This window comes from Streptomyces ziwulingensis (assembly GCF_039542605.1).
Classification (GTDB): Bacteria; Actinomycetota; Actinomycetes; order Streptomycetales; family Streptomycetaceae; genus Streptomyces; species Streptomyces ziwulingensis.
The window spans coordinates 1-230,686 of sequence record NZ_BAABIG010000007.1 but is presented as its reverse complement, the minus strand read 5'-3'; the positions used below and the strand labels follow the sequence as shown (position 1 = coordinate 230,686).

Sequence of the window (230,686 nt, the reverse complement as noted above, 5' to 3'; positions counted from 1 at the left end):
GGCGAGGATCGCGGCGATCGGGTCGATGTACTGCGTCTTGTACTTGTCGATCTCCGTCGGGCCCAGTTCGCCGTTGGAGGCGAGGGCGGCGCAGTCACGGCCGGGCAGGTTGTAGATGACGAGCTGGATCGCCAGCTCGCCGGAGCCCTTCTGCTCCAGTGCCTCGTCGAGGTGGTCGCGCAGCCCCATGCCGCCGTTCACCCCCGCGATGGCGGCGGTGCGGTCCAGCCAGACACCGGTGGGCTGGTTGGCGATCCGGCTGCCACCGGGCTCGGCCGCGGCCTTCTGCGACCACTCCGGGTTCACGTACACCTTGGCGCCCTCGTAGGGGTTGTTCACCCGGGTGGACGGATCGGTGGGGTCGGTCGGATCGGTCGGGTCGGTGGGGTCCGTCGGATCGGTCGGGTCACCGTCGTCGACGTTGCAGGTCACACCGTCGAGGGTGAAGGTGGCCGGGATCGCGTTGGTACCGCTGTAGCTGCCCTGGAAGCCGAAGCTCACCGAGGAGCCGGTCGCCAGGGCGGCGTTGTAGGACTCGTTCGCCGCGGTGACGGCCGTCCCGCTCTGACTGAGCTTGGCGTTCCAGCCGCTGGTCACCTTCTGGGTGCCGGCGTAGGACCACTTCACGGTCCAGTTCGACTTGGCGGCGCTGTGGTTGGTGACGGTGACGGCGGCAGTGAAGCCGGTGCTCCACTGGTTCTGCACCTGGTAGTTCACGGTGCACGGGACGGCCGCGGTGCCGACGTCCCCGGGGAGGGCGGCGACCGCCGTGCCGGAGGCCCCGGCGACGAGCGCGAGGGCGGCGAGTAACGCGGTTCTGCTACGGCTCATGGGGTGCGGGTTTCCTCTTCGATCGAGACGCCGAAAGACGTCGTCAGCCGACTCGGACAGGTCCGTGACGGACGAGCCCGTTGATGGAACCGCTCCCACTGGTGTCAACGAAGCTAGCGCCAAGTGCGGGCAAAGAACAGAGTCGTTCGCAACATTCCCGAAACTCTGCACGTCGAATTTTTTCGACTCTTCAAGCACCTTGACCGCTCACAGCCGTCTCCTCAACATGGGAGCGCTCCCACTGGTTCAAGGCTTGTTGCTCCTCCCCCCTCGCTCCCGAGCCGCAAGGAGGAACCAGCACCATGCATCCCGCTCGAAGACGCCGCGCCGCGCGGCGGCTGTGGACGGCCGCGCTGGCGGCGTTCGCGCTCCCGCTCACCCTGGTGGGCACCGGCACGACCACCGCCCAGGCGGCGGTGGTCCAGTGCAGCGTGGACTACAAGACGAACGACTGGGGTTCCGGTTTCACCGCCGAGCTGACCCTCACCAACCGCGGTACCGAGGCGCTGGACGGCTGGGCGCTGACGTACAGCTACGCGGGCGACCAGAAGCTCACCAACGGCTGGAACGGCACCTGGACCCAGTCCGGGAAGTCGGTGAGCGTCACCAACGCCGCGTACAACGCCCGAATCGGCGCCGGCGCCGCCGTCACCACCGGCGCGCAGTTCACCTACAGCGGCGCCAACGCCGCGCCGACCGGCTTCGCGGTCAACGGCACCTCGTGCACCGGCGCCCACCAGCCACCGCTCACCGTGCTGACCAGCCCCGCTCCGGGCGCCGTCTACAGCCAGGGCGCGGCGGTACCGCTGGCGGCCACGGCCGCGGCGGCGGACAACGCCACCGTCACCAAGGTGGAGTTCTACGACGACAGCACCCTGCTGGGCACCGACACCAGCGCGCCCTACACGTACTCGGCCTCCGGGCTGACCGTGGGCAGTCATTCACTGCTGGCGAAGGCGTACGACAGCCTGGGCGCCTCCGGCGACTCCACGCCGGTCGGCGTCACGGTCGCCGCCGGACCGGTGGTCGTCGCCACGCCCGCTCAACTGGGCGTACGACAGGGCGAGTCGGGCTCGTTCGAAGTGAAGCTCTCCCAGCAGCCGGCCGCGAACACGACGGTCAGCACCACGCGGGCGAGCGGCAGCACGGGCCTGTCCGTGACCGGTGGCGGGTCGCTCACCTTCACCCCGGCGAACTGGAACACCGCGCAGAAGGTGACCGTCGGCGCCAACGCCTCCGGCACCGGTTCGGCCGTCTTCGAGTCCACCGCACCCGGCCACGGCAAGGCCGCGGTCACGGTGACGCAGCTCGGGGCGTCCAAGGAGTACGACGCCCGTTTCCTGGAGCTGTACGGCAAGATCACCGACCCCGCGAACGGCTACTTCTCCCCCGAGGGCATCCCGTACCACTCGGTGGAGACGCTGATCGTGGAGGCGCCGGACCACGGCCACGAGACCACCTCGGAGGCGTACAGCTACCTGCTGTGGCTCCAGGCCATGTACGGCAAGGTGACCGGCGACTGGACCCGGTTCAACAACGCCTGGGAGATCATGGAGAAGTACATGATCCCCACCCACGCCGACCAGCCGACCAACTCCGCGTACAACGCCTCCAAACCGGCGACGTACGCCCCTGAGCTGGACACTCCGCAGGAGTACCCGGCGAAGCTGGACGGCTCGGTGCCGGTCGGCGCGGACCCGATCGCCGGTGAACTGAAGTCGGCGTACGGCACGGACGACGTGTACGGCATGCACTGGCTCCAGGACGTCGACAACGTGTACGGCTACGGCAACTCGCCCGGCAAGTGCGAGGCGGGGCCGTCGGACACCGGCCCGTCGTACATCAACACCTTCCAGCGCGGTGTGCAGGAGTCGGTGTGGGAGACGGTGCCGCAGCCCACCTGCGACGCCTTCAAGTACGGCGGCACCAACGGCTACCTGGACCTGTTCACCGGGGACGCCTCCTACGCCAAGCAGTGGAAGTTCACCAACGCCCCGGACGCCGACGCGCGGGCCGTGCAGGCCGCGTACTGGGCGGACCTCTGGGCGAAGGACCAGGGCAAGGGCGGCGAGGTCTCCGGGACCGTCGCCAAGGCCGCCAAGATGGGCGACTACCTGCGCTACGCGATGTTCGACAAGTACTTCAAGAAGGTCGGCAACTGCGTGGGGCCGGCGAGCTGCCCGGCCGGCACCGGCAAGGACTCCTCGCACTACCTGCTCTCCTGGTACTACGCCTGGGGCGGCGCGGTGGACACCTCGGCCGGATGGGCCTGGCGCATCGGTTCCAGCCACACCCACGGCGGCTACCAGAACCCGCTGGCCGCCTACGCCCTGAGCACCTACCCCGACCTGAAGCCGAAGTCGGCGACGGGCGCGGCGGACTGGGCCAAGTCCCTCGACCGGCAACTGGAGTTCTACCGCTGGCTGCAGTCGGAGGAGGGCGGCATCGCGGGCGGTGCCACCAACAGTTGGCAGGGCCGGTACGCCACCCCGCCGGCCGGGACACCGACCTTCTACGGCATGTACTACGACGAGAAGCCCGTCTACCACGACCCGCCGTCCAACCAGTGGTTCGGCTTCCAGGCGTGGTCGATGGAGCGGGTCGCCGAGTACTACCAGCAGAGCGGTGACGCCGAGGCCAAGGCGGTCCTCGACAAGTGGGTCGACTGGGCGCTGTCGGAGACCACGGTCAACCCGGACGGCTCCTTCCGGATCCCCTCCACGCTCCAGTGGTCGGGCAAGCCGGACACCTGGAACGCCTCCTCCCCGGGCGCCAACGCGGGCCTGCACGTCACGGTCGCGGACTACACCAACGACGTCGGCGTGGCCGCGTCGTACGCCAAGACCTTGACGTACTACGCCGACCGCTCGGGCGACACCGAGGCGGCCGGCACCGCCAAGGCGCTCCTCGACGGCATGTGGGAGAACAACCAGGACGCGCTCGGCATCGCCGTCCCGGAGACCCGCGCCGACTACCACCGCTTCGACGACCCGGTGTACGTCCCCGGCGGCTGGACCGGCACCATGCCGAACGGCGACGCGATCGACTCGTCGTCCACGTTCGACTCGATCCGTTCCTTCTACGAGGACGACCCGGCCTGGTCGAAGATCGAGAGCTATCTCGCGGGCGGTGCCGCGCCCACCTTCACCTATCACCGGTTCTGGGCACAGGCGGACATCGCCCTCGCCCTGGGTTCGTACGCGGAGCTACTCGAATAAGCCCCCGCTGAATGCTCCGCGTGCACGGGCCGGGCGGCCCCCTCCCGACGGGGGCCGCCCGGTCGCCGCACGTCCTCCGCTCGCCCTGCCCCGACCTCACGAAGGACGGTCCCCCACCGTGCGAAGAACCCGCATCCTGACCGCCGCGCTGGCGCTCGCGGCCGGCCTGCTGACCGGCGGCCCGCCCGCCGCCCTGGCCGCCGACCCGCCGCCCGCGACGGCGGCCGCGGCCGACACCTACACCTGGAAGAACGCCCGGATCGACGGGGGCGGCTTCGTCCCCGGCATCGTCTTCAACCGGTCCGAGAAGGACCTGGCCTACGCCCGCACCGACATCGGCGGCGCCTACCGCTGGCAGGAGGCGTCCCAGAGCTGGACGCCGCTGCTGGACTCGGTCGGCTGGGACGACTGGGGGCACACCGGCGTGGCGAGCGTCGCCACCGACGCCGTCGACCCGGACCGGGTGTACGCGGCGGTCGGCACGTACACCAACGACTGGGACCCGGGCGCCGGGGCGGTGCTGCGCTCCGCCGACCGGGGCGCGAGCTGGGCCAGGACCGACCTGCCGTTCAAGCTGGGCGGCAACATGCCCGGCCGCGGCATGGGGGAGCGCCTCGCGATCGACCCGCACGACAACGACGTGCTGTACCTGGGCGCGCCCAGCGGCGAGGGCCTGTGGCGGTCGACCGACGCGGGCGTCACCTGGTCGGAGGTGACGGCCTTCCCCAACCCCGGGAACTACGCCCAGGACCCGAGCGACACCAGCGGCTACGCCTCCGACAACCAGGGCGTCGTCTGGGTCACCTTCGACGAGTCGACCGGCGGCGCGGGGACGCCGACGAAGACGATCTACGTCGGGGTGGCCGACAAGGAGAACGCCGTCTACCGCTCGACGGACGCCGGCGTGAGCTGGCAGCGGGTGCCGGGCCAGCCGACCGGGTACCTCGCGCACAAGGGTGTGCTGGACGCCGAGAACGGCCACCTGTACCTCGCCTACAGCGACACCGGCGGCCCGTACGACGGCGGCAAGGGCCGGCTGCTGCGGTACGCGACGGCCACCGGCACCTGGACCGACGTCAGCCCGGTGGCGGAGGCCGACACCTTCTACGGCTTCAGCGGCCTGAGCGTCGACCGGCAGCGCCCGGGGACGCTGATGGCGACGGCGTACAGCTCCTGGTGGCCGGACACGCAGATCTTCCGCTCCACGGACAGCGGCGCGACCTGGACCCGGGCCTGGGACTACACCTCGTACCCGGACCGCGAGAACCGCTACACGATGGACGTCTCGTCGTCGCCGTGGCTGAGCTGGGGCGCGAACCCCGCGCCGCCCGAACAGGCGCCGAAGCTGGGCTGGATGACGGAGTCGCTGGAGATCGACCCGTTCGACTCCGACCGGATGATGTACGGGACGGGCGCGACCGTCTACGGCACGCGTGACCTGACGGCCTGGGACGAGGGCGGCAGAATCAGCATCGAGCCGATGGTCCGGGGCCTGGAGGAGACGGCCGTCAACGACCTCGCCGCTCCCCCGTCGGGCGCCCCGCTGCTCAGCGCGCTCGGCGACATCGGCGGCTTCCGCCACACGGACCTGACGAAGGTCCCGTCGATGATGTACACCTCCCCGAACTTCTCCTCGACCACCAGCCTCGACTACGCGGAGAGCGACCCGAACACGGTCGTACGCGTCGGCAACCTCGACTCCGGTCCGCATGTCGCCTTCTCCACGGACAACGGCGCCAACTGGTTCGCGGGGACCGACCCGTCGGGGGTGAGCGGCGGCGGCACGGTCGCCGCGGGCGCGGACGGCGGGCGGTTCGTGTGGAGCCCGCAGGGCGCGGGGGTGCACTACACGACCGGGTTCGGCACCTCGTGGTCGGCGTCCGCCGGCCTTCCGGCGGGCGCGGTCGTCGAATCCGACCGGGTGGACCCGAAGACCTTCTACGGCTTCAAGTCCGGCACCTTCTACGTCAGCACGGACGGCGGCGCCACCTTCACCGCGTCGGCGGCGAGCGGTCTGCCGGCCGGTGACAGCGTCCGCTTCAAGGCGCTGCCGGGCGGCAAGGGCGACATCTGGCTGGCCGGCGGCGCCGCGGACGGCGCGTACGGCCTGTGGCACTCCGCGGACGGCGGCGCGAGCTTCACCAAGCTGTCCGGCGTCGAGCAGGCCGACACCATCGGCTTCGGCAAGGCGGCCCCGGACGCCTCGTACCAGACGCTGTACACCAGCGCGAAGATCGGCGGGGTGCGCGGCATCTTCCGCTCCACCGACAAGGGCGCGAGCTGGACCCGCGTCAACGACGACGCCCACCAGTGGGGCTGGACCGGCGCCGCGATCACCGGCGACCCGCGGGTGTACGGGCGGGTGTACGTCTCCACCAACGGGCGGGGTGTCGTCTACGGCGACTCCGCCGACCCGGGCGGCGGCACCGGCCCGGGGCCGGCCGGCGCCTGCGCGGTGACCTACGCGGTCACCCACGAGTGGCCGGGCGGTTTCCAGGCGGACGTCACCCTCACCAACACCGGCACCACCGCCTGGACCGGCTGGTCGCTCGGGTTCGCCTTCCCCGGCGGGCAGCGGGTGTCGCAGATGTGGAACGCCGAGCACACCCAGTCGGGCCCGGCGGTGACGGCGCGGAACGTCGGCTGGAACGCGAGGGTGGCAGCCGGTTCGTCGGTGGGCTTCGGCTTCACGGGGAGCCGGTCGGACGGCAACGCCGAACCGGCCGCGTTCACCCTGGGCGGCGAGCGCTGCGCGGTGAGCTAAAGGAGGTGACGGGCCCGCTCGTCGGTGCCGGTGGTGGGGCGGGCCCGCCACAGGTCGCGCAGGAGCGCGATCTCCGCCATGTGATGGATGAACTCGACGTTGGCGCCCCACAGCACGGAGATGAAGGGCTCGTCGGCGTCGGAGCCGTAGGGGTACCGGGAGAGGCCGACGGTGTCGAGCTGCTCCTCGGTCAGCGCGCCGACGTCGGCGCGCCAGCGGTCGATCACCGGCCAGAACCGGTCGAGGGCCGCGGCGGCGGAGGGCGTGAAGTCGACCATCCGCCTCGGATCCTGCCGCCGCTCGCCGAAGGTCCACTCCCAGCGGCCCCGGAACTCGACGTGCAGGTGCGCCAGCCGCCAGGCGAGGGTCGTCACCGGCGTGACGTCGGGCTCGGGCTCACCGGTGTGGGCGAGGACCTCCTCGACCCGTTCGACGGTGACGCTCCAGTCCTCGGCGATCCTCGCGACGCTCATGCCGTCCGCCGCCTGCCGGGCGACCTCGGCGTACTCGCTCGCCGGGATGTCGGGGGCGCCGAGGTCGAGCACCCACTCCCCCGGCCCGAACGCCCGTGGCGTCACCGCCTCGCCGCGGCGCCGCAGCGACCAGCAGCCGGGCACCGGCTCCCACAGGTACTCCTCGTCGCCGAGCCCGGTCAGCCGGACCCGGGCCGCCTCCCATGCCTTGTCGAACTGGTCCAGCAGCAGCCCCAGTCGGTCGGTCCGTACCCCCGCGCTCTCCATACCCGCTCCCCTCACCCTCGCCCGGGACGCCACAGCGCGCCCAGCCGGAAGGTAGCGGGTCGTCCGGCGGGGCCGCGACCCGTTATCGAGCCGGGCGACGCCCAGGGGGGTGAGCGTCGCCCGGCCCAGCCGTTCTCGCCGGTGGTGGGGTCTACGGCGTGTACACCGTCGGCCTCGGGGCCGTGGCCATGCCGCTGCCGAGGTAGAAGCTCGGGTGCGGGGGCTGGTTGTAGGCGGTGTTCTGCCAGGCGAGGCCGGTGCGGTACATCGTGTCGTGGAGGAGGGTGGTGATCTTCGTGGTGGTTTCGACGGGGGTCGAGTAGATGCGCAGCGCGGTGTTGTTGGTGGTGGGCCAGACGACCTCCTCGCGCCAGTCGCCGAGGAGGTCGCCGGACAGGGCCGGCGTCGCCTTGGTGCCGTTGTTGGAGTGGACGCCCGAGGCGGTCAGCAGGCGGGTGTCGGAGGAGGTGCCGTACTTGTCGATGCGGGTGGCGTCGAGGAGTTCGCGGACGGTGTCGCCGTCCCACCAGGACAGGAAATTGACGGAGGACGGCTCCCGGCCCTTGGCCGCGCCGGCCTCGTCGCGCACCGAGGTGTCGGAGGCCGACCAGACCTCCGCGCCGTCGTTGCCCGCCCAGATGTCCCCGGCGACGCCCCGGCCGTTGTCGCAGCAGGCGGCGAGCTTCCAGCGGACGGACCCGTCGGCCGGGTTCAGGTAGACCTCGGCGGGCTGGGAGGTGGACTCGGAGACCTTGAAGTACTCAAGGCCCGAAGTGGACGGGTCGAGGTCACCGAGGTGCTGGGCGTCGCCGTGCCCGGTCCTCGCGGTCCACAGGCCGGCTCCGTTGTCGTCCACGGCCATCGAGCCGTACACGATCTCGTCCTTGCCGTCGTTGTCGACGTCCCCGACGGAGAGGCTGTGCGAGCCCTGACCGTCGTACCCCCTGCCGCTGTTGGAGGAGGAGTTGGTGTCGAAGGTCCAGCGGCGGGTGAAGGCGCCGCCCCGCCAGTCCCAGGCGGCGATCACACTGCGGGTGTAGTAGCCGCGGGCCATGATCAGGGACGGGCGGGCGCCGTCGAGGTAGGCGGTGCCGGCCAGGAAGCGGTCGACGCGGTTGCCGTAGGAGTCGCCCCAGGAGGAGACGGTGCCGCGGGCGGGGACGTGGTCGACGGTGCCCATCGCCTTGCCGGTCCGGCCGTCGAACATGGTCAGGTACTCGGGGCCGGACAGGACGTAGCCGGAGGAGTTGCGGTGGTCGGCGGAGGAGCTGCCGATGACCGTGCCGGTGCCGTCGACCGTGCCGTCGGCGGTCTTCATGGCGACCTCGGCCCTGCCGTCGCCGTCGTAGTCGTACGCCTGGAACTGGGTGTAGTGGGCGCCGGAGCGGATGTTGCGGCCCAGGTCGATCCGCCACAGGCGGGTGCCGTCGAGCTTGACGCCGTCGACGATCGTGTTGCCGGTGTAGCCGGACTGCGAGTTGTCCTTGGCGTTGGTCGGCTGCCACTTGAGGACGAAGTCCAGGGCGCCGTCACCGTCGAGGTCGGCCACGGAGGCGTCGTTGGCCTCGTAGGTGTAGGCGACGCCGTCGGGTGTGGTGCCGCCGGACGGCGGGCTGATCGGCACGTCCTTGTAGCCCGTGCGGAACTGCACGGCGTGCACGGAGTCGGCCTGTTCGACGCCGCCGACCACCGCGCGGACGGTGTAGTCGGCCTGCTCGGGCCCGCCGGAGTGGAAGTAGTTGGTGGAGCCGGTGACCGGGCTGGAGTTGACCTTGGTGCCGGCCCGGTAGACGTTGAAGGAGACGTCGTTCGGGTCGGTGCCGAGCCAGCGCCAGCTCACCAGGTTCCCGGCGGCGGTGTGGACGCTGACGACACCCCGGTCCAGTTTCTCGACCTGCCGGGCGGTCGCCGCCTCGGCGGTGTCGGCGCCGAGCGCGGTCAGGCCGGTGCCGACCAGGGCCGTGACGGCCGCCAGCGGCAGCAGGACGCGCAGCGGACGGTGTCTGCGCGGATGTGCGTGCGGGTGCGGGTGCTTCATGGGGGTTGGCCTCCTGGGAGGGCGGGGGGGGTTCCGCCTCTCAGTCGCCGCTGTGCGCACGGGAGTTGCCGCCCCCGGGGACGGTTTCCGGCTTGCGGAAGGCCCGCAGGGTGAAGACGGGCTCGGGGCGGGGACGGTCCTGGTCGGGCAGGGCGCTGAGCCGGGCCGCGAACTCCTCGGCCCGCGGGTCGCCGGGCGGCAGTGTCATGAACCAGCCGCGGCGCAGGTCGGCGATGGCCCGGCGGGGGCTGCGGCCCTGGCCCCGGCCGGGGAACCGGGCCTCGCCCGCCGGGACCAGGCCGGCCGCGCGGGCCCGGGACTCGACCGCCGCGGAGCTGTCGTGGACCTCGGTCGGCGGGCGGGTGGCGAGGACGGCGTCGATGTCACTGCCCACGTTGTGGGCGGCCCCCTTGTCGACCGTCGTGACGTACACCCCGCCGGGCGCGAGCACCCGCGCGCACTCGCCGACGATGGTCCGCACGCCGTCGGCGGAGCCGGCCAGGTGCAGCAGCCAGACGCTGGTGACGGCGACGAACGGATGTGCCCGGAAGGGCAGCCGGCGGCTGTCCGCCAGCGCGACCGCGCCGGGCAGGCGGGCGGCGGCGTGCCGGGCCATGGCGGCGGTGAGGTCGACGCCGGTCACCCGCAGGTCGGCGCGCGCGGCGGCGAGGCGGCGGGTGACGATGCCGGTCCCGCAGCCCACGTCGAGCAGGCGGCCGGCGGACGGGGGAACGAGGCTCAGTACGGCTTCGGCGGCCGCGGCGGCCCGGGGTTCGCCGCCGCGCAGGGCGTCGTACCGGTCCGCTTCCTTCTCGTAGTCCAGCACACGGTTCAGTGTGCCCCGTGCCGCGCGGACAGATCCTCCACCCGGTGGGCCAGCTCGAAGTCCTTCTCGGTGACGGCGCCGCCCGCGCTGTGGGTGTGCACGCTCAGCGACACCGTGTCGTGTCCGAGGGTCAGGTCCGAGTGGTGGTCGAGCCGTTCCTGGACCTGGGCGATGTGCACGACCATCGCCGTCGCCGCGAAGTGCGAGTCGAGGCGGTAGGAACGGGTGAGGCGGTCGCCGTCGAGCGACCAGGCCGGCAGGGCGGCCAGCCGGGCCTCGATCTCGCGCGGTGACAGCGGCGCTAACGGCACGGGGCATCCTCCGGTCGTACGGCCGTACGACCCTGCGGTCGTGCGGCGGCGGGCGGGCGGGCGGGTTCCGCGTTCAGCCTGCCACAGCGGCGCGGGACCGTCCGTCGGTCACCACTCCCGGCATGACGCTCCCGGCGCGGGACGTGACACACTGCGGGTCCTGATCGGTGTGTCGGAAGGGCGTGGCGTGAGTGACCGGCGGGCCGCACCCACGGTGGGCCAGGTGGTGCTGGGCAAGCGGCTGCAAGAGCTGCGCGAGGCGTCCGGCCTCGGCCGCGAGGACGCCGCGAAGGTGCTGCGGGTCGCCCCGGCCACCGTCCGGCGCATGGAGACGGCCGAGGTCGCGCTGAAGATCCCGTACGTGCAGGTGCTGCTCGGCGCCTACGGGGTGCCCGAGGACGAGGTGACGGCGTTCGTCACCCTCGCGGAGGAGGCGAACCGGCCCGGCTGGTGGCAGCGGTACAGCGACGTGCTGCCGGACTGGTTCAGCCTGTACGTGAGCCTGGAGGGCGCCGCCCGGATCATCCGCTCCTACGAGCCGCACTTCGTGCCGGGGCTGCTCCAGACGGAGGCGTACGCGCGAGCCGTGCTGGCGGCCGGGACGGTCGGCGTCGCCGGCCGGGAGCCGGTCGACCGGCATGTGGCGCTGCGGATGGAGCGGCAGCGGCTGCTGGACCGTCCGCAGCCGCCGCACCTGTGGGTGGTGATGGACGAGACGGTGCTGCGGCGCCCGGTGAGCGAGGACGGCGGCGTGATGCGCGAGCAGATCGACAAGCTGCTGGAGTTCGGCGCGCGGGAGCGGGTCACGCTCCAGGTCGCCGAGTTCGCGACCGGTCCGCACCCGGGGACGTACGCGCCGTTCACGCTGTTCCGCTTCGCCGAGCGGGAGCTGCCGGACCTGGTGTTCACCGAGTATCTGACCGGCGCCCTGTATCTCGACTCCCGCGCCGAGGTCTCCGCCCACCTGGAGGTCCTCGACCACATGACGGCGCTGGCCGCCTCCGCGCAGCGCACCGAGCACATCCTGCGCGAGTGCCGCGAAGGCTACTGACCCGCTCCCGCTCCTGTTCCGTTCCGCTCCTGACCCGTCCCGCTCCTGACCTGTGGGGCCGTCGGCGCACCCGTACGGCCGTCGCGGAACCCGTACGGCCGTCGTGGGCGGGTGCGCCCCCTTGCCCGCCCCTAGGTTCGAGGGGACCAGGCCAGCGAGGGAGCACATGTGACGGAGACTCGGACACCGCCCGCCGAGCCGGGAGCGGCACTGCTGCGCGCGGGGCGGTTCTTCCGGCCCGGGACGGCCGCGCCCGACCTGCACAGCATCGGGCTGGCCGGCGGCCGGGAGGCGGACGCCTTCTACCGGGACCGCTGGAGCCACGACAAGGTCGTCACCTCCACGCACGGCGTGAACTGCACGGGGTCCTGCCGCTGGAACGTGTTCGTCAAGGACGGCATCATCACCTGGGAGACCCAGGCGACGGACTATCCGTCGGTCGGCCCGGACCGCCCCGAGTACGAGCCGCGCGGCTGCCCCCGGGGCGCCGCCTTCTCCTGGTACACGTACTCCCCCACCCGGGTGCGCCACCCGTATGTGCGCGGCGTGCTCCTGGAGATGTACCGGGAGGCCAAGGCGCGGCTGACGGACCCGGTGCTGGCCTGGGCGGACATCCAGGGCGATCCGGAGCGGCGGCGCCGCTACCAGCGGGCCCGGGGCAAGGGCGGGCTGGTGCGGGCGGACTGGGACGAGATGCTGGAGCTGGTCGCCGCCGCCCATGTGCACACCATCGCGACGCGGGGGCCGGACCGGATCGCCGGGTTCTCCCCGATCCCGGCGATGTCGATCGTGTCGCACGCGGCGGGCGCCCGCTTCCACTCGCTCATCGGCGCCCCGATGCTGTCGTTCTACGACTGGTACGCCGACCTGCCGGTGGCCTCCCCGCAGGTGTTCGGCGACCAGACGGACGTGCCCGAGTCGGGCGACTGGTGGGACGCCGCCTATCTGATCATGTGGGGCACGAACATCCCGGTGACCCGCACCCCGGACGCGCACTGGATGGCGGAGGCCCGCTACCGGGGCCAGAAGGTCGTCGTCGTGGCGCCCGACTACGCCGACAACGCCAAGTTCGCCGACCAGTGGCTGCATCCGCACCCGGGGACGGACGCCGCGCTGGCGCTGGCCATGGGGCATGTGGTCCTCAAGGAGTTCTTCGTCGACCGGGAGACCCCGTTCTTCTCGGACTACGTGCGGCGCTTCACCGACCTGCCGTTCCTGGTGACGCTGACCGAGCGGGACGGCGCCCACGTCCCGGCGAAGTTCCTGCGCGCCGCCGACCTCGGACAGCAGGGCGAGGACGCGCGCTGGAAGACGGTCGTGCTGGACGGGGCGACCGGGCGCGCGGTGGTCCCGAACGGCTCGCTCGGCTTCCGCTGGAACGAGGCCGGCCAGGGTCACTGGAACCTCGACCTGGGTGACGTGCGCCCGGTCCTGACCCTGCACGGGCACGAGTCGGCGACCGGCGTGCCGGTGCTGCTGCCGCGCTTCGACACCGAGGGCGGGGAGCACGGGCAGGGGCGCGGCGAGGTGCTGCGGCGCGGGGTGCCCGCCACCCGGCTGGGCGGCCCGGACGGCCCGCTGGTGACGACCGTCTTCGACCTGCTGCTCGCCCAGTACGGCGTCGCCCGCCCCGGCGTCCCGGGCGACTGGCCCGCCTCCTACGAGGACGCGGCCGCCCCCGGCACCCCGGCCTGGCAGGAGACGCACACCTCCGTTCCGGCGGCGGCCTGTGTGAAGATCGCCCGCGAGTTCGCGCGGACCGCCGAGCGGTCCGAGGGCCGCTGCATGATCCTGATGGGCGCCGGCACCAACCACTGGTTCCACTCCGAGACGATCTACCGCACCTTCCTCGCGCTGCTCCAGCTCACCGGCTGCCAGGGCCGCAACGGCGGCGGCTGGGCGCACTACGTCGGCCAGGAGAAGTGCCGCCCGCTGACCGGCTGGGCCTCGCTGGCCGGCGCCCTGGACTGGTCGCGGCCGCCCCGGCAGATGATCGGTACCGCGTTCTGGTTCCTCCACACCGACCAGTGGCGCTACGACCGGTTCGGCGCCGACGTGCTGGCCTCGCCGCTGGGCGAGGGCCGGTTCGAGGGGATGACCGCCGCGGACTGCCTGGCCCAGTCGGCGCGCGCGGGGTGGATGCCGTCGTACCCGACGTTCGACCGCAACCCCCTGGAGCTGGGCGAGGCGTTCGGCGACCCGGTCGCCCGGGCGGTGGCCGAACTGCGCGCCGGAACGCTGAGGTTCGCGTGCGAGGACCCGGACGCGCCGGAGAACTGGCCGCGGATCGTGACGCTGTGGCGGGCCAACCTGCTGGGGTCGTCGGCGAAGGGCGCCGAGTACTTCACCAAGCACCTGCTCGGCACCCACTCCTCGCTGCGCGCCGAGGAGGCCGCGCCCGGGCAGCGCCCCAGGGACGTGGTCTGGCACGACGAGGCGCCCGAGGGCAAGCTCGACCTGCTGCTGTCGCTGGACTTCCGGCACACCTCCTCCACCCTCCTCTCCGACGTCGTGCTGCCGGCCGCGACCTGGTACGAGAAGCACGACCTGTCCAGCACGGACATGCACCCCTACGTGCACGCCTTCTCCCCGGCGGTGGACCCGCCCTGGCAGGCGCGCACCGACTTCGACACCTTCAAGGCGCTGGCGGAGAAGCTGAGCGAGCTGGCCGTCGGCCACCTGGGCGTCCGCAAGGACCTGGTGGCCTCCGCGCTCCAGCACGACACCCCGGGCGAGCTGGCCCAGCCCGGCGGGGTGGTACGGGACTGGCGGCGCGGTGAGTGCGAGCCGGAGCCCGGCCGGACGATGCCCGCGCTGACCGTGGTCGAGCGGGACTACCCGGCACTCGGCGCGAAGTTCGCGGCGCTCGGACCGCTCGTCGAGGCCAAGGGGCTGCCCGCCAAGGGCATCGCGCTGCGGCCCGACGAGGAGGTGGAGGTGTTGCGGGAGCGGAACGGCACCGTACGCGGCGGCCCGGCCGACGGGCGCCCCGCGCTGGACACCGCGGTGAAGGCGGCCGACACGGTCCTCGCGCTGTCCGGCACCACCAACGGCCGCCTCGCCGTGCAGGGTTTCCGCACCCTGGAGGCGAGGACCGGGCAGGCGATGGCCCACCTGGCCACCGAGCACGAGGGCAGGCGCGTCACCTACGCGGACACCCAGTCGGCGCCGGTGCCGGTGATCACCTCGCCGGAGTGGTCGGGCAGCGAGACCGGCGGGCGCCGCTACACGGCGTTCACGCAGAACACCGAGCACCTCAAGCCCTGGCACACCCTCACCGGGCGGCAGCACTTCTTCCTCGACCACGACTGGATCCACGAGGTGGGCGAGGCGCTGCCGGTGTACCGGCCGCCGCTCGACATGCACCGGCTCTTCGGCGAACCGCAGCTCGGACCGGACGGCACCCGCGAGGTGACGGTCCGGTACCTCACCCCGCACAACAAGTGGTCCATCCACTCCGAGTACCAGGACAACCTGTTCATGCTCTCCCTCTCCCGGGGCGGGCAGAGCATCTGGATGTCCCCGCGGGACGCCGACGCGATCGGGGTGGCGGACGACGACTGGATCGAGGCGGTCAACCGCAACGGCGTGGTGGTGGCCCGCGCGATCGTCTCGCACCGCATGCCGCCGGGCACGGTGTACATGCACCATGCCCAGGAACGCACGGTCAACGTGCCGCTCACCGAGACCACCGGCAGGCGCGGCGGCACCCACAACTCGCTGACCCGCCTGCTGCTCAAACCCAGCCATCTGATCGGCGGTTACGCCCAGCTCTCCTGGGCGTTCAACTACCTCGGTCCGACGGGCAACCAGCGCGACGAGGTGACGGTCGTCCGCCGCCGCGGCCAGGAGGTCGAGTACTGATGCGCCCGATGGCCCAGATCGCGATGGTCATGAACCTCGACAAGTGCATCGGCTGCCACACCTGCTCGGTGACCTGCAAGCAGGCGTGGACCAACCGCCGGGGCATGGAGTACGTCTGGTTCAACAACGTGGAGACCCGCCCCGGCCAGGGCTATCCCCGGCGCTACGAGGACCAGGAGAGGTGGCGGGGCGGCTGGGAGCTGAACCGGCGCGGCGCGCTGAAGCTGAAGGCGGGCGGCCGGCTCAAGAAGCTCGCCGGGATCTTCTCCAACCCGAAGCTTCCGGAGATCAAGGACTACTACGAGCCCTGGACGTACGACTACAAGAACCTGACCGACGCCCCGCTCGGCACCGACTATCCGGTGGCGCGGCCGATCTCGCAGCTCGACGGCAAGCCGATGAAGATCGCCTGGTCGTCGAACTGGGACGACAACCTGGGCGGCGCCCCCGCGTACGGCGACCTCGACCCGATGGTGGAGCGCACCCGGCGGGTGGCGAGCGAGAAGGTGAGGTTCGCCTACGAGCAGACGTTCATGTTCTACCTGCCGCGCATCTGCGAGCACTGCCTCAACCCCTCGTGCGTGGCGTCCTGCCCGTCGGGGGCGATGTACAAGCGCTCCGAGGACGGCATCGTCCTGGTCGACCAGGACCGCTGCCGGGGCTGGCGGATGTGCGTGACCGGGTGCCCGTACAAGAAGGTGTACTTCAACCACCGCACCGGCAAGGCGGAGAAGTGCACCTTCTGCTATCCGCGCATCGAGGCGGGCCAGCCCACGGTCTGCTCGGAGACCTGCGTGGGGCGGCTGCGCTACCTCGGGGTGGTGCTGTACGACGCCGACAAGGTGACGGCCGCCGCCGAGACGCCGGACGAACACGACCTCTACGAGGCCCAGTTGGGCGTGTTCCTCGACCCGGAGGATGCCGGGGTGCGGCGGGCCGCGGCGGCGGCCGGCATCCCGCACGACTGGCTGGAGGCGGCCCGCCGCTCCCCCGTGCACGCGCTGGTGAGCAGGTACCGGGTGGCGCTGCCGCTGCATCCGGAGTACCGGACGATGCCGATGGTCTGGTACATCCCGCCGCTGTCGCCGGTGGTGGACGCGCTCGCGGAGACCGGGCACGACGGCGAGGACGCGGGGAACCTGTTCGGCGCGATCGACACGCTGCGCATTCCGCTGGAGTACCTGGCGGAGCTGTTCACCGCCGGTGACACCGGTCCGGTGCGGGCGTCCCTGGAGAAGCTGGCCGCGATGCGCTCGCACATGCGGGCGGTCAACCTCGGTGAGGAGCCCGGCCCCGAGGTCGCGGCCGCCGCGGGCATGACGGCCGGCGAGATCGAGGAGATGTACCGGCTGCTGGCGATCGCCAAGTACGAGGAGCGGTACGTGATCCCGACGGCGGCCGTCGGTGACGCGCACCGGCTGGAGGCCTCGGCGCTGCCGGACACCTGCAGCCTGGACACCGACGGCGGGCCCGGCATGGGCGGCGACGGGCCGTTCGGCCAGGACTCGGGACGCCGACGGCTGCCGCTGGTGCCGGTGGAGAACTTCCACATCCTTCGCCGCCGGCAGACCGCCGACGACGAGGCCGACACGGCCGACGAGAGGGAGGTCTGATGCCCGGCTTCGAGGTGCTCTACCAGGCGGCGGCGCTCTGCCTGACCTATCCGGACGAGGAGTTCCGGGCCCGGCTGCCGCTGCTGCGCGAGGCGGCCCCGCAACTGCGCGTCTTCACCGACCACGCGGCCTCCACCGGGCAGGCCGAACTGGAGGCGCACTATGTGGAGGTCTTCGACTTCAAGAACCGGCACAGTCTCTACCTGAGCTGGTGGAGCGACGGCGACACCCGGCGGCGCGGCATGTCCCTGGTCCGGTTCAAGGAGCTGTACCGCGTCCACGGCCTGGAGTTCACCGGCGAGGAACTGCCCGACTTCCTGCCCGCGGTGCTGGAGTTCACCTCCCGCACCGGCGACCTGGGGCTGCTCGTCGAGCACCGCGACGCCCTGGACCAGCTCCGCGCCCGGCTCGGGACCGCCGGGACGCCGTACGCGTGCGTCCTGGACGCGGTCTGCGCCACCCTGCCGCCCGCACCCGCCGGAGCCCGCCGGTGACCCTTCTCCTGTGGGGCGTGCTGCCCTACGCCGCCTTCGTCTCCCTCGTCGCCGGGCTGGTCTGGCGCCACCGCTACGACCGGTTCGGCTGGACCACCCGCTCCTCGCAGATCTACGAGTCGAAGCTGCTGAACATCGCCTCGCCCGTCTTCCACTACGGCATCCTCTTCGTCCTGATCGGCCACCTGATCGGGCTGTTCGTGCCGGAGTCGTGGACCGACGCGGTCGGCGTCGACGAACGCGCCTACCACCTCTTCTCGCTGTTCGGCGGCACGGCCGCCGGGGTGCTCACGGTCGCCGGGATCGGCCTGCTGGTCTACCGGCGGCGCACCAACGCCCCCGTCTTCCGCGCGACGACCGGCAACGACAAGTTCATGTACGTCTTCCTGCTCGCCTCGATCGTCCTGGGCATGGCCGCCAAGCTCACCCACTCCTCCGGCACCGGCTTCGACTACCGGCACAGCATCGCGCCCTGGTCGCGGAGCCTGTTCCGGCTCGACCCGGAGGTGGGGCTGATGGGGGGCGTGCCGGTGCTGTACCAGGTGCACGCGGTGGTCGGCATGGTGCTGATCGCGCTGGTGCCGTACACCCGGCTGGTGCACATGTTCAGCGCGCCGGTGCAGTACCTGTTCCGGCCGTACGTCGTCTACCGCTCGCGCGACCCCCGGCAGCTCGGGCCGCGCGCGGACCGGCCGGGGTGGGAGCGGGCCGAACCGTAGGGCGCGGGCCGCGGCCGCCGCGCGGGTGTCCGCCGGGGCGGTCCGCGCGGCGCCCGCGGCGGGTCAGGCGAGCTTCGCCGACAGCGTGATGGTCGTGCCGGTCAGGGCCTGGCTGACCGGGCAGTTCTTCTTGGCGTCCTCGGCGGCGGCGGTGAAGCCGTCGGCGTCCAGGCCCGCGACGGTGCCCTCCACGGTGAGGTGGATGCCGGTGATGCCCTCACCCGGCTGGAAGGTGACGTCGGCGGAGGTCACGAGTTTGGTGGGCGGGGTGCCGGCCTTCGCCAGGCCGTTGGAGAGCGCCATGGAGAAGCAACTGGAGTGGGCGGCGGCGATCAGCTCCTCGGGGCTGGTCTTCCCGTTCGCCTGCTCGGCGCGGGACGGCCAGGACACCGGCTGCTCGCCGATGCCCGACGAGTCGAAGGTGACGACGCCGTTGCCTTGGAGCAGGTCGCCTTCCCAGACGGTGTGTGCGGAGCGCGTGGTTGCCACGACGATTCCTTTCGGGTGCCGGGGTTGGTGCCCCGGCTTGCTCGGTGTGAGTCGTGCGGGTCGGTTCGGGTTTCCCGGACCCATCCGATCACACTCCGGGGCAGCCCACGCGGAACAGCGGCCAGCGGCCACCCGTTCCGGCGGCGACGGTGGACGGGACCCGGCGCCGCGGTGCTCCGCCTCAGGCGCTTTTGTCCGGTACGACCTCGTCGGCGACCGTGAACGGCACGCCCTCGTACACCTCGTGGCGGGGGTTCTCCAGCGGTACCTGGGGGCCGTTGGACTCCTGCAGCCAGCGGCGCAGCACCCGGTGGATCTGTTCGGCGCCGACGAGTTCCGCTCCTTCCGCGACCGGCGCGGACAGGGCGGCCGGGGAGAGCAGGAACGCCTTCGACTGGGCGCCGCCGAGGCCGCCGTGCGAGCCGATCTGCTCCTCGAAGGCGAGGACCTCGCCGTCGGCCGGGTCGAGGGAGGAGTTGACCATGATGTCGGCGGTGTGCGGGAAGGAGTGGGTGCGGCGCACGGCGTCGGCGGCGCCGGGCCCGAAGACGGCGAGCGGGCCGGGGTTCTCGGCCAGGCGGTCCAGGGGTATCTCCGCGCCGCGCGCGCCCAGCACCAGCCCGTCGTGCTCGTCGTCGGCGTGCTTCTCGCTGCGCACCAGCAGGAAGCCGACGCCGGGGTGGTTGGCGAGGGTGGTGAGCAGCGCGGGGTGGCGGGCGTCGATCTCCTCGCGGCTCATCCGGTGGCCGACGTCGGGGAAGGAGATCAGGCCGAGGTTGCCGGAGGCCAGCACGATCGGTTCGGCGCCGGGCTCGGGGCGGTACTGCCCGGCGCTCTCCTCGACCGGGCGGCGCAGGGCCGCGCGGACGGTGTTGCGGGCCTCGGCGCCGCTGTGGGTGCGCTGCGCGCGGCGCGGCACGGCCAGTCCGCAGCCGGCCCGGACCAGGTCGGCGAGGGTGAGGCCGTAGCGGGCGCGGAAGGTTTCACCGGGGCTCTGGCCGTGGTCGGAGAGCACGACGATCCGGTACTGGCGGGGGGCGTGCTCGGCGGCCTTCTCGATCAGGGCGAGGGAGCGGTCCAGGCGCTGGAGGACCTTGCCCGCGTCCCGGCCGAGCGGCCCGGAGTGGTGTGCGACCTCGTCGTAGGCCACGAGGTCGGCGTAGACGGCGGTGCGTCCGGCGAGCATGTCGCCCACCACGGCGGCGACCACGACGTCCCGTTCCACGACGGTGGCGAAGGCCCGCACCAGCGGGTAGAGGCCGCCGCGGGAGACGCGGGGGCGGTGCTTGCGGGAGCGGGCGGACTGGCCGATCTCCCGGCCGACCTCGGCGACGAAGGACAGGGCGGTGCGGACCGCGTTGGCCGGGTCGCAGAAGTAGGCGAAGTACCCGGAGCGGGACCGGGTCTCCCGGCTGCGCCGGCGGGCGGCGATGGACAGGACCAGGGCCTGTTCGTCGGCGCCGCCGCCGAACAGATTGCCGCGGCTGGCCCCGTCCGCGGTGAGCAGCCCGCCGTCGCCGGTGTACTCCACCGCCCGGCGCTCCAGTTCGGCGGCGCTGGTCGGCCGGTTGCAGACCATGACCTCCCCGCGCTCCTTCTCGTACCAGCGGAAGGCGGGGATGTCGTAGTTGCTGCCGTGCAGGATGCCGAGCTGGCTGGCGCCGGTCTGGCTGGACCAGTCGGTGCGCCAGGGGGTCAGCCGGTGGGTGCCGGGCCGGCCGGCGGCGCCGTCCAGCCAGCGGGCGACGGTGGGCATCAGGCCCTGGGCGACGGCGGCGGTGAGCACGTCGTGGCCGACGCCGTCCAACTGCAGGAAGACGGTGCCGGGTCCGGACGGGCAGGCCGGTCCCGATCTGCGGCGGCGGTCGGCGAGGCGGTAGAGGCGGCGCCGGTAGGCGTCGTCGTCGCGTACCGCGAGGGCGGCGCCGGTGGCGGAGGCCACGGCGGACATCACGGCGGCGACCACGACCGCGGTCTCGGGGGCGGCGGCGCCGTGCGGCTCGGGGTTGAGCCGGAGGGCGACGAGCAGCAGTCCGCCGTTGAGGAAGAACACGAGCAGTCCGAGGACGAGCGCGGGCACCAGCAGCAGCAGGCGGACCAGCAGCGGCCAGACCAGCGCGGACAGCAGGCCGAAGACGCCGGCGCCGAAGGCTGCGGTGGCGGCGATGTCGGTGGCGCTGTCCCCGTCGGTCGACTGGAGCTGGAAGTCCGGCAGGAGGCCGGCGAGCACGAGCATGGTGACGGTGGACACCGCCCACACCGCGACGCTCCGGCCGATCTGACTGGCGATCCGCCGCCAGCGCCCTGCGTCCACTTCGCCCACACCTCACGTTCCGGCCCGCCCTGTGCGCGGGTCCCCTCACCCTGCCACAACGCCCGGGGAGCACTTCCCCGGGCCCTTGAGCAGCGGGAGGCCGCTCCGGGCGCGGCCGCGCTCAGCGGCCGTCGTAGCCCGCCGTGGGCATCGAGAGGCGGCGGTGCACGCACGCCTTCATCTCGGCGTCGTAGGCCGGCTCCGCGTGGCCGGCCGTCTCGACCCGGACCCCGCGCCGCGCGCACTCCGCGGTGAACTCCTCCACGGAGGCGAGCGCGCTCAGCAGCACCCGGTGGCTGGGGGCCACGAACACGTCGCTGCCCGGCCGGACGCCGTCCCACAGCACGTCGTGGTCCGGCCGTAATCCGCTGACCAGCAGTTCCCGGGTCACCACATAGCCGTGTTCGGCGGCCCACCGCGCGCACATCGCGTGCTGGCTGCGGGAGTCCACCAGGAAGGGATCGGAGTCCAGCTCCTCCAGCGGCGTCAGACTCGCGATCGCCGTCACCCGTACCGGTCCCATGGCGTCCCCCTCACCTCCGGTTTTCGTCGCCGACCCTACTCCTGCACGTAGTCTTCGGGGAGTCGCGCGAAGGAGGCGAAGAGGTGCCGGCGGAGGTCACCTGGTGGGGTCATGCCACCTGCACGGTCGAGGATTCGAACATACGTGTGCTCACCGATCCCTTGTTCGCGCGTCGGTTCGCGCATCTGCGCCGCCGACGCGGCGCCCCGCCGCCGCCCGACGCCTGGCGGGCGGACGTGGCGCTCGTCTCCCATCTGCACGCCGACCACCTGCACCTGCCGTCCCTGGCGCGACTCGCGCCGGGCACGCCCCTGTTCGTGCCCCGGGGCGCACCACGGGCGGTACCGGGGCTGCGCCGGCTGGCGCACCTGGACCTGACCGAGGTGGCGGCCGGCGACGAACGGCAGGTCGGGGCGGTGCGGATCCGGGTGGTGCCGGCCCTGCACGACGGGCGGCGGCTGCCGCTCGGCCCGCAGCGCTGCCCCGCCCTCGGCTATGTGATCGAGGGCGAGGCCCGGACGTACTTCGCCGGGGACACCGCGCTCTTCGACGACATGGCGAAGGAGGTCGGGCCGGTCGACGCGGCGCTGCTGCCGGTCGGCGGCTGGGGGCCGCACCTCGGTGAGGGGCACATGGACCCGGGCCGGGCGGCCCGGGCCCTGGCCCTGCTGGCGCCGCGCACCGCCGTACCGGTGCACTACGGCACGTACTGGCCGTACGGGATGGACGCCGTGCGCCCCCACGAATTCCACGCCCCCGGTGAGGAGTTCGCGCGCCTTGCCGCGCTGCACGCGCCGGAGGTGACGGTGCACGCGCTCCGGCACGGGGAGAGCGCGCGTCTGGAGGCCGCCCGGTGACGTGGCTCGCATCCGCCCCCGCGACCTGGCTCGCGGCCGTCCCCACGGTCCTCCCGGCCGCGGCGACCCAGCAGGCGCTGGGCTATCCGTCGCTGTTCCTGCTGGTGCTGATCGGGGCACTGGTCCCGGTGGTGCCGACCGGGGTGCTGGTCAGTTCGGCCGCCGTGGTGGCCTTCCACCAGACGGCGATGTCGCTGGGGTTCGTGTTCCTGACGGCGTCGCTCGCGGCCTTCCTCGGGGACGTCGCCCTGTACTGGCTGGGGCGGCGCGGGATGACGTCGAAGAACGGGTCGCGCTGGCTGGAGGCGATCCGCTCGCGCGCCCCCGAGGACCGGCTGGAGCAGGCGCAGGGGAAGCTGGCCGAGCACGGTGTCGCGGTGCTGGTGCTGTCCCGGCTGGTGCCGGCGGGCCGGATACCGGTGATGCTGGCCTGTCTGCTGGCCGAGTGGCCGCTGCGCCGCTTCGTCCGCGGCAACCTGCCGGCCTGCCTGGCCTGGACGCTGACGTACCAGCTCATCGGGATCATGGGCGGCTCGCTCTTCCCGGAGCCGTGGCAGGGCGTGGCCGCGGCGATCGCGCTGACGGTGCTGGTCAGCGCGGCGCCGAGCGTGTGGAAGCGGGTGTGGCGGCCGCAGAAGGCGTGAACCGTACGGGGTCCGCCGGTCAGTCCAGGGTCCGTGAGGCCCCCACCGGCAGGTCCCACAGGTCCTCGCGGGGCAGGCCCGCCCGCCGCCAGGCGGCGCGGACCCGGGTGAGGGGTTCGAGGACCGGTTCGGCGGACAGCACGAAGGTGCCCCAGTGCATGGGCGCCATCCGGCGCGCCCCGAGGTCCTGGCAGGCGCGGACCGCCTCCTCCGGGTCGCAGTGGACGTCGCTCAGCCACCAGCGCGGGTCGTAGGCGCCGATGGGGAGCAGCGCGAGGTCGATGCCGGGGTAGCGGCGGCCTATCCGGGCGAACCAGTGGCCGTAGCCGGTGTCGCCGGCGAAGTAGACCCGCTGCCCGTCGGGGTCGGTGAGGACCCAGCCGCCCCACAGGGTGCGGCAGGTGTCGGTGAGGCTGCGCTTGGACCAGTGGTGCGCCGGTACGAAGTCGAAGCGGACGCCTTCCAGCCGCGCCGCCTCCCACCAGTCCAGCTCGGTGACCCGGGTGAACTTGCGGCGGCGAAACCAGCGGCCGAGCCCGGCCGGCACGAACACCGGGGTGTCGCGGGGCAGTCGGCGCAGCGTCGGCGCGTCCAGGTGGTCGTAGTGGTTGTGGCTGATGACGACCGCGTCGACGGGCGGCAGTTCGTCCCAGGGGACGCCGACGGGGGTGACGCGGGCCGGGGTGCCGATGATGCGGCGGGACCACACCGGGTCGGTGAGCACGGTGAGGCCGCCGACGCGCACCACCCAACTGGCGTGCCCGGCCCAGGTGACGGCGACCGTGCGGGTGTCCACGCGGGGCGGCGGGCCCGGCGCGAACGGCAGCCGGGGGATGTCGGCGAGCCCTTCGGGGCCGGGCCTGATCGCGCCCTCCCGGGCGAACCGGGCGGTGGCCTTCAGACCGGGCAGCGGCGCGGTCAGCCGGTCGTGGAAGGTGCGCGGCCACACCCGGCGCTCGGCCAGCGGGCGGGGCTCGGCGAGCGGCGGGAAGGGCGCCCCGGGGGACGGAGCCGCCGGGACCCGCGCGTTCTCGGCGGGCGCGCCGGTGGCCGGCTCGGACTGCTGCGTCATCGGGGAGACTCCCCTCGCTGGGCATCACGGAGTTCGTCGAGCACCGACTGCAGGGCGTCGGCCGCGGCGGTCAGCAGGGAGCCGGTGGACAGGCGCACGCGCGGTGCCGCGAGGTCGTCGCCGAAGCGGTGGCCGCCGGGGGCGGGCAGGCCCAGGCGCGCGGTCAGGTACTCCTCCAGTTCCTGGGCGTCGCCGACGCCCCGCGCGGCGAGCGCGTCGCGCAGCGGACCGAGGTCGGCGTACAGGTGGCGGCCCGCGCGCGGGGGCAGGGCCAGCGCGCCCGCGCCGACGACGGCGGCGTGCACCTCGGCGGCCACCCGCGCGTGGAGGCGTACGACGGCCGCGCGGTGGGCCAGGAGCGGGGCGGGTTCGGTCAGGGCGTACGCGGCGGCGGCCGTCACCGGGGCGGCGACGCGGGCGCCGAGCGCGGTGAGCACGTCGAGCACGCGCGCGTGGAGGGTGTCCGCGGCGGCCGTCGCGGGGAAGCGGGCGACGGCGGCCGGCCAGCAGGCCGGGAGGTGCGCGCCGGCCAGGTCGGTGACGACGCTGACGTGCTCGGGCAGCATCTCGGCGGGGCCGATCAGCACGCTCTCGCGCGGGTCGTGGACGGTGTCCCGCCAGGTCTCGTCGCTGACGAGGTGCAGGCCCACGCGGGCGGCGGCCTCCACGGTCTCGTAGAGAAGTTCGGGCGGGGCGACGGTGGCGGTGGGGTCGTCGGCGACCGAGAGCACCAGCAGGCGCGGGTCACCGCCCTCGGCGCGGACCCGGCGGACGGTCTCCAGGAGGGCGTACGGATCGGGCACGCCGCCGCAGTCGGCGGGGGTGGGCACGTGGAAGACGCGTCTGCCCAGCAGCCGCGCGTACGGCGCCCACCAGGCGACGCAGGGGCGCGGGACGAGGACGTCACCGCCGAGCGCGGCGGTCAGCGCGAGCAGCAGCGGGGGCGTGCCGGGGGCGGCGGCCACCCGGCTGGGCTCGGTGGGCAGGCCGCGCCGCTCCCAGTAGCCGCAGGCCGCGTCGAGCAGGGCGGGGGCGCCGCCGACGGGGTCCTCGTCGGCGCGGTCCGCGGCGGCGGCGAGCACGGCGCTGAGTTCCGGGGGGACGGGTAGGCCGTCACCGGGGAGCCCGGGCCCGTAGCGGACCGGTCCGTGGCCTTCGAGGGGCGTCCGCCGCATCCGTACCTCCGCGCTGTCCGTGGTCCCGTGCCGCCCGCCCGGCTTCACCGGTCGTGCTCTGCGTACCCAGCGCACGGCCCCGTCATGGCCCCCGCGGGGGATCACGTCGGTCACGGCGGCCGGGACGGGGACGGCGGGCATCGGGCGGGGCGCCGCGCCTCAGCGGTCCCCGGCGCCGTCGCGCAGGCGCAGCCGCAGGCGGTGGCCCGCCGCGCCGAACGAGCCCGCGATCAGGAGACCGCCGGCGACCAGGGCGGGCACGGAGTCGGTGAAGGTGCCGCCCTGGCCCGCGTGCACCCCGTGGGCGGCCGGCGGCCGCTCGCAGGGCTCGCCGTGCGGCACCGGTTCGGGGCAGGGCGGCCGGCTGGTGCAGGGGCCGGCCGGGCGGTCCGGCTCCGGGCAGGGCGGCTCAGGGGTGCAGTGGCCGCCCGGCCGCGCGGGTTCGGGGCAGCGTTTGCCGCCACCCGCCTCGGTCACCGTGATCGTCGCGCTCCAGGGCCGGCCCTCGCCGCCGGGCGCACCGGGGCAGTCGCCGTCGACGGTCCAGGCGGCGTCGGGGCCCACGGCGTCCGGGTCCTCCTCGAAGCTCTCCGCCGAGGCGATCCGGGCGGTGCCGCGATAGGCGGGGCCGGCCGCCCGGTCGTCGCCGCCGGGGACCTTGCGCAGTTCGACGGCGCCGTCCTCGAACGCCTGCGAGACGGCTTCGAGGGCGCCCGGCGCGGGACGGCCCCCGGCCGGGCAGGAGACGGAGACGGTGACGGTGGCCCCCGGGGCGACGGTGGCGGGACTCACCTCGGCGGCCGGCTGCCCGTGGGCGGGGCGCTCCCGGGGGCCGGGCAACTTCCCGGGGGCGGGGAACTCGTCGGCGCCGGAGAACTCCTCGGGAGCGGGCCGTTCCCCGGCGTCGGAGAACTCCTCGGGAGCGGGCCGCTCTCCGCCGTCGGGGAACTCCTCGGGGACGGCCGGCCCGGGTGGTTCCGGGGGTACGCCCGGTTCCGCGAAGCCGGGTGCGGCGCCCAGGCCCAGAACGGCACCGGCGAGCGCTACGGCGGACAGGGCACGGGTGGCACGGCGCACGGAACGGACGGGGCGGGCGGTGCGGCGCATGGGGCGGGCTCCTTCGGCCGGCGGCTGGGGCCGGGCACTCGCGGCCCCTCGGCCATCACAGCCCGCCCGGCGCCGCCGCGCGCGCGGCCCTGAGCCGTTCGGGGGACCGGCGCGCCCGGCCGGGTGACACGCCAGGTTTCGGCCCGCCGTCCCCCGGGTGCCTCAGCCCGCCGGGTCCCGCATGACCTGGGTGCGGACCCGGTCGCAGCTCCGGCTGATCAGGCGGGAGACGTGCATCTGGGAGATGCCGAGCCGCTCGGCGATGCGGCTCTGCGTCATGTCGTCGAAGAAGCGCATGTAGAGGATGGCGCGTTCGCGTTCCGGGAGGGCGGCCAGCCGGTCCCTGACGGCCTCCCGGTCCACGACGGTGTCCAGGGCCGGGTCGGGCGCGCCGAGCGCGTCGCCGAGCGAGTAACTGTCCTCGCTGCCGGGAAGCTCGGCGTCCAGGGAGAGGGCGGTGAAGCTCTCCAGTGCCTCCATGCCCGCCCGGACCTCCTCCTCGCTGAGGTCGGCGTGGGCGGCGATCTCGGCGACGCCGGGGCGGCCGGAGGTGGTCCGGGACAGTTCCTGTCCGGCCCGGCGGACCCGGTTGCGCAGTTCCTGGACCCGGCGCGGCACGTGCAGGGTCCACATGTGGTCGCGGAAGTGCCGCTTGATCTCCCCGGTGATGGTCGGCACGGCGTAGCTCTCGAAGGCGTGGCCGCGCGCGGGGTCGTACCGGTCGACGGCCTTGACCAGGCCGAGGGCGGCGACCTGGCGCAGGTCCTCGTAGCTCTCGCCGCGGCTGCGGAAACGTCCCGCGAGCCGTTCGGCCATGGGCAGCCACGCCTCGACGACCCGGTCCCGCAGGGCGTCGCGCCGCGGCCCGGGGGGCAGGGCGGCGAGTTCCCGGAAGGCGTCGGTGGTGTCGGGGGCGTCGTGGTGGACGTGGTTCGCGCTGACTGTGGTCGGCATGGGAGGCGCCACTCCTCGGAGTGCGGGGTCCTGCCGTCAGGCCGGCACGGCGGCTCGTCCGGGCGGCCGTGAACACGGCCGATGACCGGTGCGAGGCAGCCGGGGCCCGCGCCGCCTGGGAGACGGCGGGCCTCGGGGTGCGGCCGAAGGCGCTGGGCGGGCGCCGGTGTGACGGCACGGCCCGTGGGGGGTCGGGCGGTCACCGTGGGAGCGTGTCCGGGGTGCCGGACGGACGCGCCGCGTGCGGCCCGCCGCCGCTCCCACGGACAGTGCCTCCGGTCCGAAGCACTGTCTTACCGCCTGCCCCGCGAGGACCTCCGCAAACATCCGGGCGGGTTCTCCGGCGGGGCGCGGGGCACTCGTACCGCTGCCGCCGCCGGCACCACGCCGCACGACGCCCTTCGAGGCCCGGGAGGTCCGTACATGAGCGCCACCGTTTCCGACCACGTCCTGCAGCGACTGCGCGAGTGGGGGGTGGACCAGGTCTTCGGCTACCCCGGGGACGGCATCAACGGACTGCTCGCCGCCTGGGGCCGCGCCGACGACCAGCCGCGTTTCGTGCAGTCCCGGCACGAGGAGATGTCGGCCCTCCAGGCGGTCGGCTACGCCAAGTTCAGCGGCCGGCTCGGCGTCTGCGCGGCCACCTCGGGGCCCGGCGCGATCCATCTGCTCAACGGGCTCTACGACGCCAAGCTCGACCATGTGCCGGTGCTGGCGATCATCGGACAGACGCACCGCAGCGCGATGGGCGGCTCCTACCAGCAGGAGGTGGACCTGCACAGCCTGTTCAAGGACGTGGCCTCGGAGTTCCTGGAGACGGTGAACGTCCCCGAACAGCTCCCGAACGTGCTGGACCGCGCGATCCGCACCGCCTGTGCCCGCCGCTGCCCGACCGCGGTGATCATCCCGGGCGATGTGCAGGAGCTGGAGTACTCGGCGCCGACCCACGAGTTCAAGATGGTGCCCTCCAGCCTGGGCCGCGGTTCCTGGACGACCGTGCCGTCCGAGGAGTCGGTGCGGCGGGCCGCGGAGATCCTGAACTCCGGCGACAAGGTGGCGATCCTGGTCGGGCAGGGCGCGGCCGGCGCCCGCCCCGAGGTGGAGCGGCTCGCCGGGCTGCTCGGCGCGGGTGTGGCCAAGGCGCTGCTCGGCAAGGACGTCCTCAGCGACGAGCTGCCGTACGTCACCGGCTCCATCGGCCTGCTCGGCACCCGCCCCTCCTACGAGCTGATGCGGGACTGCGACACCCTGCTGACCATCGGTTCCTCCTTCCCGTACTCCCAGTTCCTGCCGGAGTACGGGAAGGCGCGGGCCGTGCAGATCGACGTCGACCCGCACATGGTGGGGCTGCGCTACCCGTACGAGGTGAATCTCGTCGGCGACGCGAAGGCCACCCTGGAGCGGCTGATCCCGCTGATCGAGGCGGGCCGCGGCCGCGAGTGGTACGACACGGTGTGCGACAACGTCCGGCACTGGCGGGACGTGCTGGAGCGGCGGGCGGCCGTGCCGGCCGACCCGGTCAACCCCGAGTACGTGACCCGGACGCTGGACGCGCTGCTGCCGGACAACGCCGTCGTGACCTCCGACTCGGGTTCCACGGCGAACTGGTACGCCCGGCACCTGACCATGCGGGACGGCATGCGCGGGTCGCTCTCCGGCACGCTGGCCACGATGGGCTGCGCGGTGCCGTACGCGATCGGCGCGAAGTTCGCCCACCCGGACCGGCCCGTCGTCGCCCTGGTCGGGGACGGCGCGATGCAGATGAACGGGTTGTCGGAGCTGATCACGGCGGCGAAGTACCGCGACCGGTGGGAGGACCCGCGGCTGGTGGTGGCGGTCTTCAACAACCAGGACCTCAACCAGGTCACCTGGGAGATGCGGGCCATGGAGGGTGCCCCGTCCTTCCTGCCCTCCCAGGAGCTGCCCGACGTCCGCTACGCCGACTTCGCCCGGTCGCTGGGGCTGACCGGGGTGCGGGTGGAGCAGCCGGAGGAGGTGGAGGCGGCCTGGCGGACCGCGCTGGCGGCCGACGGCCCCGCGGTGCTCGACTTCCGCACCGACCCGGCCGTGCCGCCGGTCCCGCCGCACGCCACCTGGGACCAGATCGAGGCGACGGCGACCGCGGTCCTGAAGGGCGACGCGGACCGGGCGGCGATGGTCCGGCAGGGCTTCAAGGCGAAGGTGCAGGAGTTCCTGCCGGGGCGGGAGAAGAAGTGACCCCGGATTCGGGCAGCACACGCCGGGTACGCGGTGGCCACCCCCGAAGGATGTGGAGGGGGAACACGCCGCGAGGAGGACACGACCCATGCGCATCGCATTTCTGACCGCCCCCGAAGGCGTCGAACAGGTCGAGCTGACCGAGCCCTGGCAGGCCGCGAAGGACGCGGGCCACGAGCCCGTGCTCGTGTCGACGCGGTCCGGCGAGATCCAGGCGTTCGACCACCTGGACAAGGCGGACACATTTCCCGTGGACGAGGTGGTCGGTGAGGTCTCGGCCGACTCGTTCGGCGGCCTGGTGCTGCCGGGCGGCGTCGCCAACCCGGACTTCCTGCGCACCGACGAGAAGGCGGTCGCCTTCGTACGGGAGTTCTTCACCCAGGGGCGCCCGGTGGCGGCGATCTGCCACGCCCCGTGGACGCTGATCGAGGCGGACGTCGTCCGGGGCCGGACGCTGACCTCGTGGCCGAGTCTGCGCACCGACATCCGCAACGCGGGCGGCACCTGGGTCGACGAGCGGGTGCAGGTCTGCGACCACGGCGCGAGCACGCTGGTCACCAGCCGTGAGCCGGACGACCTGAAGGCGTTCTGCGAGACCTTCCTCGCGAAGTTCGCGGAGTACGACAAGGCCGCGGGCTGAAACCCGGCCCGCACGACCGGTCGGCCCGTGCCGCGCCCAGGGGCCGGTCAGCCGCGGGCCCGTCAGGCGCGGGCCGGTCAGCCGCGGGCCCGTCAGGCGCGGGCCGGTCAGCCGCGGGCCCCTCAGGCGTCGGGCGTCGCCGGCTCTCCGCTGCGGCGTTCCCTGGCGCCCTCGCGGGTGCGGCCGGCGGCCACGGGGCGGCTGGGGTTGCGGCGCAGCCACTCGCCCTCCAGGCCCGCCATGCGGTCGTTGTGGGCGCGCAGCGCGTCGTTCGAGCCGTACAGCAGGGTGTCGTGGCGCGTGCGGTGGATGGTCTCCAGCTCTTTCATGAGCTGCTGGTCGTCCAGGCGACCCGGGTCCACTCCGGTCATGGCGCCGTCCCGTGTGTCGTGAGGGTTCATGCCGTCCGGGTACCCGCCCCGGGGCAACCGCCACAGGGTCAGCGGGCGCGCTCGACCCGCCGCTCGTCCCACACCGGCTCCGGCGTCTCACGGACGCGTCCGTCGCTGCCGAAGACCAGGTAGCGGTCGAAGGAGCGGGAGAACCAGCGGTCGTGGGTGACCGCCAGTACGGTGCCGTCGAAGGACTCCAGGCCCTCCTGCAGCGCCTCGGCGGACTCCAGGTCGAGGTTGTCGGTGGGCTCGTCGAGGAGCAGGGCGGTGACGCCCTGCAGTTCGAGCAGGAGGATCTGGAAACGGGCCTGCTGGCCGCCGGAGAGCCGGTCGAAGGTCTGTTCGGCCTGGCCGGTCAGTTCGTAGCGGCGCAGTCGGGACATGGCGGCGCCCCGGTCCTGGGAGTGCTCCTGCCAGAGGATGTCCAGGAGGGTGCGGCCGAGCAGCTCGGGGTGGGCGTGGGTCTGGGCGAAGTGCCCCGGCACGACCCGCGCCCCGAGCTTCCACCGTCCGGTGTGGGCGACGTCGTCGCCGGCCAGCAGGCGCAGGAAGTGCGACTTGCCCGAGCCGTTGGAGCCGAGGACGGCGACCCGTTCGCCGTAGAAGACCTCCAGGTCGAAGGGTCGCATCAGGCCGGTCAGTTCGAGTTTCTCGCAGGTGACGGCGCGCACGCCGGTGCGGCCGCCCTTGAGCCGCATCCGGATGTCCTGCTCGCGGGGCGGCTCGGGCGGCGGCCCGGCCTCCTCGAACTTGCGCAGCCGGGTCTGCGCGGCATGGTAGCGGGAGGCCATCTCATGGCTGACGGAGGCGGCCTGACGCAGCGACAGCACCAGCTTCTTGAGCTGGGCGTGCTTCTCGTCCCAGCGGCGGCGCAGTTCCTCGAAGCGGGCGAAGCGCTCGCGCCGGGCCTCGTGGTAGGTGCCGAAACCGCCGCCGTGCACCCAGGCGTCGGCGCCGGCCGGGCCCGGTTCCAGGGAGACGATCTTCTCGGCGGCGCGGGCGAGCAGTTCCCGGTCGTGGGAGACGAAGAGGACGGTCTTGCGGGTGTCGGCGAGCCGCGCCTCCAGCCAGCGCTTGCCGGGCACGTCGAGATAGTTGTCGGGTTCGTCGAGGAGCAGCACCTCGTCGGTGCCGCGCAGCAGCGCCTCCAGCACCAGCCGCTTCTGCTCACCGCCGGACAGGGTGCGCACCAGCCGCCACTGCGCCTTCTCGTACGGCATCCCCAGCGCGGCCGTGGTGCACATGTCCCACAGCGTCTCGGCCTCGTACCCGCGGGCCTCCGCCCAGTCGGCGAGCGCCTGCGCGTACCCGAGCTGGGCGGCCTCGTCGTCCACGGTCAGCAGGGCGTGCTCGGCGGTGTCCACCGCGCGGGCGGCCTCCCGGATGCGGGGCGGGGCGACGGAGACCAGCAGGTCCCGGACGGTCGTCTCGTCGCGCACCGCGCCGACGAACTGCCGCATCACCCCGAGGCCGCCGCTGACGGTGACACCGCCCTCGTGCGGCTTCAGCTCGCCGGAGAGGATGCGCAGCAGGGTGGTCTTGCCGGCTCCGTTCGGTCCGACGAGGGCGACGACGGCGCCCTCCCCCACCCGGAAGGAGACGTCGCCGAGGAGCGTCCTCCCGTCGGGCAGGTGGTACTCCAGGTGCGCTGCTTCGAGGTGGCCCATGGAGCCGATTGTGCGGGCGGCCGTCAGCCGCGGGCAAACCCATTCACCCGGCGACCGGCGCGGCGGGCCGGTCGTGGCGCGGCACCGGGCAGGAAAGGGCGTGCGCAGGGTAATGGGGAGGCATGAGTCCCGACGTTGACTTCACCGCCCTTCCGGTCCCCGGCCCGCACTCCTTCCGCGACGGTTTCCTGCGGCTGGACCACCGCCTGTTCGAGGCGGTCGCCACCCGGCACTGGCCCGGCGGCGACCGGGTCCTGCCCCGGCTGAGCCGCAGCGCCAACCACGGCGTGCTCTGGTTCGCCGCGGCCACCGCGGTGGCCGCCTCCCGCACGCCGCGGGCCCGCCGGGCCGCCGCCCGGGGCATCGCCTCGCTCGGCCTGGCCTCGCTGGCCATCAACACCCTCGGCAAGCGCTCGGTGCGCCGGCCCCGGCCCGTCCTGGACCCGGTGCCGCTGGTGCGGCAGCTCAAGCGGCAGCCGATCACCACCTCCTTCCCGTCCGGGCACGCCGCCTCGGCCGCCGCCTTCGCCACCGGGGTCGCCCTGGAGTCCCCCGGCTGGGGCGCGGCCGTGGCCCCGGTGGCCGCCGCGGTCGTCCTCTCCCGGGTCTACACCGGTGTCCACTTCCCGAGCGACGTGGTGGCCGGCGCGGCCCTCGGGGCGGGGGCCGCCTTCGCCGTACGGGGGCTGGTGCCCACCCGCGCCCAGGCGACCCCGCCGCCGCGGCCGGTCGCCGAGGTCCCGGCGCTCGACGGGGGCGAGGGGCTGGTCATGGTGGCCAACATCGCCTCGGGCACCTCCGACCGGGTGCGGGCGCTGTGCGACGCGCTGCCCCGGGCCGAGGTCGTCGAGTGCGAGCCGGCGGACGTGCGCGAGGAGCTGGAGAAGGCGGCGGGCCGGGCCCGGGTGCTGGGGGTGTGCGGCGGGGACGGCACGGTGAACGCGGGGGCCGAGATCGCCCTGCGCCACGGGCTGCCGCTCGCGGTGCTGCCGGGCGGCACCCTCAACCACTTCGCCTACGACCTGGGCGTGGAGGACGTCCGGGCGCTGTGCCGGGCGCTGGAGCAGGGCGAGGGGGTCCGGGTGGACGTGGGCCGGTTCACCTCCGGAGCGCGCGGCGGGATCTTCCTCAACACCTTCAGCCTCGGCGTCTACCCGGAGCTGGTGCGGGAGCGGGAGCGCTGGTCGCCCCGGATCGGCGGCTGGCCGGCCGGGCTGCTCGCGGTCGTGCGGGTGCTGCGGGCCGACCGGCACCCCCTCCAGGCGGAGGTGGGCGGCCGCAACCGCCCGCTGTGGCTGCTGTTCGCGGGCAACGGGATGTACCACCGCATGGGGCTGACGCCGGGCCGCCGGCAGGACATGGCGGACGGCCGGCTGGACGTGCGGGTGGTGCACGGGGGACGGCGGCCGGCGCTGCGGCTGCTGTCCGCCGCGTTCGCCGGGCCGCTGACCCGCTCCCCCGCCCACGCGGCCGTGCAGGTGAGCCGGCTGCGCCTGACCGGGGTCGCGCCCGGCACGCTGCTGGCCTTCGACGGCGAGATCGCGGAGACCGACGGTGACCTGACCCTGGAGAAGCTGCCCGAGGCGCTCACGGTGTACCGGCCGCTGCCGGCCGCCCGCACCCACGACTGACGGGCCGTCATACCGCATGGTGATATGGGGGTCTCAGCATTCGGCACGCGCGCGTACGGTGATCCCAGCCTTCGGAGAGGGGATCAGCGATGTCGAGGTCGCAGGAGACCGCCGTCTACACGCACGGGCACCACGAGTCCGTGCTCCGCTCGCACACCTGGCGCACGGCCGCCAACTCGGCCGGGTATCTGCTCGGCTCGCTCAAGCCCCACATGAGGATCCTGGACATCGGCTGCGGTCCGGGCACCATCACCGCCGATCTGGCGGCGCTGGTCCCGGACGGGCACGTCACCGGCGTCGACCGGGCCCCGGAGATCCTCGACCGGGCCCGCGCGACGGCCGCCGGGCGCGGTGTCACCAACATCGACTTCGCCGTCGCGGACGTCCACGCCCTGGAGTACCCGGACGACACCTTCTGCGTGGTCCACGCCCACCAGGTGCTCCAGCACGTGGGCGACCCGGTGCGGGCGCTGCGTGAGATGCGGCGGGTGACGAGACCGAACGGGTTCGTCGCCGTCCGGGACTCCGACTACGGCGCCATGACCTGGTTCCCGGCGAGCGCGGGCATGACCGACTGGCTGGAGCTGTACGGCAGGGTGGCCCGCGGCAACGGCGGCGAACCGGACGCCGGGCGCCGGCTGAAGGCGTGGGCCCTGGAAGCGGGCTTCGCGGACGTCACCGCGACATCGAGCACCTGGACGTTCAGCACCGGCGAGGAACGGGCGTGGTGGAGCGGCCTGTGGGCGGAGCGCACGGTGGCGTCCGAGTACGCCGCACGGGCCGTGGCGGGCGGCCACGCCACCGAGGCGGAGCTGCGGGCCGTCGCCGCGGCCTGGCGGGAATGGGGAGAGCGCCCGGAGGGCTGGTTCAGTGTGCTGCACGGAGAGATCCTGTGCCGCAAGGAAGTCTGAACCCCGGCTTCGGGGGCTCCAGTGGGGGACACACCGCAGCACGGGGGTTTCATGAGACCCGCGGGTCTCATGAAACCCCCGTGCTGCGAGGCCGGTGGGTGTGCGCGGGTCAGTCCCTGGGCAGCAGGGGGCCGAGCGGTCCGAGGTCCAGGTTGAGGTCCTCGGGCTTCAGGCCGTAGCGCTCGCGCAGTTCGGTCATGCGCTCCTCCAGCAGCATCAGGGTGAGCCCGACGCGCTCCTCCTGCTCCTCGCTGAGGTCGCCCTGGTCGAAGCGGCGCAGCGCCTGGCGCTCCATGAGCTGGCGGAGCAGCTCCACCACGGTCAGGACCAGCTTGATCAGGTCCCGCTCGACGGTGTCGGGCTCGAACTCGATACGTCCTCGGCGTTCGCTCACGTCAGTCCCCCCACGGCGACGGGACGTTCTCGTTGACCGAGCTGATCAGCGCGTTGAGGTCGATGCGGACCAGGTCCACGTCCGCGATGCGCAGCGTGATGTCCCCGGTGATGACGACCCCGCCGGCCAGCAGCCGGTCGAGCAGGTCCACCAGGGCGATCTCCCGGCGTTCGACGACGGTCACGACCCCTCCCCCGCGCCGCGCTCGTCCGCGCCGCCGCCGTCCGCGAAGGAATAGGCCGCCCAGGGTCCGGTGAGTTCCACGCGGATTCCCGGCACGTCGTCCTTCGTACGGTCCACCGATTCGACGAATTCCTCGGAGAGGTGCCGCGGCACCAGATAGGCCGCGTTGAGGACGTTGCGCCCCGAGGCGCCGGAGAGCGCGGGGTTCTGCGGCTGGTGCAGCCGGGAGTCGTCGGCGTGCGCGGACAGCGTCCCGTGCAGTCGGCCGGCGAAGTCCTCGGCCCGCCGCCAGACGTCCTCGCTCGCCCGCGTCCGCATGCTCCTGCGGCGCAGGTAGTCCCGGCCCGAGGCGGGCCGGTCGGCCGGCGCCGCCGCGGCCCCGCCGGTCCCGTTCCCGGTTCCCTCCCCGGCGGCGGGGTCGGTCTCGACGTAGACCTTGACCCCCCACTCCACCCGGTCGTGCAGCCGGTCGAGCGTGCGCAGGAACGCCTCCTCGCGCTCCTCCATCATCACGCGGACGCCGCTGTCGTCCCGGAAGACCGTGGCCATCCGGAGCGGCAACGGCGTGGTGACCGCGGTGAGCGCGTCGATCACCTGCTGGTGGGCGCGGGCGGTCGCCGACAGCCAGTCCAGGTCCTCCAGATGGGACCGCAGCGGCTCCTCGGCGAAGTCCGCCTCGGGCACATGACTGACGACGGCGACCAGCCCGCGGTGGCGCAGCACCCGGGGCGGATCGCCCGCCACACCGGTGAGCTGGGACTGCAGGGCCGCGTCGAAGGGGCGGCAGACGGCGTACACGTACCGCAGACCGGTCATGTCGCCTCCCGCCCGCGCTCGCGGCCCCGCTCCAGCGGTGCCCGGCCCTCTTCCAGCGGCTCGCGGCCCCGCTCCAGCTCGGCGAGGCGCTCGCGCAGTTCCTCGTTCTCCCGCGCGAGCTCCTTGTGCCGGGCGTTCGAGGAGAGCGCGGGGTCGCTCTCCCACCAGTCGATGCCCATTTCCTTGGCCTTGTCGACAGAGGCGACGATGAGCCGCAGCTTGATGGTCAGCAGCTCGATGTCGAGCAGGTTGATGCGGATGTCACCGGCGATGACGACACCCTTGTCGAGCACCCGCTCCAGAATGTCGGCGAGATTGGCGCTCTGTCCCTGGCCATAGGGGTCGGGCAGTCGGCTGGGAGTGGTCATCGACGGCTCCCCTGCTCCGCGTACTCGTCGTCCTTGTCGTCCGCGCGGTGCGCGTCGGCGTCCTCGCCCGGCTTGCCCTCCTCCTCTGCCTCCTCGTCGTACTCCTCGTACTCGGCCTCGGGCTCCTCGTCCGGCTCGGCGTCCTCGTCCGGCTCGGCCTCCTCGTACTCCTCGTCCTCGGCGTACGGGGCGTCCTCGTCCTCCTCGGCCTCGTACTCCGCGTCGTCCGCGTCGTCTTCGAGGTTCTCGGCGTCCTCGGCGTCCTCGTGCAGGTCGTCCGGCTCGCCGGAGTCCTCGCCGTCGCCGTCGCGGCCCTCCCGCTCCTCCAGCTCCGCCTGCTCGCGCTCCTCCTCCTCGATCGCGTCCTCGTGGGTGCGCACCACCTCGCCGTCGCGGATCTCACCGCGCCAACTGTCGGAGGCCTCGCCCTTGAGCGTGATGAAGCGGACGTAGTTCTTCAGGTCGAGCCGGGCCCGGCGGCCCTGGGCGCGCCAGATGTTGCCGGTCTTCTCGAACAGGCCCTTGGGGTAGTACTCGATCACCAGCAGGACGCGGGTGAGCCGGGGGGCCAGCTCGTGGAAGGAGACGACGCCCTTGGTGGTGCCCTTGGCGCCCTCGGAGCTCCAGGAGATCCGGTCGTCGGGGAGCTGCTCGGTGGTCTTCGCCTTCCAGCTCCGGTTGGACCAGAAGACCTTGAGCTGCCAGTCGGAGGTGGTGTCGTCGGCGCGGTTCGCGCTCTTGACGCCCTTGGCGAAGGTGCTGAAGTCCTGGTACTGCGTCCACTGGTCGTAGGCCGTGCGCAGCGGCACGCCGACGTCGACGTACTCCAGGATGACGGTCGGCTTCTTCCCGCCGCCCTTGCCCTTGCCCTTTCCGCCGAGCCCCTTGAACGCGCCGACCACCTTGTCCTTCATGCGGCCGGCGCCCAGTTCCAGCGCGGTGCGCATCGGGCCCTTGCCCTCGGCGATCTTGCGGCCGCCCTCCAGGGCGAGCTTGGCGAAGCCGGGGCTGTTGCCGTCCGCGATGTCGTTCAGTTTGCCGGTGGTCTCGCCGAGCTTGTGCCCGACCCCGACCAGCATGCGCTGGGCCTGGGCGGCGAGGTACGTCTGCACCTCGGCCTTGAGACGGTCGGCGGCCTCACTGCGTGCCAGGTCGGAGAGGGGGTTGCTCTTCGCCGCCCCGCCGGCCGCCTTGGCCGCTGACCCCACGGTCTCGGTCATCGTTCACCGCCGCCCTTCGGCAGTCCGCGAGCGGCGCCCTGGGCGGTCTTCCGCGCCGACTGCGTCCTCTTGGCCGCCGTCTTCTTGACGGGGGCCTTGCGTTCGGCGGTCTTCTTGACCGCCGCCTTCCTCACGGGCGCCTTCCTGGCGGGCTCCCGCTCCCCGGAGTCCTCGGAGTCGTCGGCCTCGGCCGGCCGGCGGCCACGCGGGCGGGGCCGCCGTTCGGGCTCCTCGTCCTCCCGGTCGTCGCGCGCGTCGCGCTCGTCGTACTCCTCGTCGTCGTGGTCGTCGTACTCCTCGTCGTCCTTCCGCCCCCGGCCGGCGCCCGGGACCTTGGAGACCACACCCGAGAGCTGGTCCTGGACCTGGGCGGTACGGCCGTGGAGGCGGTCGGCGAACGCGTTGATCTGGCGCTCGACCAGGGCGCCGGTCGCCGCCTTGCCGACTCCGCTCATGTCCTGACGGAGCTGGTCGCCTATCTCCTTGAACTGCGGGTTGTTCTGCAGTTGGCCGGAGACCATTTTCGCGATCCCCTGCGGGGTCAGGTTCAGCTTCTTGCCCGCCACCATGGTGCCCACGGCGACCGCGAATTTCAGTTTCTTCGTGCGTCCGAGCAAATAGCCGGCCCCTACCGCGAGGCCCAGTCCCACTCGATTCATGGTGTCGTCCCGTTGCCCGTTCCCGCGCCGTTGCGCGAAGCGACTTCCAGCCGGTCCAGGAGTTCGTCCTCCTGGACGTCGAATTCCTCCTCCGTGATCTCTCCGGCCTCCAACTGCTGCTCCAAGCGGGCCAGTTCGGCCCGCACGGTGGCCGGGTCGTAGTAGATCCGCTCGGCCTCCTGGAGTACCTGTCGGATGGCCCAGGCGCCGCCGCGCACCGGTGCGAGCGGCAGCAGCAGCACCTCCGAGATCAGGCCCATCTCTCTCACCCCACTCCGGTGTCGGCCCCTTGCGCGAGGGCGCCCGCGGGCTCGGCGGGGCCGGGCTCGACGAAGCTGTACGGCGGCAACGGGCCGTTGACCCGCACCTCCAGGTGCGGCAGCTCGCGGCGGGCCTGTTCCACCGCGGCCAGGAAGTCCTCGGCCGTGTCGCGGGCGACCAGGAAGGACACATTGGCGAGCCAGCCCGTCGAGTCGGGTCCGACGCTGATGGCGTCGGCCGCCGGCTCCAGGATCTGCTGGACGGCGGTGGCGTCCTCGGCCTCACGGGCCTGGACCGCCGCGGCGACCAGCTCACCGAGCTGGATCTTGCTTTCGTAACTCCCGCCGCCGGACTGCCGGTTGGACTCCGCGAGGGCGCGGATCTCCGGGCTCTCGGCCATGACGTGGTGCAGCACGGCCTCCTCGACGTGGGTGGCCTTGATGTTGTACTCGACCCGGCCGTCCAGCGCCCGCAGCCGCTCCTTGTAGTGCGCGGCGCGCTCGGCGAGCACCCCGGTGACCGACTTCTCGTCGGGGGCGACGCTGCCGAACCGCATCGGCAGCACACAGCCCTCCGCGCCGGCCTCGCTCAGCACGTTCTGGTGCGCGAGCAGGTCCTTGCGCTTGGGCCGCAGGTTCTCGGGGGCGTCGCTGACGACGGCCGCCAGGTCGCCCTCGGTGAGCACCCGCACCGGGCGCGGCGGGTCGCCGACACCGGCCAGGTCCTCGGGGAGCGCGGGGTGTGCGCTCGAGGTGATGCCGTAGACGTACGTGCTCACTCCTGCTCCTCCTTACGGCGCGAGGTGGTGGTCCTGCGGGCCCGCGGGCGGGACTCGGTCTCGCCGTCGCCCTCGCGGGCCTGCTTGAAGGCGTCGGAGATGGTCTCGGCGGCGCCGGACAGGGCCCCCTTGGACTTGCCGCGGGCGCCGGACTCGGTCATCTTGCCGACCAGGTCGGGCAGGCCCGGGTCCTTGCGCGGCCCGGCCTCCAGGTCGAGGCGGTTGCACGCCTCGGCGAAACGCAGGTAGGTGTCGACACTCGCGACGACGACACGTACGTCGATCTTCAGAATCTCGATGCCGACCAGGGACACGCGCACGAATGCGTCGATGACGAGCCCCCTGTCCAGAACAAGCTCAAGCACGTCGTAGAGGCCGCTGCTGCCGCCTCCGCCGCCGGACTGCTGTGCCGGTACGACACTCATGCCGGACGTCCCTCCTTCTGTTCGGGTGCGATGTACTGACGGCGGCTAACGGCCGCCGGGCCTGCGCGAGTCGGACCGACCGCGTTCGTAGCGGCGGACCCGGCGGTAACCGGTGAGCTGGCCCTCGGAGTCGAGTTCCACCTGGTAGGTCGCCATCAGGCTCATCGTGTCGGGCACGCGCTCGAGTTCGAGGACCTCGACCTCCAGCGCCCAGCCCTCCTCCGTCTTCTCGAAGGACGACACGGACTCGGCGACCATCCCGGTCAGCTCCGCGAGCTGGCCACGCGCCTCGCGCAGTACCTCCATCGGCCGCGGCCGACGGTCTGCCTTGCTGTTGTCATCGGTGCTGCTGTCACCGCTGTTGCTACTGCTCTTGTTGCTCGTGCTGCGGCTGTTACTCGTGCTGCGCCTGTTTTTTGTGGTGCTGTCGGTGTTCTCGTTGTCGTCCGCAGGCTCGTGAGCATCCTGCGACCTACGTGAACTCTGTTGTCCAGGTTGCGAGTCAGATGTGTTTTTCGTGTTCGTCATGGCCACCTCTCCCTCCGTGTGGCCGCAAGTGTGTTCGCCAAACCTCCACGAGCGCATGCATCTGTCCGGGGCGGTTCATGATCCCGGCCGAGCGGCCGGGACCGTCGCTCACGCCACGATGACCTGCTCCACCAGCAGCCGCGCGGCCGTCGCGATCGAGTCGGCGTCGATGCCGGCGGCGTGCAGTTGCTCGTCCGGGTCGGCCGATCCCGGCATGGTGCGCACCGCGAGCCGCACCAGCCGGGGCACGGGGCCGCCGTCGGTGAACGCGTCCAGGACCGCGTCCCCGAGCCCGCCCTCGGGGTGGTGGTCCTCCACGGTGAGCAGGCAGCCGGTCTCCTCGGCGGCCCGGCGCAGGGTCTCGCGGTCGACGGGCTTGACCGAGTACAGGTCGATCACCCGGATCCGGATGCCCTCCGGCTCCAGGGCGTCGGCGGCGGCCAGTGCCTCGGGCACGGTGACACCGGCCGCGACGACCGTGAGCCGGTCGGCGTCACTGGAGCGCAGTACCTTGCTGCCGCCGACGGGGAACTCCTCGTCGGGCCCGTAGATCACCTCGCTGCCGCCGCGCGAGGTGCGCAGGTAGCGGACGCCCGCCAGGCCCACCGTCGCGGCGAGCAGCTTCGCGGTCTGGTTGGCGTCGCACGGGTAGAGCACGGTCGAGCCGTGCACGGCCCGCATCATCGCCAGGTCTTCCAGACCCATCTGGCTGGGCCCGTCCTGGCCGATGGCGACACCCGCGTGGGAGCCGACCAGGTTGATGCCGGCGCCGCTGACGGCGGCCATCCGCACGAAGTCGTACGCGCGGGTCAGGAAGGCGGCGAAGGTGGTGGCGTAGGGCACCCGGCCGCGCGCGGCCATGCCGACGGCGGCGGCGACCATCTGCTGCTCGGCGATGTAGCACTCGAAGTAGCGCTCGGGGTGCTCCTTGGCGAAGTACTCGGCGCGGGTGGAGTCGCCCACCTCGCCGTCGAGGGCGACGACGTCGCTGCGGGCGGTGCCGAGCGCGGTCAGCGCCCGGCCGAAGGCGTCACGGGTGGGGACCCGCTCGCCCTTCTCCCACCGGGGCAGTTCGAGCTGCCCGGAGCCCGCGGAGTGCAGCGAGCGGGTGGTGGGCGGTTCCTGGACGCGGACCCGGATCGCGCGGGTGCCGCCGAGTTCGGCGATCGCCTCGTCGGCGTCCTTCAGCGGCTTGCCGTGCAGTCCTTCCCGGTCCTCGGCGTCCGCCACGCCCTTGCCCTTGAGGGTGCGGGCCAGGACGGCGATGGGCCGGCCCTCGGTGGCGAGCGCTTCGGCGTAGGCGCGGTCGACGGCGTCGACGTCGTGGCCGTCGACCTCGACGGTGTGCCAGTCGAAGGCGCGGAAGCGGCGGGCGTAGGCGTCGAGGTCGTGCCCGTGCCGGGTCTCGCCGCGCTGGCCGAGCCGGTTGACGTCGACGATCACGATCAGGTTGTCGAGGTGCTCGTGTCCGGCGTGCTCGGCGGCCTCCCAGACCGACCCTTCCGCCAGCTCGCTGTCCCCGCACATCACCCATACGCGGTATCCGGTGCGGTCCAGCCGCTGCCCGGCCAGCGCGATGCCGACGCCGACCGGCAGTCCCTGCCCGAGCGAGCCGGTGGCGGTCTCCACCCAGGGCAGCCGCCGCGGTGTGGGGTGGCCCTCCAGCCGGCTGCCGAGCCTGCGGAAGGTGAGCAGTTCCTCGTCGTCGATGACGCCGGCCGCCTTGTAGGCGGAGTACAGCAGCGGCGAGGCGTGTCCCTTGGAGAGGATGAAGCGGTCGTTGCCCGGGTGGGCGGGGCGCTCGAAGTCGTAGCGGAGGTGGTGGGCCAGGAGTACGGCCATCAGGTCGGCGGCGGACATCGACGACGTGGGATGCCCGGAGGCCGCCGCGGCGGCGGCGCGCACGCTGTCCACGCGGAGCTGCTGTCCCAGTTCGACGAGTTCCTCGGTGTTCATGGGTCTCCTTCTGCGGGGTCGCTGTCGTGCACGGTCTGCCCGTCGGGGACGACGCGGCCCGCCCTCGCCGGAGACACCCCTCCTGTCCGGGGCCGCGGTCCGAGGCGCCGGTCCGAGGCCATCTGTCCGAGGCCACCCGTCCGAGGCCGTCGCCCACCTCGTGAGCCTTTCGCGTCCCCCCGGCGGGGGCGGCCAAACGTGGGCAACCGGTCCGTACCACCGGTTTCCGGCCGCCCGCCCGGGTACCTGGACCTGACCACGGACCCGTCCCCTCCCGGACCCGTCCCCTCCCGGAAGGCAACCCCCCATGCCCGAGTACGGCTATTTCCTCTCGTGCGAGCAGTACGGCCCGGCGGAGCTGATCGAACAGGCCCGGATGGCCGAGCAGGCCGGGTTCCAGGCGCTGTGGATCTCGGACCACTACCACCCCTGGAACGACGAGCAGGGCCAGAGCCCCTTCGTGTGGTCGGTGATCGGCGCGCTGGCCGAGGCCGTGTCCCTGCCGATCGAGACGGCGGTGACCTGTCCGACCGTGCGGATGCATCCGGCGGTGGTGGCGCAGGCCGCGGCGACCAGCGCGGTACTGACCGGGGGCCGCTTCCGGCTCGGGGTCGGCTCCGGCGAGGCGCTCAACGAGCACGTCGTCGGCGGTCCCTGGCCGCCCGCGCCCGTGCGCCTGGAGATGCTGGAGGAGGCGATCCAGGTGATCCGCCGGCTTCTCACCGGCGAGGAGGTCAACCACCGCGGCGCCCACTACACGGTGGAGAACGCCCGCCTCTACACCGTCCCGGACCAGCCCGTTCCGATCGACGTCTCCGGCTTCGGCCCGAAGGCGACCGAGCTGGCCGCCCGGGTGGGCGACGGGTACATCACGATGATGCCGGACGCCTCGATGGTGGAGCGGTACCGCGCGGGCGGCGGCGCCGGAAAGCTCGTCAGCGGCGGTACGAAGGTCTGTTACGACACCGACGCCGACCGGGCGGTCGCCACCGTGCACCGGCTGTGGGCCAACGAGCTGCTGCCCGGTGAGCTGGGCCAGGTGCTGCCCTCCCCGAAACACTTCGAGCAGGCGCAGACGCTGGTCACCGAGGACATGGTCCGGGAGAACCGGGTCTGCGGCGCCGACACCGACGCGCACGTCGCCGAGCTGAGGAAGTTCGCCGACGCGGGCTTCGACCGGGTCTACGTCAACCAGATCGGCCCCGACCTGCGCGGCTTCTTCGACCTCTACCGCACGAAGGTGCTGCCGCAGCTTCAGCGGGCGGCCTGATCCGGCACCCGGAAGGCGGGGGACGCGACCGGTGTCGTGTCCCCCGCCTTCTCGTACGGGTGTGCCGGTGTCAGGCGCGGTCGTGCGGGGTCTCCTCGGGGCCGAGGCCGTCCGGCCGGGGGCCGGCGGCCCGTCCGGCGGCGCCGGGCACGGTGGGCGTGCCGGGGGCGGTGGGCGTGCCGGGGGCGGTGGGCGTGCTCGGCGGGTACGGCAGGCCGGCGCCGCCGCCCGGTGCGCCGGGCGCGGTCCCGCCGGCCGCGGTGCCGTGGCCGGCGGCGGGCGCGTGCCCGGTGCCCGGACCGGACGGCCGGGCCGCGCCGCGCAGCAGATAGGCCGCGACGGCCAGCAGCGCGGCCGTGATCAGCGCGGCGGCCCAGCCGGGCAGCACGAGGGCGAGCGCCAGCCCCACGGCGAGTGCGACGGCCGCGCCCGCGTACAGCGCGGTGGCGCCGGACGCGGCGTACAGCGCGGCCTTGCGGCGCTGCTTGCGGGTCTGCTCGCGCAGTTCGTCGCGGATGGTCTCGCGCGCCACCTGGGTCAACTCGTCGACTAGGTGCCTGTCCAGATGCTCCAAGTGTTCCAAGCGGTCCATGGCTGCCGGATACCCGCTGCCCGGCCTTCCATGGGCGGCCGGTCCGGGTCACCAACTAGGCTCGCCCGTATGAGCATTCTGGGAGCCACACTGCGCATCTGTGTCGACGACCTGGACAAGGCGATCCCCTTCTACGAGGGACTCGCCGGCGGCCCGGCCCAGCGTTTCGAGCGGGCCGGCGTCCAAGCCGCGGCCATCGGCTGCTTCTTGCTGATGAGCGGGCCCGAGACCGAGCTGGAGGTGCTCCGCAAGATCGTCGCGACGATCGCCGTGACCGACGTCGAGGAGACCGCGCGGAGCCTGGCGGCGCTGGGCGCCGACATCATCGCGGGACCCGTCCCGACGCCGGTGGGACGCAATCTGATTGCCCGTCACCCCGACGGCTCGGTGTACGAGTACGCCGACCGCCGGGCCTGAGGCGAGGGACCGCCAGCCCGCCGGTCCCTCGGTCCCTCGGTCCCGTCGGTCCCGTCGGATCGGTCCGTGGCCGGTGCCGGGTGGCCCCGGGTCAGCCGGGCGTGGCGTGCTCGGCGGTGAGCGCCCAGCGCTGGTGATCGCGCCAGGCTCCGTCGACGTGCAGCATCTTCGGGGAGAAGCCCTCCAGTTGGAAGCCGCAGGCGCGGGCCAGGGCGATGGAGGCGGCGTTGCCCGGCTGGACGTTGATCTCCAGCCGGTGCAGCCTCATCGGCCCGAAGGCGTGGCCGACGACGAGGCCGAGCGCCTCGCGCATCAGGCCGCGGCCCGCCGCGTGGGCGAAGGCGCCGTAGCCGAGCGCCCCGCTGAGGAAGCCGCCCCCGACGATGTTGTTGATGTTGATGAACCCGGCGAGGGAGTCGTCGTCCGTCTCGCAGACCAGGAACCCGGCCTTGGTCGGGTCCTCGATCAGCCGGCCCGCGTAACCCGCGTAGGCCGTGACACCGTCCGGCGGGAAGAGCCACGGATGGTGCAGGTCCTTGCTCTCCCGGGCCCGGGCGGTGAACTCGGGCCCGTCCGCCCGCGTGAAGTGGCGCAACCCCACGCGGGGGCCGGTGGCGAGATAACGGGACGCGCTCACTCGGTCAGCTCCAGGACCGGCACGTCCCGCACGTCGAGCCCGAACACCTGGGCGTAGAGGGAGAGTTCCGCCTCCAGGCCGCGGACCATGGTGGCCGCCCGCCGGAAACCGTGCCCCTCGCCCTCGAAGGCGAGGTAGGCGTGCGGCACGCCGCGCCCGGCGATCAGGGCGAGGAACCGCTCGCACTGCACGGGCGGGCAGATCACGTCGTCCAAACCCTGGAGCAGCAGGAACGGGGCGGTGATCCGGTCGGCGTGGGTGGCGGGCGAGCGCTCCGCGTACCGGGCGGGCACCTCGGCGTACGGGCCGATCAGCGACTCCAGGTACCGCGACTCGAAGTCGTGGGTCTCCCCCGTGCCCCAGCCGGTCAGGTCGAGGACGGGGTAGAGGATCGTGCCGCAGGCGAAGACGTCGGTCGAGGCGAGCGAGGCGGCGGTGGTCCAGCCGCCCGCGCTGCCGCCGCGCACCGCGAGCCGCGCCCGGTCGGCGGTGCCCTCGTCGGCGAGGGCCAGGGCGACGGCCGCGCAGTCCTCCACGTCGACCACACCCCACTGCTCGCGCAGCCGCTCCCGATAGGCGCGGCCGTACCCGGTGGACCCGCCGTAGTCGACCTCGGCGACGCCGATGCCCCGGGAGGTGAAGTAGGCGATCTCCAGGTCGAGGACGAGCGGGGACCGGCTGGTGGGCCCGCCGTGGACCCGGACGACGTACGGCGGCAGCTCGTCGCCGAGGGCGGCGCAGTCGGGGTGGTGCGGCGGGTAGACGTGCGCGTGGATCTCCCGCCCCTCGGGCCCGGTGAAGGTGCGGATCTGCGGTTCCGGGTAGTGGGCGGGGTCCACCGCGTCGTGGTGGGCGGCGCCGATCACCCGGGCGCGGCCGGTGCGGGAGTCCAGTTCCACCACCTCGTAGGCGCTGCGCGGGCTGGCGCCCACGGCGGCGATCCGCTCGCCGTCCGCGGCGAGACCGGGCGCGAACTCGGTCCAGGGCCCGGCCGCGTCGACGACCTCGCCGGTCTCGGGGTCGAGGACGCCGAGGGCGGTGGCGCCCCGGCCGTGCACGACGGCGATGAGACCGCTGGCCAGCGGGGCGAACCAGCGCAGGCCGAGTTTCCACAGCGGCCCGCCGAACTCCTCCTCGCGCGGGCACAGCGGCCGGCCGTCGCGGTACAGGTTCCACCAGCCGGTGCGGTCGGAGGCGTACAGCAGGGCGCCGTCGTACGCCCAGTCGACCTGGGCGATGGACTCCCCGGGTCCGCCGGCGACCGTCCGCGGCTCCCCGAGGACGCCTGCGTCCCCGACCTCGGCGACGAGGAGTTCGGTGCCGTCCCAGGGCATGCGCGGATGGTCCCAGGCGAGCCAGGCCGCGCGCCGCCGGTCCGGGGAGAGCCGGGGCCCGGTGACGAACCGGTGCCGCTCGGGCGTCAGTTCGCGGATCGCGGCGCGGTCCCCGGCGGCCGAACCGTCCAGCGGCACCGACGCGAGGACCCGGCGTACGTCGGTGGGGCCCTCGCCGGTGAACTCCTCCAGCACGCACCACACCTCGCCACGTTCCGGCAGCGGCTGCGGCTCCGCCCAGCGCAGCCCGCCGCCCACCGGCGACACGGGGGTGAGCGGGCGCGGTACGCCGTCCCCGTCGAGGCGGTAGAGCCGCTGGTCGGCGAAGTTCACGAAGACCACCAGCGGGCCGGCGGCCGTCACGGCCGCGCCCCAGGGCCGGCCGCCGTACTCGATGACGCGGCTGCGCACGTTCCACGGGGCGGGCAGCACCGGCACCGGGGTGCCGTCCGCGGTCCGCCGCACCAGCGCCCGCCGCCCGCCCTCCGCGGGCCTCGGCTCGGTCCACCACACCTCCTCGCCGACGAAGCCCACGTCGTCGGGGCGCCCGTCGTGCGCGGCGGCGAGCGCCGCGTCGATGGGCGAGGGCCACGATCCGTACGCCAGGGTCCGCACTTTCTCCCCCACTCTCCTAAGCCGTGCGCAGGAACCGGTCGAGGACCCGGACACCGAAGTGCAGCGCCTCCACCGGGACCCGTTCGTTCACCCCGTGGAACAGGGCCTGGTAGTCGTACCCCGCGGGCAGCTTCAGCGGCGTGAAGCCGTAGCCGGTGATGCCGAGCCGGGAGAACTGCTTGGCGTCGGTACCGCCCGACATGCAGTACGGCACCACCTGCCCCTCCGGCGCGAACTCCTCGACGGCCGCCCGCATCCGCGCGTACGTCGGTGTGTCCAGCGGCGCCTGGAGGGCGACCTCGCGGTGGACGAACTCCCAGTCCACGTCGGGCCCGGTGAGCAGGTCGAGGGTCTCGCGGAACTCGTCCTCGGCGCCCGCCAGGAAACGTCCGTCGATGTGGGCGGATGCCTCGCCGGGCACGACGTTGACCTTGTAACCGGCGTCCAGCATGGTCGGGTTGGCGCTGTTGCGGACGGTGGACTCCACCAGCTTGGCGGCCGGGCCGAGCTTCTCCAGCAGCACCTCGACGTCATCGGGGCCGGTGTCGGCGCCGGTGTCGATGCCGTACAGGGCGGCGAGTGCGGCGAGCGCCGCGTCCACCGTCGGGGTGGGCCGCGGCGGCCACCGGTGCTCACCGATACGGGTGACGGCCGCGGCGAGCCGGGTGACCGCGTTCTCCCGGTTCACCTTGGAGCCGTGGCCGGCCCGGCCGCGGGCGGTGAGCCGCAGCCAGCCGGTGCCGCGCTCGCCGGCCGCGATGGGGTAGAGCTGCCGTCCGGTGCCGTCGTGGAAGGTGAACGCCCCGGACTCGCCGACGCCCTCGGTACAGCCCTCGAACAACCCCGGGTGCCGGTCGGCGAGGAAACCGGACCCGTCCTCCGCGCTGGCCTCCTCGTCCGCGGTGAACGCGAGCACGATGTCCCGCCGGGGCCGTACCCCCTGCCGGGCCCAGCCGCGCACGACGGCCAGGATCATCGCGTCCATGTTCTTCATGTCGACCGCGCCGCGCCCCCAGACGACACCGTCGCGGACCTCCCCGGAGAAGGGGTGCACGCTCCAGTCCGCGGCCTCGGCGGGGACCACGTCGAGGTGGCCGTGGAGCAGCAGGGCGGCCGCGCCCGGATCGGTGCCCTCGACGCGGGCGACCACGTTGGTGCGGCCCTCGGTGCGCTCCAGCAGGGCCGGTTCGAGGCCGGCCTCGGCGAGCCGCGCGGCGGCGTACTCGGCGGCCGGGCGTTCCCGGCAGTCGCCGCCGCCCCGGTTGGTGGTGTCGATCCGGATCAGGTCGGAGGTGAAGCGGACGACCTCCTCCAGCGCCTGCCCGTCCGGGTCCCCGACGCGCTCAGCCATACTGCTCCTCCACCGCCGCCGAGGCGATCGTGGTGACCGCCTTGAAGGTCCGGATGGCCTCGTACATGGTGTCGTGGGTGTAGCCGACCTTGCGCTCGCCGGTCCGCGCCACGCCGGGCACCACCGTCGAGGCCGCCGCGAGGTGCTCGGCGTCGAACTCCACGGCCACGCTGAACGGCCCGCCGCGCACCGGCTCGTGCCGCACCGCGAGCGAGGCGGCCTGCTCGGCCGCGGCCCGGATGTCGGCGGCGGTACGGGACGGGGTCCGGCAGACCGCCGCGTACCGCGAGACATGGTCCTTGACCGCGACCTTCGGTGCCCCGGGCGCGTACCCGAGCGCGTCCTCGCAGGCCACGTCGTCGCCGGTGACCAGCACGACGGGCACCCCGTACTCGGCGACGACGTACGCGTTGAGGAGTCCCTCGCTGGCGCGTACGTCGTTCAGCCAGACGCCGGTGATCTGGTTGGGGAGGTAGGTATGGGCGAGCACACCCTCCATACCGGCGCCCGCGTGGTAGCCGAGGAAGGCAATTCCGTCCACGTCGCCGTGTTGCACGCCCTCCACCATGGACAGCGGCTTGTGCCGGCCGGTGAGCATCTGGACCCGGTCGTCGAGCTGTTCGAGGAGCAGGTTGCGCATGGTCGCGTGCGCCTCGTTGACGAGCACCTCGTCGGCGCCGCCGGCGAAGAAACCCAGCGCGGCGGCGTTGACGTCCGACGTGAACATCGACCGGCACCGCTCCCACTGCACCGCACCCGGCCGCACGTCGTCCGGCCACGTCACGCCGGTGGCCCCCTCCATGTCGGCACTGATCAGGATCTTCATGTGGAGGACGCTACAGGCCGCCGAATGGGCTGGCCAGAGACCACACCCCGGCCATGGCCCGGTACCGCTGCCGTCGTGCGGCCCGGCACCGGTGTCAGCCAGGAGACCTGCTCACCGGGCCGAGGTCTCGGCGGGCCGGTGGTGGCGTCTCGGCCACAGGGGCAGGAACGGCGTCCGCCGAGCCACCCCCGTCCACGCAGGTCTCACGAAAACGCCGCCTGCAGCCCGTCCGACGACATCGCGATCGTGCCGGCCGGTGCGCGAACTGCGCCGGTGTCACCCGGTGGCGCCTCTTGAACGCCCGGATGAAGAGGCGTCACGGCGACGGGTGCGCACGAGGTCGTCGACCACCCGGCCGGTGCACGGCCTCACCGGTGTCGTAGAACTCGCGCGTGCGAGGTGTGAGGTGCGGGATCGGCGAGAGGTGGCATCGGGACGCCGAACGTGTCAGGCACGGATCGCGTCGAACAGCAGATCGCGCACCTCCTGCCATCGGTTGACGATGTCGGCGCGGTGTTCGAGCACGTCGGAGATGTGCTGCATCCCGAAGAACCCGGCCACCAGGGCTCGGGCCGCAGCCGCCGGATCGACGCACTCCTTGATCTGGCCGTCGCGCTGCGCGTCGGCCAGGAGATCGGTGAGCAGCAAGGTCCAGTCGACGTAGGGGGGCGGGAGTTCCGCTTCGATGTGCGGGCGTTCCAACTGGAGCCGGGCGCCGGCCTGCACGACGATGTCGTCCCGGAAGGCGAGAGCAGCCTGGTCTAGCATGGCCGCCGCGGTGTCCAGGGCGGTCAGGCCCCGCGCCCTGATGTCCGCCAGGAGCGTCGGCCACTTCGCGTAGAGGTGTTCGACGACGGCGACCGCGAGCGCTTCTTTGCTGGGGTAATGGAAGTAGACGGCTCCCTTGGTCATTTCGACCCGTTCGGCCACGTCCTTCACGGAGGTGTGGCGAAAGCCGTTGGCCGCGAACAGCTCGGCGGCGGCGGTGAGAACCTGTGACTTGGTACGGGCCGCGCGGTCCTGCTGGGGCGTCGGTCCACGGCGTCCGGCAAATTGCTTCACCGCGAAAAGGGGCGTGCTGTCTGGGGTCGCAGCCGGACTGTTCGTCATCGGTTTCTACCCTTTCTGGATGTTCTGTTCCTTGCGTCGCGGCGGGCACGGAGCGGCTTCGGGCGACCATTGCAATATACCTTCCGGCGGGTATATTTTCGTGCGGCAGACCGTCGATCAAGGGAAGCCGACGCGCCTGTGCGCTCGGTTCCGTCCTGCGGAGGGGAATCACATGCACGATACGGTCGCGCCCGCCACTGCGCGCTGCCAGAGGGGCACCGCTCCCCGGTCCGTACCGGAGGCCCGGCTGTCCTTCACCGGCCCTCTGCCGCGAACCGCCGTGCACAAGGCCGCCGATGCGGAAGTGCTCCTGACGGATGCGAGACGGACCGGTGAAGACCGCTTCATGATCGCGGCCTTATGGCGGCGTGACCACTTCCTGCGCCACCGCGGCGCGGACGCCCCCAGCGACCCGTTCCTCCTGGTCGAATCGGTGCGCCAATCCTCGATCCTCCTGTCGCACCGTTTCTACGGCATCCCCGAGGACCATCACTTCGTCCTGTGCGGCCTCGACTTCGACCTCGAACACCCCTTACCGCCCCAGGGCGGCTCCCCGCTCCCCGTCCTGCTCGACGCCGTCTGCGTCCCGACCACCGGCAACCCGCGCCGGTTCGGCAGGCGTCTGGAGACGACGGTCCATGTGGCCGGCCTGCGCGTCGGGCGGGCCGGCCTCCACTGGGAGGCGATGGCACCCAAGAGTTATCAGCGGGTGCGCTTCCGCGGCGTCCCGACGGGAAGCGAAGGCTCCACGAGCGAGGTGCCGCAGGTGACACCGCTTCCTCCGACGTGGGTGGGTCACTGCCACGACCGGGACGTGCTGCTGGGCCGGGAACCGGACGGTGTCCAGGGCCCCGACACGTCCTGGCGACTGCGGATGAACCGCGATCATCCCGTCCTCTTCGACCACCAGTCGGATCACATACCCGGCATGCTCCTCCTCGAGGCGTTCCGCCAGGCGGCGCTCACCGGTGCGCCCCGAGTGACCGGTCCCTTCCTGCGACTGAGTGCCACCTTCACGTCCTTCGGCGAACTGGACCGCCCCGTGACGCTCCACGCACGTGCGGCGGCGGGGGAAGCGGGCGACGAGTGTCGCGGTGTCGACGTCATGGCGCTTCAGGAGGGCAGGGTTCTGGCATCCGCCGTTGTGCGCGGCGCGGGACGTGGTGCGACATGCTGAGTGCCGGTACCCGCGCCTCCCCGGACCTTAACGACGGGCTGACAGCGCTCCTCCAGAGCGCGCGGCGCGACGCGGCGCTCGTCGAGGAGCGCCGCGAACTGACCGACGATCTATCCGAAGGCATCACGCGAGCGGGCTTCACCCGTCACTTCGTCCCCCGTCGATGGGGCGGTGCCGCCGGCGACTTCACCTCGCTGCTCCGCTCGACGGCGAGCGTCGCGGAGGCGTGCGCCTCGACCGCCTGGTGCGCCGCCCTGTACGCGGCCCATGCGCGCCTTGCCGCCTACCTGCCCGAGGAAGCGCAGCGAGACCTCTGGGCCCACACCCCCGACGTGCGCATAGCCGCGTCGGTCGTGCCGCCGCAGGGCACCGCGACCGCCGTACCGGGCGGCTGGTCGCTCTCGGGGAGGTGGTCCTTCGCGAGCGGGGTCGCCCACGCCGACTGGGTGCTCCTCGCCAGTTGGACGCGGAGCGCCCCCTGCGGTGCGCACCCCGACGGACAGCGCGAACACCGGATCTTCGCTGTGCCGCGCGCGCACCTCACCATTGTGGACACCTGGCACACCCTCGGACTGCGGGGCACCGGCAGCAACGCGGTCCAGGCGGACGGGGCCCACGTGCCCGCCCACCGCTCCCTGCTCCTGACGGACCTCATCCCCGCGTCGGCCGGCGGCGCCCGCTGTCACGCGGTGCCCTTTCCCATGGTCGCCGGGCTGCAGTTCGCGGCCCCGATTCTGGGTGCGGCCCGCGGGGCGCTGCAGGCCTGGGTCCGCGGCAGCAGGGAACGCGAAGGCTCCGGCAGCCAGGAGGTGCCGGCATCCGCGAAGTTCCAGCGGGCGCTGGCCCGTAGCTCCGGCGAGATACAGGCGGCGCAACTGCTCCTGGAACAGGCGGCCCACCGCGCGGACCACGAGACGCCCACGGCGCTGAACATCGCGGAGAACCAGCGAAACGCGGCGATGGCGGCTGAATGGTGCGCCCGGGCCGTCGACAGACTTTTTCGCGTACAGGGAGTACGCGGCCAGGCCGAAGGTGATCCCGTGCAACGCCACTGGCGTGATGTCACCGCGGCGGCGGGGCACGCCACGCTGGGGTTCGAGATGGCGGCGACAGCGTACGCCCAGGCGGTGTTCGACCGGACGGCGCCGCCTGGGGCGTGATGCTCCCCGCTTCCGCGCGCCGGTGGCCGGCCCGGCGCCTAAGGAGCGGGCCCTCGCGACCCCCCGCTCACCCCGGCCCGCGCTCCGTGCGCGTGGGTCGGTGCCGCGCCGACCACGGTCCGCCGGCGCGGCGAGCCGCCCGGAGTCTGCCCCGCGGTGACTGCCGCGCGCCTGAGCAGCCGCCTCATGGCTCGCCAGGCATCCGTCAGGTGCTCTCGCCGAGCCCCAGTGATTCCATCACGAGCTGCCAGACCTGGTCGCCCGCGTCGAGGGGCCGATCCTGGAGGCCCTGCCCCCGTTGCGGCGCGAAGGCCAGCCCGTAGACGACCGTCAGAAGCAGGTGCGCGACGATCTGCGGTGACTGAGCGGCCAAGGGCGAAGTCCGGGGAGCCTCGCTGCGGGCCCGGTCCGCCGCAGCCGTGATGGTACCGCGCATGTGAGCCAGCAGTTCGGGGGCGCCGCCCGTGGCCCGGGAACAGTCGGCGGCGAGCCGGACCGTGGCACGGAAGCGGGTGTCGATCCGCATCTGGCGGCCGACGGCCACAGCGAGGTCCTTCAGCGACAGTTCGTCCGCCGACTCGGAGCGGTGCAGGGTGGCCCAGGTCCTGGCCGACTCGCTGACCAGGGCATCGGCGAGTGCCCTTTTGGAGGGGAAGTGCCCGTAGAGGGCCCCCTTGGTCATCCCGGTGCGGGTGGCGACGATGGCGAGATTGGTCGCGGCGTACCCGTGCAGCGCGAACTCTTCGGCGGCCGCGTTCATGATCTGGTCTCGGGTTCGGATGGCTCTCGCTTGTTTGATCAATGCCGGATTCCTTCCGTGCCGGAAGCTGCGTCTCCAGGTAACATGCCTGAAGGAATGTTATCTGGGTGAGGCCTCGTCCACGCACCGGCCCCGCTACCCCTGATGCTCAGCCGCCCCGCCCGAGCGCCCGCCCGGGTGGGGCATGCGGGCTGCACGGAAGGCCGTCGCACGCCCGCCCCCTCGCGGCCCGGTTCCGGGCCGGGCGGCGACCTCCCGCCGCCCGGCCCGGCCCGACCCGCTCAGGCCGGCGGGTTCCCTCCCGATGCCGCCACGCCGACATGCTCCTCGCGGCGGTCGCCGGCGACGGGACGGACCATCCGGCGCCCGTCCCCGAAGCTGTCCGAAAGCACTGGCCACCCCCCTTGCCGGGCATGGTGGAGCAGCACGGGGTCCTCACCCACGACCGCCGCGTTGCCCACCGCTTGCAGCATGGCCAGGTCGCTGGCGTGATCCCCGTAGGCGAAGCAGTCCTCCGCCGCCACACCGAGGCGCTCCCTCAGCTCTGTGACAGCCCGGCCCTTGTCCGCGCCAATCATCGTGCGGGTCACGCCGCCCGTGAGCAGGCCGTCGTCGTCCACCTCCAGTTCTGTGCACAGCACCCGCCCGACGCCCAGGGCCTCCGCCACCGGATCCACGAACGGGTGGGCCGACCCGGAGACGAGCACCACGGTGTGCCCGGCGCGGCGGTGCCCGGCCAGTGCCTCGACCCCGGCGGTGACGTAGGGGGCGGGCCGGGAGGCGAAGTCCGTGTACCAAGCGCGCCCGGCTGCCCGCAGAGCGGTGAGCGAGACGCCCGCGTAGAGCCGGTAGTACGCGCGGTTCATCTCGGCCCGGCCGGCTCCCCGCCGGTCCAGCTCGGCCAGTTCCTCGACGCCGGCCCGGCCGCGCGTCCACCCCGCGGGGGCGCCGGTGTGCGCGCGGGGCGACGGCCAGAGGCCGTCCGGAGCGTGACGGAGGAAGTCGATCATGCTTTTGCCTGATATGAGCGTCTCGTCCACGTCGAAAAAGGCCAGCCGGCGTGGAATGGCGGGCCGGGCCGGGGCCGGGTCCCGTAGTCGCTTCTGATACATCGAGCCTCTCGCGTTCGGATGCGGATTCACTGGCGGCGGCAGGACGCCCCCGAGGCCGAAGGAGCCCTCGGGCCACCGAAGCCGACCCGCCCAATTCCCGTGAAACTGGTGGTGTTACTACTAGGAGAAGCTGACTCTTTTGCCGTGAGCGCCATGAGCATATGTTCGGTGCATGGTATCGACCAGCCTCACGGAGGCCGTCGCGCGAGCCGCGAAGAGCTCTGGTGAACCGCTGCGCCTTTTCTGTTTCCACCATGCGGGCGGCCACGAGAAGACTTCCTTTATGGGGTGGCAGCGAACGCTGGGGGACCTGGCTGAGATAGTGCCCGTCAGGTTGCCGCGCGACGACGTCCTGGTACCCGCAGGCCGCGGCGCCGACTCTCCGGACGTGGCACGGATGATCGAGCGCATCAACGCGGAGATGAGCCCCGGCGCCGGCACACCCCATGTCTTCTACGGGCACAGCATGGGAGCGCTGATCGCCTACTGGCTGACGCGTCTGCGTCAGAAGCTGGCCCTGCCGCTGCCCGAGCGGCTGCTGGTCGGAGCCTATCCCGGGCCGCATCTTCCCCACCGGCTGGCGGGGGCGACCCGCCTGCCGGACAAGGAGTTGCGCGCACTCCTGCCGACGCAGCCCGCACACCGCTCCCGGGCGGTGCGCGAGGCGCTGGAGCGAAGCACGGTGGCGCGGCTCCGTTCACATCTGGGAATCTGTGACGGCGCCGCATCCGTACCGGGTGGCGGGACAGTGGCGTCCCCACCGGCCGCAAGCCGCCCGCTGGCCTGCCCCATCGAGGTCTTCACGGGAAAGACCGACACGATGGTCACGGCGGCCGAGGCCGCCGCGTGGCGGCTGCACACCCGGGCAGGCTGCCGCGTTCACCAGATGCCTGGCGGTCATTTCTTCACGCGCGACTCCGCAGAATCGAAGAACGCGTTCTTCACGCGTCTCGCGACCATACTCGCGGAGTGTGCACCCGTGGCGTCCGAGGATGCCCGAAATCGGCAGCACCGTATGGCGTCCTGATATTCATCTCCCTTTGGAGGGATTCGTGTACCCCGAAAACCTTGAGTTCGGCGCATTCCTTTCCCCGATGCACCCCATGGGGGAAGATCCGACCCTCCAGTTCGAGCGGGACCTCGAACTGGCCGAACACCTCGACCGGCTGGGTTACAAGGAATTCTGGGTCGGCGAGCATCACTCGATGGGCTGGAACACGATCGGCAGCCCCGAACTGATGGTGGCGGCGGCGGCGAGCCGCACCAGCCGTATCACCCTGGCGACCGGGGTGACCACCCTTCCGTATCACCACCCCTTCATGGTGGCCAGCCGCGCGGTGCACCTCGACCACCTGACCCGGGGCCGGTTCGTCCTGGGCGTGGGCGCAGGCGGCATCCCCACGGACGCCCGCATGATCGGCCGTGAGATGAGCGAGTTGCGCGGCGCCTTCGGCGAGGCACTGGAGGTGGTCGTCGCACTCGTCAACGGCGAGGAGCGGGTGACGAGGAAGACCTCGTGGTTCACCTTGCGGGACGCCAAGCTGCAATTGTCGCCCTATGGGCCGGAAGGACTGGAGATCGCCGCCGCCAGCGTCGCGTCCGGCAACAGCATGCGGCTGGCCGGGCGCCACGGGATCAGCACCGTCTCGTTCGGCGCACCGAGGCCCGGCCACCCCCGCCCCGACATGCACACCCAGTGGGCTTACGCGGAGGAGTCCGCGGCCGAACACGGGAAGAGCGTCGACCGCAAGAACTGGCGCATCACGCTGCCCGTCTACGTCGCCGAGAGTCGCGAACAGGCGCTGCGCGACGTCCGCGCGGGCTACGACCGCTGGGCTTACGGATACTGGGGCGGCATCCGCGGTCTGGACGTGAGCGTGGCGGGGGTCGACCGGGCACAGGCACTGGAGGGCGCCATCGAGGCCGGCAGTGTCCTGGTGGGTTCCGTGGACGACGTGATCGGCGGGATCCAGCGGCTGCGCGAGGAGGTCGGGGGCTTCGGCACCCTGCTGGTCTATGCCCAGGACTGGGCCGACTGGGACAAGACCAAGCGCAGTTACGACTTGCTGGCCCGCCATGTGGCTCCCCACTTCAGCGGCTCGACCAAGCGACTGTACGAAGCGGTCAGTTGGTACCAGGACAACCGCGACCTCTTCCCGCAGCTCATCCCGTAGTCCGCCCCGGTCCGCCCCGGCGCCCACCGGGGCGGACCCTGCTGCCCGGATGGCGAGCACATGACCCACCACCCCCTTGGCGTCGGAGTGATCGGCGCCTCACCCGACCGCGGCTGGGCGGCGGCGGCGCACCTGCCCGCGCTGCTGACGCTGCCCCAGTACGAGGTGGTGGCCGTCGCCACCACGCGTGCGGACAGCGCGCGAGAAGCCGCGCGCAGATACGGTGCCGCCCACGCCTTCACCGATGCGAGCCGTCTCGCGCGGCATCCCGATGTCGACGTGGTGGCGGTCGTCGTCAAGGTTCCTCACCATCTGGAGCTGGTCGCCACGGTTCTCGAGGCGGGCAAGCACGTCTTCTGCGAGTGGCCCCTGACGGCGACCTCGGATGAAGCCGCGCGGCTCACGTCGCTCGCGGCGTTCGCCGGCGTGCGCGCGGCCGTCGGTTTCCAGGGCAGATGGGCACCGGTGGTGGTGCGGGCGCGCGAGTTGCTGGCCTGCGGGCACATAGGGCGACCGGTGTCCGTGACCGCCTACGCGGCCCGTTCGGTGGCCGCCGGTGCCCGGCTGCCCCGCGAGCTGGCCTACACGGTGGACGCGGCCGGTGCGGCCGGGGCCCTGGAGGTGGCCGGCGGCCACCTGCTCGACACCCTCCAGTTCCTGCTGGGCGAACTGGTGTCGGTGTCGGCGAGACTGGCCACGCAGCACCGGCGGATCCTGCTGGACGACGGGCACACGGTGGAGGCCACCAGCCCGGACCACCTCGGCCTGCACGCGTCGTTCGCCAACGGGGCGATGTGTGTGGCGCATGTGCACGACGCCAAGGCGTCGGGCGCCCGCACATGGATCGAGGTTTCCGGGACGGAAGGCGAACTCGTCATCGAATCGGCGGGCGCCGACGCCGATCGGGGCCCGCAGATCGGCGCTCTGACCCTGCGCGCGGCCCGCGGCACGGCCGCGCGCCTCGAACCCCGAACGCCCGAGGAGGCGAACTGGCCGGGGCCGCACGCCGCCGCCCGGTACAACATCGCCGCCCAGTACGCGGCCTTCGCCGAGGACATCCATCAGGGCGGGAGCCGGGCGGCGAGCTTCGCCGACGGACTGGCCGTGCACCATCTGCTCGACGCGCTGCGTCTCTCCGACCGGTCGGGACGCCGGATCGACCGCCTGACGGGCCCGCGGGCCCCCCTCAGCTCTCCGTGGCCGACGACGCGCTGACGACGGCCTCGAGCAGTCCGGGGAAGCGCTGTGCGAGATCGTCGGCGCGCAGCTCGTTCATGCGCGAGGTGCCGACGTAGTACTGGCGGATGACACCGGCGTGGCGCAGAACCTTGAAGTGGTGGGTGCCGGTGGAGCGCGACACCGAGATGTCGAAGGTGCCGCATGCCATCTCGCCGCTCTTCTGGGCGAGTTGACGCACAATGCTGCGGCGCACCGGGTCCACTAGTGCTTCCAGCACACCTTGCAGGGTGATGGCGCTCGCGTCGGGATGGTCCGTGATGCGTTCTGTGGCGGTCCGTGCGGTCACGGCTGCGCACCTCCTACCTCGGCTCCGCCCATCCTACTACGGCCTCCGTAATACGTTGACATATATCAAAGGTTGACAGTCGTCAACGTATGGAGTTCAGTGGTCGAGGTACGCGCCGGAAGGCCCAAGTCTGCCCACGCGTCGTGCAGTTGAGCGGTTGCGCCGCTCCCCCACGGCCCCTACGCGGGCACACCCCGCCCCGACCTCCGCAGGAGAAGACAGATGCCCTCAGCTCACCCCGCAGTGACCCACGCTCCGGTGCCGGAGAAACGCGAGACACCAAGCGGCCTGAAGATCACGGCACTGGCCACGGGATTCGTCATGGCGACCCTGGACGTCACCGTGGTCAACGTGGCCGGCGCCACCATCCAGGAGAAGCTGCAGACCACCCTGACGCAGCTCACCTGGATCGTCGACGGCTACGTGCTGACCTTCGCCTCGCTCCTGATGCTCGCCGGCGGCCTGGCCAACCGGGTCGGCGCGAAAAAGATCTACCTGTGGGGGATGGCGGTCTTCTTCGTCGCCTCGCTCACCTGCGCCCTGGCGCCCAACCCCGAAACCCTGATCGCGGCCCGCCTGGTCCAGGGCGCCGGCGCGGCCCTCTTCATGCCCAGCTCCCTGTCGCTGCTGGTCTTCTCCTTCCCGGAGAAGCGGCAGCGCACGAAGATGCTGGGCCTGTGGTCGGCGATCGTGGCCACCTCGTCCGGACTGGGCCCCACCGTCGGCGGACTGATGGTGAGCGCGTTCGGCTGGGAGTCCATCTTCCTGCTGAACCTGCCGATCGGTGTGATCGGTATGTACATGACCTACCGCTACATCGCACCCGTCGAGACCCGCGCCACGCGACTGGCCGTCCCCGGTCACCTCACCTGGATCGTGCTCCTCGCCGCCGTCAGCTTCGCCCTCATCGAAGGCCCTCAACTGGGCTGGACCGCAGGGGCGCTGGCCGCCGCCTACGTGGTCGCCGCGGCGGCCGCCGCCACCCTCCTGGTCCGCGAACGCCGTGCGACCCACCTCGTGATGCCGTGGCTGCTCTTTCGCCATCCCGGTTTCGCGGGCGCCAACATCGTCGGCTTCCTCTTCAACTTCGCCCTGTTCGGGTCGACGTTCATGCTCGGGCTCTACCTCCAGCACGCCCGCGGGGCGTCCCCGTTCGAGGCCGGACTGGAACTGCTCCCGATGACGATCTTCTTCCCGGTGGCGAACATCGTCTACTCGCGCATCTCCGCCCGATTCTCCAACGGCGCTCTCCTGACGGCGTTCCTGCTGCTCGCGGGCTTCGCCTCGCTGACGATGGTCACCATCTCCCCGGACACTCCCTACTGGGTGCTGGCCGTCGCCGTGGGCGTCGCGAACATCGGCGCGGGCATCATCTCGCCCGGGATGACAGCGGCGCTGGTCGACGCCGCCGGCCCGGAACACGCCAATGTGGCCGGCTCGGTGCTCAACGCCAACCGCCAGATCGGCTCGCTGGTCGGGATCGCCGTCATGGGCGTCGTCCTCAACTCCCTCTCCGACTGGAACCAGGGCGCCGCGCTCTGTTTCCTCGCCGTGGCCATCGCTTACCTTCTGGGCGGCCTCGGCGCCTGGCGGCTCATCGCGCGCCCCGAGCGGCGGTCGGCCGCGACCGCCGTCTGAGCCGCTCCGCCCGGGGCGCGCTCCCGCCCGACACGGGTGGGGCCCGGTCCGCGACAGCGGACCGGGCCTCACCACGCGGACCGTGCCCGCCTTCGACGCCGCAAGGTGGCCCGCCCGGCGGCCGGGGGAAGCGGCCTCGTCGAACCGGCCCGCAGCCACCGAGGCCGAGGTCAGCGCAGTCCGCGTTCCGGAGGTACGCAGGCGGCGATCAGACGGCGGCACTCCTGTAGCCGCTCCTCATGGCCGCCCGCGACGACATGGACCGGAATGTCCGCCCGGCTCAGCTCGTCGAGGAGCAACCGGTCGGAGATCTCGCGGAAGGCTTCACTGATCGGGCTCGGCCTGTCGGCCAACGGCACCTCCACCGGGAGGTGCACCACCAGATCGTAGTTCTCCTGGGCATGGCACAGGGCCAGTTGTCCGAGCTGGTGGGCGACCTCCTCGAACGCGGTCCTCGTCCCGGACCGGCGGACGGCCGCAAGACACGCGTGCCCGTCGGGAAAACGCCCGAGTGCCAGCCGCACCGTCGCGTAGACCCACTCGTGAAGAACGGAGCCGTCCGAGAGGAACCCTCGCGGCAGGAGGGCCTCACCCACCCGGCGTTCGGTGAACCGGCGCACCGTCAATTGGAGCAACTCCGCTTCACCGCAGTCCTCCAGCGACTTCCCTGACGCCCCGAGAGGATCACGCATGGCACTGCCATGGGTCCGAGGCAGACCCGTGGTCTGCGCGAGGCGGGTCGTCAGGGTGGTCTTGCCATTGCCGTAGGCGCCGACGAAGGCGACCCGCGGGCCCTTGTACCGCACCGTTGTCACGGTCGAATCCTGTCTGTGAGGGTAGCGGGCCGCCGGCCGCCCGGCAGCCGGCGCCACCCGTGTCGTGCCGCATGGCCCGCCAGCTCGCTGTCGTCACCCACGACGACCGGATGCCCGACCAGTTCCATGTAGGGCACGTCGGAGATGTGGTCGCCGTAGGCATGGCTCCGCTCCAGGTCCAGGCCGCGCCGGCCGGCCAGGCGGCGTACGGCGTCGGCCTTGGCCGCGCCGATCATCGGTGTGCCGATCGCACCGGTGAGCAGCCCCGCCCTCACCTCGGGCCGGGAGCAGAGCAGCACATCGGCCCCGAGATGCTCCGCGACGGGGTCCAGACATGCGGGGAACGACCCCGAGACCAGCACCACCAGATCTCCGGCGGCGGCATGGGAACGGCATGCGGCGAGAGCCGGTTGCACGAAGAAACCAGGACGGCCGGTCCGGCGCGCGAACCACTCGGCCCCTTCCTCGGCGAGAGCGGAAACCGGGACACCGGCATACATCTCGTAATAGGCAGTACACCGCCGGGCCCGGTCCGCGCCGCTCCGCGCCATGTCACCGAGCCGGCTCCGGAAGACCGGGTACTCCTCGGAGCGCCCGCGAACGTCCAGATGATGGGCGAGAAAATCAAACATCGTTGTGGTGTCGACCAGGGTGCCGTCGACATCGAAGAAGGCCGCGGCGCGAGTGGCGCGCCTCGTGAGGTTCATCAGTGCTCCCCCTCGCGATCGGGCGGGAGAGGTATGCCGCCCTCCCGCCCGGACAGGTGCCGGCTCTGTTGTGTCTGTCAGACCGCGAGCGCCCGTGTCTTGCTGTTCACCAGAGCCGCGGTCGCCTCGATGGTCTCCGCTTCGGCCAGTTCCTCGTCGGTGACCTCCACGCCGTAGTCGCGTGTGAGGATCACGGCGAGTTCGACCAGGACGAGCGAGTCGAACTCCAGGGACTCGAAGTCGGTCGCTCCGGAGATCTCCTTGCCCTCCACGTCGAAATACGTTCCGATCAGCGCGCTGATCTGCTGCGTAGTAATCATCTCGCCTCACAAATGGATGTCATTCCGTCGTTTATTTCCCTGCGGTCTACAGAGCCGGAACGTCGGGCCACACCAGTGCGGACGACCCCCAGGTGACACCGCCGCCGAAAGCGCTCAGGAGTACGCGGTCCCCGGGGACCAGATTGCCGTCCGTGACGGCACGGGCCAGGGCGAGCGGTATGGAGGCTGCCGACGTGTTGCCGACGCGGTCCATGTCGATGATCACCCGGTCGCTCTTCACCCCGAGACCGTCAGCCACCGCGCGCAGGATCCGGGCATTGGCCTGATGGCCCACGAACCAGTCGACGGTTCCCGCGGTCCATCCCGCTTTCTCCAACAGGGCTTCGGCCGATTCGGTCATCCGGTCGACCGCGTGCCGGAACACCGGCTTTCCCTGCATCGTGAAGTAGGAACCCGCCGGGTCGCCTTTCGAGGTCCGCTGCCGAGAGCCGCCGTCGGGGATGATGATGAGGTCCTTCAGTGAACCGTCACTGCCCAGATCGAAACCGAGGAAGCCGCCCGGCGCACCGGGTCCCGCCGCCCGGAGTACCGCGGCACCGGCACCGTCGCCGAAGATGACGGAGGTGCTCCGGTCGCCGGGGTCGAGGATCGTCGAGTACGTCTCGGCGCCGATCACCAGGACACGCGCCGCCAGATCGGCGGCGATGTGGGCGGCGGCGCAGGCCAGCCCGTACACGAAACCGCTGCACACGGCAGCGACGTCGAAGGCCGGAACGGTACCGAGCCCCAGCCGGCTTGCCACGTCCGGTGCTGTGGCGGGACACGCGTGATCGGGCGTGGTCGTTGCCACGATCACCATGTCGACGGCGTCGCTCCCCGCCGACCTCAGGGCGTTGCGCCCCGCCTCGACGGCGAGATCGCTGGTGGCGACGCCCGCACTCCAGAAGCGCTGCGCTATACCCGTGCGCGACCGGATCCACTGGTCGTCGGTGTCCAGCGTGCGGGACAGCTCCTCGTTGGTGACCCGCCGGGAGGGCAGCGCCGTGCCCAGACCGGCCAGGGCCGCGATCGCGGTCATGCCACCGCGACCGGCGCGCGGTCGGTCTCGCTGGTCGTGTCGATTTTCGCGTAGTCCGCCTTGGCACGCGAAATGGCCTCCTCGATCGACATCTGCGGAGTGAAACCGTAGATGTCGACGATCTTCTTCAGGCGCTCGGGAACCGTGCCCCCGACGATGTGCACCGGTATCCCTAGCTCGTTGATGTTCTTCAGCAGCATCTCGTCGGCCAGCAGGCGGAACCGCTCGCTGACCGGCCGGTGCCCGTCCTCGACGATGGGGAACTCCACGGGCAGGTGCACGAACGAGTCGTAGGACGCCTTGGCGTGCTGCCGGGCCGGGATGCCCATCTTCTCCATGACCTGTGCGTAGAAGCGGATCTCGTCGGTCATCTCGACGTTCTCGAGGTTCACCGACTCGTTGGGGTTGATGCCCACCAGCACCCGCACGGTTCCGTAGGACCACTCGTGCAGGGAGGAGCCGTCCGAGACGAACCCGTGGCGCAAGTGACTCTCGTTGACGGCGCGTTCCTGGTTGCGGCGCATGATCAGCATGATGATCTCCGCCGCGGTGCACTCCTCCAGCGTCTTGCCCGGCACGGAGATCGGCAGCAGCTCACGCATGGTCTTGGCGGAGCTGCGCGCCAGGCCGGTGAGATGGGACACGGCCATGGTCGTCAGGGTCTTGCCGACCGAATAGGTGCCGGAAATGGCCAGATTCATATCGTTTCCCTCTTCTTGGATTCCGGGATTCGTGGATTTGTGGGATGTGTGGATCTGTGGGATGTGTGTATTCGCGAAGGGGCTACGGAAGACGGTGTGCGACAGAGCAGCGCATCCCGATACCACGCAAGTCGCCGACAATGTCCGCGGAGCGCCAGACCTCGCCCCGGCTGTTGGTCAGCCGCCGGCTGCGCTCCAGCCGGACGGCGGTGTCGTCGGACGCGGACAGCGCGGCACGCGCCGGATCCAGGTCCAGAACGGTCTCGCGCATCCAGAGCGTGTTCGAGCGGGACCGGGGCACCTGGTCCAGCGCGTAGAGCAGCACCTGCCCGAGCTGCAGCCCGACAACGAACGCGTCGATGGGGGACGCGCAGTTTCGAAGACCCGCCTCCAGCCCCGCCGCAGGGGCGTGCACCGCCTCGTCGATGCGGACCGCGGCGCTCGCGCTGCCCGCTGCCAGATCGAGTTCCACGTCTTCGACGAACTGCCGGCGCGTGGTGAAACCCGTACCGAACAGGCGGGTGTGCGGAGCACCGAGCGTGGTCCGTTCCGATGAGCAGCGCACCGGAAGCGAAGCAGGCCGTGCAGCGCGCCCGTGCCGAACAGCGCAGGTCATGCGGAGAGTTCCCACCCGGCACTCCATCGTGCTGACGAACCGGCCGCTCTCGCCGGCGGCGGGTGCGGTGCCGGCCAGTCGGGCACTCGCGGGGAATCCCGCCAGGTCCTCCTCCACCGGAGTGGTGCCCGCCTTGATCCTGACCCGGAGCAGGACCGCCTCCGACTGCTCCCGCGCGGTGAGTCCCACCGCGTCCGCGAGGAGGATCTCGCACAGTTGCGCGCCGATGACGAGGACGTCCACGGTCGAGAGGTGCGGCCGCTGGTCCGTATCGCCTTTGCGTGACCAGTTGGAGGGGTAGCGCACCCGCACGGCCGCATCGGCCCGGGCCGGCTGGCCCTTTTCCTGCGTAACGGTAATGTCGCGGAGTTTATGCTCGGCGCGTTTGTAACCTTCACCGAAGAATCGTTTGCTCCGTGGCCCGAGTACATCGTCCACGGACCGGTGGAATACCTTTGATGGCGCAGTCGTACTCTTTGGCATGCACCCTCCAGTAGATCTCCCGCTGGTGTAACCGGTGTGTGCATCGATGACTATCCGGGAGGCGCGGAGGGATGTCCAGAGCGTAATTCTGATGTCATCGCGCATACTGGTGGTGGGAAAAATAGGAATGCCTGGAGTGCGGAATGCCTGGCGACAAGGCACAGGGGGTTCGCGCCCTCTGTGGCGGCGGCGTTCCCCTTGGCCGGCCCGACCCGGGTCCCAGGCGTGCGCGCGGACACAGAAAGCCTGGGCCGCTCCCCCGGGAGCGGCCCAGACGTGTTCCGTCAGTACAAGGTGGCGAGCATGTCCGCGGCGAAGGGAACCAGGTCACGGGCCTGCCCCGCTCGCATCTTGCTCGGCCAGGCGGGGTCCGCGATCAGCGCCCTGCCCAGTGCGACCAGATCGAACTCGCCCTGCGCCAGCCGTGCGGTCACCTCGGTGACGTCACCGACCCCGGCGCCCTTGCCGTCCAGGTAGGTGAGGAAGTCACTGTCCTTCAGGCCCACTGAGCCCACCGTGATGGCCGGCTTGCCGGTGACCCTCTTGGACCACCCGGCCAGATTCACCTCGCTTCCCGCGAACGCCGGCTCCCAGAACCGGCGGGTGGAGGCATGGAACATGTCCACTCCCGCCTCGACGAACGGCAGCAGCAGCGCCTCCAGTTCCGCCGGTGTGTCGGCGAGCCGCGCGCTGTAGTGACCGACCTTCCACTGAGAGAAACGCAGGATGATCGGGAAGGAGGGGCCCACCGCCTCCCGGCAGGCCCGCACCACTTCCACGCCGAAGCGCACGCGGGCCTGGGCGCTGCCTCCGTAGGCGTCGGTGCGCCGATTGGTCACCGGCCACAGGAACTGGTCGATGAGGTATCCGTGCGCGGCGTGCAGTTCGATGGCGTCGAACCCCGCTCTGCGCGCGTCGGCGGCCGTCCGGGCGTACGCGGCGACGGTGCCGTCGATGTCGTCCCGCGTCATGACCCGGCCCAGCGGCGGCGCCTCGGGCCGGGAGGGGTCCGCACCGGAAGGGCTCTCCAGCTCGAATCCCCGGGGAAGGATCGTGCCGACCCGCTCGGCGCCCATGCCCCACAGCAGTGGGTCGAGCCCGGCGTGCATGAGCTGCGCCGCGATCCGGCCGCCCTCCGCGTGCACCGCCTCCACCACGGCTGACCAGCCGGCCAGCGCGTCCCGGCCATGGAGGCGGGGAACCGACTCACGCCGCTCGGCGGCGACGTGCCCGATGGCGGCGCCCTCGGTGATGATCAGCCCCACCCCGTTGCGCGCCCGGCGCGCGTAGTACGCCGCCACCTCCGGTCCCGGGACGCCGCCCGAGGACAGCTCGCGGGTCATGGGCGCCATGACAATGCGGTTGTCCAGCGTCAGGGAACCCACGGTGAGCGGCTCGAAGAGAGCTTCGGCCGAACCCGGTATGTTCTCGTCCGTGCTCATACGCTGAGGCCTGCGGCCGTCCGCAGGTCCGCAGGCGTGAACATGTGCGGGAAGAGCGGGCCGCCCGGGTCGAGCGGGGCGGAATCGTCGAGCCCCCCGAGATCCACGGGAGTGAACCCGGCGTCGAGTATCAGGCCGCGCACGGTGTCCTTGGCATCGGTGTCGTCGCCGGCGTAAGCCATGCCCCAGAAGTGCCTCTGCTGTGTGCCGCGGGACCAGAGCAGTTCGTCCATGACGTGCGTGAAGGCACGGACGATCGTCGTGTCGGGAAGCGACTTGGAGGCGTGCCTGCCCTGGGTGAGCCCCGGGCCCAGGGTGGAGATGATGTGACCGTCGTCGGAGAGACCCATGGGGTTCGTGGCATCGATGACCAGCTTGCCGGCCAGGGAGTTCCCGACACTCTCCAGGAGCTCCGGCCACGCCGGGTGGGGAACGGACAGCAACAGAACGTCGTTCGTCTCCGCGGTCTCGAAGAGCCCGGCCGTCCGGGCCTCGGGGCAGGAACCGGCGACGAACTCGGAAAGACGCTCCGGGTTGCGGGATCCGAAGGTCATCCGATGCCCCGCCGCCGACCAGTGACGCCCGATGGGGCGGCCGATACTGCCCGCTCCGAGGATCCCGATGCGCAGGGGGGTGGTGGCTGTCGACATGCTGAGTGCTCCTTCAGTAAGTGAGTGCCGGGAATACGGTGTACGCGCAAGCCCGGTCGTGAGGTGAGGGGCAGCGGGAGCGGCCGGATGTCAGCTCGCCACCAGCTCCAGACCCGCCTCCTGGGCGTGCGGCATGGGCGTGTAGAGCATCAGACGCAGGTCGGGGTTCTCGAGCAGCCACAGGATCAGGTGCTCGTAGCGGGCGCCCTGCTGACCCTTCACGCGTACTCGTACGCGCGTCCTGGCCGCGTTGCACGTCTCGTGGCGCGCCCAGAGATCGGCGAACGCCTCGTCGGCACGGCAGAGTTCCTGCGCCAGCATGTCGAAGCGGGCGTCCCCGGGGAAGCGCGCCCCCTGGACGCGGAACTGGCCCACCAGCCGGGCGGCCATGTTGTCCCAGTCCGGAAAACGGACGCGCGCCGACGGTTCCGTGAAGAAGGCGGTGAGGTAGTTCTGACCGTGACCCGGAACGCCGAGCAGCGACCGCGCTTTGCTGTTGGCGACCAGGACGTTCCAGTAGCGGTCGATGACGAAGGCCGGAGCGGGAAGCCAGCCGTCGACGACCGGCTGCAGTCGCTGTGTCTCCTTCGGGGCGGCGCTCCGCGACGCGGGCTGTGGCGGGTTGGTGCCCGCCAGCCGGTACAGGTGCACTCGTTCGGTGTCGTCGAGCCGCAGGGCGTGACTGATCGCATCCAGCACGCTGTCCGAGACCTTGATATCCCTCCCCTGTTCAAGCCACGTGTACCAAGAGGCGCTTACGCCGGCGAGGACCGCGACCTCTTCGCGCCGCAGCCCGGGGGTGTGCCGCCGGCCGGTGGCCAGCAACCCGACATCGTCGGGTGAAAGCCGTGCTCGGCGGGACCGCAGGAAGTGCCGAAGCGCCTCGCGCTGCCTTCCGGAACTGTCAACCACTGATTCTTTCACCACTCGAATGACGCTAGACAGGTGCCTCATCCAGTGTCAAACCTTTGGGAAGGTTTTTTACGTTCAGTCACGCTGCGTGAGATCCACACCCGGTCGGCACCCCCGTGACCGCCCGCCAGACCTGGTGTCACCACCACCACCCTCCCCGCCCACAGGAGAAGTTCGCTCTGGCAGGGGAGCCGCGGATCCGCGAATACTCCACCCACAACAGCCGCCGAGAAGGAGATCTCCGCCGTGACCGATCAGCATCTGCGCGACCGCCACGACATCGTCGAACTGTGCACCCGCATGGGATGGCACCTCGACCACTGCCAGTGGGACCGGCTGACAGACCTGTTCACCGACGACATCCGCCTCGACTACACCAGCCTCAACGGTGGCGAGCCGGTCGTCCTGTCGCGCAAGGACGTCATCGCGAAGTGGCGCGGCAACCGGGAGGGCCTCGCCGCCACTCAGCACCTGATCTCCAACCAGTTGGTCGAAGTCGACGGCGACAGGGCGGCGGCCACCGCCATGTTCCAGGCGACCCACCTGCTGCCGAACCAGCTCGGCGGCCCGCTGTGGACACTGGCGGGCGAGTACCGCTACGGCCTGCTGCGCACGCCCGACGGCTGGCGCATCGAGGCCCTGACCATGTCCGTCATCTGGGCCGAGGGGAATCGCAACATCAGGGACCTCGCCGTACAAGCAGACTGACCACCCGGATCAGCGAAGGGAGTCCCATGGCCAACCTGACGGCTGCCACCGCGCAGCACGCCGCGGACAGCCACCCCCTGAGGCGACCGCCGCCGCCGCGGGCCGATCCATTCGTCTTCCGCCGCGTCCTGGGTCACTTCCCCACCGGGGTCGTCGTGGTCACCGCCCTACACGAGGACACCCCCGTCGGATTCGCGGTCGGATCGTTCGCATCGGTGTCGCTCGACCCTCCCATGGTCGGCTTCTTCCCCGCCAAGGCCTCGACCACATGGCCACGTATCCAGCAGGCCGGCGCCTTCGTGGTCAACGTCCTCGGCGACCACCAGCGCGAGATATGTCAGGCCTTCGCCACCAGCGGAGGCGACAAGTTCCGTGCCGTGCCCTGGCACCGGGCCGGAAACGGGGCACCGGTCATTCACGGCGCCAGCGCCTGGATCGAGTGCGACATCGGCACGGTCACCGAAGCGGGCGACCACTGGTTCGTTCTCGGGCGGGTACGCGACCTCGCCGTCGGCAACGACTGCGGCCCCCTGCTCTTCTTCCAGGGCCGGTACGCCAGCCTGGCCGGCCGGCCGGGCCACGAGGGACGTCCGGGTGGCGAGACCGGTGGGACACCGGGCCCCTGAAAGCGTCGCTGACTCCCGCACCCCGTCAGTCCTCGTGCCCGAGTTGCAGGTCGCGCTCGGTGCGGCCGCCGCCGGCGACCTGGAGCACGGTGGCGACCGGCGGGTAGCCCGCGGCGATCACGGTGTACTCGCCGGAGGACAGGTCGATGAACCGGAAGGTGCCGTCGGCGCCGGTGGTGAGGGTGTCGACCACGTTGCCGGCGGCGTCCAGCAGGGTCACGCGCGCGTCCTCGACGGGCCGTCCGCCGCCGGCCCGCACGGTGCCCTTGAGCACGGCCCCGCCGGCCAGCTCGATGTCCTGCCGGGTCTCCCGGGACGCCTGGACGGTGACCGGGAGCGCGGCCGGGCGGAACGCGGGCGCGCTGCCGGCCAGGGTGTACTCGCCGGCCACCAGCTCGGCGATGACGTACCCGCCCTCCCGGCCGCTGCGGGTGGCGGCCACCACCTCGCCGTGGACGTTGGTGAGGGTGACGACGGCGTCCCGGACGGGGCTGCCGTCGGCGGTGAGCACGCTGCCGGCGAGGCGGCCGGCGCCGCCGAGGACGACGTCCAGTTCGACGGGCCGCTCGCCCACCGTGACGGAGACGGCCTGCGGCTGGTGACCGCCCGCGGCGGCGATCAGGACGTAGGCTCCCACGCCCGGCGTGGCCAGCGCGTAGCGGCCGTCGTCGCCGCTGGCGCCGCGGCCGATCTGCTGTCCGGCGGCGTCGATGAGGGTGAGCGCGGCGCGGGGTACGACCGTGCCGTCGTGGTGCTGGACCGTGCCGCAGACGGGGACGCCGCCGTGGAAGGCCGTGCGGGCGTGCGGGATCGGGGTGGTGCCCGGGTCGGTCCCGGGCGCGGGCGCGTGGGGCGGGGCTGCGTGGTTCAACAGCGGAGTCTCCTTGAGGAAGAGGGCGAGCACGAGGCCGAGGACGAGCACCGGCACCAGGTACAGGAAGATCCGCGGCATGGCGTCGGCGTACGCCTGGACGTAGGCGTCGCGCAGCGCCGGCGGCAGGGCGTGGACGAGTTGCGGGGTGACGGCCTCCGGGTCGGGCAGCCCGGCGCCGGCGGGCAGGCGCTCGGCGAGGGCGTCGGTGAGCCGCCCGGCGAAGAGGGTGCCGAAGACCGCGGCGCCGACGCTGCCGCCGATCTGCCGGAAGTAGGTGTTGGCGCTGGTGGCGGTGCCCAGGTCGGCGGGGCGTACGGAGTTCTGCACGGCGAGGACGAGGACGGGCATCACCATGCCGATACCGGCGCCGAGGAGCGCCATCCAGAGGCTGTAGTGCAGGCGGGGCGTGTCGGCGTCGAGGTGGGAGAGCAGCCACATGCCGACCACCGAGAACACCCCGCCGAGGAGGGGGTGGAGGCGGTAGCGCCCGGTGCGGCTGATGAGCTGCCCGGCGATGATCGAGGCGCCGACGATGCCGCCCATCATCGGCAGCATCAGCAGGCCGGACTCGGTGGCGGAGGCGCCGTCGACCATCTGCAGGAAGGTGGGCAGGTAGCTGGCGGCGCCGAACAGGGCGACGCCGACCACGAGGCCGATCAGGCCGGTGACGTTGAAGACGGAGTCGCGGAACAGCCGTAGCGGGATGAGGGGTTCGGCGGCGAAGCGTTCGGCGATGAGGAAGAGCACGGTGGCCGCCAGCGCGCCGGCGCCGAGCCCGAGGACGACCCGTGAGTCCCAGGCGTACTCGGTGCCGCCCCAGCTCGTCAGCAGCACCGCGCAGGTGGAGGCGGTGGCCAGCAGCAGCGCGCCGGGCAGGTCGAGGCGGGCCTTGGCGCGCGGCCTGGGCAGCTTGAGGACGACGGCGACGACGGCCATGGTCAGCAGGCCGAAGGGCACGTTGAAGTAGAAGCACCAGCGCCAGGAGAGGTGGTCGGTGAAGTAGCCGCCGAGCAGCGGGCCGGCGACGGAGGCGAGGCCGAACGCGCCGCCGATCAGGCCCATGAACCGGGCGCGCTGCCGGGGCGGCACGATGTCGGCGATGATCGCCTGGACGCCGATCATGAGGCCGCCCGCGCCGACGCCCTGCACGGCCCGGTAGGCGATGAGCTGGTCCATGGTCTGCGCCCGGCCGGCCAGTGCCGAGCCGATGACGAAGACGAGGATCGCGAACTGGAAGACGCCCTTGCGGCCGTAGAGGTCGCCGAGCTTGCCGTAGATCGGCAGTCCGACGGTGGAGGTGAGCAGGTAGGCGGTCACCGCCCAGGACATCCGGTCCAGGCCGTGCAGCTCACCGACGATTCTCGGCAGCGCGGTGGCGACGATCATCTGTTCCAGGGCGGCGAGCAGCAGCGCCAGCATCAGTCCGCAGAAGACCAGCCGGACCCGGCGGGGGCTCAGCGCGGCGGCCGGCTCCGGGCCGGGCGCCGGGACGTCCGGGGGCGCGGCCGCGGCCGGCTCGTCCTTCACCAGGGTGACTCCGCCCACGTACCGCTCCGCTCGTCGCACTGCCTGACAACCCGCGCCAAGCGACAACTGCGAACGCGTACGCCGGGTTACGGCGTCCCGCGCGGACGTGTGGAGATCACCCGAACCGGTGAGGGCGGCCAACAGCCGCCCCCGGTACGGGCGTTGGCTACTTCTCGACCTCGGCGGCGAGCCGGGTGAGCACGGCGTCGTAGATCCGGGCGAGGCCCTTGGGCGCGAAGGTCCGCTCGAAGAAGCCGCCGATGCCGCCGGCGCCGTTCCACACCGTGGTCACGACGGCGCGGGACCTGCCCTCGCCCGCCGGGGTGACCCGCCAGGTGGTGACCATGGAGGAGTCGCGGTCCTTCTCGACCAGCTCGCCGTCGGAGGGCTCGGTCACCTCCAGCAGGCAGTCGCGGACACGCTTGCTGGTGGCCTGGAGCTTCCAGTGGACGAGGGTGCCCTCGCCGTCGCCGCCCTCGCGGACCTCGTACTCGCTGAACTGCTCGGGCAGCAGCTTCGCGCGGGTGCCGCTGTAGTCGGCGAGCGCGTCGAACACCGTCTCCGCGTCCGCGGCGACGATCCGCTCGGTCGTGGCCTCGACCTGCGCCATCGGTTTCCTCCAGGGCTGGTTCCTCGGGGTCGGGGCAAGCCAACCACCCCGCCGCCCGGCCACCAAATCCAGGGTCGCGCGCCGGGCGCGAGGAGTGGTCAGCGCCGACGTTCCGGAGCGCGCCCGCACGATCAAGGGAACGTGTGTTCTATTCTGTGGTCCGGTACTACCGAGGAGGCGTCATGCGCTGGGACAACCTCACCGACCCGGACACCGGCACCGGGCCCGGCCGGGCGGCGGACGCCGCGCTGTTCGGCGCGGACGCGGTGACGACCCGCACCTTCGACACCCCCGAGTTCCGCGGGATCACCTTCCACGAGGTGCGGGCCCGTTCGATCGTGAACCGGGTGCCGGGCGCCTCGCGCATGCCGTTCGAGTGGACGGTGAACCCCTACCGGGGCTGTTCGCACGCGTGTGTGTACTGCTTCGCCCGCAAGACCCACAGTTATCTGGACCTCGACACGGGCCTCGGTTTCGACAGCCAGATCGTGGTGAAGGTGAACGCGGCCGAACTGCTGCGCCGCCGGCTGGCCGCGCCGGGCTGGCGGGGCGAGCACCTCGCGATGGGCACCAACGTGGACTGCTATCAGCGGGCCGAAGGACGGTACCGCCTGATGCCGGGCATCATCGACGCCCTCACGGAGTACGCCAACCCCTTCTCGATCCTCACCAAGGGGACGCTGATCCTGCGCGACCTCGACCTGCTGACGCGGGCGGCGCGGGTGACGGAGGTCGGCATCTCCGTCTCGGTCGGCTTCACCGATCCCGCCCTGTGGCGGACCGTCGAGCCGGGCACCCCCGCGCCGGAGCGCCGCCTGGACGTCGTACGGACCCTGGCCGGACAGGGCATCGGGTGCGGGGTGCTGATGGCCCCGGTGATCCCGTTCCTGAGCGACGAGCCGGCCCGGCTGCGCGACACGGTCCGGGCGATCGCCGCCGCCGGGGCCACCTCCGTCACGCCGCTGGTGCTCCATCTTCGGCCCGGCGCGCGGGAGTGGTTCATGGCCTGGCTGGGGCAGCACCATCCGCACCTGGTGCGCCGCTACGAGCGGCTGTACGCCGAGGGCGCCTACGCCCCGAAGTGGTACCAGCGCCGGATCACCCGCCAGGTGCACGACCTGGCCCGGGAGTACGGGATCGGGCCGGAGCGGGCGGGCGCCGCCCGGAACGTCCCGCGGCCGGTCCGGGCCCCGGAGGAGGCGGGACCGACTCAGCTCTCGCTCCTCTGAGAGAGGGGGACCGAGAGACCGGGAGCGACAGTCCGGGAGCGGCGGACCGGGAGCGGGCGCCCGGCGGCCTCCAGGGGCCGGCCCAGCGGCCGGCGCGAGTGCGTCGGCGGGCGTGCACCGGTGGGCGTGCATCGGTGCGCGTGCGTCGGCGGGCGTTCGAGGGCAACGAGCGGCCCAACCGGGTCACATTCCGGCGGAGCGTGTTCCTCCCCGGGTGTTCGCCGGGACGATCCCGCCGGGACCCCGACCGCGCGGTCCGCAGCCCGCAGCCCCGGGAGGGCCCCATGAGACCACGCGCAGCGGTGCTGTGCGGCGCCGCCGCCGTCCTGGCGGGGGCGTTCACCGCCGTCCCGGCCGACGCGAGCGCGCCGCGTGCGGGGGGCGGGGCGCCCGCCGCGCTCCTGGAGTGGCGGAAGTGCGCCACGGCCGAGCATCCGACGCTCCAGTGCGCGTCCCTGCCGGTGCCGCTCGACCACGACCGTCCCGGGGGCCGACGGATCACGCTGGCGCTCTCCCGAATCCCGCACACCGCCCGGACCTTCCAGGGGCCGCTGCTGGTCAACCCCGGCGGGCCCGGCGGCAGCGGGCTGCGGCTGGCCGGTTTCGTGGCGTCGTCGCTGCCGAAGAAGGTGGCCACGCAGTACGACGTCGTCGGCTTCGACCCGCGCGGCGTGGGCGCGAGCAGGCCCGCCCTGAACTGCCGGCCGGGCCACTTCGCGCCGGTGCGCCCCGACTCCCTGCCGCACACACCCGCCGTCGAGCGGGCCAACCTCACGCGGGCGAGGTCCTTCGCCGCCGCCTGCGGCAGGAAGTACGCCGGTGTGCTGCCGCATCTCGACACGGTGAGCGCCGCGCGGGACATCGACGCGATCCGCGCGGCGCTGGGCGCGGAACGGATCAACTACTTCGGCTACTCGTACGGCACCTATCTCGGCGCGGTCTACGCGCGGCTCCACCCGGAGCGGGTACGCCGCCTGGTGCTGGACTCCGTGGTCGATCCGACCGAGGTCTGGTACGGGGCCAACCTCCGCCAGGACCTCGCCTTCAACGACCGCCACCGCGCCTTCCTCGCCTGGGTCGCGAAGCACGACGGGGCCTACCGGCTGGGCCGGGACCCGGAGCGGGTCGAGGCCGCCTGGTACGCGATGCGGGCGGCGCTGGCGAAGCGGCCGGCGGGCGGGGCGGTGGGCGCCGCCGAGCTGGAGGACACCTTCGTGCCGGGCGGCTACTACCACGGCTACTGGCCCTACCTCGCCGCGGCGTTCGCCGCGTACGTCGCCGACCGGGACGCCGGGCCGCTGGTCGAGGCGTACCGGAACTTCGGGGCCGTCGACGCGGCGGACGAGAACGGCTACAGCGTCTACGCGGCGGTGCAGTGCCGGGACGCGAGGTGGCCGCGCGACGGGGACGACTGGCGCGAGGACAACTGGGACGCGTACGAGAAGGCGCCCTTCATGACGTGGAACAACGCCTGGTACAACGCGCCGTGCGCGTTCTGGCCGGCGCGGCCGCGCCGTCCGGTGGACGTGACCAACCGCGTGCTGCCGCCCGCGCTGCTCTTCCAGGCCACGGACGACGCCGCCACCCCCTACGAGGGCGGTGCCACGCTCCACCGCGCGCTGCGCGGCTCCCGCCTGGTGGTGGAGGAGGGCGGCGGCAACCACGGCATCACGCTGAGCGGGAACGCCTGTCTGGACGGGCATCTGACCGCCTACCTGGCCGACGGCACCCTGCCGCCCGCCGGGCCCGCGGCCGACGCGGTCTGCCCGGCCCTGCCCGCCCCCGGCCCCCTCCGCGCCAAGGCCGCCGCCACCACGTCCCGCGGCGCGGTCCTGCACGGTCTGCTGGGCTTCCGCGGCTGACGACCGGCCCCGGCGGCGGGCGTGGTCGGCCCCGTCGTCCACGAGGGGCGCGTGAGCGGGCGGTGGCTCACTTCGGGCGGGGCAGGCGGGACAGGGCCCGTACCGCCGCCTGTGCCAGGGCCGGGTGGGCGAGGGCCTCGTCGAGGACGGGTCGGGCCCGGGCGTCGCCGAGGGCGCCCAGGCCCTCCACGCAGGCCAGTGCCACCCGGCGGTAGGGGTCGTGCGGGGTGAGGCGGCGGCGGAGCGTGGTGATCAGCGCGGGGACGGATTCCGGGGCGCGCAGTTCGGTCAGGAGCCGGACCGGGTGCAGGGCGTAGGCGACGCGGAGTTCGTTGGTGGCGAGGGCGGCGGCGGCGCGGGCGGTGCGGGGGTCGCCGAGGCGGGCCAGGGCGCGGGCGGCGGTGGCGCAGCGCGGCGGGTCACGGTGGTTGAGCAGCAGCACGAGCGCCTCGAAGGCGCGCCGGTCCCCCGCCGTCCCCAGCTTGAACGCGGCCAGTTCCCGGGCCCACAGCGGCTGTCCGGGCTCGATGAGGACCGCGGCCAGTTCCTCGGCGTCCTTGGTGGCCACGAGACGCTCGTGCGCCACGGAGCCCCCCGCCTCCGCCCGTGAACGCTCCGTGAGCGACCGCAACTCTTCGTCCATGACACGAGGTTAGAGGCGTTGCCGGCCATCGGGGGCGTACCTGGTCAAGACAAGGGGCTGGCGCGCTCGTTACCCGCGGGTTAAGCTCAATCGAGCGAGTCACCCACTCGTGTTCTCCCGCGGCGGTCTGGTGACGCGGCCGCCTCGGGAGCAGATGATCCGGTACGCGAGTACCGCAGTGCGATCCGGTCCCGGGACAGGGCCGGCCGGTTCTCCGCCGCCGTGCGGGCGTGTGCGCGCCCCGGTCACGACGGCATCGCCACCGGGCGTGTGCGCGAGTCAGCCCGGCGACAACACCCGCACCTCTTTTCCTCCTTCACGCCCCCGGTGCGCCGCTCGGCGCACCGGGGCGCCTGTCCCGTCGTCACCCTCATTCCTGGAGTCCCTCGATGGCCGCTCCCCGCTCCGAAACCCCTCTCTCCGCCCTGCGGACCGTCGCCGTGGTCGGCCTCGGCACCATGGGCGCCGGTATCGCCGAAGTGCTGGCCCGGGCCGGCCGCACGGTCGTCGGCGTCGACATCGACGCGGCCCAGGCCGCTCGGGCCGTCGCCGCGCTGGAGACCTCCACCGCCCGTGCCGTCGAGCGCGGGCGCCTGACCGAACCGGAGCGCGCGGAGGTCCTCGCGAGGCTGAGCACCTCCACCGATCTGCGGGCCGCGGCCGACGCCGACCTGGTGATCGAGGTGGCGCCGGAGACGTACGAGGTCAAGCAGCGCATCTTCCGCGAGCTGGACGGGATCGTGCGCCCGGAGACGATCCTGGCGACCGGCACCAACGCGCTCTCCGTGACCCGGCTGGCCGCCGACTCCGCCCGCCCGGAACGGGTGCTGGGCCTGCACTTCTTCAATCCGGCGCCGGCGATGAAGCTGGTGGAGGTGGTCTCCTCGGTGCTGACCGCGCCCGCCGCCGTCGGCGCCGTCACCGACCTCGCCCTCGACCTCGGCAAGGAGCCCGTCGCGGTCGGCGACCGGCCCGGATTCGTCGCCGACGGCCTGCTGTTCGGCTACCTCAACCAGGCCGCGGCGATGTACGAGGCGCGCTATGCCTCCCGTGAGGACATCGACGCGGCGATGCGTCTCGGCTGCGGGCTGCCGATGGGCCCGCTGGCCCTGCTCGACCTGATCGGCGTGGACACCGCGCGCACCGTCCTGGAGGCCATGTACACCGAGTCCCGGGACCGGCTGCACGCCCCGGCGCCGATCCTCAAGCAGCTCAGCGAGGCGGGCCTGACCGGCCGCAAGGCGGGGCGCGGCTTCTACACCTACGAGGCACCGGACAGCGCGGTCGTGGTGCCGGACGCGCTGACCCCGCGGCGGAGCGACTCCCCGGTGCCCGGCCGCCCGGTCCGCTCGGTGGGGGTGGCCGGTTCGGGCACCATGGCCTCCGGGATCGCCGAGGTCTTCGCCAAGGCCGGGTACGAGGTGGTCCTCGCCGCCCGCAGCGAGGAGAAGGCCGAGACGGCCAAGGCCCGGATCGGCAAGTCCCTGGCGCGCTCGGTGGACAAGGGGCGGCTGACCGCCGAGGCGGCCGCGCAGACCCTGGACCGGATCACGGCGACCGGGAGCTACGAGGACTTCGCCGACGTGGACCTGGCGGTGGAGGCGGTCGCCGAGGACCTGGAGGTCAAGCGGCAGCTCTTCGCCGCCCTGGACAAGGTCTGCAAGTCCGGCGCGGTGCTCGCCACCACCACCTCCTCGCTGCCGGTCGTCGCCTGCGCCCGCGCCACCTCGCGTCCGCAGGACGTGATCGGCATGCACTTCTTCAACCCCGCGCCGGCCATGAAGCTGGTCGAGGTGGTGCGTACGGTGCTGACCGCCGACGACGTCCACGCCACCGTCCGCGAGGTCTGCGCCAAGGTCCGCAAGCACGCCGTGGACTGCGGTGACCGGGCCGGGTTCATCGTGAACGCGCTGCTGTTCCCGTACCTGAACAACGCGGTGAAGATGGTGCAGGAGCACTACGCGACGCTCGACGACATCGACGCGGCGATGAAGCTCGGCGGCGGCTATCCGATGGGCCCCTTCGAACTGCTCGACGTGGTCGGCCTCGATGTGTCGCTGGCCATCGAGAAGGTGCTGCACCGTGAGTTCCGCGACCCGGGGCTGGCCCCGGCGCCGCTCCTGGAGCACCTGGTGGCCGCGGGCTGCCTCGGCCGCAAGACGGGCCGCGGCTTCCGCGAATATGCCCGGCGCTGATCCCCGCCCCGGCGACTGGTTCCGGCCCGGTGCGGACTGGGGCGGACTGCTCGACCCGGCGGACCCTCCCCCGCCCTCCCGGGGCGGGGGAACCCCAGGTCGCGCGCACCGAGCCGCCCGAATGCAGTACGTTCGAGTCATGCCCCAGCCCGCCAGGTCCCCACGTACCCCAGCCGCGTCCGACGCGCCGGAGAGCGCCGCCGGCGGCCGTGCCGCCGCCCAGCGGCTGAAAATGCGCCGGGAGCTGGCGGCGGCCGCGATGGAGCTGTTCGCGACCAAGGGGTACGAGGCGACCACCGTGGACGAGATCGCGGCCGCCGCCGGGGTGGCGCGCCGCACCTTCTTCCGCCACTTCCGTTCCAAGGAAGAGGCGATCTTCCCCGACCACGACGACACCCTGGTGCGCGCGGAGGCGGTGCTCAACGCCGCGCCCGCGCACGAGCACCCGCTGGACACGGTGTGCCGGGGCATCAAGGAGGTCATGAAGATGTACGCGGCCCACCCGGACATCTCGGTGGCCCGCTACAAGCTCACGCGTGAGGTGCCCACCCTGCGCGAGGCGGAGATCGCGTCGGTGGCCCGCTACGAGCGCCTGTTCACCCGCTACCTCCTCGGCCACTTCGACGAGCACGCGCACGACGACGACGCCAACGACGACCCGCTGCTGGCCGAGGTCGCCGCCTCCGCGGTGGTCACCGCCCACAACCACGTCCTGCGGCGCTGGCTGCGGGCCGGTGGCCAGGGCGACGTGGAGGCCCAGCTCGACCACGCCTTCGCCATCGTGCGCAGGACCTTCGGTTCGGGCATCGGCGCCGGGCGCAGCGGTACGGCAGCGCAGCGGGCCTCGGCGACGGCCACCGCCCAGGGCGAGGTGCTGGTGACCGTCGCCCGCACCGACGCCCCGCTGCACGAGGTGATGCGCACCATCGAGCAGGCGCTCAAGGAGCGCTGAGGCACTCCACCCACCTCCCCGCACCTCCCCCGGGCGCCTTCGGCCGCCTGCCTCTCCTGTGACGACGGCCACCCACCGGGTGGCCGTTTTTGCATGCCTACGTTCCTTTTCGACCGGACCTGGAGAGGCGTTCGATCGATCATCGCTCATCTGTTACGTAAAGATTTCATCTGAGCCCAGTTTCTGGCACCCAGTGCCTTGCGGGGTGACACGCAGTGTCATACGTTGAACGTGTCCGGGCTGTCCCCGCAGGCCACACCCCGCGCGTCCGGACGCCTGCGTCACAGGCAACCTCCCGCGCCACCCGCGCAGCCGCACCCGCCTCAGCCGCCGAACCGGCGGCGACCCACCCGACCCTCAGCACCGACGTAGCCCTCAGCGCCCCTCCCTCAGGGCGCTCACCGCCGGAGGCAATACCGTGACCGTGAAGGACATCCTGGACGCGATCCAGTCGCCCGACGCAAGCCCGGCCGACATCGCCGCCCTGCCGCTCCCCGAGTCGTACCGCGCGATCACCGTGCACAAGGACGAGACGGAGATGTTCGCGGGCCTCGAAACCCGCGACAAGGACCCCCGCAAGTCGATCCACCTGGACGACGTCCCGGTGCCCGAACTGGGCCCGGGCGAGGCCCTGGTGGCCGTGATGGCCTCCTCGGTCAACTACAACTCGGTCTGGACGTCGATCTTCGAGCCGCTGTCCACCTTCGGCTTCCTGGAGCGCTACGGCCGGGTCAGCGAACTGACCAGGCGGCACGACCTCCCGTACCACGTCATCGGCTCCGACCTGGCGGGCGTGGTGCTGCGCACCGGCCCCGGCGTCAACTCCTGGCAGCCGGGCGACGAGGTCGTCGCGCACTGCCTGAGCGTGGAACTGGAGTCGTCCGACGGCCACAACGACACGATGCTCGACCCGGAGCAGCGCATCTGGGGGTTCGAGACGAACTTCGGCGGCCTCGCCGAGATCGCGCTGGTCAAGTCCAACCAGCTCATGCCGAAGCCCGGCCACCTGAGCTGGGAGGAGGCCGCCGCCCCGGGGCTGGTCAACTCCACCGCCTACCGGCAGCTCGTCTCCCGCAACGGCGCCCAGATGAAGCAGGGCGACAACGTCCTGATCTGGGGCGCGAGCGGCGGACTCGGCTCCTACGCCACGCAGTTCGCGCTGGCCGGCGGCGCCACCCCGATCTGCGTGGTCTCCAGCGAGCGGAAGGCCGAGATCTGCCGCCGAATGGGCGCCGAGCTGATCATCGACCGCTCCGCCGAGGACTTCCGGTTCTGGAAGGACGAACACACCCAGGACCCCAGGGAGTGGAAGCGGCTGGGCAAGCGCATCCGCGAACTGACCGGCGGCGAGGACGTCGACATCGTCTTCGAGCACCCGGGCCGCGAGACCTTCGGCGCCTCCGTCTACGTCACCCGCAAGGGCGGCACCATCGTCACCTGCGCCTCCACCTCCGGCTACGACCACGCCTACGACAACCGCTACCTGTGGATGTCGCTGAAGCGGATCATCGGCTCCCACTTCGCCAACTACCGGGAGGCGTGGGAGGCCAACCGGCTGATCGCCAAGGGCAAGATCCACCCGACCCTGTCCCGGGTGTACTCCCTGGAGGAGACCGGACAGGCCGCGTACGACGTTCACCGCAACCGCCATCAGGGCAAGGTGGGAGTGCTCTGCCTCGCTCCCGAGGAGGGCCTGGGCGTGCGCGACGAGGAGCTGCGCGCCCAGCACGTCGACGCCATCAACCGCTTCCGGAACGTCTGAAAACGTCTGAGGTCGAAGAGATGAGCGAACGTCAGAAAGACCGGCCGTGGCTGATGCGCACGTATGCCGGTCACTCCACGGCCGAGGCCTCCAACGAGTTGTACCGGCGCAATCTCGCCAAGGGGCAGACGGGTCTGTCGGTGGCGTTCGACCTGCCGACGCAGACCGGTTACGACTCCGACCACATCCTCGCCCGCGGCGAGGTCGGCCGGGTCGGGGTGCCGGTCGCGCACCTCGGTGACATGCGCCGGCTGTTCCAGGACATTCCGCTGGAGCAGATGAACACCTCGATGACCATCAACGCCACGGCCATGTGGCTGCTGGCGCTCTACCAGGTGGTCGCCGAGGAGCAGGGCGCCGACCTCACCCGGCTCAGCGGCACCACCCAGAACGACATCGTCAAGGAGTACCTGTCCCGCGGGACGCACGTCTTCCCGCCGGGGCCCTCCCTCCGGCTGACCACCGACATGATCGCGTACACGGTCTCCCACCTGCCGAGGTGGAACCCGATCAACATCTGCAGCTACCACCTCCAGGAGGCGGGCGCCACGCCGGTCCAGGAGATCGCGTACGCGATGTCCACGGCGATCGCGGTGCTGGACGCCGTCCGCGACTCCGGCCAGGTGCCGGCCGAGCGCATGGGCGACGTGGTCGGCCGTATCTCCTTCTTCGTGAACGCGGGCGTCCGCTTCGTCGAGGAGATGTGCAAGATGCGGGCGTTCGGCCGCATCTGGGACCGCGTCACCCGGGAGCGGTACGGCATCGAGGACCCCAAGCACCGCCGCTTCCGCTACGGCGTCCAGGTCAACTCGCTCGGCCTGACCGAGGCGCAGCCGGAGAACAATGTCCAGCGGATCGTCCTGGAGATGCTCGCCGTCACCCTCTCCAAGGACGCCCGCGCCCGGGCCGTACAGCTCCCGGCCTGGAACGAGGCGCTGGGCCTGCCCCGCCCCTGGGACCAGCAGTGGTCGCTGCGCATCCAGCAGGTGCTGGCGTACGAGAGCGACCTGCTGGAGTACGACGACCTCTTCGAGGGCTCGAAGGTGGTCGAGGCGAAGGTGGCGCAGCTCGTCGCGGACTCCTTCGCCGAGATGGACCGGATCGAGGAGATGGGCGGCGCGCTGGCGGCCGTCGAGTCCGGCTACCTCAAGGCGCGGCTGGTCTCCTCGCACGCCGAGCGGCGGGCCCGGATCGAGTCCGGCGAGGAGAAGATCGTCGGCGTCAACGCCTTCGAGGGCAGCGAGCCCAGTCCGCTCACCGCCGACCTGGACACCGCCGTGCAGACGGTGGACCCGGAGGTGGAGGCGCGGGTCGTCGGCGCGCTCCAGCACTGGCGCGACACCCGCTACCAGCCGCCGTTCAACCACCCGCGCCCCTGCAAGGCGCTGGAGCGGCTGAAGGAGGCCGCCAAGGGCACCGGGAACCTGATGGAGGCCACCCTGGAGTGCGCCCGGGCCGGCGCCACCACCGGCGAGTGGGCCGGGGCCCTGCGCGAGGTGTTCGGCGAGTTCCGGGCGCCCACGGGGGTGTCGTCGGCGCCGGTCGCGGTCGCCGCCGAGCAGGGCTCGGCGCTGGCGGAGATCCGGCGCGCGGTGGAGCTGACGGCGCGCGACCTCGGCGTCGGCAGACTGCGCTTCCTGGTCGGCAAGCCGGGCCTGGACGGGCACTCCAACGGCGCCGAGCAGATCGCGGTGCGCGCCCGGGACGCCGGCTTCGAGGTGGTGTACCAGGGCATCCGGCTCACCCCCGAGCAGATCGTGGACGCCGCCCTGGCCGAGGACGTGCACGCGGTGGGCCTGTCCATCCTGTCCGGTTCGCACGCGCGGCTCGTCCCGGACGTGCTGGACCGGCTGCGTGTGGCCGGTGCCACAGAGGTACCGGTGATCGTCGGTGGCATCATCCCAAGCGGTGACGCCGAACGGCTGCGGGCCGCCGGAGTGGCCGCGGTCTTCACCCCGAAGGACTTCGACATCACCGGCATCATCGGCCGGATCGTGGACGAGATCCGGAAAGCGAACAAGCTCGACCCCCTGGAGGTTCCCGCATGACGAAGCCCGTCGACCGACTGCGCCCCCGCCGTTCCTGTCTGGCCGTGCCCGGCTCGAACCCCCGCTTCCTGGAGAAGGCCCAGGGCCTCGCCGCCGACCAGGTCTTCCTCGACCTGGAGGACGCCTGCGCGCCGCTGGCCAAACCGGAGGCCCGGCACACCGTCGTCAAGTTCCTGAACGAGGGCGACTGGACGGGCAAGACCCGGGTGGTGCGCGTGAACGACTGGACGACCGAGTGGACGTACCGGGACGTCGTCACGGTCGTGGAGGGCGCCGGCCCGAACCTGGACTGCATCATGCTGCCCAAGGTCCAGGACGCCCAGCAGGTCGTCGCCCTGGACCTGCTGCTCACCCAGATCGAGAAGACGATGGGCTTCGAGGTCGGCCGGATCGGCATCGAGGCGCAGATCGAGAACGCGCGGGGCCTGAACAACGTCAACGCGATCGCCGAGGCGTCCCCGCGCACCGAGACCATCATCTTCGGCCCGGCCGACTTCATGGCCTCCATCAACATGAAGTCCCTGGTCGTCGGCGAGCAGCCGCCCGGCTACTCGGCCGACGCCTACCACTACATCCTGATGAAGATCCTGATGGCGGCCCGCGCCAACGACCTCCAGGCGATCGACGGCCCCTACCTCCAGATCAGGAACGTGGACGGCTTCCGCGAGGTGGCCGGCCGCGCCGCGGCCCTCGGCTTCGACGGCAAGTGGGTGCTGCACCCCGGCCAGGTGGAGGCGGCCAACGAGGTCTTCTCGCCCTCCCAGGAGGACTACGACCACGCCGAGCTGATCCTGGACGCCTACGAGTACTGCACCTCCGAGGCGGGCGGCCGGAAGGGCTCGGCGATGCTCGGCGACGAGATGATCGACGAGGCCAGCCGCAAGATGGCGCTGGTCGTCTCCGGCAAGGGGCGCGCGGCCGGCCTGCGGCGCACCAGCAAGTTCGAGATCCCGGAGGGCTGAGCGCCATGCAGTTCGGACGCACCTACGAGGAGTTCGAGGTCGGCGCGGTCTACAAGCACTGGCCCGGGAAGACGGTCACGGAGTACGACGACCACCTCTTCTGCCTCCTCACCATGAACCACCACCCGCTCCACCTGGACGCCAACTACGCCGAGTCCACGACCGACTTCGGCAAGAACGTGGTGGTGGGGAACTACATCTACTCGCTGCTGCTCGGCATGTCCGTCCCGGACGTCTCCGGCAAGGCGATCGCCAACCTGGAGATCGAGTCGCTCAAGCACGTGGCGCCGACCTTCCACGGCGACACGCTCTACGGCGAGACGACCGTGCTCGACAAGTGGCCCTCCAGGTCGAAGGACGACCGCGGGATCGTGCAGGTGGAGACCAAGGGCTACAAGCAGGACGGCACGCTGGTGTGCGTCTTCCGCCGCAAGGTGATGGTGCCCACCGGGACGTACATCAAGGAGCGCGGTGGCGAACAGCCCGGCCGCCCCCACCTGAGGGAACAGGGGAAGAAGTGATGGCGCGACTCGCCCAGACCGCCGGTCTCACCGACGTCCAGCGGGAGATCCTTGCCACCGTCCGGGACTTCGTCGACAAGGAGATCCTCCCGGTCGCGACCGAACTGGAGCACCGCGACGAGTACCCGCAGGCCATCGTGGACGGACTCCGGGAACTGGGCCTGTTCGGCCTGATGATCCCGGAGGAGTACGGGGGTCTGGGCGAGTCGCTGCTGACCTACGCGCTGTGCGTGGAGGAGATCGCCCGCGGCTGGATGTCGGTGTCCGGCATCATCAACACGCACTTCATCGTGGCGTACATGCTCAAGCAGCACGGCACCCAGGAGCAGCGGGACCACTTCCTGCCGCGGATGGCCACCGGTGACGTCCGGGGCGCGTTCTCGATGTCGGAACCGGGGCTCGGCTCCGACGTGTCGGCGATCACGTCGAAGGCGGTGCGGGTCGACGGGGACGGCTCGGGCGCGGCCGGGAGCGGCGGGGAGTACGCCCTGACCGGCCAGAAGATGTGGCTGACCAACGGCGGCACCTCGTCCCTGGTGGCCGTGCTGGTGCGCAGTGACGAGGGTCACCCGGAGGGCACCGCCCCGCACAAGTCGATGACGACCTTCCTGGTGGAGAAGGAACCCGGGTTCGGCGAGGTCCGCCCCGGCCTGACCATCCCCGGGAAGATCGACAAGATGGGGTACAAGGGCGTCGACACCACCGAGATGATCATGGATGGACTGCGCATTCCGGCCGACCGGGTGCTCGGCGGCACCACCGGCCGGGGTTTTTACCAAATGATGGACGGTGTGGAGGTCGGCCGGGTGAATGTCGCCGCCCGGGGCTGCGGTGTCGCCCAGCGCGCCTTCGAACTCGGCGTGCGATACGCGCAGCAGCGCCACACGTTCGGAAAGCCGATTGCGGGGCACCAGGCTATTGCGTTCAAGCTGGCCGAGATGGCTACCAAGGTGGAGGCGGCGCATGCGATGATGGTGAACGCTGCACGCAAAAAGGACTCAGGGGAACGAAACGACCTGGAAGCGGGGATGGCCAAGTACCTCGCCTCCGAGTACTGCAAAGAGGTCGTGGAGGACGCCTTCCGGATCCACGGCGGCTACGGCTTCTCCAAGGAGTACGAGATCGAGCGCCTCTACCGCGAGGCACCCATGCTGCTGATCGGTGAAGGGACCGCCGAGATCCAGAAAATGATCATCGGTCGCAGGCTGCTCGAAGAGTATCGATTCCAAGGCTAGATGTCCGGATAAGGGGTGTTTTCATGGAGAAGAAGATCACACCCCGTAGGCGTGCTCCGGCCGTCGACTCGGCTTTCTGGCTTACCCAGTTGCGGCCCGGAGCCGCTACGATCGCGAGAAAGCCGCCGTCCCCCGTTTCCGAAGCGCGGCATCATCCGCTACGAAGGTCATCCATGCCCCACAGCCAGACCTCTGCACACCGCGACAGCCTTGCCGGCGTACGCCTCGCGCGCGGAGCATCGCCGTGGCTCCTCCCGACCGTCGCCACCGCGGCCGTCAGCCTGCTGCGTGCCCGTCGCTCCGGTGCCGCCAAGGCCGTCGCCGTTCCCGTCACCGCGCTCGCGGCGGGGATGCTGTGGTTCTTCCGCGACCCGGAGCGCGAGATCACCCAGGGCCGGTTCATCTCGCCGGCCGACGGTGTGGTGCAGAGCATCATGCCGTGGAAGGACGGGCGCACCCGCGTGGCGATCTTCATGAGCCCGCTCAACGTCCACGTGAACCGCGCGCCGCTGGCCGGCACGGTGACCTCGGTCGAGCACCTCCCCGGTGGCTTCGTTCCCGCTTTCAACAAGGAGAGCGAGAACAACGAGCGGGTGGTGTGGCACTTCGACACCGAGCTGGGTGACATCGAGATGATCCAGATCGCCGGTGCGGTGGCTCGCCGCATCGTCCCGTACGTGCCGCAGGGCACCAAGGTCGAGCAGGGTGAGCGAGTCGGACTCATCCGCTTCGGCTCCCGTGTCGACCTCTACCTGCCCGAGGGCGTGGAGGTGGCGGTCGAGGTCGGTCAGAAGACCGTGGCTGGGGTGACTCGAATTGACCGTGGTTGATCCGGATACCAAGACCGGCTGGGTGCCGGAGGCCGACGAGGACGAGGAGGAGATGCCGCTCTCGCTCCGTCTGTCGATAGCGGACACCCTCACTCTCGGCAACGCGACCTGCGGCTTCATGGCGGTGTACTTCACCACCACCGGCATTCTGATCCCGCACCTCCAGGGCAGCCAGGAGTCCGGCATGGCCCGCCACAGCGCGGCCACGACGGTCATCCTGATGCTCTGCGCGGCGGTCTTCGACCTCTTCGACGGCCTGGTGGCACGCAAGCTGCGCAGCTCCCCGATGGGTGCGGAGCTGGACAACCTCTCCGACCTGATCAGCTTCGGCCTGGCGCCGGCGTACTTCGTCCTCGTCTACGGGATGGTCGCCGACGACGCGCACCAGCGGCTGGCGGCGGTCGGGGCGATCGTCGTCCTGCTCGCGGTGGTGCTCAGGCTGGCCAGATTCTCGTGCGTCACCGTCAAGGACGGCACCTTCCAGGGCATGCCGTCGCCGTTCGGCGCGCTGACGATCGTCTCGATCGTGCTGCTGGAGCTGCCCTTCGTGGCGACGGTGCTGGCCATTCTGGGGACGGCGTGGCTGATGGTCAGCCGCGTGGAGTACCCGAAGCCGCGGGGCCGCCTCGCGGTGGCGATGCTCGTCTGGATCGTGCTGTCGATGGGGCTGCTGGCCGGCTGGGCGTTCGAGGCGCCGAGCGGGCAACTGCTGCTCCAGACGGGGTGCGCGCTGCAGCTCGTCATGGGCGCGGTGATCCCCCTGTTCGCCACGGCCCGCCGGGTGAACAACTTCCGTGACAACCGTCGCGAGGCGCGCACGGCGCAGTCGCCGTAACGCCGCCCAGACGTGAGTGAAGGGCCCCGGACCGCAACGGTCCGGGGCCCTTCGCGTGGCCCGGGGGCGGCTCCCCCGCGACGGCAATCGCACCGGCCCGGATCGCTCCCGGTCGGGCAGCGGCCCGGTCCCGAAGTGCACGGACCGAGGAGCGCGGAGACCGCCTCGCACACCACCGACCATGCTGGAAGTGCCCCCGCTCCCCCGGTCCGGACATCCGGGCCGGGGGCTTCTTCACGGGCGGCGGCATGAGCCGCCCCGTGCTCGGGTCCGAAGGAGAGCAAGACGGCATGAAGGTGCAAGCGATCCTGTTCGACAACGACGGCACCCTGGTCGACTCCACCCCCGCCGTCCTGCGCTGCTGGGCGCGGTGGGCCGCGGAGCACGGCGTACCGGCCGGTTCCTTCGACCCGGTCGCGATGTTCGGCCGGCCGGTCGCCGAGGTGGTCGCCCAGGTACTGCCTCCGCACCGGGTGGCGGCCGCGGTCCGGCGGTACGACGACCTGGAGGCCGAGGACGCCGAATGCGTACTGGTGCCCGGGGCGGCCGGGCTGCTGCGGGCGCTGCCGCGCGAGCGCTGGGCGGTGGTGACGTCCGCGAGCCGCCGCACGGCCGACGCCCGGCTGCGCCGGGTCGGCATCGATCCGCCGGTCCTCGTCACCGCCGACGACATCACCCGGGGCAAGCCGGACCCCGAGCCCTTCCTCCGCGCGGCCGCACGGCTGGGGGTCGCCCCGCGCGACTGCCTGGTCGTCGAGGACACGCCCGCCGGCCTGGAGTCGGCGCGGGCCGCCGGGATGCGCCGCATCGCGGTGACCACCACCCATCCGGCCGCCCGGCTCCGGGCCGACCTGGTCGTCCCCGGTGTGGCGGCGCTGCGCGTCCGGCGGGCCCCGGACGGACTGACGGTCGAGACCGCTCCGGACCTGGACCCGAACCCGGCCCCGGAGCCGCCGGCCGAGGGCTCCTCCGCGTCCGGCGCCCTCTCCGGCACTCCCTGACCCCCGGCCGGACCAACCGGACGACCGCATCACCGCATCACCGCATCACCCACTACCGCACTACCGCACTACCGCACTACCGGACGGAACTCCCCCGAGGATGGTCATGCCTTCCACCACCGGCAGCTCGCCGGCCGTAGCCTTCGTGATCCCGTACTACGACGACGGTTCGGCCTGGCGCCGCGACTGCCTGCGTCTGACCCTGGACAGCCTGGAGCGGCAGACCGACCCGGACTGGTGCGCCTACCTGGTGGACGACGCCTCGCCCGCGCCCGGCACCGCCGAGTTCCTGGCCGGCCTCGCCGCTTCCCCGGCGGGCCGGGTGACGGTGCTGCGCGCCCCGCGCAACGCCGGCGCCGGGCAGGCCCGGAACCTCGGGATCGAGGCCGCGCACCGGGACGGGCACCCCCTGCTGGCCTATCTGGACGCCGACGACCTGGCACACCCCGGGCGGGTGGCCGCGGTCCGCGCCGCCTTCGCCGCCGACCCGGAGCTGGACTTCGCGTACAACGACGTCGAGTTCATCGACGAACACGGCGCCGCGTGGGACCCGGACGGGCTGCTGCCCGGCCTGCGCATGCTCGACGAGCAGCAGAAGCTGCCCAAGCTGCGCGGGCGTGAGCGGTGGTTCGAGCAGGCGGTCGAACGCGACAACATCGCCATTCCCTCCGCCATGAACCTGCGCACCGACCTGGCACGGCGGGTACCCTTCCCCGCGTCGCCGTTCTGCGAGGACGTGGCGACCCTCTTCCGCTATCTGGGCAGTGGCGCGGCGATCGACCACGTGCCCGGTGTCCCGACCCGCTACCGGGTGCCGAAGGAGGGCGGCAGCGCCTCGCGCAGGCAGTCCGGCGGGGTGGACGCGTTCAACCGGATGCGCTGCGTCAACGAGCGCGCGGGACTTCAGGAGGCGATCGCCTCGGCCGTGGCGCGCGGCGCCGCCGACGCGCGGACCGGCCGGGCGGCACTGTGCCGTTACCTCCTGCGCATCGGCCGTACCGTGACCGCCGACGGCAGCCCGGACCTGGGCCGCTCCCAGTTGCGCGAGGCCCGCGAACTCGACCCGGAGACCTTCGCCGCGCACGCCACCGCGGCCGAGCTGGCCGACGCCGCGGCCCCGCCGACGGTCCGGTGAACGACACGGGCACCACCGACGCGGCGGCCCGGCCCGCCGGCACACTGGCCGCCGGTCCGGCACCGGCGGCCGAGGGCTCCCCCGCCACGGACTCCCCCGCCTCCGGCGGCCACGCCCTGACCGTCGTCCACCTCTTCGTGGTCCATGGCGTCGTGGCCCTCGGCATGGGGCTGGTCCCCGCCCTGGTCACCACCTTCCGCGAGGAGTACGGCCTGAGCGGGGGCCAGATCGCCAACGTCCAGAACCTCAAGGACGTGGGGCTGATCGCGGCGATGTTCGCCGGGCCGGTCGTGCTGCGGCGGGCCGGGATCGCGCGGACGACGATGCTGGCGTTGCTGGTGGGGCTGGCGGGGTGCGCGGTACTGATCGGGGTGCGGAGCTACCCGGGCGTGCTGACCGGGGCGTTCCTGCACGGCGCGGCCTTCTCGCTGGGCAGCCTCGCCACCGTCTCGCACCTCTACCGGCTGCCGGCCCGCCATCACCGGATCTCCGCCCTGTACGCGACCTTCAGTGTGGGCAATTTCGTCGCGCCCTTCCTGGTGGGTGTGCTGGTGCCGGGCGACGGCGACTACCGCGCGGTGTACGGGGTGTTCACGGCGGCGCTGGTGGTGTCGGCCGTCGCGGGGGCGCTGCTGAACCGGTCGCGGGCCGGGGGCGGACCGGGCCGGGCGGATCGCGCGGGCACGGGCGGCGCGCGGGAGCCGGGGCGGGCGCCGGAGGCCCGGCTGACCGCGGCGCTGGTACGGACCTGGCTGCCGCACCTCGTGGTGTACGCGACGCTGATGGCCGCGGAGACCGTCGTGGTCTCCTGGGTGACCACGCTCGGCCGGTACCGGTACGGGCTGTCGCTCTCCGACGCGTCGTTCCTGCTGGCGCTGCTCTGGATCACGTACACCCCCGCCCGGCTGTTCGGTGACGCGCTGGTCAGACGCACCTCCGTGACCACCGTCCTGCTGTCCGGGGTGCTGCTCACCGTCGTCGGCGATGTGCTGCTCTGTGCGGGCCCCGCGGGTGTGGCCCGGGTGGGCGTGGTGGTCTTCGCCCTCGGTGCCGCGCCCCTGATCCCCGTGTACCAGGGCTGGCTGCTCGGCCGGACCCCGGTCGAGCGGCACGGCCCGCTCAACGCCTCGCTGGGTGTCGGCGCCGCCGCCCTGACCACCGCGATGGTGTGGCTGACGGGTATCGGCGTGGACGTCGACACCCGTGTCCCGTTCGCCGTGTCGGCCGTCTGCTCGGCCGGTCTCGCTCTGTGGGTCCTGCGCGATCACCGGACGAAGACGTCCTGATCCGCTCGGCCCGACCCACCACGTTCTCGTAAAGGAACCGCTCCATGCGCGCTTACCTGCTGTCCGGCCCCGGACGTCTGCGGCCGGCGACCGTTCCCGATCCGGTGTGCGGCCCCGACGAGGTCATCCTGCGGACGGAGGCCGTGTCGATCTGCTCGACCGACATCTCCTACTACCGCGGCCATCTGTTCCCCGACGCCTGGCCGGTCGTCCCCGGGCACGAGTACGTGGGCCAGGCCGTGCAGGTCGGGGCGGAGCTGCGCGGTACGGTGCGCGAGGGCGACCGGATCTGCTACTGGGGCCAGACCGACTTCGGCGGGATGGCCGACTACCGGGCCATCCGCCCGCTCTTCGCGGACGCGGGCGCGGTCCGGGAGACCGACTGGTACACCAGCAGGCACTTCCACGACTCGCACCAGGCGGCGGCGGTCGTGGTCCCGCCGGAACTGCCCGGGCACCTGGCCACCGTCATCGAACCGCTGACCTCCGTGCTGCGTTCGCTGCTGGTCAACCCCCCGCGGCCGGGTGACGACTGTGTGCTGCTGGGCTCGGGGCCGAGCGGGATGCTCGCCCTCCAGGTGATGCTGCGGTACTTCGGCGTGCGTTCGGTGACCGTCTTCGACCTGGACGGCGCCCGGCTGGCCCGCGCCACGGCGGCCGGCGCGACGACCGTCTTCGACCTCACCCGGCAGGTGCCGGAGGTGGAGGCGCTGATCGCCGAGTACCAGGACCACTACGCGGACTTCGTCTTCGACGCCCTGCCGCATCTGGACGCCCACGTCGGCCCGGACGCCCGGGAACTCGCCATGGGTCTGCTGCGGCCGGGCGGCGACTACGTCGTCTACGGCGCCACCGGGCTGCCCCAGTCCCTCAACACCTGGGCGATCCTCGCCAAGGGGCTGCGGCTGAGGGCGACCCCGTTCGACGTCCGGGCGTTCTCGATGACCCGCTCCGCCCACGTCGCCCGGGTCGCGCTCCACCTCGTCCTGCACGGTGTGGTGGACGCGGAGGCGGTGGTGACCTCTCGGATCGACTTCGACGACGCGGACGCGGTGCGCGACGCGTTCGAGAACTACGGCGCGGGGGGCGCCATGAAACCCTCCCTCACCACCGCGGGCCCGCCCGGCGCGCCGGCCGGGGCCGCGGCCCTCCCGGCGGAGCTGGACGTCCGGCAGAAGAGCGGGTCGCTGCTGTGACCGCCGCCCGCCCGACGGCCACCCGGGTCCGCGAGGCCCCCGCGGACACGTCCGACGCCGCCGCCCACGCGCTGCGCACCCTGGTGGCCAACCGCCGTACGGGCACCGATCACGGGGTGGCGTACGACTTCACCTGCCCCTCGCCGGACAGCTATCCCTTCCAGTGGGCCTGGGACAGCGCCTACCACGCGATCGCCCTGGCCCGGGTCGACCCGGCCCGGGCCGCCGCCGAGATCGACACCCTGCTGCACGGCGTCGCGCCGGACGGCTTCCTGCCGCACATGCTGCTGTGGCAGAGGCATCTGCGGGCCCGGGCGACCGAGGACTTCCGGATCGCCCTGTGGGACGGCTGGACCTCCATCACCCTCGCCCCGCCGGTCCTGGCCAGAGCCGTCGAGCGGGTCCACGAGGCGGGCGGGGACCGGGAGTGGCTGGCCTCGGTACTGCCCCGGGTGGCGTCCGTCTTCGACTGGCTGCACCACCGGCGCACCCTGCCCAACGGGCTGCCGGTCATCCACCAGCCGGACGAGTCCGGCCTCGACTCCAGCAGCAAGTACGACGCGGCGCTGGGGATCGCGGGGGTGCCCGCCACCGAGGTCTCGCCCCGCTGGCATCAGGCCATGCGCGAGCTGCTCGGGCATTACTCGGCCGGACGCCGGCCCCACTCCGCTCCGGCGGGGGCCGGCGGGTTCCGCTGGGTCGACGTCCTCTTCGCCACCGTGTACGCCGACGGGCTGGCCGCGCTGTCCCGGCTGCTGGCCGACTGCCCGCAGCCGGACCACCCGGCGGACCGCTACGCCCGGCGCTCCCGCCGGGTGGCGCGGGCGCTGGTGACGGAGTGCTGGGACGAGGCGGCGGGCGCGTTCTGGGACCTGGACCTGCGCACCGGCGAGCAGCAGAAGGTGCTCACCGTCTCCTCGCTCTTCCCGCTGCTGCTGCCCGACATCCCCGGCCGGCTCGCCGGGCGCGTCATCGACGAGCACCTGCTGAACCCGGAGCGGTTCTGGCTCCCCCACCCGCTGCCCAGCGTCGCGGCCGACGAGCCGACGTTCGATCCGCACTTCGAGACCGGTGCCCTCTTCCGCGGTTCGAGCTGGATCAACCTCAACTGGTACCTGTACTGGGGCCTGCGCGCCCGCGGCCGTACCGGCCCGGCCCGCGAACTGGCCCGCCGCACCGTGCGCATGGCGGCGCTGTCCGGCATGCGGGAGTGCTACGACCCGGTGACCGGGGCGGGCCAGGGCGCCACCTCCTTCGGCTGGAGCTCACTCGTGCTGGACCTGATGGACGCGGAGGACATGACGTGAGGCGACCGGACGAAGGGGACACGCGGGTGGCGCCGGCGACCGGGGCTTCCGTCGGCTGGGGCTTTCTGGGCGCCGGTCACATCGCCACGGCCAATGTGGGACCGGCCGTGCGCGGCCTGGACGGGGCCGTCCTGCGCGCCGCCGCCGGACGGGAGCCGCGGCGCACCGGCGCCCTGGGCGCGGAGCGGACCTTCACCGACTACGCGGACCTGGTGGCGGACCCGTCCGTGGACGTGGTCTACATCGCCCTGCACAACAGCGCCCACGCCGAGTGGGCGGTGCGGGCGCTCCGGGCCGGCAAGCACGTGCTGTGCGAGAAGCCGCTCGGTCTGCGCGCCGCCGAGGTGGAGACCATGATCCACGCCGCGGACGCCGCGGGCCGGCTGCTGGTGGAGGCCACCTGGAACCGCTGGCATCCGCGCACCCGGGACCTCGCGCGGCTGCTGGCCGAGGGTGTCGTCGGCGAGGTCCGGCACGTCGAGGCGGTCTTCGACGGGGCCGACCCGGACCCGCACAACTACCGGCGGGACGCCGCGCTGGGCGGCGGCGCCCTCCTCGACGTGGGCTGCTACGCGGTCGGCGCGGTCCTCGCCGCCCACGGGTGGGCGGCCCCCGTGGTCACCGGGGTGCGCCGCGACACCTGGCCGGGCGGCTCGGCGGACCTTCGGACCCGCGCGGAGCTGCGCTTTCCCGGCGGCACCGGCTGCGTGCTGGCCTCCCTCACCGGCACCGGGCAGGAGTCGCTGACGATCACCGGAACCGGCGGGACGCTCTGCCTGGACCGGCCGTTCACCGCGGGCCGTGAACCGGCCGGACTGCGGGTGCGGACGGCCGAGGGCGTCGACGTACGCCCTTACCCGCCCGTCGACCCGTACGCGCTCATGGCGGCCGAGATGACCCGCGCCGCCGCCGGAGACCGCTCGGCGTTCCTCGTACCGCTGGACCAGTCCCTGGCGGTGGCGAAGACGCTGGACGCGATCCGGCAGGCGGCACCCGGGTGACCCGGACGCGCTCCCTCGCACCTCTTCCTGTCATCCCGCACCACCCGCACTCCCCCGCACTCCCCCTTGTTCAGCCCCCGACGCACCCCCTCTGGAGGATTCGATGCTGGTAGTGGCGTTCAAGCCCGGGCACGACGGATGCATGGCGGCCATCCAGGACGGTGAACTGCTGTACTCCCTGGAGTCCGAGAAGGACTCCTTCGCCCGGTACTCCTTCCTCACCCCGACCACGATGCTCGACCTGGCCGAGCGGCTCGGTGAGATCCCCGACGTGGTCGCCGTCGGGGGCTGGCAGGAGAAGGGGATCAACATCCGGGGGACGGTGGGCGCCGGGTACGGCGGCACCGACTCCGTGATCATGCGGGAGAGCCGGTTCTTCGGCAAGAACGTGCGGTACTTCTCCTCCTCCCACGACCGCTCCCACATCCTGGGCGCCATCGGCATGGCGCCGCCGGCCCCGCACCCGCTCCAGGCGGTGCTCGTGTGGGAGGGCATGACGGGCAAGTTCTACCTGGTCGACGACAGGTTCCAGGTGGTGCGGACCATCGAGGTGATGGAGCAGCCCGGCGCCAAGTACGCGGCGCTGTTCGCCCTCTGCGACCCCACCTTCGCCGCGAGGGGCAGCATTCCCCGGCTCAGCGACGCCGGAAAGCTGATGGCGCTCGCGGCCCACGCCGACCACCGCGACGCCGATCCCGGGATCACCGCGGCGATCGACCGGCTGCTGAAGATCGAGACCGCGTACCCGGTGCCGAAGGAGGAGTTCCGCGACACCCCGCTGTTCGACTGCGGTGTCACCTCCGACGTCGGCACCACCGCCGCCGCACTGCTCACCGAGCGGATGTTCCGGACCTTCGCCGAGACCGCGGTCCGCGAGCTGCCGCCGGGGCTGCCGCTGCGGATCTCCGGCGGCTGCGGCCTCAACTGCGACTGGAACGCGCAGTGGGCCGAGCTCGACCACTTCTCGGAGGTCTTCGTACCCCCGTGCCCCAACGACTCCGGCTCGGCGATCGGCACCGCCGTCGACGCGCTCACGGCCCTGACCGGCAGCCCGTACATCAAGTGGAACGTCTACAGCGGCCTGGAGTTCGTGACCGACCAGGCGCCCGACCCCGCCCGGTGGACCCGGCGCCCGCTGGACCACGCGGCGCTCTCCGGGGCGCTGGCCGCCGGGCGGGTGGTGGCCTGGGTGCAGGGCCGCTGGGAGATTGGCCCGCGCGCGCTCGGCAACCGCTCCCTGCTCGCCGAACCGTTCTCCGCCGCGAGCAAGGACCGGCTGAACCACATCAAGCAGCGTGAGGACTACCGGCCGATCGCCCCCGTGGCGCGGGTGGAGGACCTGGCGAGCGCGTTCGACAAGGACTTCGAGGACCCCTACATGCTCTACTTCCGCAAGGTCCGGGACGCCCGGCTGCGGGCCGTGACCCATGTGGACGGTTCGGCCCGCGTCCAGACGGTCTCCGCGCGCTCGAACGCGGAGCTGCACCGGCTGCTGGGGGCCTTCTCCGCCCACACGGGCTTGGGGGTGCTCTGCAACACCAGCCTGAACTTCAACGGGCACGGCTTCATCAACCGCATGTCCGACCTCGTCGCCTACTGCGAGGCACGCGGGGTGAACGACATGGTGGTCGGCGAGGACTGGTACCGGCGGGCCGGGGTCTGAGCGGTTCCGGTGCACCGCGCCGGGGCGGGGCCGGTGCGGCCCCGCCCCGGCGCGACCGCCGGGAGAGCGGGGCCTCAGACCAGGAAGTCCCGGGCGATGCCCGCCGCGACCCGTTCCAGGAGCGGGCCCGCCTGCGCGACGCACTTCGCCACGTCCGGCTCCTCGTCGGTCAGCGGGTAGGCCCGCCGGATGCCGGCCCGGCCCAGGGCCGCCGGCGGCAGGGCGAGCCGGCCGCAGACCGCGACGACCTCCTTGTCCGCGGCGCGCGCCGCCGCGGCGACGCCCGCCGGGGCCTTGCCGTGCAGGGTCTGCTCGTCCAGCGACCCCTCCCCGGTGATCACCAGGTCGGCCCGGGCCAGCGCCGGCCCGAAGCCGAGCACGTCGAGCATCACCTCGATGCCGGGGCGGAACCGCGCGCCGATCAGCAGCGCCCCGTATCCGATGCCGCCCGCGGCGCCCGCGCCCGGCGCGGCCGCGTACTCGGCGGCCCGCGCGCCCGCGGCGCCTTCCAGCACCTCGGCGAAGTGGGCGAGGGCCGCGTCCAGCGTCGCCACGTCGTCCGGCGAGGCGCCCTTCTGCGGTCCGTAGACGGCCGGGGCGCCCTTCGGGCCGGTCAGCGGGTTGTCGACGTCACTGGCGAGGACCAGTTCCACCCCGGCGAGCCGCTCGTCCAGGCCGGTCAGGTCGGCGGTGGCCAGCGCGGCGAGCCCGCCGCCGCCCGGCGCCACCGGCTCACCGTCCCGGTCCAGGAACCGGGCGCCCAGCGCCGACAGCATGCCCGCGCCGCCGTCCGTGGTGGCGCTGCCGCCGACCCCGAACACGATCGTCCGGGCGCCCGCGTCCAGCGCGGCCCGCAGCAGTTCCCCGGAGCCGTACGTGGACGCGGCCAGCGGGGCGAACACCCCGGCCGGCAGCCTCTGCAACCCGCTCGCCTCGGCCATCTCCACCACCGCGGTGTCCCCGCGCAGCGCGTACGCCGCCGTCACCTCGGCACCGAGGGGTCCGGCGACCCGTACCTCCCGGCGTTCGAAGCCGGCCGCGACCGCGGCGGCCACCGTGCCGTCGCCGCCGTCGGCGACCGGCAGGGCCTCGACCCGCACGTCGGGCACGACGCGGCGCAGCCCGGCCGTCACCCGTTCGGCGACCTCGACGGCCGTCAGTGACCCCTTGAACTTGTCCGCGGCGACGAGCACCCGCCGGGTCCCGTGCACTGCAGCGTCAGCCACCTTGTTCTCCCCTTGTTTCTCGGGCCTTGCGCACGTCAAGGCAGTCGCGCCGCTGCGACCATAACCGGAGCACACCCCCGCCGTCATGCCCCTGCCCGGTCCCTGGAACGCGGCCGGGCGGGGCGGGAGTACACCCCGCCGGCCTGGTTAGGCTTCCGGGGTGACCTCTGCTGACTACGCCGCGTACATCGCCGGACTCCCCCGCGTCCTGTCCGGAGCCGCCGCTCTCTTCCGGGACGCCGAGGGCCGGGTCCTGCTGGTCGAGCCCAACTACCGGGAGGGCTGGGCGCTGCCCGGCGGCACCATCGAGTCCGACGCGGGCGAGACCCCGCGCCAGGGGGCCCGCCGGGAGACGGCCGAGGAGATCGGCCTCGACCTCGCGCCGGGCCGGCTGCTCGCGGTGGACTGGGTGCCGGGGACGGCCCGGCCACCGATCGTGGCGTACCTGTACGACGGCGGAATCCTCACCGCCGACCAGCTCAAGGCCATCCGGCTCCAGGAGGAGGAGCTGCTGTCCTGGCGGCTGGTGGAGCCCGCGGAGCTGTCCCGCCATCTGCTCGGCGCCCTGCACGGCCGGGTGCTGGCGGCGCTGGACGTCCTGGCGACGGGCGCGGGCACGGTGGAACTGGAGAACGGCGTCCCGGTCGACGGCGGACGCTGACCCCCGCGTGTCGTGCCGGTTCTCCCACTCGAAGGGCGTGTGCGCAGGGGTCACCGGAACGCCTCGGTGCTCCGGCCGGCCGTGAGGGCGGTGCGGAGGGGGAACGCGATGAGCAGCGCGACCGCGACGAGGAGTCCGCTTGCCCAGAGCGGCCCGAGGTCCCCGGCCCCGGTGCCGAGGGTGGCCGCGGCGATGACGGGGCCGACGGCGGCGCCCGCGTTGAGCGCCGCCGTCGCGTACGAGCCGGCCATGGTGGGGGCTCCCGCGGCCTCGTAGAGGACCCGCGTGATCAGCGTGCTGCCCAGCGCGAACGACAGTGCGCCCTGCACGAACACCAGGAGGAACAGGGCGACCGGCTCGTCGGCGAGCATCGCCAGGGCCGGCCAGCCGATGAGCAGCAGCGGGCCGCCGACAGCGACGACCGCGCCGGGACGCCGGTCGGACAGCCGGCCGGCGACGGTGACGCCCACGAAGGAGCCGGCGCCGAAGAGCACCAGAGCGACAGAGATCCACAGCTCGCCCAGCCGGGCGCTGCCGGTCACCACGGGGGCGAGGAAGGTGAGGCTCGCGAAGGTCGCCGAGTTCACCAGCGCGCCGAGCAGCATCACCAGAAGCAACCGCTCCCGGGTGAGCTGGGCGAGTTCCGCTCGCAACGCCGGCCTGCCGGTCGCCTCCCTCTCCTCACGTCCTGCTGGGATTCCCTTCAGGACGCCGAGAGCCGCGGGCAGGCAGAGAGCGGCGACGGCCCAGAACGCGGCCCGCCAGCCGAGCAGCGTGCCGAGCACCGAGCCGCCGGGGACACCGGCGATCGTGGCCACCGTCGTGCCGGACAGCAGCACGGCCAGCGCACGTCCCTTCTCGACGGGTGAGACCAGCGCGGCGGCGGCCGTCAGAGCGACGGCGAGGAACCCCGCGTTCGCGAGCGCGGCGACGACCCGGGTGCCGAACAGGACCGGGAAGCTGGTGGTGATCGCGCCCACGGCGTGAGCTGCCGCGAAAGTGAGGACGAACCCGAGCAGGCTGGAACGCCTGGGCCAGTCGCGGGCGAGCGCGGACACGAGCGGGGCACCGACGAGCATGCCGACCGCGAAGGCCGAGGTGAGCGTTCCGGCGGTGCCGACGGTGACATCGAGGTCCGAGGCGATGTCCGGCAGCAGGCCGGCGAGCATGAACTCCGAGGTGCCCATGGCGAAAACCGCCATGGCGAGCAGATACAGCGGGAGAGGCATCGAGTGGCTCCGAGGTGAGGAGAAGCACGAGAGGGTCATCTCGTCACCGCGGCCAGCCCCCAGGGCACCTCGCCCGGCCGCGGAACGCGGCGCGACGACAGGGCTACGAACTCAGGGGTTCAGGGGGCTGACGGCGTGACCGAAAGCCCCCACCTCGTCCGACTCAGGACTCGACATGGCCCGCACGGTACCCGACCGCTGCCCGTCGCGGCATCTGGGATCTTCCGGGCTCCGGCCGGAAACCGCCGGCCGGCGGACGGGACCTTCGACACACGCCCTAGAAGAGTGCCGGGCCGCGCTCGAAGTCCAGGAGGCGGCGTTTGCGGTCCAGGCCGCCGCCGTAACCGGTCAGGCCGCCGCTCGCGCCGATGACGCGGTGGCAGGGCACGATGATGCCGACCGGGTTGCGGCCGTTGGCGAGGCCGACGGCGCGGGAGGCGGCCGGGGTGCCGAGGGCGGCGGCGAGCTGGCCGTAGGTGCGGGTCTCGCCGTAGGGGATGCGGCGCAGTTGCTCCCAGACGGTGCGCTGGAAGGGGGTGCCGATGAGGCGCAGGTCGAGGGTGAACTCCCGCGACGCGCCGGTGAACCAGGACCCGAGCTGCTCGGTGGCCGCCGCGAAGGCCGGGAGGGTGTCGTCGCGGTCGCCGAAGGTCTCCTCGGCCGGGCGGTGGCGCTGGCCGGTCATGTAGAGCCCGCACAGGACGCCGTCGGCGGCGACCAGGGTGAGCGGGCCGTAGGGGCTGTCGGTCACGGTGTGCCGCTTCACGGGCGGGCTTCCTCTCGGCCGGGCAGGACGTTGATGGGGTGGTCGTCGGTCGCCCACAGGTACTGGACGGCGTAGGCCCGCCAGGGCCGCCAGTCGGCGGCGCGGGCGGTCAGCGCCGCCGGGGTGGCGGGCAGCCCCAGTCCGCGGGCGGCGCGGCGGACACCGAGGTCGGTGGGGAGGAAGGCGTCGGGGTCGCCGAGGGCGCGCATGGCGATGACGTCGGCCGTCCAGGGGCCGAAGCCGGGCAGAGCGAGGAGCTGGGCGCGGGTCCGCGGCCAGTCGCTCTCCACGCCGAGGCGGAGCGAGCCGTCGGCGAGCCGGCCGACGAGGGTGGTGAAGGTGGCCCGGCGGGTGCGGGGCAGGGCGAGGGTGCCGGGGTCCACGGCCGCCAGTGCCCGGGGCGTCGGGAAGAGGTGGGTGAGGCCGCCCTCCGGGTCCTCGACGGGGTCGCCGTGCGCGGTGACCAGCCGGGCGGCGTGGGTGCGGGCGGCGGCGGTGGAGACCTGCTGGCCGAGAACGGCCCGGACGGCGAACTCGTCTGCGTCGACGGTCCGGGGCACGCGCCGGCCCGGCGCCTTGTCGACCAGCGGCGCGAGCAGCGGGTCGGTGCGCAGTTGTCCGTCGATCGCCACCGGGTCGGCGTCGAGGTCGAGCAGGCGGCGGCAGCGGCTGATGGCGACGGGCAGGTCGCGCGGGTCGGTGAGGGTGAGGCGGCAGGCGATGTGGCCGGGGGCCGGGGCCAGGGCCGCGATGCCGTGGCCGTGCGGCAGGCGCAGGGTGCGGCGGTAGGCGCCGTCCCGCCATTCCTCCACGCCGGGTACGGCGGTGGCGGCGAGGTGGCCGAAGAGGTTGTCCGGGTTGAGGGGGGTGCGGAAGGGGAGGCGGAGGGCGAGGGTGCCGGGGGTGCCGCCGCTCCCGTGGTTCTTCGGGGCGCGGGTGCGCAGTTCGCCGGGGCTGAGGGCGAAGACCTCGCGGACGGTGTCGTTGAAGGTGCGCACGGAGGCGAAGCCGGCCGCGAAGGCGAGGTCGGCCATCGGCAGTGCGGTCGTCTCGATCAGCAGCCGGGCGGTCTGGGCGCGCTGGGCGCGGGCCAGGGCGAGCGGTCCCGCGCCGAGTTCGGCGCGGAGTTGGCGTTCGATCTGCCGGGTGCTGTAGCCGAGGCGGGCGGCGAGGCCGGGGACGCCGTCCCGGTCGACCACGCCGTCGGCGATCAGGCGCATGGCGCGGGCGGTGAGGTCGGCGCGCCGGTTCCACTCCGGGGAGCCGGGGCTGGTGTCGGGGCGGCAGCGCTTGCAGGCCCGGAACCCGGCCTGCTGGCAGGCGGCCGCACTCGGGTGGAAGACCATGTTCCGGGCCTTGGGCGGTACCACCGGGCAGCTCGGCCGGCAGTAGATGCCGGTGGTCAGGACGGCGGTGAAGAACCAGCCGTCGAACCGGGCGTCCTTGGACCGGACGGCGCGCACGCAGCGCTCGGTGTCGGTGTGCATCCCTTTCCGCATGGTTCCAGGATGGTCCACCGGGGCCCGCTGGGCTGGCGGAAATCCGACCTCGGCCTCCGGCCCGCCCGCCGAGGCCCGCCGCGCGGCCGGATCACCGGATCACCGGCCGGATCAGCGGCTCCGCTCCGGTGCGGCGAGCAGGGCCCGCATCTCCTCGGCGGCCCGTACGGCGGCGTCGGCGCAGCAGTTGTTGAAGAGGACGTGGAGTTCACCGGTCTGCCGGGCGGCGCGCCGCAGCCGGGGTACCCAGGCGGCGAGTTCGGCGGTGTCGTAGTGGTGGCGGAACCGGTCCTCCTTGCTGCCCCGGCCCCAGGACCTGCTGCGGCCGTGGAACCGCACGACGGCGAGGTCCGGCCGGGTGACCGGCGCGAGGGGCGGCAGGGACGCGGTCAGCCCCTGGGCCATGTCGGTGCCGACGGCCGTCGCGCCGAGGGCGGCGAGCAGTGCCCGGGTGGTGTCGGCCCGCTCCGCCTGCCACCACCCGGGATGCCGGAACTCCACGGCGAGCGGCCAGCCCGCCGTCCGCGTGGCGCACGCCTGGAGCGTCTCCTCCGCCTGGGGGCCGGGCGCGAGCCAGGGCGGGAACTGGAAGAGCACGGTGCCCAGGCGGCCCGCCGTCCGCAGCGGTTCGACCGCCGCGGCGAACCGTCCCCACACCTCGTCCAGGAGCGCCGGGCTCGCCGGGCCCCGCGCCGGGGAGCCGCCCGGGGGCCGCAGGTCGGCGGGGAGCGCCTCGGCGCGGGTGGGGTGTCCGGTGAGCAGCGAGAACGCCTTGACGTCGAAGCGGAATCCCTCGGGCGTGCGCTCCACCCACAGTTCGCTGTTGCGGCGGCTGGGCAGCGCGTAGTACCCGGAGTCCACCTCGACGACCGGCAGCCGGGAGGCGTAGTGCCGCAGCCGCCCCTCGGCGTCCTTGTGTCCGCGTGGATACCAGCCGCTCGCGACCAGTTGCCGGTCCGTCCAGGAACACGCTCCGACCAGTACGTCACCCATGGGAGCCCGGTTACCCCGGGCTCCCGGGGAGTTATTCCACCGCGGTGGGGCGCCGCGAGAGGCTCATCGCCTCGCCCAGGTCGGTGAGCGGGCGCAGCCGGTAGGTGTACGCGTAGTCCCGGTCGGCGAAGAGTTTGAACTCGTCGTGGGTGTGCGCGCCCCAACTGTTGTCGCCGCCCACGCCCATCTGCCGGTGGTTCAGGCGCAGGACGACCGCGTCGCGCGGGGTGAGCTGGTAGTCGTGCCGTACCCCGGCCGAGAGGTCCTCCGGGGTGAAGTGCGAGGCGTTGACCTCCAGCAGGGGTTCGCCGCAGGCGAGCAGTCCGACGCCGCCCCGGTCGGTGAGCGCGGCCCAGCGGACGTCGGTCTTGTTGCCGTTCTCCTGCGGGCGGATGTACGGCGTCCACTGCTCGGCGACGGTCCCGGAGTACCGGCCGACGTCGGTGCCGGTGCGGCGGTCCCAGTGGTTCTCCTCGGGGCCGCGGCCGTACCAGTGCAGGCGGTCCAGGCGGCGCGGGAGGAAGAGCAGGGTGCCGATCTCGGGGATGTAGGGCAGGCTCGCGGCGCCCGGACGCAGGGTGTTGTCGACCTTGATCTCGCCGTTGCCGAACACGGTGTAGGTGGTGGTGTACGCCGACTCGACGGTGGTCGGCAGGGTGCCGGTCACCTTGATCTCGACGGCCCGGTCCGCGCGGAGGCTCCGCACGGCGACGCCGGTCACCCGGCGGCGGCTGCCCGCGTCGCGCCAGGTCTGGTTGCGGGTGTGCTGGCCGTTGCCCTTGTCGTTGTCGGTGGGCGCCCGCCAGAAGTTGGGCACCGGCCCGGAGGTGAGCAGCCGGACGCCGTGCGCCCGGTAGTCGGTGAGCGTCCCGGTGCGCCTGTCGACCGTGACGGAGAAGTCCCGGCCGTCGACGGTGATCTCGCCGTCGCGGTCGCGGTGGCGCAGGGCGGGGACCCGGCCAAGCGGCACCGGGGCCGCGGCGGAAATGTCCGCGTCCAGGGGGAGCTGGACCCGGGCGACCTCGTGGCCGGCCTTCGCCCAGGGGGTGGCCTCCCTGGTGGTGAAGGAGAGCTGGAGGAAGAGTTCCGTGCCGGGCGCCGGGTCGTCGGGCAGTCGTACGGGCAGGGTGATGTCCTTGGCCGACAGCGGCCGGACGTCGAGCTGTTCGCGGGTCAGCCGTCCCTGTCGTACGGTCCGGCCGTCGGCGACGAGTTCCCAGTGGCCGTCGAACTCGCGCAGGCCGGTGAAGAGGTACTCGTTGGTGAGGGTGACCGCGCCGGGGCCGCCGCCGGGCCGGCCGGTGGCCCAGATCGCCTGGTAGACGCGCTTGACCTCGGTGGTCTTGCCGGTGAGGCGGCGGTCGGCGGTGATGATGCCGTCGGCGACGAAAGCGCCGTCGTTGGGGTTGTCGCCCCAGTCGCCGCCGTAGGCGAGGAACGTCTTCTGCTTCGGGCGCGCTTCGCGGACTCCGGCGGTCGCGGCGTCGAACCAGAAGCGGACGCCGTCGTCGTCGGGGCCGCGGCCGTCGTCGGCCAGTTCGGCGGCGCGCAGGGCGCGGGCGTAGACGTGTGCCCGGCGGATGGTGCCGCTGAACTCGCGGACCTGGTTGTCGGCGTCGGTGGCCAGGGAGAGCGGCGCGGTGTTCACGGAGGGGCGGCGGGTGGTGGCGCGGGTGGCCCGCGCGACGCCGTCGACGTACAGGGTGAGCGATCCGGCGTCCGCGTCGAAGACGCCCGCGACGTGGTGCTCACGGCCGGTCCAGTCGTCCGGCGTCGGCCAGGTCGCGGTGATCCACTGGCCGTCGGAGTGGAGGAAGAACTGCAGGTCGCGGCCGTCCTGCTTGAGCGCGTACTGGGTGTCGCCCTTGGTGAGGATCGGCTGGTGGTAGCCGGTCACGTGCGGGGTGACCCAGGCTTCCAGGGTCAGCGAGCCGGTGAGGTCCAGGCTGTCGTCGCGGGCGAAGACCGTACCGCCGTGCAGGCCCTCGGCGGGGTCGATGCCCCCGCTGGGGTTGACGATCTCGCCGCGCAGCGAGCGGGGACCGGTCTCGGTGAGCAGGATGCGGGGCGGGACCGGCCAGAACAGGGACTGGTCGACGAAGTCCCAGATCCAGCCGCCCTGGAGCACGTCGTACCGGCGGACGACGTCCCAGTACTTCTTGAAGTTGCCGGTGGAGTTCCCCATCGAGTGGGCGTACTCGATCATCACGTACGGCCGGGTGTCGGCGGTGTCCTTCGCCCGCTGCTCGACCCGCTGCGGGGTGTCGTACATCTCCGAGCGGATGTCGCTGACGCCGGGGCGGTCGTCGCCCTCGTACTGGATGACGCGAGTGGTGTCGTAGGAGCGGATCCAGTCGTGCATGGCGGTGAAGGTGGAGCCGGTGCCGGCCTCGTTGCCGAGGGACCAGATGACGACCGAGGCGTGGTTCTTGTCGCGGTGGACCATGTTCTGGGCGCGGGCGACGCACGCCTCGGTCCACTGGGGGTGGCTGCCCGGGTACTCGTCGCGGATGGCGTGGGTCTCCAGGTTGGTCTCGTCGACGAGGTACAGGCCGTACTCGTCGGCGAGTTCGTACCACAGCGGGTTGTTCGGGTAGTGCGAGGTGCGGACGCTGTTGATGTTCGCCCGCTTCATGATCCCGATGTCCTGGACCAGGTCGGCGCGGGTGAGCGCGGTGCCGCGGGCGGGGTGCATCTCGTGGCGGTTGGTGCCGCGCAGGGAGACCGGCTTGCCGTTGACGCGCATCAGGCCGTCCCGGAGCGCGAACTCGCGGAAGCCGACCCGGTGCGAGAGGGTCTCGGTCACCCTGCCCGCCGGGTCGCGCAGCCGCAGGACGGCCGTGTACAGGTGCGGGTGCTCCGCCGACCACAGCTTCGGCGCGGTGACGGCCTTGCCGGCCCGTACGGTGGCGTCCTGGCCGGCCCGTGCCGGGTCCACCTCGACGGTGGCCGTCAGCGGCCGGGCCCAGACGGCGTGGCCGCGGGCGTCGTGGAGCTGGGTCTCGACCGTGTACCGCCCGGCGTCGCCGCCGCCGTAGGCCCGCACGCTCGCGGTGACGAGCAGTTCGGCGTCGGTGTACGTGTCGTCGAGCGGGGTGTCGAGGCGGAAGTCGCGCAGGTGGACGGCCGGGGTGGAGTAGAGGTGGACCGAGCGGAAGATGCCGCTCAGCCGGATCATGTCCTGGTCCTCCAGCCAGTCGCCGTCGCCGTAGCGGTAGACCTCGACGGCGATCTGGTTGGTGCCGGATTTCAGGTGGTCGGTGATGTCGTACTCGGACGGGGTGTAGGAGTCCTCGTCGTAGCCGACCAGTTCGCCGTTGATCCACACGTAGTGCGCGGACTTCACGCCCTCGAAGTGGAGGAAGGTGCGGCGGCCCGACCAGTCGCGGGGGACGGTGAAGGTGCGCCGGTACTGGCCGACCGGGTGGTAGCGGGTCGGCGCGGTGGGCGGCTGCGGTTCCTCGCCCAGGCCGTTGGGGCCCCAGTACGGGTAGGTCACGTTGAGGTAGATCGGGAAGTCGTGGCCGTGGAGCTGCCAGACGGAGGGGACCGGGATGGTCTCCCAGTCGCCGTCGTCGAGGTCGGTGCGGTGGAAGTCGGCGTCCCGGTCCTCGGGGCGGTCCGCGTAGGCGAACTTCCAGGTGCCGTCGAGGCTCAGGCGGTACGGCGAGCGGGTGCGGTCGGCGGCGAGGGCCTGTTCGACGTCGGCGTACGGCATGAGCGTGGTGTGCGGCGGCTCGGTGCCGACCCGGAAGACGCCGAAGTCGTTCCACTCCGGGGGGCCGTCGGGGGCGGGGGTGGCCGCCGGGGTGGCGGCGCCGGCCCCGGTGGCGGTCGCGGACAGGGCCAGCGCGCCGAGGACGGCGGTGCCGCCCTCCAGGAGGCGGCGGCGGCTGACGACCGGGGGCGCGGCGGGCGAGTGGGGCGGGTGCGGCATGACCGTGGCCTTCCGTGGGGGGCGGGTGGCGGCTCAACGCACGGTGCGCGGACGGCGGTTGCGGTGGCGGGCGTCGCGACTGCCGGTGAGGGGACGACTACGGAAACACGGTCACCCTAGGACCCGGACACAACCGAATCAATTACCCCGTCGGAGTTTGTCGGTTCCTGGGGAGCGGGTGGGCGGGGGTGCTCGCCGGTGAGGGCCGCCCAGTGGACGGTGCGGTCGCACCAGCGGTCCAGCAGGACGCGGTCGTGGCCGACCGCGAGCAGTCCGGCGCCGGTGCCGGCGCGGTACTCCTCGACGGCGGCGACCAGGGCGGCGGTGGTCGAGGCGTCGAGCATCGCGGTCATCTCGTCGCAGACCAGCCAGCGCGGGCGGAGCACCAGGGCGCGGGCGAGGCAGGCCCGCTGGAGCTGGCCGTCGCTGACCTCGTGCGGGCGCCTGCCGAGCAGATCGGCGGTGAGGCCGACGGTGGCGGCGAGTTCGGCGACCCGGGCGGCGAGGTGCGCGCGGCGGCCGGTGGCGCGCAGCGGTTCGGCGATCAGGTCGGTGAGCGGGAGCCGGGGGTCGGCGGAGAGCCGGGCCTGCTGGAAGACGACCCCGAAGGCGGTGCGGGTGGCGCGCGGCGCGCGGTGCCGCCAGCGGCGTACGGTCTCGCCGTCGACGGTGAGGGTCCCGGCGTCGGGGCGGTGCAGCAGCGCGGCGACCCGGGCCAGGGTGGACTTGCCGCAGCCGCTGGGGCCGAGCAGCCCGACCGCCTCGCCCGGCGCGACGGTCAGGGAGACGTCCCGGAAGACCGGGGTGTCCCGGGCGTACCCGGCGGTGACGGAACGCAGTTCAAGCACGGTCGGCGGCCTCCGGTGCGGGGACGTGCGGGTGGTGGCAGGCGACGGTGACGGCCGGCGGGGGTGGGACGGTGGCCGGCCGGGGCGGCGTGGCGCAGAGGTCCGTCGACCGGTCGCAGCGCGGGGCGAAGGCGCAGCCCGCCGGGAGGGCGCCGAGCTCGGGAGGCAGGCCGGGAACGGGGGTGAAGGCGCGGTCGGGCAGGGCCTGGAGCAGGCCGCGGCTGTAGGGGTGGCGGGGGCCGGGTGCGCCGAAGAAGGCGGCCGCGTCGCCGAGTTCGACGATGCGGCCCGCGTACATCACGGCGACCCGGTCGGCGATGCGTTCGGCCGCCGCCAGGTCGTGCGTGATCATCAGCAGCGCGCGGTCCCCCGCGTCGGTGTCGTCGACATGTCGTCGCAGTTCGTCGACGGTACGGTCCACCAGGTCGCGGTCGAGGCCGGTGGTGGGCTCGTCGGCGAGGAGCAGTGGGGCGTCGCCGACGAGGGCGAGGGCGGTGGCGGCGCGCTGGGCGAGGCCGCCGGAGAGCTGGTGCGGGTGGTGGTCGAGGTGGCCGGCGGGGAAGGCGGCGCGGGCGGCGGCGGTCTCGGCGGCGGTACGCAGCGCCGCCCGGCCCCGGACCGGGGTCAGGGCCGCGACCGTCTCCCGCAGTTGGGAGCGGACGGTGCGCACCGGGGTGAGGTGGGCGGCCGGGCTCTGCGGTACGAGGCCGATCCGGCGGCCCCGTACGGTGCGGGCGAGGGTGCGCTCGTCGGCGGTGAGCAGGTCGAGGTCGCCGAGCAGGGCCTGTCCGGCGGTCTGCGCGTTGCCGGGGAGCAGGCCCAGCAGGGCGGAGGCGAGGACGGACTTGCCGCAGCCGCTCTCGCCGATCAGGGCCAGGCACTCGCCGGACCGCACGTCGAAGCGGGCGCCGGTGACGGCGGCGATCCGCCGCCCGCCCGGCATCAGGAAGCGCACCGACAGTCCGCGGACCGACAGGACCGGGGCGCGCTCGGTCACCGCGCCCGTCTCGGCGCTCCCGGCATCGGCGCTCCCGGCATCGGCTCGGGCGGTCACAGCATCAGCTCCGATCGGCGCCGGGGGTTGATCCGCTCCCGCCAGGCACCGGCGAGGCCGGCCAGGGCGAGGGTGGGGACGATGATGAACAGGCCCGGGAAGAGGGTGGGCCACCACTGCCCGGCCAGCAGCGAACCCCGGGCCTGCTGGATGAGGTTGCCGAGGCTCGCCAGGTGAGTGGGCAGGCCGAGGCCGAGGAAGGAGAGCGCCGACTCGTGCCACATGGCGTGCGGCACCATCAGGACGGCGGCGAGCGCGGCCTGCGGCAGCACCCCGGGCAGCAGGTGCCGTACGGTCACCCGCCACCGGGAGGCGCCCCCGGAGACGGCGGCGTCGATGTACGGGCGGGAGCGCAGGGAGAGCACCTCGGCGCGGACGATCCGGGCGGTGGAGAGCCAGTGGGTGAGGGCGACCGAGACGACCACGGGCCACACCCCCGGCCGGAACATCGCCACGATGAACACGCCGAGCAGCAGGTGCGGTACGGCGGAGAAGGCGTCCACGAGCCGCATCAGACCCCGGTCGAACCAGCCGCCCAGGGCCCCGGCGGCGGCGCCCACGGCGGTGCCGACGACGGTCGCGGTGAGGGCGGCGGCGACCCCGACCAGCAGGGAGACCCGCAGCCCGTAGACGCAGCGCAGCAGCAGGTCGCGGCCGACGTCGTCGGTGCCGAAGGGGTGCGACGGGCTCGGGGGCCGCAGTTCGGCGGCGAGGTCGACGGCCTGCTGGTCGAGCTGGGCCAGCGGCGGCACGAGCAGGACGGCGAGGACGGTCACGGCGACCAGCGCGGCGGAGCCGCGCAGCCGCAGCGTGTGGGTGGAGCGGCCCTGGCGGCCCCGGGACCGCCAGGCGGCCGGGGCCGGTCCGGACGCCGGGGGCGGCGGGGGCGGCCCGGACGCCGGGGAGGGCGGGGTCGGTCCGGACGCCGGGGAGGGCGGGGCCGGTTCGGCCGCGGGCGGCCGTGGGGTGTCACATGTCACTGAGTCTCACCCTCGGGTCGAACAGTCCGTAGAGCAGGTCGGCGAGCAGGTTCCCGGCGAGGACCGCGGCGGTGGCGAGGGTGGTCAGCGCCGCCAGCAGCGGGAAGTCGACGGCGGTGGCCGCCTCGACGGTGGCGGCGGCGATGCCCGGCCAACTGAAGACGGTCTCCACCAGCAGGGCGCCGGTGATGAGTTCGGGGACCCGGGAGCCGATCAGCGTGAGCACCGGCAGGAGTCCGGAGCGCAGGGCGTGGTTCAGCAGCACGGTGGATTCGCCGAGGCCGCGGGCGCGGGCGCCGCGCACCGGGTCCTCCGCGAGGGCGTCGCCGACGCCCTGCCGGACGTACAGGGTGAACCAGGGGAGCTGGGAGACGGCGAGGACGCCCGCGGGGAGGACGAGGTGGGTGGCGACCTGGCCCGGGGTGATCTGTTCGCTGGCGGTGTCGGTCAGGCCGCCGGCCGGGAGGAGGTCCAGCCGGAGGGCGAAGAGCCAGACGGCGAGCAGCGCGGTCCAGAAGACGGGGGCCGCCTCCAGGGTGTAGGCGAGGGAGGTGACGGCCCGGTCCAGGAGCGAACCGGGGCGGCGGGCGGCCAGCACGCCGAGCACCGTGCCGGTGAGCACGGCGGCGGCGAAGGCGACCGCGCACAGCAGCGCGGACCACACCAGGCGTTCGCCGATCACCTCGGTCACCGGCTGGCGCAGCAGGCTGGAGTGGCCGAGGTCGCCGCCGAGCGCGGCGGTCAGCCAGTTCCACCAGCGGCTGACGAAGGGTTCGTCGGCGCCGAGGTTGGTCCGCAGCCGGTCCAGGGTCTCCTGGTCGGCGCCGAGCGCGGCGGTGCCGGCGTAGCCCTTGACGGGGTCGAAGGGTGAGGCCGCGGCGATGGCGAAGACGCCGAAGGTGACGACGGCCAGGACGGGGACGGCGAACAGGGCCCGCCGCGCGGCCAGGCGTGCCATCGGCCCCCAGGGCAGGCGGCGGTGGGTACGGGTCACGTCTTCGGCTGCCAGTCCTCGATGTTCCACCACGGGCCGCTGGCGAAGCCGTGCTCGTGCGGTTCGAGCTGGGTGCTCAGCCCGGCCCAGCGGTCGGCGAGGACGTAGAGGTGGTCGATGTGGGTGAGGAAGGTGTAGCCGGGGTCGGCCACGAGGGCCCGCTGGACGGTGTCGTAGGCCCGGCCGCGCCGCTTCGGGTCCTGGCTGCGGCGGCCCGCGTCGAGCGCCTCGTCGACGGCCGGGTCGGCGTAGCGGGCCATGTTGTTGAAGCCGTCGCCGGCCAGGGAGGAGTGCAGGAGGGTGTAGAGGCCGAAGTCGGGGTCACCGACGCTGCCGAAGCCCGCGAGGACCGCGTCGCGTCCCATGCGCGGCTCGATCACCTCCCAGGTGGCGCCCTCCACCTCGACGTCGACACCGGCCCGCTTGGCGTCGGAGGCGTAGGCGAGGGCGTGGTCCTGGCGGACCTTGTCGCCGGCGGGGTAGTACAGGGTGAACGCGGCCCGTTCGCCGTTCTTGGCGCGGACGCCGTCCCCGCCGGGCCGCCAGCCCGCCTCGTCCAGGATCTCGCGGGCCCGGTCCAGGTCCTGGGCGCGTTCGACACGCTTGTCGTACCAGGGGTCGTCGGAGGGCAGCGGCCCGTAGGCGGGCCGGCCCGCGCCGTCCAGGATCCTGTCGGCCATGGCCTGCCGGTCCACGGCGGCGTCCAGGGCGCGGCGCACGGCCGGGTCGCCGGTGACCTTCCCCGCCGTGGGCAGGGTGACGGCCCGGAAGTCGTACGACTTCGCCTGGTACGTCCGCCTGGAGCGGTCCTTCTCGAAGGTGGCGGCCAGGTTGGGCGGGAGGACCGCGCCGTCGAGGTCGCCGGAGCGCAGGCGGGTGGCGCGGACGTTGTCGTCGGCGATGACCGCCATGGTGAACGTCTTCACCTTCGGCGCGCCGCCCCAGTACCCGGGGTTGGCCTTGAAGGTGAGCTTCTCGCCCTTGCTCCAGTCGGCGAGGGTGTAGGGGCCGGTGCCGACCGGCTCGGTGTTGAAGGCGCCGGTGTTGGGGTCCTGCCCGCCCGCGAGGTGCTCGGGGACGATGGGCAGCACCGTGCGCGCGGCGAACGGCGCGTAGGGGTACTTCAGCGTGAAGACGACCGTGTCCTCGCCCTCGGCCCGTACGCCGCGCACGGCGTCCAGTTCGCTGCGGGCGGTGTTGTTGGTCCTCTCGTCGAGGACGGTGCGGTACGTGTACACCACGTCGTCGGCGGTGAGCGGTTCGCCGTCGCTGAACCTCACGCCCGCGCGCAGGGTGAAGGTGTACGTGCGGCCGCCGTCGCCGATCTCGGGCAGGGCGGCCGCCAGGGCGGGCTTCAGCCGCAGGTCGGTGTCGCGGGCCAGCAGTCCGTCGAAGATCTTGGAGTTGCCGTCCTTGCCGTAGCCGAGGAGCGGGCTGAGGGTGTCCGGTTCGGAGGCCACCCCGATCACGACGGACTCGGCCGCCCCGCCGTCCCCGCCGCCGCCCTGGGGCGCCGAGCAGGCGCCGGCGCCCACCGTCAGCGCCGCCGCCGCGGCGGCGGCTTCTCGTATCCGACGGGTCCGACGGGTCCGACAGGTCCGACGGGTGCTCATGGGTCCCCCACGCTCGGTGCCACTGGTGCCGTTGCTGCCATTGCTGGGTTATTGCACACCAGTTGCAATTACGGCGTCAACCAGGGGCGTCGGGGACCGGTGTCGCTAGGCCGGGCAGGTGGGCTCGTCCTCGGGTGCCGTGGGGTCGCCGGCGGTCGGCGCGTCGGTGTCCTGGGCGGGGGTCTCCGGGTCGGAGGGGCACTCCTGCGAGGGTGTCGGTTCGGCGGTCGGCGAGCCGGTGGGGGTCGTGGGGGTGGGGTCCGGCGTCGTGGGGTCGGACGGGGACGGTTCGGGGCTCTGCGTCGGGTCGGGCTCCGTGGTGGACGGGGAGGCCGACGGGGAGGTGGACGGAGACGTGGACGTGGACGGCTGGGGGGACGGTGAGGTCGGCGCCGACCCGGAGGGGGTGGGGCTGGGCTTTCCGGGGTCGGGGCCGATGATGATGCCGCCGCCGTCTCCGCCGCTGTCGCCCTTCCCGCCGTTCCCGTGCGGGCCGCCCCGGTCCTCGCCGTCGGCCGGCCTCGTCGCCGGGGTGTCGCCGCCGGCCCCGGGAGTGAGCGGGATGACGCCCTTGCCGTCGGGCACGGTGTGCACGCCCCGGCGGTAGAAGTCCAGCCAGTAGCGGACCAGCTCGACGTAGGCGCGCGAGTTGTTGTAGCTGAGGATCGCCCGGTCCAGGTCGGCCGCCCGGCTCAGGTCGCGGTCCCCGGCGCACAGGTAGTGCCCGGCCGCCAGCGCCGCGTCGAAGATGTTGTTGGGGTCGACGCGGCCGTCGCCGTTGCCGTCCGCGCCCCACCGGGCCCACGTCGACGGCAGGAACTGCATCGGCCCCACCGCCCGGTCGTACACCGGGTCGCCGTCGTGGACGCCGCCGTCGCTGTCCAGGATCAGGGCGAAGTCGCCCCCGTCGAGCGCCGGGCCCGTGATGCGGCCCAGGGTGGTGCCGTCGCGGTCGACCGCGCCGCCGCGCGCCTGTCCGGACTCCACCTTGCCGATCCCGGCCAGCAGTTCCCAGGGCAGTCGGCAGCCGGGGTCCGTCCTGGCGACGGCACTCTCCGCGGCGCGGTAGGCGCGCAGCACGGTGCCCGGGATACCGGACTCGGTGCGGGCCCGGGTGACCTGCCCGGCGCGCAGCGGGGCCTCCGGGGAGACCAGGGGCGGGAGTTCGGTGTGGTAGGAGCCGTCGCCGGGCGGGGCGAGTTCGGCGTAGGGGAGGTCCGCTGCCGGGGCCAGGCGGTCGCCGTCCGCGGCCGGCCGGCTGTTCCCCCGCTGCTGCGGGGACCCGGGGGCCTGGGAGGCGGTGAGCGCCGCCACCGCGGTCACGGCGATGGCGGTGGCCCGCAGACCCTGCCGGGTCCGGGCGGGTACGCGTCGGGCGCGGTGTTTGGGCATGGTCTCTCACTCCCTGGTGGTGCGAGGTGCTCTACGGGCAGGGTGGGCGGCCTCTTTCGGCGGCCGCGGGGGGCGGTGGGCGGCGGCCGGGGTGCCGGTCGTCAGCGGCCGAAGGTGTCGATGCCGGAGACCAGCCAGTGGCCGTCGCGGTGCACGACGTCGAGGGCGAGCATCGCGCCGGCGTAGGTGCCGTCGTCCTCGGCCTTCTTGTCCCCGGCGGTGCTGACGCTGCTCTGGTCGGCGTAGACCAGCACGCGGGCGCGGTCGCCGTCGATGCGCTCGACCGCGCTGTCGGTGACCGTGGTGGTGATCACCGCCTTCTCCTTGTCGGCCTGGGTGCGCACGGCGCCGAACAGGTCCCGGTGCTGGGCGACCGCGCGTCCCGTCAGCCACTCCTTCGCCGCCTGGTCGAAGGCGGCGGGGTCGGCGTGGTCGTACGAGAAGAGCGCGGCGACCGCCTTGGTCGTCCGGCCCTTGATCTCGCTGGTGCGGGCGGTGTCGGACAGGGCGGTGTTGCGTGCGGCGGGGTCGTCGCGGAGGTTCTCCGCGCGGGCGTGCGCCCAGCCGGCGAAGGCGCCGAGGAGAAGGGTGAGGAGGCAGAGGGCGACGAGGGGGCGCCCCGAACGCGGGGTGCGGGTGCGCGCCGTTCCGGTGGGTGCGGGGCGCCGGGTGCGGGTGCGCTGTGGCCGGTCGCGCGGTTCCTCGCGCCCCCCGGGGGCGCTGTCCTCGGCTGTGGTGCGCGGGCCCGCGGGCTCCGGGCGAGCCTTGTCCGCGGGCTCGTGCGGGGGGCGCAGGGCCTCTCGGGCCTGGCGGCGGCGGAGGGTGTTGAGGCTGTGACGGGTCGTCGGCATCGGGTGTCGTCCTCTTCTGCGGCCGGGTCAGCCGGCCGACGTGGCGCCGACCGGGGCCTGGCCCAGGGCGCTGAGCTTCCAGTGGCCGCCGGTGCGGGTCAGTTCGCCGAGCATGCGGCTGTCCTTGTCGGTGCTCGCGTCGCCGGGCGCCTTCACCGTCACCCGCAGGGCGACCAGCACCCGGGCGCGGCCGGCCCGGTCGTCGAGTTCGGTGAGGGCACCGGAGAGCACCCGGGCCGTGGTGACCGTCTTGGCCGCCTTCACCTGGTCGGCGAACTCGGCCCGGCCGGAGGCCAGTTGCTCGTGCAGGTCTCCGGTGGTCGAGGACTCCCAGAGGTCGAGGCCGGTGTCGATCTTCCGGTGGTCGAGGGTGTTGAGGTTCTGCACGGCCTGCTCACCGGCCGCGAGCGCCTGGTCGCGCTGCTCGGCGTACGACACGGTGTCGTCGTGGGCCGCGTCGTACCAGTCCCAGCCCGTCCACGCGGCGAACCCGCCCGCGATCAGGACCAGCGCGAGGGCGAGGGCCGTGACCGGCAGCGCCCGGGGTCCGGCCGGCCCGCCGATGCCGCGTCTCATGCGTGTGCCCCTCTCCTGCTGCTCCTCGTGCTCGTCGTGCTCCTCGCGCCCGCTCACCGGGTCCTGATGTCGACGATCCGCCACTGGTCCTTCTCCCATCGGGCGGTGACCGTGAGCTGGGCCGCCGCGGAGGTGGTGCCGTCCTTGCCGCGGTGCGAGATCTGGTCGAGGAAGACCAGCAACCGCGCGCTGTCGCCGTCGAGTTCGATCACTCCGGTACGTACGGCCTGGGTGCTCAGGGTGACGCGCTGCTCGGCGAGGTCCGCGCGGATCCGGTCGATCAGCTCCGCGTACTGGCGCGAGGCCCGCCCCGCGAGGACGGCACGCGCCGAACGCTCGGTGGCCGCCAGCCCGTCCGGCGTGTACGAGAAGACCCGGGCGAGGGCGTTGCCGACGTCCCCGGCGACCCGGGTGGTCGCGTCGGCGTCGGTCAGCGCGTGGTTCTCGGCGGACGGGGTGGAGCGCAGTTCGCGGGCGCCGTAGAAGAACCCGCAGCCGGCCAGGACCAGCACGGCCGCGGTGACGGCCGGCAGGAGCCGCCGCAGACCGGCGCCGCGGGAGGAACGGGCACTCGGCCTCGGCCGCTCCCCCGCCCGCCCCGGCACCTCTTCGCCCTCGCCGGGGGCGGGGGTGGCTTCCGGCGCGAGGGCGGCTTCCGATGCGGGGGCGGCTTCCGATGCGGGGGTGGCGTCCGGGGCGGGGCCGGGCGGCGGGGTCGCGTCGTCGGTCGGGGCGGGGCCGGGCACGGAGGGGCCGTCGGGCCGGGCGGGGGTGTCCCGTTGCCGCCCGAGGTGCAGCAGGCGTGTCATCGGTCGCCGTCCTCCTCCGCCGTCCGCGCGAGCGGTACCGCGCTCAGTGCCTTGACCTTCCACTCGCCCTCGCCCGTGCGGGCCAGGACCGCTTCCAGGCGTTTGCGGTCGGTGGTCGCCGTCTTCGTCCCGGCGGGGGTGACCTCGACGCGCACGGTCGCGATGAGCTTCGCGGTGCCCGCGCGCGGGTCGAGGGCGGTGAGCGCGGCCTCGGTGACCGTGCCCCGCGCCGAGGCGCCCGCCTCGGGCCGGGTCGCTCCCAGTTCCTCCCGCAGCGGGCCGGTCGAGGCGGCGCGCCAGGCGCGGATGCCCGCCCGCGCACGGTCCTGGGAGGAGGCGTCCAGGGTGTTCAGCACGGAGAGACGCTCGCGCCCGTCGGCGAGCGCCTCGTCGCGTTCACGGCCGTACGAGAGCGAGTCGTCGCCCCGTGCCTGCGCGTACGTCCACGCCCCGGCCGAGCAGAACGCCAGCGCCAGCGCGAGTCCCGTCCCGGCGAGGACGCGGGCCCGCCTCATCGGCCGTCCTCCGGCTCCGCGCCGAGCAGTCCCGCCAGGCCCGGTGCCGTACCGCTGCCCGTGTCCGGCAGCGCGAGCGCGCCCGGCAGGGCCGGGGCGGACTTCGGTGTGGCCGCCGCGGTGCTGCCCGAGGGCAGCGAGCCGGGCTTGGCCGGGTCGGGCACCGCGCCGCCCCGGGGGGCGTGGGCCGAGCCGCGTACGCCGACCCCGCTCGCGGCGGAGGCCGTGCAGGAGGCGCCGGTGTTCAGGGCCGGGGCGGTGCCGAGGTCCAGGCCGCCGCGGTAGCGGGTGGCGCCGTAGCCGTCGGTGCAGGGCAGCGGCTTGAAGAAGGTGACGGCCAGGCCGAGCTTCATCGTTCCCCCCTCGACGGCGGTGGCGCCGGCCGCGATGGCCGCCGGGTATTTCACCAGGAGTTCCTCGATGCCGCGCTGCCGGGTGACGGCGACCTCGGAGGTGGTGAGCAGGTTGGCGAGGACGACGCCCAGACTGGGGTCGAGGTCCCGGAGCAACCCGCTGACCTGGGTGGCGGCGTCCGGTGTGACGTCGAGGAGCCGGCGCAGGTCGGCGTCCGACCCCTTGAGGGTGCGGGCGAGTTCCGTGGCGCCGTCGGCGAAGCCGCGGATGGCCTCGGCCTCCTCGGCCTGGGTGCGCAGCACCGTCTCGCCGTCGGCGAGGAGGCGGGTGGTGGCGGGCAGGTTGCGGTCGGCGGCCTCGACGAAGGCGCTGCCGTTGTCCAGCAGTGCCTGGAGGTCGTCGCCGTGCCCCTCGAACGTCTTGCCGAACTCGTCCACCACCGTGCGCAGATCCTCCAGCGGCACGGAGCGGGTGAGGGCGTCGACGCTGGTGAGGACGTCGGTGACGGGTGCGGGCACCTCGGTGTCGGGCCGTTCGATCCGGGTGCCCTGGGCGAGGTAGGGGCCCGCGTCGCTCTCGGGCCGCAGGTCGATGTACTGCTCGCCGACCGCGGAGAGTCCGGCCACCACGGCCCGGGTGTCGGCGGGGATGCGGGGGGCGGACTTCTTGATGCGCAGTTCCGCGACCACCCCGTCGGCGGTCAGGTCGATGGAGCCGACCCGGCCCACCGACACGCCCCGGTAGGTGACGTCGGAGTGGGTGAACAGGCCGCCCGTGCGCGACAGTTCGACCTTGACCGTGTAGTAGTCGGCGACACCGACGTACCGGCCGAGGTCGGCGTAGCGGATGCCGAGGAAGCCGAGGACGAGGACGGCGATGACGAGGAAGGAGAGGTTCTTCAGGCGTACGGCGAGGGTGATCATCCCTGTGCGCCTCCGTCCCCGGAGTTCCCGGAGTTCCCCGAGTTCCCCGAGTTCCCGGACGGCGTCGGCACCGAGGGCAGCGGCAGGGTGGCCGACGGGGTGGCGGCGGCCGTGGTCCCGGCGCCGCCGGACCGCTTCCGGCTCCCGGCCGTGGCGCCCTGCTCCTTCTGGGCCGTGGCGGTGGGCGAGGGCGCGGAGGTCCCCTGCGGCACCAGGGGCGGGATCACCTGGGTGCCGGGTTCGGCCGTCATGCTCAGGTACACGTTGAGGTAGTCGCCCTTGACCCCGTTCAGCACCTCGTCCGTGAACGGGTAGGTGAGCAGCACCTGGAGCGAGTCGGGCAGGTCGCCGCCCGCGTCGGCGAGTGCCTTCAGGGTGGGCGCGAGGGCCTTGAGGTCGGCGACCATGTCGTCCTTGCTCGCTTCGACGGTGGAGACGGCGACGGTGGAGAGGGTGTCCAGGGAGCGCAGCATGGTCAGCAGGGAGCCACGCTGCTCGTGCAGGGTCTTCAGGCCGGGCGAGAGGTCGGTCAGGACGGTGCGTACGTCGTCCTTGCGGCCGGCCAGCGTCGCGGAGAGCCGGTTGACGCCGTCGAGGGCGTCGGTGATGTCGGCGCGGTGGTCGTCGAGGTTCGACACCAGTTCCTCGACCCGCTTGAGCATGGAGCGGACCTCGGGCTCGCGTCCGCCGAGAGCCTTGTTGAGTTCCTGGGTGATGGTCTTCAGTTGGGCGACACCGCCGCCGTTGAGCAGCAGGGACAGGGCGCCGAACACCTCCTCGACCTCGGTGTTGCGGCCGGTGCGGGCGATCGGGATGACGCCGCCGTCGCCGAGCCCGCCCGCGGCGGTCGACCTGGCGGGCGCGACGAGCTGGACGTACTTCTCGCCGAGCAGGCTGGACTGTTCCACCCGGGCGCCCGCGTCGCCGGGCAGCCGGACGTCGCCGTTGATCTCCATGGTGACCCGGGCCGACCACTTGTCGCCGTCGAGGCGGATGGCGGTGACCCGGCCGACGGCCACGTCGTTGACCTTGACCGCGGCCTGCGGCACCAGGCTGAGGACGTCGTCCAGTTCGGCGGTGACGGTGTAGGGGTGGGAGCCGAGGTCGGCGCCGCCCGGCAGCGGCAGGCTCTCGATCCCGTCGAAGCGCGGGGCGTCGGCGGAGAACGCGCCGAGGGCGAGGGCGAAGCCCAGGCCGAGGGCGAGCAGCCCGCCGATCCCCACGCCGGCGGCGGCACCGGTGGTGAGCACGCCCCGGCGCACGGTGGTGCGCGGCCCCTCGCGGTCGGCCACCGCTTCCCGGCGTCGCACGGCGCGCTTCACCGCTCCCCCGCCCCCGAGGCCGCGGAGCCTCCGGTCGCGGTGCCTCCGGTCGCGCTGCCTCCGGTCGCGGGCAGGGGCAGCAGCGGGCCGCCCATGCTGATCTCGTTGAGGTCGGCGCGGCCGTCGATCATGCCGGTGTCGGGGTCGTAGGCGCCGGCCAGGTTGTCCGCGGCCAGCGGGGCGACGTCCAGGGCCTCGGCCAGCGAGGTGCGCTGACGGACCAGGGTCTGCGTGATCGGTACCAGTCTGTCCACGTTCTTCTTCAGCTCGCCCCGGTTGTCCTTGATGAACGTCTTCACCTGGGCGAGGGCCGCACCGAGTTCCTCCAGCGCCCCGGCGAGATCGTCCTTGTTGTCGGCGAAGTACCCGACGACCGTGTCCAGCCGCTCCTGCGCGGTGCGTACGCCGGTGTCCTTGTCCTTCAGCATGGTGGTGAAGGTCTGGAGCCGGCTGAGGGTGGCGAACAGGTCGTCGCTGGAGCCGTCGAGGGTCTTGGCGGCCTTGCCGAACTGCTCGATGCTCTCGCCGATGGCCTCGCCGTTGCCGTCGAGGTTGGCGGCGCCGGTCTTCAGCAGGCCGGACAGGGCGCCGGAGGAGTTGGCCCCGTCGGGCCCGAGGGCCTCGCTGAGGTCGGTGAGGGAGGCGTAGAGCTGGTCGATCTCGACCGGGGTGCGGTTGCGGGAGGCGGGCAGTACGGCGCCGTCGGCGAGGGCCGCTCCGGTGCGGTAGGCCGGGGTGAGCTGCACGTAGCGGTCGGCGACGACGCTGGGCGCGACCACCAGGGCGCGCGCCGACTTCGGCACCCGGACGCCGTCCTCCAGCGCCAGCTCCACCCGTACCCGGGTGCCCTGCGGGCGCACCGACTCCACCTCGCCGACCCGGACCCCGAGGATGCGCAGGTCGGACCCGGCGTAGACGCCGACGGCCCGGTCGAAGTAGGCGGTCAGGCGGGTGCCGGAGGATTCCAGGGCGCGCACCGCGGCCAGGCCGGCGGCGACCACGGCCAGCGCGATCGCGGCGGCGAGGAGTTTTCTGCGCTTGCTCATCACTCACCGCTCCCCTGGGCCGCCGACGACTGCTTCGGCGGCATGCACGACTTCTCGGGCTGGGACTGTGCGGGCAGGTAGTCGCGGGGCACCACCCCGCACAGGTAGCTGTCGAACCAGCGGCCGCTGCCGAGGGTGTTGCCGATCAGCCGGTAGTAGGGGCCGACCAGGGCGAGCGTCCGGTCGAGCTGGTCGCTGTTCTCCCGCAGGACGGTGGTGACGCGGCCGAGCGCCTTCAGGGTGGGGCCGAGCTGCTTCTCGTTGTCCGCGACCAGGCCGGTCAGCTCGGTGCCGAGGGCGCGGCTGCCGCGCAGCAGGGCGCTGATGGCGTCCCTCCGGTCCTCGAGTTCGCCGAGCAGCGGCCCGGCGTCCTCGATGAGGGTCTCGAAGCTGGACTTCTTGTCCTTCAGCGTCTGGGTGAACCGGGCGCTGCCGGTGAGGAGCTGGGACAGCTCGCGGTCGCGTTTGGAGACGGACCGCGACAGGTCGGACAGGCCGGTGGCGGCCTTGCGGACGTGCGGCGGCGAGTCCTCGAAGGTCGCGGAGATCGTCTCGAAGCTCTTGGCGAGCTGCTGGGTGTCGATCGCGTCGACGGTGGTGCTGAGGTCCTGGAACGCCTGCGTCACGTCGTACGGCGAGGTGGTCCGGGTCCTCGGTATGCGGTTGCCGGGGTCCTGTTCCGCCGTGCCGAGCGGGTCGAGGGCCAGGTACTTGTCGCCGAGCAGCGTCTTGATGGCGATGGCGGCGGTGGTCCGGTCGCCGATCCAGGCGTCCTCGACGTCGAAGCTGACCTTCACCCGGTCGCCGTCGAGGGCGACGCCGGTGACCTCGCCGACCTTGACGCCGGCGACCCGTACCTCGTCGCCCTCGTCGAGGCCGGCCGCCTCGGTGAAGTCGGCGCTGTAGCCGGTGGCCCCGGTGAGCGAGAGGCTGTCGGCCTGGTAGGCGAAGACGGTGAGCAGGGCCAGTACGAGCAGGCCGACCAGCGCCACGGCGACCGGGTCGCGGTCCTTGGCCGGCTTGAACCGCGGGGGCCGGGACCGGCGGGGTGCGGGGGCGGGGTCGTCGCGGCGTTCGGGCCGCACCAGCAGGCTCATGCGCCGCACCTCGCTTCGGTGACCGCGACGCCGGTCGGCGGCTTCGAGCCGGTCGAGGTGGTCACTCCGGCCACGCGGGCCTCGCAGAGGTAGAGGTTGAACCAGGAGCCGTAGGAGGAGAGCCGGCCCAGGGCGGTCAGCTTGGCGGGGGTCCGGTCGAGGAAGTCCTCGATCTGGGGGGTGGCGTCGCCGAGGTTGTCCGAGAGCCGGCCGATCTGCCGGATGTCCTCCTTGAGCGGCGCCCGGCCGTCCTTCAGGAGGTCCGCGGTGACGGTGGTCAGGTCGCCCATGGCGGCGACCGCCTTGCCCAGCGGCTTGCGGTCGTCGTTGAAGCCGGTGACCAGTTTCCGGAGGGTGTCGACGAGGTCGTCGAAAGCGGCCTCGCGGTCGTTGAGGGTGGTCAGGACCGTGTTGAGGTTCTTCACCACCTCGCCGATCACCTTGTCCTTGGCGGCGACGGTCGTGGAGAGCGAGCCGATGTGGGTGAGGAGGCTGTCGACGGTGGCGCCCTCGCCCTGGAGGACCTGCACGATGGAGCCGGCGAGTTCGTTGACGTCCTTCGGGGAGAGTCCCTCGAAGAGCGGCTTGAAGCCGTTGAAGAGCAGGGTCAGGTCGAGCGCGGGCGCGGTGCGGTCGAGCGGGATGGTGTCGCCGCCGTCGAGGGTGCCGGTGAGGTCGCCGCTGCCCCGGTCCAGGGCGACGTAGCGCTGCCCGACCATGTTGAGGTACTTCACGGCGGCGGTGGTCGAGCGGGGCAGCGCGCGGTCGTCGCGGACGGCGAAGGTGACCTGCGCGGTGCGCCGGTCGACGACGCGGACGTCGGTGACCTCGCCGACCTCGACCCCGGAGATGCGCACACTGTCGCCGTCGGTGAGGCCGGTGACGTCGGTGAACAGCGCCTTGTAGGAGAGGCGGTCGTCGTCGCCGACCCCGGTGTCCGCGACGCTCAGGCCGAGGACGGTGGTGGCGAGGGCGGTCACCAGCAGGAAGGCGAGGGACTTGAGCAGCGGTCCGGTCAGCGGCCGGCGCCGGGTGTGGGCGGTGTGCCGGGACGTCATCGCAGGGTCACCTCCGTGCCGCGCAGTGCCGGACCGGCGAGCAGGCTGCTCCACTCCGGGAGGTCGGCGGGGGCCTTTCCGGTGGCCGGTGCGAGCAGTTCGTTGACGAGGTCGTTCTCCTGCGGGGAGTTGGCCGGACCCAGCTCTTGGCCGGCCGCCGCGGGCACCTGCACGGCCGGCTTCGCGGCCACCCCGAGGTAGGGCACGGGGTAGCAGCGGGGGCCGCCGCCGGCCTCGTACGAGGGGCTGTCGGCGCCGGGGCGGTAGGCGCCGCGGGAGGGCACCGTGGTGACGTCGACGCGCAGGCCGGGCCGGTCGGTGCCCTTGCCGAGGGCCTGGTCCATGGCCGGGACGAAGTCGGTGAGGGTGCGCAGGGTGCAGGGGAAGGACGAGGAGTACTCGGAGAGCAGTTCCAGGGTGGGCCGGGAGGCGGCGCCGAGCCGGATGATGTTGTCCTTGTTCTGCCGCAGGAAGGCGGTCACGTCCTCGGCCGTCCTGGTGGTGGCGCCGAAGGTGCCGGCCAGCTCGCTCTCCTTCTCCGCCAGGGTGGAGCTGGTGGTGGTGAAGTCGGTGAGGGCGGTGAGGATGTCGGGGGCGGCGTCGGCGTAGACGTGGCTGACCTTCACCAGCTCTTTCAGGTCGCGGTTGAGGGTGGGCAGTTGGGGGTTGAACTTCTTCAGGTGGGAGTCGAGCAGGCTGAGCGTCTCGCCGAGCCGTCTCCCGCGGCCCTCCAGGGCCTGGGAGACGGCGGAGAGGGTGGCGGAGAGCTTCTGCGGCTGGACCGCGGTGAGCATCGGCAGCACGTTGTCGAGGACCTGCTGGAGTTCGACGGCGCTCGCCGAGCGGTCCTGCGGGATGACGGCACCGGCGGCCAGGGCCGGCCGGGCGGACGAGGCGGGCGGGACGAGGGCGACGAACCGTTCGCCGAACAGGGTGGTCGGCAGCATCTGGGCGCGTACGTCGTCCGGTATGCCGGCGAGGGCGCCGGGCTCCAGGGCGAGGGTGAGCCGGGCGCCGTCCTCGGTGGCGTCGATCTCGCGGACCTCGCCGACGACCACGCCGCGCAGCTTCACCTCGGCGCCCAGGTGCATCTCGTTGCCGACGCTGCCGGTCTCCACGACCACCGGGTCGGAGTCGGTGAACTTCTTGTCGTAGACCGCGATGGACAGCCACACCAGCAGGGCGGGGACCACCAGGAACACCACTCCGGCGAGCCGGCGGCGCAGGGTCGCGCTTCGGGCACCGCTCATGTCACCCCGCCACCTTCACGGTCGTGGTGGCGCCCCACAGGGCGAGGGACAGGAAGAAGTCGGTGACGCTGATCAGCACGATGGCGTTGCGCACCGACCGGCCGACCGCGACGCCGACCCCCGCCGGGCCGCCGGAGGCGCGGTAGCCGTAGTAGCAGTGGGCCACGATGACCATCACGCTGAAGATGAGCACCTTCAGGACGGAGAGCAGCACGTCCGTGGGTGACAGGAACAGGTTGAAGTAGTGGTCGTAGGTGCCCCGGGACTGGCCGTTGAAGAGGACCGTGACATAGCGGGAGGCCAGGTAGGAGGAGAGCAGCCCGATCGCGTAGAGCGGGACGATGGCGACGACGCCGGCGATGATGCGGGTGGTGACCAGGTAGGGCAGAGAGCGGATGCCCATGCCTTCGAGGGCGTCGACCTCCTCGTTGATGCGCATCGCGCCGAGCTGGGCGGTGAAGCCGGCGCCGACGGTGGCGGAGAGGGCGAGCCCGGCGACCAGCGGGGCGATCTCGCGGGTGTTGAAGTACGCGGAGACGAACCCGGTGAACGCGGCGGTGCCGATCTGGTCCAGGGCCGCGTAGCCCTGAAGTCCGACGACGGTGCCGGTGAACAGGGTCATCGCGATCATCACGCCGATGGTGCCGCCGATCACCCCGAGGCCGCCGGTGCCGAAGGCGACCTCGGCGAGCAGGCGCTGGACCTCTGTGAGGTAGCGGCGCAGGGTGCGCGGGATCCACAGCAGGGAGCGTACGTAGAACAGGAGTTGGTCGCCGGAGCGGTCGAGCCAGACGAGCGGGGAGGCCACGGACCTCAGCCTCCCTTCGGCGGGACGAGTTGGAGGTAGACGCCCGTCATCACCATGTTGACGAAGAAGAGCAGCAGGAAGGTGATGACGACGGACTGGTTGACGGCGTCGCCGACGCCCTTGGGGCCGCCGCGCGGGTTGAGGCCGCGGTAGGCGGCGACGATGCCCGCGATGAACCCGAAGATCAGCGCCTTGAGTTCGCTGATGTACAGGTCGGGGAGCTGGGCGAGGGCGGAGAAGCTGGAGAGGTAGGCGCCGGGGGTGCCGTCCTGGAGGAAGACGTTGAAGACGTAGCCGCCGAGGATGCCGACCGCCGAGACCAGGCCGTTGAGCAGGACCGCGACACCCATGGTGGCCAGCACCCGGGGCACCACCAGGCGCTGCACCGGGGAGACGCCCATGACCTCCATGGCGTCCAGTTCCTCGCGGATGGTGCGGGAGCCGAGGTCGGCGCAGATCGCGGAGCCGGCCGCGCCCGCGATCAGCAGGGCGACGATGAGCGGGCTGGCCTGCTGCACCACGGCCAGCACGCTGGCGCCGCCGGTGAAGGACTGGGCGCCGAGCTGCTGGGTGAGCGAGCCGACCTGGAGGGCGATCACGGCGCCGAACGGGATCGAGACCAGCGCCGCGGGCAGGATGGTGACGCTGGCGATGAACCAGAACTGCTCGACGAACTCGCGGAACTGGAACGGCCGTCGGAAGATCGCGCGGGCCACCTCGGCGGCGAGCGCGAAGAGCCGGCCGGTCTGCCGCAGGGCGCCGGTGATCATGCGCCGCTCCCGGCGGCGGGCATCGGCAGCGTCGGCGCGGCGGGGTGGGCGGCGGGCGTGGCGTAGGTGCGCTCGATGGCCGCGCGGGCCGCGGGCGGCAGCCGGTCGAGCATGCCGAGGACCCGTTCGCGGCGGCGGGTGACGGCGAGCCGCGGCGGCAGTCCGGGGGACGGCTCCAGTTGCGGGATGATCTCCCGGGGTCCCTCCGGGCGCTGCCGCACGACCTCGGCGGCCAGGGTGGCGGCGTCCTTCTCCTCCGACATGCCGATCGGGCCCTCGCGGCGGCCGGCCAGGAACTGCTCCACGACCGGTTCCTCGCTGGTGAGCAGCACCTCGCGCGGGCCGAAGGTGACCAGTTCGCGCCGGAAGAGCATGCCCATGTTGTCGGGGACCGTGGCGGCGATGTCGAGGTTGTGGGTGACGATCAGCATCGTCGCGTCGATCTGCGCGTTCAGGTCGATGAGCAACTGCGAGAGGTAGGCGGTGCGGACCGGGTCGAGCCCGGAGTCGGGTTCGTCGCACAGGATGATCTGCGGGTCGAGCACGAGTGCGCGGGCGAGCCCCGCCCGCTTGCGCATGCCGCCGCTGATCTCCCCCGGCAGTTTCCCCTCGGCGCCCAGCAGGCCGACCACCTCGATCCGCTCCATGACGACGCGGCGGATCTCCGACTCCTTCTTCCGCGTGTGCTCGCGCAACGGAAAGGCGATGTTGTCGAAGAGGGACATGGAACCGAAAAGGGCGCCGTCCTGGAACATGAGCCCGAACTTTTTCCGGGTCTCGTAGATATCGCGTTCCGGGCTGTTCACCATGTCCACTCCGTCGATGAGGACACGGCCGCGCTCCGGTTTCAGCAGCCCGATGAGCGACTTAAGAAACACGGTCTTTCCGGTGCCGGACGGACCGAGCATGACGCTGACCTCTCCGGCCGGCAGGGTCAGGCTCACGTCCTGCCAGATCTTCTGCTTGCCGAAGGACTTGGTGAGTCCCTCGACCACCACTTCGATTCCCATATCACCTCCAAAGAGGGTGAGGTCGGTGTGCACCGCGGAGCGCACGTTAAGCCGGTGCACGGTTGACTGACAATAGGTGGGGCACCGGGTCGTGCCGGCCTCCCCGTTCTTTGTCACCGCGCAGACAACTCACCTCGTGGACTTTGTCTGCGCGGTGCGGGGCAGGGCCACGCGGCTCCGCGCGGAAGGGACTCCCGCGCGACCCTGCCGACGGATGTCCGCCCCAGAAGGAGGGCAAGGCCGGAAGTCATCCGTCGCGCCTCCTCGGTATGGGGGGGCACCCACCAGGAGATCAGCGCCGTATCCGGCACGCTACGGCCGAGTAACCTACGCGGGCAAGAGAGGGATCTGACTTTCCCGAAGGATTCGGTTCAGCCATCGGCAATTTGGCATCCCGCAGCTAAAAACGGGCCCGCACTTTGTCATCAGATGAGCAAAGCGGACCGGGACGGGGGCCGGGGAGCCGCACCCGGGCCGCCGGGGCGGGCCGGCGCGGGGCCGGGCGGCGGGGCCGTTCTTAGCAGTGGGTGACTAAGCGGCCCTCCGGACTGCTCACCCGGGGAACAGATGTTGCACATTCTACAAAGAATCATGGTCGGCGCCATTGTTCGCATAAGTTTCCCGCAAGTAACGTCGGGGCTCGCGGTCGAGGATTTCCGAGCCGCGGACCGCCCGTTCTCCCGCTCCTACGGTTCGGGCGTCATCCCCCTCTGCCGGTCAATCCACAAGGAGAGTCCCAGAGTCATGAAGAAGCCCTTCACAAGAATCGCCGTCGTGGCGGGCGCGGGTGCCGCCGCCTTCGCCATGGCCGTCGCCCCCGCCTCCGCCGTCCCCTCCACCGTCTGGACCGTCACCCCGTCGCCGGCCAACTTCTCGGCGACGAACAGCGGCAACATAGTGCTGACCGCCAACATCCCGATGACGTGTACGACGTCGAGCGCCTCGGGCACGATGGCCAGCGCCACCGGCAACCCGGCGACGGTGGCGTCCATCAACGCCATCAACTTCGGCACCAGCGCCTCGCCGTGCTCCAGTGTCCTGGGCAACGTCACGACCATCGCCACCACCCCCTGGACCGTCGTCGCGCAGGACTACACCGCCGCGACCGGCGTCACCAAGGGCTACGTCGGCAACGTCTCGGCGAAGGTGACCGCCGGCGCCTGCGTGTTCACCGTGACGGGCAAGGCCACCGCCACCTACACCAACTCCACCGGCATCCTGGCCGTGGCCAGCGTCAGCGGTGACCTCGCCGTCACCTCGGCCACCGGCTGCGGCACCGTGGTCACGACCGCCACCAAGCCCACCTTCAAGGGCAACTACGCGGTCAAGGTCACGGGGACCACCACCATCCCCAAGATCGTCGGCTCCAACCCGTAACAGGTGAACGGTGCGGGCGGGCCGGGCACACCCGGTCCGTCCGCACCGCACCAGGTGGCCGCGGCCCACCCCGCGACGGGTGGCCGCCGCCGCCCGCACCACCGAGCCACCCGAGCGGAGTGACAGATGACAGGCCCCCGTACCGCCGTCCGACGGACGGCCCGCAGCCGTGCCCGGCGCGCGGCGATCGCCGCGTTCGTCGTGCTGGCCGCGACCGTGCCCGCGGCGGCCGTCGCGGCCGGCGCGCAGGAGGTCGACGCCGCACTCCCCTACACCTGCGCCCTCCCGTCCGGCGAACAGCCCGTGACGGTACGGGTCTCGGCGACCTTCCCCGACCGGGTGGCGGCCGCCGAGCCGGTCGAACCCACCGACGTCACGACCACCGTCGAACTGCCGGAACCGGCGGTCGCGGACCTCACCGCACTGGGCGCGGCCGGGGTCCGGGCGGCGACCCGGCTCGCCGTCGGCGTCACCCAGGACGAGGCCACCGCCGAGGCGACCTGGCGCGGCGAGACGGAGCCGACGGCCCTCCCGGCGTCCGGACCCCTGACGCTGACCGCGACCGGGGACGTCCCCTCGGTGACCGGGCAGGGCACGGGCGAACTGGTCTTCTCGGCCGGGAAGCTCGCCGTCGACCTGACGCCGGCCACCGCGGACGGCGGCGCCACCGACCCCGCCGCGCTGACCGTCGACTGCGTCCTCGCCGACGGGGCCCCGGCCGGGGGTGAACTGGCCACCGTCCCCGTCGGGACCGGTCAGGGCGGCGGTACGGACACCCCGAGCGGCTCGCCGTCGGGACCTGAGTCCCAGGTGCCCTCCGCCTCCGGCACGCCGGGGCGGCCCGGCGAGGAGCCGGAGAGCCGTCAGGACGACCGCGCCCCGAAGGTGGACGGGACCGCACCGGGCGCTGCCGCCGCCGAACGGACCGCGCCGACGTGCAAGTACGACGAGAAGTACCCGGCCGGACCGATGTCGCTGAACGCCTACATCACCGGCTACGCCAACGTGAACAAGCTCGACGGCGCGGCGCTGATCCCCCCGTTCTGCACGCTCATCACCCAGGGCGAGCCGCAGTTCGAGTTCTTCCCCGACTTCAGCGGCGCCACCATCACCCAGCACTCGACCGCCGACCTCTACCACGCGCAGCGCAAGCAGACCCCTCCCTTCGAGGCGACCTTCCTGACCTTCGACTTCACCCCGACGACGGCCACCATGGTGCTGGAGCAGACGGGGCCGATGACCATCGACTCCCACGGCAGCACCGACTTCCTGTTCACCAGCACGGACACCTACGTCCGGGCGCCGATCGTGCTCCGGGTGACGTCCCTGGAGATCAACGGCACCCCGCTGGACGTGGGGGCGGACTGCCGGACCAGGACCTCCCTCGCCTCGCCGGACCCGGAGCCGGCGAAGTACCCCGGTGACCACCTGGTCCTGCACGGCCGGGGCGAACAGGTCACGGGCGAGCCGGCCACCGGTTATCTGCTGCTCTCCGGCGGCCCGCTGACCGGCAAGGTCACCATCCCCGCCTTCACGGGCTGCGCGACGGCCGACGGCGAGAACCTCGACCGGCTGCTCACGGCCTCCGTCTCCGGCCCCGACAACTACGTCAAGCAGATCCAGGGCCAGGCCTGCTTCGTCTCGGCCGACGTGCCGAACCCGGACGAGTGCACCGAAGACCTGCAGCCCCTCAAGGTCCCCGTGGCCGAACGCTGAAGCCCGCCCCGGCACGCCTGCGCCCCGCACGCCCCGCCGCTCGCTCTCCCGCCCTTCGCTTCCTCGTTCCTCTCTCCTTCACACCCCTCTCCCGGAAGGCCACAAGATGCGGTTCACCCTCGGCACCAGAGTCGCCACCACCACCGTCGCGCTCGGCACCGCGCTCGGTGCCTTCGCCTCCATGGGCACCGCGACCGCGGCGGCCGCGGCACCGAACGGCGAGTGGGCGCCCTTCACCCGCTGTCCCGTGGACGCGCCGGCGATGCTGGCCGCGGACGGTCTGGCCCAGACCCCGCAGTGCGTGGTCTCCACCTCGCCGAACGGGACCATCAAACTGGGCAACACCACCGTCACCACCGGCAAGACCAACCTCCAGATCGGAGTCATCCAGAACTCCGACGGGACCAGCTCCGTGGTGGCTCCGGCCGCCGGCGCGCTCATCGCCGACTCCGCGACCGTCCCCGGCGGTCTGCTCGGCCTGATGTGCCCGAGCAACCTCCCCGGCCTCACGGCCATCTGCGAGCAGCTCAGCGACAGCACCCTGAACAAGATCACCGCCACCGTGGAGTCGGTCGGCGCGCCCTACGACTTCGACCAGACCGCGGGCATCCTCACCGACCAGCAGATCGTCGCCATACCGGTCCGCATCCACCTGGAGAACCCGATCCTCGGGAGCAAGTGCTACATCGGGACCAAGACCAGCCCCATCGTGCTGCGCCCGAAGAACCTGCAGTTCCCCGAGTTCGGCATGTCGTTCTTCAACGGTGACGGCACGGTCGCCGACGACGGCGAGATGAGCCGCATCAACCTCACCGGGGCGACCCAGAACGACACCAGCTTCGCCGTGCCCGGCGCCAGCGGCTGCGGCCTCGGCCTGTTCGGGCTGATCGACGCGGCGGTCAACGCCAAGACCGGGCTGCCCTCGGCGGCCGGGAAGAACAGCCTGACGCTCAACAACACCCAGACCTACCTCGCCGGTCTGAACGCCCCCGGCACGGTCGCGCCCGACGCGGGCAAGCGGCTGGCCCAGAACTGGCACTCCGCCGTCAACTAATGGCCGCGCAACGGCGATTCTCAGCCGTCCCGGCAGTCCCGCCCCGTCTCACCGCATCGAAATGCGCACAGGCTGTGTACGTCCCAGCGAAGTTGATTTAGCTTCAGCAGCCCAGAGACACATCACCTCAAGTCCGGTCGTGCGCCGCTCCCTCGGTGAGGGAGCGGCGCACGGCCGGTAGCCCATGGGCGCATCGGAGAGCAAGGGACGGCACTCATGCCTTCAACCACGCGGCCGCCGGAAGTCGGTGAACCGCTAGAACCCCTTCCCAAGGAGTTCGCCGCCTTCATGCGACCGGAACTGCCCGGCCTGATGAAAGAGATAGGCGTCGAGGTCACCCGGGCCTATCCGGTGTACGGACGGCTGCTCAACGGCCCCAACGCCGACGCGATCCGGCAGGGCGTCGAGCAGGCCCTGTACGCCTTCGTGGACCGCGTCGCCGACCCGGGCAAGAACGCCGCGCTCCGCGACGAACTGCTGCGCAAGTTCGGCCGGGTGGAAGCCTACGAGGGGCGTGAACTGGACACCCTCCAGGGCGCTTACCGGCTCGGTGCCCGGATCGCGCTGCGCCGCGCCAAGGCCCTGGGCCAGCAGTACCGGCTCTCCCCCACCCTCATCCTCGCCTTCGCCGACGCCCTGTTCGCCTACGTCGAGGAACTGGAACGGATCTCCCGCGAGGGCTACGTCGAGGTGCAGTCACGGGCCTTCTCGGAGGTACCGGCCCAGCGCCGGCGGCTGCTGCACCTCATCCTCGCGGCACCGCCGCTGCCCCAGGCGCTCACCGGGCTCTGCGAGGCGGCCGTCTGGCAACTGCCGGCCGACGTCACCATGGTCGCCCTGCGCGCTCCGGTCCCCGACCATCTGGAGGCGGGGCTGGCCGACGACGTCCTGGCCGACCTGGACATCCCGCAGCCGCATCTGCTGGTGCCCGGGGCGTTGACCCCGGAGCGGCTGGCGATGCTCGACGCGGCCCTGACCGGCTCGCACGCCGTGGTGGGGCTGACCGTGCCCCTGGCTCAGGCGGCCGACTCCATCCGCTGGGCCCGCCGGGTGCTCCAGCTCATCGACGAGGGCGTCGTGGCCGACGCGCCCGTGGTGCGCTGCGAGGACCATCTGGTCACCCTGTGGCTGTTGTCGGACCCGGCCCTGGTGTCCCGTCTCGCGGCCGGGGAGCTGGCTCCGATCGACCGACTGCCCGCCAGCCGCCGCGACCGGCTCGTGGAGACCCTGCGGGTGCACGTCTCCACGCGGGCACCGGCGGAGCAGGTCGGCGAGATCCTGGGCGTGCACGCCCAGACCGTCCGGTACCGCCTGCGGAACCTGGACGGCCTCCTGGGCGACCGGCTCACCGACCCCGACCACCGCTTCGCCCTGGAGGCGTCGCTGCGCGCCCTCCACCTGCTGGACCGCGACCGCGGCGAGTAGGAGCGCACGGGGGCACGGAAGCACGGTGCTACCGGGGCACGGGGCCGCACCCCGGCACCCCGGCACCCCGGTCGCCGAAGCGGCACGACCCGTCACCTCGGGTCGTGCCGCTTCGGCGCTTCGGCCTTGTGTGTCCTTTCCGGGTCAGGGCTGGAGCGGCATGGACCAGCAGTTGGAGGTGGCCTGCTTGCCGGAGAGCCGGTCGGTCAGCCAGGTGATCGCGTTGCCCTGGTCGGTCACCAGCGGCACCAGGTGGTTGGTGAGCAGGCCGTCACCGAGGTTGGGCAGGATGACGGGCTCGTAGGTGACGTTCGCGCCCTTGCCGCACCAGTCGACGGCGAGCCGGCGGGCCTGGGCGTGCGGGACGATGTCGTCCTGGACGCCGGTCGCCACCCGGACCGGGCCGCTCGGCTTGCGGGTGCCGATGCGCTGGTCCGCCAGTGTCTGCTGGAGCACCGGTTCCTTGGCGACGATCTCGCTGAGCGACTCGCCCGTGGTCGTCCAGGACTCGCTCTTCTTGAAGGCGTAGTCGAGCAGCCCGTCGCCTATGCAGGCCGTGGCGAGGTCGGCCAGCGCGGCCTCGCCCGCGGCGTTGAGGTACTTGTCGGCGAGCGGCCGCAGTTCGGGGTCCGACTGGAGGAAGCCGTTCAGGGACCAGCCCAGGGCGCTGACCAGGGCGCTGCCGTCGATGCCCTCAAGGGTCTGGGCGAGGTCGGCGGGCGGCGCGCCCGAGTAGGTGCCGGCGAGGGTGATCTCCGGAGCGTAGGCGGGCTGGAGTTCGGCCGCCGACGCGCTGGCGCCGCCGCCCTGGCTGTAGCCGAAGAGGCCGACGCGGGAGGCCGCGGTGACCGAGGTGCCGGGCACGGTACGGGCCGCGCGGACCGCGTCGAGCAGGGCCCGTCCGCCGTCGAGGCGGTTGACGTAGGTGTGCAGCCGGTCCGTGGCGCCGAGTCCGACGTAGTCGGTGACGACCACGGCGGCGCCGGAGGCGAGCAGCCGGTAGATCGAGAGGTCCTCGTAGCCGACCGACACGGTCTCGCCGTCCAGGGTGATCGGCCGCTCCAGTCCCTGGGACGCGGCGCACAGGTCGCCCTGGCCCATGGTGCCGGGCGCCACGGCCACCAGCGGTCGCGCGCCGCCGCCCTGCCAGGCGGCCGTCGGCTCGATGTAGGCACCGGTGACGGCGACGGGCAGGCCGTTGGAGTCCGTGGACTTGTACATCAGCCGGGTCGCCTTGCCCGGCAGCGGCCCGCCGAGCGCGGGCAGGCTGAGGGCGAGCTTGAGGGGCTCGGTGCGCACCAGCGCGCCGTTGGCCGCGGGCAGGGAGGCCGGCGGGTCGTAGAAGGCGGGTACGGCGGTGCCGGGGGCGGCGTCGGGTGCGGCGGTGGCGGGGACCGCCTGCACGCCCACGCACGCCAGCGCGGCGACGGCGGCGAGGGCGATCAGCCGGCTTCCGCCGCGCTTCGGCCGGGTGCCGGATCTGCGCGGCGGGGGCTGGGGGGCGCTGTGCGAGCGAGCTTGTTCCATGAGCGGCTCTCCCTGCTTCATCGAGGGGTGGGGGTGACACCGGCCGGCGGTGGCGAGGGCGAGGTGACGGCCTGCCGCCGCGGCCGCGGCCTTGGACGCACACGACTGACCTCCCGAAGTCCCCTCCGGAGCGCCTGGTTACTGACTGGTCAGTCAGTACTGGAGAGTAGGGCTTCGTGCCACACAGCGACAAGACGGCTGCAGCGGTCGGTTGGGAGTGGCCGAGACTGGTGATTTACGCGGTGGCCGGCGACCGGCGCCTTGCGAGGCTTCAGTGACCGTTTCCGCCCTTTCCCCACGGAGGTGCCGATGTCCGGTCCGCGCGCAAGAGAACAGGCGAGCCCAGACCGAAGATTGTCATGGACTCGTCGATTAACGGTGCTGCTGAGCGGTCTTCTCCTGGCCGCCGTCGGCCTGCCGCACCTGCCCGCGGCGGCGGCCGACGCCCCCGTCGTCACCACCCGCTCCGGACAGGTACGGGGCAGTGCGGGCGAGAGTGCCCACACCTACGCCGGCATCCCCTACGCGGCGCCCCCGGTCGGGGCCGGGCGCTGGAAGCCGCCGGCGCCGCCGGCGCGCTGGACCGGCGTCCGGGACGCCACCGTGCCGGGCAACCCCTGCCTGCAGGGCGACTCCTCCAGTCCCTGGGGCGACCTCGCGGGCCCCGGCACCCCCAGCGAGGACTGTCTGTATCTGAACGTCCACACGCCCGCGAAGCGGTCGGCGCTCAAACGGCCGGTGATGGTGTGGCTGCACGGCGGCGGCTTCACTGTCGGCTCCGGGTCGTTCTACGACGGCAGCGCACTGGCCGCGCGGGGAGACGTACTCGTCGTCACCCTCAACTACCGGCTCGGCGCCTTCGGCTACTTCGCCCACCCCGGCCTGGCCGGTGAGTCGGCGCAGGGGCTGTCCGGCAACTACGGGCTGCTCGACCAGCAGGCCGGCCTGCGCTGGGTGCAGGAGAACATCGCGGCGTTCGGCGGCGACCCGGACAACGTGACGCTCTTCGGCGAGTCGGCCGGCGGCGGCAGCGTCTGCCACAACCTGATCTCCCCGCGCACCGCCGGACAGTTCGACCGGGCCATCGCCCAGTCCGGCTGCGGATTCCCGCTGCCCACCCAGCAGTCGCAGCAGAACAACGGCACGGCCTGGGCCACCTCCTCGCTCGGCTGCGCCGACGTGGCCTGCCTGCGCGCGAAGCCCGCCGCCGAGGTGCTCGCCGCGTCCCTGACCCCCACCGCCCGCTGGACGCCCAACGTCGACGGCAAGGTGCTGCCGCTGCAGATGACGGAGGCGCTGGAGAGCGGCCGGTTCCACCGCGTCCCGGTCCTCCAGGGCACCACCGCCGACGAGGGCCGGCTGACCGTCGCGAGCACCTACGACCTGGCGGGCCGGCAGCTCACCGCGGCCGGCTACCCGCTCGCGGTCCGGGCGCTCTACGGCGAGCGGGCCGACGCGATCCTGGCCCGTTACCCGCTCTCCGGATACGGGACGCCCGCCGAGGCGCTGGGCGCGGTCTTCACCGACTCCCAGTTCGCCTGCGCCCAGTCCCGCACCGCCGGCCTGATGGCCCGGCACACCCTCTCGTACCAGTACGAGTTCGCCGACCGCCACGCCATGGACTACCTGAACCTCCCGATCAGCTTCCCGATCGGCGCCCCGCACGGCTCGGAGATCCGGTACGTCTTCGGCGCCGTCTCCGGCACCCCCGCCCAGAACGCGCTGTCGGCCACGATGGTGGACTACTGGACCAACTTCGCGAAGACCGGCGTACCGTACGCGGCGGACGGCCCCCGCTGGCATCTGTTCCCGCAGGTGCAGACGCTCGCCCCCGAGGCGATCACGTCGGGGACCGGTTTCCCCGAGGCGCACCGCTGCGATCTGTGGAACGCGCCGGCCTCCTGACCGGCCGGCACCGCACCCCACGGCGTGGCGCCCGCCGGCGCCACGCCCCTCGCGTCACCCCCTCGCGTCATCCCCTCGCGCCGCCCCGCCCGCCCCGGTGAGGTGCGCGAGGGTGCCGATCACCCGGTCGGCGATGTCCGGCGGCCAGGGGAACGAGGGGGCGACCACCCGCTGGTGGGCGAGTCCGTGCAGGCCGAGCCAGAGCGCGACCGCGTCGGCGTGCACGTCGGTGCTGGTCGCAGAGCCGTCGGCGACGCAGTCCTGAAGCGCTTCGGCCAGTCGCAGCATGCTCGTCCGGCCGAGGGCGGCCATGTCCTCCCGGGTCACGGAGGTCCCGTTCGGCTCCGGCGACCAGACCCCGCCGAACATCGTGCGGTACCGCCCGGGGTGCTCCTGGGCGAACCGCAGGTAGCTCCGGCACAGGGCCAGGAGCCGCGCACGGGGGGTGTCGGCCGCGGCGTCCAGGGCGGCGCCCAGTTGCCCGTCCAGTTCGGCGAAGGCGCTGCGCACCACGGCCAGCATGATGGCGGGCTGGTCCGGGAAGTGGCGGTAGATCGAGGGGGCGGCGATCCCGACCCGGCGGGCGACGGAGCGCAGCGTGATGGCGCTCTCGTCACCGGTCTCGTCGAGCAGGCCGACCGCGGCCGTCACGATCTCCTCCCGCAGTTTCGACCCCTCTCCTCGGCGGTTGCGGACGCGGACATGTGTCGCTGAGCTGTCGTCTCCCATACCGTTACCTTACAGCGCGAAGCTTATGGATGTTCTCCTTGGCCGCCGAGGTCCCCGAGGGCGGGATGGTCGCGGAGGTGCCTGCGGGAGGTGATGCCGAGCTTGCGGAAGAGGTTGCGCAGGTGGGCGTCGACGGTGCGCGGGCTGAGGAAGAGCCGGGCGGCGACCTCCTTGGAGGTGGCGCCGGTGGCGACCAGCCGCGCGATGTACATCTCCTGCGCGGTGAGCTGGTCGTAGGCGGGCCCGGACCGGCCGGGAGCCCGCTCCCCGGTGGCGCGCAGCTCGTCCGCGGCCCGCCGGGCGAACGCTTCCACGCCCGCGTCGGACAGCAGCTCGTGGGCGGTACGCAGATGGCGGCGGCAGTCGCGCCGGCGGCCCGCGCGCCGCAGCCACTCCCCATAGAGGAGATGGGCCCTGGCGCGGTAGGGCACCATGGGGCTCTTCTCCAGGTGCTCGACGGCCTCCCGGTAGTGGTCCTCCACCCCGGTCACCAGCCCGCGCGCGTACGCCGCGACGCCCAGGCCCGAAAGGGTGCCGCCGGCCTCGGTGCGCTCGGTGAGCGATTCCAGGGCGGTGGCGGCGGCCTCGCGCTCCCCGCACCGGACGGCCGCCTCCACCAGCTCCGGCAGCGAGATCCCGGCGAGGAAGAGGTCGCCGTGCGCGGTGGCCCGGCGGGCCGCGGCCAGCGCGGCCGGGTAGTCGGCCAGGCCGTTGTGGAGCACGGCCGCCGCCCAGTGCGTGTTGGCGATCAGTTGCCCCGAACCGCGGACCGTCGCCGCCTCGGTGACCTCCTCGAACAGTTCCAGCGCCGGTTGGCGACGGCCGCGCAGCGCGGCCAGGTGCAGCCGGTGGTACGTCACCGGGGGCCCGCCGATCGCGTCGGCGATCGCCTCCTCCTCCGCGATCGCCGCCCGCGCCCGTCCCAGGTCGCCGCGGAACACGGCACCGGACGCCGTCTGGGCGAGGCCCAGGCGCAGGACGAGAGGCGAACCCGACTCACGGCCGGTCTTCATCAGCCACTCGCTGATCGCCGTATGGGTGTGCGGGTCCCACAGCTCGGTCGCGAGCATGGCGGCGAGCGCGGGCCGCCGGGTCCACAGCGGGGCGCCGTCGCCGTCGAGGGCCTTGCGCAGCAGGGGGACCGCCGCCCGGTGCCCGTCCGCGTCCAGCCGGATCAGCGCGTCCAGGACGTCCGGCCCGCGCGGTGCGGGCGCCGCGGACCGGGCCGCCGCCAGCACCAGGTCCATCACCCCGGCGGCCCGGCCGACGACCAGGCTCATCTCCAGCGCGTCCAGGAAACAGTCCCGGGACCGTTCCGGGTCCGGTCCCGCGAGCCGCCGCGCCGCGCGCAGCATGAACATCGGGCCGTCGCCGTCGTTGTGCCGTACGAAGGCGATCCGCCCGCGCAGCGACTCGGCCCGGGCTCGCTGGAGTTCGTCCAGTGCCGCGTGCTCGACGGTGGTGAGGAGTTCCACCGCGGTGGCGGTGGCGCCCGCGTCGAGGTTGGCCCGCACGGCCGTGAGCGTCCGTTCGGTCCGCCGGCCGGTGTCCAGCGACAGGGCCGCCGCGCGTTCGAGGAACGCGGCCGCGGCCACCACCCCGCCACGCGCGCGGGCACGGCGCGCGGACCGCTCCAGTTCGGCGGCCACGTCCTCGTCGGGGCCGGTGCAGGCCTGGGCTCGGTGCCAGGCGCGCCGGTCGGGGTCCACGACCGGGTCGGTGGCCTCTGCCAGCACCCGGTGGGCCGTACCGCGCTGCTCCGCCGTCGCGGCCCGGTAGACCGCGGACCGGGCCAGCGGGTGGCAGAACCGGACGCGGGTGGAGAACTCGATCAGGCCGGTGGCGGCCGCGGCCGCGCCGGACGTCGCCGGATCGAGGTCCAGCCGGCGCGCGGCGGGCCACAGCAGGCCCGGATCGCCGGTCGGGTCGGCGCTCGCGACGGTCAGCAGCAGCCGTACTCCGTCGGGCAGTCCGGCCAGCCTGGACCGGAACCCGCGCTCGATCCGGGTCGGCACCGACGGCGTGTCCGGCGGGGCGAACCCGCCGGCCCCGGGCAGTTCGAGCAGGGCCAGGGGGTTGCCCCGCGCCTCGGCCAGGATCCGCTGACGGACCTGGTCGTCGAGCACGGTGTGGCTCCTGGCCGCCAGCAGGGTCCGCGCGTCGGCGTCGCACAGCCCGCCGACATACAGGGCGGGCAGTTCGTCCAGTTCGCCCGAGCCACGGTCCGGTCCGTCCTGGCCGTCCTGGCCGTCCGGGGTGCCGTCCGGCGGGCGGAGCGCGAACATCATCGCGACGGGCTCGCAGGTGACGCGCCGGGCGAGGAAGCCGAGCACCTTCGACGACTCCGCGTCCAGCCACTGGGCGTCGTCGATCAGGCAGAGCAGGGGGCGTTCACGGGCCGCGCAGGCCAGCAGTTCCAGGGTCGCCAGGCCGATGCGGAACACGTCCGGCTCGCCCGGGACCAGTCCGAACGCGGTCCGCAGGGACTCGCCGTGCCGGTCGGCGAGGTCGGCGAGATGCGGCAGCATCGGCACACAGAGCTGGTGGAGGGCGGCGAACGGCAACTCCTGCTCGTACTGCGACCCGCACGCCCGGACGGTCCGGAACCCCGAGGCCGCCCGCCCGGCGTGCTCCAGCAGCGCGGTCTTGCCGATGCCCGCCTCACCGCGCAGCACCAGGACCCCGCCGCGCCCCTCGCGCGCGGCGCCGGTCAGCTCCTCGACCCGGCTCATCTCGGCCTGCCTGCCGACGAGTTGACCAGAAGGGTGCGGCGACTTCATGCCGCATACGTTAGGGCAGGCCCAGGGGGTCACGACGAACCGCCCGATAGGCGAACTTCACCGACGCGCGCGGACGCGGGCGGGCGCGAGACTGACGGCCCGACAGGCGGCGCGCTCCGGAGGTTCTCCGACCCGTTGCCTTACACAGTGAAGTTTACGGCCGCGCCCTCTTGCCCGCCGTGAGCTAACGCGTATAGCCTTACGACCGTAAGCAAACAGTCGAAGCCCCCCAGATCCCAGAGGTATCTCATGAAGAGCACCGTCACCACCTCCGTGACCGAGATCGTCCTGCCCGGCGCGGTCGAGCCGGACGGTCTGGAACTCCGGACCCGCGACCTGCCGGCCCCGGCCCAGGGACAGGTCGTCCTGCGGATGGACGCGACCGGGGTGTCGTTCGCCGAGCAGCAGATGCGCCGCGGCAAGTACTACGACCAGCCACCGTTCCCCTTCGTGCCCGGCTACGACGTGGTCGGCACGGTGACGGAGGCCGGCCCCGGGGTGCACGGCTCGCTCGTCGGACGCCGGTTCGGCGCGGTCACCAAGACCGGCGCGTGGGCCAGCCACCTGCTGATCGACGCCGTGGACCTGATGCCCGTGCCGGACGGCGTGGACGCGGCCGCCGCCGAGACCGTGCTCGTGAACGGCGTCACCGCCTGGCAGATGCTGCACCGCGTCGCCGAGGTCAAGGGCGGCGGGACGATCGTGGTGCTGGGCGCCAACGGCGGCGTCGGCTCCACCCTGGTACAACTGGCCCGGCACGCCGGGATCACGGTGATCGGCACGGCGTCCGCCCGCCACCACGCGACCGTGCGCGGCCTGGGCGCCGCCGGCATGGTGGACTACCACGACCCGGACATGTACGGCCGGATCCGGGAACTCGCGCCGGAGGGCGTGGACGCGGTGTTCGACCACGTCGGCGGCGCCGGCGTGGAGCAGTCCTGGCAACTCCTGCGCCGGGGCGGAACGCTGGTCTCGTACGGCACCGCGGCCACCAAGGACGAGGCGGGCAACTCGCAGTTGCCGGTGCTGAAGCTGTTCGGGCGGCTCGCCGCGTGGAACTCCCTGCCGAACGGCAGGAGCGCGCACTTCTACAACTTCTGGGCGGGCCGGCGCCGTTGCCGGGCCTCCTGGCAGCGGCGGATGACCGAGGACCTGACCCAGGTGCTGGAGCTGGTGGCCGACGGCACTCTCACCCCGCAGATCGCCGCGCGGATACCGCTGTCGGACGCCGCGTCGGCGCTGGCCCTCGCCGAGTCCCGCACCGTCGCCGGAAAGATCATCATCGTTCCCGAGGCGTGACCTTCCGAACGGCGCCGCCGGTCCGGTTCACCGCGGCCCCGTACCCGCACGGCTCGGCACGACACCCACAGCACCGCACGCACGGCACGCACGGCACGGCACCACGGCACGACACCGACGCAGTCGCCTCCCGACTCGTCCGCACGGTCCCTTTGACGACGCCCCACCCCCTCCCGGAGGCATCCGCCATGTCCGTCACCACCATCCTCCCGCCGGTCGGCACCGACCGTCCGGCCGTGGCACGCCTCCAGGGCGACGTCGACAACCGTGCCACCTACATCAGCTTCGGGCTCGCCTATCTGCTCGGCCACGGCTCCGCCGCCGTCTCCGGTGGCGACGATCCGCTGCTCGGCCTGCCCGGCTGGCTGCCGATGACGCTGCTCGGCGCCGGGCTCGCCCTCGGCACCGTCCAGGCCACCGCCGCCGCCCTGCGTGCCCAGCACACCGCCACCGACGCCGGCGTCGTGCTCACCGGCAAGCTCCTCGGCGCCGCCTGGGTCACCGCGTTCGCCGCCCTGTTCCTCGCCATCACCGGGCTGTCCGCCACCCTCGGCCTGCCCGACGTGCAGTCCCTGCTCTGGCCCACCGGCTCCGGTTTCGTCGTCGGCCTGCTCTACATCGCCGAGGGCGCCGCACGCCGCAACCTGCTCCACTACGGCCTCGGCACCTGGCTCGCCCTGACCTCCACCGCGGCACTTCTCCTCGGCAGCTCCGGACTGTACTGGGTCCTCACCCTCGCCGGCGGCGGCGCCTACGCCCTCGCGACGGTACTCGAAGGCCGCCGCCTCGCCGCCCGCACGGGCCGGCCGCGGCTCGGGCACCGCTGACACCGCACATCACCGCCCCCTCCCCCTTCTCCTCTCTCACCTCCCCTCACCCGCAACACGTCCGAAGGAGCAACATGTCCAGCACCAGCCCCGCGTCCCGTTCCGGTCGACCGCTTCCGCGCGCCCCCCGGACCCGGATACGCGCCACTGCGGTCGCGGCCTCGCTCGCCGCCTTCGCGATCCTCGCGAGCACCGGACCCGCCCAGGCCGCCCCCGCTCACGCCGGCGCCGCCCACCACACCGGCGCACTCAAGTGCCAGGGCAAGGGCGTGGACCCCGGCGCCCTCATCCGCTACCGGACCGACGTCGTGATCAAGGCGCCGGTGCGTATCGTCTTCAAGCTGCAGACCGACGTCGAACGCTGGCCGTCGTGGCAGGCTCCGGTCTCCTCCATCAAGCGGCTCGACCCCGGCCCCCTCCGCGAGGGCTCGCGGTTCCGCTGGACGACCCCGGCGCCCGCCACCCCCACCACCCCCGACACCACCCTGGAGATCACCTCCACCGTCCGGCAGCTCGACCGGAACTCCTGCATCCGGTGGGCCGGCCCCGCCGTCGGTGTGGGGCTGCGCATCGACGAGGGCGTCCACGTGTGGAAGTTCACCGAGGTCAAGGGGGGTGTGCGCGTACAGACCGAGGAGAGCTGGACCGGCGCCCAGGTCGAAGCGGACGTTCCCACCGCGACGGCGGTCCTCGGCGGGGGCCTCGAACAGTGGCTCCGTGAGCTGAAGGCCACGGCGGAGGCCCACCGCACGGCGTCACGCTGAGGGCTGTCCACATCTCACCGGCGCGGCGGCGGTGAAACGGCCGTCGCCGCGCTGAACATGATCAGAGCCTCCGCGGTGACCCGGCAACGCGAAAGCTGGCCGGGCTTCACGGCGTGAGCCGGGCCTCTTCTCCGCGTGCCTGCTGGGGGATCAGGGGAACGTGGGACCCCGGCGCCGGCAGGGTCACTTGCGGCGGGGCGGGTGCCGGGGCGGGGTTCGGGGCGAGCAGCCAGCCCACCGGGGGCCGGGTCAGCGGCTGGGCCAGGCGACGCACGGGCGGTGACGCGAGAAGCGCCGTGAGCAGGACCCCGCCCAGCAGCAGGGCGATCAGCTCCGGGGTGGTGTCGGCCCGTGCGATCAGGCCCTTCTCCCGCAGCGGCAGGATGACCAGCGGATGCAGCAGGTAGACGGTGAAGCCGCCCGCGCCGAGCGCGGAGACCAGCGGCAACCGCCGCTTCGGCATCAGTCGCAGCAGGCACAGCACCAGTGCCGCCGCCGAGGCCAGCACCGCCAGACGTACCAGCCAGGCGCCCTCCATGCCCAGCGGGGTGTCCGCCTTGTAGGCGTGCCGCATCGACAGCCAGGTGCCCTGGATGTCCCAGTGCCACTGCCAGGCCACCAGCCCCGCGGCGAACACCCCGGCCACCGCCACCGGCAGGCTCCACCGGCTCTCGAACCAGTCCCGGAGCATTCCCTGCCCCAGCCGCCAGCCGAAGTAGAACAGCGGCAGGTAGACCAGGGTCCGGCTGGCCGAGAACTGGAGGCCGAACTCCTCCACGTACCCGACCGCGAGGGCCACGGCCGTGGTCACCAGGAGCGGGTGGCGCAGTTGCGCCACCAGCGGCAGCAGCAGCCGCCAGAAGAACAGCGACATCAGGAACCACAGCGTCCACGGAAGCTGCGTGATGTGCAGGGCGAACGGCGAGCCGAGGGCGTACGACTCCACCGAGAACAGCACGCTGAACAGGAGCGCGGGGAACACGATGCTCCGCAGCAGGGTACGCAGATGGCGCGGGCCGAGCGGCCCGGCGCTGCTGAAGACGCCGGCCAGCACCACGAAGGCGGGGACCCGGAAGGCCCAGGCCGCGACGTGGAAGGCGTGCAGAGCGCCGTACTCGTTCATGATGCTGCCCATGGTGTGCAGCACCACGATCAGGGCTGCGGACACGAACCGGGCATTGTCCCACCAGGGGTTCCGGGCCGGGCTCTTGCCGAGGGCACCCGGGACGCCGGCGGCATCGGTTCGGTCGGTGGGCCCCGGGAGGCTGGTGCGGCCCCTGGTCTCGGCGGCGGGTCTCGGCGTCGGGCTGTCCATCGCGGGCGCGTGCTCCTGACGAGGTGGTGGAAACAGAAGGGGCCACCTTTGCGATTCCTGTGGAGCGTTCGGTTACGCCGTCCGATGCGTGTGGTGAACGTCGCGTGTACACGAGGTGCCTGATGCCGGCTCCCGACCTGAACTCCGCGTTCCGGTTCCGGCGCCCCTCGGGCCGGCCGGTGCCTCGGCCGCCGGGGCCCGCCCCGTCACCGGGGCCGGCCCCGTCACCGGAGTCGGCCGAGCCGGGCGGCGAACGCGGCGTGGGCCCGGTCGTCGAAGAGGACGAACCTGACCTCCTCGACCTCGGTGTCCGCTGCCCGCACCGCCGCCAGGGCGATACGGGCCGCGTCCTCCAGCGGCCAGCCGTACACACCGGTGGAGATGGCCGGGAAGGCGACCGTCCGTGCTCCCAGTTGGTCGGCCACGCGCAGGGACTCGTGGTGGCAGGAGGCCAGCAGGGCGGAGCGGTCCTCCCCGGCGGACCAGACCGGGCCGACGGTGTGGATGACCCAGCGGGCGTCCAGGTCGCCCGCGGTGGTGGCGACCGCCCGGCCGGTCGGGAGGCCCTTGCCGTAGTGCCCCGCGCGCAGTTCGCGGCAGGCGGCCAGGATCGCCGGGCCGCCGCGGCGGTGCAGGGCGCCGTCGACGCCGCCTCCGCCGAGCAGGGAGGAGTTGGCCGCGTTGACGATCGCGTCGGCGCTCTCGCGGGTGAGGTCGCCCTGGACCAGCGTGATGTCGGTCATGTCTGCCTCAGTCTCCGCCAGACGGCCTTGGCCGCGTTGTGTCCCGACATGCCGTGCACGCCGGCGCCCGGCGGGGTCGCCGCGGAGCAGAGGAAGACGGCGGGGTGGGGGGTGGAGTACGGGTGGAGGGAGAGTTTGGGGCGGAGCAGGAGCTGGAGTCCGCTCGCGGCGCCGGTGGCGATGTCCCCGCCGACGTAGTTGGCGTTGCGGGCGGCGAGTTCCGGGGGGCCGGCGAGGGCGCGGGCGAGGACCCGGTCGCGGAAACCCGGTGCGAAGCGCTCCAGTTGGCGTTCGATCACGTCGGTGAGGTCGCCGGTCCAGCCGTGCGGGACGTGGCCGTAGGCCCAGAAGACGTGCTTGCCCGCCGGGGCCCGGGAGGGGTCGACGACGCTGGGCTGCACGGTGATCAGGAACGGCTTCTCGGGCGCCCGGTCGGTGCGGGACGCCGCGTGCAGGGCGGCACCGATCTCCCGGTGGTCCGCGCCCACCTGCACGGTGCCGGCCACCCGGGCCTCCTCGGCCGTCCAGGGGACCGGGCCGTCCAGCGCGTAGTCGACCTTGAAGACGCCGGGGCCGTACCGGTACGTGTCGTAGTACCGCCCGAATCCGGCGATGCGGGCCAGCGCGGTGGGCGAGGTGTCGAAGACGTAGGCGCGCGCGGGCGGCAGGTCGTCCAGCCGCTTGACCTCGTAGTCGGTGTGCAGGGTGCCGCCGAGGTCGGCGAAATGGGCGGCGAGGGCGTCCGAGAGGGACTGGGAGCCGCCGCGGGCGACCGGCCAGCCGCGGGCGTGCGCGGCGAGGGCGAACACCAGCCCGATGGCACCGGTGGCGAAACCGCCGAGCGGGGCCATGACGTGTGCGACGAGCCCGGCCAGCAGGGTCTTGGCCTTCTCGTCGCGGAAGCGGCGCATCAGCCAGGTGGACGGCGGCAGGCCGGCGAGGCCGAAGCGGGCGAGGGTGACCGGGTCGCGGGGCAGCGCGGTGAGCGGCAGCGACATGAAGTCGCGGGCGAGCGTGTCCCAGCGGGGCAGGAACGGCGCGACCAGCCGCCGGTAGGTGCCCGCGTCGCGGGGCCCGAAGGAGGCGGCGGTCTCGCCGACCGAACGGGCCAGCACGGCGGCCGAACCGTCCGGGAACGGATGGGCCATGGGCAGCTCGGCGTGCAGCCACTCCAGGCCGTAGCGGGCCAGCGGGAGGCCGCGGAAGGCCGGGGAGTTGATGCCGAGGGGGTGGGCCGCCGAGCACGGGTCGTGGCGGAAGCCGGGCAGGGTCAGCTCCTCGGTGCGGGCCCCGCCGCCCACCGTGTCCCGCGCCTCGAAGACGGCGACGGAGAAGCCGCGCCGGGCCAGCTCCACGGCGGCCGTCAGTCCGTTCGGCCCCGCACCCACCACGACCGCATCCAGCATCGACGGCACCTTGGGACCCTTTCGTCAGCCGATGGCCACTCGTTCAGGATATGCCCGGCCGCCTGCCTCCTCAGGCCCCGGGCCCGCGGCCGCCCCGTGTCAGGCCGTCACCCCGCCCGCCAGCAGGCCCACCACGCGGCGGGCCGTGGCCGCGTCACGGGCGGCGGTGAACGGCAGCTCGTTGCCACCGGTGATGCGGAAGGGCTCGCCGGTGGCGGTCAGGTGGACGCCGCCGGCCTCCTCCACGAGCAGCAGGCCCGCCGCGTGGTCCCAGGCCGCCTCCCAGGAGAACGCCGTGGCCTCCAGCTCGCCGCGGGCGACGGCCAGGTACTCCAGACCCGCCGAGCCACAGGGCCGGGGTGCCGCGCCGGGGACGTCGAGGGCGCGCAGGGCGTGCTTCTGCTCGTCGGTGGTGAAGTCCGGGTGGGAGGTGGCTATCCGCAGGTCGCGGCCGGGCTCGGGCGGACCGGCGTACAGCCGCTCGCCGTCCAGGAAGGCGCCCTTGCCGCGTACCGCGGTGGCGAACTGGCCGCGGGCCGCCGCGAACGTCCAGGAGGCGTGGACGACTCCGTGCCGGGCGAGCGCGACCAGGGTGCAGAAGTCGGATTCGCCGTGCACGAACTGCCGGGTGCCGTCGACCGGGTCGACGATCCACACCGGCGCCTCGCCGCTTATCGCCTCGTACGAGGCCGGGTTGGCGTGCACGGCCTCCTCGCCGACGACGACCGATCCGGGCAGCAGGGCGGCCAGCGTCTCCGTGAGGTACCGCTCGGCCAGGCGGTCGGCGTCGGTCACCAGGTCGTGCGGCGCGCTCTTCTGGTCCACCTCGTGCGCGGCGAGCCGGCGCCAGCGCGGCATGATCTCCTGGGCCGCCGCCTTGCGGACGGCCCCCTCCACCTCGTCGGCGTGCCGTGCGAGAAACTCGTCGATGGTTCCGTTGTCCTCGATCATGGCTCCATGAGAGCACGCGGCACTGACAATCCCCACCCGGCCGGTGCACTCCGTGCGTAATCGGCATGAACAGCGGGTTCGGAGCGCAAGGGGCGGTGCCCGGCCCCCGGCGGGACCGGGTCAGCGACCCACCGCGTACCCCTGCATGCCCCTCGCGTTGGCCGCCGCCGACAGGATTCCGGTCCCCGGATCGCGTGCGACCGCGCACAGCCGGCCCTCGGACCACGCGTCACCGACCGTCACGTCGTGGCCTCGGCGGCGCAGGCCCGCGACGACCTCCGGGGGCATGCGGGACTCGACCGTCACGCTCCCCGGGCGCATGCCGCGCGGGAAGAAGGAGCCGGGGAAGCTGTCGTTGTGCCAGTTCGGGGCGTCGATCGCGCCCTGGAGGTCGAGACCGCCCCGCACCGGCTCGCGCAGCGCGACCGCCAGCAGGAAGTGCAACTGCCACTGGTCCTGCTGGTCGCCGCCCGGCGTGCCGAACGCCATGACGGGCACGCCGTCCCGCAGGGCGATCGACGGCGTCAGTGTGGTCCGCGGGCGGCTCCCCGGCGTCAGCGAGTTCGGCAGGCCCTCCTCCAGCCAGGTCATCTGCAGCCGGGTGCCGAGCGGGAAGCCCAGTTCGGGCACGACGGGGTTGGACTGGAGCCAGCCGCCGCTGGGCGTGGCCGCGACCATGTTGCCCCAGCGGTCGACGATGTCGAGGTGACAGGTGTCGCCGCGGGTGCCGCCGTCGGCGGCGGCCTCCGGCTCCCCCGGGACGGGTGAGGTCGGGAGTTTCGCGACGGTCGGCTCGCCGGCGCCCATCGGGACGGTGCCCGGGGCGCCGGTGGCGGCCACGCTCGCGTGCGCGCCGAGCCGGGGGACGCGCCCGCCGGGGTGGCCGGGGCGCAGCGCGTACGAGGCCGTGTCGCCGACGAGGGTGCGGCGGTCCGCGTTGTAAGTGTCCGACAGCAGCTCGGCCAGCGGGACGTCGGCGGCGTCTCCGTACCAGCCCTCCCGGTCGGCCATGGCGAGCTTGCAGTTCTCGATCAGCAGGTGGACGTAGTCGGCAGAGCCGTACGCGGGCAGCCGGGGCGGGAGCAGGGCGAGTTGCTGGAGGAGGACGGGGCCCTGGCTCCAGGGGCCGGCCTTGCACACGGTCCAGCCGTTCCAGTCGTACGTCGCCGGTGCCTCGTAGGTCGCGGACCAGCCGGCCAGGTCGGCGGCGGTGAGGGTGCCGGTGCGGCGCTCGCCGCTGGTGTCCATGGTGGGGCGCCGGGACTGCCGTACCAGCGCCTCGGCTATGAACCCGGTGCGCCACACCCGGCGGGCGGCCTCGATCTGCGCGACCCGGTCCCCGGCTCCGGCGACCTCGTCGAGCAGTCGTTTCCAGGTGGCGGCGAGGGCGGGGTTGCGCAGCGGCTCGCCGGGGCGGGGGGCCTTGCCGTCCGGCAGGTACAGGTCGGCCGAGGAGGTCCACTCGGTCTCGAACAGTTCCCGTACCGACTCCACGGTGGCGCCGATGTTCTCCACCGGCGGGTGTCCGTGTTCGGCGTACCCCACGGCGTGGGCGAGGACGTCGGCGAGGGTCTTGGTGCCGTAATCGCGCAGGAGCAGCATCCAGGCGTCGAAGGCGCCGGGTACGGCGGCGGCGAGGGGGCCGGTGCCGGGGACCAGGTCGAGCCCGAGCCCGCGGTAGTGCGCCACGCTCGCGCCGGCCGGGGCGACGCCCTGTCCGCACACCACCCGCACCTCGCCGCCGGCCGGGGCGAGCAGGATGGGCACCTCGCCCGCGGGCCCGTTCAGGTGCGGCTCGACGACGTGCAGGACGAAGGCTCCGGCCACGGCGGCGTCGTAGGCGTTGCCGCCGTTCTCCAGGACGGCCATCGCCGACTGGGAGGCCAGCCAGTGGGTGGACGACACCATGCCGAAGGTGCCCTGGAGAGTAGGGCGGGTCGTGAACATATGGCCTCTCACCTCGCTGTTTCCGCTTTTCCGGGAACCCCCGGCGGGTTCCGTGGTCCGAGATAAACATTCCTCGCCGCGTCCAGCAACGGACCGTGCTGATCCGGCCACGGTTCACCGCCCCTGCCGAGCCCGGAGTCCGGTGCGGGTGGCTCACCTCTCCGGAACCGGCCGTACGGCACGCTGTCACCCGGGGCTTGCCGTCCTGCCACCCCTCGCGCCGCGTTCCCGCACGGAACTTCCGAAGGAATGTTTATTAATCGGCCGTTCGTAAGGGGGGCATCGCCCACCCGGCATATGGAAACAACGCTGCATAAACAGCGCCCCGCTTCCCTCGGAGCCGAATGGACCCCGGAGCATGATTGGCTGGATCTCCCCCTTGCCGAGACCTCCTTCCCGGAGAGTTGATCACCCCTACGCATGCTTTACATTGCAACAACGGCGTGCATAGAGTTCGGGTCGGCAGGTTCGAGCGCAGCGGCGGGGGTTGTTTTGCATACCGTTCTGGCCCATTCCGTGGTCGATGTCGTGAGTGAATTCATGAGCGTACTGAATCCGTCGGACGAGCCATTACGTATCGCGCTGACCGGGCCTGAGGGAAAGGTTATCGAGCTTCCTTCGGGAAGTCTTGAGGAGCGCATCGATATTCTGCTGCGCGAAGCCGGCCCGGCCGGAGCGGAGAGGCAGCCCCAGGTCCCGGAGATCGCCCTGGACGCGGCACCGGGTGATGTCTGGTGGACGCACAATCCCGCCGACTGGCGGGCTCCGCAGGCTCACGCGGGGTTACTGGCGGCGCGGCTGGCAGGCAGCCGCCCCGTGCGCCACTCGGTCGGTCACGCGGGTCATTCCCAGTTCGTCGTCGACCGGGTGCGGCCGCTGGACGGCCGTCTGCTGACCGCGAAACTGGACGCACTCAACGCGCTGTCCCCGGAACTGCCGCCCGGTACGGCGAAAGAGCAGCGGATCATCACCGCCACGGTTCCCGCGTGTGAGCAGTTCTTCACTCTCTCCCCTGGTCAAGCCGAGCATCTGCACTATCTGCTCTATGCCACGCACACCGACGTCCGAGTACCGGCCGACCCATGGGGACTGGACACCTCCGCGTACGAGCGGGCCCGCCTCACCGCCACCTGCCGCTGGGTCCGGGAAGTACTGGGTGGCACGGAATTCACCGTCGCCGAACCCGGCGCCTGCGAGGGGGCGCTGACCGCGCTGCTCTGCGAGGCCGGCTTCACGGTGAAGGCCACGGAGCCACACCGTGAATTCCGCAGAAGGCTTGCCGAACGGATCAGCGGCGCCGCCGAGACAACGGCGGACACCGTCGAGGAACTGGCTCAGCGGCGGCACCTTCCGGCCGATGCCTACTTGCTCGCCGAAATCCTCTACTACCTTGACGACTTCTCCGTGCTCGACGACCTCCCCACGGATCTGCTACTCGTCACCGCCCCGCCGGAACTGCTGGAGAGCACGGTGCTCCCCTGGTTCACCGGTCCAGGAAAAGGGACATGGCGGCTGACCGGGCAGCGCACTCTCGTCGGACCCCGCATGGATTTTCTGGTGGACGGCATAGCTTACCAACGGAAAAGGGGAAGCGTCGGACTTGCCTATCGCCGCGGCTGACCGGTTCCTCACACAGAAAGGAATCAACGTGCCCCACGCATCGGTCCATGGCGCACTCGTCTGGGAGCGCAGCCCGGAGAACGACATCACGGCCGCCGGACATCGTTCTCTGCACCGGCTGCTGACGGAGTCCTTTCCCTACACATCGGAACAGTTCACCGGCGGCCGGAGCTGGGCCGGAGCCCGTCCCGAGCGCCGGGTGACCGCCTGGCTGGACGGCCGCCCGGTGGCACACGCCGGGCTCCTGCGGCGGTTCCTCCGCATCGGGTCCCACGAACAACTGATCGGCGAGGTCGGCCTCGTGGCCGTCGCGCCCGCACTCCAGGGAACCGGAGTGGGGCGGTCGCTCGCCGAGCACGTCCGTGCCTGCCTGGTCGGGCTCGGTGTCCCGTTCGGCTACCTGAACTGCCACGACTCCGTGCTCGGTTACTACAAGGCAGTCGGCTGGCAGCGGCTGGAAGGCACCAGAACCCGGCACTGCGAGCCCGGCGACGAGCTGACCGCCGTCACCACCACCGCCCATCCCATGATCCTCCCGCTGGGGCCCGGAGGGAGGAAGGACTGGCCGGCCGGCTCCTTGATCGAACGCGACGGCACAGAACTCTGACCGAAAGGCGACTGCCCGAAGTGCCACCGCGCGAAACACCGCCGCACGCAATACCGCTGCCCGCAATACCGCTGCCCGCAATACCGCTGCCCGCAATATCGCTGAGTGAAATACCACCGCGCGAAATACCACCGTGTCACCTGCCGCCGCGCGAAATGCCGCCGCGCGCGATGAATCGAAGGGAACACCGTCGTGATCCGCCACTCCAGCCCCATCAGCGGCGTTGCCGCGTACGGCGACGCCTACGTCGCCACCGCCGGGTATGACAACCACGTCATTCTCTGGGATCAGCGTTCTCGCGTCGCGCTCGCCCGGGTGGCACACGACCACCTGGCCAATCAGTGCGCGTTCAGTCCGGACGGCGCGTTCCTGGTCTCCTCCTCCAGCGACTACAGCGCCCGCATCTGGTCGGTGCCCGACATGCGGCTGCGGTCGGTGCTCGGCAGCCACGAGGACGACGTGGAGATGTCGGTGTTCCACCCCACCATGGAGAAGGTGGCCACAGCCTCCCGCGACCACCGTGTCCGGGTCTTCGACTTCTCCGGGAACCTCCTGCACGTCTTCCACGGCCACGAAGCCGATGTGATCTCCGTGGAGTGGAGCCATGACGGCCGGGAACTCATCAGCTCCAGCGACGACGGGACCATCAAGCGCTGGTCCCTGGAGACCGGCCGCCTCGTCGAGAACCTCGACCTCGGGGGCGTGGAGACCGACACCGTGGCCATCGGCGGCGACGGCACGGTGTACGCCGGGAACGACGAGGGTGAACTGATCGTCATCCGCGGTGGTGAACGGCGGTACGTACCCGCCCACGACGCCGGAATCAAGCGCGTCGTGCTGGGCCGGTCCCAGGGATTGCTGATCACTTTGAGCTATGACCGGACCATGCGGGTGTGGGACCTGTCGGCCGACCTCCCCCAGTTGCGCGACAGCGTGGCCCTGCCGCCCGTGGTCTGGCCGCGGACCTGCGCCTTCGCCGGTGAGTCCGAGATCGTCTTCGGGACGTTCGGCGACAGGTACCACCGGTACGACTTCGCCAAGGGTCTCTGGCACGGCGAGGACATATCCCCGACCTGGGGTCTCAACGCCGTGGCGGTGCGGAACGGGTCCGTGTACACCATCGGCGACGCGGGCACGCTGTGGCGCGACGGCGTGGTCCACACGGAGCCGGGAAGTCTGTGCAACTTCCTCACCGTCGTCGGGGACACGGTGATCACCGGAGGGCAACTGGGCACCGTCTTCGACGCTCTCACCGGGACCCCGGTGCACCAGCACCGCTCGCCGCTGAACTGCGGCGTCGCCTTCGAGCGCAAAGGCAGGCGCCACGTCGTGGTGGGGACCTACACCGGTGAGGGGATCGTGCTGACCGAGACGCCGGACGGCGGCGGGCTGGGCCAGGTGGAGACCGTGCGACTGCACTCCAACGCCGTGAAGGGCGTCGCGGCCTCCGGTGATCTGCTCTTCTCGGTCTCGGCGGACGGCGCGGCCGCCTGGCACGACACGGACGACCTGACCGTACGTCATACCCGCCAGGACGCACACGGAATGATCGCCAACGGCTGTGTCGGACTGGGCGGCGGCTGGTTCGCCAGCGTCTCGCGCGACCGTGTGCTGCGCATCTGGGACCCGGAGTTCTCCAGCACCGAGGTGCCCACTGCCCACCGCCACTCCCTCAAGTGCGTCAGCGCCGACGACCGGGGCCGCCACATCGCCATCGGGGCCTACAACGGGCGGATCACGGTGTACGACCGGGAGACCGGCCGCTGGTCGGCCGACGTGCGCCCCACGACGGCCGGCATCTCCTCGCTGGCCTACGACAACGGCCGGAACCTCTTCCTCGCCTCGTCCTACGACGGATCGGTCTACGAGGTCGCGCCGGACGCCTCCCGGACCGCACGATGACCGATCTGCTGGTGCCGACGGCGCCCCTGCATCCCTACGCCGTGCCGGACGTCCCGCCGGGCTGGCGCCCCACCAGACGCCTGACGCTGCTGATGCCGCTGTACCGGGAGAGCGCCGCCACCTTCGAGCGCTCCGCGCGGGCGGTCGCGGCCCTCGACTACCCGGACGGACTGCTCCAGGTGCTGTGGCTCGTCGAAGCCGGGAGCGCCGGCCACCGCGACGCGGCACTCGCGAGCACCGCGATGGAGGCCCACCGGAGACCGGGACAGGACTGGCGGCTGCTGAGGCTGCCGGACATGAGCCCCAAGGGAGCCGCGCTGAACCACGCCTTCCCGTACGCCGACGGCGAGGTGATCGGGATAGTGGATGCCGACGTGGTCCCCGCGCCCGGACAGCCGGCCGAGGCCGTCCTCGCCCTGGAACGGGGGAACGCCCTGGTACAGGCCGAGGAGATCAGCGAGCCGGGTGCCGGAGCGGCCTCGCGGGCCAAGGCTGCCGAGGACGCGGTGTGGCACGCGTCGGTGCGCGGCCTGAAGCGGCTTGCCGGAGTGCACGTGGTGGCGGGCAGCTCGGTGTACGCCTGGACCGCGACCTGGGATCTGGTACGTCCGGTGCGGTCCGACGACGTCGAGGAGTCCTACCACTGGTCGCTGCGGTTGATGAGCGCCGGGGTGCCGACCGGGTTCCTCTCCGCCGCCTCGCGGGTCTCCGCGACCGAGAGCCCCGCCGCGGCGCTCCGGCAGCGGGCCCGCTGGACCCGCGGCCAACTGCGGGCGGTGGCCGTGAACTGGCCCGGTCTCTCCGCCCGCGGCAGGCTGCTGGGGGCGGTCACCGTCTGCTCGCTGGCCGCCAGGGCCGCGCTTCCCGTGCTCTGCGCGGGTGCCGTCGTCGCCCCCGTACTGCGCCCGGCGGCGCTCGCCCTGCTGCTCGCCGACACCGCCTGCGTCCTGGGCGCATGGCGCGACCCCGGCTATCGCGGCCGTACCGACGCGGTCGGCTGGGCCCTCGTCGTGCCCTGGCACCTGCTGGGTTCCCTCTCCGTCTACCTGGCACTGTACGAATGGCTCAGGGGGGACCGGAGCTGGCACAGCGTCCGGGCCGGGGGCGAGGCATCCGCCGCCGGCGCGCCGGAGGGAGGACTCCGTGTCGGCTGACGGCGCCGCGGCCACGACAGCGGTGATCAGCGCGGCGGTGATGACCCACCCCCGCCGGCTGGAGGCGGCCGCACGGCTGGCCGCCTCGCTGCCGCAGTGGCGGACCGCCGTGGTCCCGGATCCGAGTCCCGGGGCCGAGCCCAGCGCGCTTCGCACGGCCCGGGCCGCGTGGGCCGCGGTCGGGAAGGACGCCGGCCACCATGTCGTGATCCAGGACGATGTGGTGCTGAGCCGGGACTTCGCCGCCCATGTCGCCCGCGCGGTGCGCGAGTTCCCGGACACCCCGCTGGCGTGGTACGCCAACTGGAACTCGTGGAACGGAGCGGCCACCAGGGCGGCAGCCCTCCAGGGCGCCTCCTGGGTACCCGCGGTACCGGGAGAGTGGACGCCCAGCCTGGCCCTGGTACTGCCGCGCGAGGACGTCGAGGCGTTGCTGGACGTCGTACCGGAGCACCCCGCGGAGCGGCACCCGGATGACGCGGTGCTGGCCCGGGAACTCGCCCGGCGGGGGCGGCAGGTGCTCATCTCGGTGCCGAACCGGGTGGAACACGCCGACCAGGACAGTCTGGTCGGCAACGACGTGTACGGGCCCCGGCGCGCCGCGTGCTTCGCGGACGGCGCGGCGGCCGGCGTCGGGCCTTCGGGCACGGTGGCGGACCCACCGCACGTCCTCGTCCATCTGTTCAAGGGCCGCATCCATGTGGTCCTCGGCGGCGCCGGCACTCCGCGCCGGATGTCCCGGACCGGGTACCTGCGCGCGGTGGGCCTCGGCGAGCGCGGACAGCGGCGCTGCGGCGACGCCGTGGCGGCGCTGCGCGCGCCGGCCGGCCTCGGCCTGCTCTGCGAGGAGCTGTGGTACGCCTCCTACCTCATGGCGCTGCACACTCCCACTCCTCGCGAGCCCGTCTCCGGGGACCACGTACGGCGGTGTCTTCGCAGCCTGGTCCTGGGCGGTACCGCGGACCGGGCGGATCTGCGGGGGTGGGCGCTCGGCCGAGTGGAACAGCTCGTCGGCCTCGCCGAGAAGGGCCTGCGGGCCGGCTTCCACGACCGTGCGGTCCACGGCCGGCCCGCCCCGCTCGGCCCGGAGCGGCTGGCCGGACTCCCCCGGGCATCGACGATCTGGACGCATCCGTTGACGCTGGAGGAGAGATGACCGCCGTCCTGCTGTTCTCGCCGCACGCCGACGACGTGGTCCTGTCCTGCTTCCACGCACTCGGGCCGGGCAGCGAAGTGGTCACCGTGTTCGCGGGCGTGCCCGACGACCCCGGGCTGCTCGCCCCCTGGGACGAACGGCTCGGTGCGCGCAGTTCCCGTGAGTTCGCCCTCGAACGGCTTCACGAGGACGCCGCGGCCTACGCCGGGACGGGTGTCCTGCTGGACGCCTGGCGTCATCTGGACGGACAGTACCGGCCGGGGCCGCCCGACACCGACGCGTTGCGGGCGGCGATGCGGGAGCGGATCGCCCGTGCCGGGGAGGTCTGGCTGCCCGCGGCCATCCGCGACCACCCCGACCACGTCCTGGTCCGTGACACCGGCCTGGCGGCCTGTCATGACCTGGCCCGCGCCGCGCCGCCGCCGCGGGTGCGGTTGTACGCCGAATACCCGTATCAGCTCTTCCAGATGAGCAACCGCCACCGGGCCGCCGGCACGTACGAGGGATTCACCTGGCACAACCGGGATGCCATCGCGCTGACCGAGTGGTTCGAGGAACGGTTCGCCGGTTCTCCCGCCACCCCCGGGCCGCCCCGGCTCTCGGTGCTGTCCGCCGACGCGGTCGCCGCCAAGGAACGTGCCGTCCGCTGCCACCGCACCCAGGTCACCGAACTCGACCGCCAGGTGAACGGGACGCTGCTGGACCCCGGCAACCTGAGCCGCGAGTACTGGTGGGCGCTCACGACAACCCGGGGAGCCGACGAAGACCGGTTCGCCGCACCCGACACCGACGCCCCGGCACGGAGGAATTGACGCATGAGCAGTATGAGTACGACCGCCGCCGATCATCCCGCTCCGCTGCGGCCGGGAACGGTCCGCGCCGACGTCCCGGTACCGGTGCAGACCAGTTCGGGCACGGTGATGGCGAGAATGGTGACCTTCGCCGGCCTGGTGGACGAGCGCGAGCACATCGCCCTGGTGTTCGGGGACCGGCAGCGGGAGGCACCCCTGGTCCGAGTCCACTCGGAATGCCTCACCGGAGATGTGTTCGGCTCCGGACGCTGCGACTGCGGTCCGCAACTCCGCGAGGCGGTGAACCTTCTCGCCGCCGAAGGCGGCTTCCTCCTCTACATGCGCCAGGAGGGCCGGGGCATAGGTCTCTACAACAAGCTGGACGCCTACCTCCTCCAGGACCAGGGCCTGGACACCTTCGCGGCCAACCGGGAACTGGACTTCGCCGACGACCTGCGGGACTACCGGCCTGCCGTGCAGATGCTGGCCGCCTTCTCCGTCCGAGCCGTCCACCTGATCACCAACAACCCGGACAAGGCCAGACAACTGGACGACAACGGTGTGGAGGTTCGCTTCACCCGCACCACCAGCACCTTCGTACGCAACAGCAACCGCGATTACCTCTTGGCCAAGAAGTTCGCCGGCCACCGCATCCAGATACCCGACCCGGAGCGGACGTGAGCGGCCCGGCCGACGCCGCGAGCAGGAGAAGCCGCCGGCTCGACCGGCTGGGGATTCCGCACCTGTCCGGCAGCGGAAGAATCGTCGCCGCGACCGCGCTGGACTCCTTCGGCGTGGGCATGTTCATCCCGCTGAACTTCCTGTTCTTCCTCCTCACCACCGATCTGACGGTCCAGCAGGTCGGATACGGGACCAGTCTGGCGACGCTGCTGTCCCTTCCGGTGGCGCCACTGGCCGGTATCGCGGTGGACCGCTGGGGGCCCAAGGCGTCCTTGGTCGCCAACAACGTTCTCGCGACCGTCGGTTACCTGTGTTACCTGCTGGTCGACAGCCAGGTCTCGTTGGTCGTCGTCCTGTTCCTCGTCCTGTGCGCGGAGCGCATGTACTGGGCATCGTGGCCGGCCTTCGTCGCCGACCTGGCGCACGGAGCGGAACTCGACCGGTGGTACGCCTTCACCGCCGCCGGGAAGAACGCGAGCGTGAGCCTCGGCGGCGCGGTCGGTGGTGCCCTGCTCGCCAGCGGCTGGTCCGGCGCGGCCGTCCTGATCGTCGTGCTGAACGCCGGCACCAGCGCGGTCACGGCGCTGCTCTTCGCCTTTCCCGGACGCCGGATCGAGCACACCCCCGCGCCCGCGGCAGATCCCACCGCACCGGACCCGGTGCGCGGCGCCGGCGGCCGGGACGAACCGGACAAGGGCCGGGAGACGAGCGAGGGGAGCAGTTGGCGGGCCCTCGCGCGGGACCGGACGATCCTCGTGCTGATCGGCGCGCAGGCGGCGTTCGTCTTCGCCTGGCTGATCCCCACCATCATCCTGCCGGTCTACCTCGTGGAGGTGCGGGGGCTGCCGGCCTGGCTGCCCTCGACCGCGCTCACCCTCAACTCCCTGCTGATCGTGCTGGCCCAGTCCGCTCTCACCGCCCGGTTGGGCACCTGCCGGCGCAGTCGGGTCATCGCCTGGAGTTCCGTGCTGATGCTCGGCACGGTCCTGCTGCTGGCGCTCCTGCCGGTGCTGTCCTCCGGTACGGGTGTCGTCCTGGTCTACACGGCGGTCCTGCTGTTCAGCGTCGGGCAGATGGCGGCGACCCCGGCCATGACGGCCGTGTCCGCCACCGCGGCGCCCCGGCACGCACGAGGCAGGTACCTGTCCATGGTCAGCCTGACCTGGACGGTGTCGGCGATCACCGGACCGGCCCTGGTCGGGTCCCTCGCCGAGCGGCACACACTCGTACTGTGGGCCGTGCTGGCGGCGTTGACCGCGGCGGGCGGACTCGGCTACCACCTCGCGGGCCGCATGTCACCGGAACGCCTGGGAGCGCCCCGGGCGACGCGGCGGCGGGACCGGCCCGCCGAGCCCCGGACCACTTGAGTGCCGGGGCCGGCCGCGACGTCACCGGGCCGGCGCCGCCAGGCGGAAGCCCACGCCGATCGCCGCCAGGTCCCGGTCGTAGACACCGTGCCGGCGGGCACAGCGGGCGAGGTCCCGGTCGTGGCAGAACGCACCACCGCGGGTGACGTGCGGGTCGAACGCCCAGCTCTCGGTGCGCGGCACCCCGGCGGGAGCGCCCGGGTAGGGGGCGTACCGGGTGGACGTCCACTCGTCGGCGTTGCCCGCCATGTCCAGTACGCCGAAAGCACTGGCGCCCCGGGGGAAGGACCCGACCGGCACGGTGGTGCCGATGCCGAGATCCACCAGGTTGGCCAGCCCGCTGCGGTACGACGTCCCCCAGGGGAACTCACGCTCGTCGTCGCCGCGGGCGGCGCGTTCCCACTCCGCCTCGGTCGGCAGCCGGACACCCGGGTCACCGAGCCGCTCTCCGAGCCAGTCGCAGTAGGCCGCCGCCTCCTCCCAGCTCACCCCGGTGACCGGATGGTCGTCCGGCGCCCGGGGGACGGACCGGGCCGTGGCCCGGGCGAACGGCGCCCACTGGCCGACCGTGACCTGAGTCCGAGCGATCCGGAAGGCGGGCAGCCGGATGCGGGCGCGAGGAGCCTCCTTGCGGTACCACTCCTCCGGCACCCCGGTGTCGGCGTAGCGGCGGGTCACCTCCGCCACGTCCTCGGCCGGCGTGCCTCGCCACAGGGCCCCGGCCGGCACGTCCACCCAGTCCACTTCTTCCACTGGTCAGCCTCCCTACGGGTCCGGCCGGACCTTGCGTCCCGCCGTGCGGAAGACCCGCTCCATCATGCGCCGCTCCGGGCGGGCCGCTGTCCGGCGGGGGCCTTGAGCCGCTTGGCGGAGCGCCGGCCGGCCCACAGGACGACCAGGAAGGCCAGGGCGAGGAGCGGGTAGCCCATCACGATCCTCATGACGGCCAGCCAGCCGGTGCGGTCGTCGTCGTACAGCCACTGCCAGACGGCGCCGCGGGCCGCGAAGACGGCGGTCAGCGTGAGGGTGGCGATGTCGTAGGCGCGGCGGGAGGGCTTGTCGCGGAGCCAGGCGGTTCCGGTGCCGTTGAGTGCGCCCCAGATGACGCCGGCCAGCGGGCGGCGGACCAGGACGGAGACGAGGAAGAGCGCGGCGAGTGCGACGTTGCTCCAGATGCCCGTCAGGAAGAAGCCCTTGGCGGAACCCGTCTTCCACGCGACGAACGAGGCGACCGCGACGCCGAACAGGCCGGAGAGCGCCGGCTGGACCGGCTCCTTGCGGACCAGGCGTGTCACGGCGATCGCCAGGGCGACGCCGACGGCGGTGCAGATGGCGGGGACCAGGCCGAAGGCGGAGTTGGCGAGGACGAAGGCCACGATCGGCAGCCCCATGTACACCAGACCCGTCGTGCCGCCCATCTGCTCCAGCGGGGTCTGCTTGGGCGGGGTCTGCTTGGGCGGGGTCTGCTTGGGCGGGGTCTGCGGCGGCGGGTTCTGCCCCGGCGGGTTCTGCCCCGGCGGGTTCTGCCCCGGCGGGAGGCGTGTCGGCGGGGCCGGCGAGGCGTGGCCGGAGTCGGCGGGTGCGGTCCCCGGGACGGCGGAGTGTCCGTGTTCGATCATGCGAGATCAACTCACCAGGTAGGTGTCCGGATGGACAGACGGCTGGACGGATGGCCGGACGGATGGCTGGACGGATGGCTGGACCGGCGGCCGGGCCCGCTCCGCACGCTCCCCTCGTCTCGGGACGACTGCGCTCTCGGCCGCGCTGCCGACCGGATGCCCGCACTCCCAGGATTGATGTCACAGTCTCTGCATTCATTAAATGCCCTATAAGCGCAGGTAGAGTGGCTTCATGCCGGAAGGGACGCGAAGTTACCGATCCAAGCGCCGCGAGCAGGCGGCGGCGCAGACTCGCCAGGACATCCTGGACGCCGCGCGCCACCTCTTCAGCACGCGCGGTTACGCCCGCGTCACCATGACCGACGTGGCGCGTTCGGCCGGCGTCGCCGTGAAGACCCTCTACGGCAGCGTGGGCACCAAGACGCAGATCCTGCACGCCCTGTTGACAGCCGACCTGGCGGACTCCCGCGCCGGGGAGACGAACGACACGCTCCGCCTGACGCGGGATCTGCCGTCGGCGGTCGGCCACATCGCCCATGTCACCCGGGTCGACACCGAGCGTTTCGCCCGGTCGATCGAGCTGCTGCTGTCGTCCGCGGCGAGCGACGAGAGCGCCCGCGAGGTGCACGACCAGGTCCTGACGCAGTACCGCGAGGCACTGCGCGGCAGCGCCCGGCACCTGGTCGCCCTCGGCGCCGTCGCCCCGCATCTGACCGTCGAGGGCGTCGCGGACCGCCTCTGGCTCTGCTTCGGGCTCTCCGCCTGGCGCACTCTCGTCACCGAGTGCCACTGGGACTACGACGCGGCCGAGCGCCTGCTGACCCGCCAGGCCCTCCTGCTGCTCCGGGACCCCGAGTCCGCGTGAGGGCCTCCGGGCGGCGCGCGGCGCTCACTCCCTCTCCAGAGCGCCCGCCTTTGGCCACATCTGGCGGACAGTGATCGGTCCGGCAGGCGGCGGAGGAGCAGTTCCGGACACATGGAATCCGGCACTCCGGCGGTGCCGCGCGAGAAGCGGTCGCGCATGCCCCGGGGATATTCCGCGCATACCGCCAAGTGGATCAGAGAGCGCGCGACGCCGGCGCACCGGGCCGCGGGACGCGCCCTCCGGTCGGGCCGGCGAGATCGACACCGTTCTGAACTGCGGTGCGATCGATCATTTCGCTTCGAAGTGGCGCGCCGCCTCGCGTCCACCGACGACCGGACTTCCTTTCGCAGAGTTGACCTATGGCCATCGTTTTCCGGAAGGCGATCGAACGCGATCAGTTTCCCGGCTTGGCGGATAAGTGAGTTGTCGCCATCGGCCAGGACACTAGAGTGATGAGCGACTTTGTAAACGATCGACCCGGCGCCTTCCGGCGCTTGACCGGACCCGCTCGCCTGCAGCGTCTCGAAATATGAGATTTCTGGTCGGCGACGACCGCCGGTGCCGTCGGATGGATCATCGCATTCCTGGATCATGTGGGGAGGACGAGCAGTTCATGATTCGGGACAGTTGTCGCACGAGCCGATCGCACTAGGGACACCAGGCGACCGCCCTGCCGTCTCACCTGCCTCTTTCTGACACCGCCGCCCCCGGCCGGAGCACACAGAGCCGATCAGGAGAGACGGAACCGTAGAGCTGTCGGGAAAGTTCATTTATGCTCCATTTCACCCATGGCGAAAAGGTGCATACATGAGCGCCGCCCCGCCCTGTGCGGGTTCCTTCTCATGCCGTCCTCATGCCGTCGAAAAGACAAGTTTCACCGGCCGTTCAGCAAACTCACGCCGTCCGGGGCGGCCGCTGATAAAGAAAGTTTCCGTACACGACGATCAAGCGGAGTGGCTGCGGCCGATGCGTTCTGCCCTGCGGGCGTGAATTCCAGCGGATATTGCGGAGGGAACCGACGATGGCTTTCAGGGGAAACCGGCGACCGCCGGGAAAACCGGCGGGACGCACATCGGCCGGGCAGGACGCGGCAGCGAACCGCGGCGCCGGCCAGGGGGGAATATGAGCACCGTGGAAACGAGGAGCGACACCGACCTCAATGAACGCCTCGACCCGCTTTTAGCAAGGTTCTGGGACGAGACACGACTGCGCGCGAACCCGCAGACGGCCGGGGAGACGCCGTTCGCCGGGGCCGCCCAGGCACCACCGCCGGACATCCCCTCGTCCTGGACCGCCATCTCCAAGGTGCTCGGACTCGGATACGGCGAACGCGCCGGTGCCGTGATCACCAAGGGCCGGACCCTGATGCGGGCGCGCACCACACCGTCCGCCGGAGCGCTCTATCCCTTCGAACTGCTCGTCGCCTTTCGTGGTGCCACCACCTACGAGTTGTACGACTACGAGGTCGCCGGCTGCTGTCTGCGGCGGATCGGGACGGTCGAACAAGGCTCACTGGACGGCCTGCTGACCCTGCCGCAGGCCCCGGCCCCGCAGCCGGACGCCGTGGTCGCCGTCGTCGGCAGGCCCTGGGCCTCCATGCGCAAGTACGGGCGCCGGGGCTACCTCTACACCCACCTCGACGGCGGGCACGCGGCGGCCAACATCACACTGGCCGCCGAGGGCGCCGGGTTCCTGCCGGTCACGCACCTGCGCTTCGACCGGGACACGGCGGCCGAGGTGCTCGGACTCACCGGGCGGTGCCGTGAGCCGCAGGCCCTCATCACCCTGACCGCCTCGCCGACGACGGCGCCCGCCGCGGCCGGCGCCGCCGCCAACCCCTTCGCCGTACCGATCTGGCGCCACGGCGACGGCACCCGCCCCGAGGAACCGGGGACGGCGGAGCAGGAGGCGTGGCGGTCGGTGCGGTCCATCAGCACCTTCCACCGACCGGACGACACGCCCCGCCGGTACGGCAGTTCACGTACGGTGGCCGCCGTCCCGCAGGGGTCCGGCGCGCTCGGTGGGACGGGGACTCCCGGCGACTCCGGTACGGCGGCGATCGCGCTCGCCGGGGCCGACCGCGGCCGCCCGGACGGCCCCCGCGCCGCCTTCGCGCACCTCGCCCTGACCCGCGCCTCCGCGAAGGGGTTCCTGCCGGCCGCCCTCGGCGAGGAGGCCCTCGGCCAGGTCCTGGCCGGGCTCCGCCAGGAGACCACGACGGACTCCGCGGACGGGCCCCGGGCCGCACTGCGCGTCCTGGTCCACTCCGTCGAGAACATCGCGCCGGGCAGCTACGCGTACACCCCCGACCGGCACGTCCTGCACCCCCTGAGCGGCGGCGCCGGCACGCAGGAGGCGGTCGTCGCGTCCTGCATGAACCAGGACGTGGTGCGCTCCGCGGCGCTGCTGCTCGTCCTGCACGCCCCCATCGGTCCGCTGCTCGGGGGCCGGGGCCGCCAGGCGCTCGCCGAGCTGCACCACCACGCCGCGAGCGCCGCGCAGCGGCTCTGCCTCGCCGCCGCCGGGCAGGGGGTCGGCATCACCTGCCTGGGCGGGTTCGACACCGATCTGGTCTCCCGGCTGGTGGGACTCGACGGACCCGAGGAAGCCATCTACGTCCTGGCCTGCGGCCGGCCCGACGAGAGAGCGGTCAAGTGGGACCGGGCGCCGATCGCCTACAGCCACGGCCGCGGGCCGGCCCTCCACAGTTGACTCCCGCCGTTCACCACGATCACAGAGAGCAGTGTGTCCATCTCCATGGTGAGCAACAGCATCCTGACCCCACGGCTGACCGAGGCGCACCGGGACCTGTCCCGGCGGGCGTCGGACTGCCTCACCCCGCAATGGCTGGAACAGTGGCGGACCGCCCCCGGCGGACATCTCCGCAAGGACGCCTGGCGCGAACTGGCCCGCCGCGGCCTCATGGGGGTGTCGCTCCCCGTCGAGCACTCCGGCCAGGGGCTCGGCCTGCTCGGCGCGCTGGTGCTCGGCGAGGCCCTGGCCGGGATCGGTGACGGCGGACTCGCCCTCGGCATGCACGTACAGAACGAGATCGCCTGCGACTGGCTGGTCTCCGCCCAGGACGACGAGTTGCGCGACCGGTTCCTCCCGGGGCTGGTCTCGGGCGAGCTGGTGGCCTGCCAGTGCGACACCGACCCCAGCGCGCGGGAACCGGCCACCGCCGTCACCGAGGGCGACCAGGTGGTGGTGACCGGCGTGAAGAAGTTCGTGGTCAACGGCGCCCACGCCGACCTGTGCTTCGTCAGCGTCCAGTTGGACGGCGAACCGGCCATCGTGCTGGTCGAGAAGGCCACCTCCGGCGTGCGGGTGACCGAGGTCTACGACAAGTTCGGCACCCGCTCCGTGGACTCCGCGCGGGTGGAGTTCGACTCGGCCCGGGTGCCGGTGCGCCAGGTGATCTCCCGGCGCGGCATCAGCCAACTGATGCGCTGGAACCGGGTGATGTCCCGGATGCGGTTCCTCATCGCCGCCGACGCCTTCTACACCCACCGCACGCTCCTGGAGCACCTCGTGCGCCACACCACCGCACGCGAACTCGGCGGCCGGCCGCTGGCCCGATGGCCGGTCAACGAACACGCCCTGGCCCGTGCCCGCGCCGACCAGGAGCTGATGGAAGCCGGCCTCGCCGAGTGCTTCCTGCGGCTGACCGAGGGCGGCAGCACCGTACCGGAGATCGCCGAACTCAAGTGGTTCTGCGTGGAGAAGGCCACCGAGCTGGCCTCCCTGGCCACGGATCTGGAGGGCGGCGCGGGATACATGTGGGACAGCACGGCGCTGCGCGCCCACGCCCAGCTCCGCGGCTTTCGGATGTCCGGCGGCAGCCAGACCACCATGCTCACCGTCGCCAACCACTCCATGGCCTGCCGGGCCGAACTCGACGCGCCCGCCCTCGCCGCCGCCCCGGGGAGGCGCCGTGGCTGAGCGGCCGGCGCTGAGCGAGGTCTTCCTCGACGCCTGCGCGCAGCACGCCGGGCGGCGAGCCGTCGTCGACGCCGACACCGAGCTGACGTACGGTCAGCTCGCCGGCCGGGTCACCGACCGGGCCCGCGCCCTGGGAGACCTGCTCGGTCCCGACGAGCACCGGATCGCCCTGTACGCCGCCAACAGCGCCGACTATCTGATCTCGTACTACGCCCTGCTCCTCGCCGGACGCCTGCCGTTCCTGGTGGACGCGCAGTTCGGCGCCACGGAGCTGCGGGGCATCAGGGACAGCGCCGGCGTCCACACCTTCCTCACCGACAAGCCCGGCCGCTTCCCGCTCCCCTCCGGCCTCGTACCCGTGCCCGGCAGCGGCCAGGTCCTGGCCCGGCCGACGGACCCCGGTCCCGACGTCACGCCGCCCGCGCCCCGGCCGACCACCGCCACCTGCCGGTTCACCTCGGGTACCACAGGCGCCCCCAAGTGCCTGGAGTTCTCCCACACGGCCGTGCACAGCGCGGCCCGCAACTGGACGGCGGGCACCGGGCTCGACGCCGGCGACCGGGTGCTCTGCCTGGCCGCGTTCACCAACGGGCTGGCCTTCAACACCTCGCTGCTGCCCGTCTTCCTGGTCGGCGCCGAACTCCACATCTACCGGGGCCTGCCCACGTCCGGCGGCATCGCGAAGGCCCTGCGCCGCTCGGCCGCCACCCGCCTGGTGGCCTTCCCGCTCGCCTACCGGCTGCTGGCCGAGGCGCCCGCCGCCGAGCCGGAGGCGTTCTCCGACCTGCGCCTGGCGGTGTCCGCCGCCGCGGTGCTCGATCCGGCCGTCCGGGAGAGCTTCGAGTCCCGCTACCAGGTGCGGATCGCCGACTACTACGGCATCGCCGAGACCGGCCCCTGCACCTTCGAGCGGGACCCCGGCCACACCGAAGGTCTCGGCACCGCGCTGCCCGGCGTGTCCCTGCGGATCGTTCCGGGCGAGGACGGCGACGCCGAGGTCCGGGTGCGCACCGCGTCGATGGCCACCTGCTACCTCAACGTCCCCGGCGGCCTGGAGGAGCGCCTGGACACCGAGGGCTACTACCGCACCGGTGACCGCGGCCTGATCCATCAGGACCGGCTGCACATCACCGGGCGGATCAGCGGACCCGTCAACCTCGCCGGACGCAAGGTCGATCCCACCGAGATCGAACGGGTGGTGCTCGGCATCGACGGAGTGCGCGACACGGCGGTCTTCGCCGACCGGGACGCGCGGGGCGAGACCGTCCTGCACGCCGTGGTCTGCGGCAGCCTCGCCCGCGCCGATGTCGTGGGCGTCTGCCGGGCGAAGCTCGCGCCCTACAAGGTGCCCGGCCGGATCACCTTCCTGCCGGTCATCCCCAGGTCGTCCGCCGGCAAGGTCCGGCTGACCGAGCTGCGCGAACTCGTCAACGACATGCCGTAGCACGCACGCCGCGTGCCTCATACAGGAACGGATGCACATGACCGACGAAGGCATCGACACCGGTCTGCGCGAACAGATCGAGAAACTCGTGGAAGTCGCCACCGGACGGGTGGTGACCGTCGCCGATCTGCGGGCCGCGCAGGGATCGCTGGACATGGCCGGGGTCAATTCCATCGGCTACATCAACCTCATGGAGGCACTGGCACAGCGCTTCGGCGCGGTCATCGACCCCGAGGCCGACCCCCAGCACCTCATGTCCGTCGACTCCATCGCGCGCTTCGTCCGCGCCCACGCCTGAGCGGAGAAAAGCTGTGAGCGTTGCACACCGGACCGCACCCGCGGACGGCCCGCCGCTGGACGCGGTCGACGCGCGCCGGCGGGAGCTGGACGAGATCTGGGCGTCCGAACCGTTCGCCGAGGCCGCCGCGCGGACCGAACACCTGCTGGCCGTCCTGCCGCTGCTCGACCTGTTCCCGCACGATCCGGACGGCCACGTCTCCCGCGTACGCTCCGGTGCACGACGCGCCGCCCTGGGCCTGTTCACCCCCAACAGCGAGTTCGCGCTGCCCGTCCCCGCGGTCCGCGCCGAGCACAACGGCGACGGCCGGCTGACGCTCACCGGACGCTTCCGGTACGCCGTCGCGGACGCCGAACTCTCACTCGTCCCGCTCCGGGCCGCCGCCGGGGACCCCCCGCGGCTCGCGCTGCTGCCGCACACCCTCGCCGGGCTGCGGCGGTACGGCGCCGGGCGCGCCGACGGCTGGGGCTGGATCGAACTGGACGGCGTGAGCGTCGCGGAAGGCGCCCTGTCCCACCCGGTGTCCTGGGCGCCCCAGGGCCCGCTGGCCCCGGTGTTCGACGCCTACGCCTGGGAGTTCTCCCGGCGCTCGCTCACCTGGAGCGCCCGGGTCGTCGCCGATCTGCGGCGCGAGCTGGCGCTCACCGGCAGCGGCACCGAGGCACTCAGCACCTCGCAGTACCTCGCGCACGAACTCAGCAAGCTGGAGATCGAGCTCTCGCTGGCGCTGGCGCTCGCCAGCTTCGGGGCGGAGTTCAAGGGGGAGGAGCCCGGCGGCACCTCGGTAGCCGCCGTCCTGCTCGCCTCGACCGACCTGCTGCACCGCACCGTGCGGGTCGCCGAGGACATGAGCACCGAACTGGGGCTGGAGAACAGCGCGGTCGGCGCCGCCGACTGGCCGGCCGACACCGTGCAGGCGTTCTTCGGCGGCCGGCGCATGGCCGGCGGCGTACTGGCCCGCCGGATGGGCCTGTGGCCCCAGGACGCGCGGTCGTGACGATCCCCACGGTGGTCTGCGGACGCGGCGGCCGGATGGCGAACCTGATCGCCGACGCGGTCGAGCGCGCTCCCGGTGTGCGCCTCGCGGCCCGGCACACCGTCCGGCCCGCCGCCACCGGCGGGGCGGCGCTGGTCACGGACCTCGCCGACGTGCCCGGGACGCGGCCGGTCGTGGTGGACTTCACGGCGCGCGAGGCCACCGCCGCGCTGCTGCGGCAGGCGCTCACCACGCCCTGTCCCCTGGTCATCGGCACCAGTGGGCTCGGCGAGGCCGAGCACGCGCTGGCCGCCGAGGCGGCCCGGGGCCGTGCCGTGGTGATCGCCGCCAACTTCAGCCTCGCGCTGCTGGCCCTGGCCCGGTTCGTACGGGACCTCTCCGAGCAGGTCGGCGAGGGCTGGGACGCGGGTGTCGTGGACGTGCACTTCGCGGGCAAGCGCGACCGTCCCAGCAACACCGCCCGCTTCCTCGCCGACCAGTGGCGCCCGGGGCGGCCGGGCCGCCGGGAGCCCGACATCGGCGCGTTCCGGATGGGTGACGCGGTCAGCGAACACCGGGTGCTGGCCGCGGGCACCGGAGAACACGTCGAGGTGCTGCACCGCGTGGCCGACCGGGCGGCGTTCCTGCCGGGCATCCTGCGCGCGGTGCGGTTCGCCGCCGACGCGCCGCCCGGGGTGTACTCGCTGGAGGACGTCGTATGCGCGGCCGTGCCCGAGTGACCCGGCCGCCCGCGGCACACCGGCCCCGCCGGAGCGGGTCGCGGGCCGGCGAACGCCCGTATCCCGGGCAGGCGCCGCACGGGACCGCCACGCACCGGACGGACCGGCTCCCGTCCGGCCCCGGGCACGGAACCGGCGGCGGGCCGGGTGGCGGGACCGGCGGCGGGACCAAGCGCGGACCGGACGGCGCCGCCCCCGTACCCCACCGGTCCGGCACCTGCGACCGGCGGCGGCCCGCACGGATGCGGCCCGCGCGGATGCGGGGCGCGCGGATGCGGGGCGCGCGGATACGGGTCGCACGGATACCGGTCGCGCGGATGCGGGTCCGCGCCCGCGGCATCCGGCCGCCGGCCGCCCGGCCCGGCGCCGAACTCCTCTCGCGGGGCACCGCACACGAAGGAAGCGAGCACTCATGACCGGCACACCGCACCAGCCCTTCACCCATCTCGGGCAGTTGCTCGACCACCAGGCGGCGCTGCGCCCCGACGCCGCCGCCCTGCACGCGCCGGGGCGGCAGCCGACCGGTTACCGACGGCTGCGGGACCGCGTCGCGCTGACCGGCCGCACGCTGGCCGGTCTCGGGGTGGGCCGCGGCAGCCGGGTCGCCCTCGTCCTGCCCAACGGCCCCGACCTGGCGCTCGCGTTCCTCGCGGTGGCCGCCCACGCCACCGCCGCCCCGCTCAACCCGGCGTACCGGGAGCGGGAGTTCGCGTTCTACCTCGACGACATGGGCACGGACGCGCTGCTCGTCGAGGAGGGCAGCGACTCGCCGGCGATCGCCGTGGCCAAGGACCGCGGCATCCGGGTCATCGAGCTGGTACCCGACGCGTCCGGCCCGGCCGGGACGTTCGGCCTGCGTTCCTCGACCGAAGCGGCGCCCGCCGCCCGCACCGGGTGGGCCGCACCGGACGAGACCGCGCTGATCCTGCACACGTCGGGCACCACGGCGCAGCCCAAACTCGTCCCCCTGACCCATGCCAACCTGGGCGCCGCGGCCGGCAACACCCGCGCGGCCTTCGCCCTCGGCGACCGCGACCTGTGCCTGAACGTCATGCCGCTCTTCCACGCGCACGGCCTGACCAGCACCCTGATCGCCGCCCTGGCCGGCGGCGGCGGCATCGTCTGCACCCCCGGATTCTCCGACACCCTCTTCTTCGACTGGCTCACCGAGTTCCGGCCCACCTGGTACACCGCCGTGCCCACCATGCACCAGGCGCTGCTCGCGGTGGCGGGCGAGCACACCGCCGAACTCGGCGCCGCCCGACTGCGGTTCATCCGTTCCGCGTCGGCCCCGCTGCCCGGCCCGGTGCTGACCGCGCTGGAGGACGCCTTCCGGGCGCCGGTCATCGAGGCGTACGGGATGACCGAGGCCGGCTCGCTGGTCACCAGCAATCCGCTGCCCCCGGGCACCCGCAAACTCCGTTCCGTGGGTGTCCCGGTCGGCGAACCCGTCGCCGTGCTGGACAAGGCCGGACGGCCGCTCGGCCCCGGGCAGCAGGGCGAGATCGCCATCCGGGGTGCGAACGTGACGGCCGGGTACGAGCACCACCCGGAAGCCAACCGGGCGGCCTTCACCGACGGCTGGTTCCGCACCGGCGACGAGGGCCGGCTCGACGAGGACGGCTACCTCTACGTCGTCGGGCGCAGCAAGGAGATCATCAACCGGGGCGGCTCCAAGGTGTCCCCGGCCGAGGTCGACGACGTCCTCACGGGCCACCCCGCCGTCAAGGTCGCGGTGACGTTCGGGCTGCCGCACCCCACGCTCGGCGAGGACGTCGCCGTGGCGATCGTGCCGCACACCGGGACCACCGTCACCGAGCGGGAGATCCGCGAGTTCGCCGCGGCGCGCGTCGCCGACCACAAGGTCCCCAGCCGGGTGTTCCTGGTGGCCGAGGTCCCCAAGAGCCCGGCCGGCAAGGTGCAGCGGCTCAAGCTCGCCGAGATCGTCTCCAGCGCCGCCGCCGAGCCGGCCCGGGAGCCGCGGGGTCCCCTGGAGCGGCGGATCGCCGCACTGTGGGCCGAGGTGCTGGAGCGCGACCGGGTCGGCCTGGACGAGAACTTCTTCGACCTCGGCGGCAACTCCCTGCTGCTCACCAGGCTCTCGGCCAGGCTGCACGCGACCTTGGGCCGCGATCTGCCCGTGGTGGTCCTCACGATGTACCCCACCGTCGGCTCGCTCGCGGCCCACCTGGCCGGTGACGGCGACGCCGAGGTGGCGCCGGCGGTCGGCGGGGGGCGCAGGGAAGGCGCGGCGGACCGCGGCAAGGACCGGCTGCTGCGCAAGCGCGGCCTCAGGAAACGGACCGTGACCGAGGAGAGCGACTGATGGAGCACACCGCCACCGCGCACGCCCCCGGGGCTCCGGCCGCCCCGCCGACCCCGCCCGCGCGGGACGCGAGCGGACCGGAGGGGACCGCCGCGCGCGAGGTCCCGCGGGACGGGGACGTCCGGGACTCCCCGGACACCCCGACCGGTCTGGAGATCGCCGTCATCGGTCTGTCGTGCCGCTTCCCCGGGGCACCCGACGCCGCGGCCTTCTGGCGCAACCTCAGCTCGGGCACCGAGTCCATCACCGTGTTCACCCCCGAGGAGCTGAAGGCGGCCGGTGTCCCCCAGGAACAGATCGACGACCCCGACTACGTGCCCGCGCAAGGGGTGCTGGAGGGTGCCGACCTGTTCGACGCGGAGTTCTTCGGGTTCAACCCGAAGGAGGCCGGTCTGCTGGACCCCCAGCACCGGGTGCTGCTCGAATGCGCCTGGGCGGCCCTGGAGGACGCCGGGTACGACCCCAAGTCGGTGCCGGGCCCGGTGGGTGTCTACGCGGGCTCGTACTACGGCAGTTATCTCGCCCAGCTCGCCACCGACGCCGACCCCACCGACGCGGCCGAGGAGTTCGCCCGCAACCTCGCCAACGAGAAGGACTACCTGGCGACGCGGATCGCCTACAAGTTCGGTCTGGTCGGGCCCGCTCTGACGGTCCAGACCGCCTGCTCCACCTCGCTCGTCGCGGTGCACCTCGCCTGTCAGGCGCTGCTCAGCGGCGACTGCGACACGGCGCTGGCGGGCGGCGCGACCGTCCGGGCCCGGCAGGCCGGCTACGTCTTCCAGCCCGGCGGCATCTTCTCCTCCGACGGGCACTGCCGCCCGTTCGACGCCGCCGCGCAGGGCACCGTCGCCTCCAACGGCGCCGGCCTGGTCGTCCTCAAACGCCTGGAGGACGCCCTCGCCGACGGCGATCCGATCCGCGCCGTCATCAAGGGCTCGGCCGTGGGCAACGACGGTGCCGAGCGGGTCGGCTTCACCGCGCCCGGCGCGGCCGGCCAGGCCCGCATCATCGCCGCCGCCCTGGAGACGGCCGGGACCGACCCGGCGACCGTCGGCTACGTCGAGACGCACGGCAGTGGCACGCCCGTCGGCGACCCGATCGAGATCGAGGCCCTCACCCGGGTCTTCCGCCGGGGCGGCGCCGCTCTCGGCGGCTGCGCGATCGGCGCGGTCAAGGGCAACATCGGGCACACCCACGTGGCCTCCGGCATCGCGGGACTCATCAAGACGGTCCTCGCGCTCCAGCACCGGCAGCTCCCGCCCAGCCTGCACTTCGACAAGCCCAACCCGGACATCGACTTCGACGCGACCCCGTTCTACGTCAACACCCGGCTCGCCCCGTGGCGCGACGACCGCGGGCCGCGCCGGGCCGGCGTCAGCTCCTTCGGCATGGGCGGCACCGGCGCCCACGTGATCCTGGAGGAGGCGTCCTCGTACACCGCGCCCGGCCCCTCCCCGGCAGCGACCGCGGCCACCACCGGTGCCTCCACGGGGGCCACGACCGGGGCGGCACCGGCGTCCGACGCGGACCGGCCGCAACTCCTCGTGCTGTCCGCCCGCACCGCGGCCGCCCTCGACGAGGCCACCGACCGGCTCGCGGAGCGCCTGGAGACCGCCGCGGAACTCCCGCTCCCCGCTGTGGCGCACACTCTGCAGAGCGGCCGCCGGGTCTTCCCCCACCGGCGCTTCCTCGTCGCCGACGGCCTGCCGCAGGCCGCTGCCGCGCTGCGCGCCCGCGATCCCCGCGGCGTGCGCGGCGGCCACCACGAGGGCCCGGCACCCGAGGTCGCCTTCCTGCTGCCCGGCCTCGGTGAGCAGCGCCCCGGCATGGGCCGCGAACTCTACGACCGGCAGCCGGTCTTCCGGGCCGCCGTCGACCGCTGCGCCGAGATCCTCCGCCCGCACCTCGGACTCGACCTGCGCACCCTGATCCATCCGGCGCCCGAGCCCGCGACCACCGCCGGCGGCCGCCCCGACCTGCGCCGCCTGCTGGGCCGGGGCACCTCGGGCAGCGGCGCCCCGCGCACCGACCTGGACCGCACGCTCTACGCGCAGCCCGCCGTCTTCGTGCTGGAGTACGCTCTCGGCCTGCTGTGGCAGTCCTGGGGGGTGCGGCCCGCCGCGCTGATCGGCTACAGCATCGGCGAGTACGCGGCCGCCTGCCTGGCCGGGGTCCTCTCCCTGGAGGACGCCCTGGCGCTCGTCGCGTCCCGGGCCCGGCTCATCGAGGAACTGCCCGCCGGCGCCATGCTCGCGGTGCCGCTGTCCGAGCGGCGGGTGCGTTCCCTGCTCGACGAGGGCCTGTCGCTCGCGGCCGTCAACGGCGCCGAGCTGTGTGTCGTCGCCGGACAGAGCGAGCGGATCGACGCGCTGGCGGAACGCCTCGCCTCGGAGGACGTCGCCGTCCGGGCCCTGCGCACCTCCCACGCGTTCCACTCGCACATGATGGAACCGGTCGTCGAGCGGTTCACCGAACTCGTCGCCGGTGTCCCGCTGGCCCCGCCCCGCATTCCCTACGTCTCGAACGTCACCGGTGACTGGATCACCCCGGAGCAGGCCACCGACCCCGTTTTCTGGGGCCGTCACCTGCGCCACCCGGTGCGCTTCGCGGACGGTGTCGCCCGGCTGTGGGGCGACGCCGGGCGGCTGCTGCTGGAGATCGGTCCCGGGCAGTCCCTGAGCAGCCTCGCCCTGCAGGCCCGGCCCGCCGGCCAGGACGGGGACCGCCGGCCGCCGGCCTTCGCCTCCCTGCCCGGCGAGTACGACCGGCAGCGCGAGGAGGGCTTCCTGCTCGCCACCGCCGGCAAGCTCTGGTCGGCGGGCGTCGGCCTGGACTGGCCGGCGCTGCGCGGCAGTGACGCCGGCGCCGGCCCGAGGGTGTCGCTGCCGTCCTACCCGTTCGAACGCCGCAGGCACTGGATCGATCCGGGCCCGGCGCGGCGGACCGGGACACCCGTGCCGTCCCTGGCGAAGAAGCCGGACCTCGCCGACTGGTTCCAGGTCCCCGTCTGGGAACCGCTGCCTCCGCACCCCGCCGGGGGCCGCCCCGGCGTGCGGACCGGGACCGGAGCCGACTGGCTGCTCTTCCTCGACGAGCAGGGCACGGGCGACTCGCTCGCCGAGGGACTCACCGCGGCGGGCCACCGGGTCACGACCGTGCGGGCCGGCGACGGGTGGCGGCGCCTCTCGGACAGCGCGTACGAGATCGCCCCGGGCGACGGCGAGGACTACCGGCGCCTGGCCGCCGACCTGGACGCGCACGGCAGGTTCCCCGGGCACCTGGTCCACCTGTGGACGGTCGGACCGCGCCGCCCGCTCGACGTCACCCTGGAGCGCGGGTTCTCCAGCCTGCTGCGGTTCAACCACGCGACGGCGGGCCGCGACGGCGCGGCGGTGCTGGACATCGCCGTGGTCACCAGCGACGCGCACGCGGCGCCCGGTACCGGGGAGCCGGCTCCGGAGAAGGCCACCGTCCTCGGTCCGTGTCTGGTGCTGCCGCTGGAGCAGCCGGAGACCGCGTGCCGTGCCATCGACATCACGCCGGCCGCGGGGCCGGCCGGCACCGACCGTCTCCTCAGCGAACTGCTGCACCCGTCCGGGCGCCCGCTGACCGCGCTGCGCGGCCGGGACCGCTGGGCACCCGGCCACCGGCCGGTCCGGCTGACCGCCGAGGACGCCGCGGCGGGCCGTCCCCGTCCCGGCGGCGTCCACCTGATCACCGGTGGCTTCGGCGGAGTGGGCCTGACCCTCGCCCGCCACCTGGCCCGGACCCCGGGCACCCGGCTGGTGCTCGTCGGCCGCAGCCCGCTGCCGCCGCGCGAGACCTGGGACGACTGGCTCGCCGAACACCCCGCCGACGACCCCGCCGCGCGGCGCGTCCTCGCCGTACGCGAACTGGAGGAGCTGGGAGCGGAGGTGCTCCCGGTCGCGGCGGACGTCACCGACGAGGCCCGGATGCGGGCGGTCGCCGACGAGGTGGTCGGCAGGTTCGGCGCGGTGCACGGCCTGGTGCATGCCGCCGGTGTGCCCGCCGTGGGCCTCGCCCAGCTCAAGGACGTCGACACGGCGCTGAACGTACTCGCCCCCAAGGTGGCGGGCGGACTCGTCGTCGAAGCCCTCGCCCGGGAGCTGCGGCCGGATTACACCGTGCTGTGCTCCTCCACGCTGGCGCTGACCGGCGGTGTCGGGCAGGTCGACTACGTGGCGGCCAACGCCTTCCTCGACGCCCTCGCCCACGGCGGCGACCCGGCCGGCGGCCCGCGGCTCGTCTCCGTCAACTGGGACGGCTGGCAGGACGTCGGCATGGCGGCGCGCCTGATCGGCGAGAGCGGCCCGCGCCCGACCGGCGGGAGCGGCACCGGTGGCGGGCGCGGCGGCCCGGTCGACCATCCCCTGATCGACGAGTGCCTGGCCGACGACGACAACCGGGCGGTCTACGCCGTCTCCCTGTCCACCGCGACCTCCTGGCTGATCGACGAGCACCGCATGGCGGGCAGCGCCGTCGTGCCGGGCACCGGCCATCTGGAACTGGTCAGGGCCGCCCACGAGCACCAGCACGGCGGCACCGGCGTCGAGTTGCGCGAGGTCACCTTCCTCTCGCCGGTCGTCGTCGGCGAGGACCGGCGCCACGAGTTGCGGGTGGTCCTGGACAAGACCGCGCGGCCGACGCGGTTCGCCGTGGTGAGCCGCGCCGTGCCGGAGGACCCGGGAGCCGACGGCGACGGCGACGGGTGGCACCTCCATTCGACCGGTGAGGTCGGCCCGCTCACCGATCCGGGGCCCGCGCGGCGGCACGATGTGGCCGCGCTGATCGCGGACGCGGGCATGCGGGACCTCGGCGCCGTCGAGCACACCGGGCCGATGGGGTTCGGGCCCCGCTCGCGCTGCCTGCGCCGGGTGCACCTGGGCGAACGGGAGGCGCTCGCCGAGCTGGAGCTGCCCGAGGAGTTCACCGACGACCTGCGGCACCTCGGGCTGCACCCCTCCCTGCTCGACCTGGCCGCCGGTTTCCACGGCATGAACCTGGCCCGGGAGTTCCGCATCCCGCTCTCCTACGGGAAGCTGCGCCTGTTCTCCCCGCTGCCGCGCCGGATCTTCAGCCACCACCGCTTCCACGGGCCCGACGAAGCGGGCAAGGAGATCTTCACCGCGGACTTCACGCTGCTCGACGCGGACGGCCGGGAGGTCGCCGTCATCGAGGACTTCGTCCTCAAACGCGTCGCCGACCTGAGCACCCGGATCGGCGCGCTGCGCGACGGCACCTCGGCCGAGGTCGCCCCGTACCGCTTCCCGCCGGCCGCCCGCTCCGCGCGGGCCGACGGCGCGGCGGGCGGTCTGCGGGACCACCTCGACCAGGGCATCCGGCCCGAGGAGGGGGTGGAGGCGCTGCTGCGCGTGCTCGGCTCCGACGTGGGACCCCAGGTCGTCGTGGTCACCAAGGACCTGGACGCCGTCCGCGCGGACGTGCTGCGCACCAGCATGGCCGCCCCGGCCCCGGCGGCCGGAGCGGACACCGGGGCGCACCCGCGGCCCCAGGTCGGCACCGCCTACGCGGCGCCCGCCGACTCCGTGCAGGCACGGCTCGCCGCGCTCTGGGCGGAGCTGCTCGGGCTCAGCGAGATCGGGATCCACGACGACTTCTTCGAACTGGGGGGCCATTCCCTGCTCGGCGTGCAACTGGTCGCCCGGGTCCGGCGCATGTTCGGCGTCAACGTCCCGCTGAGCGCCCTCTTCGAGGCGCTGACCGTCGCGGAGTTCGCCGACGTGCTCCGCCCCCGGCTCGGCGCGAGCCCCGTCCCCCAGAACACCTGAGTCAAGACCTAGAAGGAGTTGTTCCAGATGACAGAGACCCTCCGTACGGTGGGCGTCGTCGGCGCCGGAGTCATGGGTACCGGTCTCGCGCAGTCCCTGGCGCAGAGCGGCCACGAGGTGATCCTCGTCGACCGCACCGACGAGATCCTCGACCGGGCCCGCCGCGAGATCGCCCAGGGGCTGCGTTTCAGCCGGGTCCTCGGCGCCAAGGGGCCCGCCGAGGACCGGCAGGTCGTCGCCAAACGCATCGCGTACACCACCCGGTACGACGGCTTCGACACCGTCGACTTCGTGATCGAGAACATCACCGAGGACTGGGACCTCAAGCGCGGGGTCTACGAGCGCATCGACCCGCTCTGCCCGCCGCACGCCGTCTTCGCCGCCAACACCTCCGTCATCCCGATCACCCGGATCGGCGCCTCCGTCACCCGCCCCGACCGGGTCCTCGGCATGCACTTCATGAACCCCGTGCCCCTGAAGCCGACCGTCGAGATGATCCGGGGCCACCACACCTCCGACGCCACCCTGGACACCGCGCACCGGCTGCTCGCCCAGATGGGCAAGGAGGGGGTGGTGGTCCAGGACTCGCCGGGGTTCGTCTCCAACCGGGTCCTGATGCTCACCGTGAACGAGGCCGTCTACCTGGTGCACGAGGGGGTCGCCACCGCGGCGGAGGTCGACCAGATCTTCCGGAGCTGCTTCGGCCACCCGATGGGCCCGCTGGCCACCGCCGACCTGATCGGCCTGGACACCATCCTCCAGTCCGTGCAGGGCCTGCACACCGCGTTCGCCGACAGCAAGTACCGGCCGTGCCCGCTGCTGGTCCGGATGGTCGACGCCGGCCTGCTCGGCCGCAAGAGCGGACGCGGCTTCTTCGACTACACCACCACCGGGACCGCGTAGCCCGGCACCTCCCGTCCCCGACCTCCCGCCCGCCCCACCCGAGAGAAACGGTCAGGCCATGCCCCACGACACCACCATCGAAGCGGCCAAGCCGAAGATCCGCGAGTTCCTCGCGCGGTTCTTCGGCGATCACCGGATCGCCGACGACGAGGACATCTTCGCGACCGGCTTCGTGAACTCCCTCTTCATCATGCAGCTCGTCCTCTTCGTCGAGAGCGAGTTCGCGCTCACCGTCGAGGACGAGGACCTGGAGATCGAGAACTTCAGCACCGTCGCCGCGGTCGCGGCCCTGGTGGCCCGCAAGAGTTCCGCGCCCGTCAGTAGCTGACCGCCCGCCCCGGTACGGAGATCACGATGGCCACACGTGTACAACTGACCCCCGAACAGGCCGCGGCGCGGGAGGAGTACGAGTCCTTCGCCCGCGACCACATCGCCCCGCACGCGGACGCCTGGGACCGGAACGCGGAACTTCCCGAGGAGTTCTTCGGCACGATCGCCGCCACCGGGTATCTCGGCGCCTGCGTCCCGGCCGCGTACGGCGGCGGCGCTCTCGACGCGATCAGCTTCGGCCTGCTCAACGAGGAGACGGGGCGCGCCTGTTCCTCCGTGCGCAGCCTGCTGACCGTGCACGGCATGGCCTCGCAGGCCATCGGCCGCTGGGGCACCCCGGCCCAGCGCGAGAGCTGGCTGCCCCGGCTGGCCACCGGAGCCGCCATCGGCGCCTTCGCCCTCACCGAACCCGGCGCGGGCAGCGATGTGAAGGGGCTCGTCACCACCGCCCGCCGCACCGGGGACGGGTTCGTCCTCGACGGCGCCAAGCGGTGGATCACCTTCGGCCGGCGCGCCGACGTCTACCTGCTGTTCGCCCGCCTCGACGGCCGCGAGACCGCCTTCCTGGTGGAGCGCGGCGCACCCGGCCTCCAGGTCACCCCCGTCCGGGGGATCCTGGGCACCCGCGCCTCCATGCTCGCCGAGCTGGAGCTGCGGGACTGCCGGGTGCCGGCCGACGCCGTCCTCGGCAAGCCGGGCTTCGGGCTGGCCGCGGTCGCCGCGACCGCCCTGGAACTCGGCCGCTACAGCGTCGCCTGGGGCTGTGTGGGCCTGATCCAGGCCTGTCTGGACGCCTCCCTGTCGTACGCCGACCGGCGCGAGCAGTTCGGCGTACGACTGCGCGACCACCAGCTCGTCCAGCGGATGCTCGCCGACATGGCCACCGGCGCCGCGGCGGCCCGGCTGCTGTGCCAGCAGGCCGGCTGGCTGCGCGAGGCGGGCGACGCGCAGAGCGTGCACGCCACCTGGCTCGCCAAGTACTTCTCGTCGACCGCCGCCTTCCGCAGCGCCGCGGACGCCGTCCAGGTGCACGGCGCACACGGCTGCGGCGAGGAGTACCCCGTACAGCGCTACCTGCGGGACGCGAAGGTGATGGAGATCATCGAGGGCACCACCGAACTCCAGCAGACGACCATCGCGCAGTCCGCGTACGTCGGACACGCGCCGGTCCGCCCGGCGGCCGCCGCCGCGAAGGCAACCGATCCGGCCCCGGCCGACGACGAGAAGGTGACGGCATGAGCGGCGAGAGCACCGGGACGCCCCCCGCGAGGACCGTGAAGTGCGTGGTGTGGGACCTGGACAACACCGTCTGGGACGGCATCCTCCTGGAGGACGGCGACGTACCCTTGCGTCCCGGTGTCAAAGAGGTCATCACGGAACTCGACCGGCGCGGCATCCTCCAGTCCGTGGCCAGCCGCAACGACCGCGAGGCCGCCTCCGCCGCACTGGAACGGCACGGCCTGCTCGACTACTTCCTGTACCCGCAGATCACCTGGTCCGCGAAGTCGGAGTCCGTGCGGGCCATCGCCACCTCCCTGAACCTGGGCCTGGACGCGTTCGCCTTCGTCGACGACGACCCCTTCGAACGGGCCGAAGTGGCCTACGCCGTACCCGAGCTGCTCTGCGTGGACGCCGCCGACGCCGCCGAGCTGACCGGCCGGCCGGAGTTCACCCCCCGCTTCATCACGGACGACTCCGCCAGGCGCCGGACCATGTACCTCGCGGACCAGGTACGCGCCGACGTGGAGCGCGAGTACAGCGGGCCCAAGGAGGACTTCCTCGCCACCCTGGACATGGACTTCACCATCGCACGGGCCACCGAGGAGGACCTGCGGCGCGCCTCGGAACTCACCGTCCGCACCAACCAGCTCAACACCACCGGCTACACCTACTCGTACGAGGAACTCGACGCGTTCCGCGAGTCGCCCGACCACGAGCTGCTGGTCGCACGGCTGGTGGACCGGTACGGCCCGTACGGCACCATCGGTGTCGTACTGGTCGAACGCGGCCCGGACGCCTGGCGGATCAAGCTGCTGCTGATGTCGTGCCGGGTGATGTCCCGCGGGGTGGGCGGCGTCCTCATCACCTATCTGCGGGAGCGCGCCCGGGACGCCGGGGTGCGGCTGCTGTCGGAGTTCCTGCCCAACGGCCGCAACCGGATGATGTTCGTGACGTACAAGTTCTCCCGGTTCCGCGAGGTCGCCCGCGACGGCGAACTCGTCACCCTGGAGGCCGACCTCACCGACATCCCGCCCTACCCCGACCACATGAAGATCACCGTGCCGGACGCCCTGGACGGTGCGCTGTGAGCGCGGCGCCGGCCCCGGCGTCGAGGAGCTGGCTCGTCACCCCGCGGCCCCGGCCGCGGGCCCGGCTGCGCGTGCTGTGCTTCGCGTACGCGGGCGGCGGCAGTGCCGCGTTCACCGGCTGGGCCGACGCGCTCCCCGCGGACGTCGAGTTGAGCGCGGTGCGCCTGCCGGGCCGCGAGTCCCGCATCCTGCAGCGGCCCTACACCGCTCTCGACGAGCTGCTGCCCGACCTGGTGTCCGCCGTGTCGTCCTACTGCGCCGAGCCGTATGTGCTGTTCGGCCACAGCATGGGCGCGCTCATCGCCCACGCGTACGCCCGTGAGCTGTGCGACGCCGGGCTGCGCGGCCCGGACCACCTCATCGTCTCCGGGCGGCGCGCTCCCCAGCTCACCCACAACCGGCCACTCATCCACGACCTGCCGGACAACGAACTGCTGGACCGGCTGCGGGAGTTCGGCGGCACCACCGACGAGCTGCTCGCCGATCCGCGGACGATGCGCCTGGTCCTGCCCGGCCTGCGCGCCGACTTCCAGCTCAACGACACCTACCGCTACACCCCGCAGCCCCGGCTCGACTGCCCGGTCACGGCCTTCGGCGGACGCCAGGACAGCCACGTCGACGAGGCCGGACTCGCCGCCTGGGCCGACCGGACCACGGGCCCGTTCACCATGCGCATCCTCGACGGCGGACACTTCTTCCTGCACTCGTCGCAGGCCGAGCTGCTGCGCGCGATCAAGGCCGTGCTGCACCGCACGGCGGGGAGCACCGTTGCATGAGCGGGCTCCGCAACACCTGGCCGCCCGGCCCCGGCCGGGTGCACTGGGACGCGGCCGGCGTCCATGTGTGGCGCATCGGGCTGGACGTGCCGCCGGACCGGCTCACCGAGCTGCGCTCGCTGCTCTCCGCCGAGGAGGAGGCCCGCGCCCTGCGGTGCCGGCTGCCGGTCGAACGGGACCGGTACGTGGTCGGCCGGGCCGCGGTCCGCGACATACTGTCCCGCTGCACGGGGGTACGCCCCCGGCGGCTGCTCCTCACGCGCGGCGCCCGCGGCCGTCCCCGGCTGGCGGGCCCGACCACGCAGCGCCTGGACTTCAACCTCTCGCACTCCGGGGCCGACGCGCTGCTCGCGGTGGCCCGCGGCGGCCAGGTGGGGATCGACATCGAGGTGGTCGACCCGGGCGTCGACCACCGGGCCATGGCGACCCGCTTCTTCGGCGCCGCCGAGGCGGCGGCCGTCCGCGCGCTGCCGGACACCGAGGGGCGTCAGGCGTTCTTCACCGGCTGGACCAGACGTGAGGCGTACGCCAAGGCGAACGACACCCGTATCCCGGTGGAGTTGGACGAAACCGGAACATGGAGGGTGTGGGATCTTACGGTGGGATCCGGCGTTCGCGCCGCACTGGTGGCGCCCGCCCTCCTGACCGATGTCCACTGCTGGACCTGGGAGGGCACCGGGGGGCCGGGGCGTGCCGCGATCCCGCACAGTCGGTCCCGTCGGAACTGGGAGTAGATCCACATGCCCACACCCTCCACCCTCTGGTGGTTCTTCACCGCCTCGGTGGTCCTGCTGCTCGTCCCCGGCCCCTCCGTCCTGTACGTGAGCGGGCGCACCCTGGACCAGGGCTCGCGCGCCGGGCTGCTGTCCACCCTCGGCCTGGCCTGCGGGGACCTCATCCAGGTGCTCGCGGCCGTCGTCGGCCTCTCCGCGCTGGTGGCCTCGTCCGAGACCGCCTTCGAGGTGGTCAAGTACGCCGGCGCCCTCTACCTCGTCTACCTCGGCATCCGGCGGCTACGCACCCCGGTCACGGTCCCCGCCCCGGAGGAGGAGAAGCAGCCGGAGACGCCGAGCGGCCGGATCGTCCTCGAAGGGCTGGTGGTCAACGCGCTCAACCCCAAGAGCACCATGTTCTTCCTGGCCTTCCTGCCGGCCTTCGTGGACAGCGAGAGCGGCGCCGTGTGGCTGCAGACCTTCGTCCTCGGCCTGGTCTTCGTCCTCGTCGGCATGGTCACCAACAGCGGCTGGGGGCTGCTGACCAACCTCGTGCGCGGCCGTGCCCAGCAGAGCAAGGGTTTCCTGAACGTCCAGCGCTACGTCGGCGGCGGCGTCTTCCTCGCCCTCGCCGGAGTCGTCCTCGGCACCTCGTCCAGCGAGTAGACCGCCCCAGCGCCCCACCGCCCCATCGACAGGTGCGCGCGTCCGCGCGCCACGGGAGGAGCACCCCGGATGACCGGTCAGCGATCGGCACCACACGTCCCCGCCGGCCTCGGCGAGGAGGCGGCGGCATGGAAGCTGTCCGCGAACGAGAACCCCTTCCCGCCGCTGCCGGGCGTCCTGGACAGCGCCGTGGCCGCCGCCGGCACCCTCAACCGCTATCCGGACCCCGCCTGCCGGCGCCTGACCGCGGAGATCGCCGGCCATCACGGGGTCCCACCGGAGCACATCGCGGTCGGCATCGGCTCCGTCGGGGTCACCCAGCAGCTCCTCCAGGCGACCGCGGGCCCCGGTGCCGAGGTGCTCTTCGCGTGGCGTTCCTTCGAGGCGTATCCGGAGCTGACCGCGGTCGTCGGGGCGGCCTCGGTGCGGGTGCCGCTCGCCCCGGGCGCGGTGCACGACCTCGACGCCATGCTGGACGCGGTCACCCCGCGCACCCGCGTGGTCTTCGTCTGCAACCCCAACAACCCCACCGGCACGGTGGTGCGCCGGGCGGCCCTGGAGCGCTTCCTGGACCGGATACCGCCCACCGCGCTGGTCGTCCTCGACGAGGCGTACCTGGAGTTCATCCGCGACGACGAGGTCCCGGACGGCATCGACCTCTACCGCGACCGTCCGCGCCTGTGCGTCCTGCGTACCTTCTCCAAGGCGTACGGGCTGGCCGGCCTGCGGGTGGGGTACGCCGTCGCGCACGAGCCGGTCGCGGCGGCGATCCGCGGGACCGCGCTGCCGTTCGGCGTCACCCTGCTGGCGCAGGACGCGGCGGTGGCCTCGCTGCGCCGGGGGCCGGCCATGCGCGAACGCGTCGAGGCCCTGGTCGTCGCACGCGACCGGCTGCACGCCGCGCTCACGGACCAGGGCTGGGACGTGCCCCCGTCGCAGGCGAACTTCGTCTGGCTGGCCACGGCGGAACGCACCGCGGAGTTCGCCGCGGCCTGCGCGCGCGACGGCGTGCTCGTGCGGGCCTTCCCGGACGAGGGGGTCCGCGTCAGTGTCGGCACCGACGCGGCCAACGACCGGTTCCTCCGGATCGCCGCGCACCACCGCACGACGCGCACGCGATGAGCCGCGCGACGCGCCCGGACGGCGCCGGTGCCGCGCGCGCTAAAGTGCGGGCGCATGAGTGACTTCCCGGCCCACCCCACCCCGCCCTTCGGACGCTTCGACGCCGTCTCGCCCGCGCTGGAGCGGCCCGATCTGACACCGCCCGCGGTCACCGGGGCGCTGCGCGACTGGAAGCACCGCACGGCGGCCGAATCCGTGCTGTACGTGGACACCGACCCGGAGAAGGCGGACACCGCCGTGTTCTCCGAGGTGTACGACGTGCCGCTGGAGGTGGGCGCGAACTGTGTGGTGGTCGCGGCCAAGCGGGGGCAGGAGCAGGTCCTGGTCGCATGCGTGGTGCTGGCCACCACCAGGCTGGACGTCAACAGGACGGTACGCAAGCGCCTCGGCGCCCGGAAGGCGTCCTTCGCGTCGATGGACACCGCGGTCGCCGAGACGGGTATGGAGTACGGCGGCATCACCCCGATCGGGCTGCCCGCCCACTGGCCGCTGCTGATCGACGAGGCGGTCGCGGCCACCCCCTACGTCCTGATCGGCAGCGGCCGGCGACGCGGGAAGCTGATCCTCCCCGGCGCCGCCCTGGCCGAACTGCCGGGCGCGGAGGTGGTCCCCGGGCTGGCGCTCCCGGTCCCCGCCGAGCCCGCCCCGCAGGACCCGCCGGTCCGATGACGGACCGCCGGGCGGCCTGCTGTTTCTCCCGGCCGCCCGCTCGGGAACACTGCGCGGCGAAACCCGTGAAGGTACGGTCTACTGGATCGGTATGCGCGTCTCTTCGGATGTCGGGGCAGCAGGCTCAGCGTCCGCGCCGCGCGCGGGAAGGGAACGGATTCGTGCACGGCGAGTACAAGGTGCCCGGCGGCAAGCTGGTCGTCGTGGATCTGGACGTCGAGGAAGGCGTACTGCGCCATGTGCGCACCGCCGGGGATTTCTTCCTGGAGCCCGACGAGGCGATCCTCTCGATCAACGGTGCCCTGGAGGGCGCTCCCTCCTCGACGGACGCCGCAGGACTGGCGGCCCGGATCACGGCGGCGCTGCCGGAGTCGACCGTCATGCTCGGACTGACCGCGGCGGGCGTCGGCACCGCCGTCCGGCGGGCGCTGGCCCGAGCGACCGAATGGGGCGACTACGACTGGCAGTTGGTGCACGCGGAGCCGCAGGCACCGGCCCTGCACATGGCACTGGACGAGGTCCTCACCGCCGAGGTGGCCGCCGGGCGGCGGGCACCCACCCTGCGGGTCTGGGAATGGGCCTCGCCCGCGGTGGTCATCGGCAGCTTCCAGTCACTGCGCAACGAGGTGGACCCCGAGGGCGCGGCGCGACACGGCATGAGTGTGGTCCGCCGTATCTCGGGGGGCGGGGCCATGTTCGTGGAGCCCATGAGCACGATCACGTATTCGCTGTCCGTGCCGGAGTCCCTGGTGTCGGGGCTCTCCTTCGCCGACAGTTACGCCTACCTCGACGACTGGGTTCTGGACGCGCTCGGTGACATGGGGATCAGGGCCTGGTACCAGCCCCTCAACGACATCGCCACCGACGCCGGGAAGATCGCCGGGGCCGCCCAGAAGCGAGTGGTCGGTCCGGACGGCGGCCCTGGAGCCGTCCTGCACCACGTGACCATGTCGTACGACATCGACGCCGGCAAGATGCTCGAAGTCCTGCGGATCGGCAGGGAGAAGATGTCCGACAAGGGCACCGGGAGCGCCAGGAAGCGCGTCGACCCGCTCCGGCGCCAGACCGGCCTCGCCCGGGAACAGGTGATCGAGAACATGATCGCCTCCTTCCGTGACCGCTACGGGCTGACCACCGGCGACGTCACGGCGCGGGAGCTGGCCCGGGCCGAGGAACTGGTCCGCACGAAGTTCGCCACCGAGGAGTGGACCGCGCGCGTGCCGTGAGCCCGCCGGGTGCGGACACGCAGGTCGGCCGTACCGGTCACGTTCCACTCCCCCGGTCGTGATCACTCGTGCCGGAGCGAACCCGTCGACGGGCCGCCGCCTACGTCTGCGTCACCGTGCGGGCACCCTGCGAGTTGGCCCTTCCGCCCCACAGGGAGTCGTGTGAGACTGGCCGCCCGTCCGCCGTGCGGACCCCTCTCCGCACCGTCCCCCACGAGAAGTGCGCCGTGCGTCCACTGCCCCTGCCGCTCACCCTCGCCGCGCGTCTGGCCCCGGTCGCCGTGCTCGCCGTCACCGGCTGGGCCCTGTCGTCCGGACCGCAGACCACACCGGCCGCCGGGCACAGAGCGGCGCCCGAGACCGCGGCACCGTCCCCCTCGGCCCCGGCGACGCGGGCGGCGGCGAAGACGTACCCCACCGCCCCCGCCCCCTGCGCGAGTCTGGCGAAGAAGACACTCGCCTCGCTGGTGCCGGGCGCGAGGCCGGCCGGGAAGGAGATCCCGTCGACCGACACGGAGCTGCGCCGCACCTGCTCCTGGAACGCGCTCAAGGGCTACGAATACCGCTGGCTCGACGTCTCCTACGAGATCCTGCGGACGGACGAGGCGGCCCGCGCCTCCTACGCGGAGCGGGTGGCCGACAAGAGCGGCGGGGGCGAGGTGCCCGGTCTCGGTGACGCGGCCTACTCGGTGGTGAACCTGACCACCGAGGAGAAGCAGCAGACCCGCGAGGGCACGGTGCTGGTGCGCGCCGCCAACGCGCTGGTGGTCATCACCTACAACGGCAGTGACTTCGAGTCCCGCGACGCTCCCGGCTCGGACACGGTCAACAAGGGGGCCATCAAGGCCGCGAAGGAGGCGGTGACGGCTCTGACGGACGGCGGGGCCGGCGGGACCGGCTGAGGGACTCCCGGCGCGGCAGCATCAGCGCGAGGTACAGGAGCGTCGACGTGCCCAGGCCCACCGCCCAGCCGTAGTCGGCGAGCGGTGCGAGGGCCGGGACCGGGCGGCCGTCGACCAGCGGATGGAAGTCGGCGCCGCCGATCGCCAGCACCCCGCCCACCGCGAAGGCGGCCACCGCCCGCCAGTTCCAGCCCCGCCCGTACCAGTACCGGCCCGACCTGCGGTAGAGGTCGACGAGGTCGAGCCGGGCCCGGCGCAGGACCCAGTAGTCGGCGACGAGGATGCCGGCCACCGTGCCCAGCAGTCCGCCGACCAGGCCGAGCCAGGTGAAGATGTAGCCCTCCGGGTCGGAGTACAGCTTCCACGGGCAGATCAGCACGGCGAGCACGCAGGTGACGAGCGCGCCGGTCCGGAAACTGATCCGGCGCGGGGCGATGTGGGAGAAGTCGAAGGCGGGCGAGACCAGGTTGGCCGCGATGTTGACGGACAGGGTCGCCACCAGGACGGTCACCAGGGCGAAGAGCAGACCGGCCACGCTGTCCGTCTTCGCGGCCAGTTGGACCGGGTCCCAGACCGGCTCCCCGTAGACGGCCTGCGAGCCGGAGGTCACCAGCACCGACAGGAACGCGAACAGGGTCATGGTGGTCGGCAGGCCGAGGGCCTGGCCACGGGTCTGGGCCCGCTGGCTTTGGCCGTAGCGGGTGAAGTCGGGGATGTTCAGGGACAGCGTGGACCAGAAGCCGATCATGCCCATCAGGGCCGGGGCGAAGACGGTCCAGAAGTCGGCGCCCCAGCCCAGTTCCGAGGGCTGGTCGAAGAGCGGGCCGAAGCCGCCGGCCTTCTCGCTCATCCACCACAGCATCACGAAGGCGCCGACCAGGACGAACGGCGCCGCCCAGTTCTCGAAGCGGCGCAGGGTCTCCATGCCGCGCAGGATGATGGCGACCTGGAGCAGCCAGAAGAGCCCGAACGACAGCCACATGGTCCAGGCGTGGCCGCCGAACTCGGCCGCACCGCTCCAGCCCTCGCCGATCAGTTTCCCGGCGAGGAAGTAGATGGCCTCGCCGCCGATCCAGGTCTGGATGCCGAACCAGCCGCACGCCACCAGCGCCCGGACGACAGCGGGCAGGTTGGCGCCGCGCACACCGAAGGAGGCGCGGGCGAAGACCGGGAAGGGGATGCCGTACTTGGGTCCCGCGTGGCCGGTGAGCAGCATCGGGACCAGCACGATCAGGTTGGCGAGGGCGATGGTGAACACCGCCTGCTTCCAGTCCATGCCGACCGCGATCAGCCCGGAGGCCAGCGTCCAGGAGGCGGTGTTGTGGGCCATGCCGACCCACAGCGCGGAGAAGTTGTACGTCGTCCAGGTGCGCCCCGCGACCGGGACCGGCAGCAGGTCCGCGTTGGCGTAGGGGCCGCCCGGCGGCGGGGTGCCGGGGGCGAGTTCCACCCGCCCGTCGGGGAGGGTGACCTGGGTGGCCGGAGGTATGTCCATGGGAGCGGTGTCGGTCATGGGCAGGCCAATCATGCTGGGGGGTACGGAGAGGCCGTGCGGGTGGCCGGGCGGTGGGGCTCGGTCAGCCGTCGAGGGCCGGGATCACCTGCGACCCGTAGGTGTCGATGACGGCCTCCCGCGTGTCGTGCATGGCGTAGAGGGCGAACTGGTCGACGCCCAGGTCGCGCAGCGCGCGGAGCTTCTCGATGTGCCGTTCGACCGGTCCGATCAGGCAGAAGCGGTCGACTATGTCGTCCGGCACGAAGGCCGTGTCCGGGTTGCCGCTGCGGCCGTGGTGGGTGTAGTCGTAGCCGCGGCGGGCCTTGACGTAGGCGGTGAGCGCGTCGGGGACGGCTGCGGAGTGCTCGCCGTAGCGGGCCACCAGGTCGGCGACGTGGTTGCCGACCATGCCGCCGAACCAGCGGCACTGCGCGCGGGCGTGGGCGAGCGCCTCGGGCGAGTCGTCGGCGGTGACGTAGGCCGGGGCGGCGACACAGACGGTCACCTCGGCCGGGTCGCGCCCGGCCGCCACCGCCGCGTCCCGGACGGCCCCGACCATGTACTCGGTGAGGTAGGGGTCGGCGAGCTGGAGGATGAACCCGTCGGCCTCCGCACCGGCCATCGCCAGCGCCCTGGGTCCGTACGCGGCCATCCAGACGGGGAGTCGGGCGGCCGGCCCTATCCACGGGAAGCGGACCACGGTGCCGCCGCCGAGGTCGGCCTCCGCTCCGCTGCCCAGCGCCCGGATCACCTTCATGGCCTCGCTCACCCGGGCCAGGGTGTGGGGCGGGCGGCCGGCCACCCGCATCGCGGAGTCGCCGCGGCCGATGCCGCAGACGGTGCGGTTGCCGTACATGTCGTTGAGGGTGGCGAAGGTGGAGGCGGTGACCTCCCAGGTGCGGGTGCCCGGGTTGGTGACCATCGGGCCGATGCGCAGGGTCGAGGTGTGGGCGAGGATCTGGCTGTAGATCACGAACGGCTCCTGCCACAGCACGGCGGAGTCGAAGGTCCAGCCGTAGCGGAAGCCGTTGCGCTCGGCCCGTTTCATCAGGCTGACGACACGGGCGGCCGGCGGGTCGGTCTGCAGGACGAGTCCGAAGTCCATGGGCCACGTCTCCTGGTCACTGGTTCAGGTACTGGCAGGTGGAGCGCGGGGTGTAGACACCGTGGCCCTTGCGGCCGGTGTACTCCCGGTCGGTGATGACGGGCACGCCGCGGGAGAGCACGGTCTGGACGCGGCCGGTGACCCGGCGGCCCTCGTACGCCGAGTAGTCGACGTTCATGTGGTGAGTCTCGGCGGACAGCACCTGCTCGGCGCGCGGGTCGTAGATCACGACGTCGGCGTCGGAGCCGGGCGCGAGCGTGCCCTTCTTCGGGTAGAGGCCGAACATGCGGGCGGGGGTGGCGCAGGCGGTCTCGATCCAGCGGCGGCGGCTGAGGTGCCCGTCGAGGACGGCCTGGTGGAGCAGGTCCATGCGGTTCTCGACGCCCGGCAGGCCGTTGGGGATCCTGGAGAAGTCGCCTCGGCCCAGTTCCTTCTGGCCGGTGAAGCAGAAGGGGCAGTGGTCGGTGGAGACGACCTGGAGGTCATCGGTGCGCAGGCCCCGCCAGAGCGCCGCCTGGTGTTCGCGCGGGCGCAGCGGCGTCGAGCAGACGTACTTGGCGCCCTCGAAGCCGGGTTCGGCGAGGTTGTCGGCGGACAGGAACAGGTACTGCGGGCAGGTCTCGCCGAAGACCGGCAGCCCCTCGTCGCGGGCGCGCGTCAGTTCGGCGACCGCCTCGGCGGCCGAGACGTGCACGATGTACAGCGGTGCCCCGGCGACCTGGGCGAGCCTGATCGCGCGGTGCGTGGCCTCCGCCTCCAGGAGCGCCTTGCGGACCTCGCCGTGATGGCGGGGATCGCGCTCGCCGCGGGCCAGGGCCTGTTCGACGAGGACGTCGATGGCGATGCCGTTCTCGGCGTGCATCATGATCAGGCCGCCGTTGTCGGCGCAGCGCTGCATGGCCCGCAGGATCTGGCCGTCGTCGGAGTAGAAGACACCCGGGTAGGCCATGAACTGCTTGAACGAGGTGACGCCCTCCGCCACCAGCAGGTCCATCTCCTTCAGCGTCTCCTCCCGGACGTCGGAGACGATCATGTGGAAGCCGTAGTCGACGGCGCAGTTGCCCTCGGCCTTGGCGTGCCAGGCGTCGAGGCCCTCGCGCAGGGAGCGGCCGACGCTCTGCACCGCGAAGTCCACGACGGTGGTGGTGCCGCCCCAGGCGGCGGCCCGGGTGCCGGTCTCGAAGGTGTCGGAGGCGAAGGTGCCGCCGAACGGCAGTTCCATGTGGGTGTGGACGTCGACGCCGCCCGGGAGCACGTACTTCCCGGTGGCGTCCAGGACCCGCTCGGCGGTGAAGGACGCGGCGGCGGGGGTGCCGGCCGCGGCGAGGGCGGCGATCCGGCCGCCCTCGATCAGGACGTCGGCGTGGATCTCGTCGGAGGCGGTGATGACGAGACCACCGCGGATCAGGGTACGGCTGCTGCTGCTCATGGGCTCCTCCTGTCCGGGCAGGCGGTGACGGGGCCGTCAGGTGTCGGGGCGGCCGGGTGTCAGGGCGTCGGGGCGGCCGGGCGTCGGGACAGCCGGGTGCCCAGGCGGCCGGCACCCGGCGGAGCCCCGCGCGTTCACAGGTTCCGCAGGACGCGTTCCAGGACGGCGGCGCCCTCCTCGGCCTCCGCGACGGTGAGGGAGAGCGGCGGGGCGATGCGCAGGGTGCTGGTGTCGTGGCCGCCGCCCTTGCCCAGGAGCAGCCCGCCCGCGCGGGCCTCCTCCAGCACGGCGGCGGCCGCCCGCGGGTCGGCCTCGTCGGTGCCGGGCCGGGTGAGTTCGATGCCGATCATCAGCCCCCGGCCGCGTACCTCCCGTACGTACGGGGACTGCGCCCCGACGGCCCGCAGCCGTTCCAGGAGCAGGCCGCCGACGCGCCGGGCGTTGCCCTGGAGGTCGTGTTCCAGCAGGTGGTTGAGGTTGGCGAGGCCGGCCGCCATGGTGACCTGGGTGCCGCCGAAGGTGGAGATGCTCTGGGCGTCCAGGCAGTTCATGATCTCGGCGCGGGCGATGACGCCGCCGATGGACATGCCGTTGCCGATGCCCTTGGCGAAGGTGACGAGGTCGGGCGGCCCGCTGCGCGCGTGCGCCTGCCAGCCCCAGAAGTGGTCGCCGGTGCGGCCCCAGCCGGTCTGCACCTCGTCGGAGATCCACAACACCCCGCGCTCGCGCAGCACTTCGCGGAAGGCGGCGTACAGGCCGTCCGGCGGGGAGGTGAACCCGCCGACACCCTGCACGGGTTCGGCGATCAGCGCGGCGGGCGGGCGGCTGTGGCCGAGGAGGTCCTTCAGGTCCGCCACGCAGGCGTCGGTGAACGCGCGGTCGTCCAGGTGGGCGTAGGGGCCGCGGGTGCGGACGCCGCCGTGCACGTAGAGGGTCTGGAGCGGGGAGAGCGAGGTCGGGGACCAGCCGCTGTTGCCGGTGATGCCGACGGTGCTGAAGGAGCGGCCGTGGTAGCTGTTGCGCATCGCGAGGAGGGTGTTGCTGCGCCGGTAGGTGGTCGCGAGCAGCAGGGCCGTGTCGTTGGCCTCGGTGCCGGAGGTGGTGAAGAAGACGCGGGCGTCGGGGATGCCGCTCACCTGGGCGACGCGTTCGGCGAGTTCGACCATCGGCCGGTTGAGGTAGAGCGTGGAGGAGTGCAGGAGCCGCCCGGCCTGCTCGGCGACGGCCTTGGCCACCTCGGGCAGGGCGTGGGCGGTCATGGTGGTGAGGATGCCGCCGAAGAAGTCGAGGTACTTGTTGCCCGCGGCGTCCCAGACGTGGCGGCCCTCGCCGTGCGTCAGCTCCAGCGGGTCCTCGTAGTAGAGGGCCAGCCAGTCGGGCAGTACGGCCCGGTGGCGGCCCAGCAGGTCCCGGTTCACGGCCGTACCAGCCCCTCGTACGCGTCGGGGCGGCGGTCGCGGTAGAACGCCCACTGCCGGCGGACCTCCTCGACCAGTGACAGGTCGAGGTCGCGGACGAGGAGTTCCTCCTCGGTGTCGCTGGCGACGTCGCCGACGAACCGGCCGCGCGGGTCCACGAAGTAGGAGGTGCCGTAGAAGTCGTTGTCGCCGTACTCCTCCTGGCCGACGCGGTTGATGGCGGCGACGAAGTACTCGTTGGCGACGGCCGCGGCGGGCTGCTCCAGCTTCCACAGGTGGGCCGAGAGGCCGCGGTGGGTGGCCGAGGGGTTGTACACCAACTGAGCGCCGTTGAGTCCCAGTTGGCGCCAGCCCTCGGGAAAGTGGCGGTCGTAGCAGATGTAGACGCCGATCTTGCCGACGGCCGTGTCGAAGACCGGCCAGCCGAGGTTGCCGGGCCGGAAGTAGTACTTCTCCCAGAACCCCTCGACCTGCGGGATGTGGTGTTTTCGGTAGGTGCCGAGGACGGTGCCGTCGGCGTCGATCACGGCGGCGGTGTTGTAGTAGAAGCCGGACCGCTCGGCCTCGAAGACCGGGACGACGATCACCATGCCGGTCTCGCGGGCGAGCGCCCGCATGCGGCGGACCGTCGGGCCGTCGGGGACGGGCTCAGCCCAGCGGTAGTGCTCGGGGTCCTGGACCTGGCAGAAGTAGGGCGCGTTGAAGACCTCCTGGAAGCCGATGATCTTCGCGCCCCGCCGGGCCGCCTCCCGGGCGTGCTCCTCGTGTTTCGCCACCATGGACCCGGTGTCCCCGGTCCAGGTGGCCTGGACCAGGGCGGCACGTAGGACATTGGCCATGAGCTGCTCCTTCGACGCGACCGTCAGAGCCTCTACGCCCGTAGAACAGGCGGTAGAGAGAAGAACGTAAGGCCCTTCGGCGGGCTTGCCAAGACCATCGTCGTGACGTCCCGCCGACGATCGTGTTTCCACTCCTGTGGGTGACCGGGGTGTCCCGCCCGGAGGTGCCCCCTCCCCTTCCTCGTGCGAGGGTGTTCTACGAACGCGCTCCCAGGGGTGTGACCGGCTCCCGCGCGGGTCACCCGACTCCGGCACGTCGATCAGCGAGGGCGTCCCGGGTCCTCCCCAGTTCTCGGCCGGGACGTCGGATGGGAAGGCCATGACCAGCGGCTTCACCGGACCGGAGGGCTACGACCCCTTCGGAGAGTTCCTCGCCCGCTTCTTCGGCGGACCGCGCCCCGGTCCCCGCCAGATCGACATCGGACGGCTGCTGAGCCAGCCCGCCCGCGAGCTGGTGCGCGGCGCCGCCCAGTACGCCGCCGAACACGGCAGCCGGGACCTGGACACCGAGCACCTGCTGCGCGCCGCGCTCGCCACCGAGCCGACCCGGGGCCTGCTCAGCCGGGCCGGCGCCGACCCCGACGTGCTGGCCTCGCAGATCGACGAGCGGACCGGCCCCGCCCAGCACAGCCCCGGCGAGGCCCCGCCGCCCACCTCGCTCTCCCTGACCCCGGCGGTCAAACGCGCCCTGTTGGACGCGCACGGGCTGGCCAGGGCCTCCGGCACCGGATACATCGGCCCCGAGCACGTGCTCAGCGCGCTGGCGGCCAACCCCGACTCGGCGGCCGGGCACATCCTGAACGCCGCCCGCCTCGCCCCCTCCGGCCTGTCGCCGGAGGCCCCGGAGACCGACCGGTCCCGGGTGGACGGGCAGCGGGCCGGCGGCGACACCCCGACCCTGGACAAGTACAGCCGCGACCTCACCGACCTGGCCGGGCAGGGCCGGATCGACCCGGTGATCGGCCGGGAGGACGAGATCGAGCAGACCGTCGAGGTGCTCTCCCGCCGGGGCAAGAACAACCCGGTGCTGATCGGTGACGCGGGCGTCGGCAAGACCGCCGTCGTGGAGGGGCTGGCGCAGCGCATCACCGACGGCGACGTGCCGGACGTGCTGGCCGGCCGCCGGGTGGTCGCGCTGGACCTGACCGGCGTGGTGGCGGGCACCCGCTACCGGGGCGACTTCGAGGAGCGGCTGAACACGATCGTCGGCGAGATCCGCGCCCACTCCGACCAGCTCATCGTCTTCATCGACGAACTGCACACGGTCGTCGGCGCGGGCGGTGGCGGCGAGGGCGGCGGGATGGACGCCGGGAACATCCTCAAGCCCGCCCTGGCCCGCGGCGAGCTGCACATCGTGGGCGCCACCACCCTGGCGGAGTACCGCCGGATCGAGAAGGACGCGGCCCTGGCCCGCCGCTTCCAGCCGATCCTGGTGCCGGAGCCCACCGCCGCCGACGCCATCGAGATCCTGCGCGGGCTGCGCGACCGCTACGAGGCCCACCACCAGGTCCGCTACACCGACGAGGCGCTGGTGGCGGCCGTGGAGCTGTCCGACCGCTACCTCACCGACCGGCGGCTGCCGGACAAGGCCATCGACCTGATCGACCAGGCCGGCGCCCGGGTACGGCTGCGGGCCCGCACCAAGGGCACGGAGGTGCGGGCCATGGAGCACGAGGTCGAGCAACTGGTCCGGGACAAGGACCAGGCCGTCGCCGACGAACAGTACGAGCAGGCCATGCGGCTGCGGGACCGGATCGGCGAGCTGAAGCGGCGGATCACCGAGGCGGCCGGGGGCGGCGAGGCCGACGAGGGCATGAAACTGGTGGTCGGCACGGAGTCCATCGCCGAGGTGGTGTCCCGGCAGACCGGCATCCCGGTCGCCAGCCTCACCCAGGAGGAGAAGGAGCGCCTGCTCGGCCTGGAGCGGCACCTGCACGAGCGGGTGGTCGGCCAGGACGAGGCCGTACGGGTGGTCTCCGACGCGGTGCTGCGCTCCCGCGCGGGGCTGGCCAGCCCCGACCGGCCGATCGGCTCCTTCCTGTTCCTCGGTCCCACCGGCGTCGGCAAGACCGAACTGGCGCGGGCGCTGTCCGAGGCGCTGTTCGGCAGCGAGGACCGGATGGTCCGCCTCGACATGAGCGAGTACCAGGAGCGGCACACGGTCAGCCGCCTGGTCGGCGCCCCGCCCGGTTACGTCGGCCACGAGGAGGCCGGCCAGCTCACCGAGGTGGTGCGCCGCCACCCGTACTCGCTGCTGCTCCTGGACGAGGTGGAGAAGGCGCACCCGGACGTCTTCAACATCCTCCTCCAGGTGCTGGACGACGGACGGCTGACCGACGCGCAGGGGCGCACGGTCGACTTCACCAACACGGTCGTGGTGATGACCAGCAACCTGGGCTCCGACGTGATCACCCGGCGCGGCGCCGGTATCGGCTTCGGCGCGGGCGGTTCCGAGGCCGACGAGGAGGCCCGGCGCGAGCAGGTGCTGCGCCCGCTGCGCGAGCACTTCCGGCCGGAGTTCCTCAACCGCATCGACGAGATCGTCGTCTTCCGCCAGCTCAGCGGCGAGCAGTTGCGGCAGATCACCAGCCTGCTCCTGGAGCAGACCCGCCGCATGGTGCGGGCCCAGGACATGACGGTGGACTTCACCGACGCGGCCGTGGACTGGCTGGCCGCCCGCGGCTACCAGCCCGAGTACGGTGCCCGTCCGCTGCGCCGCACCATCCAGCGCGAGGTCGACAACCAGCTCTCCCGGCTGCTCCTCGACGGGCGGCTCCCGGCGGGCGGCCGGGTGACGGTCGACGTCGAGGACGGGCGCCTGGCGTTCCGTACGCCGGTGCCGCCCGCCCCCGGTCCGTCCTGATCAGCGGGAGGGGCGTACCACCATGGCCGAGCCGCCGCCGCGCCGTGTCTTCTCCGCGGCGGCGAGCCACCGGCCGTCGGGCAGCCGCTGGACGCCGGTGGCCGCGCCGATCTCCGGATTGGCCTTGAAGGAGTGCCCGAGGGCCTCCAGTCGGGCGCGCAGCGCGCTGTCGTAGAGGCCGGGTTCGGCCTCCGTCTGCGCGGCGTTGCGCTGGCTGGCGCGCGGCGCGGCGATCGCGTCGACGAGCGGCAGGCCGCGGTCGAGGAAGCCGGTCAGGGTCTGCAGGACGGTGGTGATGATGGTGGCGCCGCCGGGCGAGCCCACCGCCACCACCGGCTTGTCGTGCTTGTCCAGGACGATGGTCGGCGCGATCGAGGACCGCGGCCGCTTGCCGGGGCCGGGCAGGTTCGGGTCGTGGACCGCCGGGTTGGCCGGGGCGAAGGAGAAGTCGGTCAGCTCGTTGTTGAGCAGGAAACCGCGGTCCGGCACGGTGATGCCGCTGCCGCCGGTCTGCTCGATGGTGAGCGTGTAGGCGACGACGTTCCCCCACTTGTCGGCGGTCGTCAGATGGGTGGTGTTCTCCCCCTCGTACGTCGTCGGCGCCGCCGTGCCACCGGCGGCGCAGGCGGCGGGGTGGCGGGGGTCGCCGGGGGCCAGCGGGCTGGTGAGCGCCGCGTCGTCGCTGATCAGGCAGGCGCGGGAGTCGGCGTACCGCTGGGAGAGCAGTCCCTGGGTGGGGACGTCCTCGAAGGCGGGGTCGCCGACCCAGCGGCCGCGGTCGGCGAAGGCGATGCGGCTGGCCTCGATGAAGCGGTGCAGGTAGCGGGCCTTGCTCGCGTTCGACAGGTCGGTCCGCTCCAGGATGTTGAGCGCCTCGCCGACCGTGGTGCCGCCGGAGGAGGAGGGCGCGATGGAGTAGACGTCCAGGCCGCGGTAGCCGGTCCTGGTGGGTGCCTGGAGCTTGGCGCGGTAGGCGGCCAGGTCCTTCGCGGTCAGGTCGCCGGGGCGGGCGGTCCAGCCGGAGGCGGGGTCGACGGGCGGCTCGTTGACGGTGGCGAGGACGTCCTCGCCGAGGTCGCCGCGGTAGAGCGCGTCGACTCCCTCGCGGCCCAGCTCGCGGTAGGTGCGGGCGAGGTCGGGGTTCTTGAAGGTGGAGCCGACGACCGGGAGTTCTCCGCCGGGGAGGAACAGCTCGGCGGTGTCCGGGAAGTAGCGGAAGCGGGTCTCGTTGGCAGCGGTCTGGGAGCGGAAGGTGTCATCGACGGTGAAGCCGTCGCGGGCCAGGCGCTCGGCCGGGGCCAGGACGGCGGAGAGCTTGCGGCTGCCCCACTTGTCGAGGGCCTTCGCCCAGGTGGCGGGGGTGCCGGGGGTGCCTACGGCGAGGCCGCTGCTGACCGCGTCGGCGAACGCGAGCGGCTTGCCGTTCTCCGTGAACAGGTTCTCGTCGGCGGTCAGCGGCGCGGTCTCCCGGCCGTCGATCGTGCGTACCGTACGGGACTTGGCGTCGTAGTGGACGAAGTAGCCGCCGCCGCCGACGCCGGCCGAGTAGGGCTCGGTGACGCCGAGCGCGGCGGCGGTGGCGACGGCCGCGTCGACGGCGTTGCCGCCCTTCCTCAGCACCTCGATGCCGGCGGCCGAGGCGTCCGCGTCGACGCTCGCGACGGCGCCTCCGTAGCCGGCGGCGACCGGGGTCTTCGCCGGTGGCCCGCCCGGTGCGGCGGGCGGCGCGGCCGCTCCCACCGACACGACGGCGGCCGAGACCGCCAGGACCGTCAGTTTGCGTGTGACAGGACGCCGCATCCGTACCTCCGCTGAAATGACCGTCCGGTCACCCTAGTTCATCGCATTCACCCCGTCAGGAAGCTCCGGCACGCACATGTCTTCGACGCCCGCTAGCATGCGCGCCCATGAGTGACGACGTGCGCAACATCGTTCTGGGCGTGATCGCCGCCGGTCTCAGCGCCGCGCTGGGCTGGATCGCCCGTACGTATCTGTGGCGGCGCAGGCTCCGCCGCAAGCAGGCGTTCTTCGGGCTGCCGGCGAACTCCGAGTCACTGCTCGTCGTCAACCGGGACTCGGCCACCGCCGAACCGGCCGTCCACCGCATCGACGTGTTCGCGCTGCTGGAGCTGTCGGCGCTGATCAAGGACTGCGGCGCGCATGTGCAGGTGGTGCTCCAGGACGGGGTCCACCAGGGTTTCGGCGAGCGCACCGAATTCTGCCTGGGGGGTCCGGCGTCGAACCGGCGGATGACGGCGCACATGGCGGCGATGCTGCCCGGTGTGCGGGTCAACGTGGACCCGGCGCCGGGTCCGGACCGGGCCGCCTTCCAGGTCGGCTCCGAGCGGTACCGCATGGACCCGGGGGTCACGGAGTACGTGCTGCTGGCCCGGCTCACCGCCGGTGACAGCCGCGAGATGCGTCCGGCGTTCCTCTTCTGCGGCCAGCGGGCCGTCGCCAACCAGGCCGCCACCCGCTATCTGGCCCGCCACCACGAGCGGCTGGCCCGCAGGCACGGCGACACCACGTTCGTGCTGCTGCTGAAGGTGGTCAACTCCCAGGCGTACGGCCCGGACGTGGTGGAGGTCGTCGGGGACGTGACCCGCGCGGCGACGAGTCCGCTGCCCGCGCCGGCACCGGCGGCCTCGCCGCGCAACTCGCACCGGGCCTCCTGAGACGCGGTGTCCGACCCGCCTGGCGCAAGCTGACCTTCTCCCGCGGGAGTGATCTGCGGCCGGCGCCGGGCGGGTTCTGGTGCGGCGGACGGGTGGGACACGGGTCGGCGGACCGGCCGGGCCGGCCCTTCTTCTCACCCGGTGTCCTGGTTGCCGCAACGTAGTCGGAGGAAGTGGCCTCTCCCAGGCGACACGCACTTTTCGGGCATTAGCCGTATTTACGGCGATTGTTGGACATGGGGCGGCTCGGGGCTCAGTCCTCCGCGACCTCGGCGTACGACTGCGACAGCTCCGGCACGCCGCTCGCGGCCCACTCCTGGCCGGCGGCGACCACGTCGACCTCGCGCCCGGAGCCGAGCCGCACGACCGGCTCTCCGCCCTCGGTGAACGACCAGGCGGCCTCCGGCACGGTACGCACGAGCACGGTGCCGAGGTACAGCCCGGCGTCGTTGCCCAGCCAGGGCAGGATCTCCTCGTCGTCCCGCCAGCGCGGCACCACCTGGTCCAGTTCCTCCAGCGAGCCCGGGGAGTCGTCGAGCCGGACGCCCTCCCGGTCGGCCAGGGAGCGGAGCAGTTCGCACTCGGCGAGCAGGCCGGCGATGCCCTCCGGGTCGTACGCCCCGAAGTGTGCGCGCCGCTTGCCCAGGAAGGGGATGTTCATACCTCCAGCCTTTCATTCGAGCGCCCCGCGCACCACAGGCACGCCGGTGATCGCTGCCGGCGGACCGCACGGCCCGCCCCCGCACGGCGTGTTGACGCCTCGCCCAAGCCTTCCCGGCCGCACGGCGCGTTCCGCACGGCGCGTTCCGCCCGGCGCCTGTCGGACAGGCCCTAGGGTTTGCCGGACAGGCCCTGTGCCTGGCGACGCGTTGCACGCCGAAGGGGGAAACCGCTGTGCGCCGAGGGGTTGGAAGTGCCGCGGTCGTACTGGCCCTGCTGGCCGCCCTGTCACCGGGCGCCGCCCCGGCGTCCGGCGCCGCTCCGGACTCCGGCGCAGCCCCTGCCTCCGGCGCAGCCCCTGCCTCCGCCGCCGCCGCCGTCGACGGGCGGGGCGCGGCCGTGCTGCCGTTGGAGCGGTACTTCGACAACTCGGCGGTGAGCGAGGACTCCCGGCCGGAGGCGGCGGACTTCGACGGCACGGGTGCCTCCCTGTCCGCCGCGGACCTCGCCGCCGCGGGCTGGACACCGGGCGTCGCGCTGAGCGTCCAGGGAGCCCGGCTGACCTGGCCCGCGCGGGCCCCGGGCGAGCCGGACAACGTGCGGGCCGACGGGCAGGAGGTCGGCGTCACGGGAAGCGGTGACGCGCTCGCGTTCCTGGTGGCGGGCACCGGCGGCGACGCGGGCGGGGCGGGCGAGGTGACGTACGCGGACGGCGGCCGCTCCGGTTACCTCCTCACCGCCCCCGACTGGCGCACCGGCCCGCTCGCGACGAAGGCGGTGGCCCTGCCGCACGTCAACACCCCCGGCGGGCGGATCGCCGGGCCGGCCCGGCTGTACGTGGTGACCGTGCCGCTCGCGGCGGACCGCGAGGTGGCCTCGGTGCGGCTGCCGCGCGCGACCGGCCTGCATGTGTTCGCCCTGGCGGTGCGGGACGCGGGGCGAGGCGCGGGAGAGGGCTGGACGGGCACCTGGGCGGCGTCCACCTCCGGCCACCCCGCGGTGGGTCCGTGGACGGACCGGACGCTGCGGCTGGTGGTGCGCGCCTCGGCGGGCGGGCCCCGGGTGCGGATGCGGTTCGACAACACCTTCGCGGCCGCGCCGGTACGGCTCGGCGGCGCGAGCGTGGCGGTGCGGGCGGCGGGCGCCGAGGCCCGGGGAGCGCCGGTGCCGCTGTCCTTCGGCGGCGGGCCGGGCGTGCTGATCCCGGCGGGAGCGCAGGCGTACAGCGACCCGCTGGCCTTCGAGGTGCCCGCCGGGGCCGAGCTGCTGGTCAGCTTCCATCTGCCGGACACGGTGGCGGCGGCGCCCGTGCACCGGCTCGCACTGCGGCGGTCGTACCTGAGCGAGCCGGGCGACCACACGGCGGACGGCTCCGCCGCGGCCTACACCGCCACCCTCACCGCCTGGCCGCTGCTGACCGGCGTGGACGTCGGCGGCGGGCCGGGGTCGGTGGTGCTCCTCGGGGACTCGATCACCGACGGGGACGGGTCCACGCCGGACACCGACCGGCGCTGGCCCGACGTACTGGCGGCGCGGCTGCGGGAGCAGCGGGTGGTGCCGGCGTACGGGGTGCTCAACCACGGCGTCGCGGGCAACCAGGTGGTCGGCGACCGCTACCCCGGCGACGGGGTCTCCGCGAACCAGGGCGGGGTGAGCGCCCTGAACCGCTTCGACCGCGATGTGGCCGCCCAGACCTCGGTGCGCACGGCCGTCGTCTTCGAGGGGGTGAACGACCTGCTGGCGGGGACGGACGCGGGACGCGTGACCGAGGGGCTGCGCCTGCTCGCCGAGCGGGCGCGCGCCCGGGGGCTGCGGGTGCTGGTGGCGACGCTCCTGCCGTGCGGCGGCCGGGCGGAGTGCACGCCGGCCGTGGCGGCCGAGCGGGCCGAGGTGAACGCCTGGATCCGCGAGGCCGGCGGGCCGGGCGGCGTCTTCGACGCCGTGCTGGACTTCGACGCCGTGGTGCGGGACCCGGCGGACCCGGCGCGCATGCGGCCCGCCTACGACAGCGGCGACCACCTGCACCCCGGGGACGCGGGCCTGGCGGCGCTCGCCGACTCGGTCGACCTGCGGCTGCTCGCCGGGTGAGACCGGGAGGGGCGGCGCCGTCCGGTGACCGTGACGGTCACCGTGGCCGTGCCTGCGGCTGGACGTCGAGGTCGACGACGACCGGGGCGTGGTCGGAGGCGCCCTTGCCCTTGCGCTCCTCGCGGTCCACGTAGGAGTCGCAGACCGCCTTCGCGAACGGCTCGTTGCCGTAGACCAGGTCGATCCGCATGCCGCGGTTCTTGGGGAAGCCGAGCTGGCGGTAGTCCCAGTAGGTGAACGGGTGGTCGTACTTCAGGGGGCGCGGCACCACGTCGGAGAGGCCGGTCCCGCGCAGCGAGGCGAGGGCGGCGCGCTCGGCAGGGGTGACGTGGGTGGCGCCCTCGAAGGCGGCGCGGTCGAAGACGTCGTCGTCGGTCGGTGCCACGTTGTAATCGCCCATGACCGCGAACGGGCGGCTGCCGGCGGCGTCGCCGGCGACGGCCGCGCGCAGGGCCTCGAACCACTGGAGCTTGTAGGTGTAGTGCGGGTGGTCCACCTCGCGGCCGTTGGGCACGTACACCGACCAGACGCGGACCGGACCGCAGGTGGCGGAGACCGCGCGGGGCTCCTGGACTCCGTCGTAGCCCGGGTCGCCGGGCAGGCCCCTGACCACGTCGTCCAGGCCGACCCGGGAGAGCACCGCCACGCCGTTCCACCGGCCGGTGGCGTGGACGGCGGCCTCGTAGCCAGCCTCGCGCAGCGCCTCGAACGGGAACTGCTCCTCGGCGACCTTGGCCTCCTGGAGGCACAGGACGTCGGTGCCGCTGCTCTCCAGCCAGGCCAGCAGCCGGGGGAGGCGGGCGGTGATCGAGTTCACGTTCCAGGTCGCGATGCGCATGCCTCACAACTTACCGGGCGGCACTGACAACGCCGCCCGGCGCCGGGGCCGCTCCCGGCGGCGGGCCTGAGCCGCTCTCAGCCGCTCTCAGCGGCTCTCACAGGCGCGCGGAGTCTCCGGGGGCGAGCCGCAGGTGCTCCGAGCCGCCCAGTTCGCCGATCTGGGAGTCGTAGACCGGGCGGGCGAGGTCGGTGAGGAGGGCGTCGTGGATGTCGTAGGCGCGCTGCGGGCGGACCTCGCGGACGTAGTCGATGACCTCGGAGATCTTGCTCCAGGGGGCCATCACGGGGAGCATCAGCGTGTCGACCGGGTGGTCGGGCACGGTGAGGGCGTCGCCGGGGTGGAAGACCCGGCCGCCGTCGACGAGGTAGCCGACGTTGGTGATCCGCGGGATGTCCGGGTGGATGACCGCGTGCAGCTCGCCGTGGACCTGGACGTCGAAGCCGGCGGCGGTGAAGGTGTCGCCGTGGCCGACGGTGTGCACACGGCCCGGGAAGACGGCGGAGAGCTGCTCCGCGACCGCGGCCAGGGTCCAGAGCCCGGCGGCCGGGTTCGCCTCCAGGGCGGCCCGCAGCCTCCGCTCGTCGAAGTGGTCCGGGTGCTCGTGGGTGACGAGCAGGGCGTCCGCGCCGAGGGCGGCGTCCTCCTCGCTGAACGCTCCGGGATCGATGACCAGCGTCCGCCCGTCCTTCTCGAGGCGGACGCAGGAGTGGGACTTCTTGGTGAACCTCATGTCTCCATCCTGCCGCGCCGGCCGCCGCCCGGTCCGGGTCACTCCGCGGGCGTCGTCTCCTCCCGGACGACCTGCTGCGCGATCCGGAACGCGCGGTTCGCCGCCGGGACGCCGCAGTAGACGGCCGTCTGCAGCAGGACTTCCTTGATCTCCTGCGGGGTGAGGCCGTTGCGCAGGGCGGCCCGCAGGTGGGAGGCGAGTTCGTCCAGGTGGCCGCCGGCGACCAGGGCGGAGAGGGTGACGCAGCTTCGGGTACGGCGGTCCAGGCCGGGCCGGTTCCAGACCTCGCCCCAGGCGTACCGGGTGAGGAGTTCCTGGAAGTCGCCGGAGAAGTCGTCGGCCTCGGCCAGCACCCGGTCGACGTGCGCGTCCCCGAGCACCTCGCGCCGCGCCTTGAGCCCCGTCTCGTACGGGTCGGGCCGCCCCTGCGCCTGCGGGGGCACGGCGGCCGGGGCGATCGCGGCGACCGGCACGGTGGGCGGCGTCGCGGAGAGCACCGGCTTGGCGGGGGCGACGGGCAGGGCGATCTGGCCGGTGGCGTCGAGCGCGGGCTGCCAGGCGGTGGTGAAGTGCCGTACGAGGAGGTCGGTGACGGCGGCGGGCTGCTCGACCGGCACCAGGTGCGAGGCGCCCGGAACCACCGCGAGCCGGGCGTCGGGGATGCCGGCGACCAGGGTACGGGCCTCGGCGGGGCCGGTGACCTGGTCCTCCGAGCCGACCAGGACCAGGGTGGGCACGCCGACCCGGCCCAGTTCGGACCGTACGTCGAACGAGGCGAGCGCCTCGCAGGCGGCGATGTAGCAGCCGGGGTCGGTGGTGCGGACCATCTGCACGGCCCACTCCGTGATGGCGGGCTGGGCGGCGGCGAACCCGCCGGTGAACCACCGGTCCGGAGCGGAGCGCGCGATCGGGTCCAGCCCGTTGGTCCGGACGATCACGCCGCGCTGGCGGAACTCGTCGGCCGTGCCGAAGCGCGGCGAGGCGGCGATCAGCGCGAGGGAGGCGAGGCGCTCGGGGTGACGCAGCGCCAGTTCGACGCCGACCGCGCCGCCGAGCGCGCAGCCCGCGTAACCGAAACGGTGCACGCCGAGACCGTCGAGGGTGGCGAGCAGCCGCGCGGTGACGTCGGCGACGGACACCGCCGGGTGGGCGGGGGCGCCGCCGTGCCCGGGCAGGTCGAACCGGAAGACACGCCACTGCTGCGCAAGCTCCGGGACCTGGCGATCCCACATGTGCCAGGTGGTCCCGAGGGATGGTCCCAGGATCAGGACGGGTAGGTGTTCTGGCCCGTCGAAGCGGTATTGCAGCGTTTCGGTCTTGCCTTCGCTCACCGGATCACACCTTCGTCTGTCACGATCTGTCACACGCTCCTCGCCGGACCTCCCCATGCCTCCGCTGCTGGAAGCAGGTCCGCCACGTCCGGCTTCACGTACCACCTCTTCGTCGTCTTCACGTTCGGGTGCCCGGCCCCCATGGCGAGCGGGTGATCCGGCACACCGTTGTCGGCGAGGTACGTGAGGCAAGACGCCCGAGCATCGTACAGACGGACCCTGCGGAGGCCGTTCGCGTCCATGATCCCGTAGGCCCGCGCCCGGAGCCGCCGACCGTTCCACGCAGTTCCGGTTTCGATCCGAGCACCTACCCGCCACCCCCGTACCCCGCACCCGTGCCGACGCACCGGGCGGCATCTCGTCCGTTTGCGGCGGTCGGATTCCTCGCGGATCCGGTTTCGGTGGCGGCGACGGCCGCGGGCGCGGGAGGCGAGAGTCGCGGCGGTGTCCCGTTCGCCGCAGGCCGCGTGAATGCGGGACGCTCGCGGTCAGCACTCCGGCGGAGCCGCGCACGCTCGTGGCGGGCCGGGCAGCGCGGGCCTCGTCGACAGCGGTCCGGCCGGTGCGCGGGAAGGAGGGGGTGCACAGCCCTTGGGCGGCGGATCGCCGCACTCGCCGCCGGCACCGGCGGCTTCGTCGGACCACCCGAGTACGATCACCCGCACCCGTCCGAGTACGTGAGCGGCTGCTCGCCGCGCGCGGCGCCGGAAAGGTGGAGCCATGCGCCGACTGCTGCTGCTCGCCCCACTGTTGCTGGTCACCGCCGGCTGCGGGGTGGTGCAGTCCTCCGAGGGCGAGGCGACGGACGTCGCACGGGAGGTGGCCACGAGGGCGGGCAAGCAGCTGCACGGTCAGCGCCCCCGCACGGCGGAGGAGGTCGCACGCTCCGCCACGGGCATCGACGGTGTGGAAGTACTGCGAGTGACGGGTACTTCCACACACGACGGAGACGGCGTCGACCTGATCGTCCGCACGTCCGGCTCGGCGTACAACGAATGGTTCGACCTCGAGAAGGTCGTCGTCCGGCGCTGCTTCGCCCTGCGGGTGTCACCGACGTCCCGGTGGGGTGCGGCTCCTCACGGCGTGGACTGCCCGGATGGCCCTGCGCTGTCCTTCGCGCCGCCACCCGAACCACCCCGGCTGCCTTACGAGGAACTCCGCGCGGCACTTCCCCGGGCACCGGCGGGCGGCCGGGTGGACGAGACCGAGGTGCGCCGTACGCTCGCCGCCCTTGACCTGGATCCGGCGATCCGTACCGAGGTGAAGGCGGACGGGGGCCGGGTCGGTATTCTCCTGTCGGTCACAGGCAACAACCATTCCGACCCGCAGGACTGCCTCCTCGCCCGCGTGGAACCGGGCACCACCGACGTGTGGATGCCGCCCCGGATCCAGCGGATGCCCGGAGAGGGCGGCTGCACGGTCGACAACGCCCTGGACCCGCTGCCGCCACCGCACTGAGCGCACGGTGCGACATCAGCGCGACCGATCTCACGACGAGGCCGCACCGGAGTGTTCCGGTGCGGCCTCGTCGTCTGGTGGCTCCGCGACGAGGACTCCAGGAGCCCTCGCCATGCACTGCTACCAGACCTTGGTGAACCAGCGTGGGAAGCCGGCGCGCCAGCCCCGCCCACGTGGGTCCCGTCTGTCCTCGTGACCGGGCTCTCACCTCGTCCCCGCCTCAAGTGGTCCAGAAGCTCCTCGCGGTGTGGATTCTCCGACGCGGAGGGAGCCATGGACAGTCACTCATCGCAGCGACTTGGTGAGGCGCCCTGAGGCGCCGTGATTCTAGAAGAAATGCTTGCGTCCACCGACCGCGCGACCGGTCGCACCCAGGATCCACAGGATGGCGCCCACCAGAATGAGGATGCCGCCGATCGTCGTCAGCAGACCCATGCCGACAAGCAGGCCGATGATCAGCAGAATAAGACCAAGGATGATCATTTAAAAACTCCATCGTCAATTCCGACTCAGCCGCGCGTGCGTTAAAGCTTCGCAACGGCCCGAGTTTGGCTCTTGGTGGTAGATCCCGACCAGCTCCGCATGCCAGGATCTCGGTGCGATAGCCCATGTGCCCGGCGACACGGCGTTCATGCACCCCCTCGAAAATTCGTTCCCGAAGCGGCTGCCGAACCGGGCCGAGGCCGCCCGTATCCCCGGCCGCCTCGCGTCCGGCCGGCTACCGCGGGCTGTTCGATCTGGTCCCGCTCAAGGACATCGCGTTACCAGGCGGACTCGGAAAGTCACCGACGAATGGGGGGGCAAGCCCGCGCCCCGCTCAACGCGGAGCACCGCCGTTCGGGGTCGGGCACACCCTTCACCCCCCGCCTCGGCGAGCAGGACACCTCCCTACTGATCCGATGGCGAAGTCCCGGCACCCCTTGAGGAAGCACAGCCCGGTCGCCGCACCCGGTGACGGTCACGGTGGACGGCGTGCCGTACCTCGTCCGCCGGCGGCTGGCCAAGGCTTACGAGCGGTCCGCTCCGTCCGGATGGCCGACCCCGGCGTGACCCACGCCCGTCCCCTCGCGGCGCCTTCCCGTCACCGTCCGGTCGGGACCGGCCTCTGACCTGCAATTTCGAGAATCCCGGCTGCCGGGCGGCCTGCTCTGCGGGCAGACGACGCCACCTGTGAAACGCGCTCCAATGGGCGCCCACTTCCCGGTCGATGGGCGCGCGGGGATCACGATGCCTGTGCCCGTGGCGCATGCCGCGGGGCCGCCACAGCGGAAGGACTCCCCACGTCATGGCCGCTTCCGTCCCCAGCGAACTGCGGGCCGTCCGCCCGGCCCGCGCCGACTCCCCGACCGGGCGCACCGCGCTGCCGTCCCTCACCGGCGCACGCTTCCTCGCCGCGCTGCTCGTCTTCCTCTACCACTCCACCCTGCTCAGCAACCCGATCGCCCCCGCTGGCGCCCTGACCTTCGTGGGCGACCCGGGGCAGGCCGAGGACCTGGCATGGTTCTTCGGCTCGTGCGGCTACCTCGGGGTGTCGTTCTTCTTCGTACTGAGCGGCTTCGTCCTCACCTGGTCGCACCGCCCCGAGGACACCGCGCCCCACATCTGGCGCCGCCGGCTGCTGAAGATCTTCCCCAACCACCTCGTGACCTGGGCACTGGCCATGGTCCTGTTCGCCGGCGCCGCCACGCCCGTCGCGTCCTGGCTGCCCAACCTGTTCCTGGTGCACTCCTTCCTGTCCGATCCGGGGACCTTCAGCGGGGTCAACCCGCCCGCTTGGTCGCTCTGCTGCGAACTCCTCTTCTACCTGCTGTTCCCGCTGCTGATCCGGCCGGTGCGACGCATCCCCGAACGGCTGCTGTGGGCGGTGGCGGGCGCCGCACTCGTGGGCATCGTTGTCATGGACCTCGTCAGCACGTATCTGCTGGCGGACACTCCCCGGGTGCCCCAGCTCCCGCTGTCCTTGCCGCAGATGTGGTTCAGCTACGCCTTCCCGCCGCCGCGGCTGTTCGAGTTCGTGTTCGGCATGGTGCTCGCCCGGCTGGTCATGAGCGGTCGGGTACCCCGCCTCCACCCCCTCGTGGTCGTCGCGCTCGGCGTCGCAGGGTACGCCGCGGCCCTGGTCCTGCCCGCCCCGTTCAACTTCAACCTGGCCGCCGTCGTCCCCATCGCGGCCGTCATCTGCTCCCTGGCCGCCGCCGATCTCGCGGGCCGCCGCACCCTGTTCGCCGGCCGCCCCGCCGTCTGGCTCGGGGAGATCTCCTTCGCCTTCTACCTGGTCCAGGGCATCACGCTCTTCTACGTCCGCGACCGTTTCCTGACCGGCCGTCATGACCTGCCGACAGCCGTGCTCCTGGAGGCGGCCGTGCTCCTGCTCACCCTCGCCGCGGCCTACGTCCTGCACCGCGCGGTCGAGCAGCCGGTGACGCGCCGCTTCGGTGGCCGGCGCCCCCCGCCGGCCACCGCCGGAAGAAACGGGTGAGTACCCGGTCCGGCGTCGGGGGCTGGTGTCCCCGTTGCGGCTGCGAGAGGCTGGTCCGGCACGGGGTTGGTCTTCAGCAGACGGAGGTTACGAGCACATGGCAGCGTCAGAGAACCAGCCCACGCCGGCGGCAGGCGCGTACGAGATCGATCCGGCGGCCTCCACGGTCCGGTTCGACACCCGCGCCATGTTCGGGCTGCTCCCGGTCCGCGGCACCTTCGCCATCAGGCAGGGCCGGATCACTGTGGCCGAGCCGGCGGAGGCATCGTCCGTGCAGGTCGTGATGGAGGCGGCGAGCTTCGAGTCGGGCATCGAGAAGCGGGACCGCCATGTGCGGTCCGCCGACTTCCTGGACGTGGCGCGGCATCCCGAGATCGGCTTCCGGAGTCTGCGCCTGGACCGCTCCGGCGCCGAGACCGTCCTGCACGGCGAGTTGACCGTGCGTGGGGTGACTCAGCCGGTCGCCGTCACTCTCGGACCGGTCGTCCAGGAGGGCGAGCGGCTGACCGCGAGCGGCACCACCACGATCGACAGGTACGCCTTCGGGCTCACCGGTGCCAAGGGCATGACGGGGCGGCACCTCAAGATCGCTCTGGACGTCGTCGCGCACCGCTGACCGGTCGCGGCGCGCGGGTGGCCCTGTGCGCTCGCGGCCGCCGGGTTCCCCCTGTCGAGCCGTTTTCCGTCCGCTTTCCTTGTGGCGAAGCCGCACTGGGTGAGGGCGCGCCCGGCCACCTCCGCCTCGGACAGGCCCAAGCTCAAGGAGCACCTCTTCAGGGAAGTCGCGGTGGCCGGTGACGGTCCTCGTCCGGTGGTGGGGGCCGCGTGGCCACCTGGTCGAGAACGTCGGCCGGACCCTGTCCCGAGGGAACGGTTCCTCATGCCTCTCCGAGCCCGGAGTTCACTCGCAGGAGTGAGCGGTCCCGAACAGGGCGATGGTGTCCGCGTCGGTGAAGTGCGGGGATTCGGCTTCCGCGACCATGAGGGCGGCGATCCCCGCGCGCGGTGCCATGGGCGGGATCCTCCGGGGCTTGAATCCCCTGGCGGGAACCAGCCGGCCGTCGCCCTGGTGGGGTCTGTTGGTCAGCGGCCCGGCGTGGACGGTGGTGCCGCCCGCGTCGCGGACAGCGCGTCCGGCGATTCCCTTGGCCTCCCACTCGTGGCGCAGGACGCGTCTGAGGAGCGCGCCGTTGACCGCGCCGAGGGCCCCTTCGGTGGCGCCCATGCCCAGGGAGGTGAGCCAGATGACGCGGGGCGCGGCCGAGGCGATCTGGCGGGCGCCCTCGACGAGGATCGCGGGGTCCTGCTTCTTGGTGATGCCCAGTGCGCTCACCACGACATCGGCGCCCTCGACGGCGGCCAGGACACTGCCGGGGTCGGTCACGTCGGCCCGGACCGCACGCAGTTTTCCGGAGGCCGGTGCCTCGACCAGTTCCGGTCGGCGGGCCAGGGCCAAGACGTCGTGCCCGCGCTCCAGGGCGCGTGCGATCACCAGGCGGCCGGTCTGCCCGGTGGAACCGAGTACGGCGATCTCCACGGTGGTCTCCAGTCGTGGTAGCGGGTGAGGGGGAAAGGTGTGGGGGGTGGGGGTCAGGCGTGGTCGGTGAGGACATCGACGACCTGGGCGTGGAGACCGGGAGCGGAGGCCAGGAAATCGGCGCTGGCCAGGGTCCACGGTTCACCCCGGGTGTCGGTGACCGTGCCACCGGCCTCGGAGACCAGCAGCGCGCCCGGCAGGAGGCCCGAACGCACGTCGGAGAACTGCCAGAAGGCGTCCATGCCGCCGGAGGCGACGTGGACGAGCTGCATCGTGGCCGGCACCGAGACCCGTACGACCAGTGCGTTGAGCAGCATGGCGGTCACCGTGGCGCCCATGCGGCGCAGGGCCGCCTCCTCCTCACCGGGCTTGGCCTGGCCGGTGCCGACCAGGGCCGCCCTCAGCTCGGTCTTGGCGGAGGAGCGCAGCGGCGTGCCGTTGAGAAGCGCCCCCCGGCCCCTGAGGGCGGTGTAGGTGTCGCCGGTCAGCGGCAGGTGGACCACGGTCAGCACCGGGACGTTGTCGCACACCAGTGTGGCGGTCACCGCCCACTCCCCCATGCCGTGAATGTGGTTGATGTTGCCCTCGGCGGTGTCCACCACCCACCACTCGCCCTCCGGCAGCAGGCCGCCGGCCAGTTCGTCCGCCGCCCACCGGGACCCGGGACGGGCGTCGAGCAGTGGCTGTTCGACGATCGCCTGGATCGCGTCGTCGTTGGCGTGGATGGCGCGGACGATCTCCTCCAGGTCTCCGGGGCGGGCGGCCACGTCGTAGCGCGCCCGCAGATGCTCACCGGCGGTCCGCACGGCGGCCACGGCCCGCTTCAGGACCGCTTCGAGGGCGACGGTCCCGGTGGCGTCGGTGAGGTCGGTACGGGGGTGGGAGAGGGCGTTCATGAGCGCTCCTGGCGTCGGAAGGAAGGGAGTTCGCGGCCACTTCGGCCGTTCGCTTTCGACGTTAGAACCAGGCATGATTAACTTCAAATGCAATCTAGTTACGACTGGATTTACCCGCATGCAACTGGATTTGAATCTGCTCCTCGCCCTGGACGCCCTGCTGGAGGAGGGCAGCGTGACGGACGCCGCCGCGCGCCTGCATGTCTCCGCCCCCGCGATGAGCCGCACGCTGGGCCGTATCCGCCGGGCCACCGGGGACCAGATCCTGGTGCGCACCGGCCGGACCATGACCCCGACGCCCCGGGCGCTCGCGCTGCGCGCGCGTGTGCACGACCTGGTCGAGCAGGCCCGGTCCGTCCTCTCCCCCGACGCGGCGGTCGATCCGGCGGCACTGGAGCGGACGTTCGTCCTGAAATGGCACGACGCGCTGGCCGCGGCGGCCGGCCCCGCCCTGCTGCGGTCCGTGCGCGCCGCGGCGCCCGGGGTGCGGCTGCGCTTCCTGGGCGAGGCCAGTACGGACACCCATGACCCGCGTCGCGGTGACGTCGACCTCGAAGCCGGATCGAGCGAACCCGCCTCGCCCGAGTTCCGCCACGAGACCGTGGGGCACGACCGGCTCGTACTCGCCGTGCGCCCCGCCCACCCCCTGTGCCGTGCTCCGCTCACCTTGGCCGGGTACACGGCCGCCGAGCACCTCACGGTCTCCCGCCGGGGACGGCTGCGGGACCCCGTAGACGACGCGCTGGAGGCTCAGGGCATGTGTCGGCAGGTGGTGGCCGCCGCCGCCACCCATGCCACGGCCCTACGGTTCGTCCGCGAACACGATCTCGTCGTGGCGGTCCCCGAACTCATCAGCCGTCCGCTCCTGGACGACCTGGGCCTGCGCACTCTGCCCCTGCCCCTGGCCATGCCCGCCATCCCCGTCCATCTCGCCTGGCACCAGCGTTACGACAACGACCCGGCCCACGTCTGGCTGCGCGGACAGGCCCGGTCGGCGCTGCACGACGCGTGCGGCGCCCCGGACGTCCGTCGGGGCCGGCCCACCGGGCTCGGCGAGGCCGCTCTGGTAGGCGATGACGACGTTGCCGCGGGCGGGGGAGACGGCGGCGCCGAGGCGGCGGTGTCGCCGCCGTGACAAAGAGCGGCCGCGTCGACCGAGCCGGCCGGATCAGCCGATGTGGCCGACGCGGTCGATCCAGCCGACGCGGCCGCTACCGGCCGGCCCATGGCCCCTCGTTCTACTTCCCCTTCTTGCGGCGCAGCAGAAGGCAGACGACGACGAGGGCCGCTCCTCCGGCGATCAGCTTGGCACTGTTGTCGCGCAGCGGGCGGGGCGCCTGATCGTGCCACAACTGCTGAGCCTGCTCGGCCTTGGCCTTGACCGGGTCGGGCAGCTTCTCCTGTACGAGGTGAGCGGCCTCGGCCGCCTTGGCCTTCACCTGTTCCGTCAGCTCGGCGGCCTTCGCGGCGGTCTGTTCCTTGACCTGGGCGGCCGTCTCCTGGGCCCGGGCCTTGACGTCCGCCTTGTCGGCCAGGGCCTCGACCGTCTCCCCCAGCTCGTGGCGGGTCCGCTCGACCTGTTCGCGCAGTTCCTCGGGGCTGGCGGCGGTGGGTTCGTCGTGGGGCGGCTGGGTCATCGCTTGGCACTCTCCTTGATCTCGGCCACGTCGGCCTTCACACTGTCGATGGTCTTCTCCGGGGTCGGCGGGGCGGCCCGGCCGACCTCCTTCTTGCCGGTCAGCGCCAGCACCGCGGTGACCACGCCGAGGACGGCGGTCACGATCAGGGCCGCGGCCCAGACCGGCAGCGGCACGGCCAGCGCGGCGATCGCGGTGGCGATCAGCGCCTGAAGGGTGAAGAACCCGGCGAGACCCGCCCCGCCGAAGAGACCGCCACCCTTGCCGTAGCGCTTGCCCTTCTCCTTCATCTCCGCCTGGGCCAGGCGCATCTCCCCCCGCACCAGCTCCGTGAGCTGCTGCGACGCGCGCTGCACCAGCTCCCCCACCGGCTCCCCACCCGGGGCCGAGTGCTCGGTGTGGCTGCCGGAGACAGGACGGCTCGCGTCGGCCATGATCATCACCTTCCTGCTGTAGTGACGGCCCGGGTCCCCCCATCGGGGGCGGGCACCCTCTTCCCCGCACGGAAATACAGACCCTTCACAAGATCACCTTTCGCAGCAGGCGCGGCAGCCGGTGCACGGCCCAGGCCGCCGCCGTCCCGATCCCGGCCCCGACGGCGACATCGCTGGGGTAGTGGGCGCCCGAATGCACCCGCTGCACGGCGACCGCCAGGGCCGGGGCCGCGCAGACCACGCCGGCCGCCGGCCACACCGCCGCCACGGCGCCGGTGAAGCCGAACGCGGCGGCGGTGTGCCCGGACGGGAACGAGGAAGAGTCGGGGCGGTCGTGGACGTCGTCGTGGGGTATCCACTCCGCGGGCGGGCGGCGCCGCTGCCACAGCGGCTTGCCCCCCGCGTTCGAGGCCACCTCGGCCAGGGCCATCGAGGCCAGCCCGGACAGCGCGGCCCGCCTGCCGCGCGCCCCGCCGCACAGGGCGAGGACGCCGGCGGCGCCCCACCACAGCTTGGTCCGCTCGGCCGCTTCGTCGATGACGGGCATGGACCGCCGTATCCACCCGGTCTCCCAGCCCGCCACCCACTGCACCGGCCTGCGCTCCACCCGGCGCGCTTCCGCTTCCACGTTCATGAACAGGAAGGTCACCCGCAGACGCGGAATCATGCCTCCCACTCAGCCCTGACTCGCTCCGACTCCCCCCGGCCGCCGTCGAACGCCCTCGGGACAAGCGGCCGCCCGCCCTCCCGTGCCGCGTCGCGCGGTCACCTCCCCGCGTCGCGGCGGTCCTGGTCGTCCCAGGTACTGGTGTCGCGCGGCGGTACATAGGGTTCCTCGCGCGGATGCATGCCTCCGGCCACGGCACGCTGTCGGGCCAGCTCCGCGTCGAACTCCAGTCCCAGCAGGATCGCGATGTTGCTGATCCACAGCCACACCAGGAAGACGATCACGCCGGCCAGGGTGCCGTACGTCTTGTTGTACGAGGCGAAGTTCGCCACGTAGAACGCGAACGCGGCCGAGGCGATCAGCCAGATCACCAGGGCCAGCACGCTGCCCGGAGTGATCCACCTGAAGCCGCGTCCCTTCACGTTCGGCGTCGCCCAGAACAGGATCGCGATCATGATGATGACCAGGATCACCAGGACCGGCCACTTCGCGAGGGACCACACCGTCAGTGCCGTGTCACCGATCCCCAGCCAGGACCCCGCCTCCCGGGCGAGTCCACCGGTGAAGACCACGATCAGCGCGCTGGCCACCGCCAGCACCAGCAGGACGACCGTGACGCCGAGCCGGACCGGGAGGAGCTTCCACACCGGCCGGCCTTCCGGCATGTCGTAGACGGCGTTGGCGGTCCGGATGAAGGCGGCGACGTAGCCGGAGGCGGACCAGAGCGCCAGCACGATGCCGACGACGGCCATCACGGACCCGATGCCGCCGCCGCCCTGCAACTGCTGCACCGCGTCGCTGATGATGTCCCTGGCCGAGCCGGGCGCCAGCTTCTTCACGTTGTCCAGGACCTGGTCCGTCGTCGACTTCCCCGCGATGCCCAGCAGGGAGACCAGTACCAGCAGCGCGGGGAACAGCGCCAGCACCCCGTAGTAGGTCAGCGCCGCCGCCCGGTCCGTCAGCTCGTCGTCCTTGAACTCCTTCACCGTGCCCTTGAACACCGCGCCCCACGACCGCTTCCCCAGCTTCGCCGGGTTGTCCGGCGCGCGCCGCTCCACCTCGGGGCTCGGGCCCGCCTCCGTCGCCGACGTCTTCTCGCGGTCGTCGGGCGGCTGCGGCCTGTCGTCGTCAGCTCCAGATGTTCTCGCCATACGAACCGGAGTAACCACCTCCGGCGCTCACAAGCGTGTCCACGCCCGGATGGAGGAGGGGGCCGATCCGGGGCTCACCGGTCCCCTGTTCACCGGTGCCAGGTCACCGGGCCGCCGCTGAAGGCGTCGAGGAGCAGGCGGTCGCCGATCGGCCTGTCCAGTTCAGGTCCGGTCAGGGTTCGCCCGGTCCGCCGAGGCCGGTCAGGGCGCCGACCGGGTCCAGGTCGGGGGTGCCGCGGGGCCACCAGTCGTCGCGGCCGGGTTCGGACTCGTAGGCGTACCACAGGCCGTCGCGGCCGAGGCGGAGCTGGACGTGACCCTGGGGGTGGGTGAGGTGGTTGCGCCAGGGACGAAAGGCGGGGAGGTCCGCGGCGAGCAGCAGGGGGCGGGCGCGGTCGAACCGGCCGGCCGGCGGGTCCCAGGGCTCCTCCAGCACCCGGAGTCCCTCCGGACCACCCTGTCGCCAGGCCGCCACCGCGCGGGCCAGCTCGGACTGGTCGCGGTCGGCCGCCGCGGCGAGGGAGGCGTAGAGCACGCGGCTGCCGGCCGTGAGCCCGGATCCCGGTCGGGCGGCGGCCAGCCGCACGGCATCCTGCCAGAGCGAGATCCCGCCGACCGGATCGCGGCCGGTGGTGAGCAGCGCGTGGGCGCGGGCGGCGGCGTCGGTGGCGAGCTGGTCCAGCGCGAAGGGGTCGGGGCCGCCGGGGGCGGCCGGGTAGGCGGGGGGCTGCCCGGGGTGCGGAGGCGTCGGCAGCGGCGGCGGCAGGGGCGGGAGCGTACGCGGGGCCAGGGCTTCGCCGGCGCGGACGCCGGGCAGCGCCGCCGGGTCCCTGTCCTGGGCGGCACGGGCCACGCGGGCCGCGTTCAGCCGGGACAGGGCGTCCAGCAGCTCACGCTCGCCGCGACCGCGCAGCAGAAGCAGCACGAACGGGTCGGCGTCCAGCAGCCGTGCCGTCTGGTAGCAGAGGGCGGCGGCGTGCTTGCAGGGGTGCCCGGAGTCGGGGCAACTGCACCGGGGGTCGAGGTCGCCGGGGCCGGGGAGCAGCGGGACGCCGCAGTCCGCGAGGGAAGGCGGCAGTTCCTTGTCGAGGAGGGCGGCGATGTGTCCGGGGCGTTCGACGGCGGCGTCCAGGAACCGTTCCCAGTCCTCCTCGTCCAGCGTGCGCAGCCGCACCTGCACGCGGTACGGCCGCGCACGGCTGCCCCGCACGTAGGCGAGGACGAGTCCGGGCGTCACGGTGATGGCGTCGACATGGCCCCGCTCGGCGTACCCGCGTCCCCGCACCAGCCGCCCGGCGTCCAGGGCTCCCTCCTCCAGCGCGGCCACCCAGGCGTTTCCCCACCACGTCCCGGCGAAGTCACCACCGGCGGCCCCGCCCGGAGGGAAGGCGGGGAACGTCCGCCGCAACTCACCGTCCCGGCCGGGGGCGGCCATGGAGTGGGGGGTGCTCGGGGGGAAGGGGCCGTCCTCCGAGTCACGTTCGGACCTCGTGGCGGGTTCGGATCTCGTGGCGGGTTCGGACCTCGTAGCGGGTTCGGACCTCGTAGTGGGTTCGGCGGGCTCCGGGGGACGGCTTCCGAAGGTCGCGTCCTCGGAAGGGATGACGTGGGAAGGGCTGTCGTCGGAAAGGCTGTCGTGGGAAGGGCTGTCGTGGGAAGGATCGTCGCCCAGCGGCTCGGCGTCCGGGGGCAATCGGAAGGCACCCGCCGCGAAGTCGCGCACGGCGCGGGCGCGGACGGCCGGGGCGGAGGTGGGGCGGGGCGGGTGACGCACGACGCCGGTGTCCTTCGCGGGCGCGTCCGCCTGGGCCCGGCGTGCCTCGCGCCGGGCAGCGCGCAGCGCCTCACGGGCCGCGTCCCCGGGACGGGCCGTCGAGGCGGCGGGGCCTGCTTCGGGTGGGGCGGACGCGGTCCCCTCACCGTCACCGGTGCCGGTGCCGGGATCAGGGACGTCGCCGGTGGCGGGGTGCGCGGCCTCGCCACCGGGCGGAAGCGGGGCGTCCCCGGCACCCGGCTGGGCAGGCGCGCCGTCCTCGTCGGGCGGCAACTGTGCGCCCGCTCCCCCGGAGGGACTCCCTACGGTGCCGTCCTCGGGGCGGGACGGTCCGGCCAGGTGTTCGTCGCCGTCCGAGCCTTTGGGCGATGCATGGTCGTCGTCAGGCACAGGCTCCTCACCCGCGACCCGCAGAGCGGATCTCGCGCGCCGCAGCGCCTCACGGGCGACGTCACCCGGCCGGTGCGCCTCGGCCTCCGCCGGCCGGCCACCCGGGACGGGACCGGCAGCGCCCACCGAGCCGGAACCGGAACCTGCCCCTGCCCCTGCCCCTGCCCCGAGAGCCTCCGTCGCCCCGGAGCCCGCAGCACTCGTCCCCGTCCCCCGCCCCGTCTCCGTCTGCGCCTCCGCCTCCGCCTCCGTGACCGTCTCGGTGACCGGGCGCGGTGCGGTAGGCGGCCGGCCCGTCGTGTCCTGTGCCGGTGACTCCTCCGTGGGTTCTGTCGTCGCCTCCTGCCGTTCCCGGGCCGCGCGCAGCGCGCGGCGGGCCTCGTCGGCGGGGCGGGGGGTCATGAGGTGCTCCGCAGGGAGACCAGGTCGGACAGCTCACGGTCGGTCAGTTCGGTGAGGGTGGACTCGCCGCCGCCGAGGATCGCGTCGGCGAGGGCCCGCTTGGACTGGAGCATCTCGGCGATACGGTCCTCCACCGTCCCCTCGGTGATGAGGCGGTGGACCTGCACGGGCTGGGTCTGGCCGATGCGGTAGGCGCGGTCGGTGGCCTGTTCCTCGACGGCCGGGTTCCACCAGCGGTCGAAGTGGACGACGTGGCCCGCGCGGGTGAGGTTCAGGCCGGTGCCCGCCGCCTTCAGGGACAGCAGCAGGACCGGTGTCGCACCGCTCTGGAAACGGTCCACCATCCGTTCGCGCTCCGGCACCGGCGTGCCGCCGTGGAGCAGTTCCACCGGGACCGCGCGGGCGGTGAGGTGGGCGGTGAGGAGGCGGGCCATGCCCACGTACTGGGTGAAGACCAGCGCCGAGCCGTCCTCGGCGAGCAGCGTGTCCAGCAACTCGTCGAGCAGGGCCAGTTTGCCGGAGCGGGCAGCGGCCCCGTCGCCCTGGAGCCGGGGGTCCTCCTTGAGGTACAGCGCGGGGTGGTCGCAGATCTGCTTGAGGGAGGTGAGGAGCTTGAGGACCAGTCCCCGGCGGGCCATGCCCTCGGCGGCCTCGATGACGGCCATCGACTCGCGCACCACCGCCTCGTACAGCGCGGCCTGTTCGCGGCTGAGCGCCACGGAGTGGTCCGTCTCGGTCTTCGGCGGCAACTCGGGGACGATGCCCGGGTCGGACTTGCGGCGGCGCAGCAGGAAGGGGCGGACCAGGCGGGCCAGCCTCGCCACCGCCTCCTCGTCCTCGCCGGTCTCCGCCGCGCGGGCGTGCCGGGCCCGGAACGACTTCAGGGGGCCGAGCAGGCCCGGGGTGGTCCAGTCGAGGAGCGCCCACAGTTCGGAGAGGTTGTTCTCCACGGGGGTGCCGGTCAGAGCCACGCGGGCGGGGGCCGGCAGGGTGCGCAGGGCCTTCGCGGTCGCCGAGTACGGGTTCTTGACGTGCTGGGCCTCGTCGGCGACGACCATTCCCCACGGCCGGCCGGCGAGGGTGGCGGCGGCCGACCGCATGGTGCCGTACGTGGTGAGGACGAAGCCGCCGTCCAGGTCGTCCAGGGAGCGGTCGGGGCCGTGGAAGCGGCGGACGGGGACACCGGGCGCGAACCGGGTGATCTCCCGCTGCCAGTTGCCCAGGAGGGAGGCCGGGCAGATCACCAGGGTGGGTTCGGGGCGGGCGCGCTTCAGGTGCAGGGCGATCAGGGTGACCGTCTTGCCCAGGCCCATGTCGTCGGCGAGGCAGCCGCCGAGGCCGAGCGAGGTCATCAGGTCCAGCCAGGCCAGGCCCCTGAGCTGGTAGTCGCGGAGGGTGGCGTGCAGGCCGGGCGGGGGTTCGGCGGGGAGCGGGCCGCCGGTGAGCCGGTCGCGCAGGGTGGCCAGCGCGCCGACCGGGACGGCCTCGACCGTCTCGCCGTCGACCTCGGCGCTGCCGGTCAGGGCCACGGACAGGGCGTCGACCGGGTCGAGCAGCCCGAGGTCGCGTTTGCGGGCGCGGCGGACCAGGGCCGGGTCGACCAGCACCCATCGGTCGCGCAGCCGGACGACCGGGCGGTGGGCCTCGGCGAGCCGGTCCATCTCGGCCTCGGTGAGCGGATCGCCGCCGAGCGCGAGCTGCCAACTGAAGCGGAGCAGTGCCTCGCTCTCGAAGAAGCCCGTGCCGTCGGTGGCGGAGCCGGGCGCGGTCCGGACCACCGCCGCGGCGGTGAGGTCCTGTGCCAGGTCGCGGGGCCAGTGCACGGCGACGCCCGCGGCGGCGAGCCGGGTGGCCACCACCCCGAGGAGGTCGGTCACCTCGTCCTCGGACAGGGCCAGTACGTCGGGCGCGTCCTGCTCGGTGAGCCGGTCCAGCGGCGGCCAGATGCGGGCGGCGCGCCGTACCGCGAGGGCCGTGTCGACGCGGGCGCGCGCCCCGAAGGCGGGGTCCGCCGCGCCCGACCACAGGTCGGCGACGTCGGTGACGAGGGTGGGGTCGGCGAGGCTGTGCACCTGGACCACGGCGGCTCCCGCGGCGCGCCCGCGGCCCTCTCCCGCGCCGCCGCCCCCGGGGCCCTGCCCGGTGCCGTCCCCGACGCTGTCGAAGAGGTCGAACGCCGAGAGGTCCAGGCGGAGCGAGATCCGTACGCCCGCGTCCATGCCCGCGGCGACCTCGGCGGCCCAGTCCCGTGCGTGGGGCAGGCGCTGGGCGGGGCGTGCCGCGAACGGTCCGCCGAGGGCGTGCGGCGCGGCCGGGGTGCGCGGCAGGGTGTCGGTGACCGCGTCCAGGAAGGAGCGGATCAGGGCGCGCGGCTCGGGCAGCCGGATCGGGCCGGGTCCTTCCAGGGGGACGGCGTGTCCCTCGGGCGGCAGGGCGGCGGCCACCGCGCGCAGGTGGGCCATGTCCTCCGGGTCCAGGGGGCCGGCCCGCCAGGCGTCGTGGCCCGCCGCGGTGAGGCCGGGGAGCAGGCGGCCGCGGGCGGTGAGCCGCAGGGCGTGCAGGGCGGCGGCGCCCCAGCAGGCGGTGGCGGGGTGGGCCGCGGGGTCGTGCCGGGCGCTCGTCAGCAGGGGCAGCGCCGCTTCGAGCGGGAGCGTCAGCGCCGGGACCTGCCCGCGCCGCACGCCGGGTCCGTGGCGCCGTACGACGGTGAGCCGGGTCAGCGCGGCGGGCGCGGAACCGTCCTCGGGCGTCTGGGGAGGAGTGGGCAGTTCGCCGTCGGCGGGGTCCCAGAAGGCGACGCGTCCCTCGCGCGGGAGCGGGGCGGGCAGGAAGACGGCGGCGAGCCGGAGGGGCACGCGGAAGCCGGGGTCCTGCGGCAGTGCCGCCGATCCGACCGGTGTGGCCGGTGTGGCCGGTGTGACCGTGGTCGTGTCGCGCATACGTTCTGTCACCTCCCGCCCGCCGTGTCGGATCAACTGTCTTCGACTCTAAGGGCGGGGTCTGACAATCGGCTCCGGACGCCGGCCGGCGGTCCGGTCAGGGGGTGGTGCGGGAGACGACGTAGACCATGGGGAGGTCCGGATCGGCGAGGTTCACGACGACGTCCCGGGTCGGCGCGGGGTCCTTCTGGGTGTGGATCAGGCCCCACCACGAGCCCGTTCCGGAGAACTTCCAGTGCGTGACCCGCTGGTCGCGGTGGCTGATGGTGATGTCGCCCCGCTTCAGGTCGCCCCGGTCGACGCCGACGCCGGCGAGGAAGGCGTCGAGCCCGGCGGAGGTGGTCTCGAACTGGACGTAGAGGCGGCTGGTCTTCCAGTTGTTGGTCTCGTAGGACGCGACCTTGGCGGCCGGGTGCGGCACGGGGACCTGGTAGAGGCGGCGCTGGAGCTTGGAGGGCCAGCCCTCGCTCAGGCCGGTCGCCGAGTACTTCGCCTCCTTGTCCTTGCCGCTGTCGCGGCTCTGGGCGGCGGAGATCACCAGGTAGCCGGCCGGGATGCCGATGAGCAGCACGATGATGATCAGGGTGAGTGCCCGGCGGCGGATCATGCGGCGGTGGTTCTCGGGCGGGCGCCCGGCGTCGTCGGAGGATGCGGTCTGCTGCGTCATGGTGTCCGTCACAGGGTCTCCCCGTCCGTCCTGCGAGCCTCCGCGTACCGCTCGTACCGCTCGTGGCGCTCCACCCGGCGGCGCTTGGCGCGGCGGAAGCGGCGGGCGACCAGCCGGGCCAGGTCGGCGGCGCCGACCATGCCGGCCTCGGGGCCGAGCTGGGCGCGGACGATCCGGGCCTCGGGGCGGTAGCCGCGACCGGTGAGCTGGCGCTTGAAAGCGTCCCGGGCCGGTCCGATCAGCAGGTCGTCGGCGGCGCTGACACCGCCGCCGATCACGAAGCAGGAGGGGTCGAGGGCGGCGGCGAGGTTGGCGATGCCGACGCCGAGCCACTGGCCTATGTCCTGGAGCAGCTCGACGCACATGGCGTCGCCGTCGCGGGCCAGCTCGGTGATCATCGGGCCGCTGATGTCGCCGATGCTGCCCTTGACGTGTTCCAGGATCCCGTACGCCACCGGGGAGTCGGCGGCGGCCATCTCGCGGGCCTCGCGGACCAGCGCGTTGCCGGAGCTGTACTGCTCCCAGCAGCCGCGGTTGCCGCACGGGCAACGGTGGCCGCCGGGGACGACCTGCATGTGGCCGAACTCTCCGGCGACGCCGTACTTGCCGCGCTTGACCTGGCCTTCCTCCAGGATCGCGCCGCCGATGCCGGTACCGAGAGTGATCATGACGAGGTGGTCCTCGCCGCGGCCGGCGCCGAACCGCCACTCGGCCCAGGCGGCGGTGTTGGCGTCGTTGTCCACCAGGACGGGCACGGAGAGGCGTCCGGAGAGGCGGTCCCGGAGGGGCTCGTTGCGCCAGGACAGGTGGGGGGCGAACAGGACGCGGTTGCGGTCGGCGTCGACCCAGCCGGCCGCGCCGATGCCGACGGCGTGCACGTCGTGCCGGTCGGACAGGTCCAGGACCAGTTCGACGATGGTGTCCTCGACGACCCTGGGGCTCTTGGACTTGTCCGGGGTCTCCGCGCGGACCTTCTCCAGGATGGTGCCGTCGGCGTCGACGACGCCCGCCATCACCTTGGTGCCGCCGATGTCGATGCCGACCGTGGGCACGCGGGGTGCCGTGAGGTGGGAGCGGCGCTCCCTCGTGCCGACCGTGCGGAGCACGGTGGCCCGGCGGGAGCCGATGGGGGCGGTGAGGTCGCGGTAGGTGCTCATCGGGTGCGATTCTGCCGCACGGCTCCGGTGGGTGCCGAATGGCACGGTCACGGGGTGGCGAGGATCATGCCGGGGGTGCTCTCCGCCCGGCCGGGAGGTACACCGGCCGGTCAGGGATGGCTCTGGTCGCCGTGCGCGTGGTCGGTCGCCTGCTGGGCCATTCGGGTCAGGGCCGCGAAGTACCGCTCGGCGGTCTGGAACGGCACCACGTCGGTCGTTCCGCCGAAGTGACGTATTTCCACGACCACCTGCGGCCGATGGTGGGGAGGGTGAGGAGACCGGTCCAGATCCGGCAGGGTGAACATCTTTCCGAAGATTTCTCGCTGGGTGATGCGTGGTCCGTTGCTCACGATGCCGCTGAGGACGACGTCCCGAAGTCCCAGGCCCTCGTACTGCGCCTGCAACGGGCGCTGGACGGGCGCGCCGGTCTCCTGTGCGTACTGTTGCGCGTACGACGGCATTCGCCGCAGCAGGGCCGTCTCGAAGTCCAGGATCACTTGCTCCGAGAGCGCGTTCAGCATGAGGCTCGCCCTGTCGCTCAACTCCGCACGGATCTTGTGCAGGTCGATGCGTGACAGCATGGCCGTCTGCGATTTCCCGAGCCCGTTCAGAACCATGAGGGAGGCGAACGCGGCCCCGGTCGTATAGGTGAGCAGCAGGAGCCCTTGAAGTTCCCGCAGGTCTCTGCTGTCGAGGGGCGTGTGGTTCCTGTCGGCCAGATTTCGCACTTTCATTGTTTCGGTACGGGCGAAGGCGACGCCGTCCTGGAGGTGCTCACTCGCGAGGACGTCACCGGCGGGGTCCTGCCTGATGTGCGGGGAGATGAGTTCCGCGAATTCCATCAGGGCCGCCAACTCGAAGCTGTACGTGTATTGCGGATGAACTCCTACGACTCCGCCGTCGACCGCCGGTATGTAGTTCAGGTACTCGGCCGTGGGGTGCAGCTCGTATCCGTCCTGTGGCCTGAAGAGGTGCGTGAGGGGGATCTTCCGGTGCCGCAGGCGGCGCCCGGCGACTTGCGACGACGCGAGATTGACTGTCTCGAAGAGGCGTCCGAGGTGCTGGAAGACCTGCCCGGGGGTGCGGCCGAGCTGGTCGACTTCGCCCGCGAGAACCGCCATGGGCGTCTCCACGACGACTTCGAACACCCACAGGGGCACTCGCTGGGTCACGTCCGGGCGGGTGGTTCCTCCCGTGGCCACGTCCTTTGTGCTGAGGAAGGAGAACGGCCCTCCGTCCACATCGATACGAATACCGTAAGAGGGGTTCCTCGCCAGGTAGGGCAGCTTTTCCGGTTCGATCTCGGTGTTGCCGCGGGACGCCGGGAGACGTCCTTCGAGATAGCCGCTGTAGACCTCCAGTTCGGTCGACCCCTTCCCGTATTCCAGGGTCCGGGGAGGGTCGGTGAGCGCGTGTCCGGTGGAGGTGGACTCGGAGTTCCGCCGATGCATTCCGCCCGGCGCTTCGACGGGATGAACCTGCTGTCCGTGGGCGTCGACGAAGAGGACCCGGACGTCCACGGGGGGACGCAGGTGTGCACGCGATATCAGGCGACGGCCCTTGCTGTTCTCCGGGTTTATCCAGTCCACCGGATGCATCTCATCGGCGGTTCTGTAGGCCATGAGAGCGTGTCCCACCCCGTCGGAGGGGCGCCAGAGAATCAGGGCGGTGGCGCCTGCCGCCATTCCGGTCAGGGCCGTCTCCACACTTTCCCATGAGGTCACTCGTGACCATTCGGAGTTCATGCCCATTCGGTGTTTCGGCGCACGGGATCCGACGTTGATGTCATCCGCGGTGCGAGCGGAACGCACGAAGGGGTGCAGTCTTTCCGGCTGGAGTTGCCGCAGGACGCCGAGGAGAAGCTCGACGCAGAATTCGGGCGTATGCGGTCGCGCCGTCGAGGTGACCGCCTCGACCGCCCGGTCGACGCGTTCCTCCAGAGTTCTGCGGTCAAGGACACGGAGGACTCCGTCCGCCGCCTGATGCTCCGCCCCCGTGATGGCGTGGCTCGGCCGGATCGTCCCGTGCGGGGACCGCTGGGGGACACGGTGCGAGGACCTCGTACCGGTCCGGCCGCCACGTCCGGCGCGCGTGGCCGAGCGCCCGGAGGGTGGCCCCGAGGCGTGGAGTCGCTCGACTGTTCCACCGAGGGAGGTGCCGCTCGCCCTGCGGGTGCCGCCCAGCGTCCCGTACGTCGACGACCGGATGCCGGGAGTCCGCGTCACCAACTGCTCCGTCACCGTGATCGCCGCCGCCTGGGCCTCGGCCTGGGACCACTCGTCGGGTCCCGCTCCCACCAGTAGTCCCGCGACGTGGACGAGTGCCTCCCGCTGCGCCTGTCGCAACGCCTCGGACCGCTCGTCCTGCCCTATCAGCAGGGCGGGGCGCAGCAACGCCACCGCGTGGTTCCACGCCCGGTCCCACGGCGTGACCACGGCGAGTCCCGGACCGGTCTGTTCTGAGCGCGCCCCCGGATGAGCCTGACCCAGCGGATCGCCACCCGAAAGAGTATGCCCGGACGATGAGGGGCCGGCGGGCCAGTGGGAGAGTTCGAATCCCTGGCCGGCTCCCCCGGTGTGGTGCGGCTCGGGTGCGAACCGCCCGGCGGAGGTGTCCTCGGCCCTCTGTCGGTCCAGGACGGTGGTGGCCAGGTAGTGGTCCGCTCCCGCGCCGGCCCGCGTCAGACGGACCAACGTGAGCGGCGTACCGTCGGCCGCGCCCACGTGGTGTTCGGCTCCGTCCGGCTGCACGATCGTCAACGCCAGTCCGAAGGCACGGGCGGCCAGCATGGGAGCGATGTCCCCGCTCGCGCTGTCGTAGTGGCCGGGCGTCCGCAGATCATGGAGGAGACGCCGGCGGTCCGCCTCGCCCCAGCCGTCGTGGATCTGCTGGAGCGCGCTGTCCCGCGCCATCCGCGACAGTTGCGTCCAGTCCCCGTTCGCGGGACCGGCCGGCCCCCACTGCGCCCGGAGGAACTGTTCCGCTCGGTCCGTGGCCTGGTTGGCCTGCGCCATGGCCTCCACATGGGCGGTGAAGGCCGGGTCCGAGGCGAACGCCTCCTCCAGCACCGCCGCCATGGCACGGCGGATGGCCCACGGGGTGAGCAGACCGTACTCGTCCACGTCCCGTACCTCGGTGGCGGACCCCGGCCTCCCGGCGGCTCTCGGGTGCCGGGCGAAAACCTCGGGCGCGGTCATTCGCAGCGCGTACAGGAGGCAGTCACCGTCCGCGACGACCTCCACCGCGGTCAGCCCGCGAGCGGCGAGGACCAGGTGCTGCTCGGCCGTCAGTCCGCCGACGTGGGTGGCGGCCCCTGGTTCCGCCGGCATGCCGTCGTACCACTGCGTCGTGGCCCCTTGGCCTCCCTGTCCGTCACGAGCGGCCGCATCCCGTACCTCCGCATCCCACCCGGCGGCCAGTGCCCGGGCCTGCGTGTCACTCATACCGGCGGCGAGGCCGTCCACGACCCGCAGCACCGCCAGATCCCGGGCTGCCCGCACCTCGTCGGCCGCCGGTTCGAGCCCGACCGGATCGGCGGGCTCCACCAGACCCGCCGCCCTACCCCACAGAACCTGGAAGTGCTCCGCGCCGAGCCACCGCACGAGACGGTCCTGCGTCTCGGCGGCCGTCTCCGACACGGGTTCCAGAGCCCCACCCAGGAAACCGTCCAGCTCCGGATACGGGTTGAAGTCCATGCCCAGGTCCATGCTCAGGCCCATGTCCATGCCCAAGTCCATGCCCAGGCCCAGGTCCATGCCCAAGTCCATGCCCAGGTCCATGCTCATGCCCAGGTCCATGCCCAGGCCCAGGTTCGCGCCCATGCCCTGGTCCGCCCCCATGCCCTGGTCCGCGCCCATGCCCGGTTCGATGTGCTGACCGGAGGATTCCTGGCCGTCCGCCCCGAGCCCGGACCAGGACAGGTCGAGGCCCTCCCACTCCGTGCCGGCCCACGACGCGTCCAGGTCGTCACCCGGCCGACCGCTCAGCCACTGGTCCAGATCGGACAGCACCTGGTCGAGTGAGTCGTCTCCACCCGCCAGTTCCTCGCCGTCCCGCATCGCCCCGCCGGGATCGTGCTCCTGCCCGGCCGTGTCGATGCCCGGCGCCGTCTCCGTGCGCGACGCCTCCGCCCCCGCACCGGACGTACCGGACACACCGGACGCATCCGCGGTCCGCTCGGCGGCGGCCGACCGTGCGCCGGGCCTTCGCCGTTCGCTGGACAGTGTGCCGAGGATCGTGTCGGCCCACCCGGCGCCGAACACCTTCCGCAGTTCGGCGCGCTGTGCGGGGTCGACGCTGTGGTGATCGGCGTACCGGAGCGTGCCGATCCAATGGGCGATGTCCACGGTGGCCCGGCCGCCGGGTACCGGGACGGCCCGCAGCTCCTCGGCCGGCAGCGGCCCGGACGGCACCCGGCCGTTCAGGTGGGCCCGCATCGTCGTCAGCACGTCGCGGGTGGGCCACCGCATACCGACCGACTCCCACCACGACACGACAGGCTGCGGCAGACGGGATAGGCCCACCGTGAACCGCAGCGAGGCGAGGTACCTCGCCAGTGCCGGATGCTGCCTGCCGACCTCCAGATGGCCGTTCTCGGCGTGGAAACGCTGTGCCGCCCCACGCTGGTGCTGGGCCGTACCGGCGGAGAGGCGGCCGCGCCGGCGGGCAGCGGCCAGGCCGTGATCCGGTACTTCCAGCCAGTGTTCCGCGTGCAGCCGTTCCATCTGGGCCTGGTTCAGACGTACCCCCCACCTGTCGGACACCCAGTCGGCGACCGCCCCGAAGGTCGCCTGCGGTGATCGCCGGAAGTGTGCGAAGAGTTCGGTTCGCCGGTCCGGTGGCGGATACTCCGGCCAGTGCGGACGTTCGAAAGGTGGCCGCTGGGCGGGCGAGGCCCACAGTCGGCGCCGCCACGCCTCCTGCTGCCGCACCCCTACGGACCACTCCCGCGCGTCGACGTCGATCGGCGCCCCCGGACCCCCCGGCTCGGCCTCTTCACCCTCCGGCTCGGCCTCCGCGCGCTGCGGCTCGGAACTCGGACCGAACAGGCTCTCCATCTCCTCGTCCTCGGACGCCTCCCCGGCGGCACGTTCCGGCGCCCCGGCCCGCACCCGGGCACTGTCACGCGCAGACCGAGCGGCGGTCCGCCGCGGACGCGCCCCAACGGACTGACCGGACTCACCCCGGGGAAAGGCGCGCGCCTTGTCCCGCTGCCCGAGCACCCAGTCACCCCACTCCTGCCCGAAGCCCTCGTACAGGAGGCTTCGCTCCGCCGCGGTGAGTTTGGGTGCCTTGCCGAACGTCCTGATCCAGGCGGCGAGATCGAAGGTGGCCGCGTGGCCCGGGACGGTCACCGCCTCGATGTCGGAACTCGCCGGCGGCACCGTGATGACGCCGTTCCGGCCGGCCCGGTACGCCTCGGCCGCCGCTGCCGCCTGCCGCACCGGCCACCGCATGCCCATCCCGTCCCACAGGTCGACCACCGACTGGGGCAGCGAAGAACGCTGTTGGCGGAGGTTGTTGAGGACCAGCCTGATGTCGTATCGCTTGTTCGGGCCGTCGACCATCGTGCCGGTGGGGACTTCGAGGTGCCCGTGGGCGTTGAAGAACGTCTCGGCGGCCCGGTGCTTCCAGCCACCGCGCTCCAACGCCGCGAGTTCCGCGCTCGTGTGCCCGCGGGCATCACGCCGCCGGCCCGCGCCGGAGTCCTCGGAGACGCCGTCCGTCCCGGTCGGCGCCTGCGGCACGAACCACCGCCGGAGGAGCGTTTCGGCCCACTCCCTGTTCACGGCTGTTTCGACGCCCGGCCCGTCCAGGGACCGCAGATGTTCCAGCCTCTCCCGCCACTGCGCGAGGTTGGCCGTGGCCTGCCAGCCCGGTACCGCGACGGCCCGGATCTCCTCGTCCGGTGGCGGCGCCGCGAGCGTACGACCGTCGAGGTAGGTCCTCGCGGCCTCCAGCATGTCCTCGGTGGACCACCGCATGCCGACCGAGTCCCACCAGTCCACCAGGGGCTGCGGAAGTCCGGCGACGGTCCCCGTGCTCCGCAGTTCCTGTACGTAGCCGCCCAGGTCGACCCGGAGCCCCTGCGCGAGCACCTCGTGCGCGGCGGGGACCTCCAGGTCGTGGTGTTCCTGGAAGTACTGCCACGCCGCGACGGAGTGGAGCGGTGACCAGCCGGGACGAGCAGGCCCGGTCGGCACCGGCAACGGCACCGTTCGGCGGTAGGCGTCGTGCAGCCGCGCCAACTGCGTCTGCTCCAGTCGCACCCCGAACGCGCTGCGCGCCAGGTCGGCGACCACGCCGAACGTCAGTACCTCCTGCGCCGCGGCCTCCCGTTCGCGTCGCATCAACTCGGCCGCGAGCTGCCGTGCCTGCGGGGGTGTCAGTCCCAAGTCGGCGGCCGCTGCCGCGGCGGACTGGTCCGGTGCGGAGTACCACGGCCGGGATCGCCGTATCCGTTCCTGAAGCCGCCACCCGGCCGCGGTCCGCGCGTCCGCGAGGTCCGACGCGGGTGCCCTGTGCTGCCGCGCGTCCGCGAGGTCCGACGCGGGTGCCGGGTGCTGCTGCCGGTGAGCGGGCCCGGCGGCTCCCTGTGTCCCGGATTGGCCGCCCCGGGCGGTGACGGCGGTCGCGGCGCCCGGCTCACCGTGCGGTTGGCTGCCCGCGAGGGCGCGCGCCGCCCGGTGCTCCCGGAACAGCCAGTCGGTCCACACCGAGCCGAAGCCGCCCAGGAGGGCCCGGTAGTCCGCTTGCGTGGCCTCCGGCTTCCTCAGGAACGCCTTGCTCCACGCGGCGAGGTTGAAAGTGGCCTGATGGCCCGGCACGACGACCGCCGCGAGGTCGGCATCCGGCGGCGGCACCGCGAGGTCGGCCCCTCGGCCGTCGCGGTACGCGCGAGCCGCTTCCGCCGCGCTCGACGCGTGCCAGCGCAGGCCCAACTCGTCGTAGGCGTCGACGACCGGCTGCGTGAGCTGTCTGCGGTCCTTGCGCACGGCATCGAGTCCCAGTCGGAGGTCATGGGTTTTCGAACCGTCGGCCGCAGAAGTGTTCGCGGGCACTTCGAGATGGCCGTTGGCCTCGGCGAAGGCCTTCGCGCCTCGGTACTTCCAGTCCGCCGTGATGTCCCGCTGTGCACGGGTGGTCCGCCTGGCCGCGGGCGCCACCGTGTCGGCTCCTCGGCTCGATCCGGCGGCGCTGCTCTCGGGCACGTACTGGAAGGCCCCGAGCACCTGGCCGGCCCAGGCAGCCCCGAGCGCCTCGTTGACCTGGGGCGTCCGGGCGGCCAGGGAGTGGTACCGCAGGGTCTCCCGCCAGTGCGCCAGGTCGGCTCTGGCCTGCCAGCCGGGGACTTCGACGGCCCGGATCCGCTCGTCGGGCGGCGGCTCGGCGAACGTCCGGCCGTCACGGTGATTCCGCCCGGCCTCCAGCATGTCCTCGGTGGACCACCGCATGCCGACCGACTCCCACCAGTCGACCAGGCCCTGGGGAAGTCTGGCCGCGGGACCCTTGTCGCGCAGCTCCCTGATGTGACGTCCCACGGGGACGTGCTGCCCCCGTATCTGCGCGGCATCACGGTAGGAGACCTCCAGGTGCAGATGGTCCCGGAAGTACTGCCACGCCGCGACGAAGTGCGGCCAGGACCAGCCCATGTGGCGAGAGCTGTGCGGCAGCGGTGCGCTGCGGCGGTACACCTCGTGCAGCCGTTCCAGTCGGGTCTGCTCCAGTCGCACCCCGTACCGCTGGTGCACCAGGTCGGAGACGGAACCGAAGGTCAGCACCTCTGGCGCGGCGGCGATCCGCTCCCGCGCCTGTAGGTCCGAGAACAGTTCGTCGCGCTGTTCCCCGGTGAGCCCGGTGTCCTCCTGCCCCGGGCCGGGGAGCTGCTGTTCCGCTTCCGAGGCCCACGGTCTCGATCGCCGGATGCGTTCTCGGAGCCGGCCCGCCCTCTCCGTTTCCTCCGGTGCGGTGACGGATGCCGCTCGCGGAGCCGGCGGCGCTCCACCGCGCAGTCCGGGCCGGGAGGTGCGGAGGCCGGCCGTCCGCCGCGCCAGTGTGTCGGCCAGTGCCTCGGCCCGCGCCCTGCTCATGCCGCCGGCGAGGCCCGCCGCGACCCTCGTCACCGCCGCGTGCTGTGCCGCCCGCAGTTCCTCGACCTCCGGCTCCAGACCGATCAGGAGGGCGGGCCGCACCAGACCCGCCGCCCGGTCCCACAGCGCCTGGAAACGCCGCGGTCCGACCGACCGCACAAGACGGTCCCGCAGCTCATCGGTCGTCTCCGCCACCTGACGCGGCTCGTCGCCGGCACGGTGGGGACGAGCCGCGGCCAGGCCGGAGCGGAACGCGTCGGTCCATTCCGCCTCGTGGGCGGCCCGGGACGGGGACAGCGCCCGGGGCGCCCACAGCAGTTCGTAGGCGGCCAGGAAGTCGGCGCGGAACTCGTCGGCCAGTTCCGCGAGCCTGTCGCTGTCCACGTCCCGGTGGTCGCGCAACGCCTCGAAGGAGCGGCCCGCGGAGTGCAGCGCCGTCGTGATCCCCGCCTCGAAGGTCAGGTGGGCGGGCAGGGCGCGCGCCTGGTCGGCCAGGACGGCGTCCCAGCGGGGTACGGCGCCGGCCAGTTCCTGACTCGTGAGCGGGCGCTCGGTGAACTCGGTGAACTCGGTGAACTCGGTGAACAGCGTGTCGAACGCGGACCGCAGCCGTTCGGCCAGCCCGGCCCGCGCCCGGGACGCGTCGGCCTCGGTGAGCGCCTCGTCGCCGTGGACCGCGCGCCACCTCTGGAGCTGTTCGTCGAAGAGGCGGCCGGAGACGGCGTTCACGTGGTCGCGGGCGTGCCGCACGGTGAGCCAGGTGTGCAGCCGGTCGGGGTCGGTCAGCTCGGCGTACGCGGAGCGCCGGCGCTCCGTCCGCTCCCCCGCGTCACCGCGGCCGGCCGTGGCGTGGTCCGGACCGAGAAGCCGGTCGAAGCGGTCGTCGACGGCGGCGGCCACCGCTACCTCAAGAGCGCGGCGCAGCATCGGGCGCGGTCGGGCGAAGTCCACCGGGAAGCGGTCCAGGAACAGCGGTGCCGTCCGGGGACCGGCCGCGCTCCAGGAGGCGGCGGCATCCGCGACGGCCTCCCGCGCACGCAGGATCTCCGTCTCGCGGGCCGCCTGGGAGGCCAGTCGGGCGGGCAGCTCGGCCAGAATCCCGCCGACCCGCTCCTCCCAGACCCGCCAGGGCTGCCAGGACTGCCAGGACTGCCGGACCTGTGGCGGCCCGGTGCCTTCGGAGACGAGCCCGGCCGCACCGGCCGCGGTGGGGAAGGAGTGCTCGTAGGCACGCCGTAACTCCTCACGCGCGTCCTCCCGCACTCGGGCGCGGCCCGGCTCGGAGACCTGGCGGTTCCCGGCGTCGGACGTCGCCGGCAGTTCCCGGCTGCTCCGGTCGAGCCCGTCGTGGAAGGAGGCGGCCACTTCCTCGAACGCCGCGTCGAGCCGGGCCGTCTGCCCGAGCAACAGGGCGTGCCGGTCGAACTCCCCCGCGAGTCCGGCGACCAGGGCGCGCAGGCGCCGACTCCCCTGCCGTAGCACGTCGTTCATCGCGGTGCGGGGGTCGAGGCCGGCCGACGTCTCGCGCAGGGCCTCCTCCCAGCGCTCGCGGAAGTCGGCGGCGGCCCGTTCCCCCACGGCGGTGACCAGGTCGGCGGACAGCTCGAACGGCATCCGGTCCCCGTCGGCCGGCCGGCCGCGCCAGGCTTCGGTCAGCCGTTCCTCCCAGACCCGCAGCGCGCGGTCGAACGCGGCATCACCCCGGTCGACCGCCACCTCCCGGACCGCCGCGACCGTGACGGCATCCCATGGTTGCCGGGCCGCTGTCAGCGGGCCGGTGCGGGCCTGCGCCAGCAAGTCGGCGTACCGCTGGCGCAGTTCCGTCTGCGCGGCGTGCCAGGCCGGGACGCGCCAGTCGCGGGAGTCGGTCCGCACCGGGGGCGGGACGAGTTCGGTGAGCGGCGCGGTGCCCTGACCGTCGGACGGGGCGGCCTTAACGGCCGTCGCGGCGCGTGCGGCCTCGGTGGTGTGGACGAACTCCTCGCGCAGGTCGCCGAGGTGGTTCCGGGTCCAGTCGGCGGTGGCCGAGTGGGACATCCGCACCGTGGTACCGGAGTGTCGCTCCAGGAGGCGGGTGAAGTCCTGGTGCAGCCGGTGCCGGGACTCGGCCACCTCGTGCAGTGCGGTGGCCTGGTCCCGGAACCGTGCCAGGACCTCGCCACGGGCGTGCGGACCGTGGAGGTCGAGCTGTCCGAACAGGGGCTCGGCGACGGCCCGGCGCTGCCGCTCGTACCAGGAAGCCAGTTCGCCGTTCCAGGCCGGGTCGGCCGCGAACCGGGCGATGTACTCGCCGAACATGCCGCGTTCCGCGACCACGGCGGGTGCCCGCCGCCGCTGGTGCGTGGCGGCCTGGCGAATGTCCTCGGCCAGCCGGTCCATGCGCTGCCCGCGCTCGCCGGCGTCCTGTACGGCCGTGGCCTCGTGCCACTGGGCGACGAACCGTTCACGCAACGCGCCGAGCTGCCGCGCGTACCAGCGGTGCGTCCGGTCGCTCCAGGTGGCCCGGCCGTCGGCCAGGTCGACGCGTTCGCCGTGCGATCCGGTGGTGCGCAGTACGGCGTCGAAGGCGGCGCGGGCCTGCCGGTCCGCCGCCCAGGCGGCGTGCGCCTCGGCGTACCGCTGCCGGAACGCCTCCGCCTGCGCGGCGGCCGTTTCGACGGCCGGACGACCCGCCATCACGTCCTGGAACTCCTCGGCCAGCGCGGCGGCCTGCGACGAGGCGGCGAAGGCCGTGCCGCCGCGGTCGATGGGCAGCACGGTGGCGATGTCGCGGTCGAAGACCTGGCGTGCCTGTTCCCGGGCGGCGAGAGCGTCCCGGGTGGCCGCGAGCCGGGTGTCCAGATCCGCGAGAGCGCCGGCACGGTCCCGCGCCCAGGTGTCGGCGAACGCCTCCCGGACGGGGGCGAGCCGGCCCGCCGCCTCCGGGGCGCGCAGTTCGGGGAAGTCCGTGAGCCGGGTCTCGAACTCGCCGTACGCCCGGTCCCGGGCCTCGACGGTGGTGCGCAGGTCCGCGAGCGCCTCGGCAACGGGGTGCGGTGAGGCTGCCGCGCCGGCCGGCCGGAGGGGAGCGGTGGAGGCGGTGGGAGTGGTGGAGGCGGTGGAAGTGCCGGGAGTGGGAGTGGGTGTGGGTGTGGGGTCCTGACGGGTGATCAGTTCCTGGGTCTGGAGCTGTGTGCCGGTGTCGGTGCCGGTGTCGGTGCCGGTGTCGGTGTCGGTGTTGCGGGCCGTGGTGG

Annotated in this window: 187 protein-coding genes and 1 pseudogene (1 of these 188 cut by a window edge); 85 read left to right on the top strand and 103 right to left on the bottom strand. The window is 72.8% G+C overall.

Annotated features, from left to right (window positions below; genetic code table 11):
* Window positions 1-831 carry the 5' portion of a glycoside hydrolase family 6 protein gene (locus ABEB00_RS03905; protein ID WP_345617431.1) on the bottom strand. Its footprint begins 909 nt before the window's first position, so 831 of the gene's 1,740 nt are visible here — the first part of the coding sequence; its start codon is at window positions 829-831; its stop codon lies off the left edge, out of view.
* Window positions 832-1,133: 302 nt separating this feature from the next.
* On the opposite strand from ABEB00_RS03905, the gene ABEB00_RS03900 reads away from it, so the two are divergent.
* Both ABEB00_RS03900 and ABEB00_RS03895 read left to right on the top strand, forming a co-directional pair.
* Window positions 1,134-4,049, top strand: coding sequence for a glycoside hydrolase family 48 protein (locus ABEB00_RS03900; protein ID WP_345617430.1), 2,916 nt, complete (start codon window positions 1,134-1,136; stop codon window positions 4,047-4,049).
* Between the two features lie 118 nt (window positions 4,050-4,167).
* The gene (locus ABEB00_RS03895; RefSeq protein ID WP_345617429.1) at window positions 4,168-6,813 is read left to right on the top strand and encodes a cellulose binding domain-containing protein; all 2,646 of its coding nucleotides are present in this window, start codon (window positions 4,168-4,170) and stop codon (window positions 6,811-6,813) included.
* On the opposite strand, the gene ABEB00_RS03890 is transcribed toward ABEB00_RS03895, so the two are convergent.
* The 4 genes from ABEB00_RS03890 to ABEB00_RS03875 form a co-directional block, all read right to left on the bottom strand.
* A complete protein-coding gene (locus ABEB00_RS03890) occupies window positions 6,810-7,553 on the bottom strand; it encodes a DinB family protein (protein WP_345617428.1) in 744 nt (247 codons plus the stop codon). The genes ABEB00_RS03895 and ABEB00_RS03890 overlap by 4 nt on opposite strands.
* A gap of 151 nt (window positions 7,554-7,704) precedes the next feature.
* Entirely contained in the window at window positions 7,705-9,591 is a 1,887-nt protein-coding gene (locus tag ABEB00_RS03885; RefSeq protein WP_345617427.1) for a rhamnogalacturonan lyase, read from the bottom strand.
* 40 nt (window positions 9,592-9,631) lie between these two features.
* Window positions 9,632-10,417, bottom strand: a complete 786-nt coding sequence (locus ABEB00_RS03880; protein ID WP_345617426.1) for a class I SAM-dependent methyltransferase — start codon at window positions 10,415-10,417, stop codon at window positions 9,632-9,634.
* Between the two features lie 5 nt (window positions 10,418-10,422).
* The gene (locus ABEB00_RS03875; RefSeq protein ID WP_345617425.1) at window positions 10,423-10,728 is read right to left on the bottom strand and encodes a 4a-hydroxytetrahydrobiopterin dehydratase; all 306 of its coding nucleotides are present in this window, start codon (window positions 10,726-10,728) and stop codon (window positions 10,423-10,425) included.
* 187 nt (window positions 10,729-10,915) lie between these two features.
* Between ABEB00_RS03875 and ABEB00_RS03870 the strand changes: the two genes are divergently transcribed.
* The 5 genes from ABEB00_RS03870 to narI all read left to right on the top strand — a co-directional run bounded on the left by ABEB00_RS03870 (window position 10,916) and on the right by narI (window position 18,469).
* Window positions 10,916-11,779 (top strand): helix-turn-helix domain-containing protein, encoded by an 864-nt coding sequence (locus ABEB00_RS03870; protein WP_345617424.1) that lies wholly within the window; start codon window positions 10,916-10,918, stop codon window positions 11,777-11,779.
* Window positions 11,780-11,947: 168 nt separating this feature from the next.
* Window positions 11,948-15,643 carry a nitrate reductase subunit alpha gene (locus ABEB00_RS03865; RefSeq protein WP_345617423.1) on the top strand — a complete coding sequence of 1,232 codons (3,696 nt, stop codon included), beginning with the start codon at window positions 11,948-11,950 and terminating at the stop codon, window positions 15,641-15,643.
* Entirely contained in the window at window positions 15,643-17,256 is a 1,614-nt protein-coding gene (narH, locus tag ABEB00_RS03860) for a nitrate reductase subunit beta (RefSeq protein ID WP_345617422.1), read from the top strand. The genes ABEB00_RS03865 and narH overlap by 1 nt, the downstream gene beginning before the upstream one ends.
* Window positions 17,256-17,750 carry a nitrate reductase molybdenum cofactor assembly chaperone gene (gene narJ / locus ABEB00_RS03855; protein WP_345617421.1) on the top strand — a complete coding sequence of 165 codons (495 nt, stop codon included), beginning with the start codon at window positions 17,256-17,258 and terminating at the stop codon, window positions 17,748-17,750. The genes narH and narJ overlap by 1 nt, the downstream gene beginning before the upstream one ends.
* The gene (gene narI, locus ABEB00_RS03850; protein WP_345617420.1) at window positions 17,747-18,469 is read left to right on the top strand and encodes a respiratory nitrate reductase subunit gamma; all 723 of its coding nucleotides are present in this window, start codon (window positions 17,747-17,749) and stop codon (window positions 18,467-18,469) included. The genes narJ and narI overlap by 4 nt, the downstream gene beginning before the upstream one ends.
* Before the next feature lie 63 nt (window positions 18,470-18,532).
* Here narI and ABEB00_RS03845 read toward each other — a convergent pair whose 3' ends face one another.
* From ABEB00_RS03845 to ABEB00_RS03835, 3 genes are all read right to left on the bottom strand, one after another.
* The gene (locus ABEB00_RS03845; RefSeq protein WP_345617419.1) at window positions 18,533-18,958 is read right to left on the bottom strand and encodes an OsmC family protein; all 426 of its coding nucleotides are present in this window, start codon (window positions 18,956-18,958) and stop codon (window positions 18,533-18,535) included.
* A gap of 181 nt (window positions 18,959-19,139) precedes the next feature.
* A complete protein-coding gene (locus ABEB00_RS03840) occupies window positions 19,140-21,272 on the bottom strand; it encodes a phage holin family protein (protein WP_345617418.1) in 2,133 nt (710 codons plus the stop codon).
* A gap of 121 nt (window positions 21,273-21,393) precedes the next feature.
* The gene (locus ABEB00_RS03835; RefSeq protein ID WP_345617417.1) at window positions 21,394-21,795 is read right to left on the bottom strand and encodes a hypothetical protein; all 402 of its coding nucleotides are present in this window, start codon (window positions 21,793-21,795) and stop codon (window positions 21,394-21,396) included.
* An 83-nt stretch (window positions 21,796-21,878) separates the two neighbouring features.
* Here ABEB00_RS03835 and ABEB00_RS03830 point away from each other — a divergent pair, with 83 nt between their 5' ends.
* Both ABEB00_RS03830 and ABEB00_RS03825 read left to right on the top strand, forming a co-directional pair.
* Window positions 21,879-22,652 carry an MBL fold metallo-hydrolase gene (locus ABEB00_RS03830; RefSeq protein ID WP_345617416.1) on the top strand — a complete coding sequence of 258 codons (774 nt, stop codon included), beginning with the start codon at window positions 21,879-21,881 and terminating at the stop codon, window positions 22,650-22,652.
* Complete coding sequence (locus tag ABEB00_RS03825) at window positions 22,649-23,296, top strand: DedA family protein (protein WP_425586425.1); 648 nt, start codon at window positions 22,649-22,651, stop codon at window positions 23,294-23,296. Before ABEB00_RS03830 ends, ABEB00_RS03825 begins: the two co-directional genes overlap by 4 nt.
* A 19-nt stretch (window positions 23,297-23,315) precedes the next feature.
* On the opposite strand, the gene ABEB00_RS03820 is transcribed toward ABEB00_RS03825, so the two are convergent.
* The 4 genes from ABEB00_RS03820 to ABEB00_RS03805 form a co-directional block, all read right to left on the bottom strand.
* Window positions 23,316-24,368 carry an MBL fold metallo-hydrolase gene (locus ABEB00_RS03820; RefSeq protein WP_345617415.1) on the bottom strand — a complete coding sequence of 351 codons (1,053 nt, stop codon included), beginning with the start codon at window positions 24,366-24,368 and terminating at the stop codon, window positions 23,316-23,318.
* Complete coding sequence (locus ABEB00_RS03815) at window positions 24,365-25,543, bottom strand: aminotransferase class I/II-fold pyridoxal phosphate-dependent enzyme (protein WP_345617414.1); 1,179 nt, start codon at window positions 25,541-25,543, stop codon at window positions 24,365-24,367. The genes ABEB00_RS03820 and ABEB00_RS03815 overlap by 4 nt, the downstream gene beginning before the upstream one ends.
* Window positions 25,544-25,702: 159 nt before the next feature.
* On the bottom strand, window positions 25,703-26,650 hold the full coding sequence (locus ABEB00_RS03810) for a hypothetical protein (protein WP_345617413.1): 948 nt from the start codon (window positions 26,648-26,650) through the stop codon (window positions 25,703-25,705).
* Between the two features lie 162 nt (window positions 26,651-26,812).
* The gene (locus ABEB00_RS03805) at window positions 26,813-27,604 is read right to left on the bottom strand and encodes an RNA polymerase sigma factor SigF (protein WP_345617412.1); all 792 of its coding nucleotides are present in this window, start codon (window positions 27,602-27,604) and stop codon (window positions 26,813-26,815) included.
* A 423-nt stretch (window positions 27,605-28,027) separates the two neighbouring features.
* On the opposite strand from ABEB00_RS03805, the gene ABEB00_RS03800 reads away from it, so the two are divergent.
* Both ABEB00_RS03800 and ABEB00_RS03795 read left to right on the top strand, forming a co-directional pair.
* Window positions 28,028-29,821 (top strand): thiamine pyrophosphate-requiring protein, encoded by a 1,794-nt coding sequence (locus ABEB00_RS03800; RefSeq protein WP_345617411.1) that lies wholly within the window; start codon window positions 28,028-28,030, stop codon window positions 29,819-29,821.
* An 88-nt stretch (window positions 29,822-29,909) separates the two neighbouring features.
* Window positions 29,910-30,461, top strand: coding sequence for a type 1 glutamine amidotransferase domain-containing protein (locus ABEB00_RS03795; RefSeq protein WP_345617410.1), 552 nt, complete (start codon window positions 29,910-29,912; stop codon window positions 30,459-30,461).
* A 122-nt stretch (window positions 30,462-30,583) separates the two neighbouring features.
* Here the strand turns inward: ABEB00_RS03795 and ABEB00_RS03790 are convergent, their stop codons facing one another.
* Window positions 30,584-30,862, bottom strand: coding sequence for a DUF6158 family protein (locus ABEB00_RS03790; protein ID WP_345617409.1), 279 nt, complete (start codon window positions 30,860-30,862; stop codon window positions 30,584-30,586).
* Between the two features lie 38 nt (window positions 30,863-30,900).
* A complete protein-coding gene (locus ABEB00_RS03785) occupies window positions 30,901-32,520 on the bottom strand; it encodes an ABC-F family ATP-binding cassette domain-containing protein (protein ID WP_345617408.1) in 1,620 nt (539 codons plus the stop codon).
* A 122-nt stretch (window positions 32,521-32,642) separates the two neighbouring features.
* Between ABEB00_RS03785 and ABEB00_RS03780 the strand changes: the two genes are divergently transcribed.
* Complete coding sequence (locus tag ABEB00_RS03780) at window positions 32,643-34,151, top strand: bifunctional phosphatase PAP2/diacylglycerol kinase family protein (RefSeq protein ID WP_345617407.1); 1,509 nt, start codon at window positions 32,643-32,645, stop codon at window positions 34,149-34,151.
* Between the two features lie 89 nt (window positions 34,152-34,240).
* On the top strand, window positions 34,241-35,062 hold the full coding sequence (locus tag ABEB00_RS03775; RefSeq protein ID WP_345617406.1) for a class I SAM-dependent methyltransferase: 822 nt from the start codon (window positions 34,241-34,243) through the stop codon (window positions 35,060-35,062).
* A 109-nt stretch (window positions 35,063-35,171) separates the two neighbouring features.
* Here the strand turns inward: ABEB00_RS03775 and ABEB00_RS03770 are convergent, their stop codons facing one another.
* The 11 genes from ABEB00_RS03770 to ABEB00_RS03720 all read right to left on the bottom strand — a co-directional run bounded on the left by ABEB00_RS03770 (window position 35,172) and on the right by ABEB00_RS03720 (window position 42,959).
* Window positions 35,172-35,456: a gas vesicle protein K gene (locus ABEB00_RS03770; RefSeq protein WP_345617405.1), complete on the bottom strand. Its 285-nt coding sequence runs from the start codon at window positions 35,454-35,456 to the stop codon at window positions 35,172-35,174.
* Between the two features lies 1 nt (window position 35,457).
* Entirely contained in the window at window positions 35,458-35,640 is a 183-nt protein-coding gene (locus ABEB00_RS03765) for a gas vesicle protein (protein WP_345617404.1), read from the bottom strand.
* Window positions 35,637-36,455, bottom strand: coding sequence for a GvpL/GvpF family gas vesicle protein (locus ABEB00_RS03760; RefSeq protein ID WP_345617403.1), 819 nt, complete (start codon window positions 36,453-36,455; stop codon window positions 35,637-35,639). Before ABEB00_RS03760 ends, ABEB00_RS03765 begins: the two co-directional genes overlap by 4 nt.
* Window positions 36,452-36,823: a gas vesicle protein gene (locus tag ABEB00_RS03755; protein ID WP_345617401.1), complete on the bottom strand. Its 372-nt coding sequence runs from the start codon at window positions 36,821-36,823 to the stop codon at window positions 36,452-36,454. The genes ABEB00_RS03760 and ABEB00_RS03755 overlap by 4 nt, the downstream gene beginning before the upstream one ends.
* Window positions 36,820-38,043, bottom strand: a complete 1,224-nt coding sequence (locus ABEB00_RS03750; RefSeq protein WP_345617400.1) for an SRPBCC family protein — start codon at window positions 38,041-38,043, stop codon at window positions 36,820-36,822. The genes ABEB00_RS03755 and ABEB00_RS03750 overlap by 4 nt, the downstream gene beginning before the upstream one ends.
* Window positions 38,040-38,702 carry a DNA primase gene (locus ABEB00_RS03745; protein ID WP_345617399.1) on the bottom strand — a complete coding sequence of 221 codons (663 nt, stop codon included), beginning with the start codon at window positions 38,700-38,702 and terminating at the stop codon, window positions 38,040-38,042. Before ABEB00_RS03745 ends, ABEB00_RS03750 begins: the two co-directional genes overlap by 4 nt.
* Window positions 38,699-38,962, bottom strand: a complete 264-nt coding sequence (locus ABEB00_RS03740; RefSeq protein WP_345617398.1) for a gas vesicle protein GvpG — start codon at window positions 38,960-38,962, stop codon at window positions 38,699-38,701. The genes ABEB00_RS03745 and ABEB00_RS03740 overlap by 4 nt, the downstream gene beginning before the upstream one ends.
* Window positions 38,963-38,967: 5 nt before the next feature.
* On the bottom strand, window positions 38,968-39,741 hold the full coding sequence (locus ABEB00_RS03735; RefSeq protein WP_345617397.1) for a GvpL/GvpF family gas vesicle protein: 774 nt from the start codon (window positions 39,739-39,741) through the stop codon (window positions 38,968-38,970).
* The gene (locus tag ABEB00_RS03730; protein ID WP_345617396.1) at window positions 39,738-40,166 is read right to left on the bottom strand and encodes a gas vesicle structural protein GvpA; all 429 of its coding nucleotides are present in this window, start codon (window positions 40,164-40,166) and stop codon (window positions 39,738-39,740) included. The genes ABEB00_RS03735 and ABEB00_RS03730 overlap by 4 nt, the downstream gene beginning before the upstream one ends.
* 45 nt (window positions 40,167-40,211) lie before the next feature.
* A complete protein-coding gene (locus ABEB00_RS36000; protein ID WP_425586424.1) occupies window positions 40,212-40,694 on the bottom strand; it encodes a gas vesicle protein GvpO in 483 nt (160 codons plus the stop codon).
* Between the two features lie 108 nt (window positions 40,695-40,802).
* Window positions 40,803-42,959 (bottom strand): transketolase, encoded by a 2,157-nt coding sequence (locus tag ABEB00_RS03720; protein WP_345617393.1) that lies wholly within the window; start codon window positions 42,957-42,959, stop codon window positions 40,803-40,805.
* On the opposite strand from ABEB00_RS03720, the gene ABEB00_RS03715 reads away from it, so the two are divergent.
* Window positions 42,958-43,920, top strand: a complete 963-nt coding sequence (locus tag ABEB00_RS03715; protein WP_345617392.1) for an LLM class F420-dependent oxidoreductase — start codon at window positions 42,958-42,960, stop codon at window positions 43,918-43,920. The two genes, ABEB00_RS03720 and ABEB00_RS03715, sit on opposite strands and share 2 nt — an antisense overlap.
* Window positions 43,921-43,990: 70 nt before the next feature.
* On the opposite strand, the gene ABEB00_RS03710 is transcribed toward ABEB00_RS03715, so the two are convergent.
* Window positions 43,991-44,512, bottom strand: coding sequence for a phage holin family protein (locus tag ABEB00_RS03710; protein WP_345617391.1), 522 nt, complete (start codon window positions 44,510-44,512; stop codon window positions 43,991-43,993).
* A gap of 69 nt (window positions 44,513-44,581) precedes the next feature.
* Here ABEB00_RS03710 and ABEB00_RS03705 point away from each other — a divergent pair, with 69 nt between their 5' ends.
* Complete coding sequence (locus ABEB00_RS03705) at window positions 44,582-44,929, top strand: VOC family protein (RefSeq protein WP_345617390.1); 348 nt, start codon at window positions 44,582-44,584, stop codon at window positions 44,927-44,929.
* A gap of 91 nt (window positions 44,930-45,020) precedes the next feature.
* On the opposite strand, the gene ABEB00_RS03700 is transcribed toward ABEB00_RS03705, so the two are convergent.
* From ABEB00_RS03700 to ABEB00_RS03680, 5 genes are all read right to left on the bottom strand, one after another.
* Window positions 45,021-45,566 (bottom strand): GNAT family N-acetyltransferase, encoded by a 546-nt coding sequence (locus ABEB00_RS03700; RefSeq protein ID WP_345617389.1) that lies wholly within the window; start codon window positions 45,564-45,566, stop codon window positions 45,021-45,023.
* Window positions 45,563-47,527, bottom strand: a complete 1,965-nt coding sequence (locus ABEB00_RS03695; protein WP_345617388.1) for a prolyl oligopeptidase family serine peptidase — start codon at window positions 47,525-47,527, stop codon at window positions 45,563-45,565. The genes ABEB00_RS03700 and ABEB00_RS03695 overlap by 4 nt, the downstream gene beginning before the upstream one ends.
* Before the next feature lie 4 nt (window positions 47,528-47,531).
* Complete coding sequence (locus tag ABEB00_RS03690) at window positions 47,532-48,866, bottom strand: M20/M25/M40 family metallo-hydrolase (protein WP_345617387.1); 1,335 nt, start codon at window positions 48,864-48,866, stop codon at window positions 47,532-47,534.
* A complete protein-coding gene (locus tag ABEB00_RS03685; RefSeq protein ID WP_345617386.1) occupies window positions 48,859-49,692 on the bottom strand; it encodes a M55 family metallopeptidase in 834 nt (277 codons plus the stop codon). The genes ABEB00_RS03690 and ABEB00_RS03685 overlap by 8 nt, the downstream gene beginning before the upstream one ends.
* A gap of 447 nt (window positions 49,693-50,139) precedes the next feature.
* Entirely contained in the window at window positions 50,140-50,754 is a 615-nt protein-coding gene (locus ABEB00_RS03680) for a ScbR family autoregulator-binding transcription factor (RefSeq protein ID WP_345617385.1), read from the bottom strand.
* A 67-nt stretch (window positions 50,755-50,821) separates the two neighbouring features.
* Between ABEB00_RS03680 and ABEB00_RS03675 the strand changes: the two genes are divergently transcribed.
* Both ABEB00_RS03675 and ABEB00_RS03670 read left to right on the top strand, forming a co-directional pair.
* Complete coding sequence (locus ABEB00_RS03675) at window positions 50,822-51,979, top strand: ScbA/BarX family gamma-butyrolactone biosynthesis protein (RefSeq protein ID WP_345617384.1); 1,158 nt, start codon at window positions 50,822-50,824, stop codon at window positions 51,977-51,979.
* Window positions 51,973-53,139 (top strand): acyl-CoA dehydrogenase family protein, encoded by a 1,167-nt coding sequence (locus ABEB00_RS03670; RefSeq protein WP_345617383.1) that lies wholly within the window; start codon window positions 51,973-51,975, stop codon window positions 53,137-53,139. Before ABEB00_RS03675 ends, ABEB00_RS03670 begins: the two co-directional genes overlap by 7 nt.
* A gap of 205 nt (window positions 53,140-53,344) precedes the next feature.
* On the opposite strand, the gene ABEB00_RS03665 is transcribed toward ABEB00_RS03670, so the two are convergent.
* On the bottom strand, window positions 53,345-53,899 hold the full coding sequence (locus tag ABEB00_RS03665; RefSeq protein ID WP_345617382.1) for a TetR family transcriptional regulator: 555 nt from the start codon (window positions 53,897-53,899) through the stop codon (window positions 53,345-53,347).
* A gap of 281 nt (window positions 53,900-54,180) precedes the next feature.
* Entirely contained in the window at window positions 54,181-55,011 is an 831-nt protein-coding gene (locus ABEB00_RS03660) for an HAD family hydrolase (protein ID WP_345617381.1), read from the bottom strand.
* A 172-nt stretch (window positions 55,012-55,183) separates the two neighbouring features.
* Between ABEB00_RS03660 and ABEB00_RS03655 the strand changes: the two genes are divergently transcribed.
* Genes ABEB00_RS03655 through ABEB00_RS03645 form a run of 3 tightly spaced genes read left to right on the top strand, consistent with a single transcriptional unit; the run spans window position 55,184 to window position 58,400 of the window.
* Complete coding sequence (locus tag ABEB00_RS03655) at window positions 55,184-56,038, top strand: thioesterase II family protein (protein ID WP_345617380.1); 855 nt, start codon at window positions 55,184-55,186, stop codon at window positions 56,036-56,038.
* Window positions 56,004-57,185, top strand: coding sequence for an LLM class flavin-dependent oxidoreductase (locus ABEB00_RS03650; protein WP_345617379.1), 1,182 nt, complete (start codon window positions 56,004-56,006; stop codon window positions 57,183-57,185). Before ABEB00_RS03655 ends, ABEB00_RS03650 begins: the two co-directional genes overlap by 35 nt.
* Window positions 57,186-57,245: 60 nt before the next feature.
* Window positions 57,246-58,400, top strand: coding sequence for a Gfo/Idh/MocA family protein (locus tag ABEB00_RS03645; protein ID WP_345617378.1), 1,155 nt, complete (start codon window positions 57,246-57,248; stop codon window positions 58,398-58,400).
* Here ABEB00_RS03645 and ABEB00_RS03640 read toward each other — a convergent pair.
* Window positions 58,372-58,710, bottom strand: a complete 339-nt coding sequence (locus ABEB00_RS03640) for an ArsR/SmtB family transcription factor (protein WP_345617377.1) — start codon at window positions 58,708-58,710, stop codon at window positions 58,372-58,374. The genes ABEB00_RS03645 and ABEB00_RS03640 overlap by 29 nt on opposite strands.
* 222 nt (window positions 58,711-58,932) lie before the next feature.
* On the opposite strand from ABEB00_RS03640, the gene ABEB00_RS03635 reads away from it, so the two are divergent.
* Window positions 58,933-60,348, top strand: coding sequence for an MFS transporter (locus ABEB00_RS03635; RefSeq protein ID WP_345617376.1), 1,416 nt, complete (start codon window positions 58,933-58,935; stop codon window positions 60,346-60,348).
* 170 nt (window positions 60,349-60,518) lie between these two features.
* Here ABEB00_RS03635 and ABEB00_RS03630 read toward each other — a convergent pair whose 3' ends face one another.
* From ABEB00_RS03630 to ABEB00_RS03590, 9 genes are all read right to left on the bottom strand, one after another.
* The gene (locus ABEB00_RS03630) at window positions 60,519-61,163 is read right to left on the bottom strand and encodes an AAA family ATPase (protein ID WP_345617375.1); all 645 of its coding nucleotides are present in this window, start codon (window positions 61,161-61,163) and stop codon (window positions 60,519-60,521) included.
* Window positions 61,160-61,870, bottom strand: coding sequence for an HAD-IB family hydrolase (locus ABEB00_RS03625; protein WP_345617374.1), 711 nt, complete (start codon window positions 61,868-61,870; stop codon window positions 61,160-61,162). Before ABEB00_RS03625 ends, ABEB00_RS03630 begins: the two co-directional genes overlap by 4 nt.
* A 77-nt stretch (window positions 61,871-61,947) precedes the next feature.
* On the bottom strand, window positions 61,948-62,190 hold the full coding sequence (locus ABEB00_RS03620) for an acyl carrier protein (RefSeq protein ID WP_345617373.1): 243 nt from the start codon (window positions 62,188-62,190) through the stop codon (window positions 61,948-61,950).
* Between the two features lie 46 nt (window positions 62,191-62,236).
* Window positions 62,237-63,229 (bottom strand): beta-ketoacyl-ACP synthase III, encoded by a 993-nt coding sequence (locus ABEB00_RS03615; RefSeq protein WP_345617372.1) that lies wholly within the window; start codon window positions 63,227-63,229, stop codon window positions 62,237-62,239.
* Entirely contained in the window at window positions 63,226-63,930 is a 705-nt protein-coding gene (locus tag ABEB00_RS03610) for an AAA family ATPase (RefSeq protein WP_345617371.1), read from the bottom strand. Before ABEB00_RS03610 ends, ABEB00_RS03615 begins: the two co-directional genes overlap by 4 nt.
* A gap of 82 nt (window positions 63,931-64,012) precedes the next feature.
* On the bottom strand, window positions 64,013-64,984 hold the full coding sequence (locus tag ABEB00_RS03605; protein WP_345617370.1) for an AvrD family protein: 972 nt from the start codon (window positions 64,982-64,984) through the stop codon (window positions 64,013-64,015).
* A 329-nt stretch (window positions 64,985-65,313) separates the two neighbouring features.
* Window positions 65,314-66,471, bottom strand: a complete 1,158-nt coding sequence (locus ABEB00_RS03600) for an NADH:flavin oxidoreductase (protein WP_345617369.1) — start codon at window positions 66,469-66,471, stop codon at window positions 65,314-65,316.
* On the bottom strand, window positions 66,468-67,121 hold the full coding sequence (locus ABEB00_RS03595) for an NADPH-dependent F420 reductase (RefSeq protein WP_345617368.1): 654 nt from the start codon (window positions 67,119-67,121) through the stop codon (window positions 66,468-66,470). The genes ABEB00_RS03600 and ABEB00_RS03595 overlap by 4 nt, the downstream gene beginning before the upstream one ends.
* 90 nt (window positions 67,122-67,211) lie before the next feature.
* A complete protein-coding gene (locus ABEB00_RS03590) occupies window positions 67,212-68,075 on the bottom strand; it encodes a helix-turn-helix transcriptional regulator (RefSeq protein WP_345617366.1) in 864 nt (287 codons plus the stop codon).
* Window positions 68,076-68,279: 204 nt separating this feature from the next.
* On the opposite strand from ABEB00_RS03590, the gene ABEB00_RS03585 reads away from it, so the two are divergent.
* Together ABEB00_RS03585 and ABEB00_RS03580 are read left to right on the top strand one after the other, a co-directional pair.
* Window positions 68,280-68,741: a nuclear transport factor 2 family protein gene (locus ABEB00_RS03585; RefSeq protein WP_345617365.1), complete on the top strand. Its 462-nt coding sequence runs from the start codon at window positions 68,280-68,282 to the stop codon at window positions 68,739-68,741.
* A 26-nt stretch (window positions 68,742-68,767) separates the two neighbouring features.
* On the top strand, window positions 68,768-69,367 hold the full coding sequence (locus ABEB00_RS03580) for a flavin reductase family protein (RefSeq protein WP_345617364.1): 600 nt from the start codon (window positions 68,768-68,770) through the stop codon (window positions 69,365-69,367).
* Between the two features lie 25 nt (window positions 69,368-69,392).
* On the opposite strand, the gene ABEB00_RS03575 is transcribed toward ABEB00_RS03580, so the two are convergent.
* Together ABEB00_RS03575 and ABEB00_RS03570 are read right to left on the bottom strand one after the other, a co-directional pair.
* Window positions 69,393-71,786: an MFS transporter gene (locus ABEB00_RS03575; protein ID WP_345617363.1), complete on the bottom strand. Its 2,394-nt coding sequence runs from the start codon at window positions 71,784-71,786 to the stop codon at window positions 69,393-69,395.
* A gap of 148 nt (window positions 71,787-71,934) precedes the next feature.
* Window positions 71,935-72,378, bottom strand: coding sequence for an SRPBCC family protein (locus ABEB00_RS03570; RefSeq protein ID WP_345617362.1), 444 nt, complete (start codon window positions 72,376-72,378; stop codon window positions 71,935-71,937).
* A gap of 182 nt (window positions 72,379-72,560) precedes the next feature.
* Here ABEB00_RS03570 and ABEB00_RS03565 point away from each other — a divergent pair, with 182 nt between their 5' ends.
* Both ABEB00_RS03565 and ABEB00_RS03560 read left to right on the top strand, forming a co-directional pair.
* Entirely contained in the window at window positions 72,561-73,607 is a 1,047-nt protein-coding gene (locus ABEB00_RS03565) for an Rv2578c family radical SAM protein (RefSeq protein ID WP_345617361.1), read from the top strand.
* A gap of 284 nt (window positions 73,608-73,891) precedes the next feature.
* Window positions 73,892-75,469 (top strand): alpha/beta hydrolase, encoded by a 1,578-nt coding sequence (locus ABEB00_RS03560; RefSeq protein WP_345617360.1) that lies wholly within the window; start codon window positions 73,892-73,894, stop codon window positions 75,467-75,469.
* A 67-nt stretch (window positions 75,470-75,536) separates the two neighbouring features.
* Here the strand turns inward: ABEB00_RS03560 and ABEB00_RS03555 are convergent, their stop codons facing one another.
* On the bottom strand, window positions 75,537-76,112 hold the full coding sequence (locus ABEB00_RS03555; protein ID WP_345617359.1) for an adenylosuccinate lyase: 576 nt from the start codon (window positions 76,110-76,112) through the stop codon (window positions 75,537-75,539).
* A gap of 389 nt (window positions 76,113-76,501) precedes the next feature.
* Between ABEB00_RS03555 and ABEB00_RS03550 the strand changes: the two genes are divergently transcribed.
* From ABEB00_RS03550 to ABEB00_RS03475, 16 genes are all read left to right on the top strand, one after another.
* Complete coding sequence (locus ABEB00_RS03550; protein ID WP_345617358.1) at window positions 76,502-78,307, top strand: 3-hydroxyacyl-CoA dehydrogenase family protein; 1,806 nt, start codon at window positions 76,502-76,504, stop codon at window positions 78,305-78,307.
* Between the two features lie 139 nt (window positions 78,308-78,446).
* Window positions 78,447-79,259: a TetR family transcriptional regulator gene (locus ABEB00_RS03545; protein WP_345617357.1), complete on the top strand. Its 813-nt coding sequence runs from the start codon at window positions 78,447-78,449 to the stop codon at window positions 79,257-79,259.
* 424 nt (window positions 79,260-79,683) lie between these two features.
* A complete protein-coding gene (ccrA, locus tag ABEB00_RS03540; RefSeq protein ID WP_345617514.1) occupies window positions 79,684-81,021 on the top strand; it encodes a crotonyl-CoA carboxylase/reductase in 1,338 nt (445 codons plus the stop codon).
* A 20-nt stretch (window positions 81,022-81,041) separates the two neighbouring features.
* Entirely contained in the window at window positions 81,042-83,069 is a 2,028-nt protein-coding gene (locus ABEB00_RS03535) for a protein meaA (RefSeq protein ID WP_345617356.1), read from the top strand.
* Entirely contained in the window at window positions 83,066-84,031 is a 966-nt protein-coding gene (locus tag ABEB00_RS03530) for an HpcH/HpaI aldolase/citrate lyase family protein (protein ID WP_345617355.1), read from the top strand. Before ABEB00_RS03535 ends, ABEB00_RS03530 begins: the two co-directional genes overlap by 4 nt.
* A gap of 5 nt (window positions 84,032-84,036) precedes the next feature.
* Window positions 84,037-84,552: a MaoC family dehydratase gene (locus tag ABEB00_RS03525; RefSeq protein ID WP_345617353.1), complete on the top strand. Its 516-nt coding sequence runs from the start codon at window positions 84,037-84,039 to the stop codon at window positions 84,550-84,552.
* Window positions 84,552-85,787: an acyl-CoA dehydrogenase family protein gene (locus tag ABEB00_RS03520; RefSeq protein WP_345617352.1), complete on the top strand. Its 1,236-nt coding sequence runs from the start codon at window positions 84,552-84,554 to the stop codon at window positions 85,785-85,787. The genes ABEB00_RS03525 and ABEB00_RS03520 overlap by 1 nt, the downstream gene beginning before the upstream one ends.
* 173 nt (window positions 85,788-85,960) lie before the next feature.
* On the top strand, window positions 85,961-86,617 hold the full coding sequence (locus tag ABEB00_RS03515; RefSeq protein ID WP_345617513.1) for a phosphatidylserine decarboxylase: 657 nt from the start codon (window positions 85,961-85,963) through the stop codon (window positions 86,615-86,617).
* A gap of 22 nt (window positions 86,618-86,639) precedes the next feature.
* Entirely contained in the window at window positions 86,640-87,452 is an 813-nt protein-coding gene (gene pssA, locus ABEB00_RS03510) for a CDP-diacylglycerol--serine O-phosphatidyltransferase (protein WP_345617512.1), read from the top strand.
* 290 nt (window positions 87,453-87,742) lie between these two features.
* Entirely contained in the window at window positions 87,743-88,453 is a 711-nt protein-coding gene (locus tag ABEB00_RS03505) for an HAD-IA family hydrolase (protein ID WP_345617351.1), read from the top strand.
* 106 nt (window positions 88,454-88,559) lie between these two features.
* The gene (locus tag ABEB00_RS03500) at window positions 88,560-89,588 is read left to right on the top strand and encodes a glycosyltransferase family 2 protein (protein WP_345617350.1); all 1,029 of its coding nucleotides are present in this window, start codon (window positions 88,560-88,562) and stop codon (window positions 89,586-89,588) included.
* Window positions 89,585-90,874, top strand: a complete 1,290-nt coding sequence (locus ABEB00_RS03495; protein ID WP_345617349.1) for an MFS transporter — start codon at window positions 89,585-89,587, stop codon at window positions 90,872-90,874. The genes ABEB00_RS03500 and ABEB00_RS03495 overlap by 4 nt, the downstream gene beginning before the upstream one ends.
* Window positions 90,875-90,918: 44 nt before the next feature.
* Complete coding sequence (locus ABEB00_RS03490) at window positions 90,919-92,070, top strand: zinc-dependent alcohol dehydrogenase (RefSeq protein WP_345617348.1); 1,152 nt, start codon at window positions 90,919-90,921, stop codon at window positions 92,068-92,070.
* Window positions 92,067-93,377, top strand: a complete 1,311-nt coding sequence (locus ABEB00_RS03485; protein ID WP_345617347.1) for an MGH1-like glycoside hydrolase domain-containing protein — start codon at window positions 92,067-92,069, stop codon at window positions 93,375-93,377. The genes ABEB00_RS03490 and ABEB00_RS03485 overlap by 4 nt, the downstream gene beginning before the upstream one ends.
* Window positions 93,374-94,378 carry a Gfo/Idh/MocA family protein gene (locus ABEB00_RS03480; protein WP_345617346.1) on the top strand — a complete coding sequence of 335 codons (1,005 nt, stop codon included), beginning with the start codon at window positions 93,374-93,376 and terminating at the stop codon, window positions 94,376-94,378. The genes ABEB00_RS03485 and ABEB00_RS03480 overlap by 4 nt, the downstream gene beginning before the upstream one ends.
* A 103-nt stretch (window positions 94,379-94,481) precedes the next feature.
* Window positions 94,482-96,041, top strand: coding sequence for a carbamoyltransferase C-terminal domain-containing protein (locus ABEB00_RS03475; RefSeq protein ID WP_345617345.1), 1,560 nt, complete (start codon window positions 94,482-94,484; stop codon window positions 96,039-96,041).
* 74 nt (window positions 96,042-96,115) lie between these two features.
* Here the strand turns inward: ABEB00_RS03475 and ABEB00_RS03470 are convergent, their stop codons facing one another.
* Window positions 96,116-97,252: a glycerate kinase gene (locus ABEB00_RS03470; RefSeq protein WP_345617511.1), complete on the bottom strand. Its 1,137-nt coding sequence runs from the start codon at window positions 97,250-97,252 to the stop codon at window positions 96,116-96,118.
* A gap of 175 nt (window positions 97,253-97,427) precedes the next feature.
* On the opposite strand from ABEB00_RS03470, the gene ABEB00_RS03465 reads away from it, so the two are divergent.
* Window positions 97,428-97,928 carry an NUDIX domain-containing protein gene (locus tag ABEB00_RS03465; protein WP_345617343.1) on the top strand — a complete coding sequence of 167 codons (501 nt, stop codon included), beginning with the start codon at window positions 97,428-97,430 and terminating at the stop codon, window positions 97,926-97,928.
* Window positions 97,929-97,978: 50 nt separating this feature from the next.
* Here the strand turns inward: ABEB00_RS03465 and ABEB00_RS03460 are convergent, their stop codons facing one another.
* From ABEB00_RS03460 to ABEB00_RS03345, 24 genes are all read right to left on the bottom strand, one after another.
* Entirely contained in the window at window positions 97,979-99,157 is a 1,179-nt protein-coding gene (locus ABEB00_RS03460) for a Cmx/CmrA family chloramphenicol efflux MFS transporter (RefSeq protein ID WP_345617342.1), read from the bottom strand.
* Between the two features lie 277 nt (window positions 99,158-99,434).
* Window positions 99,435-99,923 carry a methylated-DNA--[protein]-cysteine S-methyltransferase gene (locus tag ABEB00_RS03455; RefSeq protein ID WP_345617341.1) on the bottom strand — a complete coding sequence of 163 codons (489 nt, stop codon included), beginning with the start codon at window positions 99,921-99,923 and terminating at the stop codon, window positions 99,435-99,437.
* The gene (locus tag ABEB00_RS03450) at window positions 99,920-101,410 is read right to left on the bottom strand and encodes an AlkA N-terminal domain-containing protein (RefSeq protein WP_345617509.1); all 1,491 of its coding nucleotides are present in this window, start codon (window positions 101,408-101,410) and stop codon (window positions 99,920-99,922) included. The genes ABEB00_RS03455 and ABEB00_RS03450 overlap by 4 nt, the downstream gene beginning before the upstream one ends.
* A 123-nt stretch (window positions 101,411-101,533) precedes the next feature.
* Window positions 101,534-102,415 (bottom strand): DUF72 domain-containing protein, encoded by an 882-nt coding sequence (locus ABEB00_RS03445; protein ID WP_345617340.1) that lies wholly within the window; start codon window positions 102,413-102,415, stop codon window positions 101,534-101,536.
* Window positions 102,416-102,446: 31 nt separating this feature from the next.
* The gene (locus tag ABEB00_RS03440; RefSeq protein WP_345617339.1) at window positions 102,447-106,352 is read right to left on the bottom strand and encodes a glycoside hydrolase family 2 TIM barrel-domain containing protein; all 3,906 of its coding nucleotides are present in this window, start codon (window positions 106,350-106,352) and stop codon (window positions 102,447-102,449) included.
* Window positions 106,353-106,468: 116 nt separating this feature from the next.
* Complete coding sequence (locus ABEB00_RS03435) at window positions 106,469-107,200, bottom strand: ABC transporter ATP-binding protein (RefSeq protein ID WP_345617338.1); 732 nt, start codon at window positions 107,198-107,200, stop codon at window positions 106,469-106,471.
* Window positions 107,193-108,143 (bottom strand): ABC transporter ATP-binding protein, encoded by a 951-nt coding sequence (locus ABEB00_RS03430; protein WP_345617508.1) that lies wholly within the window; start codon window positions 108,141-108,143, stop codon window positions 107,193-107,195. Before ABEB00_RS03430 ends, ABEB00_RS03435 begins: the two co-directional genes overlap by 8 nt.
* Before the next feature lie 107 nt (window positions 108,144-108,250).
* Window positions 108,251-109,063 carry an ABC transporter permease gene (locus ABEB00_RS03425; protein ID WP_345617507.1) on the bottom strand — a complete coding sequence of 271 codons (813 nt, stop codon included), beginning with the start codon at window positions 109,061-109,063 and terminating at the stop codon, window positions 108,251-108,253.
* A gap of 160 nt (window positions 109,064-109,223) precedes the next feature.
* Window positions 109,224-110,192: an ABC transporter permease gene (locus tag ABEB00_RS03420; protein WP_345617505.1), complete on the bottom strand. Its 969-nt coding sequence runs from the start codon at window positions 110,190-110,192 to the stop codon at window positions 109,224-109,226.
* Between the two features lie 32 nt (window positions 110,193-110,224).
* A complete protein-coding gene (locus ABEB00_RS03415; protein ID WP_345617337.1) occupies window positions 110,225-111,841 on the bottom strand; it encodes an ABC transporter substrate-binding protein in 1,617 nt (538 codons plus the stop codon).
* A 105-nt stretch (window positions 111,842-111,946) separates the two neighbouring features.
* Window positions 111,947-113,233 carry a lytic transglycosylase domain-containing protein gene (locus ABEB00_RS03410; protein WP_345617336.1) on the bottom strand — a complete coding sequence of 429 codons (1,287 nt, stop codon included), beginning with the start codon at window positions 113,231-113,233 and terminating at the stop codon, window positions 111,947-111,949.
* A gap of 101 nt (window positions 113,234-113,334) precedes the next feature.
* Window positions 113,335-114,084 carry a hypothetical protein gene (locus tag ABEB00_RS03405; RefSeq protein ID WP_345617335.1) on the bottom strand — a complete coding sequence of 250 codons (750 nt, stop codon included), beginning with the start codon at window positions 114,082-114,084 and terminating at the stop codon, window positions 113,335-113,337.
* 27 nt (window positions 114,085-114,111) lie between these two features.
* Window positions 114,112-114,660, bottom strand: coding sequence for a hypothetical protein (locus tag ABEB00_RS03400; protein ID WP_345617504.1), 549 nt, complete (start codon window positions 114,658-114,660; stop codon window positions 114,112-114,114).
* Between the two features lie 53 nt (window positions 114,661-114,713).
* Window positions 114,714-115,469, bottom strand: coding sequence for a hypothetical protein (locus ABEB00_RS03395; protein WP_345617334.1), 756 nt, complete (start codon window positions 115,467-115,469; stop codon window positions 114,714-114,716).
* Window positions 115,466-115,984, bottom strand: a complete 519-nt coding sequence (locus ABEB00_RS03390; RefSeq protein WP_345617333.1) for a hypothetical protein — start codon at window positions 115,982-115,984, stop codon at window positions 115,466-115,468. The genes ABEB00_RS03395 and ABEB00_RS03390 overlap by 4 nt, the downstream gene beginning before the upstream one ends.
* Window positions 115,981-117,261, bottom strand: coding sequence for an MCE family protein (locus ABEB00_RS03385; RefSeq protein ID WP_345617332.1), 1,281 nt, complete (start codon window positions 117,259-117,261; stop codon window positions 115,981-115,983). The genes ABEB00_RS03390 and ABEB00_RS03385 overlap by 4 nt, the downstream gene beginning before the upstream one ends.
* Window positions 117,258-118,523: an MCE family protein gene (locus ABEB00_RS03380; protein WP_425586428.1), complete on the bottom strand. Its 1,266-nt coding sequence runs from the start codon at window positions 118,521-118,523 to the stop codon at window positions 117,258-117,260. Before ABEB00_RS03380 ends, ABEB00_RS03385 begins: the two co-directional genes overlap by 4 nt.
* A gap of 56 nt (window positions 118,524-118,579) precedes the next feature.
* The gene (locus tag ABEB00_RS03375; protein ID WP_345617331.1) at window positions 118,580-119,629 is read right to left on the bottom strand and encodes an MCE family protein; all 1,050 of its coding nucleotides are present in this window, start codon (window positions 119,627-119,629) and stop codon (window positions 118,580-118,582) included.
* Window positions 119,629-120,726 (bottom strand): MCE family protein, encoded by a 1,098-nt coding sequence (locus ABEB00_RS03370; RefSeq protein ID WP_345617330.1) that lies wholly within the window; start codon window positions 120,724-120,726, stop codon window positions 119,629-119,631. The genes ABEB00_RS03375 and ABEB00_RS03370 overlap by 1 nt, the downstream gene beginning before the upstream one ends.
* Entirely contained in the window at window positions 120,723-121,784 is a 1,062-nt protein-coding gene (locus ABEB00_RS03365) for an MCE family protein (protein WP_345617329.1), read from the bottom strand. Before ABEB00_RS03365 ends, ABEB00_RS03370 begins: the two co-directional genes overlap by 4 nt.
* Entirely contained in the window at window positions 121,781-123,034 is a 1,254-nt protein-coding gene (locus tag ABEB00_RS03360; protein ID WP_345617328.1) for an MCE family protein, read from the bottom strand. The genes ABEB00_RS03365 and ABEB00_RS03360 overlap by 4 nt, the downstream gene beginning before the upstream one ends.
* Before the next feature lies 1 nt (window position 123,035).
* Entirely contained in the window at window positions 123,036-123,842 is an 807-nt protein-coding gene (locus tag ABEB00_RS03355; RefSeq protein WP_345617326.1) for an MlaE family ABC transporter permease, read from the bottom strand.
* A 5-nt stretch (window positions 123,843-123,847) separates the two neighbouring features.
* Complete coding sequence (locus ABEB00_RS03350) at window positions 123,848-124,612, bottom strand: MlaE family ABC transporter permease (protein ID WP_345617323.1); 765 nt, start codon at window positions 124,610-124,612, stop codon at window positions 123,848-123,850.
* Window positions 124,609-125,622: an ABC transporter ATP-binding protein gene (locus ABEB00_RS03345; protein WP_345617322.1), complete on the bottom strand. Its 1,014-nt coding sequence runs from the start codon at window positions 125,620-125,622 to the stop codon at window positions 124,609-124,611. Before ABEB00_RS03345 ends, ABEB00_RS03350 begins: the two co-directional genes overlap by 4 nt.
* Before the next feature lie 744 nt (window positions 125,623-126,366).
* On the opposite strand from ABEB00_RS03345, the gene ABEB00_RS03340 reads away from it, so the two are divergent.
* The 4 genes from ABEB00_RS03340 (at window position 126,367) to ABEB00_RS03325 (ending at window position 131,194) form a co-directional block, all read left to right on the top strand.
* Window positions 126,367-126,999 (top strand): hypothetical protein, encoded by a 633-nt coding sequence (locus ABEB00_RS03340; RefSeq protein ID WP_345617320.1) that lies wholly within the window; start codon window positions 126,367-126,369, stop codon window positions 126,997-126,999.
* 126 nt (window positions 127,000-127,125) lie between these two features.
* Window positions 127,126-128,715, top strand: coding sequence for a DUF6801 domain-containing protein (locus ABEB00_RS03335; RefSeq protein WP_345617319.1), 1,590 nt, complete (start codon window positions 127,126-127,128; stop codon window positions 128,713-128,715).
* A gap of 106 nt (window positions 128,716-128,821) precedes the next feature.
* Complete coding sequence (locus ABEB00_RS03330) at window positions 128,822-129,769, top strand: hypothetical protein (protein WP_345617318.1); 948 nt, start codon at window positions 128,822-128,824, stop codon at window positions 129,767-129,769.
* A gap of 216 nt (window positions 129,770-129,985) precedes the next feature.
* Window positions 129,986-131,194, top strand: a complete 1,209-nt coding sequence (locus tag ABEB00_RS03325; protein ID WP_345617317.1) for a PucR-like N-terminal domain-containing protein — start codon at window positions 129,986-129,988, stop codon at window positions 131,192-131,194.
* 144 nt (window positions 131,195-131,338) lie between these two features.
* Here ABEB00_RS03325 and ABEB00_RS03320 read toward each other — a convergent pair whose 3' ends face one another.
* On the bottom strand, window positions 131,339-132,721 hold the full coding sequence (locus tag ABEB00_RS03320) for a lipase family protein (RefSeq protein WP_345617315.1): 1,383 nt from the start codon (window positions 132,719-132,721) through the stop codon (window positions 131,339-131,341).
* A 378-nt stretch (window positions 132,722-133,099) separates the two neighbouring features.
* On the opposite strand from ABEB00_RS03320, the gene ABEB00_RS03315 reads away from it, so the two are divergent.
* On the top strand, window positions 133,100-134,626 hold the full coding sequence (locus ABEB00_RS03315; protein WP_345617314.1) for a carboxylesterase/lipase family protein: 1,527 nt from the start codon (window positions 133,100-133,102) through the stop codon (window positions 134,624-134,626).
* 54 nt (window positions 134,627-134,680) lie between these two features.
* On the opposite strand, the gene ABEB00_RS03310 is transcribed toward ABEB00_RS03315, so the two are convergent.
* Window positions 134,681-135,355: a TetR/AcrR family transcriptional regulator gene (locus ABEB00_RS03310; RefSeq protein WP_345617313.1), complete on the bottom strand. Its 675-nt coding sequence runs from the start codon at window positions 135,353-135,355 to the stop codon at window positions 134,681-134,683.
* A 23-nt stretch (window positions 135,356-135,378) separates the two neighbouring features.
* Window positions 135,379-138,135 (bottom strand): AAA family ATPase, encoded by a 2,757-nt coding sequence (locus ABEB00_RS03305; protein WP_345617311.1) that lies wholly within the window; start codon window positions 138,133-138,135, stop codon window positions 135,379-135,381.
* A gap of 249 nt (window positions 138,136-138,384) precedes the next feature.
* Between ABEB00_RS03305 and ABEB00_RS03300 the strand changes: the two genes are divergently transcribed.
* The 3 genes from ABEB00_RS03300 to ABEB00_RS03290 all read left to right on the top strand — a co-directional run bounded on the left by ABEB00_RS03300 (window position 138,385) and on the right by ABEB00_RS03290 (window position 141,025).
* Complete coding sequence (locus ABEB00_RS03300; RefSeq protein WP_345617310.1) at window positions 138,385-139,434, top strand: medium chain dehydrogenase/reductase family protein; 1,050 nt, start codon at window positions 138,385-138,387, stop codon at window positions 139,432-139,434.
* A gap of 188 nt (window positions 139,435-139,622) precedes the next feature.
* Complete coding sequence (locus ABEB00_RS03295) at window positions 139,623-140,261, top strand: ABC transporter permease (protein WP_345617309.1); 639 nt, start codon at window positions 139,623-139,625, stop codon at window positions 140,259-140,261.
* 74 nt (window positions 140,262-140,335) lie between these two features.
* Window positions 140,336-141,025 carry an SRPBCC family protein gene (locus ABEB00_RS03290; protein WP_345617308.1) on the top strand — a complete coding sequence of 230 codons (690 nt, stop codon included), beginning with the start codon at window positions 140,336-140,338 and terminating at the stop codon, window positions 141,023-141,025.
* Between the two features lie 106 nt (window positions 141,026-141,131).
* Here ABEB00_RS03290 and ABEB00_RS03285 read toward each other — a convergent pair whose 3' ends face one another.
* From ABEB00_RS03285 to ABEB00_RS03265, 5 genes are all read right to left on the bottom strand, one after another.
* On the bottom strand, window positions 141,132-142,193 hold the full coding sequence (locus tag ABEB00_RS03285) for an acyltransferase family protein (RefSeq protein WP_425586423.1): 1,062 nt from the start codon (window positions 142,191-142,193) through the stop codon (window positions 141,132-141,134).
* Between the two features lie 371 nt (window positions 142,194-142,564).
* Window positions 142,565-143,083, bottom strand: coding sequence for an O-acetyl-ADP-ribose deacetylase (locus tag ABEB00_RS03280; RefSeq protein ID WP_345617306.1), 519 nt, complete (start codon window positions 143,081-143,083; stop codon window positions 142,565-142,567).
* Entirely contained in the window at window positions 143,080-144,489 is a 1,410-nt protein-coding gene (locus tag ABEB00_RS03275; protein ID WP_345617304.1) for a phytoene desaturase family protein, read from the bottom strand. Before ABEB00_RS03275 ends, ABEB00_RS03280 begins: the two co-directional genes overlap by 4 nt.
* A 99-nt stretch (window positions 144,490-144,588) precedes the next feature.
* Window positions 144,589-145,440 carry an inositol monophosphatase family protein gene (locus ABEB00_RS03270; protein WP_345617303.1) on the bottom strand — a complete coding sequence of 284 codons (852 nt, stop codon included), beginning with the start codon at window positions 145,438-145,440 and terminating at the stop codon, window positions 144,589-144,591.
* Window positions 145,441-145,560: 120 nt separating this feature from the next.
* Window positions 145,561-147,387: a gamma-glutamyltransferase family protein gene (locus ABEB00_RS03265; RefSeq protein WP_345617302.1), complete on the bottom strand. Its 1,827-nt coding sequence runs from the start codon at window positions 147,385-147,387 to the stop codon at window positions 145,561-145,563.
* 516 nt (window positions 147,388-147,903) lie between these two features.
* Here ABEB00_RS03265 and ABEB00_RS03260 point away from each other — a divergent pair.
* The 8 genes from ABEB00_RS03260 to ABEB00_RS03225 all read left to right on the top strand — a co-directional run bounded on the left by ABEB00_RS03260 (window position 147,904) and on the right by ABEB00_RS03225 (window position 156,665).
* Entirely contained in the window at window positions 147,904-149,007 is a 1,104-nt protein-coding gene (locus ABEB00_RS03260) for an SAM-dependent methyltransferase (protein ID WP_345617301.1), read from the top strand.
* Window positions 149,008-149,035: 28 nt separating this feature from the next.
* Complete coding sequence (locus ABEB00_RS03255) at window positions 149,036-149,614, top strand: GNAT family N-acetyltransferase (protein ID WP_345617300.1); 579 nt, start codon at window positions 149,036-149,038, stop codon at window positions 149,612-149,614.
* Between the two features lie 192 nt (window positions 149,615-149,806).
* Window positions 149,807-151,516, top strand: coding sequence for a WD40 repeat domain-containing protein (locus ABEB00_RS03250; RefSeq protein ID WP_345617299.1), 1,710 nt, complete (start codon window positions 149,807-149,809; stop codon window positions 151,514-151,516).
* Window positions 151,513-152,670 (top strand): glycosyltransferase, encoded by a 1,158-nt coding sequence (locus ABEB00_RS03245; protein WP_345617298.1) that lies wholly within the window; start codon window positions 151,513-151,515, stop codon window positions 152,668-152,670. The genes ABEB00_RS03250 and ABEB00_RS03245 overlap by 4 nt, the downstream gene beginning before the upstream one ends.
* A complete protein-coding gene (locus tag ABEB00_RS03240) occupies window positions 152,660-153,826 on the top strand; it encodes a hypothetical protein (RefSeq protein ID WP_345617297.1) in 1,167 nt (388 codons plus the stop codon). The genes ABEB00_RS03245 and ABEB00_RS03240 overlap by 11 nt, the downstream gene beginning before the upstream one ends.
* Window positions 153,823-154,638 carry a PIG-L deacetylase family protein gene (locus tag ABEB00_RS03235; RefSeq protein WP_345617296.1) on the top strand — a complete coding sequence of 272 codons (816 nt, stop codon included), beginning with the start codon at window positions 153,823-153,825 and terminating at the stop codon, window positions 154,636-154,638. The genes ABEB00_RS03240 and ABEB00_RS03235 overlap by 4 nt, the downstream gene beginning before the upstream one ends.
* A gap of 3 nt (window positions 154,639-154,641) precedes the next feature.
* Window positions 154,642-155,298, top strand: a complete 657-nt coding sequence (gene ribA / locus ABEB00_RS03230) for a GTP cyclohydrolase II RibA (protein WP_345617295.1) — start codon at window positions 154,642-154,644, stop codon at window positions 155,296-155,298.
* Complete coding sequence (locus ABEB00_RS03225) at window positions 155,295-156,665, top strand: MFS transporter (protein ID WP_345617294.1); 1,371 nt, start codon at window positions 155,295-155,297, stop codon at window positions 156,663-156,665. Before ribA ends, ABEB00_RS03225 begins: the two co-directional genes overlap by 4 nt.
* A 21-nt stretch (window positions 156,666-156,686) precedes the next feature.
* Here ABEB00_RS03225 and ABEB00_RS03220 read toward each other — a convergent pair whose 3' ends face one another.
* Window positions 156,687-157,418, bottom strand: coding sequence for a formylglycine-generating enzyme family protein (locus ABEB00_RS03220; RefSeq protein WP_345617293.1), 732 nt, complete (start codon window positions 157,416-157,418; stop codon window positions 156,687-156,689).
* Between the two features lie 62 nt (window positions 157,419-157,480).
* Window positions 157,481-158,284: a DUF3159 domain-containing protein gene (locus ABEB00_RS03215; protein ID WP_345617292.1), complete on the bottom strand. Its 804-nt coding sequence runs from the start codon at window positions 158,282-158,284 to the stop codon at window positions 157,481-157,483.
* Window positions 158,285-158,516: 232 nt separating this feature from the next.
* On the opposite strand from ABEB00_RS03215, the gene ABEB00_RS03210 reads away from it, so the two are divergent.
* The 20 genes from ABEB00_RS03210 to ABEB00_RS03115 all read left to right on the top strand — a co-directional run bounded on the left by ABEB00_RS03210 (window position 158,517) and on the right by ABEB00_RS03115 (window position 184,301).
* On the top strand, window positions 158,517-159,149 hold the full coding sequence (locus ABEB00_RS03210; RefSeq protein WP_345617291.1) for a TetR/AcrR family transcriptional regulator: 633 nt from the start codon (window positions 158,517-158,519) through the stop codon (window positions 159,147-159,149).
* 1,122 nt (window positions 159,150-160,271) lie between these two features.
* Window positions 160,272-161,861 carry a nitroreductase family protein gene (locus tag ABEB00_RS03205; RefSeq protein ID WP_345617290.1) on the top strand — a complete coding sequence of 530 codons (1,590 nt, stop codon included), beginning with the start codon at window positions 160,272-160,274 and terminating at the stop codon, window positions 161,859-161,861.
* A gap of 48 nt (window positions 161,862-161,909) precedes the next feature.
* Window positions 161,910-163,091, top strand: a complete 1,182-nt coding sequence (locus ABEB00_RS03200) for an acyl-CoA dehydrogenase family protein (RefSeq protein ID WP_345617289.1) — start codon at window positions 161,910-161,912, stop codon at window positions 163,089-163,091.
* Window positions 163,084-164,535 (top strand): class I adenylate-forming enzyme family protein, encoded by a 1,452-nt coding sequence (locus ABEB00_RS03195; protein WP_345617288.1) that lies wholly within the window; start codon window positions 163,084-163,086, stop codon window positions 164,533-164,535. The genes ABEB00_RS03200 and ABEB00_RS03195 overlap by 8 nt, the downstream gene beginning before the upstream one ends.
* Before the next feature lie 37 nt (window positions 164,536-164,572).
* On the top strand, window positions 164,573-164,833 hold the full coding sequence (locus ABEB00_RS03190) for a hypothetical protein (RefSeq protein ID WP_345617287.1): 261 nt from the start codon (window positions 164,573-164,575) through the stop codon (window positions 164,831-164,833).
* A 13-nt stretch (window positions 164,834-164,846) separates the two neighbouring features.
* The gene (locus ABEB00_RS03185; protein WP_345617286.1) at window positions 164,847-165,830 is read left to right on the top strand and encodes a hypothetical protein; all 984 of its coding nucleotides are present in this window, start codon (window positions 164,847-164,849) and stop codon (window positions 165,828-165,830) included.
* Complete coding sequence (locus ABEB00_RS03180) at window positions 165,827-166,549, top strand: 4-hydroxy-tetrahydrodipicolinate reductase (RefSeq protein ID WP_345617285.1); 723 nt, start codon at window positions 165,827-165,829, stop codon at window positions 166,547-166,549. The genes ABEB00_RS03185 and ABEB00_RS03180 overlap by 4 nt, the downstream gene beginning before the upstream one ends.
* A 412-nt stretch (window positions 166,550-166,961) precedes the next feature.
* Window positions 166,962-168,875 carry a non-ribosomal peptide synthetase gene (locus ABEB00_RS03175; RefSeq protein WP_345617284.1) on the top strand — a complete coding sequence of 638 codons (1,914 nt, stop codon included), beginning with the start codon at window positions 166,962-166,964 and terminating at the stop codon, window positions 168,873-168,875.
* Entirely contained in the window at window positions 168,875-174,685 is a 5,811-nt protein-coding gene (locus ABEB00_RS03170; RefSeq protein ID WP_345617282.1) for a type I polyketide synthase, read from the top strand. The genes ABEB00_RS03175 and ABEB00_RS03170 overlap by 1 nt, the downstream gene beginning before the upstream one ends.
* Before the next feature lie 27 nt (window positions 174,686-174,712).
* Window positions 174,713-175,588 carry a 3-hydroxyacyl-CoA dehydrogenase family protein gene (locus ABEB00_RS03165; RefSeq protein WP_345617280.1) on the top strand — a complete coding sequence of 292 codons (876 nt, stop codon included), beginning with the start codon at window positions 174,713-174,715 and terminating at the stop codon, window positions 175,586-175,588.
* A gap of 58 nt (window positions 175,589-175,646) precedes the next feature.
* The gene (locus ABEB00_RS03160; RefSeq protein WP_345617279.1) at window positions 175,647-175,916 is read left to right on the top strand and encodes a phosphopantetheine-binding protein; all 270 of its coding nucleotides are present in this window, start codon (window positions 175,647-175,649) and stop codon (window positions 175,914-175,916) included.
* A 26-nt stretch (window positions 175,917-175,942) separates the two neighbouring features.
* A complete protein-coding gene (locus ABEB00_RS03155; protein WP_345617278.1) occupies window positions 175,943-177,157 on the top strand; it encodes an acyl-CoA dehydrogenase family protein in 1,215 nt (404 codons plus the stop codon).
* Window positions 177,154-178,227 carry an HAD-IIIC family phosphatase gene (locus tag ABEB00_RS03150; RefSeq protein ID WP_345617277.1) on the top strand — a complete coding sequence of 358 codons (1,074 nt, stop codon included), beginning with the start codon at window positions 177,154-177,156 and terminating at the stop codon, window positions 178,225-178,227. Before ABEB00_RS03155 ends, ABEB00_RS03150 begins: the two co-directional genes overlap by 4 nt.
* Complete coding sequence (locus ABEB00_RS03145; protein WP_345617276.1) at window positions 178,224-179,003, top strand: thioesterase II family protein; 780 nt, start codon at window positions 178,224-178,226, stop codon at window positions 179,001-179,003. Before ABEB00_RS03150 ends, ABEB00_RS03145 begins: the two co-directional genes overlap by 4 nt.
* Window positions 179,000-179,737, top strand: coding sequence for a 4'-phosphopantetheinyl transferase family protein (locus ABEB00_RS03140; RefSeq protein ID WP_345617275.1), 738 nt, complete (start codon window positions 179,000-179,002; stop codon window positions 179,735-179,737). The genes ABEB00_RS03145 and ABEB00_RS03140 overlap by 4 nt, the downstream gene beginning before the upstream one ends.
* A 6-nt stretch (window positions 179,738-179,743) precedes the next feature.
* Window positions 179,744-180,382, top strand: a complete 639-nt coding sequence (locus ABEB00_RS03135) for a LysE family translocator (protein WP_345617274.1) — start codon at window positions 179,744-179,746, stop codon at window positions 180,380-180,382.
* 69 nt (window positions 180,383-180,451) lie between these two features.
* The gene (gene hisC, locus ABEB00_RS03130) at window positions 180,452-181,504 is read left to right on the top strand and encodes a histidinol-phosphate transaminase (protein ID WP_345617272.1); all 1,053 of its coding nucleotides are present in this window, start codon (window positions 180,452-180,454) and stop codon (window positions 181,502-181,504) included.
* A 54-nt stretch (window positions 181,505-181,558) separates the two neighbouring features.
* Entirely contained in the window at window positions 181,559-182,173 is a 615-nt protein-coding gene (locus ABEB00_RS03125) for a YbaK/EbsC family protein (protein ID WP_345617271.1), read from the top strand.
* Window positions 182,174-182,334: 161 nt separating this feature from the next.
* Entirely contained in the window at window positions 182,335-183,399 is a 1,065-nt protein-coding gene (gene lplAB, locus ABEB00_RS03120) for a lipoate-protein ligase LplAB (protein ID WP_345617269.1), read from the top strand.
* A gap of 227 nt (window positions 183,400-183,626) precedes the next feature.
* Entirely contained in the window at window positions 183,627-184,301 is a 675-nt protein-coding gene (locus tag ABEB00_RS03115; protein WP_345617268.1) for a hypothetical protein, read from the top strand.
* On the opposite strand, the gene ABEB00_RS03110 is transcribed toward ABEB00_RS03115, so the two are convergent.
* The 5 genes from ABEB00_RS03110 to ABEB00_RS03090 form a co-directional block, all read right to left on the bottom strand.
* Window positions 184,240-185,814 (bottom strand): NCS1 family nucleobase:cation symporter-1, encoded by a 1,575-nt coding sequence (locus ABEB00_RS03110; protein WP_345617267.1) that lies wholly within the window; start codon window positions 185,812-185,814, stop codon window positions 184,240-184,242. The two genes, ABEB00_RS03115 and ABEB00_RS03110, sit on opposite strands and share 62 nt — an antisense overlap.
* Before the next feature lie 64 nt (window positions 185,815-185,878).
* On the bottom strand, window positions 185,879-186,901 hold the full coding sequence (locus ABEB00_RS03105; protein WP_345617266.1) for a TIGR03842 family LLM class F420-dependent oxidoreductase: 1,023 nt from the start codon (window positions 186,899-186,901) through the stop codon (window positions 185,879-185,881).
* A 16-nt stretch (window positions 186,902-186,917) separates the two neighbouring features.
* On the bottom strand, window positions 186,918-188,330 hold the full coding sequence (hydA, locus tag ABEB00_RS03100) for a dihydropyrimidinase (protein ID WP_345617265.1): 1,413 nt from the start codon (window positions 188,328-188,330) through the stop codon (window positions 186,918-186,920).
* A gap of 134 nt (window positions 188,331-188,464) precedes the next feature.
* Window positions 188,465-189,748, bottom strand: a complete 1,284-nt coding sequence (locus ABEB00_RS03095; RefSeq protein WP_345617263.1) for an aspartate aminotransferase family protein — start codon at window positions 189,746-189,748, stop codon at window positions 188,465-188,467.
* Window positions 189,745-190,587, bottom strand: a complete 843-nt coding sequence (locus ABEB00_RS03090; RefSeq protein ID WP_345617262.1) for a nitrilase-related carbon-nitrogen hydrolase — start codon at window positions 190,585-190,587, stop codon at window positions 189,745-189,747. The genes ABEB00_RS03095 and ABEB00_RS03090 overlap by 4 nt, the downstream gene beginning before the upstream one ends.
* A gap of 319 nt (window positions 190,588-190,906) precedes the next feature.
* Between ABEB00_RS03090 and ABEB00_RS03085 the strand changes: the two genes are divergently transcribed.
* A complete protein-coding gene (locus ABEB00_RS03085) occupies window positions 190,907-193,450 on the top strand; it encodes an ATP-dependent Clp protease ATP-binding subunit (RefSeq protein WP_345617261.1) in 2,544 nt (847 codons plus the stop codon).
* On the opposite strand, the gene ggt is transcribed toward ABEB00_RS03085, so the two are convergent.
* Window positions 193,451-195,250, bottom strand: coding sequence for a gamma-glutamyltransferase (gene ggt, locus ABEB00_RS03080; RefSeq protein WP_345617260.1), 1,800 nt, complete (start codon window positions 195,248-195,250; stop codon window positions 193,451-193,453).
* Window positions 195,251-195,357: 107 nt separating this feature from the next.
* On the opposite strand from ggt, the gene ABEB00_RS03075 reads away from it, so the two are divergent.
* Window positions 195,358-196,125 (top strand): hypothetical protein, encoded by a 768-nt coding sequence (locus ABEB00_RS03075; RefSeq protein WP_345617259.1) that lies wholly within the window; start codon window positions 195,358-195,360, stop codon window positions 196,123-196,125.
* Between the two features lie 253 nt (window positions 196,126-196,378).
* On the opposite strand, the gene ABEB00_RS03070 is transcribed toward ABEB00_RS03075, so the two are convergent.
* Window positions 196,379-196,786 (bottom strand): DUF6278 family protein, encoded by a 408-nt coding sequence (locus ABEB00_RS03070; protein ID WP_345617258.1) that lies wholly within the window; start codon window positions 196,784-196,786, stop codon window positions 196,379-196,381.
* A gap of 233 nt (window positions 196,787-197,019) precedes the next feature.
* On the opposite strand from ABEB00_RS03070, the gene ABEB00_RS03065 reads away from it, so the two are divergent.
* Window positions 197,020-198,873, top strand: coding sequence for an SGNH/GDSL hydrolase family protein (locus ABEB00_RS03065; protein WP_345617257.1), 1,854 nt, complete (start codon window positions 197,020-197,022; stop codon window positions 198,871-198,873).
* A 37-nt stretch (window positions 198,874-198,910) separates the two neighbouring features.
* Here the strand turns inward: ABEB00_RS03065 and ABEB00_RS03060 are convergent, their stop codons facing one another.
* From ABEB00_RS03060 to pcaDC, 3 genes are all read right to left on the bottom strand, one after another.
* A complete protein-coding gene (locus tag ABEB00_RS03060) occupies window positions 198,911-199,711 on the bottom strand; it encodes an exodeoxyribonuclease III (protein ID WP_345617256.1) in 801 nt (266 codons plus the stop codon).
* A gap of 97 nt (window positions 199,712-199,808) precedes the next feature.
* A complete protein-coding gene (locus tag ABEB00_RS03055) occupies window positions 199,809-200,444 on the bottom strand; it encodes an MBL fold metallo-hydrolase (protein WP_345617254.1) in 636 nt (211 codons plus the stop codon).
* 38 nt (window positions 200,445-200,482) lie between these two features.
* On the bottom strand, window positions 200,483-201,775 hold the full coding sequence (gene pcaDC / locus ABEB00_RS03050; RefSeq protein ID WP_345617253.1) for a bifunctional 3-oxoadipate enol-lactonase/4-carboxymuconolactone decarboxylase PcaDC: 1,293 nt from the start codon (window positions 201,773-201,775) through the stop codon (window positions 200,483-200,485).
* Between the two features lie 720 nt (window positions 201,776-202,495).
* Between pcaDC and ABEB00_RS03045 the strand changes: the two genes are divergently transcribed.
* A complete protein-coding gene (locus tag ABEB00_RS03045; protein WP_345617252.1) occupies window positions 202,496-203,233 on the top strand; it encodes a translation initiation factor IF-2 in 738 nt (245 codons plus the stop codon).
* A 327-nt stretch (window positions 203,234-203,560) separates the two neighbouring features.
* Here the strand turns inward: ABEB00_RS03045 and ABEB00_RS03040 are convergent, their stop codons facing one another.
* Complete coding sequence (locus ABEB00_RS03040) at window positions 203,561-203,716, bottom strand: hypothetical protein (RefSeq protein ID WP_010059700.1); 156 nt, start codon at window positions 203,714-203,716, stop codon at window positions 203,561-203,563.
* Window positions 203,717-204,518: 802 nt separating this feature from the next.
* Between ABEB00_RS03040 and ABEB00_RS03035 the strand changes: the two genes are divergently transcribed.
* Complete coding sequence (locus ABEB00_RS03035) at window positions 204,519-205,712, top strand: acyltransferase family protein (RefSeq protein WP_345617251.1); 1,194 nt, start codon at window positions 204,519-204,521, stop codon at window positions 205,710-205,712.
* 97 nt (window positions 205,713-205,809) lie between these two features.
* Entirely contained in the window at window positions 205,810-206,328 is a 519-nt protein-coding gene (locus tag ABEB00_RS03030) for a YceI family protein (protein WP_345617250.1), read from the top strand.
* A gap of 285 nt (window positions 206,329-206,613) precedes the next feature.
* Here ABEB00_RS03030 and ABEB00_RS03025 read toward each other — a convergent pair whose 3' ends face one another.
* Window positions 206,614-207,249, bottom strand: a complete 636-nt coding sequence (locus ABEB00_RS03025; protein WP_345617249.1) for an NAD(P)-dependent oxidoreductase — start codon at window positions 207,247-207,249, stop codon at window positions 206,614-206,616.
* A 53-nt stretch (window positions 207,250-207,302) separates the two neighbouring features.
* Window positions 207,303-208,145 (bottom strand): inositol monophosphatase family protein, encoded by an 843-nt coding sequence (locus ABEB00_RS03020; RefSeq protein ID WP_345617247.1) that lies wholly within the window; start codon window positions 208,143-208,145, stop codon window positions 207,303-207,305.
* A 118-nt stretch (window positions 208,146-208,263) separates the two neighbouring features.
* Here ABEB00_RS03020 and ABEB00_RS03015 point away from each other — a divergent pair, with 118 nt between their 5' ends.
* Entirely contained in the window at window positions 208,264-209,280 is a 1,017-nt protein-coding gene (locus ABEB00_RS03015) for a LysR family transcriptional regulator (protein WP_345617245.1), read from the top strand.
* A gap of 103 nt (window positions 209,281-209,383) precedes the next feature.
* Here the strand turns inward: ABEB00_RS03015 and ABEB00_RS03010 are convergent, their stop codons facing one another.
* The 9 genes and pseudogenes from ABEB00_RS03010 to ABEB00_RS02970 form a co-directional block, all read right to left on the bottom strand.
* Window positions 209,384-209,782, bottom strand: coding sequence for a DUF3618 domain-containing protein (locus ABEB00_RS03010; protein WP_345617244.1), 399 nt, complete (start codon window positions 209,780-209,782; stop codon window positions 209,384-209,386).
* Complete coding sequence (locus tag ABEB00_RS03005) at window positions 209,779-210,216, bottom strand: phage holin family protein (RefSeq protein ID WP_345617243.1); 438 nt, start codon at window positions 210,214-210,216, stop codon at window positions 209,779-209,781. Before ABEB00_RS03005 ends, ABEB00_RS03010 begins: the two co-directional genes overlap by 4 nt.
* An 85-nt stretch (window positions 210,217-210,301) precedes the next feature.
* A complete protein-coding gene (locus ABEB00_RS03000; RefSeq protein ID WP_345617242.1) occupies window positions 210,302-210,883 on the bottom strand; it encodes a phosphatase PAP2 family protein in 582 nt (193 codons plus the stop codon).
* A 98-nt stretch (window positions 210,884-210,981) separates the two neighbouring features.
* Complete coding sequence (locus tag ABEB00_RS02995; protein ID WP_345617241.1) at window positions 210,982-212,034, bottom strand: YihY/virulence factor BrkB family protein; 1,053 nt, start codon at window positions 212,032-212,034, stop codon at window positions 210,982-210,984.
* 172 nt (window positions 212,035-212,206) lie between these two features.
* Window positions 212,207-214,198, bottom strand: a complete 1,992-nt coding sequence (locus ABEB00_RS02990) for an SWIM zinc finger family protein (RefSeq protein ID WP_425586422.1) — start codon at window positions 214,196-214,198, stop codon at window positions 212,207-212,209.
* Between the two features lie 398 nt (window positions 214,199-214,596).
* The gene (locus ABEB00_RS02985; protein WP_345617239.1) at window positions 214,597-217,539 is read right to left on the bottom strand and encodes a DEAD/DEAH box helicase; all 2,943 of its coding nucleotides are present in this window, start codon (window positions 217,537-217,539) and stop codon (window positions 214,597-214,599) included.
* 97 nt (window positions 217,540-217,636) lie between these two features.
* Window positions 217,637-218,206, bottom strand: coding sequence for a sugar kinase (locus ABEB00_RS02980; RefSeq protein ID WP_425586427.1), 570 nt, complete (start codon window positions 218,204-218,206; stop codon window positions 217,637-217,639).
* Window positions 218,207-218,214: 8 nt separating this feature from the next.
* Window positions 218,215-219,363: an ROK family glucokinase gene (locus tag ABEB00_RS02975; RefSeq protein WP_345617237.1), complete on the bottom strand. Its 1,149-nt coding sequence runs from the start codon at window positions 219,361-219,363 to the stop codon at window positions 218,215-218,217.
* Window positions 219,364-219,473: 110 nt separating this feature from the next.
* Window positions 219,474-230,686, bottom strand: a pseudogene (locus tag ABEB00_RS02970) (hypothetical protein); the annotation flags it as partial.

Excerpts from the sequence above, each read along its gene's own strand:
- ABEB00_RS03210 (WP_345617291.1), top strand. The coding sequence starts at position 158,517 with ATGCCGGAAGGGACGCGAAGTTACCGATCCAAGCGCCGCGAGCAGGCG.
- ABEB00_RS03305 (WP_345617311.1), bottom strand. The coding sequence starts at position 138,135 with ATGAAGTCGCCGCACCCTTCTGGTCAACTCGTCGGCAGGCAGGCCGAG.
- ABEB00_RS03445 (WP_345617340.1), bottom strand. The coding sequence starts at position 102,415 with ATGGGTGACGTACTGGTCGGAGCGTGTTCCTGGACGGACCGGCAACTG.
- ggt (WP_345617260.1), bottom strand. The coding sequence starts at position 195,250 with ATGCGGCGTCCTGTCACACGCAAACTGACGGTCCTGGCGGTCTCGGCC.
- ABEB00_RS03420 (WP_345617505.1), bottom strand. The coding sequence starts at position 110,192 with ATGGCACGCCTGGCCGCGCGGCGGGCCCTGTTCGCCGTCCCCGTCCTG.
- ABEB00_RS03030 (WP_345617250.1), top strand. The coding sequence starts at position 205,810 with ATGGCAGCGTCAGAGAACCAGCCCACGCCGGCGGCAGGCGCGTACGAG.
- ABEB00_RS03625 (WP_345617374.1), bottom strand. The coding sequence starts at position 61,870 with ATGAACCTCACGAGGCGCGCCACTCGCGCCGCGGCCTTCTTCGATGTC.
- ABEB00_RS03020 (WP_345617247.1), bottom strand. The coding sequence starts at position 208,145 with ATGAACGCCCTCTCCCACCCCCGTACCGACCTCACCGACGCCACCGGG.
- ABEB00_RS03060 (WP_345617256.1), bottom strand. The coding sequence starts at position 199,711 with ATGCGCATCGCGACCTGGAACGTGAACTCGATCACCGCCCGCCTCCCC.
- ABEB00_RS03645 (WP_345617378.1), top strand. The coding sequence starts at position 57,246 with ATGACCCACCACCCCCTTGGCGTCGGAGTGATCGGCGCCTCACCCGAC.
- ABEB00_RS03650 (WP_345617379.1), top strand. The coding sequence starts at position 56,004 with ATGCCCGAAATCGGCAGCACCGTATGGCGTCCTGATATTCATCTCCCT.
- ABEB00_RS03580 (WP_345617364.1), top strand. The coding sequence starts at position 68,768 with ATGGCCAACCTGACGGCTGCCACCGCGCAGCACGCCGCGGACAGCCAC.
- ABEB00_RS03780 (WP_345617407.1), top strand. The coding sequence starts at position 32,643 with ATGAGTCCCGACGTTGACTTCACCGCCCTTCCGGTCCCCGGCCCGCAC.
- ABEB00_RS03590 (WP_345617366.1), bottom strand. The coding sequence starts at position 68,075 with ATGAGGCACCTGTCTAGCGTCATTCGAGTGGTGAAAGAATCAGTGGTT.
- ABEB00_RS03440 (WP_345617339.1), bottom strand. The coding sequence starts at position 106,352 with ATGCCGCACCCGCCCCACTCGCCCGCCGCGCCCCCGGTCGTCAGCCGC.
- ABEB00_RS03075 (WP_345617259.1), top strand. The coding sequence starts at position 195,358 with ATGAGTGACGACGTGCGCAACATCGTTCTGGGCGTGATCGCCGCCGGT.
- ABEB00_RS03900 (WP_345617430.1), top strand. The coding sequence starts at position 1,134 with ATGCATCCCGCTCGAAGACGCCGCGCCGCGCGGCGGCTGTGGACGGCC.
- ABEB00_RS03015 (WP_345617245.1), top strand. The coding sequence starts at position 208,264 with ATGCAACTGGATTTGAATCTGCTCCTCGCCCTGGACGCCCTGCTGGAG.
- ABEB00_RS03475 (WP_345617345.1), top strand. The coding sequence starts at position 94,482 with ATGCTGGTAGTGGCGTTCAAGCCCGGGCACGACGGATGCATGGCGGCC.
- ABEB00_RS03410 (WP_345617336.1), bottom strand. The coding sequence starts at position 113,233 with ATGCCCAAACACCGCGCCCGACGCGTACCCGCCCGGACCCGGCAGGGT.
- ABEB00_RS03360 (WP_345617328.1), bottom strand. The coding sequence starts at position 123,034 with ATGAGCGGTGCCCGAAGCGCGACCCTGCGCCGCCGGCTCGCCGGAGTG.
- ABEB00_RS03715 (WP_345617392.1), top strand. The coding sequence starts at position 42,958 with ATGCCCGAGTACGGCTATTTCCTCTCGTGCGAGCAGTACGGCCCGGCG.
- ABEB00_RS03330 (WP_345617318.1), top strand. The coding sequence starts at position 128,822 with ATGCGGTTCACCCTCGGCACCAGAGTCGCCACCACCACCGTCGCGCTC.
- ABEB00_RS03400 (WP_345617504.1), bottom strand. The coding sequence starts at position 114,660 with ATGAGACGCGGCATCGGCGGGCCGGCCGGACCCCGGGCGCTGCCGGTC.
- ABEB00_RS03170 (WP_345617282.1), top strand. The coding sequence starts at position 168,875 with ATGGAGCACACCGCCACCGCGCACGCCCCCGGGGCTCCGGCCGCCCCG.
- ABEB00_RS03310 (WP_345617313.1), bottom strand. The coding sequence starts at position 135,355 with ATGGGAGACGACAGCTCAGCGACACATGTCCGCGTCCGCAACCGCCGA.
- ABEB00_RS03565 (WP_345617361.1), top strand. The coding sequence starts at position 72,561 with ATGCGCTGGGACAACCTCACCGACCCGGACACCGGCACCGGGCCCGGC.
- ABEB00_RS03685 (WP_345617386.1), bottom strand. The coding sequence starts at position 49,692 with ATGAAGATCCTGATCAGTGCCGACATGGAGGGGGCCACCGGCGTGACG.
- ABEB00_RS03165 (WP_345617280.1), top strand. The coding sequence starts at position 174,713 with ATGACAGAGACCCTCCGTACGGTGGGCGTCGTCGGCGCCGGAGTCATG.
- ABEB00_RS03595 (WP_345617368.1), bottom strand. The coding sequence starts at position 67,121 with ATGTCGACAGCCACCACCCCCCTGCGCATCGGGATCCTCGGAGCGGGC.
- ABEB00_RS03550 (WP_345617358.1), top strand. The coding sequence starts at position 76,502 with ATGGCCGCTCCCCGCTCCGAAACCCCTCTCTCCGCCCTGCGGACCGTC.
- ABEB00_RS03040 (WP_010059700.1), bottom strand. The coding sequence starts at position 203,716 with ATGATCATCCTTGGTCTTATTCTGCTGATCATCGGCCTGCTTGTCGGC.
- ABEB00_RS03320 (WP_345617315.1), bottom strand. The coding sequence starts at position 132,721 with ATGGAACAAGCTCGCTCGCACAGCGCCCCCCAGCCCCCGCCGCGCAGA.
- ABEB00_RS03835 (WP_345617417.1), bottom strand. The coding sequence starts at position 21,795 with ATGGGACCGGTACGGGTGACGGCGATCGCGAGTCTGACGCCGCTGGAG.
- ABEB00_RS03265 (WP_345617302.1), bottom strand. The coding sequence starts at position 147,387 with ATGTTCACGACCCGCCCTACTCTCCAGGGCACCTTCGGCATGGTGTCG.
- narJ (WP_345617421.1), top strand. The coding sequence starts at position 17,256 with ATGCCCGGCTTCGAGGTGCTCTACCAGGCGGCGGCGCTCTGCCTGACC.
- ABEB00_RS03125 (WP_345617271.1), top strand. The coding sequence starts at position 181,559 with ATGAGTGACTTCCCGGCCCACCCCACCCCGCCCTTCGGACGCTTCGAC.
- ABEB00_RS03520 (WP_345617352.1), top strand. The coding sequence starts at position 84,552 with ATGGCGCGACTCGCCCAGACCGCCGGTCTCACCGACGTCCAGCGGGAG.
- ABEB00_RS03055 (WP_345617254.1), bottom strand. The coding sequence starts at position 200,444 with ATGAGGTTCACCAAGAAGTCCCACTCCTGCGTCCGCCTCGAGAAGGAC.
- ABEB00_RS03350 (WP_345617323.1), bottom strand. The coding sequence starts at position 124,612 with ATGATCACCGGCGCCCTGCGGCAGACCGGCCGGCTCTTCGCGCTCGCC.
- ABEB00_RS03395 (WP_345617334.1), bottom strand. The coding sequence starts at position 115,469 with ATGACACGCCTGCTGCACCTCGGGCGGCAACGGGACACCCCCGCCCGG.
- ABEB00_RS03505 (WP_345617351.1), top strand. The coding sequence starts at position 87,743 with ATGAAGGTGCAAGCGATCCTGTTCGACAACGACGGCACCCTGGTCGAC.
- ABEB00_RS03365 (WP_345617329.1), bottom strand. The coding sequence starts at position 121,784 with ATGACGTCCCGGCACACCGCCCACACCCGGCGCCGGCCGCTGACCGGA.
- ABEB00_RS03160 (WP_345617279.1), top strand. The coding sequence starts at position 175,647 with ATGCCCCACGACACCACCATCGAAGCGGCCAAGCCGAAGATCCGCGAG.
- ABEB00_RS03690 (WP_345617387.1), bottom strand. The coding sequence starts at position 48,866 with ATGGCTGAGCGCGTCGGGGACCCGGACGGGCAGGCGCTGGAGGAGGTC.
- ribA (WP_345617295.1), top strand. The coding sequence starts at position 154,642 with ATGAGCAGTATGAGTACGACCGCCGCCGATCATCCCGCTCCGCTGCGG.
- ABEB00_RS03105 (WP_345617266.1), bottom strand. The coding sequence starts at position 186,901 with ATGGACTTCGGACTCGTCCTGCAGACCGACCCGCCGGCCGCCCGTGTC.
- ABEB00_RS03140 (WP_345617275.1), top strand. The coding sequence starts at position 179,000 with ATGAGCGGGCTCCGCAACACCTGGCCGCCCGGCCCCGGCCGGGTGCAC.
- ABEB00_RS03705 (WP_345617390.1), top strand. The coding sequence starts at position 44,582 with ATGAGCATTCTGGGAGCCACACTGCGCATCTGTGTCGACGACCTGGAC.
- ABEB00_RS03620 (WP_345617373.1), bottom strand. The coding sequence starts at position 62,190 with ATGATTACTACGCAGCAGATCAGCGCGCTGATCGGAACGTATTTCGAC.
- ABEB00_RS03675 (WP_345617384.1), top strand. The coding sequence starts at position 50,822 with ATGTTCTGTTCCTTGCGTCGCGGCGGGCACGGAGCGGCTTCGGGCGAC.
- ABEB00_RS03805 (WP_345617412.1), bottom strand. The coding sequence starts at position 27,604 with ATGCCGACCACAGTCAGCGCGAACCACGTCCACCACGACGCCCCCGAC.
- ABEB00_RS03300 (WP_345617310.1), top strand. The coding sequence starts at position 138,385 with ATGAAGAGCACCGTCACCACCTCCGTGACCGAGATCGTCCTGCCCGGC.
- ABEB00_RS03340 (WP_345617320.1), top strand. The coding sequence starts at position 126,367 with ATGAAGAAGCCCTTCACAAGAATCGCCGTCGTGGCGGGCGCGGGTGCC.
- ABEB00_RS03290 (WP_345617308.1), top strand. The coding sequence starts at position 140,336 with ATGTCCAGCACCAGCCCCGCGTCCCGTTCCGGTCGACCGCTTCCGCGC.
- ABEB00_RS03890 (WP_345617428.1), bottom strand. The coding sequence starts at position 7,553 with ATGGAGAGCGCGGGGGTACGGACCGACCGACTGGGGCTGCTGCTGGAC.
- ABEB00_RS03190 (WP_345617287.1), top strand. The coding sequence starts at position 164,573 with ATGACCGACGAAGGCATCGACACCGGTCTGCGCGAACAGATCGAGAAA.
- ABEB00_RS36000 (WP_425586424.1), bottom strand. The coding sequence starts at position 40,694 with ATGACGAACACGAAAAACACATCTGACTCGCAACCTGGACAACAGAGT.
- ABEB00_RS03570 (WP_345617362.1), bottom strand. The coding sequence starts at position 72,378 with ATGGCGCAGGTCGAGGCCACGACCGAGCGGATCGTCGCCGCGGACGCG.
- ABEB00_RS03515 (WP_345617513.1), top strand. The coding sequence starts at position 85,961 with ATGCCCCACAGCCAGACCTCTGCACACCGCGACAGCCTTGCCGGCGTA.
- ABEB00_RS03390 (WP_345617333.1), bottom strand. The coding sequence starts at position 115,984 with ATGAGGCGGGCCCGCGTCCTCGCCGGGACGGGACTCGCGCTGGCGCTG.
- ABEB00_RS03720 (WP_345617393.1), bottom strand. The coding sequence starts at position 42,959 with ATGGGGGGTTGCCTTCCGGGAGGGGACGGGTCCGGGAGGGGACGGGTC.
- ABEB00_RS03535 (WP_345617356.1), top strand. The coding sequence starts at position 81,042 with ATGAGCGAACGTCAGAAAGACCGGCCGTGGCTGATGCGCACGTATGCC.
- ABEB00_RS03245 (WP_345617298.1), top strand. The coding sequence starts at position 151,513 with ATGACCGATCTGCTGGTGCCGACGGCGCCCCTGCATCCCTACGCCGTG.
- ABEB00_RS03815 (WP_345617414.1), bottom strand. The coding sequence starts at position 25,543 with ATGCGGCGGACGCCCCTCGAAGGCCACGGACCGGTCCGCTACGGGCCC.
- ABEB00_RS03820 (WP_345617415.1), bottom strand. The coding sequence starts at position 24,368 with ATGACGCAGCAGTCCGAGCCGGCCACCGGCGCGCCCGCCGAGAACGCG.
- ABEB00_RS03490 (WP_345617348.1), top strand. The coding sequence starts at position 90,919 with ATGCGCGCTTACCTGCTGTCCGGCCCCGGACGTCTGCGGCCGGCGACC.
- ABEB00_RS03750 (WP_345617400.1), bottom strand. The coding sequence starts at position 38,043 with ATGACCGAGACCGTGGGGTCAGCGGCCAAGGCGGCCGGCGGGGCGGCG.
- ABEB00_RS03760 (WP_345617403.1), bottom strand. The coding sequence starts at position 36,455 with ATGACCGGTCTGCGGTACGTGTACGCCGTCTGCCGCCCCTTCGACGCG.
- ABEB00_RS03090 (WP_345617262.1), bottom strand. The coding sequence starts at position 190,587 with ATGGCCAATGTCCTACGTGCCGCCCTGGTCCAGGCCACCTGGACCGGG.
- ABEB00_RS03660 (WP_345617381.1), bottom strand. The coding sequence starts at position 55,011 with ATGTATCAGAAGCGACTACGGGACCCGGCCCCGGCCCGGCCCGCCATT.
- ABEB00_RS02975 (WP_345617237.1), bottom strand. The coding sequence starts at position 219,363 with ATGAGCACCTACCGCGACCTCACCGCCCCCATCGGCTCCCGCCGGGCC.
- ABEB00_RS03795 (WP_345617410.1), top strand. The coding sequence starts at position 29,910 with ATGCGCATCGCATTTCTGACCGCCCCCGAAGGCGTCGAACAGGTCGAG.
- ABEB00_RS02980 (WP_425586427.1), bottom strand. The coding sequence starts at position 218,206 with ATGACGCAGCAGACCGCATCCTCCGACGACGCCGGGCGCCCGCCCGAG.
- ABEB00_RS03205 (WP_345617290.1), top strand. The coding sequence starts at position 160,272 with ATGAGCACCGTGGAAACGAGGAGCGACACCGACCTCAATGAACGCCTC.
- ABEB00_RS03110 (WP_345617267.1), bottom strand. The coding sequence starts at position 185,814 with ATGACCGACACCGCTCCCATGGACATACCTCCGGCCACCCAGGTCACC.
- ABEB00_RS03345 (WP_345617322.1), bottom strand. The coding sequence starts at position 125,622 with ATGGGAATCGAAGTGGTGGTCGAGGGACTCACCAAGTCCTTCGGCAAG.
- ABEB00_RS03785 (WP_345617408.1), bottom strand. The coding sequence starts at position 32,520 with ATGGGCCACCTCGAAGCAGCGCACCTGGAGTACCACCTGCCCGACGGG.
- ABEB00_RS03010 (WP_345617244.1), bottom strand. The coding sequence starts at position 209,782 with ATGACCCAGCCGCCCCACGACGAACCCACCGCCGCCAGCCCCGAGGAA.
- ABEB00_RS03560 (WP_345617360.1), top strand. The coding sequence starts at position 73,892 with ATGAGACCACGCGCAGCGGTGCTGTGCGGCGCCGCCGCCGTCCTGGCG.
- ABEB00_RS03235 (WP_345617296.1), top strand. The coding sequence starts at position 153,823 with ATGACCGCCGTCCTGCTGTTCTCGCCGCACGCCGACGACGTGGTCCTG.
- ABEB00_RS03215 (WP_345617292.1), bottom strand. The coding sequence starts at position 158,284 with ATGATCGAACACGGACACTCCGCCGTCCCGGGGACCGCACCCGCCGAC.
- ABEB00_RS03375 (WP_345617331.1), bottom strand. The coding sequence starts at position 119,629 with ATGAGCAAGCGCAGAAAACTCCTCGCCGCCGCGATCGCGCTGGCCGTG.
- ABEB00_RS03415 (WP_345617337.1), bottom strand. The coding sequence starts at position 111,841 with ATGAGCACCCGTCGGACCTGTCGGACCCGTCGGACCCGTCGGATACGA.
- ABEB00_RS03600 (WP_345617369.1), bottom strand. The coding sequence starts at position 66,471 with ATGAGCACGGACGAGAACATACCGGGTTCGGCCGAAGCTCTCTTCGAG.
- ABEB00_RS03730 (WP_345617396.1), bottom strand. The coding sequence starts at position 40,166 with ATGAGTGTCGTACCGGCACAGCAGTCCGGCGGCGGAGGCGGCAGCAGC.
- ABEB00_RS03745 (WP_345617399.1), bottom strand. The coding sequence starts at position 38,702 with ATGAATCGAGTGGGACTGGGCCTCGCGGTAGGGGCCGGCTATTTGCTC.
- ABEB00_RS03275 (WP_345617304.1), bottom strand. The coding sequence starts at position 144,489 with ATGCTGGATGCGGTCGTGGTGGGTGCGGGGCCGAACGGACTGACGGCC.
- ABEB00_RS03035 (WP_345617251.1), top strand. The coding sequence starts at position 204,519 with ATGGCCGCTTCCGTCCCCAGCGAACTGCGGGCCGTCCGCCCGGCCCGC.
- ABEB00_RS03085 (WP_345617261.1), top strand. The coding sequence starts at position 190,907 with ATGACCAGCGGCTTCACCGGACCGGAGGGCTACGACCCCTTCGGAGAG.
- narH (WP_345617422.1), top strand. The coding sequence starts at position 15,643 with ATGCGCCCGATGGCCCAGATCGCGATGGTCATGAACCTCGACAAGTGC.
- ABEB00_RS03635 (WP_345617376.1), top strand. The coding sequence starts at position 58,933 with ATGCCCTCAGCTCACCCCGCAGTGACCCACGCTCCGGTGCCGGAGAAA.
- ABEB00_RS03070 (WP_345617258.1), bottom strand. The coding sequence starts at position 196,786 with ATGAACATCCCCTTCCTGGGCAAGCGGCGCGCACACTTCGGGGCGTAC.
- ABEB00_RS03370 (WP_345617330.1), bottom strand. The coding sequence starts at position 120,726 with ATGAGCCTGCTGGTGCGGCCCGAACGCCGCGACGACCCCGCCCCCGCA.
- ABEB00_RS03710 (WP_345617391.1), bottom strand. The coding sequence starts at position 44,512 with ATGGACCGCTTGGAACACTTGGAGCATCTGGACAGGCACCTAGTCGAC.
- ABEB00_RS03665 (WP_345617382.1), bottom strand. The coding sequence starts at position 53,899 with ATGAACGCGGCCGCCGAAGAGTTCGCGCTGCACGGGTACGCCGCGACC.
- ABEB00_RS03450 (WP_345617509.1), bottom strand. The coding sequence starts at position 101,410 with ATGCACACCGACACCGAGCGCTGCGTGCGCGCCGTCCGGTCCAAGGAC.
- ABEB00_RS02995 (WP_345617241.1), bottom strand. The coding sequence starts at position 212,034 with ATGGCGAGAACATCTGGAGCTGACGACGACAGGCCGCAGCCGCCCGAC.
- ABEB00_RS03775 (WP_345617406.1), top strand. The coding sequence starts at position 34,241 with ATGTCGAGGTCGCAGGAGACCGCCGTCTACACGCACGGGCACCACGAG.
- ABEB00_RS03670 (WP_345617383.1), top strand. The coding sequence starts at position 51,973 with ATGCTGAGTGCCGGTACCCGCGCCTCCCCGGACCTTAACGACGGGCTG.
- ABEB00_RS03500 (WP_345617350.1), top strand. The coding sequence starts at position 88,560 with ATGCCTTCCACCACCGGCAGCTCGCCGGCCGTAGCCTTCGTGATCCCG.
- ABEB00_RS03810 (WP_345617413.1), bottom strand. The coding sequence starts at position 26,650 with ATGCGCCGCACCGCCCGCCCCGTCCGTTCCGTGCGCCGTGCCACCCGT.
- ABEB00_RS03885 (WP_345617427.1), bottom strand. The coding sequence starts at position 9,591 with ATGAAGCACCCGCACCCGCACGCACATCCGCGCAGACACCGTCCGCTG.
- ABEB00_RS03175 (WP_345617284.1), top strand. The coding sequence starts at position 166,962 with ATGACCGGCACACCGCACCAGCCCTTCACCCATCTCGGGCAGTTGCTC.
- ABEB00_RS03150 (WP_345617277.1), top strand. The coding sequence starts at position 177,154 with ATGAGCGGCGAGAGCACCGGGACGCCCCCCGCGAGGACCGTGAAGTGC.
- ABEB00_RS03530 (WP_345617355.1), top strand. The coding sequence starts at position 83,066 with ATGACGAAGCCCGTCGACCGACTGCGCCCCCGCCGTTCCTGTCTGGCC.
- ABEB00_RS03615 (WP_345617372.1), bottom strand. The coding sequence starts at position 63,229 with ATGACCGCGATCGCGGCCCTGGCCGGTCTGGGCACGGCGCTGCCCTCC.
- ABEB00_RS03545 (WP_345617357.1), top strand. The coding sequence starts at position 78,447 with ATGCCCCAGCCCGCCAGGTCCCCACGTACCCCAGCCGCGTCCGACGCG.
- hydA (WP_345617265.1), bottom strand. The coding sequence starts at position 188,330 with ATGAGCAGCAGCAGCCGTACCCTGATCCGCGGTGGTCTCGTCATCACC.
- ABEB00_RS03610 (WP_345617371.1), bottom strand. The coding sequence starts at position 63,930 with ATGAATCTGGCCATTTCCGGCACCTATTCGGTCGGCAAGACCCTGACG.
- ABEB00_RS03385 (WP_345617332.1), bottom strand. The coding sequence starts at position 117,261 with ATGATCACCCTCGCCGTACGCCTGAAGAACCTCTCCTTCCTCGTCATC.
- ABEB00_RS03430 (WP_345617508.1), bottom strand. The coding sequence starts at position 108,143 with ATGCCGGGCGGGCGGCGGATCGCCGCCGTCACCGGCGCCCGCTTCGAC.
- ABEB00_RS03000 (WP_345617242.1), bottom strand. The coding sequence starts at position 210,883 with ATGATTCCGCGTCTGCGGGTGACCTTCCTGTTCATGAACGTGGAAGCG.
- ABEB00_RS03270 (WP_345617303.1), bottom strand. The coding sequence starts at position 145,440 with ATGATCGAGGACAACGGAACCATCGACGAGTTTCTCGCACGGCACGCC.
- ABEB00_RS03460 (WP_345617342.1), bottom strand. The coding sequence starts at position 99,157 with ATGCCTCTCCCGCTGTATCTGCTCGCCATGGCGGTTTTCGCCATGGGC.
- ABEB00_RS03325 (WP_345617317.1), top strand. The coding sequence starts at position 129,986 with ATGCCTTCAACCACGCGGCCGCCGGAAGTCGGTGAACCGCTAGAACCC.
- ABEB00_RS03790 (WP_345617409.1), bottom strand. The coding sequence starts at position 30,862 with ATGAACCCTCACGACACACGGGACGGCGCCATGACCGGAGTGGACCCG.
- ABEB00_RS03135 (WP_345617274.1), top strand. The coding sequence starts at position 179,744 with ATGCCCACACCCTCCACCCTCTGGTGGTTCTTCACCGCCTCGGTGGTC.
- ABEB00_RS03740 (WP_345617398.1), bottom strand. The coding sequence starts at position 38,962 with ATGGGCCTGATCTCGGAGGTGCTGCTGCTGCCGCTCGCACCGGTGCGC.
- ABEB00_RS03335 (WP_345617319.1), top strand. The coding sequence starts at position 127,126 with ATGACAGGCCCCCGTACCGCCGTCCGACGGACGGCCCGCAGCCGTGCC.
- ABEB00_RS03800 (WP_345617411.1), top strand. The coding sequence starts at position 28,028 with ATGAGCGCCACCGTTTCCGACCACGTCCTGCAGCGACTGCGCGAGTGG.
- ABEB00_RS03045 (WP_345617252.1), top strand. The coding sequence starts at position 202,496 with ATGCGCCGACTGCTGCTGCTCGCCCCACTGTTGCTGGTCACCGCCGGC.
- ABEB00_RS03655 (WP_345617380.1), top strand. The coding sequence starts at position 55,184 with ATGGTATCGACCAGCCTCACGGAGGCCGTCGCGCGAGCCGCGAAGAGC.
- ABEB00_RS03555 (WP_345617359.1), bottom strand. The coding sequence starts at position 76,112 with ATGGACGAAGAGTTGCGGTCGCTCACGGAGCGTTCACGGGCGGAGGCG.
- hisC (WP_345617272.1), top strand. The coding sequence starts at position 180,452 with ATGACCGGTCAGCGATCGGCACCACACGTCCCCGCCGGCCTCGGCGAG.
- ABEB00_RS03405 (WP_345617335.1), bottom strand. The coding sequence starts at position 114,084 with ATGCCGACGACCCGTCACAGCCTCAACACCCTCCGCCGCCGCCAGGCC.
- ABEB00_RS03280 (WP_345617306.1), bottom strand. The coding sequence starts at position 143,083 with ATGACCGACATCACGCTGGTCCAGGGCGACCTCACCCGCGAGAGCGCC.
- ABEB00_RS03295 (WP_345617309.1), top strand. The coding sequence starts at position 139,623 with ATGTCCGTCACCACCATCCTCCCGCCGGTCGGCACCGACCGTCCGGCC.
- ABEB00_RS03755 (WP_345617401.1), bottom strand. The coding sequence starts at position 36,823 with ATGACCACTCCCAGCCGACTGCCCGACCCCTATGGCCAGGGACAGAGC.
- ABEB00_RS03005 (WP_345617243.1), bottom strand. The coding sequence starts at position 210,216 with ATGGCCGACGCGAGCCGTCCTGTCTCCGGCAGCCACACCGAGCACTCG.
- ABEB00_RS02985 (WP_345617239.1), bottom strand. The coding sequence starts at position 217,539 with ATGCGCGACACGACCACGGTCACACCGGCCACACCGGCCACACCGGTC.
- ABEB00_RS03155 (WP_345617278.1), top strand. The coding sequence starts at position 175,943 with ATGGCCACACGTGTACAACTGACCCCCGAACAGGCCGCGGCGCGGGAG.
- ABEB00_RS03525 (WP_345617353.1), top strand. The coding sequence starts at position 84,037 with ATGCAGTTCGGACGCACCTACGAGGAGTTCGAGGTCGGCGCGGTCTAC.